Here is a 225,880-nt window from a genome sequence, read left to right as displayed (position 1 = left end):
GACGAGGTCCGGAGGTAACCGTGGTGCACGCCCTCGGCGTTGGCGTTCTCGAGCGCGCGCGCGGCGTCGCCGACGATGGTCGCGGCGACCCGAGCGGGGACTCGTCGCTCCTTGAGTACCTCGGACAGGAGCGTTCCCTCCGGGCGCTCGGTCACGACGTAGGTGTAGGCCTCATCGGCAATTCGCTCACGACCAGATGCCAGTACCCGCAGCAGTCGGGGGTCTCGCACGCGGGCGGCGGTGGCGGCGGCCTGACGTGCGGACGAGGGGGCGAGAGCGGTGATGACGTCGACCCGCACGTCGCGTTGAAGCCGGCTGTCGTGAGCCACAAACCGCTCGACCCCAGGGACGTCCGCGGGCTCCGACTCGAGGAGCGTGAAACGGCGCGCCAGCCTCGCTCCGATGTGCACCACTGAATGTCCCCTTTAGCCCTGTTCGTATAGCCGCTATCGTACGCGGCGAGCGATCCGGCGCGTGACGGGAGAAACCAGATCTCCGAGCTCCGGAGTCCGCAGCATCCACAAGATTAACCCGTAGACGGCGATCATGACGGAGCCGCTGGCGACCACGTTGATCATGCCCGCGGTGAAGCCCTCCAGATTCATGCTGCTGACGGGGTCGGGGAGGACGAGTCCCACTCCCCAGCCCGCGAATCCGGCCACGATTGCGGCTACGGTTGCTTTCGCGTACGTGCGCAGCACGCGTCGGCCGTCGAGTCCGTTCAAGCGCTTGCGTAGCCCCCGTGACCTGAGCAACACGCCGATCATGTTGGACACGCTGAGCCCCACTGCGATTCCGGCGACCCACCAATAGGGACTCAGGAACTCGCGCGCCGCGAGGGAGACGCCAATCAGCGCGAGAGTCATGGGGATATGGATGAAGAAGATTGACCGCGCGTCCTCGAAAATGAAGTAAACGCGCTTCATCAACACCATGGCGCCGAGCGGCACTAAGCCTATGGAAAAGCCAATGAGTACCCAGGCGACTGAGGTGACCTCCGCGGGCTGTGTAGTGGGATTGACGATGCGGACCAGTGAGGGCGCGAGCACGATCATCACGGTCGCGGAGAGCACCGTGAAGACGCCAATGGTCCTCAACCCGCGCGAGACCTCGGCGCGCATGCCGTCTACGTCGTGTGCTGCCCACAGCCGAGACATCGAGGTGGTCAGGGCCGTGACGATCGACACGGTGATGAGCGAGTGTGGAACCAGGTAGATCAGTAGGCCCTGGAAGTACGCGGCATTTCCGGCGATCTCGTCGGGATTACCGCCTGCGGCCGCCGCGGCTAAGGGGGCCGCCCCCGCTATGCGTGTCGCCCACAGCACGCCGAATTGTTCAATGACTACAGCGGCCAATGCCCAGGAGATCACCGTGCGTACGCCGGCGAGCTCTCCCTTGGGTCCCCGCCAGACCCACCGGAACCGGTAGCCCCCGCGAACCATGGGCCAGATAAGGATGAGTGCCTGGGCGGCGATGCCTAGCGTCGCGACGCCAGCCACTAGCCCAATTCGACCGGTGGTCCAGGCCTCCGTGAGCGCGTCACCTGTCAGGGCCTCCCCGGTGATCGAGTCCATTTCATCGGATATTGGGCCAAAGATAACCAGGTAGACAGAGAGTCCAGCTATTCCGATGATGTTGTTGAGCACCGGGGCCCACATGTACGGCCCAAACTGTTCCTTGGCGTTGAGGACCTGGCCGAACAACGTGTAGATCGCGTAGAAGAACAGTTGCGGGATGCACCAGAAGGCGAAGGCGATAGCGAGAGCCATGAGCTCCGGCGGCCAGTTCTCGGGAGTGTAGATGAGCACGAGTACCGGCGCCGCAACAGTTAACACCACCGTCAGGCCCAGTGAGATTACCGTACCGATCGTCAGGATGCGGTCTACGGTGCGCTTGCCGCCCGGTCGCTGAAACGCCTTAACTATTTGAGGAACGAGCGCGGCGTTGATCACTCCTGCAGCAAGTACCGCGTAGAGGGCGTTGGGGAGCTTATTCGCCACGTCGTACGAGTTGGCTACGCCGGCGGTGACTCCGATCGCGGCGACGAGCATGCCGTTGCGGACAAAGCCGAGCACGCGCGACACCAGCGTGCCGGAGGCCATGATCGCCGTGTTCCTCCCGAGGGAGCGCGCGCGGCCCGCCGGCTGGGGGTCGGGTGTCGGTGCGGCGCCGGTCGCGTCAGTCATGAACCTCGCCGTCCACTATCTTGGCGCCCTCGGCTGCGGGCCCGGGTCCGGTCCGGGTGTCCTTACGGCCGCGGCGGACGGTGCGAATGATCCCGCCGATCATGACCAGGACGAGTAGCCCGGTGAAGACCGCGGTCGCCGCGCTACCCCAGTCGGCGCGCACGCGCATCGTGAAATTCTGCGCCTCGGAGATATCCGCGCCATCCGAGTTCACCAGGCGAACAGCCAGTGCCACGTTCGCGCTTGACACCGCTTCTACGGGGATCATCGCGGTGGCCTCCCCGCCGGCCGGAACGGTGATGGTCGGCCAATCCCTCACCTGCAGGTTGGGGGAGGTCGACCTCATCACCACGGTCACGGTGGAATCGACGCTGAGGGCATTGCGCACGGTGATGGGCACCTCGCCGCTCGCGGCAATGAGGTTCACGTCCGAGTTACGCACGATCGCCACGGCCTCGAGCATGGCGTCGACCTCCTCGGTTGCCATGTCGTATGCCGAGGACTGGAGCTCGGAGTCGCCGCGAAGGGAGGAGGAAACCGCGCCAAGAATGGTCATCCCACCGGGCGAGAGAATCGACGCGGGATACTCCGCCGTCGGGGCGAGCAGATCGAGTCCGTGGAGCCTGTCCGCCAACGCGTCGACGCGCTCGACGGGGACGTCCTGCCCGACGCCCTGCGCCTTGGGAAGGTCGCTGACGCCTCGCCGCGGGTCGGCGATGGTCTGAGCGAGCGTGTTCGGCGTCACCCACGGTGCAGACATGAGCGCGGCGAGGTTGGCAGAGGGGGCCTCGCCCTCCACCACCCAGTTAGGCCCGGGGGCGACGACTACGGACTGCGTGCCGTCGCCGGCGAGGGCCAGCAGCGCGGACTCGGCGACGATGCGCGACGGTCCCGCGGGATCGCTAGGACGGAAGGAGGCGATCAAGGAACTGAGCTGGGCATCCGGTACAACCAGCGGCGCCTGCTGCTCGTCGGATAGATCCACTGTTGCCACCGCTGGGGTCCACCCGTCCACCTCGGGGATGTCCGGAGCGGAGGTGGCGCGCTCGGCTGCAAAGAGGGTCGCAACGGCACCGGCGCTAGCCGACCAACCGATGACGGACTGATCCGCTACCGCGCTGATCGCGAGCCACGGCTGGTCGGCGACCGCCGTCCAGGTACGGGCCCGTGATTCGTCGAGCGCGAAGCCGATGAGCGCGGAGTCTCCCGCATGGGCGAGCGAGGGGAGGTCGGGGTTGGAGGCGGGCAGCAGGTACGTCTCGTGGCCCTCCATCCGGTCCAGCGCGGCCGCCGGGGTGAGTGAGCTCGGGTCAACGACGAGCGTGACGCCATCGATGTCGGCACCCGCGAGCAGGCTGGAGGCGCGCGAGGGCTGGCCGGTAATGGTTGCTATGGCGGTGACGGGCAGCGGCGCGATGTCCTTGTCCAGCCAGGTGAGCGCCATTGAGTCCACGAACACCGTGGAGGATCCGACCGCGAACGACGCGGTGACCCCGTACACGCCTGCCGCGCCGGCCGGCAGCGCTAGGTCCTCGGCCGATGCGGTGATTTGCGCCTGGGCGGACGAGCGTCCCGACAGGGTGCCGGTTCCCAGGGGCTCGTCGTCCTCGTCGACCTCCGGCGCTCCGACCGCGGTGGTGGTGACCTTGCGCATCGTTACCGAGCTGGGGTCGCTGTAGAAGGCGTCGAGCGCCTCCCGGGAGGCGAGCGGCTGCCTCGTGATCGAGAGCGTCGCCGATACCTCGGGGACGGGGAAAGAGGAGTCGTTCTCGAGGTTGAGGGTCGCGGCGAGTGACTGGCCGTCCGTCACCACGAAGGGTCCGTAGCCGACGAGCGTGGCCGAGACATCGTCCACGCTGCCGGTGGGCGTCGAGGGCGTCGGCGTGGCCGACGGCTCCGGCGCGGGGGTGGTCGAGGCCGCGGCGGCCGAGGCTCCCCCAAGCGCGAGGAGGGCGGCGGCAACGACACTGGCGATCCGTGGCCATAAAGGAGCGCGACGATACGCGCGTTGATAGTCCGTCATCACACCACTACGTCGAGCAGTGCGGCGGCGGCTTCTGCCATCTTGCGCTCGTTCGGAAAGGCGAGCTCGCTTGCGAGGGAGTGCACGGGAATCCACTTGGCGACCTCTGCCTCGTGATCCGGGTCGTTCTCCACGGTGATGATCCCGCCGCGGGCCTCAAGCAGGAAGTGATGGACGACCTTATGCACGCGGCGGTCGTCCCCGGTAAACCAGTAGTCGATGGTCCCTAGCGGCTGAATGATCTCAGCGTCGATGCCGGTCTCTTCAGCGATCTCCCGCACGGCGGCAATCTCCGGCGTCTCGCCCGCCTCGATGTGGCCCTTGGGCAGGCACCACTCCAGGCGTCCCGCACGGTTGCGGCGGCCGATGCAGGCCGCCTCGGCGACCCCGTCCTGGATTCGCACAGCAATGCCACCAGAAGACGTCTCGTTGCTGACGGGAAGGTGGGAGGCGCGGCCCGCCGAGTTGTCGCGCCGTTGGCGCAGCGACGCGCCCCCGGGCGGCACGGGTGTCCCGCTAGGGCGCGGGACGGGGCGCATGGACATGGCCCTACTCTAACTAGCGCGGGCGCTTTAACGTGGCACCCGTGCCCGATGCCGGTAACGCCCAGCGGTTTCTGGGAGACTTGGCCTGTGACCACCTCCCCCGTTCCGATCTCCGGCGAGCGCTCAGCGCGCGTGACCCTCGACGTCTTGCGCACCCGCGCGGCCGGCCTGTGGGCGGCGCTGCCGCCCGAGGTTCTGGAACTCGCGCGGCTATTCGACGCGCAGGGTCACGAACTTTCCCTTGTCGGCGGCCCCGTGCGCGATGCGTTCCTGGGTCGCTCGAGCGCGGACCTCGACTTCGCGACGTCGGCGCGCCCGGACCAGACGGAGGCGATCCTCAAGAGCTGGACGCGCGCCACCTGGGATATGGGCAGGGAGTTCGGAACCATCGGCGGCCGTCGGGGCGACATCGACGTGGAGGTCACGACGTACCGGGCCGACACCTACGACGGCGAGACCCGCAAGCCGGTCGTCGCCTTCGGCGATTCGCTCGCCGGGGACCTCGCGCGGCGTGACTTCACCGTGAATGCCATGGCGGTGCGGGTGCCGAGCCTCGAGTTCGTCGACCTGCACGGGGGACTCGAAGACCTCGCCGGAGGGTTGCTGCGCACGCCGATCGATCCCGCGGTGTCCTTTGGTGACGACCCGCTACGCATGATGCGAGGCGCGCGCTTCGCGTCCCAACTCGGCTTCGACATCGAACCCGCAACGTTCGCGGCGATGAGCGCGATGGCGGACCGCATCGGCATCGTCTCCGCTGAGCGCGTGCGCGACGAACTCTGCAAACTCATGCTGGGCGCGCACCCGCGCGAGGGACTGGCCGCGCTGGTCGACGCCGGCATCGCGGCGGTGGTGTTGCCGGAGCTGCCCGCCCTCAAGCTCGAGATCGACGAGCACCACCACCACAAGGACGTGTACGAACACACCCTCACCGTCGTGGATCAGGCGATCGACCTGGAGAGCGATCAGGAAGGCGCCGTGCCCGGCCCCGACCTGATCCTGCGGCTCGCGGCACTGTTGCACGACATCGGTAAGCCGGCGACTCGCAGGCTCGAGGCCGGCGGCGTAGTGAGCTTCCACCACCACGAGATGGTGGGCGCCAAGCTCAGCGCCAAGCGCATGAAGGCGCTGCGGTTCGACAAGGACACCATCAAGGCAGTGACCAAGCTCGTGGAGCTGCACCTGCGCTTCCACGGCTACGGCGACGCGCGCTGGTCCGACTCCGCAGTGCGCCGCTACGTGACCGATGCAGGGGATCAGCTGGAGCGGCTGCACCGGCTGACGCGTGCGGACGTCACCACGCGCAACCGTCGCAAGGCGGACCGGTTGTCGTTCGCGTACGACGACCTGGAGGCTCGCATCGCCGACCTGCGCGAGCGGGAGGAGATCGACGCGATCCGCCCCGACCTTGACGGCCAGCAGATCATGGAGATCCTGGGCATCGCTCCGGGTCGCGAGGTGGGCGAGGCTTACCGCCACATGCTGGAGCTCCGCATGGAGCACGGACCGCTCGGCGATGAGCGCGCTCGCGCTGAACTCACCAAGTGGTGGGAGGAGCGCGCCTAGTGGACGACATCAATAACGCGTGGTGGCTCGTCTATTCGATTTCGTTGATCGCCTTTCTTGCGATCCTCGTCGTTCCGGCAGTGGCGTCGATCGTGTTTGGCGCGATGGCTCTGTTTGCCGGATCTCGTGAAACCGTGTTCGCCCGCTACCCGCTACGCGTGATGACTTGGATACTCGTGACCCCCGTCTTTGTGGGGGCTCTATTGATCGCCTTCGGGAGCGCGTTGACCCTCACGTCGCAGTTGGGGGCGTTGGACCCCAACGCCCTACTGTTTGGCGCTGTGGATTTTGCCACGCTGGCGCTGTGTCCTGTGGCGATCGTCATGTGTTCGCGCGCCGCAACCGGTTGGTACGAACGGGGTCCGTGGACGCCGGCGATTCTTGGGTTTGTTGCGCCACTGTTTGCGACGGTGGCCGCACTGAGTACCGGCGGCTGGTGGCTCCTGTTAGTGACGCTTGTCATCTCAATAAGCGCCGGCGTGAACGGCCTGCTTGCTGTTGGGATCAACAGGAGACGCCGGGTCGTCTACGAGACTCCGCTACCGGTCGTGGCGGCGCCCTCGGCCTGAGCGGGAACGGCGGCGGCGCTCGGCTCGCGCGGCGCTCGCGTGTAAACAGCCGCCACTACTACGTAGGCCACGACCAGCGTCGCCATGACCACCCGCGAGTAGCCCGTGTCCGGCAGGACCAGCGCGCCCATCACGGCACTCATGATGAAGGCCACGTTGAAGGCCATGTCGTACAGAGTGAATGCCCGCCCACGCACGGCATCGTCCGTATCCCGTTGCACGATGGTGTCGACGGCGATCTTGGCGGCCTGCACCGCGTAGCTCACCACGATCGCTGCGGTGAAGAGCGCCCACGGCTCGGTCGATGCCGCGAGGATTCCCTGCCCGAGGGCACCGATCAGCAGCGAGAGCACGATCCACTGCTGCGGGCGCATCCGGTCCACGATGGCGGGCGTGATCACCGCGGCGAGGCCGAAGCCAACGGCGGCGAAGCCCAGCACGACGGTGAAGTTCTGGATGGCCTGCTCTGGGCGATCCGGGTCGCCGAGTATGTTGCGCGAGATGAGAATCGCGGATACGAACATCACGCCGTAGAGCAGACGCTGCGCGGCCATTACTCCGAGCGCGTGCCACGGCGTGACGCGAGCGTGCAGGTAGACGATCCCGTCGCGGAGCTCGCCGCCGAGGCTGCGTACCTGGCGTCCCAGTTGCAGGGCGGCCAGGGGATGTTGTGGGCCGAGGTCCGTGCGGCCCAGGCTGGTGGTGGCCCACGCCGCGGTTCCGAAGCCGATGCCCGCGCCGACCAGCGCTGTCAGGGCCAGATTCGCGTCGGAGGTGTTGGGGGCGACGAACGTGGCTATTCCGGCGACGGCCCCGCCGACCGCGGAGGCGATGGTTCCGAGCGTTGGCATGATCGCGTTGGCAGCCAGGAGCTCGTGCGGCGCCACCACCCGGGGGATGCCCGCCGTCATCGCGGCGTTGAGGAATCGGTTGACCGACAGGGTCAGAAGAGCGAGCGTGTAGAGCGCCCACTTGCTGCCGCCCGCGTCCACCATCAGCACCCCACAGATCGCGCCGACCATGACCACCCGGATGACGTTTCCCACGAGCAGGATGCGCTGACGCTGCCACCGGTCAATCAGCGGGCCCACAAAGGGGCCGACGAGCGTGAAGGGCGCCAGCAGGATGACGAAGCCGATCGCGATGTCGCGCGCGGTCGCGGCCTGGGTGGGGTCAAAGAAGAAGGCGGTGGCGATCCCCACCTGGAACATGCCGTCGCCACCCTGCGACAGCACGCGCGTATAGGTGAGTCGTCGGAACCCGCGAGAGTGCCACAGCGTGCGAAGGTCCCGAGGCAATGACATGGCTCAAAGACTAGGCGCGATTGAGCCCCTCGCGCACACGGGTGTCCTATATTGAGGATGTCGACGCGCGTCGCTGCGCGAGCCAACACGAGGGGGCTTCACCGTGAACTGGTTCTTTAGGGCACTGGGCAAGTACGGGGTGTTTCGCGGTCGGGCCCGCCGCAAGGAGTACTGGTGGTTCGTTATCATCAGCTGGCTACTGGCAGCCGTCCTTCTCGCGGGGTTCCTCGCGACGTCCGGCGGCGCCATCGTGGCGGTCGACGGAACGTGGAAGTTTGACGACTCCCAAGTGACCGATGCCGGGCTGGCGTTCCTCGTGGCGTTGGCGGCGATATCCCTGATACTGATCGTTCCGCACCTCGCGGTGACGGTGCGGCGGCTTCACGACTCGGGCAAGTCCGGCGGGTGGGTCCTGCTGCTGCTCGTTCTGCCCATCGTCGTCTACATCCTGGCGCTGTTGCGCGGCGACTCGACCGCCAACAAGCACGGCCCGGACCCCATCTCGACGGACGCCTGATGCTGGCCGCAATTGTGCCGAACGGCCGCAGGCGGTACGTTTCGTCTCGACACACGACTATGACTGGAGCTTAAGCGATGACTATTGGTTGGTTCATGAAGGCCCTGACGCAGTTCGCGGACTTCCACAGCCGCGCGCGTCGCCGCGAGTTCTGGTGGTTCATGTTCATTGAGTGGTTCGTGATCTGGTTCCTCGTCGCGATGAGTGCGGCGATGGCGGCATCGAGCGGCGCGATTGCCGACGGAGAGATTGAAACGGGCTCCCTGACGGTGTCGTTCTGGATCTTCTACTTCGCCGCCATGGTGGCGGCTCTCGCCTTAATCGTTCCGCACTTCGCGGTATCCGTCCGCAGGATGCACGACACCGGCCGGTCGGGGGCGTGGGCAATCTTCCTGCTCTTCATCCCCATCGTGGTGTTGATCATTGCGCTCTTCGACGGCGACGCGCAGCCGAATAAGTACGGCCCCGACCCCAAGGAACTCGAACGCTAGTTTCGGGACACCCCGCGCTCACCAGCATCTGAATTTTCAACGGTAAGGATTTCCCATGGGTTTTGGGCAGGCAGTCAAGTCCGGCTTTAACAATTACGCGACCTTCAGCGGGCGCGCGCGGCGCAGCGAGTTCTGGTGGTGGATGCTCTTCCAGACGCTCGTGCTGTTGCCGTTCACGCTGATCTTCATCGCGACGTACGTCGTCTTCATCGTCTCCCTGGTGGAGGCTACGGACCAGAACGGAGATGTTGTCGGGTCGCAGGTCTCCTGGGCGCCGATGGCCGTCGCCGCCGCCCTGATGTTGGTTGCCTCCCTTGCCCTGGCCCTGCCGTCGTACGCGGTGTGGGCGCGGCGCCTCCACGACATGGGGCAGCCGGGCTGGTGGCTACTGCTGAACTTTGTGTCCTTGGGAATCGTGCCGTTCATCATGGCGTTCTTCGACTCTCAGGTGGGCCCCAACCAGTGGGGAGCAGACCTCAAGGCCGACGAGCGCGGCCAGTACCCGGCCGGCTACCAGGCACAGGTCGGCGTTGCGCAGCAGTATCCCGCCCAGGGTTACGCTGCTCCGCCCACCCAGCAGGCGCCTCCCGCGTACGACCCGCAGGCAGCCCCGCCCGTCGCCCAGGCCCCGGCGCCCACTGCTCCGCCCGCGCCCCCAGCGCCGCCCGCGCCTGGGGCCTAGCGGCCCAGTGTCGCTGAATCCGCGCGGGGAGCGGCGGTGGAGTCGCGCACCATGAGCTCCGTCGAGAGCTCGAGGCGCGTGCTCGACAGCGGCTCGTCGTCGATGGCCTGCAGCAGCAGGCGTGCCGCGGTGGCCCCAATCTCCGCGAAGGGCTGGCGCACGGTTGTGAGGTGGGGGGACGCGGAGATCGCCTGCATGCTGTCGTCGAAGCCGACCACCGACAGGTCCTGCGGAACGCGCACGCCCTGCAAGTGAGCCTCGTCCAGCACTCCAAGCGCCTCGAGGTCGTTGGCCGCGAAGATGGCCGTCGGTGGGTTGTCCAAGCCCAGCAGAATTTTCGCCGACCGCTTGCCATCCTCGAATCGGAAGGTCCCAGGCTGGTCGTATTCGGCCGGCACGGTAATCGAGGACTCGCGCATCGCATGCAAGTAACCAGCGCGTCGGGCCTGCGCGCACTCGCTCGCTAGCCCGGAGATAAACGCGATCTTGGCGTGACCTAGGTTGATCAGGTGTTTTGTGGCGTTGTACGCGCCGGTGTAGTTGTTGACGCCCACCGACGGCACTCCCACGGGCGGGGTGTTGACGGGGTCGATGACCACGAGCGGGATGCGCGCGTCCGCGAGGGCCTGCTGCTGCTCGGGGTCCAGGCGCGAGGTGGCGAGGATCACTCCGGACTGGTCTGCGTCCACCATGGCCTGCGGCCAGGGGCCGTCGGCGGCCAATGGAGTGAGGCGGGTGACGACTCGGACCCCCGCGCGCTGGCAGTGCTCAAAGACGCCGCGCATGAGGGCGAGGTTATTGGTGTTGTCGAGCGCGTCGAATGACAACACGATGGTGCGTGCAGCGGGAGGCGCAGAGTCTCCCCGTGCGACGTACCCGTGCTCCCGCAGAAGTGCCGAGATGCGGGCACGAGTCTCCGGGCTGACGTCCGCGCGGCCCTTGACGACCTTGGACACGGTCGGCACGGACACTCCCGCCTGCGCGGCGATGTCCTTGAGCGTGGGACGACGGCGTAGTTCCTCAGTCGGCATCGCGAAAACTTTCGGTCGTCGTCGAGGCCGCAGCGGGCTTTAGTTGCGCCAGGTAACAATTCAGATACGCCATGTCGATCCCCTCCATTGCGGCTTGACAGGTTGTCGGACAACATCGTACATTGCTTAACACGTTGCGCAAACTTTCGAGAATCTTCGAAAAGATGACCGCACGACGTTCTCGGAAGAGATCACAACGGTGTGAGGAGACACGAAATGGTTCGAAGCAAGAGTCAAAGACTAGCGATGGTGGCAGGGCTCAGTGCCCTAGTGCTGACGGTCGCCGCATGCAGCAGCAGCGACACGGATTCAGCTGAGTCGACAGACAGGGCCAACGTCGAGGCGGGCGCAGACGGAACCGCGTCGCTGTGGGTTACGACGGGGTCAGATGAGGTGCTCCTGCAGTCGATCGACTCATGGAGCGAGGCCGGCAAGGGCGAACTCACCCTGCAGGTATTCGAGAACGATCCCTACAAGCAGAAGCTGCGCACCGCAGTGAGCGCGGGCGAGGGTCCGACAATCTTCTCCGGTTGGGGTGGCGGCGGCCTCGAGGCCTATGTCGACGCAGGCGAGGTCGAGTCCCTGCAGTCCGTGCTCGACGCAGAGCCCGAACTCCGCGACCGCATCTTCCCCTCGGTCCTTGCCGGCGGTGAGGTCGACGGCGAGATCTACGGCGTTCCCTATAACGGGGTTCAGCCCGCCGTCGTGTATTTCAACCAGGAGCTCTTCGACCAGGTCGGCGTAGAGGTTCCCACCGACTGGGACGAACTCATGGCGGTCGTCCCCGCGTTCAACGAAGCCGGGATCGCACCCTTCTCCGTTGGTGGTGCTTCCAAGTGGCCGTACCTGATGTGGATCGCGTACCTCACCGACCGCATCGGCGGCCCTGAAGTATTCGACGCGGTTGTCGCGGGCGACGAGGGCGCGTGGGAAGACCCCGCGATCATCGAAGCAGCGTCAATGATCCAGGACCTCGTGAAGGCCGATGGGTTCATCGACGGCTTCTCCTCGATCGACGCGAACCAGGGCGCCGCAGAAGCGCTGGTCTACACGGGCAAGGCGGCCATGCAGCTTCAGGGCGCCTGGGCCTACTCCGGAACCTATTACGCCGCGGCTCAGGAATTCGTCGATGCCGGAAACTTGGGCTGGGCGACGTTCCCCGCGGTACCCGGTGGAGCGGGAGACCCGACCAACGTGACGGGCAACCTTTCCTCTTACTTCTCCGTGACCTCGGACTCGTCCGAGGAAGAGAAGGCCCTAGCGACCGACTGGTTGCTGCACGGCGTGATGTCGGACGAGTACATCGACACCCTGATGGGAACCGGCGCCGTTCCCCCCATCTCGGGCCTCGAGGACAAGATTCAGGCCTCCGTCTCTCCCGAGTGGAACCAGTTCATCTACTCGAGTGCCGAGAACGCTGGAAACTTCCAGTTGTCCTGGGACCAGGCGCTTGAGCCGGTTCAGGCGGACGCGCTCCTCAACAACCTGGAGCAGGTCTTCCTGCTGCAGATCACTCCCGAGGAGTTCGGCGCCAACCTCAATGAAGTTGCTCAGCAGGAATGAGTGTGACAGCTAATCGGAAGGCCGACGTGGGTTCCCACGTCGGTCCTCCGGCCCTGCTCAGCGTCCCGGCGCTCGCCATGTTCGGCCTCTTCGCCATCCTTCCGCTGTTCGTGGCGCTCGGACTGAGCTTCACGGAGTGGAACGGTCTGGGTAGCCCGGAATGGGTCGGCTTCGACAACTGGCAGACGATCTTCACGGATCCGGCCATCGCCCACTCGGTGGGCCTCACCCTTGGCCTGATGCTGCTGTCGTGGGCGATTCAGACCCCCATCGCAATGCTGCTCGGCGTCTTCCTTGCCGGATCGCAGCGCTACCGCGAGATCCTCGCCATCATCTACTTTGTCCCGCTGCTGCTCTCGTCGGCCGCAATCGCGATCGCCTTCCGGAACCTGCTGGACCCCAACTTTGGCGTCTTCGCGAGCGGCTGGCTGCCGTTCCTCGATCAGAACTGGCTCGGCAACCCCGACCTGGTCTTCGTGACGATCACGCTGATCATCTCTTGGCAATTCATCCCCTTCCACACCTTGTTGTACCAAGGTGGCGCTCGACAGGTTCCGCAGTCCATGTACGAGGCCGCGGCGCTCGATGGGGCAGGGCGGATACGTCAGTTCATCTCGATCACGCTGCCGCAGTTGAAGTACACGATTGTGACGTCGTCGACGCTGATGCTGGTGGGTGCAATCACCTACTTCGACCTCATCTGGATCCTCACCCAGGGCGGCCCCGGGGACGCGACGGACATCCTGCCGATCGCGATGTACAAGACGGGCTTTGTCGCGAACCAGATGGGTGAGGCCTCGGCCATCGCGGTGGTCCTCGCCATCTTCGGCATGACCATTTCACTTACGATCACCAAGCTCTCCGGGTTCTCCCGCATGGAGAGCCAAATGGAAGGCGAGTGACGCTGATGTCCCGCACCCAAACACCCGCGCGCCGGTCCACGATCAAGGTGATCCGTAGCAGGCCAACCAAGACCATCAGCCACCGCAAGAACGTGGGTGGCGGCATTATGGCCTTCGTGTGGCTCGCCGTGGTCGCGGTACCCCTGTACTGGATCATCCTCACCAGCTTCAGGTCCCAGACCGGCTTCTTCGTGGACGGACCGCTGTCGTTCCCCTCCGAGCCGACTCTCGACAACTACCGACTAGTGCTCGAGAACGACTTCTGGCGCTACCTTTCAAACTCGGCGATCGTGACGGTCGCGGCCACTACCTTCATCGTGGCTCTCGGCTTCCTGGCCGCCTACGCGATTTCGCGAAATGGCAAAGGCGTCGCGCGGACCACCTTCACCGTGCTGCTTCTGGGTCTAGCCATTCCGTTGCAGGCGACGATCATCCCGATCTACCTGATGATCGTCCAGCTCGGCTTGTACGACAGCCTGATAGCAATCGTCTTGCCATCGGTGGCCTTCGGACTACCGATCACGGTGCTGATCTTGGTGAACTTCCTTCGCGACATTCCGCGGTCCCTCTTCGAGGCCGCGCGCATCGACGGCGCGAGCGAATGGCAGGCGATGACCAAGATCGCGCTGCCGCTTGCGCGGCCGGCGATCGTCACCGTCGCCATCTACAGCGGGCTCAACGTATGGAACGGCTTCCTGTTCCCGCTGATCCTGACCCAGAGCGAGGACAAGCGCGTGCTTCCTCTCGCGCTGACGACCTACCAGGGGATGTTCACCATCAACGTCCCCGCAGTCATCGCGGCCGTGGTGATGTCAAGCATCCCGGTGGTCGCGCTGTACATCTTTGGTCGCCGTCAACTCCTGGCCGGCATGACCGCCGGATTCGGCAAGTGACGCCGGCCAAGGTCGAACACGCCCCCGACCACCGCTAGCCCAAGTCTTCCCTCCAGTTTCTACTCTTACGAAAGGACCAGTAACGATCATGGTCTCCACCTTCCATGTCTCCCCAGCCGGGTCGGATCAAGCTGACGGTTCGTCGGCAGCCCCCTGGCGCACCATCAATCGGGCGGCCAGTGCCGCGACCGCCGGCGACACCATCGAGGTTCACGCCGGCGAGTACCGCGAGTGGGTCAAGCCCGTTCGGGGTGGACTCAGCGACAGCCGCCGGATCACCTACACGGCAGCGCCCGGCGAGCACGTAGTCATCAAGGGGTCGGAGGTCGTGACCGGCTGGGAGGACACCGGCCGCGGGGTGTGGCGAGCGCGCGTCTCGCAGGACGTCTTTGGCGACTTCAATCCGTTCGCTGTCAGGGTAGACGGAGACTGGATCGTCTACCCCTCCGCCGATGCGCCGTGGCGCCACCTCGGAGACGTGTACCTCAACGGCACCAGCCTCTACGAGGCCGCGAGCCTCGAGGAGGTCGAGGCTGCTCTCGCCCAGACGCATCACGTTGATGGCTGGTCCGGAATCGAAGTTCCCGTGGCCCACCCCGAGCAGACCGCCCTGCAGTGGTACGCGGAGGTAGGTGTCGAGGAGACCGTTATCTGGGCGAACTTTGGCGCCGCGGATCCGAACACGGAACTCATTGAGATCAACGTGCGCCCGGCAGTTTTCACCCCGGTGGAGCACCACCTCGACTACATCACGGTGCGTGGTTTTGAGATGGCGCAGGCCGCCTCGCCGTGGGCGCCCCCGACGGCTAATCAGCCTGGACTGCTCGGCCCCAACTGGGCTAAGGGCTGGATCATCGAGGACAACGTCATCCACGATGCGAAGTGCGTGGCTATCTCGCTGGGCAAGGAGGCGTCCTCGGGGCAGAACTTCTTTACTGACCGCGGCGACAAGCCTGGCTACCAGTACCAGATCGAGACGGTCTTCTCCGCCCTGAACAACGGCTGGACCCGGGAGAACATCGGCTCGCACGTGGTGCGAGGCAACACGATCTACGACTGCGGCCAGGCGGGAATCGTGGGTCACCTGGGGTGCATCTTCTCGACCATTACGGACAACCACATCTACCGCATCGGCGTGAAGCGAGAGTTCTTTGGGCACGAGATCGCCGGCATCAAGCTCCACGCTGCGATCGACGTCGTCATCGAGCACAACCGAATCCACGACTGCACGCTGGGAATCTGGCTGGACTGGCAGACCCAGGGCATGCGCATCACGCGAAACCTCCTCTATCGCAACACCCGCGACTTCTTCATCGAGGTGTCCCACGGGCCCCACGTGGTCGACCACAACATCTTTGGCTCGCCGGCGTCTCTCGAGGTGGTGAGCCAGGGCGGCGCGTACGTCAACAACCTGATCGCGGGGGCGGTGCGCATCGAATCCGTCATGGAGCGGGCGACGCCCTATCACGTGCCCCACAGCACTCAGGTGGCGGGGTTCGCGCCAGTCGCGGGCGGCGACGATCGCTTTCTGGCAAACCTCTTCCTCGCGGGAGACATGGCCGACGCCTACATTGCCGGCGGCGACCACGCTCAGCATTCGGGCTTCGGCACCGCTGGGTACGACGAGTTCCCCGCGAGCATGGCCGACTTCATGGCCGGGCTGGACCTGTCCCGCGGCGACCACGAGCGTTATCACGCGCTGCTCAGGCCAGTCACGATCGACGAGAACGCGTACGCGCAGGGCGCCACCGCCTACCAGCACGAGGCGAGCAAGGTCATGCTGGACGGCACAGGCACGTGCGGCTTCGAGGTGATCGAGCGCGAGGACGGCGTCTACCTTCACCTGGAGCTGCCCGCCGCGTTCGACGAGGCCAAAACCTCGGTGAAGTCAGGCGCGGACCTGGGTGCCGCGTACTACCCAGATGCGGAGTTCGAGGACCCGCACGGGAGGCCGGTCGTGCTTGACCTCGACCTGGTGGGATCGCGCAAGCACGCCGGCGAGGCGTACGCGGTGGGTCCGCTCGCGGGGCTCAAGCAGGGGGCCAGCGACATCAAGATCTGGTGACTTTCTAGCGACGCGCGCCGGGACTCTTGCCTCTTGGGGAAGAGTCCCGGCGCTCTCGTCGTTGTAGTCAACATGACTACAAAACTGGAACGCATCGCCATCGTGGGCGCGCACGGCAAGATCGCGCGCCTGCTCATCCCGGACCTGATCAGCCAGGGTCACGAAGTGGTCGCGCTCGCGCGGCGCGACGAGCAGCTCGAGCACCTCGCGTCGCTGGGAGCGATCCCCCGCCGCCTGGACATCGAGAAGGCCAGCGAGGACGACTTCGCGGCGGCCTTCGGGCGCAGCGACGCGGTGGTATTCGCAGCCGGCGGCGGCGCCGACGGCGACATCGAGCGCAAGCGCACCGTCGACCTGGAGGGCTCCCTCAAGTCGATCGCCGGCGCGCACACGTCAGGCGCACACCGATTTGTGCAGATCTCCGTCATGGGCGTCGACAACCCCGTCCCGGACGACGCCGGCGAGGTGTGGTCCGCGTACGTGAAGGCCAAGCGCGACGCCGATGCCGCACTGCGGGCGAGCGACCTGGCGTGGACCATCATTCGGCCGGGCGGGCTGACCGACGAGGACGGAACCGGCCTGGTGAGGCTGGATACCGCAGTTGACCGAGGAACCGTGCCGCGCGCGGACGTCGCCGCTGTCGTCGGTGCCGTGTTGCGCTTGCCGCAGAGCGGGGGATACCAGTGGGAACTCGTCTCGGGAGCCTCCCCCGTGGACGAGGCGGTTCGCGACGCGTCCGACGGCTGATCAGCCGACGCGAGGCAGAGAGCGCGATATAGAAGTAGCAAGCGAAAAGGCCGGTCCGCCCCGAGGGCGAACCGGCCTTTTCTTTAATCCGTGTGCTGAGAGCCTTAGCGCTCGAGCTCGCCCGCGATGAACGCCTCGACGTTCTTGGCGGACTGAGTGTCCTCGACCTGGACGGGCGGGGACTTCATGAAGTAAGCCGCCGCGGACAGGATGGGGCCGCCGATGCCGCGGTCCTTGGCGATCTTCGCCGCGCGAACCGCGTCGATGATGATGCCGGCCGAGTTGGGGGAGTCCCAGACCTCGAGCTTGTACTCAAGGTTCAGGGGAACCTCGCCGAACGCGGAACCCTCAAGGCGGACGTAAGCCCACTTGCGGTCATCGAGCCACGCGACGTAGTCCGACGGGCCGATGTGCACGTTCTTGGAGTCCGTGAGGCCGGCGAGCGGACCTGCGAGGTTGGAGGTCACGGCCTGCGTCTTGGAGATCTTCTTGGACTCGAGACGGTCGCGCTCCAGCATGTTCTTGAAGTCCATGTTTCCACCGACGTTCAGCTGGTACGTACGGTCGAGGCGCACGCCGCGGTCTTCGAACAGCTTGGCCATCACGCGGTGCGTGATGGTTGCGCCGACCTGCGACTTGATGTCGTCGCCGACGATCGGGACGCCAGCGTCCTCGAACTTCTTGGCCCAGACGGGGTCCGATGCGATGAAGACGGGCAGTGCGTTGACGAATGCGACGTTGGCGTCGATCGCGCACTGAGCGTAGAACTTGGCAGCCTTCTCGGAGCCAACGGGGAGGTAGCACACGAGCACGTCGGCCTTGGTGTCCTTGAGGACCTGGACGACGTCGACGGGGGTCTCGTCCGACTCGGTGATGGTCTCGCGGTAGTACTTGCCGAGACCGTCCAGCGTGGTGCCGCGCAGGACCTGGATGTCGGTCTTGGGGACATCGGCGATCTTGATGGTGTTGTTCTCGGAGCACTGCGTGGCTTCGACGAGTTCCTTGCCGACCTTAAGCGAGTCGACGTCGAACGCGGCCACGAACTCGATGTCCGAGACGTGGTAATCACCGAACTGGACGTGCATGAGGCCGGGAACGGTCTCGCCCGCCTTCGCGTCCTTGTAGAACTCAACGCCCTGAATCAGCGACGTGGCGCAGTTGCCGACGCCGATGATGGCGACACGCAATGAAGCCATGATTGTCTCCTTAGTTGTTTTCCCCGCCGGTGGCGGATTTAGTGTTTCCGCCGGGGGCGGATCGTTCGTTTTCGATAAGTTGGTCGAGCCATTGAACCTCGCGTTCGACCCTTTCGAGGCCGTGGCGCTGAAGTTCCGTGGTGTAAGCATCGTTGCGCTCGCGGCGCTGTTGCATTCCGTCCGAGACCTCTTCGAGCCTCTCCGCGAGCCGGGTGCGACGCCCCTCGAGAATGCGCAGGCGTGTGGCCGAGTCGGTCTTGTTGAACATGGAGAACCTCACGTCGAACGCGTCGTCATCCCACGAGGACGCGCCCGCCGAGGCGAGCTCGTCCGCGAGCCGGGCCTTGCCAGCGTCAGTGAGTCGGTACGCGATACGTGACCGCCGAGACGCGGCGGCGAAGGCGTCCTCCGCCTCCTCCGCATCGGCGGCGATGAGATCGGCAGCAACCATGCGCTTGAGGCAGGGGTACAGCGAGCCGTAGCTGAGCGCACGGAACGGGCCGAGCTCGGATCCGAGCTGCTTGCGCAGCTGATACCCGTGGAGGGGCTGCTCTGCAAGCATGCCCAATATCGCGAGCGTGAGCACGTCAGTCTTGGCCATGAACCCCCCTCTCGGTGTCGAGTAGCGCGTCGGCTTGGTGCCGGGCGACATGAGAAGCATAGCAACTCGTTGTATCGGCGCGATACATCGAGTAGCGTTCGACGTGTCGGATGGCTTGCGGCTGAGTGCCGGCGGCCGCCGTCAGTGCACCAAGGGGCCAGCGGCGGTAGGTTGGGCACAAACCCGGCCGCCTGTTCGTTGAATACAGTGGCGTCGCAGCCACCGCCACCGTCTCCAACCACTTGGTCCGCAGGTGGCGCCGCCACATTAGACACTTCTATCCCCTGGGAGAACACCCACGTGACCGAACCCAAGTCCGCACCACAGCGCGTCTCAGCGTTTACTCCCGTGAGTGGGACGCAGCCCGTTGCGGCGCAGCCCACGCCGAGCGCCCCCGTGCGCAAGTCCACCCGACCTGCTGGCTCGAAGCCAGCCCCGGCCGCGGGGAGCAGTGCTGCCCCGGCATCGGCTAGTGGCCGCGCAACTGCGCCGAAGACGGCGACGAGCGCTGGCAAGGGCGGCGGCGCAGGCGGCGGCAAAGGCGGCGGCCGTAAGCAGCGCCGCGCGGACATGCCGCGGTGGAAGCGCGTGTTGCGGTCGCTCGGACTGTGGACGCTGGTTGCCGGGCTCGTGGCCGCGACGGTCGCGGTCATCGGAATGGTGGTCGTGTACTCGACCCTTGAGGTCCCCGAGCCCAGTGACTTTGCGCTGCAGCAGTCCTCGATCATTTACTACGCCGACGGCACTGAGATGGGCCGGCTCGGCGAGGCCAACCGCGAGGTAGTGGCCATCGACACCCTCCCCGACTACGTCGGCAACGTATTCGTCGCCGCGGAGGACCGGTCCTTCTACACGAACCCCGGGGTCGACGTGTTCGGAATGGCCCGCGGTCTCTTCAAGACGGTAGTGGAGGGAAAGACGCAGGGTGGCTCGACCATCACGCAGCAGTACGTGGAGCGCTACTACGTCGGAGAGACCACCACGGACGTCAAGGGCAAGGTCAAGGAAGCCCTCATGGCCATGAAGATTGACTCCCAGCAGGAGAAGTCCGAGGTGCTCGGCAACTACATCAACACCATCTACTTTGGCCGCGGCGCGTACGGCGTCGAGGCCGCCGCAAACGAGTACTTCGGCAAGCACGCCGCGGATCTCACGGTGTCTGAGGCGGCGCTGCTCGCGGGAATCGTCCCTGCCCCGAGCGCGTGGGACCCCCGCATCGATCCGGTCACCGCGGAAAGCAAGTGGAACTACGTGATGGACGGCATGGTCACCACGGGCTTCCTCACCCAGGCCGAACGCGACGCTGAAGTCTTCCCCGAGACGATCGAGTACCAGAATGACGACGTCTTCGGCGGACCCACGGGCTACCTGCTGCAGGCAGCCATCGACGAGACGATCTCCGACACGGGAGTAACCCGCGAGGACATCGAGACCCAGGGCTACAAGATCACCACGACGATCCTGCCCGATCACCAGGCGGCCGCCGAGGCCGCAGTCGCGGAGATCCCGGAAGGGGCGTCTCCGAACATGCGCGTCGGTGCCGTCACCATGGACCCGGCCACGGGCGCCGTCACGTCGATGTACGGCGGGGCGGATTACCTGGAAATTCAGCGAAACGCGGTCACGCAGGACATCGCCCAGGCGGGTTCGACCTTCAAGCCCTTCGCGCTCATCGGCGGCCTCGAGCGCGGAATCGGACTGGGCACCGAGTACATCGCTAACACCGACATGGAGTTCCCCGAGTTCGAGAACCCCGTGCGCAACTTTGGCGGAGTCAACTACGGCAAGATCGACCTGGTCAAGGCCACCCAGAGCTCGGTGAACACCGCCTACGTCCAACTTGGGCTCGAAGTCACCCCCGAGGTGGTGATGGAGACCGCGATTCGAGCGGGAGTGCCTGAGGGCACCGTCGGCCTCGAGGCCAACGCGTCCAACGTGCTCGGCACGGCGTCGCCGCACGTCTTGGACATGGCGTCCGCGTACGCGACCATCGCCAACGGCGGGGTCAGCACCGAGCCGTTCATTGTCAGCGAGGTCCTCGCGAGCGACGGCTCCGAGCTCTACGTACACGAGGTCGTCTCGGAGGAGGTCTTCGCCGCCGATGTGATGGCGGACACCACTTACGCGATGCAGCAGGTCGTGAAGTACGGGTCCGGCGAATACGCCAACTCGATCGACCGCCCGCTGGCGGGCAAGACGGGTACCGCGAACGAGAACAAGTCGGCGTGGTTCGTGGGCTTCGCGCCCAACATGGTGGGAGCGGTCGCGCTCTACCAGGTTGGCGACGACGGCTCGGCCGAGGAGATCACGCCCTTCGCGGACTTCTCACAGATCACGGGCTCCACCATCCCCACGCGAGTGTGGACGTGGATGATGGACCCGATCCTGTCTGAGATGGACGTCGTGGACTTCCCCGCGCGAGCCAACGTCGGCACCGACCGCAAGATCCTGCCGCCCAAGCCGACCGTGACGCCGTCGCCCACACCCACTCCGGAGCCCACGCAGGCGCCGCAGCCCACCCAGGCACCTCAGCCGCCGCAGCCGACGCAGGCACCGCAGCCGCCTCAGCCCTCCGCGACTCCCGAGCCGGAACCCTCCGAGGGGGTCATCGAGCCGGTGCTGCCGTAGGCGACCGCATCGGCGATGCCTCGGTGGGCGCCCCGCACGCTTCGGCCTGCGCGCGGCGCCTACCGGCCGCGGCTTCTAACGGCGTAGTGCGCGCTTGAGTCGCAGCAACGCTGTCAGGACGCGGTAGCGGGTGCGCTTGACGGGCAGATCCCACGCGCCGTCCACGGTTGACTCCTCGCCGAACTGGCGTTTGAAGTCCCCGACGCCCTTGAGCGTGGGGGCGCGCTCGGAGTCGACCCCCATGAGGTCGTAACTCGTCACGTCCTCATCCTTGAGCATCTGCATGAGGTGCCAGCGCAGCAGCATGACGGCGTTGTTGCCCCGCGCCTCGGCGCTGGCGCCCGCGTAGTAGCTCACCGCCGCACCCTCGTACGTGGTGACGATCACCCAGGCGACGGCGCGACCGGGCTCGAGCGGCGCATCGGCCGTCCCCGAGTCGGACCGGCGCGCGACGAAGACCCGTGCGTGCTGGCCGAGTCCCTCGAGCATCGAAAAATAGGTGTCGGCCTGGTAGATGCCGAAGCCGTCGCGCTCCGCTGTCTCCTCGTAGATCCGGTAGAGCTCGTCGAAGGCCTCGCGGGTGAGACCTGACTCGTCCTGGAGCACGAACCCCTCGTCCCGGAGGGCCTTGCGGATTCCGGAGCGCCGGCGCTTGGAGAAGGCGGCAAAGATGTCGTCCAGGTCGCGGGTGAGATCTATCGCGACCGTGCGGTCGTAGGTGACCGACTGCAGCAATTCGTGCAGGTCGGGCGCGGGGAACTTAGCGTGGATGCGGGCGAAGGCGATGTGAGGGGCCTCGCGCGCGATGTAGTCGCGCAAAGCCTTGCGCAGGCCCAGCTCGGCCTGCGCGGTCTGATCGCCTATCCAGATGGGGCCGTGCTTTGCCCAGAGGTAGTGGAAGCCGCGCCCGGTGTACTCGGTGAGCGCGACGACCGCCTGCGGCTGCCCGTCCACGGAGTACGCGAGGCGGCGCCAGAACGTGCGGCCCTCGACGATCGCATCGTACGGATCCCAGGCGGGCGACTGCTCGATGGGAACTCGGTGGCCTGAGCCGTGGACGAGCGCCTCGAACTGCTCGTCAGAAACGTGCTCGATCTGTGCGGGCGCTGAAGTCATGCGACGAGCCTAGCCGCCACTCGGGACGAGGCGCACCCCACCCACAGGGCTAAAAGCCGGTGTCGGTGGGCTCGGGGTAGTACTTGCGGAAGTGCTGCGCCATCCGGGCGTTGAGCGCCTTGATGTAGACGCGGCGAACCAGGCTGCGGTCGCCCGAGTAGACGAGTGGGTGAAACACCCCGGACCGCTTCTTTGCCGCCGCGACTCGCTCGCGCAGCGCGGGCTCCTTGATGTAGCGCATGAGCAGCCGGTACGGCACGACCGAATACAGGATGGGACCCGTGGGGACGGAGGCCGCGCTCTCGGCGGGCTTGGCCTCCTGCGCCTCGAAGTGGTCTGGCAGCAGGTCGCGGGCGACGGCCTGGGCGACATTGACGCCGGCCGCCGTCACGTAGAAGTTGTTGCGGCCGATGCGCGGGTTGACTTCGAAGAAGACGCGGCCGCCGTCGCGGCTCGAGATCTTGTAGTCAAAATTGGCGAAGCCGTAGTAGTCGGCCTTGACCAGGATGCGGCGTGCGGAGGCGAACGCCTCCTCGTCCACCTCGGTGAGGATCGCGGCGGGGATGCCGAGCGTTCCCGGCGTGTGCTCCTCGAGCAGCACCTGGCCCCCCGCGAGCAGGGTGACCTGACCCTCGCGGTCGCGGTAGGCGGTCAGGGAGCGCATGTGGGTCTCGTCGCCGGGCACAAACTCCTGCACCAGGAACTCGCTTCCGTAACTGCGTTCGACGAGGTGATCGAGGACCTCCACCAGCTCGGCCTCCGACTCGAAGTGGTGAATCTTCTGCTTGCCGGGGAAGGCGACGTTGAACCAGTCGGCGCTGATCGCGGGCTTGCCGATCAGCGGGTAGTCGAGACCGCGGTCGCGGATGGACTGCAGCGCTACGGCGGGAGAAACGGTGGGCACCGAGTCGGCGCCGCCCGATGCCTCGGCGGGGACGGCATCGGCACCCGTGAAGCCCACCGCGACGGTGAACGGGGTGCGGACGTCTACCTGGTCGCAGATGGACGCGAAGGCGGTCTTGGAGGACACGCGGTCAAAGGTGGCGAGGTCGCACAGGGGCTGAAGCCAGCGCGAGTCGATCCGGTCCCGCTGCTGCGCGATGGTCCGCACGTTCCAGTCGAGGTTGGTGAACAGGATCAGCTCGTGATCGGGGTGCGCGCCGGCAATCTCGTTGAGCCGGGCGACCAGCACGTCCGGGTCCTGGAGGTTGGGCTCGATGATCCACTCGGCGAGCGTCGAATGCTTGAGGAAGGTGGTGCGCACCTTCGACAGGACAACCGGCTTCCAGCCGTACTTTTGGTGTGCCGCGCGTTGGAAGGCGTAGACGCCAATATCCCCGCCGAGCCCTAAGAGCAGGACCTGCTTCACTGTGACCTCGCCTCTGTTTGGCTCACCAGTCTAATGCGGGCGCTGGGCGCCATCGCCGACCGGTTTGCCCTGTTAATGCCTCTGCACTTCCGAATGTGGGCGCGGCGAGGTATTCTTGTGCGTCGTGGAAAAGGTCTCGCCGCAATCGGCTTGTTCTTCCACGACTGCGTAACCCTCCTGCCACGGATCGTCCGTGGCCGTTTCTAGTCCAGAGGAGGTGGGTATAAATGCGCCAGTACGAAATGATGGTCATCCTTGACCCCGAGGTAGAAGAGCGCACGGTTCAGCCGTCGCTCGAGAAGTACCTGACGGTTATCACCAACGACAAGGGCACGGTCGACAAGCTCGACATCTGGGGCCGTCGTCGTTTGGCTTACCCGATCAAGAAGAAGGCAGACGGTATCTACGCGGTGGTGAACTTCACCTCCGAGTCGGCCACCGCCAAGGAGCTCGAGCGTCAGCTCGGCCTCAACGAGTCCATTCTTCGCACCAAGCTGCTCCGTCCGGACGCTCACTAGTCCAGACGGTCGTTCCGACTCTCACTAAATACAACACACGAAACCAAAGGAAAAACCATGGCAGGCGACACGCAAATCACCGTAGTTGGCAACCTCACCGGCGACCCGGAGCTCCGCTTCATCTCGTCCGGCGCGGCAGTAGCAAACTTCACGGTGGCGTCCACGCCCCGCACGTTCGACCGTCAGTCGAACGAGTGGAAGGACGGCGAGACCCTGTTCATGCGTTGCTCCCTGTGGCGCGAGGCTGCTGAGAACGTGGCCGAGTCGCTGACCAAGGGTATGCGCGTGCTTGTCACGGGCCGCCTGGTTTCGCGATCGTGGGAGACGAACGGTGAGAAGCGCACCGTGACCGAGATGCAAGTCGACGAGGTTGGTCCCTCGTTGCGTTACGCCACCGCCAAGGTGACGCGAACGCAGCGCAGTGGCGGCTCCGGCGGCGGCAACTTTGGTGGCGGCGGCGGTTCCTCCGCACCTGCCGGTGGATCGGCGAACGACCCGTGGGCCTCGGCCCCCGCGTCTGACGAGCCGCCGTTCTAAACAGTTACTTTTCTCTTAAGGATTAATCATGGCTAAGCACGAAATCCGCAAGCCGCGCAAGAAGGTGAACCCGCTCAAGGCCGCCAAGGTCACGACGGTTGACTACAAGGACAGCGCGTTGCTTCGTAAGTTCATCTCCGACCGCGGAAAGATCCGTTCGCGTCGCGTGACGGGAATCTCCACGCAGGAACAGCGCCAGGTTGCGCGCGCCATCAAGGTGGCCCGTGAAATGGCACTCCTGCCCTACGCCGGCTCCGGCCGCTAGAGAAAGGGGATCTCCTCATGGCAAAGATCATCCTGACCCACGAAGTGGGTAACCTCGGAATCGCCGGAGACGTCGTAGACGTCAAGGACGGTTACGCGAACAACTACCTGGTTCCCCGCTCGCTGGCCACTCGTTGGTCCGCTGGTGCGGAGAAGCAGATCGCCGCGCTGCGCAAGTCGCAGAACGAAAAGAAGATCGCCAGCGTTGAAGAGGCTCAGGCCGCACGCGACTCTCTTCAGGCCAACCCGGTCACCGTGTCGGCAAAGGCGGGCCCCTCCGGCCGCCTGTTTGGTGCCATCACGACGGCCGAGATCGCGAACGCCATTGGCGATCGCGCGAAGGTCGACAAGCGTCGCATCCAGATCGGTCAGCCGATCAAGACGACCGGTCAGTACACGGTTAAGGTTTCTCTGCACGATGGCGTGTTCGCCACCGTGACCGTGAACGTGGTCGCTGGTTAACGCATTCCTCGTGGGCTAAGCCCGCAGGTCGAAGGCCCGGTTCCCCTGTTGGGGGACCGGGCCTTTTGCGTGGGGCCGCTGGCGGCCGGGGCGGCGGCGGCGCGGGAGTTCGGGAGGGGGGGACGCGGGTCCCGAGTTGGCTCGGAGTTGGCGCGGAGACGGCCCAAAAACGGACATATCGGTAGCGCGCTCGAGGGCGAAGGCCGATTACCAGGGCAAGCTCCGCGAGGGGCTCGAAACGTCGCGAAACCGCGCTGGCGACACGCCCATGTGCGACACGCCGGGAACTTTAAACCAAAGGTTTATCCCCAATGGGGCGCTTCGCAAATCCCCTGGTAATGGGGCATCTGGCTCGCCGCGTTTGAAGTCGTACACAGGTGTATCCACAGGTCGCTGTGGGGGTTATTCACAATTCATCCACGGTTGACAGCGCTCTATCCACGGATCGCCCGGGAGTCCGTTTTGCGTAGGGTCAAAGTCGCCCTACTGTGGCGTGTCAGTCCCATTCGACACAATGGGTGACGGATCGCAGCTCGCCCATGATTCGCGGGCGCGTGCCTGACCGCAAGGTCGAAAAGACGAGAGGGGATCTGCGCGCAAATGTCCATTGATGAGATGGCTCCGCCGTACGGCAACAGTGCCGCCGCTTTCGACCGCCTACCGCCGCAGAACCTCGAGGCGGAGCAGAGCGTCCTGGGCGCGATGATGCTCTCCAAGGACGCGATGGCAGACGTCATCGAGACTGTCCGCGCGGACGACTTCTACAAGCCCGCCCACGAGACCATCTTCGACGTGACGGTGAAGCTCTACAACTCGGGTAACCCGGTCGACGCCCTCACCGTGAGCGCGGAACTCCAGCGCGACGGTTCCATCAGCCGCATCGGCGGAGCCGAGTACCTCCACACCCTCATCGCGATGGTGCCGTCCGCAGCGTCAGCCGGGTACTACGCCCGCCTGGTCCGGGAGCAGTCCATCCTGCGCAAGCTGGTCGAGGCCGGCACCCGCATCGCCGGCATGGGTTACGAGGCGGACGGCTCTCAGGTCGACGACATCGTGGACAGCGCGCAGTCGGAGATCTTCGCGGTGACCGAGCGGCGCAACTCCGAGGACTACCTGCCCATCGGCGACGTCATGGAGCGCACGATCGACGAGATCGAGGCCTCCTCGGCGCGCGATGGGTCGATGCTCGGAATCCCCACGGGCTTCAAGGCACTGGACGACCTCACCGGCGGCTTCCAGAAGGGCCAGATGGTGGTCATCGCGGCGCGCCCCGCCATCGGTAAGTCGACGCTTGGCCTGGACATCTGTCGCGCGGCCGCCATCGGCGCGGGCAAGGCCTCCGTCATATTCTCGCTGGAGATGAGCCGCGAGGAGATCACCAAGCGGCTGCTCTCGGCGGAGTCGAGCGTCAAGCTCTCCAAACTCACCAAGGGCCCGATGGGACCGAACGACTGGGAGCGCCTCGCACAGACGGCGGCGACCATCTCCAAGGCGCCGCTCTTCATCGACGACAGCCCCAACATGTCGCTCATGGAAATTCGCGCCAAGTGCCGCCGCCTGAAGCAGCAGCATGGCCTCGAGCTCGTGGTGATTGACTACCTGCAACTCATGAGCTCCGGCCGCAAGGTCGAGTCGCGCCAGCAGGAGGTCTCCGAGTTTTCCCGCGCCCTCAAGTTGCTCGCTAAGGAGATCGAGGTGCCGGTGATCGCCATCTCGCAGCTGAACCGTGGCGCCGAGCAGCGCGGCGACAAGAAGCCGATGCTCTCCGACATGCGCGAGTCCGGCTCGATCGAGCAGGACGCCGACATCGTGATCCTGCTGCACCGCGAGGATGCATACGACCGGGACAACCGCCCTGGTGAGGCCGACTTTATTGTCGCCAAGCACCGTTCCGGCCCCACAGACGTGATCGCTGTTGCCTTCCGCAAGGACTTCGCGCACTTCGCTGACATGGCCTCGGACATGTAACTGCCTTCCGGGCATTGTCGTATCGTTGACGGATTCGAACCCATCCGAACGACTTAAGGCTACGAATCACCGTCATGAATATTTCATTCTCTGCCAAGACCCTCGGCCTGATGGCCGCCGCCACCCTGACGCTGGCCGCCTGCTCGCCGGCCTCCGACGACGCCGCCGAGTCGGTCGCCCCGTCCGCCTCCATGTCCCAGGAGGCAATGGAGAGCACCGAGCCTTCGCACAGCGCGATGGCGGAGGACTCCATGGACGCCGATGCTCCCGCCGCAGACGTGGCCGAGCAGCTTCAGTTCACGACCACGCTGCTTGCAGATGGCGCTGAGTTTGACGGCGCGTCCCTCGCGGGCGTCGACACCATTCTTTGGTTCTGGGCGCCCTGGTGCCCCACGTGCCAGGCCGAGGCGCCTGGTGTCGCCGAGGCGGCAGCATCGTTGCCCGAAGGCGTTCAGATGCTCGGCGTTCCCGGCCTGTCCGACGAGGACGCGATGAAGGAGTTCACCGCGGAGTACGGCATCGAGGACATGGACCAGCTGGTCGACGCCGACGGTCTGCTCTGGCGCAACTTCGAGGTCTACGGTCAGCCCGCGTTCGCACTGATCAACGACGACGGCACCATCACCATTGTCCCCGGCGCGATGAGCACCGAGGGAATCCTCGAAGCAGCCGACAACCTCCTCGCGAGCTAGCTCAAGACTCTGGGGCTAGACCCCGACGCAAAACGCCCCCCGGTGACTTCCGGGGGGCGTTTTCGTGCGCCATGTACCTGCGGGTGGTAGCTCCGGGCGCGGGCGCCGAGCTACTTCTTGGGCTTCTTGAGCGAACCGCGGATCGCGTCGAGGGTGCCTGAGTCGGCGACAACGATGGCGCGGACGGCGTTCGGCGTGCTCGACTCGGACGCGGCGGCTGGTGCCCTAGTCAGTGGGACCGAGTCGGCCTCGGAGTTAACGTCGAGTTCCTCTGGGGATACCGACGAGCCCGCGGGGACCGATTCCTTGCGGCGGCCCGCGATGAACACCCACAGGACCACCACCGCGGTGGCGATGACCAGCCCGGTCAAGACCGGCGTGCCCCACGATGAAATGGCCGCCGCGACGGAGCTCTGCCACTGGGCGGTGGTCGTCAGTACTGGGTCCAGCGTGTGGATGCCGAACTGAGGCAGGATCTCCGACAGCCCAAAGAGCAGCACGTAGATTCCCGCGAGAATCATCAGCCACCCGCCCACCTTCATGATGGTGGGAGTCTTGGAGCGCAACGCACTGGCGACGCCCGAGCCGGCCAACGCCGCGATCAGCGACACAATCAGGATCGACGTGCCCATGCCGAGCCCGTAGATCACGAAGGGCGCGACCGCGCCGATGGGGTTGGTGGCTGCCAGCGCCTGCGTCACGATCGCGAGGAACAGCCCGATGGTGCAGCTCAGCGATGCCACGGCGAACGATGCGCCGTACGCTGTCTGCGACCAGAAGGACTTTCCGGGTGCGGAGGAGTTGAGGCGAAGGCCCGGGCCCTTGAGTTCGCCGCCGCGGGCGAGCACGATGCCGAGCCAGATCAGGATGGCGCCCATGGCCGCGGTGAGGTAGGACACGTAGGGCAGGATCGAGCCCTGCAGGCTCGCGTTGACGCCGCCAAAGAGCAGGCCGAACCCGGTGAATACCGCCATGAAGCCCACCGTCATCGCGAGGCCGAATAGCAGCGCCCGCCGCACCGCCATCGGCCGCGTGACTCCCTCTTCCGCGCTTCCGGTGACCAGCACCGTGATGTACGCGGGAAGCAGCGCGAACCCGCATGGGTTGAATGCCGCCACCGCTCCAAGTATGAGCGCGTAGGCCGCCGCCGTTCCGTCAAACACTTGTTGCCCCTCGTCGAAGTCAGTTGGGGCCTGCGTCGCAAGCCAGGCCCCCATGGTATTCGGTGCCCTTGCCTTCCGCGATGGGTTGAAGCTCGCCCTTCATCCAGGTGCGCCCTTAGTCGGAGGATTTGAGCATAGGACGGGAATCACCGCGGCCAGCAGAAGGAGCCTGATAGTTTCGGGTAAGGGTTCCGGTTCAGGATCGGACTCGGCGTGATGAGCAAGCACGACCAACCGCAATCGACGAGGAGTTTCACGTGAGCACTCAAGACAGCAGTCCCCAAGGCGCGGATACCGCTGCGACTTCCACCAGTCCCGCTGCCGAAGCGGAGAGGGCCGCCGGTGAAAACTGTGAGCAATGCGGCGCGGACGTCACTTGGTTTACGTTGCGGGAGTTCGCGGAGCACATTAAGGACAATCCCGAGCGGCGCGCGGCGACGAAGGAGTTTCTCGAGCAGTCGACAAAGGCTTTCGGCCCCGCTCTGGATCTCCGGTTCAAGGAGTGCGCCTCTTGCGGTGACGCGACCGCAGTGTCGACTATGCGCATCGATCCCTCGAGCGGGCGAGTGGTCCGCCACCCGTAACCTTTCGGCGCTGGGAAGGCCTGAACAGGCGGCTTCTACTTCAGGTTGGCGCGTTGTTGGGAGGTGGGCGTACCGGCGTCACGAACGAGCGGCTACCGCTTCCCGGAACCACGCTTCAGAGGAAGCGGCCATCGCCAGTTCCACGATTCCCCCGGGACCGTGGAGTGTGAGGACTACAGCGTCTAGCCCCGGCCCAAGCATGTAGTCGCCCGACGTGCCGTGTCGGACGACGGGATCGATGCTCTCCACCCCCACGGTCGTCGACCCTAGCCAGACGCTGCCCGGGAGCACGTGCCACTCGCCGGAGAGCCACATGTCGCCAAAGCGCCAATCGCGGGCCTCGACTGCGCGGAGAGCTCCCAGCAGCACGTTGTCCGCCTGCAAGGCTCGTATGCGTGACTGCAATCGACGGTGCGTCCAATGCGCCGCGATCGCGTCAAAAACCACCTCGATCAAAGTCCTCGCGCCGTTCGGTCCCCGTTCATTGCCCGCCCTTCTAGGTTTCCACAGAGCGGCAATTGCCAGACCGCATCATGCAATTTGCTGAACTAGCTTCGATTGCCAATCTACGACGGCAACCGACAACTAGAGCTCGCCCTTCTTCTGCATCCACTTCATGGCCACGTAGCCCAGTGGGATGCGCGCCCAGAAGGTGAGCAGGCGGTAGATCAGCGCGATCGACACCGCGACGGAGGCGGGGATTCCCGCACTCGTGAGTCCTGCCGCGAGCGCAATGTCAACCGTACCGATTCCGCCGGGGGTCGGGATAAGCGCGCCGACTGCGTTGCCGAGCAGGTAGATCACGGCGACGTCCACGATCGCGAGGTGCTGATCGAACGCGAACAGGGTTGCCTGGAAGGCTGCGACGTAGGCCGCGGTCATGAGCAGGTTGCCGCCCAGGCCGAGGCCCAGGCGCCACGGCTGGCCAAGCACCTGAACCAGGCGAGGCCACGTCTGGCGCACCATGGGCATGACCCGCCTGGCCGCCCAATTGCGCACCCCGGGAACCAGCAGCGTAAGGGCGACCACGGCGATCGAGGCGCCCGCGCCAACCAAAACCGAGGTGCTGGGCAGGGCGGTGAGCGTTCCCTGCGAGCCGGACACGAGCGTCAGCACGAGCAGCCCGACCACCGTCACGACAACCGCGGACACCTGAACCAGCGCCACGGTCGCGACCGCTAGGGGCGTCGTGACCTTGCGCTTGGTGAGCAGGCGTAGGTTCAGCGCGGCGGGTCCCACCCCTGCGGGCGCCACCAGCGCGATGAAGGCCGCGGCCACCTGCGCGAGTAGCACCCGTGCCCACGGCAGCCTGATGGGCGAGAAAGCCAGCATCGCGAGGGCTGCCCCGACAAAGGTGAGCAGTGCGAGCACGAAGGACGACGCAAGCCACACTGGGTTCGCCCCGCGGAGCGCATCGAGCGTCTCCTCGGTATTGAATCCCACCAGCACCAGGTAGGCCGCGACCAGGCCGGCGCCAATCATGATGGTCTGGCGTACACCAAACCGGGCGATGTTCTCCTGCTCGACGTCGGCATCGGGCAAGCGCTCGACGATCGCCTCCCGGACCGAATGCAGGACCTTGACGTCCTTCTCGTGCTTGATTTCCTTGCGCGTGTGGCTGGGGAGTGCGATGGACTGCAGGAGGGGAGCGGCGTGCTCGACATCGTCGGTGGTGAGGTTGCGGAACGCGGCGTTGACCGCGCGCTCGGCGCCTACCTTGACCGCGGTCATCGCGAGCATCTGCGCCCGGTCGATGCGCCACGCAAGGCTCGAGGACGCTACCTCTCCGAGCTCCCAGCTGGTGAGCCACACCAGCGGGTCGCCCGTCACCTCGTCAACGCCTACGAGCATCGTGTCCGAGCTCAGCGAGCGGTGCGAGATGCCTGCGCCGTGCGCGATCTCGACTTCCTTCCACATGGCGTCGAGCAGTTCGTCGGTCACCTGATCCGCGGAGAGATCGGCCAGCGGCTGGACTCCCGTGGGTCGTTGGTACACCAGGAGCATGGTGTCGCGCGCGCTGCTCATTCCGAGGACGCGGGCGGTCCTGACGCCCGCGTTACGGGCGGCGTGAGAGACCAGCGCGGTGGACTCTGCGGTCTGTCGCAGTCCAAGGTCCGAGCGGGCGTTGATGCCGCGCAGCTTGATGGACTTCCACCACTTGGCAAAGAAGCCGGCCGCCTGACGGTCTCCGTCCAGCGCGATGACGAGCAGCTGGTGGCCCTCGACCGTGGTGAGCTCGTAGACGCGGCCCTGACGCGTGCGGCCCATCGCGGTGGAAACTCGGTCGAGAGTGGCGGTGGCCGGTACGCCCTCGGTGCGGTCGGCACGCACCAGTCGCTTGGGCTCGAAGCCTGCGCGGCGAATGCCCTCCACGAGCGCGTCGCCGTACGCGCGGTCCGCCGTGGACCCCAGCGCGTAGCGCCATAGCAGGCCGGCGGCGCGGCCTATCAGGACGGTCACGATTCCGGCGGGGACGGTGATGATCCCGGAGATCGCGGCGACGGCCAGCGCGATCCACAGGATGTTCCACGAGAACGACAGCATCTTGCGGTCGGTGCGTCGGCCCGCGGCAGTAAGCATCGCGGCGACCGCGGCGATATAGGCCGGCAGTTGCACGGTCATGTCGCCGTCCGCGCCGCGGACGGACAGGCTGTCGAGCAGCTCCGGGCCGGCCCACGCCTCGGTGGTGAGCGCGGCGATGACGGTGGCGATGAACGCGAGGATGGCGGCGCCGAGCACCTCGAGCATGCGGCGCGGTTCCTTGCGCAACGCGAGTTCGCCAAGCACCAGCGCGGGCACCACCAGCGTGACGATGCCGGAGAAGACGTTAACCGGCGCGACGAGGAGTCGCTGGAGGAACGAGGAGAACCCGCTGATGTCCTCGCTCAGGCCCACCGTGGTCTGGTGGGCGAACGCGCCGATCAGCAGGACCAGGAAGACTCCCAGGATGGCCGCGAGCGAGGCGATGAGGTCGGAGAAGCGGTGAACCCTTACCTCGGGGTCGTCGAGGATCTGAACCGGCGCGGCCGTGGGGACGGCAGCCGGCTCCACGGGTTCGCTCCTGGCGACGGCCGGTGCCACCAGTTGTTCCGCGAGTTCAGTCACAGGCGTGGTGCGCTGTGATGAGTCGTCGGTGGCCATTGATCGATTCTATGAGTTAAGTGGTCTGATTACGTGATGCCGAGGCTGTCGAGCACGTGTGCCGGAATCAGCTCTGGCCCAATGAAGGCTACAGAGTCCAGCAGCATGTGCGCGATGATCAGCGGGGCGAGTCGGCCCCGGCGCACAAAGACGTAGGCGAACACCAGTCCCATCACCACGTTGCCCAGGGCCATCGGCCAGCCCTGGTAGAGGTGATAGCTTCCCCGAATCAGCGCCGATGCGATGATCGCCGCGGGCACGGACCATTGCAGGTCGCGCAGGCGAGTAACGAGGTACCCGACCACCACGGTCTCCTCGAGGATGGCGGCGGCCGCGGCCGCTAGCAGCAGGATGGCCGCCGCCCACCACTGGTCGGGCAGCCCCGAGGTGTCGAGTTTGACGCTCTGTCCGAGTGCGCGGCCGATCGCATACAGCGCGAGTCCTGGGATCCCGATGGCCGCGGCCAGGCCAACGCCCCAGCCGACGTCCGCCCACCACACGCGTCCGCGCCCGACAAGCCCGAGGCGTCTCAGCGCGCTGTTGCCGTGGGTCGACAGTAGATACAGCGCGAGGAGAACGGGCATGAGGGAGAAGCCGATGCGCAGCACCTGGATCAGCAGGTCCACGTAGTTGATGGACGACTGGCTTGGATTCAGGACGGACGTCTGAGTGCCGATGGGGGCGGGTGCGAGGTATCGCTCGATGAGACGAATCGCCGCGAAGATGCCGGCCTGGCCCAGCGAGATGCCCAGCACGATCAGCACCTCGGCGCGCAGTCGTCCGCGGGATGGCAGGTAAACGGCGCCCTCAGCGCGTGATTGCTCCATAGTCACATTGACTCTAACGAGCGAACCCGGCGGACGGCTCCCCTCGCGCCTAGGCTGGACGTATGGACACTGTGATTCGCGAACCCGTGGTGGTCAGCCTGCGTCGGTACCCGGTGAAGGCGATGGGAGGCGAGGCTCTCGAGTCGGTCCTGGTGGACCCGCGCGGGCTGGCGGGGGACCGGGTGTTGGCGGTCAGCGACGGCGCCGGACGATTCGCGTCGGGTAAGAACACCAAGCGCATGGTGCGCCGCGAGGGCATCTTCGAGTTCGCCGCACATACCAGCGCCGCGCGGGGACACAGGGTAGTCGTGACGCACGAGGGAAGGGAATGGACCGCGGGCAGCCCGGAGCTGGACTCCCATCTGAGCGAGGAGCTCGCCGCGCAGGTGCACGTCTCGGCTGAGGGCGAAGTGCCTCACTTCGACGATGGCGCAGTCTCCCTGGTGGGCACCGCCACCTTGGAGTGGTGTGCGCGCGAGCTCGGCGTCGACGCCGACTCGCGACGCCTGCGGGTCAACCTGGTGGTCCAGACCTCCGAGCCCTTCGAGGAGGAGTCGTGGCGAGGCGACATCCGGGTGGGGGACGCGACCCTGCGGCCCGCGGGTCGCGTGGAGCGGTGCCGCACCATCGACCTAGTTCAGGATGGCGTCGGGCAGCGCACGCGGTGGCTCAAGCCACTGGGGGACCAGCGCGACGCGCGCGTGGCGATCTATCTCGCCGTGGTCTCCCCTGGGACGGTTCGAGTCGGAAGCCGCGTCTCGCCTTCCGTGTAGCCTCCTGCGCTGCCCGCGAACAAGTTGTGCGTGATGACGCCGGCCGTGGGCATACTGGGGGCATGGCTATTCACCACGAGTCCTTTGACACCATCATCATCGGCGCCGGTCAGGCCGGCCCCGGTCTCGCATCGGCCCTGGACGGGCGGGGGGAAAAGGTGGCGCTCTTCGAAGCGCGGGCCTTTGGTGGTACCTGCCTGAACGATGGGTGCCGGCCCACCAAGGCGATGCGCGCCTCGGGCCGCGTCGCACACCTGGCCCGGACATCGGCCAAGATGGGTGTCCACACTGGCGACGTGACCGTCAACCTGGCGGAGGTCGTCGCGCGCAAGGACGAGCTCATTGACGCGTGGCGTGATGGCGGCAGCGACTATTACGAGAACCACGAGACCATCAGCTACGTGGTGGCGACCGCTCGAATCACGGGCCGCGACGGCGAGGCGTTCCTGGTCGACTACGACGACGGCAGCTCCGCGCCCAAGACCGTGACCGCGAAGCGCGTCATCGTGAACTCGGGGGCCCGCTCCGTGCCGCCGCCCGTGCCAGGGCTCGACGGCATCGACTGGCTCGACCACCACCGCATTCTGGAAATCACCGACATCCCCGACCACCTGGTGGTGCTCGGCGGCAGCTACATCGGACTCGAGTTCGGCCAGATGTTCGCCCGCTTTGGCTCCAAGGTGACCATCGTCGAGCGCGCTCCCCGGATCATCGCCCGCGAGGATGCCGATATCTCGGAGGCAGTCGCCGGGATGCTGCGACGCGAGGGGCTCGACGTGCGCGAAGGAGCGGACGTCGATCAGATTGAGGCCACAGAGAAGGGTGCGCGCATCCACCTCAAGGGCGGCGACAACCTGGACGCGAGCCACGTGCTGGTCGCGGCCGGACGGATTCCCAACAGCGACGACATCGGGCTCGACAGCATCGGCGTGGAGACTGACGAGCGCGGCTACATCACCACCGACGAGCACTTCAAGACCAACGTCGAGGGCGTGTATGCGGTTGGTGATGTCAACGGCCGCGGCGCGTTCACCCACACCAGCTACCAGGACGGCACGATCCTCGCGGATCACCTGGGCGGCGGCGACCAGTCGGTTGCGGGCCGCATCCCCACCTACGGGCTCTTCACCGACCCGCCGCTGGGCCGCGTCGGCATGACGTTGACGCAGGCGCAGGACGCCGGGCTGGACGTCGAGGTCTCTATCACTCCGGGAGACGGCGTGACCAAGGCCGCGCTGGACGGCGAGACCGAGGGCCTGTGGAAGCTCGTGGTCGACAAGACGACGGACCGCGTGGTTGGGGCATCGTTCTTTGGCCTGTACGGGGACGAGGCGGTGCAGGCGGTATCAGTACTGATGCACGTAGACGCTCCCGCGTCCGAGCTCGCGACCTGGCTGCCTATCCACCCGACGTCGGCCGAGTTCCTGCCGACTTTCTACGGCGGTCTCGAGAAGCCTTAAGGGGATTCCCGGGCCAAATCGAACCCATAGGAGTGCCGGCGAGGCGAGACCGTGCCAGATCGGACCCACAGGAGTTCCGGAGAGCCCAGACCGTGCCAAATCGGACCCATAGGAGTCCCGGTGGCTCGGAGTGGGTGAATACTCGCTAGTCGTCTAGGAAGGCGACCAGGTCCGCGGCGATGCCCGTGTAGGTTTCTGGTGTCAACAGCACCAGGCGTGCCTCGACGTCGGCGGGCAGGCCGAGGCTCTTCACGAACACCACGACGTCGTCGGCGCCAATGCGGCGTCCACGCGTGAGGTCCTTGAGGCGCTCGTACGGGTTCTCCATGCCGGGCGTCCCCGCGATTCCGGCGGCGCGCATCGCGGACTGGATGGGCTCGCCCAGGACTTCCCAGTTCGCGTCGAGGTCCGCGGCCAGCGCGGTGGGGTTCACGTCGAGGCCGTCGAGGCCCTTGGCGACGTTGGAGATCGCGAGCAGCGAGTGGCCAAATGCGGGGCCGATGTTGCGCTGGCTGGTCGAGTCGGTGAGGTCGCGCTGCATGCGCGAGGTCACGAGCGTGGCGCCCAGCGTGTCGAGCAGTGCGCACGACAGCTCGAGGTTGGCCTCGGCGTTCTCGAAGCGGATGGGGTTGACCTTGTGCGGCATGGTGGACGAGCCGACCGTGCCCTGGCCGCGCACCTGGGCGAAGTACCCAAGGGAGATGTAGGTCCACACGTCGGTGGCGAGGTTGTGCAGGATGCGGTTGAACCGCGCCATATCCGCGTACAGCTCGGCCTGCCAGTCGTGGCTCTCGATCTGCGTGGTCAGCGGGTTCCAGGTAAGGCCGAGGTGCTCGACGAAGGACTTGGAGACGGCGACCCAGTCGGTGCCGGGGACGGCCGCGACGTGCGCGCCATAGGTTCCGGTGGCGCCGTTGAGCTTGCCCAGGAACTCTTGGGCCTCGACGCGGCGGAGCTGACGCTTCAGGCGGTGAGCCAGCACCGCGAGCTCCTTGCCCACCGTGGTGGGCGTGGCCGTCTGGCCGTGGGTGCGCGACAGCATCGGCTGCGCGGCGTTCTCACGAGCCATGCCGGACAACTGCTCAACGAGAGCCGATGCGGCGGGCAGCCACACGTCGTTGACGGCGCCGCGCACCATCACGGAGTACGACAGGTTGTTGATGTCCTCGGACGTGCAGGCGAAGTGCACGAGCTCGCTGAGCGCTGGGAGCTGCGTGTCCGCGCCCAGGGCGGCGGGGGCATCGGCGAGGCGCTTCTTGAGGAAGTACTCGACCGCCTTGACGTCGTGGACGGTGACGCGCTCGGTCTCCGCGAGCTCGGCGATCTCGGTGGCGCCAAAGGTGGCGACGACGTCGCGCAGGTACGCCTTCTCCGCGTCGGTGAGCGGCGAGGTGCCGGGCACGGCGCCTTGGTCCGTCAGGTGGATGACCCACTCGACCTCCACGTGAACGCGGGCGCGGTTGAGCGCGGCCTCCGACAGGTGGTCGACCAGCGGCGCGACGGCGCCGCGATAGCGCCCGTCCAGGGGCCCCAGGGCGATGGCGGGAGTGATGTCAGCGAGTGCAGTCCAGGAAGTCACGCGCCTATTGTTCCACTGTTCTGCTGAGATGCGCCCCGGGGTTATCCACAAATCTCGCGCGGCCCACGCGGGGCGCGGCCACGTTTCCTAGCGTCGAGACATGAGTTTCGACGGCGACGGCTACGTCTTGATAGACCCCGATGCGTACCTGACGTACCTCCCCAGGGCCCAGTTGGCGCTACCCCAGTGGCCGGTGGCGAGCGCGGCCGAACACGCAGAAGACGCGCTGACGGCGCTGCGCTCCGCGCGGGCTTCGCAGTGGCGGTCGGCGCTCGCAGACATGTACAGGGACGAGTTGGACGAGCTGGCGCGCCAGGTGGCGCGGGTCCGGTCGCGGCTGGAGGACGCGGAGCGTTCATACCGCCACCTGGAATACGTGGCGCGCGCCAACGGTGAATGATGGGGGACTCGGTACGCAGTTACGGCGGCGCCGCGGGGCAGGACGCGGTCATCGAGGACCTGGAGCACGCCGCTGGATTGATCCGCTCCGCCGGCGATTCCCTGGTGGCGGCGAGTCAACGCGTGGCGCAGGCCCAGACGCACGTCGACGACGCGATTCGCCAGGGAGCTGACACCACGCGGGCCGCGGCCCAGCAGGCGCGGCACGCGATGTGGGACGTGGAGCACGGCGCCGTCCTGGCCGTCGACGATGCCCGCGACGTCGCGGAGCGCCTCAGCCGAGTGGCCACGGCGTTCCTGGAGTCGGAACGGGCAGCGATGGCACACGTCGGCGCGGCGACCCGGGTGGGCCACGCGGGGCTGTCCGCGTGGGGAACCGGGCTGTGGGTGGTCCGCCACGCGTGGGCGCTCGCGTTCTCCGGCAATGTGAGCCCGCTGGCCAGCACCGGCATGCTGGACGGGGCATCGGGGGCTATCCGTCCCGATGGGTTGCCACCCACCACCGGCCTCCTGAACAGGGACACGGTGCAACTTGCGCTGGCCACCATGGACGTCACCGGGACCGGCTACGCGAGTCAGGTGTACGCGCTGGCCGCCGCGACCGCCCTCCTCGAGGGGCTCTTTGGCGAGGGGCGCGCGACCACAGTCGAGCCGCGTAGCTCGAGTCACGCGCCGCGGAGCCCCACCGGGGTGGCCGACCTGATGGACGGAATCCAGGCGGAGGAGGACCGCATGGATGGCTCGGTATCAATAGAGACCGTCATTCACGCCGACGGCTCCCGCGCGCACGTGGTCTCGATTCCCGGCACCGAGGACTGGGGGGTGACGAGCGACAACCCTCACGATGCTCACGGCAACTTCGCCGCGATGTCGAGGCAAACCACGGACGCTCAGCGTGCCATCACCGACGCGATGCTCGCCGCGGGCATCGCCCCCGGCGAGGAGGTGATGCTGGCCGGCCACAGCCAGGGTGGGATCAACGCCGCTGCGCTCGCGGCGAGCCCCGCGTTCCTGAGCAGGTTCAACGTGACCCACGTGGTGACGGCGGGCAGCCCGGTGGGCCGAATCGCGCTGCCGCCCTCGGTGAAGGCGTTGCACCTGGAGCACACCGAGGACCTCGTCGCGGGCCTGGATGCAACGCCCAACCCCGCGACCGCGACGCGGACCACGGTGGAGAGGGACTTGGTGCTGTCGGGAGAGCCGCTTGCCGAGAAACTTGGCCGGACCGTCGGCGGCGCGCATCACCTCAGCAGCTACGCGTCGACCGGGGCGCTGGTGGACGCCGGCGCGGCAGGCACGTCCGCGTCCCTATGGAAGGAGTCCGCCGCGACCTTCTTCACCGGCGAGGCGAGCACGCTCACCGAGTACGTCCCGGTGGTGAGGGCGGAGCCGCTACTTCAGGCAGGCGCGGGCCAGCAGGTAGGGCCGGCGGGACCGGTCGGCCCCGCGGCGACACGGACCGTGGGCCCCGAGAACGTTAGTCCCGACCCGCGCCCGGAATGATGGCGCCCAGGACGCCGCTCGTGATCGCGATGACGAGCGCGGCCCACAGGGTGTCCCAGAAGCCGCCGATGGTGAGCTCGGTCCAGGGCAGGAGCGACGTCAGCCACGCGGTGAACCACAGCATGAACCAGGCGATCACCAGGGAAAACAGTCCCAGGGTGAGGACCAGGATGGGGAACGCGAGGACCTTCACGATCGGGTAGACGATCGCGGTGGCGGCGGCCATGAGCGCGCCCACCAGCAGGAAGACCAGTACGCGGCCCCAGGTCGAGTCGTGCCCACCCTCGACGGCCACGTCGAAGGGCAGGAAGGTCACGAACCACACGGACGCGGCCAGAATGATCGAATTTAGAATGAACCTCATGCCAGGCATTGTGGCACGCGAGTGCGATGCTTGACCTATGTCTACTCCGTCCACGCCGCAAGTCTCCGTGCCGCTGCCCCGCCCAGTGATCGGCGCGATGCCCCGCTACGTGCCCGGCTCGCGCGGCCCGGCGTCAGCCGTTCCACCCATCAAACTGTCGTCCAACGAGGTGCCTTTTGGGCCGTTGCCGTCGGTCATGGAGACCATCACTCGGGCGGCGGGGACTATTAATCGGTACCCGGACATGTTCTCCGTCGACCTGACCGCGCGCCTGGCGGCTCATGTGGGAGTGGAGCCGTCGCACGTGGTGACCGGAGGCGGCTCGGTCGCGGTGCTCGCCCACGTGTTGCAGGCCTACTGCGACGCGGGCGACCAGGTGGTCTACGCGTGGCGCAGCTTCGAGGCGTATCCCATCATCGCTGCGATCAGCGGCGTCGACGCGGTTCAGGTCCCCAACGCCCCAGATGGCAGACACGACCTTGCCTCCATGGCTGCCGCCGTCACGGACCGCACCAAGGTGGTGATCCTGTGCTCGCCCAACAACCCCACCGGCCCCAGCATCGACCACGACAGCTTTGAGGCCTTCATGGCGGCCGTGCCGCGCCGGGTGTTGGTGGTGCTGGACGAGGCATACGTCGAATTTGTGCGCAATAGCGCGACGGTCGACGGCCCGGGGGCGCTGACGCGCCACCCCAACCTGATCCTGGTGCGCACGTTCTCCAAGGCGTACGGGCTCGCCGGCCTGCGCATCGGCTACGCGGTGGGTCCGGAAGATCTGATTGCGCCGGTGCGTGCGTGCGTGATGCCGTTCTCGGTGTCCGCCGTCGCGCAGGTCGCGGCGGTCGCGTCGCTGGACGCGTTCGACGAACTACTCGAGCGGGTGGACCAGGTGGTCGCCGAGCGGGACCGGGTGGTGCCCGCCGTGCGCGAGTTGGGCTTCGCGGTGCCGGATGCGGACGGCAACTTCTGCTGGTTGCCCGTCGGCGACGCCGCGGCGCCCCTGGCGCAGCGCCTGAGCGAGATCGAGCCGTCGGTTTTGGTGCGCCCCTTCGCGGGCGAGGGTGTGCGGATTACTATCGGCACCGTGGGGGAGAACGACGCGATGATCGCCGGCCTTGCGGCGTTCGAGCAGCGAAACTAGCGACCCGATCGTTGGTACTGCGTGAGTGCCGAGCATTCCGAATTGGGCGCGGTTGTGGCAACTGACTTACAATTTTGGCAGACTAGCGACGATCGGGGCACGAATTGCCCCGCGTCACGGAACCCGAATGAGGACACACGTGCCCCAAATGACACAGACGACGCAACGCGCCTGCGCGCGAGCGTTGGGTCTTGAGGGGGGCACCCTGTGACGGACATCGATTACGAGAAGATCGCCGCCGACGCCGGCCTTGAACGCGTAGGTGCCCGAGCGCCCCTGGGCGAATACCTCAAGGAACTGTGGGTACGCCGCCACTTCGCGTACACGCTTGCTAGATTCCGCATCCAGGCGACAATGAGCGAGAACCGACTGGGACTCGGCTGGATCGTAATCCGACCGATCTTCACGGTAATCATTTTTGGGACGATATTTGGCCTGATCATGCCCCGCACTTCGCGGCCCGAGGATAACTTCATCCCGTTCTTGGTGATCGGGGTTTTCGTATTTGAGTACTTCTCGAAGTCCTTTTCTGCTGGTGCGAAGTCGATCACCTCAAACGCGGCGCTGGTTCGGAGCCTCAACTTTCCGCGCATGTTGCTGCCGCTTGCGTCAATCATGCAGCAGATCTTCGAGCTCGTGCCGATCATGGCTGTCATGGCCATCATCGTGGTGGTCTTTGGAGAGCCGATTACCTGGTCGTGGCTGCTGGTGCCAGTGATCCTCGCCCTGATGACCATGTTCAACATGGGGGTGGCGCTCATCTCCGCCCGCCTGACAGTTCACATGCGCGACGTGACCCAGATTATTCCTCTTGTCACGCGCATCCTTTTTTACTCGTCCGGAATCTTCTATTCGCTCGACCAGGTACTCGCAGACAAGCCAGAACTACTCAGGATTGTGCAGCTCAACCCCGTTCACGACTTCATTAGTTTGGTGCGAGCTCAGATGCTCGCTGGGACCGAGGTCTCGCCGGAGATGTGGTGGGTGTCGGTTATCGCCTCGGTATCGCTACTGGTTATTGGCGTTGTCTTCTTCTGGCGCGCCGAGGAGAGGTACGGCCGTGACTGAGGGCATCGTCAACACGCCGCCGAAACTCGGCCCCCCCATCGTCGTGGTCAGCAACGTCCATGTCGACTACCGCACGCATGCCTCCGGCAAGGCGCTCGCCAACGGTGGGTCGCTCTTCAAGCGCCAGCGCGGCATCCGCGTTGTCAACGCGCTCAAGGGAGTCTCGTTCTCCGTGCGCGAAGGCGAGAGCGTGGGAGTGATCGGCCACAACGGTTCGGGCAAGTCCACCCTGATGCGGACCATCGCCGGACTCACCACCGCAACCAAGGGTGCCGTCTACGCGACGAGCCGCCCCGCGCTCCTGGGCGTGAACGCGGCGCTTCTTCCCGACCTCTCTGGCGAGAAGAATGTCATGCTCGGCACGCTGGCGATGGGTCACTCCAGGGCGGAGTCTAGGGCGGAGTTCGACAACATCGTGGAATTCTCCGGGCTCCAGGAGTTCATCGACCTGCCCATGAAGACCTACTCGTCGGGCATGCAGGCACGCCTAAAGTTCTCCATCGCCATCTCTCGTGACCACCAGATTCTGCTGGTCGACGAGGCGCTCGCGGTGGGGGACAAGGCCTTCCGCGACAAGTCCGAGCAGCGCATCCGCGACCTGCGCGAGCAGGCCGGAACGGTCTTCCTGGTGAGCCACTCGATGCGTTCTATCCTTGACACGTGCACGCGCGTGATCTGGATTGACCACGGCAACCTCAAGATGGACGGCGATCCCAAAGAGGTAGTGAAGGCTTACCAGGCCTCAAAGTAGTCAGCGCCTGACCGTCACGGGTTTTTAACCGCGCGTTCAGATTCGTGTGGTGCGATGGCGACCATGACGCGTGTCGCCTGGGTGGAGTCACCCCTTCAGCTGGTCAATGCGGTCGAGCACGCCGCGGCGACCGGGGAGCCGCTGCGCATCTGCATGCGCGCGCACGCGAAGCAACTGCAGTCCACGGCAGATGTCCTGGAGCCACACCTGCCGGAGCACGTCGAGATCGCGGGCGTCTGGAACTTCGCCTACCTGTCGCCCTTCCTGCTCGCGCGCAATAGGCTGATTGGCGACGCCTACTCGGGCCAGTTTCGGCTTGCCGTCGCGCTCACAGGCGTCCGTGACCTGGTGGTGGTGGATGACGGCTCGGCCATGCTGAACTTCGCGGAGCAGGTGCGCGAGTGTCGCCCGCTGGCACGTCACGGTCGGAACGAGCGCTGGGTCTCGCGCCGCCTCGGCGCGCTCGCGTCGAGGCACCTTCATCACACTGTGTCCATCGGTGGCCTGAGCATCTTCAGCGCCTATTCGGACGACGACGAACTGCTCGCCGTCGGCAGTGCCGGCGCGAAGATTCTGCACAATCGCTACCGGTGGGTGCGCAAGACCAAGTTCGTCAAGGATGACGATGCGATGCACACAGTGGTGCTCGGTAGCGCCCTTCACGACGACGGGTACGTCAAGGGCGGGCCGTACCGGGAGTGGGTGCGAGCCCAGGCGGACTCCGGCGCCGGGGTGTACTTCCCGCACCGCCGGGAGAAGGCGAAAAGCCTCAAGCGATACCAGGAGATCAAGGGCCTGAAGGTTCGCACCGCCGCGCTGCCGATCGAGATAGTGCTGGCCTCGTCGCGCGAGCTTCATACCGTGGTGACGCTGCCCTCGAGTGTGGTCGCCACCCTCAGGAACATCCTGCCCGAAGGGGTCGAGATCAGGGTCTGCCCGGTTCCGGAGGAGTGGCTGACCAAGCGAGCCGACGAGGCGCTGCGCACCACCCTGCGCCGGATTCAATCAACTAAAGGAGCGGACTCGAGTGTCTGAGCCCATCGCAGTCGCCATCATCCCCGCCCGTGGCGGTTCCAAGGGCGTTCCCGGCAAGAACGTCGCCCGCGTGGGCGGAGTGCCGTTGGTCGCGCGCGCGGTGCTCGCCGCGCTCGCCGCCCCCCGCATCGGCGCCGTGTACGTGTCAACGGACGACGAGGCCATCGCGGACGTCGCGCGCGCAGCGGGCGCGATGGTCGTCGCTCGCCCCGCCGCGATCGCCGGGGACTTGGCGAGCTCGGAGGACGCCGTGCTGCACGCCCTCGGCCAGATTCGGGCCGGCGGCGTCGAGGTCTCCACGGTGGCGTTCCTGCAGGCGACCTCCCCCTTCATCGACGCCGGCGCGCTGAACGAGGCCGTGGTGCGGGTGGAGGCGGGTGCCGAGGACGTGGTGTTCTCCGCGTCCCAGACCTACGCGTTCCTGTGGAGGGACTCGGGGACAGGCGCGCAGGGCGTCAATCACGACCACTCGTTCCGGCCCCGGCGCCAGGACCGCGAGCCGCACTTCCAGGAGACTGGCGCGTTCTACGTGATGGACGCCTTGGGATTCGAGCGCAGCGGCTTTCGGTTCTTTGGGCGCGTGGGGATCCAGGAGGTCTCAGCCTCCTCCGGCCTGGAGATTGACGAGCCCGCGGAATTGGAGATGGCCCGCGCGCTCGCGTCGGTGCTTGACCCGAATCCCATGATCGACGCCGATGCGCTCGTCATGGACTTTGACGGCGTCCACACCGACGATTCGGTCCACGTGTCTCAGGACGGCGTCGAGTCGGTCACGGTGAGCCGGTCGGACGGCATGGGGCTCGCAATGCTTCGCGACGCGGGGTTCCCGATGCTGATCTTGTCGAAGGAGCGCAACCCCGTGGTCGAGGCCCGCGGCCGCAAGTTAGGTATCGAAACGGTGTACGGGATAGACGAGAAGGTGAACGTTCTACGGCGGTGGAGTGAACAACAGGACATACCGCTGTCGAGGGTGATTTACGTCGGTAATGATGTAAATGACATCGGCTGCCTCGAGATTGTGGGGTGGCCCGTGGTAGTGCCAGATGCCCATCCATTAGCCAAGAATGCCGCCCGGATCACGCTGACTCGGGACGGTGGGCGCGGAGCGCTTCGCGAACTCGCGGAGGCGATCCTCGCCGGAAGGAGTCCCAGCAATGTCTGAATTTGTCACCATCGGATCCAACCAGATTGGCCCCGGACGCCCCGTTTACGTGATCGCCGAGATCGGCCTCAACCACAACGGCAGCGTCGAGACTGCGCTCCAGCTGATAGATGTCGCCGCGCACGCGGGCTGCCAGGCGGTCAAGTTCCAGAAGCGCACCCCGGAGATCTCCACGCCGGAGCACATGAAGGACACTCCCCGCGAGACCCCGTGGGGCACCATGACGTACCTCGAGTACCGCTACAAGGTGGAGTTCGAGAAGGAAGAGTACGACCAGATCGCCGCGTACTGCCACGCCAAGGGCATGGACTGGTTCGCCTCCCCGTGGGACGAGCCCTCGGTCGACTTCCTCGAGCAGCGCGACGCGATGGCCTACAAGATCGCCTCGGCCTCCGTCACTGACCTGTCGATGCTCGCCAAGATCCGTGAGACCGGCAAGCCGGTCATCCTGTCCACGGGCATGTCCACCATCGAGCAGATTGACGCCGCCGTTGAGACCCTCGGCACGGACAACCTGGTCATCCTGCACGCGACCTCGACGTACCCGCTGCCCCCGGAAGAGGCGAACCTGCGCATGATTCCGACCCTCAAGGAGCGCTATGGCCTCCCCACGGGTTACTCGGGCCACGAGCCGGGTCTGCAGATCTCGCTCGCAGCGGTCGCCTTGGGCGCGTGCGTCGTCGAGCGCCACATCACTCTCGACCGCACGATGTGGGGCAGCGACCACGCCGCCTCGCTCGAGCCGCAGGGACTCGACCACCTGGTACGCGACATTCGCATCATCGAGACCGGCCTGGGCGACGGCGTGAAGCGCGTCTTCCCGGGCGAGCAGGCTCCGTTGAGCAAGCTCCGTCGCGTTGGTGCGTAGCGACCCACGGCTACGCGGAACCTCCGGTGCTTGGGCTGTGGCGTGCGCGCCGCAGCCCAAGCGCTTTGAGTTGAGTGCACCGTGGTGACGCGCCCAGACGTCACCGTCATCGTCCCCGTGCTCAATGGCGAGGATGTCCTTGCCGTCACTCTCGCGAGCCTGGTGCGTCAGTTGGACACGCTTCCCGAGCTCGAGGTCATCGGCGTCAACGACGGATCCACGGACCGCACGGCCGAGGTGTTCGGGCACTTCTCCTCGCGGCTGCCCGGCCTGAAGGTCATCGAGAACGAGCGCCCTGTTGGCCTCGCGTCGGCCCGCAACCTTGGGCTGGACGCCGCGCAGGGCAAGCGCATCGTCTTTCTCGACGGCGACGACTGGATGGCGCCGGGTCGACTGGCCTCGCTCGCCCGCAGCCTCGACGCACTTCAGTGCGACTTCATTCGCACGGACCACGTGGTGGCCCGAGGGCACTCGCGGGTGTTGCACCGCGCTCCCCACTTCCCGCGGGGAACCGTGGTGCCGGCCCGGGACGCGATCCTCCCGTACGACCATGAGTCGATGGTGGACTACCCGTATGCGTGGGCAGGAATGTTCGACCGCGAGCTGCTCGACCGGGGGCTGCTTCACTTCGAGGACGGGCTGTACACCGCCGAGGACCGGCCCTGGATCTGGCGGCTCCACCTGAGGGCGGAGCGCTTTGCGGTCGTCCACGCCCCCGAGATCTTCTACCGCCGCGGCAGCATCACCTCCCTCACCCAGATCTACGACGCCCGTCAACTGCACTTCATCCGGGCCTACCGGCAAGCCCTCGAGGTGGTCGATTCGGACGATGAGGCAGCGCTGTACATGCCCAAGTTCTTGAGGCAGCTGACCGCGATCGCCGCGCACCACGTCCAACGCTCCGATCGCATGCCGCGGTCGCTGCGGCGCGAACTGCGCGTCGGCGTCAGGGAGCTGCTGTCGCTCGTTCCCCAGGAGCCGCTAAGGCAGCAGTGGCAGGAGATCTCGCCGCTGCGCCGGTCCGTCCTTCAAGAGTTTGTCGACCCAGCGATCCGTAGGAGTGTGCCGCGATGATTCAGCTAGTGATGGCGTCGACCCTGTTCAGCGCGATGACGGCCGCAGCCGCCCTCGACGAGGGACTCCTGGGAGCCCCGGACGTCGAGCGCGTTCTGGTGGTCAGTAACAACGCCGCGATTCCAGAGGTGGTGCAGAGCCTGTCGGCGATTCCCGGTGCCGCCGCGGTGCTCGCCCGCTTTGATCGCATCGTCGACCTGAACGAGACCCTGGTGCACGCGCATCCCAGTAGTTGGCGGCCGCTCAACGACGACCTCGAGATGCATCAGAGGCACTTTCGGGCCGTCTGGGGGCTGGGCGACAGCACCATTCAGTTAGTCGCGGAGTCGCTTCACGTGCCCCCGGCCGCGAGCCTCGCGAGGATCTTTGGCGACAGCGAGCTGGTGGTGCTGAGCGAGGGGCTCATGAGTTTTGGTCCCACGCGCACCCGGCAGTCCCCGGCCGTCGGTCGCCGAATCTCCGAGCTGGTTTACCTCGACCTCATCCCTGGCCTGCGGCCACTGCTCTTTGAGGAGGTGGACGTGCCGACCACCGTGGTGGCCCTTCCGGCCTTCCGCAGGGTGGTCGACGACATGCTCGAGGAGTGCGGTCCGCTGATAGACGCGGTCATTGCGCCGTCGCCCAAGCCGACCGGCCTGGTCCTGGGGCAGTACCTCGCCACCCTGGGGCTGTGGACGGCCGAGGAGGAGGAGCTCGCGCATGTGGAAATGCTGCGCACCGCCTACGACCGTGGTGCGCTACGCATCGTTTTCAAGCCGCACCCGGCCGCTTCCCCCGCGCTGCTCACGAGTTACCGCGAGGCCGTTGAGGGATGGGGGGCGGAGTTCATCGCCTGGGAGGACGGGATGCCCGCCGAAGTGGTGTTGGCTCGGGTGCCAGCAGTGATTCTGGTCGCCAGCTTCTCGACGGCCCTCGTCACGGGCCGGGCGTTGTTCGATGTGCCAATCGAGTCGTGGGGCACGCAAGCGTTGCTCGGCAGCCTGACGCCGTACCAGAACAGCAACCGAATTCCCGTCACGATCATCGACGCGGTGACCCAGCGCGGGGATCGCTACCAGGACGTCGCGGCCCTTCAGCGGCTGGTAGTGGCGGTCGCCTACGCGATGCAGGCCAACAACCTCGATCACCGGCGCGATGAGGCGATCGCCACGCTGGAGGAGATGTCAGCCGCCGAGCGCATGCGCTACTTCTATCGTCGCCGTCTCACCGCCCTTAATCTTCCGGGGCGCTTCCTGCCGAGCCGCGCCGCGCGTGAGGCGCGGCGGCTGTCGAGGTCCCTGCCGCGCAAGTGGCGCCGCCTTCTAGGAGGCTGAGCGTGGCGACGAACCTTGAGTTGGTCGACGACGCGCTCGCCAGGGGTGCGATGTGAGAGTCCTGGTGCTCGCTGACTCCGACTCGTATCTGAAATGGGCGGTCACCCGGGCGCGCGAGCTGCCCTCCGAGTGGCGGGTCGAGGTCGCCGTCCTCGCCAACGCGGTCACTCCCAGCGCGCGCCAACGGGCCGATGCCGTGGCCGGCAGATGGGTCGACGTCCCGGTGATTTCCGTCGCCGCCGCCGAGGAACGGATTAACGCAGGCCTGGACGTGTTGCTCCTCGCCTGTCGCGGTCCGCTGATCGAGTTTCTGTTCGAGGAGGTACTCGGACAGATGTCCCAGCGGCCGGCCGTGGTCGCCGGCATTCCGGGGCTCTGGTTCCCCCCCACTCGCCGCGGGCTCGACTTCCGCGCCGACGTTGATCTCCTGGTAGTGCACAGCCGCCGGGAGCGCGAGGCCGTGGATGCCGCAAACCCCAGCGGCGGGCCGCAGGTTGCGCTCGCGGCGCTGATCGAGGGGGAACGGCCGGTCCGCCCTCACTGGCATGAATCGGAGGCCGACGTGTCTGGGTCTGCCCTGGCTAAGGTCCCGACCCATTCCCAGGTCCAGGCCCATTCCCCGACCCGGCGCCACACTCTCTCCGACGCATCGGCCGCACCGGCCGCCCCGGCGGCGACCCGCGGAGCCGGCGCGATCATCTTCGCGCCCCAGGCACTGGTCCCCTCCACGCGCGCGGAGCGAGTGACGCTTCTGGACGGACTGGTGCGCACCGCGGTGGAGAACCCCTCGGTTCCGGTGCTAGTCAAGCTGCGCGGGGAGGAGGGTGAGGCCCAGACGCACAGCGAGTTCGCGTCCTACCCCGAGCTCGCACGGCAGCTGCGAGTCGAGCGACCGCGCAACCTGCGCTTTGTCCAGGGGCCGCTGAGTGAGCACCTCGAGGGCGCGAGGGGACTCGTCACGGTGAGCTCGACGGCGGCACTGGAGGCCGTCGGCGCCGCGGTGCCCACCATGGTCCTGGGCGACTTTGGGGTGTCGGCGCTCAACCTCAATGAGGTCTTCCGCGGCAGCGGTCTGTGGGGAGACCTCGACCGCCTTGCGCGCCTGGATTTCCCCCAGGTGGACACGGCATGGAAGCACGACAACTATTTTCACGAGGCCCACGAATCCAACTGGGTCGACGCGGTGACGTGCTTGGCCGAGGACCGCGCCTTGCTCGAGAGCCTGCGAGCCAGCCGCCCGCACTCCAAGGCCCCGGACGGCGCGCGCGGGCGGATCCGGCGCCTGCGGGTGCGGTCGCAGGCCCTGGGTCGCTCCGACGAGCGGTGGCGACGGTGGTTGACCGCACTTGTCTTGCGACCCGCGCTCGCGATCAGAGCGCTGCTCGTCCGCGGCGACCGGCCCCGCCGGCCAAGCACAAAATTGCCCGACTGACCGCCTGATCTGGGCGGGCTTGACGCCTAACCCTTGCGAACCTACGGTTCCGTAGCCTACGCTTGCGTAAGTTAGCAACGCGGGGCACGGTTTGATGTGCCCTGACACCCACCAGCGCGACGGCTTCGGTCGCCGCCACGCAAGGGAGGCACACGTGGACGCCATCGGCCCACTGTCCGAGGAAGGCCTAGTCAGGCTCCTCGATCTTCACGGAGCGCGCCACGAGCACGCCCAGTTCTCGCCTTACGCGGAGCACCTGACCCCTCAGGACCTGCGGGGATTCTGGCGCGACATGAACGTTCTGCGCGCGTGGGACATGGAGGCGATGAGCCTTCAGCGCCAAGGCGAACTGGGCCTATGGGTCCAGTCCTATGGCCAGGAGGCCGCCCAGATCGGCTCGGGCCACGCGCTTCGCGACCCCGACTTTGTCTTCCCCAGCTACCGCGAGCACGGCGTCGCGATGACCCGCGGCGTCGACCTGCCCAGCATCCTGCGCATCTTCCGCGGGCTGGAGCACGGCTCGTGGGTGCCCAACGAGCATGGCTTCCACCTCTACACGCTGGTCATCGGCGCTCACGCGCTGCACGCCACCGGCTACGCCATGGGCCTCGACCGCGACGGCCTCGTCGCCAGCGGCAACCCCGACGAGGACGGCGCGGTGGTCTGCTACTTCGGCGACGGCGCCACGTCGCAGGGAGACATCGCAGAGTCGATGACCTTCGCCTCCGTCAACAACGCGCCCATCGTGTTCTTCTGCCAGAACAACCAGTTCGCCATCTCCGAGTCCGTCACCCGCCAGTCCAAGGTTCCGCTCGCCGACCGCGCCAAGGGCTTCGGCATGCCGTCGGTGCGAGTGGACGGCAACGACGTCATCGCGAGCCATGCCGTCACCCAGTGGGCGCTCGAGCACGCGCGCTCCGGCAAGGGTCCCGTGTTCGTCGAGGCGCTCACGTACCGCATGGGCGCGCACACCACCTCCGACGACCCCACGCGCTACCGCGCCAAGACGAACGAGGAGTACTGGGCGGAGCGCGACCCCATCGCCCGCCTCACCACCTACCTTGAGAGCATCGGCGAACTGCCCGACGAATTCCGCGACGCCGTGGCGGCGGAAGGCAAGGCGCTAGGCGTCCGCACCCGCGAGGCCGTGCGCGGCTGGGCAAAGCCCGACGCCAGCGAGATGTTCGACCACGTCTACGCGCAGCCCCACTCCACCGTGGACGCCGAGCGTGCGTGGTTCGACCGCTATCAAAAGTCATTTGCGGACGCGGAGGTCCAGGCCTGATGAGCGACGCAACTCCTACGACCACTACCATGACGATGGCCGGCGCCATCAACGCCGGCCTGCGCGCCGCGATGGAGCGCGACCCCAAGGTGCTGCTGATGGGCGAGGACATCGGCGCGCTCGGCGGCGTGTTCCGCGTCACGGACGGGCTGCACGCCGACTTCGGCGACGACCGCGTGGTCGACACGCCGCTGGCGGAGTCCGGCATCGTCGGCACCGCAATTGGCCTGGGCATGCGCGGCTACCGGTCCGTGCTCGAGATCCAGTTCGACGGCTTCATTTTCCCCGCGTTCAACCAGATCACCACGCAGCTCGCCAAGATGCACTACCGCTCGCAGGGCAACATCAGCCTGCCGGTCGTCATCCGCGTGCCCTACGCCGGCGGAATCGGCGCGATCGAGCACCACAGCGAGAGCCCCGAGGCGCTGTTCGCCCACACCCCCGGGCTGCGGATCTTCACCCCGGCCACCCCGCAGGATGCTTACGACGGCATCCAGCAGGCCATCGCCTCGCCCGACCCCGTCATGTTCTTCGAGCCCAAGGCCCGCTACTGGGACAAGGGCGAGGTCAACACGGGCGCCGTCGCCTCCCGGCTGTCCGAGGCCGCGGCCACCGTGGACATCGGCCGCGCCCGCGTGGCCCGCGAGGGCACCGACGTCACCCTGGTGGCGTACGGCCCGACCGTCCGCCTGGCGTTGCAGTCGGCGGAGCTCGCGGCCCAGTCCGGCACCAGCGTCGAGGTCATCGACCTGCGCTCCATCTCCCCGCTCGACACCGCGGCCGTGGTGAAGTCGGCCAAGAAGACCGGGCGCGTCGTCGTGACGCATGAGGCGGTCACCACGTTTGGCGTGGGCGCCGAGGTCGCCGCTCGGGTCAACGAGCAGGCCTTCTTCCACCTCCACGCCCCCGTCCTCCGCGTCGGAGGCTTCCACACCCCCTACCCTGGGGCTACGTCTGAACACGAGTACCTGCCGAACCTCGACCGCGTACTCGACGCCGTTGACCGCGTGATGACGCACTAAGGAGCCACGGATGCCGACCTTTGAGCAATTTAAGATGCCCGATGCGGGCGAGGGCCTGACCGAGGCGGACATCGTCACCTGGCGCGTCGCCGTGGGCGACACCGTCGAGGTCAACCAGCCGCTGGTCGAGATCGAGACCGCCAAGTCGCTGGTGGAGCTGCCGTGCCCGTTCGATGGCGTGGTCACCAAGCTGCTCGCGGTCGAGGGCGACACCGTCGAGGTGGGCGTCGCGATCGTGGAGATCGACGTCGACCCGACCGGAGCGCCCGCGGCCCCTGCCGCGGATCAGTCCGGTGCGGACTCTAGCGCCGACTCGGCCGCCGCGACGGCACAGAACGACCCCTCCGACACAGCTTCCGCCGACTCATCCGTCACCACCGAACCCCCGGCCGATGCCGTGGCGCCGGCCGCGGCCCAGACGCAGGACGGCGAATCGGGCGCGGTGCTGGTGGGCTACGGCGTCAAGGCCGGCTCCGCCACCCGCCGCCCGCGAGAAGCAGGCGCCCTGGACCCCATCGGCGGGGAGCAGGACGCGGGCGACTACCCCGTCAAGGCCAAGCCGCCGGTGCGCAAGCTCGCGCGCGAGCTCGGCATCGACATCACGACCATCACCCCCTCCGGACCCGGCGGAATCGTCACCCGCGGCGACGTCGAGGAGCAGTCCAAGGCGCGCTCGGCCAAGTCGCTCGCGACCTACCCCGGCGACGACCAGCCGTGGCTAGAGTCGGGCACCGTCTCTCCCAACGGGCGCACCACCCGCGTTCCCGTGAAGTCGGTGCGCAAGCGCACGGCCGAGGCCATGGTGGTGTCGGCGTTCACGGCGCCCCACGTCACCGAGTTCCTCACCGTCGACGTCACCGAGACCATGAACCTGGTCGCGAGGCTCAAGAAGGACAAGGACTTCGCGGACGTGCGCGTCACGCCGCTGCTGCTGGTGGTGAAGGCGCTGCTGCTCGCGGTGCGACGCCACCCCGAGGTCAACGCCTCCTGGGACGACGACTCTCGCGAGATTGTGTACAAGCACTACGTCAACCTCGGCATCGCGGCCTCGACGCCGCGTGGCCTGGTGGTACCCAACATCAAGGACGCCCACCGCCTGTCGCTGCACGACCTGGCGGTCGAGCTGCAGGACCTGACGGCCGAGGCGCGCGCGGGTCGAGTCCAGCCCGCCGCGATGGCGGACGGCACCATCACCATCACCAACGTCGGCGCGCTCGGCATCGACACCGGCACGCCCATCCTGAACCCGGGTGAGGCGGCGATTCTCGCGTTCGGCGCGATCCGCCAGCAGCCCTGGGTCCACGAGGGTGAGATCCAGATCCGCTGGGTCACCATGCTCGCGCTCAGCTTTGACCACCGCCTGGTGGACGGCGAGCTCGGCGCGCGCCTGCTCTACGACGTGGGCCGCGTCATGAACGACCCAGCGCAGGGCCTCGTCTGGGCATGATGGACACGGAGCCGGAGGCCAGGGTCGTCGTCGTCCTCACGCCCGACGACGTGGGCTGGCCGCCCATGGCCACCGAGAGCCTGCGGGCGATAAGCCTTGGCGGGGACCGGTTCCGCATCGCGAGCGCCCCGTGGTTTGCGCAGAATCTCGCGGTCGACGACGTCGTCATCGCGAGGAGCGTCGGCGTGCCGGCCGATGCCGGTGCTGAGACCGTTGGCACGCCCGTCTTTGTCGAGGTCGCCGAGCCGTCCGAGCACTGCACTCTGCGGCTGATCGTGCACTCGCCTGACACGCTCGCCGGCGTCGCGGATGAGTTGACCGTCTTGGGCCTACGAGTCGAGGGGTTCGCCCACTACTCGATGCTCGCAGTTGACGTGCCGCCGGGGGCGGACTTCGCTGCTGTCGCGCTGGCGATCGTCGACGGCGAGCGTGCTGGCCGCTGGGACTGGGAAGAGGGGCGCATCACCGCCCGCTGGGTCGCAGCCACCGCGGCAAGGTAAAGGCCGGGCGGCCAGGCATCCATTGCGCCGCTAGGCCCAGCGCACCTCGACTGGCTTGCCGACGAACGTCGCGTAGGGCTCGAAAGCGGCCTCGAACGCCGCGCGGTCGGCCGCGGACAGGCCCGGGCCCGACTGGAACGGGACGGCGTCTACCAGGCAAGACTTGGCGCGCATCGTCCGCTTCCAGGTTCCGAGCGCCCGGCCGTCGCGCACGAGCGTCGAGCGGAAGACTCCGTTGTTGCCCGGCACCACCTGCTGGAAATCCGCCGGGTCGAGCATGAGCGAGCGGTCGCCGTAGCCGAGCATGTACTCGTCGAAGCCCGGCAGGGTCAGGTACGCCCCCGCGCCGGGCTCGGCGGCGTCCAGCGACTCGGGGGTCACCAGCATCGGCCCCGCCTCTGTCTCCACCTCGACGATCGAGCCTCCCGCGGCCGCCACCCCCACGCGGCAGTCGCGCACCCCCATGCCACTCCAGCGCGCCATCTCCTTGACGGTGACCGGCCCGTGGCCGCGCACGTAGCGCAGCGCGAGGATTCCCAGCGCCTCGTCGCGTCCGGGGGTGTGAGGATTCGGCACGTAGTCGTCGAGCAGGACGAAGGTCTGCTCCTTGCCGATGTTAGGCGCGAGACACGTGACACCCTTCTGGCTGACGTACCAGAGCAGGTGGTAGCTGGCCTGTCCCGCCGTGGACACCCCGGCCTCGTTCAGCGCCTGGATGCACTCGGCGCGAGTCAGCCGCTTGCCACCCGCGAGGGCGTTGCCTAGCGCTTCCACGGCGCCGTCGGCCGTCGCATCGGGAATGCCCAACGTCTCCCGGCGCTTCGCGGCGCCCGCGAGCGGCTTCGCTCCCATGAGCGTCACCATCCATCTCGCGTCGCGCGGCGGGACCAGGTGCACGGTGCCCCGCATCGGCCAGGTGCGCAGCGCCTCCTTGCGCTCGAGGGCGTCAGAGACGGAGGCCTCGGTGGCTCCGGGGATACGCGTCCCGAGCGAGAACAGCCCGCTCGCCAGATCCTGCGCCTGCATCGCGCCGAACCATTTCACGACGCCCGCAACGGTGCGGCCTGGGCCCGGCGAGGAATCGGCGCCGGTGAGCAGGAGGGCGCGCATGCGCAAGGCGAGGACCTGCGCTGAGGAGAGGGGCATGCCTCAACGCTAGCGACCCGGGGCCGTCCGCACGCGTCGGGGCGGCATCGGAGGTGCCCATCGGGTGCCGTTTACGCACGTAGGCTTATCCCATGTCCATCGGCACCCTCGTCCTAGCATCGGCGGGTATTCGGGATATCTCCCTAGGTGTCACCGTCGGCGCGCTGCTCGTGATCATGGCGGTGCTGCCGCGCGGCCACCGCGCGGTTGACCGGATGGGGACGGTGGCGCGAATCGCGTCGGTGGTCTGGGCGCTGAGCGCGGTCGTCTACCTCTTCGCGTCCTACGCGCAGATCGTGCCGCGAGTGGGCACCGGGCCCACGTCCTCGTACGGTTCCGCCTTTGTTCAGGAGGTGTGGTCGTTCGCCACGACCATCGACCTGGGGCGCGCGTTCCTCGCGATGACGGTCGCCGCCGTGGTCACGTCCATCACGGTGGGCTTTGTGCGCACCCCGACGGCCGCCGCCTGGGCCATGATTCCCATCGTGTGGGGGCTCGGCTGGCAGGCCCAGACCGGCCACGCCGCCGGCGCCGTCGATCACCACCTCGCCGTCAGCGCGATGTTCCTGCACATCGTCGGCTCGGCCGTGTGGATCGGCATCATCACCGCGGTCGCCCTGGCGCGTCGCCAGCTCGGGTCCTCCACCAAGGACGCCGTCTACCGCATGTCGCGCATCGCCATGTGGGCCGCGATCCTGGTCACCGTGTCCGGGGTGGGCAACGCCTGGCTTCGCTTCAACGACCCGATGGACCTATTCACGTCCACCTACGGGCGCTTGCTGCTGCTCAAGCTGGCGCTCATGGGAGTGGTGATCACGTTGGCAGCATGGCACCGCCGCCGGACGATGCCGCGGCTGGATAACGCCGACGTCCAGCGCCACTTCTGGAAGGTCATGGCGGTGGACGTGTGGGCGCTCATCGGTGTGGTCATGGTCGCCGCGGTGCTGTCCGGCACGGCGCCCCCCGCCGACCTGACGCCAATCGACGCCCCCACGCCCGCGTACTTCCTGACCGGCTACGAACTGCCTCCCGCGCCCACCTTCCTCACCTGGTTCACCGAGTGGCGGCTGGAGATTGTGAGCGCCTACGTCCTGGTGCTGATGGGGGTCGTGTACCTGCTGTGGGCCCGCCGCCTGCACCGTCGCGGCGACAAGTGGCCCTGGTACCGGTCCGCCTCCTTCGTCTTCGGCATCGTCGCCATGATCTGGATCACCCAGAGCGGTCCCATGATCTACGGCTCGGTGACCTTCAGCGCGCACATGGTGCAGCACATGATGCTGGTGATGGTGGCGCCCATCCCGCTCGCGCTGGGCGCGCCCGTCACCCTCGCGCTCAGGGCGCTGAGTCCCCGCTCTGATCACTCCCGCGGGCCCCGAGAGTGGATTCGGGTGATCGTCGAGTCGCGCGTCATGAAGTTCTTCGCGAACCCCATCGTGGCCGCGATGAACTTCGCGGGATCGCTCGTGGCGTTCTACTACTCGCCGGTGTTCGAATTCGCGCTGCGCAATCACGCGGGACACCTCTGGATGGTGCTGCACTTCACCCTGGTGGGCTACCTGTTCGCCAACGCCCTCGTGGGGATCGACCCCGGGCCCAAGCGCCCGCGCTTCCCGCTCCGGATCGTGCTGCTGTTCGCGACCATGGGCTTCCACGCCTTCTTTGGCGTGACACTCATGGCCTCGACCGTGCTGCTCGCGCCCACCTGGTTTGGCCTGATGGGGCGCCCGTGGGGGCCCGATGCGATTGCCGACCAGCAATACGGCGGACAGATTGCGTGGGGCATCGGCGAGCTGCCCACGGTGCTGCTCGCGATCGGCGTGGTGATCGCTTGGCGCTCGGCGGACCTGCGCGAGGGCAAGCGCAAGGACCGGCAGGCGGATAGGGACGACGACGCGGAGCTGAAGAAGTACAACGCGATGCTCGCGCAGGTCGCGGATCAGGATCACAACCGCGGGGAGTAGCCTTCTGGGCCCTCCAGGGAGCCACCGGAGTTATCCACAGATTTCTTCCACAGGCTTGTTGATAAGAGGTTGCTCGCGCTCCCGAATGGTGGACAAAGGTGTGAGGAAACCGAGAGCGATTTTTGGGTGCCGTCTCGCCTTGCGCGCAAGGCCTGAGGCGAGTACGACTAGTCACAACGGAACGCACTAAAGCCGTCTGCAGTGAACCGGGAAACCGGGTCATCAGGCTCGAGCATCTTTGCCGGAACCGCCAGGTTGACTGGGGGGAGACGCATCAGCAGGGTTCACGGATTAGTAGATTTCCGGACGCTTCGGACAACGCCAGTCCAGGTCGAGGGGCACGAGGAGGAAACTCCGATCGTCGCCGCCGCGAGCTGTGGGTGACGGTACAGGGACTGACGGACTGAAGAGTAGACCGAGAGGTCACCGCCTTTGGGTGGTGAAGCCGCATCGTCAATAGCGGCCGTTGGGGAAGTGTCGGTTCGCCGGACACCCCAAGAACTCGACGTCATGGCAGGGCCCCTCGAACATTCGCTTCGGGGGGCCTTCGCCTTGCCACCGGCGACGCGGTTGCGAATTGGTCCACGCCTAGTCTGCCGAATCTCGCGCGCGACGTGAGGGGGTTAGCCTTGGGCACGGCACTTGGACCTCACGGACGGACGCGACCATGCTCGATCTACTTGGGGGGTCGCTGGGTGCCGTCCTCCTGATGGCGCTTGCGGCTGTGATCGTTGGCTTTTCCAAGACGGCCTTGGGTGGCCTCGCGGTCATTTCCGTTGCGATTTTCGCGACGATTTTGCCTGCGAAGGAGTCGACGGCTGCGATCCTGGTGCTCCTCATCATTGGCGACCTCGTTGCCGTGTGGTACTACCGGCACGACGCGGACTGGTCGTTAATCCGGAGGCTTCTCCCCGCCGTGGTCCCGGGGCTTGTGCTCGGCTCGGTGTTCCTGCGGGTGGTGTCCGACGAGGTCTTGCGTCGCAGCATCGGAGTGATCCTGCTGGTGCTCATCCTGTTCCAGCTCGTGGTGAAGTGGCGCAGCGAGGCGCCGGGGTCGACCGCGCACGAGCACCGCTTGGTGGCCTGGGCTGCAGGTACTGGTGTGGGGTTCACGACGATGACAGCCAATGCTGCGGGGGCCGTGATGACCCTCTACCTGTCGGCATCGGGCATCGAAAAGCGACGCTTCATCGGAACCCTTGCGTGGTTCTTCCTCATTGTGAACCTGGTCAAGGTTCCATTCTCCGTCGGCCTTGGACTCATGCATTGGGCGGACGTCGGACGTGGCGCGCTTCTCGCCCCACTTATCCTGGTGGGAGGGATTCTTGGCTACGCAATCGCGCGGCGAATCAGTCAGCGCAACTTCGACGTCGCGGTGCTCCTCGCCTCAGCAATGGCGGCGACAGTCTTGCTGCTGTGAGCGAAGCCGGTGGTGATCTCACGCCACCGCGCGCCCACTGCCTCGGCGGGACCGCATTGGTGCAAGACTGGCGCAAGATAAGCGCCGGAAGTACCCGCGAAAGGTTGAGCATGCCGAACATCAGCGACAACGAGCCGGACTCCACGCCGGAGTCCTCCCCCGCGAGCCCGCTTGGGGACTGGGGGGCTATGCCAGCGCCTCGCGCGGGCGCCGATCAGGCCGAGCAAGAGGAGGCCGGATCCGCGGCGAACGCAGACGCGCGCGGTGTTCCCCCGCAGGGCCCCGACTCGACGCAGACCGCGGTTTTCCCGCCCGTGACCGCGGGCGACACTCAAGTCATGCCACCCGTCGCGCCCGGCCAGGACGCCGATGCGGAGGGTGCCGGAGCGGGCGCCGGTGACGCGGGGGCTGCGGACGGTGCTGCTACGGACGATGCTGAGGCAGACGATGCGGCGGTCAACAACGCGGACGAGTCGCGCCGCAACTCGCTGGGCGTCTGGTCCGTGGTGACCGGGGCGCTCCTGCTCTTCCCGGTCGCAATAGTGCTCGGGCACCTGGGCCTACGGGCCAACAAGCGGGGCGAGGCGAACAACAGGCCGGTCGCGCTCGCGGGAGTGATTCTGGGCTACGTGGGACTGGCGGCCGCAATCGCTGGCGTCGCGATCGCCCTCTTCGTCGTGTCGCCAAACATGGCAGCGCAGGACGACGACAACGCCGCCAAGGTGGACGTGATTAACATCGGCAGCGCCGCAGTGGCACAGTCTTCGGCGTCGGATCAGTTGCCGGAGGTGACGACGGTGGACGGCGGCTACGCGGTTGGCGATACGTCGCTACCCGCCGAGCTCGAGGTCCCCGGCACCGTGACGCTGGACGGCTCCTCCGCCTCTGACTGGTGCCTGGTGCTGAGCTATGAGGGCGGAAATGACTCCGCGGTCGCGTATAGCTCAACGTCTGGACTAGTCGACGGCGCGACCTGCTCTTAGCCTGCTCGCCGTTACCGACGGCTAGTGCAGGCCCAGCCCCAACAGGCGTGACACGGTGTCGATGACGCCGTTGTCTTGATTGGAGGGCGCCTCGAAGCGGGCGCGTTCCTTCACCTGCGGGTGGGCGTTGGCCATCGCGTACGACCACTGCGCGGCGTCCAGGAGCTCCAGGTCGTTGAGGTAGTCGCCGAAGGCCATGGTCTGGTCCGGCGTCACACCCAACTCGGTCTGGAGCGCACGCAACGCGCTTCCCTTGCTGGTGGTGAGGCCCATCAGGTCCACCCAGTTCTTGCCGGACACCATCACGCGCGCCTCATCGGCGAACTCCTGGAGGATGGGCGCGACGCCGTGCTCCGAGCCGGCAAAGTCGAAGACGGCGACCTTCAGGATGCCGTCGGCGGGCCAGTCGAGCAGGTCGTCGATGGCCTCGAGGCTGCGGTAGTACCGGGAGGTCTCGGCGTAGAACTCCTCGTCCGCGCGCTCAACGTAGGCCGATCGCTTGCCACACACCACCACGCCGATGTTCGCCCCGGTGGCGGCGTACTCGTTGACCCGGCGAATCACGCGACGGACCAGGTCCTCGTCTATGAGAGTGGAGCTGACCTCCTCCGTGCCCTGCAGGACGTACGCGCCGTTCTCGGCGATGAAGTCGAGGCCGGGGGCGCGGTCGCCGAGCTGCGCGAAGAGGGAGTGGTACTGGCGCCCGCTCGCGGGACAGAAGGTAATCCCGCGCTCGTCCAGCGCGTCCAAGAACGGCTCGAAATTGTGAGGAAGGTTGTGATCTGCGTCTAGGAGGGTGCCATCCATGTCGACGGCAATCAGGCGAATGTCCGGGGTGGTGTCGCTCACGGCGGCGTGCTCCAAAGGATTGTGTGGGGGATATCGCGGCGGCGTTGACGCTCGGGTCATCCACGGTACACCCGCCGATGGCGACCCGAGCGGTCGCTCAACTGCCGAAGGCGTCCAAGCCGGTGGCTTTCACGGAGAGTGCCCAGAGGGCCTCGGCCGCGTCCGGGTTGACCGCCCAATCCTTGACGCCGCCCTCCATCATGTCCGCGTAGTCCACGGGGACGATGCTCTTGATCGAGCAGTCCTCGCAGTAGACGCCGCCCCGGTTCGCGAGTTCAGGCGCGGTGGCCGCCCAGAGGGCGGTTGAGGCGCCCTCCGCCGCGGTCTTGAACAGCGGGTTGGGGTTGCCTTGGGCATCCACCCAGCCGCGAGCGAGCAGTTCCTCGGCTGGCATGTTTCGCTGGAGGTCCGTCATGATTCCGCCCGGGTGAACCGAGAACGCCAGGATTCCGCGGGACTCGGCGCGCGCGTTGAGGCCGACCGCGAAGAGCGCGTTGGCGGACTTCGCCTGGCCGTACGCCTCCCAAGGTTCGTAGGGGCTGGCCTCGAAGTTGATGTCGTCGAACCGCACCGGAGAGCGGTAGTGGCCGATCGACGAGTAGGAGATCACGCGAGCTCCGGTGGTGAGCAGCGGGGAAAGACCGGCGGTCAGCGCAAAGTGGCCCAGGTGGTTGGTGCCGAACTGAAACTCCCACCCCTGCGCGGTGCGCTTCTCGGGGGTGGCCATGACGCCGGCGGCGTTGATCATCATTCCGATGGGGGTGGCGGCCTCACGCACCTTGGCGGTGAACGCGGCGACGGAGTCTAGGTCGCTCAGGTCCATCTTCTCGACCGTGACGCGGGCGAAACCCTCGAGCTTCGCGGCCGCAGCCTCCGGGCGCCGGGCGGGCACGATCACGGCGGCTCCCGCATCGGCCAGTGCGGCGACGGTCTCAAAGCCGAGTCCCGAATAGCCACCGGTGACCACCGCGGTCACGCCGCTGAGGTCGTGACCCTCGAGGACGTCCGCGGCTGTGGAGCGGTAGCCGAACGCGGAGCTCATCGGCCGCTGGCGTTCGTAGATGTCGTTGTCTTTTGTCATACTCACCACGTTAAGACCTAGAGTGGACTTGAGGTCAAGGGGGAGACAGTGTCGGTAGCGGAACAGACCGTTCAGCGGACGTACAGCATCGGCGAACTGGCCGACATCGCGGGGATCAGCGTGCACACGCTGCGCTGGTACGAGTCGCAGGGACTCTTCCCGCAGGACATCCCGCGCACCACGGGCGGGCAACGCGTGTTCGGGCCGGAGTCGGTGGGCTGGATGACGCTATTGAGGCGCTTCCGCGAGTCGGGCATGCCGGTGGCCGTGATGGCGCGGTACTCGGACCTGGTGCGGGCGGGCGCGGGCAACGAGGCCGAGCGCATCGAGTTGATGGAGGCGCACGCCCGGGCGCTCGACGCGCAGATCGAGGAGTTACTGGTGTGCCGCGACGTGATCAATGGCAAGGTGCGGGCCTATCGCGAGCACCTCGCCGGGGGAGCATACCGAATTGCGCCCCGGGCTGCGAGCGGGTGACGGGAATCGAACCCGCGCTATCAGCTTGGGAAGCTGAAGTTCTACCATTGAACTACACCCGCGCATCGGGAATCCCCGATGAGTTATCCATACTAGCGCCTGGACTCGACTGCTTGAACGGGTCGCTACGGCGGAACCCTGCCTCCCGGGCCGTCGACCACGGCCCGCAGTGACTGTGAGAAGGGGCTAAGCGAGGCGGAAGAAGTTAGTGTGTAAACACGGGCGACGGTGGCCGACCAAGCCCCGACGGCGGAACTAGGAGGTGGGTCGTGGAAGATACCGAGCACAGCCGCGATCTGCCTGAGAACGACGATGTGTGGGCGCGCCTGGAGCGCCTCGAAACCATCCTCGAGCTCGCCCCCGTTGGCGCCGGCCTCATCGACTTTGAGGGCCGCACGACGATGACGAATAGTGCGCTGCACCGCATGCTCGGCTACACGCCCGAGGAGTTCGCGGAGATGCCGTGGCGGGAGTACACGCACCCCGACGACATTGAGCCGAATCTGCTCCTGTCGCGACAGCTCGCCGCCGGGGAGATCGACCACTTTACGATGGAGAAGCGGTTCCGTCGCAAGGACGGCAGCTACCTCTGGGCGGATCTGACCGTGTCGCTCGTCAGCGACTCAGCAGGGAAGCCCGCGTATGAGATCGGCATGACCCTGGACATCTCGGAGCGCAAGCGGCTCGAGAGCGATCTGCGCGCAGCGGAGGAACGCTATCGGGTGCTCGTGGAGAGGGTTCCCGCGGTCGTCTACGTGGCCGAGCCGGGATCCCGAGGCCGCTGGCTGTACGTCAGCCCACAGATTGAACGGATGCTTGGGTACACGGCACAGGAGTGGATGGCGGATTCGGGGCTATGGGTGAGCCTGCTCGAGCCCGCCGAGCGAGATGGAGTGTTGGCCTGGGACCAGCGAATGTTGGATGCCGGGATCGCAGCTGCGCCACACTCGTTCACGTACCGACTTCATCGTCGGGACGGGACGACGGTGTGGGTGCGCGACGACTCCATGGTGCTCTACGACCAGGACGGCGCGCCAACCATCCAGGGCGTGCTCGTGGACGTCACGCAGGAGAAGGACCTCGAGGAACGGCTGGGCCACCAGGCCTTCCACGACCCGCTCACCGGACTGCCCAACCGCAGGTTCTTCAGGGAGAGGGTCGACCACGCGCTCGTGGGCGCGGGAGTCGCGGGCCGCAGCAGCGTGGTGCTCTTCATCGACCTCGACAATTTCAAGTCGGTGAATGACAGCTTTGGGCATGCTTGTGGCGACGAAGTGATCGTCGCGGCAGCGCGCCGCATCCAGCGGTGCGCCCGCGCGGGGGACCTCGCCGCGCGCCTCGGCGGCGACGAATTCGCGTTACTCCTTGAAAACGCAACCCTCGAGCAGGCCGAGGCGCTCGCCGACCGGATTCTCGCGGCGATGCACGCCGAACCAGTTGAGTTCAGCGTCGGCACGGTGGTGGTGGGAGCCAGCGTGGGCATCACGATTGCCGGGCCAGGAGAAACCACCGAGACCATGCTCCGCAACGCCGATCTGGCGATGTACCAGGCGAAGGTGCGAGGTCGCGGGAGGCACGTCGCCTATGAGCAGGGAATGCACAGGGGCGCGGTGGTTAAGTTCCGGCTCGCGGCGGCACTGCAGAAGGCAGTCGCGGCGGGCGCGATCACGCTCGTCTACCAGCCCATTGCCGATCTACACTCGGGCGCCGTGGTGGGGCTCGAGGCGTTGGCTCGCTGGTCGGACTCCGAACTCGGGGAGGTTCCCCCGACGGCGTTCATCCCGGTGGCGGAGCAGACCGGCCTCATCCAAGAGCTCGGCCGGCAGGTCATCAGAAAGGCGTGTGCGGACGCGGCGCGCTGGCGGGAGAAGACCGGCAGCGACGCGTACGTGAGCGTCAACGTGTCACCACTTCAGCTCGATGACACCGATTTCCCCAACTTCGTTCTTGGCGCCCTACGCGCTACGCGCCTGGAACCCGCGAGCCTGGTGCTCGAGGTGACCGAGGGGCTGCTCCTGCAGGAGCGTAGTCACCGGACCCTGCGTGAGTTGCGGTCACAGGGAGTGCGCGTCGCCATCGACGACTTTGGCACGGGCTTCTCCTCCCTCAGCCGCCTGCGCCAACTACCGGTGGACATGGTAAAAATCGACCAGGCCTTTGTCAGCGCAGTCGAGTCCGGGCTGGCCGACCTAGCCTTCCTGCAGGCGATCGTCCGGCTCGCGGAGACTCTGCAACTGGACACGATCGCCGAGGGCATCGAGACCACGACGCAGCTGGGGGTGCTGCAAGAGACGTCCTGTGCGTATGGCCAGGGCTACTTGCTAGCCCGCCCAGGACCCATCGACGACATTCCGGCGGTCTTCGAGGCGATCACAGCAACGGGTCTCGCGGTCCCGCCCAGCGGCACCTCGGATTAGGCGCTAATCCTTCTCGCCGACCAGATCGGCGTTGGGTACGGGGACGCATACCGTGATCGACTTCGGATGGACCTTGATCTTCAGCTTCTTGGTCTTCTTGCGCACACCGCCGTCGAGCTCGTACACGGTGGGCTTTTCAAAGGTCATCTTGATCCGCGAGCCGCGCGCGGTGACGACGAACGGGGAATTCTCTGTGCGGCCGAGCACCACGGTGCCTAGCGTGCGAATCCACTGGCTTTGGCTCTTCGCGGTGACGATCCCGATCTCCAAGAGGCCGTCGTCCGGGCGCGAGCCGTCGAATACCTCGACTCCGCCGAAGACGTCCTTGACGTTGCCGACCAGCACGCAGGTGACCTTCCCCTTGTGGAAGCGGCGGCCCTCTACCTCGACCTTCGCCCTGACTGGGCTCGCCTCAAGATTGCGAGCCCCCGTCCACAGGTAGGCGGCCCGCCCAAAGCGGTCCTTCAGCCCGGCATCGGCGTCCTTGATCATGAGCGCGTCGAGGCCCGCTCCGGCCATGACAGTAAAGTGCTCCCCGTTCGCGGTGGCGGTATCCAGCGCTCGGCGTTCTCCGTGAAGGCCGATGTCCACCGCCTGGGCGATATCCTGCGGGACTCCGAGGTTGGTGGCGAGCAGATTCGCTGTCCCTGCGGGCAGGAGAGCGATTATTGCGTCCGTTCCCGCGACAGTGTCGATGCAGCGCTGGACTGTCCCGTCTCCGCCCCACACAAAGATCACGTCGGCGCCGGCGGACATGGCCTGCTTGGCGCACTCGGGCACTTGCTTGCTCTTGGCGACCTCATACCAAAGGGGTTCGGGGAACCCGGCGTCGTGCAGGACGCGGCGCAACTCGCCGAGTCCTTTACCGAACGACTTCTTTGAGTGGGCGACGACGGCGACGGTAGTCAAAGTGCATCCTGTCTTACGCCACGATGGCGGAGGTTGAGTGAATCAGAAGGGGGCTCGGTCCGGGCTACGAGTGACGGAGCGCCTCGACCCGGGAGTCGCCGGATCGAGGCGCTACCTGTCGTCGTTGACGCAAGCGGGCGCGTGCCGAGGTCCGCCACGCGTGCAGCGTTGTTTACAGGTTGGGCGTGCCGGGAGCGTCGTCGGTGGTGACCGTACGCGATGACGCGGCGGGGTCAACGGACCGGCTTGCGTGAGTCTCGGTGACCGTGCGGCGGCGACGCGGAGCGAAGACGAGGAGTGTGAGCAACAGGCCCACAGCGCCCGCTGCCATCAGAATGATGCCCACGACGTTGATGTCGAGTCCGGCGACTGTGGTGTCGACGGCGAACGTGAGAATTGCGCCAACCGCAATCAAGAAGATGTTGATGCCGATACCCATGATGATCCTTTCGTTGGGGAGGGTCTCCTCCCGTGAGCGGGGGTGGACGTGAAAATGGTGCGTTAACCCGGGTCGTCCCGGGTCAACGCACCATCAAGGTGGTTGGGAATTTACCGGAACGACGTCCGATTCGCACTGATCACCAGTAGTGCTTGCGACCGCCAACAGAGCGGCCCAAGGCCCCAAGGATCCACAGCACGACACCGATGATGATGAGAATCCCACCGATGGTCGCCAGGATGGAGATTGGTACGACCAATCCAATGACGAGGAGGATAAGGCCCAAAATAATCATGTGGACTCCTTTAGTAGCGGCAGCACCCTAGGGATGCGTTGTTTTACCTTGTGACGCGCGAGCCAAAGACAGGCTAGCGCCGCACCGTATGACTACGGCGTAGAACCTAGTTAACTGCCATGATGCGCTCGCGTCAAGTGGTCGCGCTACGCATTGGGTATACGGTGTAGTAGTACTCGCACCTCAATAGCTCTACCCGTAAGGAAGTCTCCGACATGGCAGCGCGCGCCACTCGAAAACTCCGCGACTCCGCGGGCCCCACCCGCGAGATGATGCTGAGCACAGCCTTGGAAATCATCGATCAGGACGGGGTCGGGGGCCTGACGATGCGGCGCCTGGGGGACGAGCTGGGCTGCGATCCCATGTCGCTGTACCGCCACGCGGCAAGCAAGTCAGTGCTGCTCGACTACGTGGCCGAGTCGGTGCTGTTGGAGTTGACCGTGGACGTCACGGATCCAGATTGGGCGGGCCAACTCCGTGGCCTTGCACGCCAGTTCCGTGGCGTGGCTCTCGCGCACCCCAAGGTGGTCCCCTTGTTGGTCACGCGACCGTTGTCCGTCCCGATGGCCTTGTGGCCGTTGGGTGCGCTGCGACCACTCGAGGCCGTCTTGGAACTCCTTGTTCGGGCGGGGTTCTCCGAGGTCGACGCCCTCCGCGTCTACCGGTTGGTGTACGGCTCCATGCAAGGCCACGTCCTCAACGAACTTCAAGTGCTCGTGGCGAATCACGAGGAGACCGATCCACTGCTCCGCCTGGGGCTGCAAGGGCTATCGCTACGCGACTTCCCCCGACTTCGTCACCTCGCGCCGGTGTTGGCCGCCTACGACGGAGCCGAGGAGCTGGAGAACCGGATGGACATCATGCTCACCGGTCTCCAGATCGAACTGCACCCAACCTTGGGAGATCGAGGCGAGAACCGGACCTAGCGCCTGGCGCTCACTTGTCCGAAGAGGTGTCCGGCCGGGGAAGTTCCTGCCGATGCCCAAGGTGCTCCAGCCAGGTCACGAGTTGCTTGTGCACGGTCTCCGCGCCGCTGATGCGACCCGCGTCGTCGAGCAGCGTCGGGTCAATCTCCCAGTCGCTGGGGAACATCAACAACGGTCGCGTCTGCCATCCGCCCACGCCGCCGTGCGAGCCGACGAGTTCCTCGAACGCGGCGACCTCATCCAGGTCCGCGTCGTAGAACGAGTTGACGTAGATGTCGGGGGCGTCCTTGAACTCGGCGGCGCGCGCGAAGTCGCCCCGCGCATCGTCCGAGAACCCGGCGAGGGGGTCCGTGCCGGTGAGCGATCCGGTCTTCAGGTTGAGGACGCCACCGGCGCCAATCGCGACGGGCCCGTTTGGGGTCGCCACTACTAGGAAGCCGATGCCGGGGTGGGTGGCGAGGGCCTCCACTAGTCCGGGGTACCCGCGCTCTATCGCGGCCAGATTCAGTCGCGTGGGGTGTTGCGCGAACCAAATGCCGCCTAAGTTTCCCGACCCGACCACGGCGAGGCGCGGCAGGGTGGTGTCCACCGGGATACCGGAGTCCTCCGTGCCCAGAGCACGGTGCGCCAGCTTGCCGGCGGCGCTCTTGGAGCCGCCAACCGCGCTCGCGAGCTCGCCGACGAGTCCGGCCTGCTCGGCGTTGTGTTGCGGCTTGAGGGAGTCGGGACCGCGGCTAGCCTTCCGTCGCTGCACGCCAGCACGCTCCTCGTCGGCCTGCGCGACGCCGTCGATGTGATTGGCGACGAACTCCTCGAGGCTGACACCGTAGCGCTGCAGGAAGGTGGAGCCCTGACTCTGACCGTGGTCGGAGACCGCCACGATCTTGTACGGCCGTGGGGTGTTGCCGGAGGCGGCCAGCGACTCGAAGCCACGCAGCACGTCGTCGAGGCCGTACAGGGAAGCCAGCGACTCGGGCCGGGTGACGCCGGCGTGGTGGGCAATCTCGTCGTAGTCGACAAAGTCCACGTAAATAGACTTACGGCCGGCCATCATCGCCTCGACGACCAGCGCGACGTTCATGTCGCGCAGCAGCACATTGGTGACGGCGCGCAGCGCGACGTAGCTGCCGGCGCGCTTGATGCGCGGCACCACGTCGCGTCGCACCTGACGTCGCGCCTGGAAGAGTTCCTTGATTGCCTCTCCAACGGAGAGGACTATCGCGCGCAGGAAGCCCGCGGGGTGAGTGAAGAACGACGAGTAGGCCTGGCTGGGTCCGAGTCCGTCGGCCTTGTTCCGCAGCCCGCCGATGGTCATCTGCGAGAGGGCCGCGTCGCCGGAGAACAGATTCGAGATCGATACGCCATCGTCGGCGAGTAGGCCGCGGCCGTTGCTCACGCGCGACTCGATGAGCGCGGCGTCTTCCGGCTTGTTGGCCACCACCAGGCGCCCCAGCGAGCGATCCCACCAACGGAACGCCGGGATGTTGTCGTTCGATCCGTGCAGGATTCCCGCCTGGCTCACGGGGGTCGTGGAGGGCACCTGAGCGCGCCACTCCACCAGTCGGTGCGAGCCCGAGCGCAGCCACCGGCTGATGGTGGGCAGATTGCCGGCACGAACCTCGCCGCGCAGGACGGGAGCGGGCACCCCATCGAGCTGCACGAACAGTACGCCGGGCACCGAGGGGTCGAAGTCGCTGTTCGCGCCGTCGCCCTTGGCCTGTGCGGCGCGGCGCTGAGCGCTCATGCGCAGCGCGTGAACCATGAGGTAGTCCTGCGTGCTGACTGAGAAGATCCACGTGATCAGGGTCAGCAGCAACGCGTATAGCCACGACGCGATGATGGCCGCGAAGATGTTAGTGGCCTCGATTTGGGGGGTAATTAATAGGCCAGCGCCCACGAAGATCGCATTGGCGAACAGTGCCAGGCCAAGTGCGCCAATCCACCCCAGCCGGCCGGCGATGCGCACCAGGAGGGGCCGCAGCGCCCAGGTGGCGAACGAGATGGCCAGGACGGCCAGGGGCATCGCCCACCACGAGGTCTGCGTGATTCCCGGAGTCAGGGTGATGGTGAGGGCCAGTGTGACCACGCGGATCGCGAGGTCGAGGGTGCTGGTCTTATGGGAGTAGCGCTGATGCCCTGGTCCCGGGGTGACCCGGGCCTCGGGAGCTGAGTTCGGGGTACGGTCCGCGTCGTTGCTCACGGGCGCGCCTTAAGACTTCGTGGCTGAGAACGAGAACTCGGTGTGCCGGGTCTCCCCCGGTTGCACCAGAAACAGGCCGGTGCCCTTGACGCCCTGGGCGTCGAGCGTGAAGGCGTCGTTCACGTTGGTGACTGGTTCTACGGCGAAGAACGGCGCGCCCTCGGGGGCGTACGCGACCACGTGAGAGAGGAGTTCGCCGGCGTGGATCGTGATCGCCAGGTCGCCGGGGTACTCGATCACCGCGACGGTGGGGGAGGTGCGGCCGGTCAGGCAGTCGTCGACGACGGACTCACCTAGCGGTCGGCTGGTGCGGAAGTCGGCGCGGGGGGCGATGGGGCCCGCCGCCGCAACGGGCAGGGCGTCGATCAAGTCGTAGCTCTGCTCGCAGTTGATCTGCAGGTGAGGCGCGGCGGAGGTGGTTCCATCCGGCAGGGCCAGCCGGCGGACAAAGTACGGGTGGTGGCCGAGTCCCGCGGGGAAGGTCTCGTGGTCGGTGTTCGTCACGGACAGGCCGAAGGTGAGGCGGTCGCCCTCGAGCGTGTACTCGAACCGTGCCGTGAAGGTCCACGGAAAGTTGACGCCGTACACGTCGCGCGAGCTGAACTCGAGCGTCGCCGACGTGGCTGACTGCTTCACCACCGACCACGGGTACTCGATGCCCACGCCGTGGCGCGCGGTGCCGTCACCCGGGTTGGTGCGCAGCTGATAGGCGCGGCCCTGCCACAGCAGCTTGCCGTCACGGATCCGGTTGGACCAGGGCACCAGGGGAAAGGACGAGCAATGGGAGCGGTTGCCGCGATCCTCCTCGGCGGTGGGGCGCAACACGTCCACCCATTCGCCGCGAATGCGGACCTGGCCAAAGGCGACCGACCCGCCGGTCGCGGGCACGAGGCCAACGCGCCAGTAGTCGTTTGTGAGGGTGATTACAGAAGGCGAGCTGCTCATACTGCGACGGTAGCGCATGGGCGCTTCACAACTGGTGCGGCACTAGACCAATCCGCCGGGCGTCGCGGCGCGAATAGGAGTCAGCGGGGCAGGCCCGCAAAACTAACGCTGAGGGGCAAGAAATGGCTGAAGAGACCAAGTCCAAGTGGGACCGGCACGGACGCATGACACTGCGCGGCGCCATCGGCGGCCTAGTCGCGGGCGTCATCTTTGGCCTATTCCAGATGTGGTTCCTGGCGGATGCCGGACTCCCGGCGGACACGATCATTCACATGATCGCGACCATCGTCCAGCCTGACGAGTTCTTCGCTGCCGGCACTACCTCGCTCGCGATCGGTTGGGCGGTGCACATCACGCTGTCCGTCACCTACGGCGCGCTGCTCGGGTTGATCGCCACCGAGCTCAAGTCGAACGCGTCGCGCGTCGCGCTCGCGGGGATCTACGGCCTAGCCATCTACATGTTCAACTTCCTGCTGCTAGTGCCGCTCTTCTACCCCGTCTTCGAGATCGCCAACCAGCCCTTCGAGGCCGTCGCGCACATCGTCTACGGCTTCGCGCTGGCGCCGTTCCTGGTGAAGTGGCACGCGGCCGCCAAGCAGGAAGAGCAAATGCCCGCCATCGTCGCGAGGGCCGCAGCCAATGCCGACCTGCCCGCGCCCCAGCCGAGCACCTGGAATCAAGGGCAGTTGCGCTGATCCCTCCGCGCAAAGTTTCGGCGCCGCCGAGCGGGCGGCCCCACACCGGGGTACGGTGAAAATATGAGCGTGCACGACGATGAGCACCTGAGACTGGCCATAGAGGCCGCCAACGCGGCCCAGCGCGTGCTGTTCATCTTTGAGCTCGAGGACTCGAGCGATCACCGCCCGCGGGACGCCATCGCGGCAACACGGGCCTGGGCACACGGCGGGATCTCGGTGAGCGAGGCTCGGTCGGCGGCCTTCTCGGCCAATTCCGCGGCGGCCGATGCGCGGTCCAAGGCGGCGCGCGCCGCGGCGAGGGCGGCCGCGAGGGCCGCGTCCACCGCGTACGTCGCGCAGTACGCGGCGCAGGCGGAGAAGTACGCGCTCAAGGCGGAGAGGCTGAGAGACCGACTGCCCGCACGCGTCTAACTGGCCGGGGTCCGGGACGGCGGTCGCCATGCTTGCCGGGAGGACCGTCCGCCTGACTCCCTAGGGTTGCGAGCGCTTGTCCACGATTTGCTGGCCACGAATTTTGGTGCTGGCGTCCTCGCGAGCCCGGCGGTCCGCATCGGCCGCATCCCGTGCCGCGACCGTGGGCGGATACGTGATCCGTAGGCGCGGCTTGTGTAGGTGGTAACTGACGTCCAGCTTCCAGCGCCGCACGGCCCAGAGCGCCGCGCCGCTCGAGACGAGCAGCGCGGCTATGGAGCCGATGCCGATCGCCCACCGAGGGCCGTACTCCTCGCCTATCCACCCGACAATGGGCGAGCCGATGGGTGTGGTGCCCACGAACAGCAGCATGTACAGGGACATGACACGCCCTCGCATGGAGGGAGTCGTGGTGGTCTGCACCATCGCGTTTGCGGCGGTGATCATGGTGAGCGCCGCGAAGCCAACCGGAATGCTGGTGATCGCGTAGAGCAGGAACGTCGGCATGACGGCGTTGACGGCCGTCGCCACGCCAAAGCCGAAGGCCGCGCCGATGACGAGCCGTACGCGCACCCTGCTCCGCCGGGCGGCAACCAGCGCGCCGGCCAGGGAACCGATCGCTACGACCGATCCCATGATCCCGTATTGGCCGGGGCCGAGCCCGAACTCGGTCCTCGCCATGAGCGCGCTGGTCAGCTGAAAGTTGAGGCCAAGCATGCCGACGACCGACACGATGATGAGCACCACCATGATGTCCGGGCGCCGGCGCACGTACCGGATTCCCTCCTTGATTTGGCCGCGTTTTCGCTCCGCACGCTCGGACCCCTTGAGGTCCTGGACCCGCATGGCCAGCAGCGCGAGGATGGTCGCGATGAACGTGAACCCGTTCACGATGAATACCCAGCCGGTGCCCACCCACGCGATGACGAGGCCGGCGGCGGCAGGACCCAAGAGGCGGGCCGCGTTGAATGAGGCGCTGTTCAGCCCCACCGCGTTGGGCAGGCTTTCGATGGGAACCAGGTCGGCCACGAAGGTCTGCCGCGCCGGGGCATCGATCGCGGTGACGATTCCCAGCAACAGGGCGAAGACGTAGACGTGCCAGAGCTCGACGTGGCCCAGCAGGACGAGCGCTCCTAGCCCGATGCCGAGCGCGGCCGAGGCGCTTTGGGTGGCGAGCAGCAACTTGCGTTGGTCGACGCGGTCGGCGAGCAGCCCGGCCCACGCGGACAGCAACAGGAAGGGCAGGAACTGCAGGGCCGTCACGATGCCGACGGCCACGCCGGACTCTTGGGTGAGGACCGTGAGGACTAGCCAGTCCTGCGCCACTCGCTGCATCCAGGTGCCGATGTTGGAGACGGTCGCCCCGGCGAACCACAGCCGGTAGTTGTAGAGCTTGAGGGACGCGAAAGTGCGGCTCATCGGTCGCGCTCGCGGGCGCTCGTGGGCCGGCTGACTCTCATCCCTCCACGTTACGCCCGCGAGCGAGGAGGGCTGGCCGCCGGGGTGCGCCAGCCGCCGCTGGGAGGACGCGCGGTGGCCGCCGGTGCGGCCCCTCCCGGAGCCCTGCCCGCTGGCCTAGATCCGAATGACTAGTTTTCCGCTCACGCGGTTGGACTCGAGGCGCTCGAACGCGGCGGCGGCGTCGCCCCAGTCGTAGGCGGCCTCGATGGGGACGGTGACGGTGCCGTCGTCGATGAGCTTGGCCACGGTGGCGAGGTCCGCGCCGCTCGGCTTCGCCATCACTCCGGCTACCCGGTGGCGCCGCACGATTCCCTGCGCAAGGGCCCGCATCATCGGTCCGCCCGGCCCCATGAGCTTGCCTCCACCGCCGCCCACCAGTGCGTAGGTGCCGCCAGGGCGTATCGCCTTGAGCGAGAGGCGCAGCGGCTGCGAGTGCTGGGTGTCGACCATCAGGTCGAAGGTCTCTTCGCGCTCCCAGTAGTTCTCGCGTGTGTAGTCGATCACCGCATCGGCGCCCAGCGAGAGCACCAGTTCGGAATTGGGTCCGCTGCACACCCCCACCACCCGGGTCGCGCCCCAGGCGCGGGCCAACTGCACCGCGAACACCCCAACCCCGCCCGAGGCTCCGTTGACCAACACCGACTGGCCCGACTCCAGGCGGCCTGATTTACGCAGCGCGGCCGTCGCGGTGAGCGCGCCCATGGGGACGGCGGCCGCCTCCTCGAAGCTGGCGGACTGCGGCATGACCGCGACCTTCTCCGCCGCGACCGCGACGAACTCGGCCACCGCGCCGCCCTGGTCCTGCTCGCCAAAGACGTGGTCGCCGATGCTGAACTGGGTGACGTTCGCGCCCACCCGCGCGACGGTTCCGGAGAAGTCGGCCCCCGCGACGCGCGGCTTGCGGTGCTGGCGGAGCCCCGTGGTGAGCCGCACCAGGTAAGGGTCGCCGCGGTAGAAGTGCCAGTCGTAGGGGTTCAGGCCGGCGGCCTTGACCCGCACCAGCACCTCGTCGGGACCGGGTGCCGGGACGGGAATGCGAACCTCGCGTATGACGTCGCGCGGCGGGCCGTACTCGGAGAACTGCAGGGCGCGCATCGTCTGCGCGGGTCCATCACTGGAGGGGGTGGACTCGGCCGGGCTCTGGATATCGCTCATGCGACGGTCTCCATGTCTGGTCAGGCGACGACGGGGCTTCTCTTAGATTGTGGCGCGGAGCGCCCGGGGGCGCACCCCGAAGCCCAGAACGAAGCCGATGAGGGTGGTCATGCTCTTGGGGCGCCAGCGGTTTCAGGGTGCCGATGCACGGCTGGCGCGGGTTCGGGGGCCTCGACGGTAAAGGTGGGCAGCCACTCGAGCCAGCGAGGCAGGTACCAGTTCGCGCGGCCAAGCCACACCATGGAGGCCGGCACGAGCAGCATCCGGATAAGAGTCGCGTCGATCAGAACCCCGAACGCCAGCCCGAAGCCCCACTGCGACAACTCGGGGATTCCGGCGGAGGCGAACCCTCCAAACACCGCGAACATGATGAGCGCCGCGCCGGTGATGAGCGGACCGGTGCGGGTCACCCCGTCCACGACGGCAGCTCGGTTGTCCTCGGTCGCGTCGTAGGACTCCTTAATGCGGCTCAGTAGGAACACGTGGTAGTCCATGGATAGCCCGAATACCAGGGCGAAGATCATGACGGGCATGAAAGGTGAGATGCCGTCGAGGTGCGGAAGACCGAGCCACGAGCCCCATCCCCACTGATACACAGCGACCATCGCACCAAAGGTGGCGAGCGTGCCGAGGAGGTTCAATACGACCGCTTTGAGGGGGATCACCACCGAACGGAACATGACGAACAGCAGGATGAAGGTCACGCTCAGGATGAATGCGACCACCCACGGCGCGCGATCGGTAAGCAGCAACTCCTGGTCCATGGCGAAGGCGCGGGCCCCGCCGACGCTTACCCTGGCCCCGGACCCTTCGAGTGCGTCGGGCACGAGTTGCTCGCGGAGGCGCTCGATTGCGAGGGTTGCGCCGGCATCGCTGGCGCCGAACGTGTCGTGAGTCTCGATGAACGCAGTGCCTGTGCGCCACTCAACTGTGGTGCCCGCGAAAGCCTCATCGGACTCGATGGCGGAAGACAGGGCAGTGACCTGAGCACGGGCGTCCCCGGCATTCTCGACGACCACGACTGTTTCGCTTTCAGTCCACCCGAAGTCCTGTGTCATCACATCACTGGCCTGGTGAGCGACGAAGTCAGCTGGCAGGTCCTCTGGGCCGGGGTTGGCGAAGCGCAGCCCCAGCACGGGCGCCGCGAGCACCATCAGTGCGCCTACGCCAACCAGGGCCGAGACCACGGGTCGACGCACCACGCGCAACGCGATCCGACGCCAGCGCGGTGACTCGGCGCCCGGGTGAGCAGTGGGGACGCGGCCCTTGTTGACGCGGTGGCCCAGCAGTTGGAGTATCGCGGGAAGGAGGAAGACTGCGCTGCACACGCTCGTCAGAGCCACGGCCATCACCCCGACTCCGACCCCGAGGAAAGTATTGACGGGCACGAACACAAGCCCGCCCAGGGCGATCACAATGGTCGCGCCAGAAACGACGACGGCCCGGTTCGCGGTGTTACCGGCGATCGCGACCGCGTCGCTGACCGTCCGGCCATGCGCGAGTTCCTCGCGGAAGCGTTGGACGCACAGCAGCGAGTAGTCGATCCCGAGCGCGAGGCCGAGCATCGCGATGAAGATGGTGACGGTGTCGGACATCGGCACGTCGTTTGCATCCGCTATGGCGGCGACCACCGAGCCGAGCGCGGTCGCGGTGACGATCGACACGATCGCGATGAGCAGCGGTAATCCCGCAGCGACGAACGCCCCAAAGACGAACACCAGGATCACCAGCGCGGCGATGATTCCGATGCCCTCGCTGCGGGCGAGTTCGTCGGAGGCAAGCTTGGTGAGCGCCAACTGGGAGGACTCTTCTCCATAAACGAAGGCGTCCACACCCTCCAGACCGAGAGTGTCGATCGCGTCCACGGCGGCGGTGACCACCGCGGCGTCCGCTGTGGTGTGGAAGGTGATCATCGCAGAGCGGCCGTTGTCCGCCACTGACGCCCCCGCATCGGGCGTCACGACGTCGGTGACGCCCTCGACGGCAGAGAGGGCGGCTGCCGCGCTGGCCACGGCGTCATCGAAGAGCGGCTCCCCGTAGACCGAGTCGGCGCTGGTCACGAAGACGGTCTCGTCGTATTGCGCCGCTCCCGTCGCGGTGCTGCGAAGCTCCATGTCAATCTGGGAGGCTCGGTCAGCCTCGGTCGTCACCAGGTTCTTCTGCAAGCTGGTGACGTGGTTGCCTAGGCTGCCAGCGAGGACGACGGCGCCCACGAGGATGGCGCCCCAGATGCCGATAGTCAACCACGGCCGCGAGGCCGAGGCTCGGGCGATGCGCCCTGTGATGCCAAGAGTCATGATGCTCTCCTTGAGTTGGTGCCCGTTTTTGGGCGCAGAAAATACAGCGAGCGTGCGGTTGTCAGTGAGAAGTCCGCCGCAATTAGCCGGAGGGTGAGCGGATCAGAGCCTAGGTGTAGGCAAGACGCGCCGTGGCTCGGAGCGGGAGGAGGTGGAGCGCGGAATAGTTAGCTTGCGCCGCCGGAGGTTGGGTGGATGATCAGTCGTCCTCCCCCTGGGGGTACTGGAAGACGTCGTCGAGAGGCACCCCAAAGGCCCTCGCGATCTGAAAGGCCATCTCAAGCGAGGGGGAGTACTTTCCCTGCTCGATGGCGATGACCGTCTGACGGGTGACGCCGATGCGCTCCGCCAGGTGGGCCTGGGTCATGTCCCCATGTTCCGCGCGCAGGGCACGGATTGAGTTGGTGACCCTCGTGGACTTTCCCATGGTCTAGAAACCCCCTCGATACGCGCGGATCTTGACGATCGAGCCGTAGGTGCCGGCGATGATGCCAGACAGGAACAGGGACGTAGCAATCCAAAACGGTTCTGCATCGACCATCGCAAGGACCAGGGTCGAGATCGACAGCACGCCGCCGAGTGAATATGAGCGGGCGTCACCGAACCGGCCAATCTCCTTGTCGCGGATGTCGTCGTCCCCTAGGTCCGACTCGGTGCCCCGCACTTCCGCGAGCACCTCCGAGCCGATGCCACTCGCGACGGTGGCAACAATCACCCCGAGAATGATCGCGCCCATGCACCACAGCATTGGCGCGACCCAACTGACGTCCCCGGCGGAAGTGGCTGCGACGCGGGGCAGGACGATGGCCAGGTAGGCGATCGCGACACCGGGCAGGACGAAGGCCGTGATCCACACTGAGCGTTCGGTCATGTTCATGATGCAAGCCCTACGCGGTACGCGCGGATCTTGACTCCGGCACCCGCCAGGGTGCCGATGGTGCCGATCACTAGCGCCGTGTTGCCAATCCAGAAACTCTCCGCGTCACCCATCGCGAGCACCATCATCATGAACAGGCTCGAGGCCATGATGGACATCGTGGTGCGTTCGCCCAGTTGGCTGATCTCGCGGTCGCGGATGTCCTCCTGGTGAAGAGGCGCCTCAAAACCGACGGAGCGACCGGTCATTGCCGACCGCACGACAGCGCCCACCTGACCGCTGACCTCGCTGCCGATTGCGCCGAGTATTGAAAACACGATGGTGCCGATGATTGCGCCGCCTATGGCCCAAAGCATAGGGATCTGCCAGGAGACGTCGGAGACGGGGGTAGCCAGTACTCGCGGGACCATCACGATCAGGTAGGCGACGAACGCGAGGATGGCGGCGATCGCCGATGCCCAGACGTTGCGCTCGCCGAAGGTCATGGGCTCGCGCGGTTCGGCCAGGCCGTCCGTCTGGTTAGCGGTGTTCTCGCCGGTTCCGTTCATGGTGTTCGACCTCCTGGGCCAATGTCAAAAGTTCTTTACATGGCAAAGGTATGGCAGGCGTCGACAGATGTCAAGAGTTCTTTACATTTCGGCGAATGGGCGATGGCGCCCGTCGTTGCATCGCTAGTGTCGGGAGCAGTAGGCGGCACTGGCGCGGGTGTCGACGTGCATGGAACGGGGGAACACGATGACGCAGTCTCGGAGCGGTGGCGTGCGGCTTTCCGACGCCGACGTGGTCACGCTCCGCGAGCGCTACGCCGCGGGTGCGAAACAGGTGGACCTTGCTGAATCGTTTGGCGTAAGTCAGAACACCGTGTCGGCCTTGGTGTTGGGGCGGACGCGCGTGGCCGCGGGCGGACCCATCAAGTCGGGCGTCGTGCAGAAGGCGTCGCCGCCGGCTGCTGGGGGCCGAAAGTCCGCTATGTCCTCGACGCGCAAGCCGCCGATGACCACCGAGCAGGCAGACGCGATTCGTGAACGCGTCGCCGGCGGTGAAGCAAGGGCTGCGGTCGCCAGCGAGCTCGGAGTCTCTATTCACACCGTGCACTCGATCATGAGCGGGCGGCGCACCGGGCGGTCCGAGGCGCCCGTCCGCCAGTTCACCGAAGCGGATGTGGTCCGCATGCGCATCCTGTTCAGCGAGGGTGCCTCGCAGGCCGACCTGGCCGAGCAATTCGAAACCCAGCAGCAGGCCGTTAGCCAGATAGTGCGGGGCAAGACCTACGCGGACCTCGGCGGGCCCATCGCGCCTCAGTAGCCGCCCCTCCCTACGTCCGCACCGTAGATCCGCCCTTGCGCCCCGGCGCTGAGCACGAAGTGCTCGCGCCAGGGGCGATTTACGGTGCGGACGTAGGGGGTAGTTGGTTGAGGTGTTGCGGAAATGCCAGGCCGGGCGTAACGTACAACCAAATGGTTGCATACACAGAACTCTCCGACGCAGACGTGGACCGTATCTTCCACGCTCTGGCCGATGCGACGCGGCGCGACATCGTGTGGCGCACGCTCACTGCCGAGTCCTCGGTCACCGAGTTGGCCGCTGACTACGACATGTCCTTCGCCGCCGTGCAGAAGCACGTGGCAGTACTCGAAGGAGCGGGCCTCGTGACCAAGCACCCCCGCGGCCGCGAGCGCATGATTCGCGGCAACCCCGACGCCATCCGTCGGGCCCAGACCCTACTGAACCAGTACGAAGAAATCTGGCGCGGCCGCATCGGCCGCCTGGACGCGTTACTCGCTGAGGACCCTCACCCCACTACCGCTGTACCGAAGGAGTAGTCATGCCCATCACCTCAGTCACCAAGGATCACGAGGCCCTCACCATGACGGTGGTCGCCGACTTCGCCGCGCCGCTGAAGCGCCTGTGGGACGCGTACGCCGACCCGCGCCAGATCGAGCAGTTCTGGGGACCGCCCACCTACCCCGCCAAGTTCACGCGCCACGACATGGTGGCGGGCGGCCGCACCGACTACGTTATGACCGGGCCCAACGGCGAGAAGTCGCCGGGTCACTGGGACTTCCTCCTTGTCGAGGCTCCGCACCGCTTTGAGGTGGAGGACGGTTTCTCCAACGAGGACGGCACCGACAACACGGACATGCCGTCGATGCGCATGACGTTCGAATTCGAGGCGACCGACGGCGGCTCGCGGCTCACGACCGTCACCCACTTTGGAACCGCGGACCAGCTCGAGCAGCTGCTAGCCATGGGCATGGAAAAGGGCATGACGTTGGCGATGGGCCAGATCGACGACGTGCTCGCGGATCTCGCCTCGTTCGCGGTGGGGCGCGCGACGAACGCCGACGTCCTGTCCGACACCCAGATTCGCGTCTCGCGCGTGATCCGCGGCACGGTGGACCAGGTGTGGCAGGCCCACCACGACCCGGAACTCATGAAGCGGTGGATGCTCGGCCCGGACGGCTGGACAATGCCCATCTGTGAAGTCCCTGTGAACGTGGGCGACGCGTACCGGTTCGGATGGGCGCCGGAGGACGGCAGCGACGGGGCCTTCGGCTTCGACGGAGAGCTGCTCGAGTCCAACCCGCCGCACCGCGAGGTCACCACCGAGCACATGACGGACACCGACTACCCGAGCACCACCAACGAGATGACCCTCACAGCAGTCGACGGTGGCACGCTGCTCAGCCTCGTGATCACGTACCCGAACGCCGAGGTGCGCGACATGGTCCTGGCCACGGGCATGACGGACGGCATGGAGACCAGCTACGCGCGCCTCGAGGCCGACGTCCTGGCGAGCGCTTGAGCGCGGCCGATGCCGGGGCGGGTCGGGTCCTCGCGCCCGACCTCTCCGGCGGCCCGCTCAAGGGTCCGGCCTCCTACTTCCCTTCCATCGAGAATACCTACGGCAAGCCGATGCAGGAGTGGCTGGACCTGGTGGCGGCCCGTCCCGGGGACGAGAAGCACGGGGAGACGGTCGCGTGGCTCAAGGATGATCACGGCCTGGGCCACGGTCACGCGAACGCGATAGTCGCCTACGTGCGTGCCAAGCAGGGGCGCTAGAGGTCGGGGTTGGTGGCGTCCATCCCGGTCGCGTCCGCCGCTTTGACGGATGCGTCTATTGGGCGGGAATCGCCGGCGTCCTCACTCGCGATCGAGTCGACCGGCCCGCCCTCGGCCTCTGCAACCGCATGCGCCGTGCCGCGCGGCCGCCCGGCACGCACCCACGCGACGTAGAGGGCGCCGCCCACCAGGACGGTCGCCCCGAGCGAGACAAGCGCGGCCGGACGCAACAGGTTCATCAGCAGCGTGAACCCTACGGCGACCATTCCGACGATGTTCAGGACTAGCCAGCCGGGGCGGCGCTCGCGGTGCGCGAAGCGGGCCATGGCGGCCAGCCCAGCCATGAAGCTCACGAACACGGCGACGGCGTAGAACAGCACGAGTCGCTGGTCGTAGCCCCCCGCCGCGGCGACGACCAGCGCGGAAGCCGCGAGGAACACGAGCACGCCCATCACGGGCACGTGGTGCTTGTTGGTCCTGCCCAGGACCGCCGGCAGCACGCCGTGGTTGGGTTCGCCTGGCCGGTTGTGGCGCGACAGGGCCTTGAGGAGGCCGGGACCGGCCTGGAAGGACGAGCTCGCGGCGGACAGCAACAGCAGCGCGGTGGCCGCCTGGAACGCGGCGAACACGCCGGGCGACCCGGTGGCGCGCGCCAGCTCCGCCACCAGCGTCGAGTCGTGCGGCGGCAGGCCGATGCCGCCGGACACGATGGCGGCCGTCAGCGCCAGGGTCAGGGTTCCGACAATTCCGAGTGTGAGCCACAGCGCCCACTGGCCGAATGATCGTCGGCCGTCCGAGTCGAGTTCGTCGAGCTGCGCGATCGCGGAAGAAGGCGCCTCGATGCCCGTGGCCAGCGCCATCGCGACGGGGAACGCAAACAGCACTGCCAGCGGGGCCCCGTGCGTGGTCGCGACCGGGGGGCCGGAGGGACCCGGAATCTGCACGCCGATCACCAGTACCACCGCCGCGACCACGATGAACGCGATGGTCAGCGCCGCGAAGATCGCGCGACCGAAGTGGCCGAACCACATCAGGCCCGCGACCAGCAGGACGAGAGTGAGGGCGAGCTCGAGGCGCAACGGCGCCAGGCGCGGCACGTAGGAGATGATCGCGGAGGCGCCCGCGGAGACGGAGATGGCGATGGTCAGCACAAAGTCGACGATCAGCGCACCCATCGGGATGAAGGCGAAACCCTCGCCGAACGCGCTGCCCGCAGCCGCGGCCGAACCCCCGCCCTCGGGGAACCTGGCCACAAGTTGGTGGTAGCTCGCGACCACCAGCGCCACGACCAGCACCACCATGGTCATGGTCGGCAGCAGCAGGGCGAGGTTGTTGTGAAGCGCGTGGAGTGCGGCCTCGATCGCGTAGGAGACGGAGGAGACCGGGTCGGCCATCACCGAGAACGTGAAGGCGATGAGCAGGATGAGCCTGCTGTGGAGCCAGCCGGACCGCTTGCGCGGCGTGGTGATGCTGTTCGCTGACGCCGTGGATACCGCTCGAGCCATCGACCCTCCAGGGGCCTCGCTCGGAGGGGAGCGGGATGCCGGCGCCGTCATTCTTCGGCGCCGGAAATCACATTACTCCTGCCGAGCCCACTCAGTGACTATTGGCTAGGCCGACTCCGTCACGCGCTCGCCGACCCGGTGTCGGCCAGGTGCGTGGCGCGATGCTGCGCCTTGGCGGGCGCGAAGTAGAACACCCTCCAGCCGGCGGCGGGCTTGAGGGGATGCTCAAGTGACTCGAGGCCAAAGGTGCCGTCCTCCGACACCCCCGCGATGAGCATGGACGGCACCCCGTCGGCGTCCAGCCGAGCGCGGGCGTCGGCCCACGTGTAGTCCGCCGTGATCTTGGTGGTGTGCACGCTCCAGCCCTCGTCAATGCGGACCTGCAGCATGGCGGAGTCGGAGTTGCCGTCGAACGCGAACGAGCCGCGCTGCTGCAGCGTGAGTCGCTTGGCCTCGTGCAGCGACTCCTCGTGCGTGGCGAGCTGGAATGTGCGGTGGAAGCCGTACTTGCTGCCCATCGCGCGGCTCACCAGCGCGTTGTAGTAGTCGTTGCTCGAGGCGCACAGCACGTAGTTGAGGTGCGGCGCGTCCAGGGTGTCCTCCGCGTGCTCGGACAGCACCTCGGCGTTGAAGGTGGGCACCTCGTCCATGCGGAAGGGCTGCAGGTTGCGATACGACGCGTCCGCGACCAGCACGTCGACGTCGTGCTGAGCCAGCACGGACGCGACCTCGCGGGTGAACGGCGACGCCCCCACTATGAGCAGGCCATTCGATCGATCCGCTGCCAGCCCGAGCTTGCGGGCGAGGGGCCCAAGGGTCAGGCCGTGCGCGAGCACCGTCACGATGATGACCAAGAACACGGTGGGCAGCAGGTAGTTCGCGTCCTCGTAGCCGGCCTCCTCTAGCTTGGGTCCAAAGACTCCGGCGGTAGCGGCCGCCACGATGCCGCGGGGCGCGATCCAAGCCAACAGCTTCTTGTCGTTCCAGCGCATGGGCGCCCAAGCCGTCGAGACCAGCACCGTCACCGGTCTGACCACAAACATGAGGACCGCGACGAACGCGACGATGCCCCAGTCGATCAGCTTGAGTTCGCTGAGAGTCAGCTGCGCCGGGATGATGATGAACAGCGTCGACAGGACCAGCACCGTCAGGCTCTCCTTGAAGGACACCAGTTGCTCGCGGTCGGGCAGGTTCATGTTGCCGAGCACGAAGCCCATCGTGGTGACGACCAGCAGGCCCGCGTCGTACTCGAGCACGTTGCCGAGTTGGTAGAACACCAGCACCAGCACCAGTAACAGCGGTGACTTGAGGTGCGACGGCACCAGGCCGCTGCGGAAGAACTTGCCCACCAGCCAGCCCCCGAGGCCGCCGATGACGACGGTGGCGGCGACGACGATCAGGAACGCGACCACGATCTCCCAGAACGAGCGCCCCTGCGCGACGGTGAAGTACTGGAACGCGAGCACTGCCAGCAGCACGCCCACAGGGTCGTTGACGATGCCCTCCCATTTCAGTAGCGATGCGGTGTCCTTGTTCATGCGCGCCTGGCGCAGCAGCGGGACGATGACGGTGGGGCCGGTCACCACCAGGATCGCGCCCGTCACAATCGCGACGGGCCAGCTCAGGCCGGCCACGTAGTGGGCGAACGTAGCGCCGAGCGCGAGGGCGATGGGCGGCCCGATGGTCACTAGCCGGCCGACGCCGTGTCCCACCCTCTTCACCTCGCCGAGCCTCAGCGCCATGGCGCCCTCGAACAGGATGATGGCCACGCCGAGCCCGATGAACTCGCTGACCTGCTCGGAGCCCGCGGGAATCGTGATGATTCCCGTGATCGGACCCACAAATAGGCCCACCGCGATGAGCACGACGATCGCGGGCAGGCGCAGGCGGCTCGCGACAAGTTGGCTCGCCATGCCGATAACGAGGACGAAGACGAGCATGGTGACGAAGTTCATGGGTTGATTCTAGGGAGTGAGGGGCTTGACCGTGGCTTTATCCCCTGTCCAGCGCGGATGCTGCGGCCCGGGGCGCGGCCCGCCGACCTGCGGCACGGGCTTGGGCGGGGTACTACGCGAGCATTCCCCCTGATAGCGTGGGCGAAAGTGCTACTGGGAGGGAGCGAGGGTGGTTGACGTCCGGGTGCTCGGTTCATTGCGGGCAAGTACGGCCGGAAAGGACCACCCTCTCGGAGGGGTGAAGCAGAGGGCGTTGCTGGCTCACCTGGTCATCGCTCGCGGGCGTCCTGTCCCCGCGAAGCACCTGATCCGTGCGTTATGGGAGGACTTCCCGCCACGTGACCCCGCGCACGCGCTACAAGCTCGCGTCTCGCGGTTGCGGGCGGCATTCCCGGCTGAGATTAGCTTGGTCGACGGCGGCTACCGGCTGGATCCAGTCGAGGTCCACACCGACTCGGCTCGCTTCGAGGAGCTGTGCGACGAGGGGCAGTGGCTGCTCGCAGACGGCGAACTCACGGACGCATCCGAATGCCTGCATATCGCGCTAGCGCTTTGGCAGGGGTCAGCATTTACTGGGCTACTCGATTTCGCGGTACCAAGCGCGGAGGCTGCGCGCTTGGAGAAGATGCGCGTGGCCGCCGTCGCTGATCGGATCGATGTCGACCTCGCCCTCGGCCGATGCGTGGAGGTGATCGCCGAGTTGCACGCCCTGGTGGAGGAGCAGCCATTCGCTGAGCGGCACTGGGGCCAACTGATGGCGGCGTTGTATTGCGACAATCGCGCCAACGAAGCGTTGAGGGTGTTCGCCGGTGCGCGGGCTACCTTTGTGGATGGCCTTGGCGTGGAACCTAGCAACGCCCTGGGCCGCCTACACGTGAGCATCCTTCGCGAGCAACCTCCCGCATCCTTGATGCGTCTGTCAGTTTCAGCTACCCCGGGCAACACATCGACATCCGGTGCCCAGTCAAGCGCTCCTACGCAGCCCACTTCGCTCTCCTCGAACCACCCGGACGCGTTGGTGGAATTGTTGCGCAGTTACCGGACGCTGATACTCACCGGTCCCGCAGGAATTGGCAAGACGCACCTGCTTCGCGCTATCAGCGCGCATTTCGAGGCGCAACACTTCTCCGCGACCGTCCTGGGCGCCAGTTCGCTGAGCCGCCAGGTCCCGCTCGGCGTTTTCGCAGGCTCGGGTGCACTGATCTCCCCCCAGTGGACCACCCCGGCCACGCTGATAGATCAGTTCTCGCGGCATCGTTCCAAGACAGTGCTACTCGTGGACAACGTCGGGCAGCTCGACGAGGCCTCGCTGTTCGTGGTCACTCAACTCATCCGCACCTCGCGGATTCCCACCATCCTCACAGCGCGCAGCCTGACAGATGCGCCGCCGGAGATTCAGGCGCTTTACGACGCCGGGGACCTGACTGAGGTTGGGGTCGATGCCCTCACCCCTGCCGATGCCGAGGAACTCGCCGCGCACATGCTCGGCGGGGCACTCGTCCCGGGCGCGCGTTCCCAGGTGTTCGCGGCGGCAGGGGGAAACCCGCTGCATTTGCGGGAGATCATTGCTGCGTCGCGCGACGAAGGTCGCCTAGTGCGCACGGGGACCACTTGGGAGCTTCACGGCGAACCGGCGTCAACACCCAGGCTCACGCAGCTAGTCGGGGAACGCTTCAGCTCACTCGATGACGCGGGGATGGAAGGCGCGGCGAAGCTGGCGATCGCCGGCGAGTACCCTGCCGACGCGCTCGGCGATGCCTCCCGCAGGTCGCTCGCCAGGGCAGGGGTGGTGGAGTATTCCACGGCGGGCTGGTTGCGGTTGTCGCACCCGCTCGACGCACAGATCCTTGGTGCGCGGATCTCAACCATGCTGTGGCGCGACCTCACCATCGAAGTTCTCGATGTGCTCCTCAGTGACGTCACGGCGGGGCATCCTGTTGCACGCCGTCGTGCCCACATCTTGGCCCTCGACCTAGACCAGCCGATCGACGCTGAGTCCACCATCTCCGTGGCCAGGCACGCGCTGGGAACCTTCGACGAGCGGCTCGCGTTACGCGCCGCTCAGGCAGTGGTGGCGCAGGACCCGCGAAACGCCGAGGGTCATCGGTTGATGGCGGAGGCGGCATCGGCGCTCGGCAGGTTCGATGTCGCGGAGGAGTCGTTCGGTGAGGCCTTCCAGACCGCCAGCACGGACTCACAGCACGCGGAAGTCGCGCTGGCAAGAGCCCGCCACCTTGGCGTCAGGTTGCACGATGCTGCGGGTGCGCTCGCAGTGATCCAGCGGGCAATGGGGTGGGTGAGTGACCCCGAAGAGTTGGGGCACCTCCGCCGCGACAGCGTCCGGTGGGCCGTGCTTGCCGGACAGGCCGGCGAGGAGGTGGCTATCCCCACCGGGGGTCCCGACGTCATGGTGGCCATGGGGTTGATCACAGCTGGGATGTCTGGAGTCATTACGGGCCCACTCGACGACGCGTTGTTCGCGCTTGCTCGGCTCGGCCACGTGCCCGCGGAGACAATCGAACTCGTGCCGGGTGGTGCCGACCTCGTCCTGTTGACCGAGATCATGGCGGTGTCGAACTCTGGTGACATGGCGGCGGCTCGGTACCGATTGGAGATTGCCATTGCCGACGCGGAGTTGCGTGGCGCCGAGTCGCTGGGGGCTTGGGAGTACGCGCTTGGGTTCACAGAGCTGTTCTCGGGCAGTGCGGAACGGGCTTATGGCCTGGGGGTGTCCGCATGCACGCACCTGGAGTGGCGCGATATTGCCGGCTTGCTGCCCGCGGCCGGGGCGCTGACGGCCGCTGCCGCGCACGCGAGCGGCCGCACGGCACTGGCTGAGGAGCATCTCGATGCGATTCCAGGGAAGGCGGACGGCGACCCAAAGGTGGTGATGCTGCGGGCGTGGAAGGATGCGTGGCAACAAAATGCCGAGGGTCACGACGCTCTCGCTACCGCAATCCTGCTCGATACGGCCCGTTGGTTGCTCACGGCCCAACACAACTACTTTGCCGCTCTGCTCGCGCATTGTGCGGCGCGCATCGGGCTGGATGTACGTGGAGCGGTTGCGGTGATCGAGGAGGCAAAGTCGGTGACGGGTGGCGGACTGGTCGAAATCTTCTCGCGCCACGGCGGGGCCACAATCGCGGGGGACGCCGCAGCGCTAGATGAGATCGCGCACGATGCCCGGGAACTCGGCATGACTTCTACTGCGACCGACACCTGGCTTTCTCTGCTGCGATTACCAGGGAATGGTGAAACTGCCACGAACCGTGCGAGCCGACAGCGCTTGGCCGTCGACGAGCTGGCGGCACAGACACCCGCGATGGCGCTGTGGATGCAGACGGAACCGGGCGTGCGCGCGGCGATCCTGGGCTAGTTCCGGTACCTCGGTAGCCAATCCCGTTCGCCTACGACGCCCCAGCCCTCCGACGAGTCCATTACGGCGTCTGAACCGCGAGGGTCAGCGTGTTGTCCGCTGAAGAGTGAAAGTCGATCTCCCAGTCGGGGCCTTCCGCCGTCACGCTGCCTCCAGAACTGTCCTCCAGTGTGTAGCCAGCGTCTTCAAGATTTGCGGCGTAGTCCTCCACGGGGGTCTCGGTGTGGTCCGCTAGTTCCAGCAATATGCTCCAAAACTGGAAGTCGCCGTCTGACGACCCGATGGTGTGCGAGCCCGTGTATGCGGGCAGGGGCACGTCGTTGGGGAACCCGTCGGGCAGCTCATCGGCTGGGGAGTCGGCGGCGTCCGCTGGGTCCGACGCTTCCAAGTCCGCCGTATCCGTCGCTTCGCCATTGGTGGCGGACTGGGTGGCCGCAGCGGCGTTCGCCGGTGAGACTTCCTCGGCGGTGCCGCTACTGCAACCGGTGAGAAGTAGCCCACCGATTAGCGTGGCGCTTACTAGGACGCGGGCTGAGGCGTTCGAATTCGGGTGAGGGGATGGCGTCGACATCTGGTGGTCCTTTGGTTGCTGGGGTGGTGCGCAGGCGTTCAACTTCAGTCTTGCGCCACGCGCTCACAGACGGCTCACGCGACTCACATCGCGAGCCACGGGCGGCCGATGCGCTTGACGGCTCCCTAGCCGGCAGGACAGTGGTTTAGTCGCCGCTAGGTTCTGTGAGCGTGTTGTGAGCGCAGGGGGGAAGAGTGGCGCACGGACATCGACCACGAGCACAAGCACAAGTAACAGAATCGACGGGAGCAAGGCGTTGACATCTTTGGCGACGAGGACGGGAAGAACGGGGAGCGGGCGCGCTCTTCGAGGATTGATCGCCGCGGGGGCGGTGGTCGGGTTAACGCTGTTCGGCATCGCTCCGGCTGCTTACGCCGCCGACGGCGACGAGGTGGCGCTCGATGCTGCGTTGTTGGCGTGCGTCAACGAATTCCTGGGCAATGGACCAACATCTGACCCAGTGACAGAGTTGGAAGCGTCAACCGTGACAGTCATAGCTTGCGGGCAGAGTACTGTCAGTTCGCTCACGGGGCTGGAGTACTTCACCAACCTTGAAGTGCTGGACCTCAACCAGAACTCCGTGTCCGACGTCAGCGCGCTGACGAACCTGACTAACCTCACGGATCTATATCTGGCGTACAACACCATTGGTGACATCACTCCGGTATTGGACTTGCCTGCACTCGAACGTCTCTCCTTAAGTGGCAACGGTGACCTAAGTTCAAATCTGGTCGATATCGGCGAGCTCACCACATTGACCCATTTGAGGCTCGGTGCCAGTTCCATCTCGAACGTGGCCTCGTTGGCAAACCTGACTTCGCTCGAGCAACTGGATCTTAGGAGCAACTCTGTCAGCAACGTAACGCCGCTGGCCAGTCTCACGATGCTGGACGATTTGAACCTCACGCACAACTCAATTTCGGATATTTCTGCGCTGGCGAGCCTTACCGTGCTCTCCACACTGGGCCTGTCTCGGAACCAAATTGTAGACTTGAGCCCTCTCGAGACCATGCCAATTGCGCTCACTGCAACTGACCAGGAAGTCGACTTGGGTGTGCTTACTGTTGGTGTCGCGCAACCCAACCCAGTTCGCAACGCAGCCGGAGTACCTGTCGTCCTTGATGACTTCTATGACGCAGTGTCGAACACCTTCACCCCCACAATGGCTGGCCTGGGCTCAACGGAGTGGCATAACGGGCCTTCCTTCGACGGGACTCTGAGCTTCAATTCCGAGGCGCAAGTTGTGTTGCCAGATGATGGGTTGCGCGGATGCGTGAACGAGGATCTGAGCCAGGGCGCGGATGACGCCATCTCCGTGAGCCAGGCCGCGAGTATCACGGACCTCGATTGCTCCAGTTTGGGAGTTGTGGACCTGTCTGGCATTGAGGCGCTCACCTCGCTCGAGGGTCTGATGCTCGACGACAACGACATCACCGACGTCACCGCCCTATCCGGACTGCCCGCGCTGAGGTTCTTGAGCCTCGGCAACAACGCCATCACTGACGTGGAGCCCTTGGGTACCATCACGACTCTCCAAGCGTTGCTCCTTAGTAGCAACGACGGCACGATTGACCTCAGCAAGTTGACGCCGCTCACCGGACTGCTCAATCTGGAACTTGCGTCAAACGGCATCTCGGACGTGAGTGAACTCGCTGTCTTGGAGGACTTGATCTACCTAGTGCTGCTGGACAACGACCTCACCAGTGCAGACCTCGCAGACCTGGCCGGGCTGACCGCCCTGGTGGGACTGGACCTAGGTAAAAACAACCTCACTAAAGTCAACGCATTGGCGTCACTCACACAGTTGGAATTCCTTTACCTCGACAACAACGCGATCGTGGACGTCAGGCCCCTTAGCGCCATTGGCGTCGCGCTTAGCGCCCAGGGCCAGGTGGTCGAACTCGGCGACCTCGCCATCGATGTCGACGTGGCGAACCCGGTTATTCAACTCAATGGAGACGCCATACCGCTCGACAGCCTGTACGACTCGGCGACGAACACGTTCACGCCAATCGCGTACGGGGCTGGTTCCACCACGTGGTCCAACTCCGACCACAACTTCACCGGGACGCTGAACTTCACCGTGCCTGAAGAGACCCTTACCGACGGCGGGGACGATGGCACCGACACCGACACCGACACCGACACCGGCACCGGTACGAACGTGGGCGACCCCTCCGACTCCACGCTGGCACAGACAGGATTCGACGCGACGAGCGGTGGAATCGCCGCAGCGGGCCTATTGCTCGCGGGCGGAATGATGATCACCCGCACCCGCCGCTTAACGCAGTAGGTTCGGCGGGCCCGTTAGGGGCTACACAGACATAGGTAAGGCCCGGATCGTGAATCGATCCGGGCCTTACCTATTGCAGGGGGTTGTTGAACTTCGCCGTCAGTCGGTCTGAGGTATGACGGTGTAGCCGACCAGGCTGTCTGCGTCAGAGTCCCCAGGCAGTACTGCGACTATGACGCTCCAATCTTCATCGGAGAAGCCGCCGCCTTGCAGCGCCTCGTTCCACGCGCTGCTTTCCTCCCAGCCACCAAAGGCGGCCTTAACTTGCTCTGCGACGGTCACGGGATCCGTGTCCACAGCGATGGAGAGCACAAAACCGTCACCGTCGCCCTCGTCGCCGGCGATCTTGGTGCCTACCACGATGTCGCCGTCAACCAGCGGAATGGCATCGGGAAAGCCCTCGGGGAGCGAGCCAAACTCAACGTCTGCGCCGGTGATGTCCTCGACGATCGCCTCCCCACCATTTTCAACGACCGCGTTGCCAGCCTTGTCGGCCAGGTCGTTGACGGGGTTGGAACCACAGCCCGTGAGTGTGATCCCAAGGGCTACTGCTCCCGTCACCATGAGTGACGCGGTCCGAAACTTGGTTGACTCCATTGCTGCTCCTGCCAATAGTGTGGTGCGTTTTGCGACGCGAAAATATGAGTCCACCACAGCCCGCTCACAACTCACTCACATATACCAATGGCATTGTCGCCGCCCGCGCTGATTTTGTGAGCGCGCTGTGAGCGGGCCCTGATCTGATGGGATCACTAAAGCGAAATGACACAGGAGTAAACGATGAACAAGATGACTGGTCCGGCGCGAAGAGGATTCGCGCTCGCGGCGTTGTCTGTCACGGCAACATTGATGCTCGGGGGTTGCGGTGAAAAGCAGGACGAGTCGGAGGCGGTCGGGGAAAGCGGAGCCTTCGAGTCCGCCGCCCCCGACGCGACGGAGACCGCGCCAAGTCCGACCGCTCCCGCAACCTACGAGCCGACGTCGCCACCGGCCCCGAGCGCCTCGGCGGGGGATCCTCCCGAAGTGGAACTCGCGGGAAAGGAATGCCTGCCGGGCAACTGGATCCTCGACAACAACGAGTTTGGCGCGCTAATGTCCGCTGCCGCGGGTAGCACGGTCAGCGAACTTACGGGAAATGTGATGGTCACGTTCCGCGAGGACGGGACCACCAGCACCTCCTACGACGAATGGACCTACGCACTCGTAGTTGACGGTAGCCAACTGACTCTGTCCAAGAACGGGACTGACCACGGAACATACCGGGTCGCCGCGGACGGCACCATGTCGATGGTCGACACGGACCTATCCTCGGTGAGCCAGATGGAGCTTGAGGTGGATGGGTCGCCCGTCATCAATACCGTCCAGTCCGAACCGTCGGTATTTGGCTCAGCAGCCTTCACGTGCGCCGGTGACGAACTGACCGTCACGGCGGACGGCGCCACGACGGTCATGCATCGTGAGCACTGACGCACTCGCATCTGAACTGAAAATGGAGAAACTCATGACGAGATCCGGCGGTCCAGCTCAAACGGGAATCGCGATTGCGGCACTATGCCTCACGGCGACGCTGGTGTTGGCGGGTTGCGGCGAAAACGTGGACGACGGCGCCGCCGGCACATCGGTCAGCCCGTCCGCGACTCCCACCCCGGAGGCGACCTCGCTCGAGGCCGGCGCGGCGCCCGGCGCGGGAGGCGACGCGGAAAATGGCCCCAGCGACACACCGGCGACGACCCCTGAGCCCTCCACTGCTCCCCAGCAGGGCTCCGAGCGGGACTACCCGACCGGGGACCAGGTGGCGATCGCCGACTGCCTCCCCGGCAACTGGATTCCTCACCGCGAGGAATTCGCCACGATGATGGCGGGCGATACCACCAAGCTCGTCACCGGTATCGACGGCAACATGTTTCTGTCTATCCAGCCAGATGGAACCGTCAACACCACATACGAGAACTGGACCTACACGTTCACCGTGAAGACGGCGACAGTCACGATCGTCAAGGACGGCATTGACGAAGGCGAGTACACGGTTGCGGATGACGGCGCCATTGACATCACCGACACGAACATCGACTCGACCACGGACGCGAGGATGACCATCAATGGCACTGAGATGGCCCAGGTAATAGAGCCCCAACCGTCCGTGTTCTCGCTCGCGACCATCTCGTGCTCTGGAGACGAGTTGACGGCGTCAGTGGGGAGCCAGTCGGCAGTCCTGGGTCGCGAACACTGATTGCGGGCACATGTGGCGCATGCCCGCGGGGCGTCCTTCGAGCTATCCCGATGCGGACAGGGGGCTAAAGCTCGGGTTTGGCCTTCGCCTTAGTTTTGCGCGCGGGACGCAGCGCCGCGGTGGCGGTGATGAGGTCGTGCAACTGTGCGGAGTCCTCGAGCAGGTCCGCGTCCACCACGCGATACATCTTGGAGCCGGGGTACGCCTCGGCCTCCGCCATGCCGTCCGATGCGGTGGTCGGGCTGAGCAGCATGGTGTCGTCGCAGACGAACGCCACGACCTTGTCGTTGCAGTAGACGCAGTACTCGCCGAACATCGCCTTGACGCTCACGTCCAGAGGCTCGAGCTGTTCGAGGATGTGGTCCACGGTCTCGCGCGAGGTGCTCATCCTCCCAGGTTAGGCCTCGAGGTAGGGATGAGGGCGTTTGCACCGGCAAAGCGGATTGTGGTAGACGGCGTACAGTGGGCACCTCACCCACACCCTTAGCGGGGACCTCTCGTTGAACCGGCCTTGCCGCTGGGACGATTCCGTCGCCTCCTCTGAGCTATCTCGAGGACGCTTCATGTACCCCGCACCGGCCGCGCGCATCACCCGAGCGAGCGCATGATCGCGCCCCGCATCGAGATCGACCTCACCAAGGTCGAGGAGAACACCCGCACGCTGGTAGAGAAACTGACCAAGCGCGGCATCGAGGTCACGGGCGACACCACCGCCACGCTGGGCTCGCCCGACGTGGCGCGAGCGATGCTCCGGGGTGGAGTCAAGCGGATCGCCGACTCCCGCGTGGACAACCTCGAGGCGCTCAGCGAGGCTCGAGTCCGTGCGCCGATGATGCTCCTGCGCGCGCCTGACCCGGTGTGGGCGGACCGCGCGGTTGCTTGCGCCCACGTCAGCATGGTGAGCGACATGGACATTGCCCTCGCCCTGGCGGCGGCGGCGGGACGGCGCGGGTCGGACCACGGAATCGTCCTCACCGTCGAACTCGGCGACCTGCGCGAGGGAATCATGTCGCGCGACCTGCTCGATATGGCGCGGATTATTTCCCGTACCAGGGGCCTCAAGTTCGCCGGCATCGGCGCCAATCTGGGCAGCCGCAGCGGCATCATCCCGGGCGACGACCAGATGCAGGAACTCACGGGGCTCGCCGCGCTGGTCGCGGCGCGCACCGGGGTGCCCGACCTGCTGGTGACGGGCGGCAACTCGGCCAACCTCGGCTGGGCGCTCTCCCCCGCGCGCGTCGGCGCCGTGAATGACCTCCGCCTCGGCGAGGCGATCCTGTTGGGAACCGACCCGGTTACCGGCACTAAGATCGACGGGCTGCACACCGACGCCTTCACGCTGATCGGGGCCGTGATCGAGTCAATCGAGAAGCCGTCCTCGGCGTGGGGCCCCACGGTAGATTCGATCAACGGCCGGCCGACGCCGGCACGCGATCGCGGAACTATCATCCAGACCATTGTCGCCGTGGGCGAGCAGGACGTGCGGGCGGACGGCCTGCGCCCACCCGCGGGAATTACCGTGCTCGCCTCGAGCAACGACCACCTAGTGCTCGAGACGCCCACCCGGCTGGTGGCGGGAACCGAGCTCCGCTTTGGGCTGGATTACCTGGGACTGGTGCGCGCCATGACGTCGCCGTTCGTTGCCGAGCGGGTCGTGTCAGTCGCCGCGGTAACCAAGTCGCGATAGCCCAAGGAGTCCGGTTCCGCCTGCGCGGCCGGCTCATCCGCATCGGCGTTCGGGGTGCCCTTGCCGGCGGGTAGTAGGAGCCCGATCAGCGTGGCGAGTACCAGGAACCCCGCGCCCACCCAGATCGCGGGGATGGCCGCGTCGGTGTATCCGGCGGGCGTGAAGGTTCCCCCGGAGCCGGTGAACACGGCGGCCAGGATGGCGATGCCGAGAGCGACTCCAACCTCGCGAACCGTGGAGTTGGTGCCAGACGCCTTGGCGTGATCAGCGCTGCGCATGTTGGCGAGGACGGCGGTCGAGGACGGCGCGAACACCAGACCCATGCCGATTCCGGCGAGCACGAACGCGGGGACCAGGGCCGAGTACGCGACGTCCGGGGACATCACCAGTGCCAGCCACGCGAGGCCCGCCGCCTGGAACGCCGTGCCGGCGACGATCAGCGTGCGGGTGCCGATGCGCGGCGCGAAGATTCCGCTGAGCGGAGCGACGATGAGCGGCATCATGGTCCAGGGCATCGTCAGGACGCCGGCCTCGAGCGGCGACTTGCCCTGCACCACCTGCATGAACTGGATCAGGATAAATATGGAGCCGAAGATGCCGATGCTGAACGTGAGGCCAACGCCGTTCGCCGCGGAGAAGCTGCGGTCGCGGAACAGCGCGAGCGGGAGCAGTGGGTCACGGGTGCGCGACTCGAAGGCGACGAACGCGATCAGTAACACGGCGCCGCCGATCAGCCCTGCGAGCACCTGAGGGCTGGTCCAGCCCGCATCGTTACCGCGGACAATTCCAAAGACAACACCGAAGACGCCCAGGCCAGCGAGCAAAGTGCCGACCACGTCGATGCGCACGCCCCGGCCCTTGGTTTCGTCGAGCGCCCAGAGTGCGAGGGGGATGGCGACGATGCCGACGGGCACGTTGAGCCAGAAGATCGCGTTCCAGGACAGGCCCTCGACCACGGCCCCACCGATGAGCGGGCCGGCAGCGACGCCGAGGCCGGCGACGCCGCCCCAGATGCCGATCGCGAGGTTCCGCTTGCTTGCGGGCACCGCGCCGGCGAGCAGCGCGAGCGACAGCGGCATCAGGGCGGCTCCTCCGGCTCCTTGGAGGGCGCGTGCGGCGATGAGGAGTTCGGGGGTAGTGGCCATCGCGCACAGTGCCGATGCGACGGAGAACAGCACGATACCGGCGACGAAGATGCGCCGACGGCCCATCCGGTCGCCGAGCGCGACCGCCATCAGGATCAGGCTCGCGAACGACAGCGAGTAGGCGTTGATCACCCACTGCAACTGTTCGATGTTCGCGCCGAGGTCCTGTTGGATCACGGGGAGGGCGTTGGTGACGACGAGATTGTCGAGGGTGGCCATGAACATCGGCAGCGCTGTCGCGGCGATGATCAGGCCAAGGGGTCTACGGGAGATCGTGTTCATGTGAGGACTTTCGTGACGGGCTGACGGTGGGAAGACGGCCGGGGAGGGGCCGCTGCGGTGAGAATTGTTCCGCCGCTGTTGTAATCACTTGATAACAACTAGGGCCCACCGTAGTAATTACTTGATAACCTGTCAAGATGAACAGCGAAAATACTTCACCGGTCGCATCGGCGCGACTGAGTGGCGAGGATCGGCGCGAGCAGATACTCCAGGCCGCGTCAGTAGTCTTCGCAGAGCGCGGCTACGCAGGCGGCACCACCGATGCGGTGGCCAAGCGCGCGGGCATCTCGCAGGCCTACGTGGTGCGCATGTTCGGCTCCAAGGAGCAGCTGTTCGTCGAGGTCGCGAACCGCGCCGGCGACCGGGTGGCGGTCGGCTTTCGGGGCGCCATCGCGGGATTCGACGGCACGGAAACCCCTCAGGAGAAGGAGGAGATTCTGGGTGAGGTGTATTCCGACATGGTCGCCGACCGCGGGATCCTTCTGGTGCTCATGCACTTTTTCACGCTCGGCCACGACCCCACCTTCGGACCCATCTCGCGCAGGTGTTTCCTGGACATCTACCGAATTGCCAGGGACGAGGCTGGCCTGGGCGCCGCCACGGCCACCGAGTTCATGGCGCGCGGCATGCTCATGAACACGATCCTGGCATTGCGCATCCCCGACGTGATCCACACCGAGCCTGACGCCGTCGAGCTGCTGGAGAACTGCGCGGGCCCGACCAAGGGAAGTCTCCTCAAGCGCCTCGAGGCGCTCGGGTAGCAGCGACTACGCGGGAATCGTAATCGTGACGGTGGTGCCATTCCCCTGGCTCGATTCGACCGTGAGGGTGCCGCCGTGGGCGTCGACTATCGCGGAGGTGATCGCGAGCCCGAGGCCCGCCCCGCCGGTCGCCCGCGTGCGGGAGTGGTCGCCGCGCACAAAGCGCTCCGTTGCTCGCGCAGCCATCTCGGGTGTCATGCCGGGGCCGTCGTCCGTGACCGCCAACGTGATCACGTCCTCCGCGCGCGAGACGTCGACCGCGACCGACTGACCGCCGTGCTCTGCGGCATTCGCGATCACGTTGATCAGGGCCTGGCGGAGTTTGTCCGGGTCGCCCAACGCACTGACCGAACCAATCGCCTCGAGCGTGAACTCCTTGTGGGGGTGAGCGGCGGTGGCGTCGGCCACCACCTCGCGCGCGAGGTCCGCGAAGTCCACCTCTACTCGCCCGAGGACGGGCTCCGCGTCGTACTTCGCGAGCTCGAGCATGTCCTCCACTAGGCGCCGCATCCGTGAGGCCTCCGCCTCCGTGCGCGCCCAGGCGTCCGTAGCGTCGGCCTTCTTGGCCAGAGCGCCGCGGCGGTACAGCTCGGAGTAGCCCAGGATCGTGGTGAGCGGGGTACGCAACTCGTGCGAGGCATCGGCGACGAACTCCCTCAGCCTTGCCTCCGAACGCTCGCGCTCGGCGAGCGACGCGGTCAGGGTGCCGATCATGGCATTCAGGCTGTCCGCTAGCTGGGCCGTCTCGGTCGAGCCGCCCGCGCCGTCCAGGCGCACCTCCAGGTCACCGTCGGCGATCTTGGAGGCGGCGTCGACCATCCTGCCCATCGGGGCGATGCCGAGCCGAATGACCCACCACGCGACCAGCGTCAGGCCCGCGAGCATCGCCATGATGCCGAACACCTCGATCAGGATCAGTCGCTGAGTGGCGGAGGACACATCGGCCAGGGAAAGTGCGGTGATGTCCCAGCCGCGATCGGTAGTGCGGACGTACACCCGGAAGTCCTCATCGCCCACGGTCGATGGCGCGTCGAGGTACACGTTGCCGCTCTCGGGCAGGTCGGCGATGTTGATCACCGGCGCGCCCGCGTCCATGATGTCGACGGTGGGGGCGAAGTACACGGTCATCGTGCCCGAAGAGTCGACGAATGCGCGCAGAACGTCCGAGGGGCGCGCGTCCGCGCCTTGCTGCGGCGGTAGCGGCGCGTCGAGCCGATCGGTGCGCGCGGAGTCCAGGGGTGCAACGCCGGCGAACGCGGAGAGCCGGTCGTCGAGTTGGCGAACCAGGTAGGTGTGGGTGGTCACGGTGACCGCGATCGCGATGATGACGGCGATCGCGGCAATCGCGGAGAATCCAATGAGGACCCGGGCGCGCAGCGATAGTCGCGCCGGGGCCCCGGTGCCGGGAAAGGTCATGAGGTCCTCAGCGTGTAGCCGACTCCGCGGATCGTGTGGATCAGGGTGGGCTCCACGTGGTCGACCTTGCGGCGCAGGTAGCCGATGTAGGTCTCGACTACGCCGGCGTCGTCGTCCGGCGCGTAACCCCAGACGTTCTCGAGCAGCTGGCCGCGACTCTGCACGCGACCGACGTTCTGCATGAGGTAGCGCAACAGGTTGTACTCGGTCGGGGACAGCGACACCTCGACGCCGGCCCGCGAGACCCGGTGCGATACGTCGTCGAGTTCCAGATCCGCGACGGTGTAGACGTCGGCGGCGCTGGGTTCGCGTTCCACGCGGCGCGAGACCGCCTCGACGCGTGCCACCAGCTCGTCCAGCGCGAACGGCTTCTGGACGTAGTCGTCGGCGCCGATGGTCAGGCCCTCGACCTTGTCCTTCGCGCTGTCCCGCGCGGTGAGGAAGATGATCGGGGTGCGGTCGCCCGCCTCGCGCAGCCGCCTGCACATGGCGAATCCGTCCACATTAGGCATCATCACGTCGAGGACGATCAGGTCAGGCTGCGACTCGCGGACGGCAGCGAGACCCTCGGCCCCGTCGGTCGCGGAAGAGACGTCGTAGCCCTCGTAGCGGAGGGCGGCGACGAGCATCGTGCGGAGGTTGTCTTCATCGTCTACGACGAGAATGCGGCGTGGTGACATGCCCCTAGTTTCACACCGATGGCTGGGGATTTGCTGAGAGTTCGCAAACAAATGACAAAGAGCCCACTCCCCAGCAACTCTGCGGCGGCTCTCAGGTAGTTCCCAGGTGGGGGCGGTGTCATAGAGACATCAAGCAAACCCGGCGCAAACACCGATGCCGTGGTCACCACCGAAAAGGATTCTCATGTCAGCCTTCACCTTCATTGCCGCGGACGTCGTGGCCATCGTCATCCTGGTCTTTGGCCTCTACTTCCCGCGACACCGTCGCCGCGACATGCTGGTTGCCTTCCTCTCCATCAACGTGGGCGTCATGGGCGTCACCTACGCAATGTCCACCTCGGACCTGTCGCTCGGGTTCGGCCTCGGCATCTTCGCCGTGCTGTCGATCATCCGCTTGCGCTCCACCGAGATGGGCCACGAGGAGATCGCCTACTACTTCACGGCGATCGCGCTCGGACTCCTTGGCGGCTTCCCGTCGGTGACGCCCTGGGTCAGCCTGACCCTCATGGCCGTGCTGATTGCCGTCATCGCGATCGGCGACCACCCCAAGCTCTTCGGCCGTACCCGTCAGCAGATCATGGTGCTCGACCAGGCCATCACCGACGAGGACATGGCGCGGGACCTGCTGGCCGCGATGCTCAACGCGACCATCCACCGCGTCGACATCCGCAAGGTCGATCTGGTGTCGGACACCACCCTGTGCGACGTGCGCTTCACCCGGCTGCCGGCCATCGACGGCCGCACCACCGAATCTGGCGACGCCCGCATCGGCGACGTGACGGACGGCGGCACCTACGCGGCTCCCATGAGCGGCGGCGCACGATGACCGCGCTGACGATGGCCCCCGCGTGGGCCGACACGGTCGCGGCTCTCGAGCCCATCTCGCTCGAGGAGCTCAACACCGAGGCCGCGCTGCAGACCCGAGTGGACCGCAAGTACATCGTTCCGGTCGAGCGGTGGAGCGAGGTGTTCGCGTCGCTCGGCGGTGACTTCCGCATCCTGGAACAGGACGGCCGTCGCGGGTTTGGCTACGAGTCCGACTACTACGACACTCCCGGCCTGGCGGCGTACTACGATGCGGCGCACCGTCGTCCCCGTCGCTACAAGGTGCGCACGCGCCATTACCTGGACTCGGGGCTCAGCGCGATTGAGGTCAAGCTGCGCAGCGCTCGCGGCGAGACGGTCAAGCACCGCGAGTGGCTTCCCACCGAGAGCGCACGCGCCACCCAGCTCTCATTCGAGTCACGCACCTTCGTGGGATCGTTCGCCGAGATCGCCAACGAGGTGGGTGAACTCAGCCGGGTGCTCACCACCTCTTACGAGCGCACCACCCTCGTAGGCGGCGACGCCCGCGTCACGATCGACAGCGGCGTCAGCGCCACCGGCGCGGATGGCCGCACCACGGGATTCGGCGACGCGCTCATCGTGGAGACCAAGTCCGCGTCGCGGGCCGGCTCAGTCGACCGCGCGCTCTGGGCGCACGGCATCCGCCCCGTGCGCGTCAGCAAGTACTGCACGTCGCTGGCGGCTCTGCAACCCGAACTTCCCTCCAACCGGTGGGCGCGCACCCTGCGTCGCCACATCGCCGATTCACCGACTTCCACAGTCGCTTACTAGCAAAGGAAACTGCCATGAAAAACCCAGCCTTGATGTTTGCCAGCCTGGTCGTAACCGGCGCTTTGGTGCTCGCAGGATGCTCGACCGACGCCACCGATTCGACCGAGGCCACCGCGAACGCGGCGACCACCGTCGTCGCCGACAGCGCCGCCGATTCCACGACGGTCGCATCAACCTCCAGCGTCGCGGAGGTCCAGTACGAGGACCTCGACATCAAGGAGATGGATACGGAGGTCGACGTCTCCAGGGCTACTCCGGTCACCCTCGCCGACGGCGCCTCCACCGGCGCCTCGGGCGTGAGTGTGGACGGCGACACCGTCACCATCACCGCGGGTGGCACCTACATCCTGAGCGGCACGCTCACTGCCGGCAGCATCGTGATCGACGCCGCCGACGAGGACGTGACCGTGGTCCTGGACGGCGTCGACGTGACAGCCGCAGGGGTCGGCGCCTTCAACGTGGTCGAGGCCAGCAACGTGCTGGTCTACCTCGCCGAGGGCTCGCATAACTCGCTATCCGATGCCGACGGCGCGGCCGTCGACGAGACCGACGAGGACGCGCCCAACGCCGCGATGTACTCCAGCGCGGACCTGTGGATCGCCGGCTCCGGAGAGCTCGCGGTCACCGGAGTCAACGACGGCATCACCTCTAAGGACTCGCTCGTGATCGCGAGCGGAACCGTGACCGTGACGGCCGGCGACGACGGCGTGCGCGGCAAGGACCACCTGGTGATCCTGGACGGCACGCTCACGGTCGACGCGGGCGGCGACGCGCTCAAGTCTGACAACGAGGGCAAGGAGGACGACCCCGACGCCGTGGTGGGCGTGATCTGGATCGAGGGCGGAACTCTCAACCTCAAGGCCGGATCGGACGCGGCCGATGCTGCGCGCCAGGTCACCATCAACGGTGGCGACCTCGAGATCGCTGCGGGCGACGACGGACTGCACTCCGACGCGGTGCTGCGCATCGCAGACGGCACCATCAACATCACGGAGAGCGAGGAAGGCATCGAGGGTGCGTACGTGTACCTGTCCGGTGGCGATGTCGTGGTGGTGGCAGCCGACGACGGCATTAACGTCTCGGGCGGACTCGAGACCTCCGAGGCTTCCGAGGCGGCGGTAGTCACCGACGCGGCGGCGACCACGACGGACACCCCGGCAGACGCTCAGATGGCCGGCGGCGGACAGCGACCGGGCGGCGACTCCATGACCACCGATCAGACGGCCGACGGCGGCAATAGCTCGGACCCGCGCACTTCGGTGACCGTCGCGACCGACCTGGGCGACGTGACGGTGTCAGATCTCGAGGACGGCGGCTTCGGGGGCCCGGCCGAGGAGGACAACGGCGACCGGTTCCTGGAGGTGAGCGGCGGCACGTTCATCATCGACACCGAGAGCGACGGCGTCGACGTCAACGGCTCGATGACCATGACCGGCGGCACCATCGTCGTGACGAGCACGTCGGATAACGACCAGGGCGCGATCGACGTCGACGACACGTTCACGCTCACCGGCGGCACGCTCGCCGCGAACGGTGCGTCGGGAATGGCCGTGGGGCCGGAGGCCGGGGGACAGGGGTCGCTCGGAATCATGTTCAGCCTGGCGCTGCCGGCGGAGACCGTCATCACCATCACCGATAGCTCGGGGAGCGACGTCGCCTCGTTCGAGACGTCCAAGGTCTCGCAGTCGGTGATCTACTCGTCCGCGGACCTGGTCCTGGGCGACGAGTACAGCGTGACCATCGGTGGGACCGCGTCGGGCACCAACATCGGCAACCTGATCGTGGACGGAACGTCGGACGGCGGCGTTGACGCCGGCACGGTGACCGCCCAATAGAGACGTGATGCACCGGCCGTCGGTTGACTGGCCCTCCCGCCGTGACGCCACCCCCCTAGCGCGGCCGGTGCATCCCGAAAACGCGACCACCGAAGTGATCCGGGTCCTGCCAGACCGGTGAGCTTCGGTGGTCGCTGTCGTTTCCGGCGCGGTCACCGCGCAGTTGCGTCGGCTGAGGCGCGTCCGCGGCGTGAGGCGGCCGTCGCCTCGTAGGCTGGCGCGCATGGCCGTGAATCAGAGTCGCCGGGCCCGCGCGGCCCGCAAGCGCTCCAAGCGGGTCGCCGCGGCGGACAACGACCTCACGCCCGCGCAGTGGGTCCAGATCCAGGATGCGTGGGGAGGCTGCGCGTACTGCGGCGCCGCCGCATCGGCCGATGCGGCGCTTCAGCGCGACTGCGTGCTCCCCATCTCGCGGGGCGGCCGCTACACGGTCGAGAACGTGGTGCCGGCGTGCCGGTCCTGCAACGCGAGCAAGTGCAACGAAGAGGTGACGCACTGGCTCCGGCGCAAGCGGCTTGATGAGGGTGCGTTCCTGGTGCGGCTCTACGAGGTCAACGCGGCCACGCGTGCCGGGCTCGCGGCGGCCGATGCGGCACCTGGGGTCGATGCTGTCGTGTCCGATTCCCGCTAGCGCTCGGGCGGTTGGGCAGGGCACAGTGGACTCATGACCACCGCGCCGCTCGACTTCGACACGTGCTACTCGGCGGTGTCCTCCTTCGACAAGCGGTTCGACGGTCAGTTCTTCACCGCCGTCCGGTCCACCGGCATCTACTGCCGGCCTAGTTGCCCGGCGCGCACGCCCAAGCGACAGAACTGCACGTTCTACCGGACCTCCGCCGCGGCGCACGGCGCCGGCTACCGCGCGTGTAAGCGGTGCCTTCCCGAGGCCGTCCCCGGCAGCCCCGAGTGGAACGCGCGCGAGGACGTCGCCGCGCGCACGATGCGCCTGATCGCTGACGGCGTGGTGGACCGCGACGGGGTCACGGGCCTCGCGGCACGGCTGGGCTACTCGGAACGCCAGCTCGGGCGGATCCTGAACGACGAGCTGGGCGCCGGGCCGCTGCAACTCGCGCGGGCTCAGCGCGCGCAGAACGCCCGCTACCTTCTCGTCGCCACGCCCCTGCCCGCGAGCGAGGTCGCCTTCGCGGCGGGATTCGCGAGTATCCGCCAGTTCAACGACACCATCGGCGAGGTGTTCGGGATGGCGCCCACCGCGCTGCGCGACCGCGCGCGGCTCGGCGAGCGCCCACTGGAGGCGGCGTCGCCCGACGGGCTCTCCGGCGATTCGTTGACCGGGCGGTCGGCTGGGCAGCCTGCCGTCGGCACCATCACGCTCAGGCTGCGGGTGCGGGAGCCGTTCAACGGCGCGCAGATCCTCGGCTGGCTGGCCAAGCGCGCCGTCGCGGGCCTCGAACACGTGGAGGACGCCGGCGGTCTTACCTACACGCGAGCCCTGCGCCTAGACCGAGGCGCGGCGGTCATGTCGTTACGGGCCCAGGACTGCGCGGTGTCCCTGACCGCGCGTCTCGAGTACCTCGACGACCTGCCTGCGCTCCTGGCCCGCACCCGCAGGCTGCTCGACCTCGATGCCGACCCGATAGCGATCGACGGCGTGCTCTCCAAAGACCCGCGCATCGCGGCCTCTGTCTCCGCGAATCCGGGGCTGCGCATCCCCGGTTCAGTCGGCGGCATGGAGATGCTCGCCCGCGCGATAGTCGGCCAGCAGGTCTCCGTCGCCGCGGCCCGCACGGCAGTCGAGCGTCTGGTCGGGGCGCTGGGCGAGCCGCTGCCGGACGCGCTGATGGGCCACGGCGTGGACCGACTGTTTCCCTCCGCCAACGTGCTCGCGGACTCCGCTCGCGACACGCTCACTGGGCCACTGGCCCGCCGGGAGGCGCTGGCTCGCGCGGCGCAGGCCGTCGCCGACGGCACGCTGTCCCTCGATGTGGCCCAGACCCGCGCCCAGCTGACGCAGGGGCTGGAGTCCCTGCGCGGCATCGGCCCGTGGACGGCGAACTATGTCGCGCTGCGCGTCCTGGGTAGCCCCGACGTGCTGCTGACGGGGGACTCCGCGGTTCGCGCAGGAGCCGCCGCCCTCGGGCTACCCGACGCACCCAAGGCGCTCGCCGAGGCCGCCGCTGCGTTCTCGCCCTGGCGCAGCTACCTGATGATGCACCTGTGGCGCGCCGCGTCACCCCAACCGAAGGAGACCTGATGTACGCCTACGAGAGCGTTGACACCCCTGACGGCCCGTTCATCGTGGTGGAGCGCGACGATGGAGTGGTGGTCGCGGCGGGATGGTCCGCCGACCCCGAGGCCGTCGCCGAACGGGCGGGGATCGAACCCGGCGCGGCACTGCCAGATTCCCTAGCATCGGCCGATGCCGTGCGGGCCTGGTACGCCGGAGCGCCCCTCGCGCTCGACGGGGTGGCGGTCGAGCAGTCGGGCACCGTGTTTCAGTCCGCGGTGTGGCACGCGCTGCGCCAGATCCCGGCAGGGCAGGTGCGTCGGTACGGGGAGGTCGCGACGGAACTGGGAAGCCCCGGCGCGAGCCGCGCTGTGGGGGCGGCCTGCGGGCGCAACGCGGTAGCGCTGTTCGTGCCCTGCCACCGCGTGGTGGGCGCGAGCGGCAAGCTCACCGGATTCGCGTGGGGCGTCGACGTCAAGCGCTCGCTGCTGGAGCGCGAAGATGTAGCGACCGCGCTCTAGTAGCGCGCTCAGGTTGCACCCGGTAGCGTCTTGGCTGTGACTACAGGTGACGTTGCCGAAACCCCACTGGAGGCCGCCGAGCGCCATGGCCGCCAGCAGCGTGAATACTTCGAAAAGTTGAGGCAGGAGCAGGAACGGGTTCATGCGCGCGTGCGCGCCACCTTGCGGGAGGTCATTCCCGGCTTGGGGGACAACCCGTTGGAGCCAAGTGAGCTCGCCAATTTCCTCGCGACACTGAAGGTAGCAGAGCGTAAGGCCTGGGGCCGTGACTTGGAGGTCTACGAGCTAATAGAGCAGGCCCACGCGGGAACAGCGAGGCGGGAAGGCGCGGCGCTCAGCGACGAGCGCAGGCAGCTTGAGATGCTGGAGACTGAGCGCGCGAAGGTCAGGTCTCTGGTCAGGGTCATCGCCTGTGTTGTGCCGCTAAGTGCTCTCCGCTGGCGTTGGATCTTCCCGGGCCGCCCCCTCCCGGCGGTGAACGCTCATCTCGACGCGATCATGGTCGCCTTGGAACTGCGCTCGCCCAGCGACCGTATCAACGTTACCGAAAGACTGATGGGCTCCAGGCGTGTCGCTCTGCAGGGCTGGATCATTGCTCGAGAGGCGTCGTTACGCGGCCTCATCCCGGTGCCGGCGTCCACGCGCTTTCGCGCCGGCTACCTCGCCTTGGTTACCAGGGCGCGTCAGCCGGCTGAACTGGCTCCGTACGGCATCAAGGGGAGCAATGACTGGCCGGCCTATGTCTCGCGGGTGCTGTCCGGCGATGAAGTTGAACCTGCTCTCGCGAATGTCCTTGGGGACGATGCCGCGCTCGGGTTGGTTGAGCGCGGCATCTATCCCTTGATTGGCAGCGCGATTGCCGCCGAAGTGGGCATCGGCGTCTTTGCCCGCCGCCCGATGCTCGATGCGGCCGTCGTGGCGATGGCAAGCCCCGGTGCTGACAGCGCGGGGGAGGTGAGTCGACTCACGTGGGAGTCGCTCCATCCAGACCCCCGCGAGTGTCGCCTACGCGCGGGGCTGCTTTGGTCGGTCGTGTCTCACGGAACGCCACGGAGCGTCCTGACGGCGCTCGACTCGCTCGCTACCTTCGAGCCGGCGGATTCCACTAGCCAAGACCAAGCACAATTCGGCACCGCGGCCGTGCGGGAGGCGCTGTCTTCTGCGGTGGCGCGCGGCACTAAAGCGAGTGCTTCGCGGGCCTGGGCAGTGGCGCAGGAGCGCCTCGAGGAGGCCGAACTGACGTCCGTTGCATTGGCCGCCCTTGAGCATCCTCACGTGAGCGTCGTGGGTGCCGGCCTCACGTGGCTTGAGGCGGCGAAGGACAGCTTGACCGCCGCTCAATTCGCAGCGATTCGGGAGGCGGAGACCGTCGCTCCCAAGCGCCTGGCGGCACGCTTCGCGACATTGACAGCATCGGGTCAGTCGGCCGCACCGCCCACCGTCGCCCCGCCCCGGCTCGCACTGCGTGAGTCCCGGGCAACGGAAGCGGTAGTGGCATGGGCTAGTGGCGAAGAGTTCGCCTCCGCTTTGGGTGATCTCGCGATTGGTGCTGAGCGTCCGGCGACTCTCGCCCTGCTGATAGATGGACTACAGCGCTGGGATGTGGCGGACTGTGGCGAGCACATTCGTGAGTCCGCAGAGGCGTATCTGGCCGCGTATTGGAACGAGGAGAGTTCTCAGTACGGCGCCATTCCCCGCGGCGCCTATGCCGCCATCTACGGCTGGGTCCGTGACCGCGGAACCATCAGATATCAGGGGAGGGACGCATTGGGCGACGGTCGCCCGCGCGGACCTTGGGAGCCGGACACCGAACCGCATAGGCGACTGCAAAGCTGGCTCGTACCTAATCCGGAGGCCTGGCTCCACGGTCGCTTGGTTGAAGCGGTCTGGCCCAGTCGCCAGCGCCGTCCCTCCTTTGACCTTCCCAGTAAAGAAAGCGGAGTGATCGAATTCGACCACTTGGTCGCCCGGCTAGCCGATGCGGAAGAGCGACTCGGCGACATTCGCATCGGGCAATTCGAGTGGTGGCACACGTTGAGCCGACTGAGCCTAGAAGGTGCCGAAGCGGGTATCGGAAATCTCGCGAAATTGAGGTCTGGTTATGCGCGAGACCTCGTGTCCTTTGTGCGTGGGGACCCGCAGCGCGACGTCGCCAAGGACGCCTGGCAACGACGACGTCTTGCGGTTGCGAACCCCGATTGGGGTGAGCAGCCGAGTGAGGGCTATTTGCGGCCTACCGCCGACGTGACTTATGAAGGCGATGAAACGGTGAACGCACGCGCCGACGTGTGGTGGCACCGTCGTGCCCGGGTCGACTCTCCGTCCCCGACCACCCTGGGGGTGGAGTCGGTGTATGTGCCTCGCGCCTACCAGCTGTATCAGGACGTGGGGTGGCGGCTGGTCTCGCAGCCGTTCACCCCCGAACTCGTCAGCGCCTGGCTCTTTCTTTGCACGGTGAACTGGGGTGGTGCGACTTTGCGGGTGGCCGGGCGTCCCGGAGTCCACAAGACTGGTGACGATTTCAGGGACCTTGCCGCCGCTGCGGCACTCAGGACATTACGGAATACGACGGATGCGTGGGGCCCTTGTGTGAGCGCTTACTTAGGTCGCATGCTGACGGGGCTTACCGCCCAGGACTCGATCGAAGTGATCGCCGAACTTCCCTCGCTGATTCATGCGGGACTCGACGGCGACGCGACTGGGCGAGCGCTCGGCAGCTTTGTCGGCAGGGGCGGTAGCGGGCTTAAGGGCGCCGGGATTCGATTGCAGGAGCTACTCGACGTCGGCGGCGATCCGCGGTGGGTGTGCGAGGTGGCCTCCGCAGTCGTAAAGGCCATGCCGGAGCCTCACCGCGACTGCTCGGCGCTCCTGAATGCTTGGGCAAGCGCAGCATCGGCCTTAATCGATTGGCGGCCCGAAGCAGGCACGCGCGAGGCTCTCGTGCCGTATGCCAGGGGGTCGTCCGGGCGAGCGCGAGCGGCTCGTGAGATCGCTGCGCGGTGCCGTTGATGGGTGTCGGTGGCGCACATAATGATGGAGCAATGGTGACGAAGTCGGCTGGACCACAGACAACTCTGAGTTACGTAGCGCCCTCGCGATTGGACGATGCCGGCTTGGGGCTATCCACCAGCGGTGGGCGAGCGGACCATCCGTATTTTTTCCGCGGCTTTGTCGATAACGCGGAGCAGGCGGCCCGCGCGTTACTCGCCGTCGCCGAGGTTTCGCAGAGTCGGTACTTCGACCTGTCCGCTCGCGCGGACATGAAGGACCCGGTGGTGACGTCTAACGTGTCAGCGCTCAGATTTGAGAGCTTCTCGGCATGCAACGGGGTGTACGCACGTTTCGATATTGACGCGGAGGGGTTTGACGCCGAATGGGTCGACTGGGGCACCACGAACGTAGACCTCAACGCGCCGGTGCGCCTGGCGCTCGCCGCAATAACCCCCGGTGAGGCCCTACGGCTCACTGTCGGGGCGGATGCCGTCGAATTTGAGACGCTGGGCGATGCCGTGGTCGAATCCAAGGTGCCGCTACCAGAACGATGGCTGAGAGGCTTTGCAGAAACACAGATTGCGGCATCGGCGATGCGACCGATTGTGCGGCTCTCGGGGGCTCAGGCGCGCATCGCGCTGCGCGAGTTTGCGCGGCTCAAGCTGTCGGAACGCACGCCGTGGGTGTCGTTCGCGGGACCTCGGCCCCTAGCGACGTCAACGCCGACGGATCAAACTCCGTGCTTGGTGGGGGGTCAACGAGTGGGGGCACTCGCGAGACTCTCCGGGTACGCCACGGGATTAACCGTGTATGCGCCGGAGCGCCGGCGCCGGCTCGGAATGGGGGGCAGCGCTGGACACGAGTGGGTGCGCCAGCCATCCGCTTGGGTTGTCGACATGGAGGGCGCGCGTTTTACGTTGGTAGTGTCGCCGGAGCTCTACCGGGGGTTCTCGGGCGAAGGCGCCGTGCTGGGGTCGTTGGCCAAAACACCTGAGGAGCAGGTACGCCGCGTCGAGCAGGAACTGCGCGGGCAAGCGATCCTGAACGTCGCGGATCTCGCCGCCGCCACCGGCCTCGCGTCGGAGCACGTCGAGGCCGCGCTTGCCGTACTGGGGGCCTCCGGGCGCACCGGCTTTGATCTTCACGCCGGGGCGTTTTTCCACCGTGACCTTCCCTACGACCGCACAGTTCTCAGCGAACTCCAACCGAGACTGAAGGACGCATGGCAACTGGTGTCCTTAGATGCGGTTACGGCCGCGGAGGGAGGAGGAGCGTTCGATGTGCTCTCCCGTGACTCCACGTACCGTGTGGTGCTGGGCGAGGTTGACCGGTGCACCTGCCCCTGGTTTGCCAAGCACCGGGGAGAACGCGGCCCGTGCAAACACGTGCTGGCCGCGGGACTCGTGGGCGCGGATGCGCTGAGCCGGTGATCGCCAAGGGCACGTCAACGCGTAGCCGTAGCGGCGCTCGTTTCCAATAGGGTGGTCTCGACTGCATACCCCAAGGAGACACCATGACCAGCGCGAACCACCCCAAGATCACCCGCGACGCCAATGGCGCGCCGGACGTCGACTTCACGGGGGCGGAGAAGATCGAGGGTCTCGTTGTCGAGGTGCACGAGCACGGCACGGGAGCGCCCGTCGTCGAGGGTCAGTCCATCACGGTGCACTACTCAGGCTGGCTGTGGGACGGCGCGAAGTTCGACTCCTCGTGGGACCGCGGCGAGCCCATCTCGTTCGCGATCGCTCAGGGCTCGTTGATTGACGGCTGGGTGGACGGACTCGTGGGCCTGCCTGTCGGATCCAAGGTGCTGCTCGTCGTGCCGCCCGAGTCCGGCTACGGCTTCAACGACATGGGCCCCATCCCGGCTGGCTCGACGCTGGTCTTCACGGTGGACATCCTCGCCGCCAACTAGGACTCGCGTACCGCTAGTGCTCCTTGAGGAAGGCGTAGTGCGCGGTGGAGATATCGCTGTCGTTTGGCTTGGGTAGCAGGCGCTTCGCCGCGACGATGATGCGGTGCAGCGCCTCGATGTACTCGTCGCTGGAGCCCATGCTCATGATTTGAACAACCTCGTCGAAGTAGACCTCGATCGGCCAGATGTGTAAGTACTCCTTGCCCGGCTCGAGCGAGCGAATGCCATCCGAGTACAGCGCGAAGTAGGGCTCCTCGCGGTGCAGTTCCTGGGGTAGGCCGATGTCGAGCACGCGCGCTTTTAGTGCGCGTACCAGGTTTCCCCCATAGATGACGATGCTTTCGCCATCATTTCCGCTCGGGATTCGGACATGTGTGCGCGCGGTGGCTACACCGGTGTCGATGAAGGCCGGCCACCCGTGGCTCATCCACTCGGCAATCAACTCGGGGCGCTTGAGTTCGCCCTCGGGAGCCGCGCTCGTGTCGACGGGCTCTATTGCGAGCGCGGCGTCGACTTTGGTGGTGTCGAGTTCGCGGTTCAGGGGCGTGATCGCGAGGAGAGTCTGGTCCCCGTTTCCGGACACGGTGTACACGTTGATCTCGACGAAAGGCCTCCCGAGCGAGGCCAGGTCCTCGTTGAACGACTCGGAGTCGATGTCCGAGTCGGCGGCGACCCGATAGTCGATCCCGGCTTGGTCGAGGGCGTTCATCAGCGGCGTCGTCGGCATGGCAACCACCTTATGGGAAGCGGCACGCAGGCGCGATAGCCTCGGGGTGACCCCTACCGCCGTGCCCAACCGACTCTCAAGGGAGGCTCATGCCGACCACCTCTCTCGCCCCCAAGCTCGCTGCCGCCGGGATTCACGGGGCGGGCCTCGTGCTCGGGTTGGTTTATCTCGCCGGCGGGCTGGACGTGGTGCTCGGCTCCCTGGCGCCCGATGCCTCGGCGGGGCGCCGCTGGCTGCTCGCCACCGCGGGAGTCGTCTACTTTCTCCGCTTCCTGGTGACCCAGTTCGTGATGCTCAAGCGAGCTTTCCCTTGGGAGGAGGCCTGGCAGGTCGGGATATGGGCCACAATCCTGCAGCTCGGCCTGCTGTGGCTGGGCGGACAGACGGCCGCGCCGCTGGGGTGGGTCGCGTGGGCTGGGGTCGCGCTCTACGTAGTCGGCTCGTACCTGAACACGGGCTCCGAATGGGGGCGGCTGGTCTTCAAGCGCGACCCCGCCAACCAGGGCAGGCTCTACACCGGGGGCTTGTTCTCCAGGTCCGTACACATCAACTACTGGGGCGACACTCTGCTCTTCACGGGCTTCGCGCTGCTGACCGGGTCGTGGTGGGCGGCGATCTTCCCCGCGCTGATGACCGCGATGTTCGTCGGCCTCCACATCCCCCGGCAGGACGCGCACATGGTCGAGCACTATGGGCAGCCGTTCCTCGACTACACGGCGCGCACCAAGAAGTTCATCCCGTACGTTTACTAGCGGCAGGCGCGCTCGGCGGTGGCGCGGGCACCTAGGCGTGAGCCCTTCGGCGGTGGCGAGGAGCTCACGCAGCTACTACGAGCGGGCGCGGCGTGCTCGCAGTGTGAGGGTGGGGGCTCCCAGGGCGAGCAGGAGTCCCGCGGTCCAGATGAGGCCGGTGTTCGTGGCGCCCGTGTCGGCCAGTTCTGCGCCCGCCGCGACCGCGACCTCGGTGTCGGCCGCCGCCGTGGGTGTGGGCGTCGGGTCCGGCACTACTTCACTCCACTGTGCGAACAGCGTGAGGTCCTCGGTGATGGGCGTGGCGAACGCGAAGGCGTTGCCGCCGGTGGCGGCGTCGAACCAGCCGTCGAACGTGTAGCCGGTCTCGGTGGGGTCGGTGGGCTCGGCAACGGTGTCGTCCACGACGACGTCGACGGCGGTGGGCGTGGTGCCGTGCCCGTTCGCGTCGAACGTGACCGTGGCCAGGGCCTGGCTGCGGAACTCCGCTTGGCCCGCGGTCCAGGTGGGTGCCGTGAAGCCGGAGTTGCGTGCGTAGTAGCTCACCAACGGGCCGTCACTGGGAAGGTCTACTCCGAAGGCGGCAAAGCCGATCGATGGAGCGTCACCCTCAAAGATCAACGAGGACAATTTATTTGGGCCAAATGCAAAGTTGCTGACCTCGGTGACGCTGCTGGGGATGACTAGCGTGCCGAGCTTGTTGTCCGCGAAGGCGGAGGGGCCGATGGTGGTGACGCTGTCGCCGATGGTGAGCGAGGACAGCGGGTTATCGGAGAAAGCCCATCCGCCGATGGTGGTGACGCCGTCGCCAATGGTGAGCGAGGACAGCAGGTTGTCCGCGAAGACGCCGTCGCCGATGGTGGTGACACCGTCGCCGATGGTGAGGGAGGACAGCAGGTTGTCCGCGAAGGCGGAGGGGCCGATGGTGGTGACGCTGTCGCCGATGGTGAGCGAGGACAGCAGGTTATTGGAGAAAGCGAGTTCGCCTATCGAGGTCACCGTGTCGGGGATGGTTACCGCTATCAGGTCGAAGCCGGAGAACGCATAGTCGCCGATGGTGGTCACGTCGTATTCGGTCCCGCCGATGGTGACTCGGGGCTCAATAAACGGGGAGTCTCCGCCGGCACCCGGGTCGTATGCGGTGGCGGTGGCGACAGCGCCGTCGATTTGGTAGGTGATGCCGGCGATTGTCACGCTAGCTGGTATGGCCGATGCGGGGGAAGTGGCGACGGCGACGGCGATCGTGGCAACGATGGCGGCGACGGCAATGCGAGCCGGCAGGAGGTTCATCTTCAGTACGTCCCTCAGGTTCAAGGCGCCCCTCAGCGGACGACTGCCTCGAACCTAGCCTTTTACCTGGTGATGGGCAAAGTACGTCCCGCGCGGATGGATGCCGGTAGCCCGCTTGCCGGCAAACCGAGAAGCCCCCGCCGCCGGCCCGGGGGGCTTGGACGAGGGGCTCTCGGTTTGCTGGGTGGTGCTCGTCATTTGTGGGTGCGGCGTGCTCGCAGCGCGAGGGCGGTGGCTCCCAGGGCGAGCAGGAGTCCCGCGGTCCAGATCAGGCCGGTGTTAGTGGCACCCGTATCGGCCAGTTCTTCGCCTGCCGCGACCGCGACCTCGGTGTCGGCTGCTGCCGTCGCGGAGGGGGAGGGGGTCGCCGTGGGGGAAGGCGTGGGTGTGGGCGTCGGATCTGGCACGACCTCACTCCACTGGGCGAACAGCGTGAGGTCCTCGGTGATGGGCGTGGCGAACGCGAAGGCGTTGCCGCCGGTGGCGGCGTCGAACCAGCCGTCGAATGTGTAGCCGGTCTCGGTGGGGTCGGCGGGCTCCGCGACGGTGTCGTCCACGACGACGTTGACGGCGGCGGGCGTGGTGCCGTGACCGTTCGCGTCGAACGTGACCGTGGCCAGGGCCTGGCTGCGATACCGCACCTCGCCCGCGACCCAGGAGGGCGCAGTGAAGCCGGAGTTGCGCGAGTAGAAGCCCACCAGCGGGTCATTGGTTTGGGTGACGACGCCAAGCGCGGAAATGCCAATCGACGGCGCATTGCCGTCAAAGGTCACCGAGGTCAACTGGTTCCCGTTGAATGAGTAGTCGCCGAGAGAGATCACGCTGCCGGGGATCGTAAAACTCGTGAGTCGGTTGGAGTTGAACGCGGCGTAGCCGATGCTCGTCACGCTGTCCGGAAGCGTGACGCTCGTCAGTAGATTGTTGATGAATGCGTAGTCGCCGATGGTGGTGACATTGTTGGGAACTTCCACCGTCGTCAACTGGTTGCCTCGGAACACAGATCCCTCGATAGAGGTGATGCCGCTGCCGATCGTGAGCGAAGTCAAAAGGTTGTCCGCGAACGCGTATCCGCCGATGGTGGTGACGCTGTCGGGGACGGTCAGCGATGCCAGTCGGGTGCCGAGGAACGCACTAGTGCCGATGCTGGTCAAGCCCGTGCCCAAGGTCAAACCCGTGATCGAGCTTCTGTAGAACGCCGCAGATCCAATGGTGATGACGCTGTCGGGGATCGTCACGGTCGTCAGGTGGTTGCCGTCGAACGCGAAGGCCCCGATGGTGATGACGTTCTCGGGGATGGTGACCGCGGTGAGGCCCTTGGCCTGGAAAACGTGGTCGCCGATGGTGGTGACGGCGTAGGTGTCCCCGCCGATGACGACTTGCGGTTCGATGTCAATGGCGGTCACGGTGCCCACCTGGGTATAGGTGGTGACGGTCGCGCCGGCCGCAACATTCGAGTCGTCGGCCGTGTAAGTCACGCCGTCAATGGTGACGCTGACGGTCGCGGCGGAGGCGGGAATCGCGGTGAGAGCGCCCGCAATCAGGGCGACAATGGCGGCCGCGGCAACGCGGGCGGGCAGGAGTTTCATCTTCAGTACGTCCCTCAGGTTCAAGGCGCCCCTCAGCGGACGACTGCCCCGAACCTAACGTTTTACCTGGTGATAGGCAAGGTACGTCCTGTAGGTATGGATGCTGGCAGCCCGATTGCCGGCAAACAGAGGAGCCCTCGCCGCCGGCCCTGGGGGCGGGGGCGAGGGCTCCTCTGTGAAGCGGGGTGGTGCTCTATTTGTTAGTGAGTGCGTCGTGCTCGCAGCGCAAGGGCGGCGGCTCCGAGTGCGAGGAATAGCCCTGCTATCCAGATGAGACCGGTGTTCGTGGCGCCCGTATCGGCCAGTTCTTCGCCTGCCGCGACCGCGACCTCGGTGTCGACCTCCGCCGTCGAAGAGGGGGAGGGGGCCGGCGTGGCTGTGGGCTCTGGCACTACTTCACTCCACTGTGCGAACAGCGTGAGGTCCTCGGTGATGGGCGTGGCGAACGCGAAGGCGTTGCCGTCGGTGGCGGCGTCGAACCAGCCGTCGAACGTGTAGCCGGTCTCGGTGGGGTCGGCGGGCTCGCTGACGGTGTCGTCCACGACGACGTCGACGGCGGCGGGCGTGGTGCCGTGCCCGTTCGCGTCAAAGGTGACCGTGGCCAGGGCCTGGCTGCGGTACTCCGTCTCGCCTGCGGTCCAGGTGGGCGCCGTGAAGCCGGCGTTGCGTGCGAAGTAGCTCACCAATGGGTCGTTGGTGAGCCCGACGTCACCAAACGGGGCAGCGCCCATGACCGGAGCGTTGCCTTCAAAAGCCACCGACGTCAGCGGATTTTCGAAGAACGCCACCACGTCGATGAAGGTGACACTGGCGGGGATGGCGACCGACGTGAGCGAGTTGCCCCAGAACGCCCCCTCGCCGATGCTTGTCACGCCGTTGGGGATGGTGACGTGCGCCAGCGAATTTTCGGCGAACGCTGTTTCGCCGATGCTTGTCACGCCATTGGGGATGGTCACCGATTCTAGGTTGTTTCTCCAGAATAAACCGCCGCTGATGCTGGTGAAGCTGTCGGGGATGGTCACCGATGTCAGGTCGTTCTCGCTGAAAACGTATCCGCCGATGGTGGTGACGGTGTCGGGGATGGAGACCTCCTGTAGCAAGTTGTCCCAGAACGCCTGGCCGCCGATGGTGGTGACGCTGTTGGGAATAGTGAGGGACGCCAGCGAATTGTGGGCGAACGCCAAGGCCTCGATGGTGGTGACGCTGTCGGGGATGGTGACGGACTCCAGGTCGTTATACCTGAACGACTGGTAGCCGATGGTGGTGACGCTGTTGGGGATTGTTACCGACGTCAGGCCGTTTGCACCGAACGCGGAGGCACCGATGGAAACCACGTCGTAGGTGTTGGGGCCGATGGTGACTGTCGGGTCGATTTCCGGCGAGGTCCCGCCGACACCAGGGTCGTATTCGGTGACCTCGGCACCCGCGCTAACATTTGCATCGTCCACGGTGTACGTGATGCCGTCGACAGTGATGCTGGCGGTGGCAGCGGAGGCCGGAAGGGCTGTGACAGCGCCCGTAATCAGGGCGACGATGGCGGTGGCGGCGATTCGTGCGGTGACAGTCTTCACAATTGTGGGGTCCTCTAAATGGTGGCACCCCTCATTAGGTGACGCTGCCTAATCTATCCCGGTACTTCGCATTTGGGAAGGAATGCGGATTTGAATACTTGGCGCGGTTAGCCGCCCGCGACCAGCAAGTTGGCGAAAGCCCGGGCAGCGGGAGCTGCGTCGTGCGGCACGCTCACAAAGATGTCGCGGTAGCTGGCGGGCTTGGTGCGCGCCGTGACGATGCCGGGCACGGCCGGGCTCGCGCCCACCGCCATGCTCGGCAGCAGCGCCACTCCCAGTTGCTCGGCCACGAGCTTCTGCACGGTCACGTAGTCCTCGGTGACGAAGGCGACGTCGGGGCTGAAGCCCGCATCGGCCGCGTGCTCGGACAGGTGTGCGCGACAACGCGAGCACCCGGAGATCCACCGCTCGTCCGCCAGCGTCGCGATGTCGACGCGCTTGCGCTTGGCCTGCTCGTGAGACGCGGGCAGCACGACGAGGTACTCGTCGCGCCCAAGCGGCCGCACAGGCAAGTCCGTCGGCGGCGGCGTGGCGTCATCCGCGAAGCCAATGACCAGGTCCGCCTCTCCCGCGAACATGAGGGCGAGCGCGTCGTCGGTCTCCGTCTCCACCAGTCCCACCTCGATGCCGGGATACGTGCGCGCGAACTGTGCGAGCGGGCCCGGCAGGATGGAAGCGCAGTACGACTGGAAAGCCGCGATGCGCAGTCGGCCCACGTTGAGGTCTGCGTGGCGGTGTAGCGTGCGCTCGGCGCTCTCCAGGCTGGAGGCGATCGCGTTGGCATGCTCGAGGAGCGCCTCGCCCGCGGACGTGACCTTGGTGACCCGGCCGACGCGCCTGGTAAGCGGCACTCCCGCGCGTCGCTCGAGGGCCTTGAGGTGGTGGGCGACCGTGGGCTCGCTCAGGCCCAGGGCGCGTGCGGCCGCGGCCTTGGAGCCCTGGCGGGCCACCTCGCGCAGGATCAGCAGTCGCTCTACATCGATCATGAGACCATCATGCCATCGAGGTCTGGGTGTGCACAATGTAATCTTGTGCAGGTCAGAACCGTCCCGGAACATGGATGACATGCTGAACTCCGACATCGCCGCCCGCTACCCGCACATCCCCGGGTACCTCGACACCGCCTCGTATGGCCTTCCCGCGCACGCCACCTCCGCCGCGCTGGCTAAGGCGGCGCACGACTGGTCGGTGGCGGCGACGGACCCGTACGCGCTCGACGCGACGGTCGACAGGATGCGCGTCTCGTTCGCCAGCATCGTCGGCGCCCGCGCGAACGACATCGCCTTGGGCGGCTCCACGTCGCAGATGGTCGGCATGGTCGCGGCCTCGCTGCCGGACGGCGCGCGCGTCCTGGCCGTCGAGCGCGACTTCTCCTCCGTGGTCTACCCCTTCCTCAGCGACCCGCGCCTGAATGTGACCTTGGTGCCGCTCGAGCGCCTAGTGGACGAGGTGCGGACGGGCATCGACTTGGTGGCCGTCAGCGCCGCGCAGTCGTGCGACGGCAGCGTGGTCGACCTCACGGCGCTCGCGATGGCCGCCCACTCCGCCGGCGTCAAGACGCTGATCGACGTCAGCCAGTCCGCCGGGTGGCTGCCCATTCACGCGAGCGACTTCGACATGGTGGTCGCCAGCGCCTACAAGTGGCTGAGCTGCCCGCGCGGCATCGCGCTCGCTGCCATCCACCCCGAGGCCACGTGGATTCGCCCCGTGTGCGCCAGCTGGTACGGCTCCGACGATCCGTGGAATTCGCTCTACGGCCCGGACGTGAAGCTCAGCTCCCTGGGCCGCCGCCTGGACACCTCGCCCCCGTGGCAGCTGGTCGAGGCGGGCGCCATCGCGCTGGAGACGCTGGCCGCGCAGGACATTCACGAGGCCTACACGTACTGCACCGGTCTGGCCAACGACCTGCGCTCGGCATTGCGCATGCCCGCGAGCAACAGCGCGATCCTGTCCGTGACCGGCATCGACGCGTCCGCACTCGCCGATGCAGGGGTGCGGGCCTCCGCGCGCGACGGCCGCGCACGGCTGAGCTTCTACGTCTACAACGACGCGGCGGACGTGGAAATGGCGGCCCGTGTGCTGTCCGCCCACGCCCGCCCGCTCCAGCGGGCGTAGCCGCAACCCTCAAGCACGCCGCGCCGGCCCCACAGGAGCGGAGTCGACCGTTTGGTGCCGAGCCCCGGGCGCGACCGTTTGGCTCGCGCCCATGAGTTTCCTCACACTGGGCTCCCGTTCGTCCCTGGTAACCGCTAGCCTGACGGGGCAACTGCCCCCGGCATCGGGGCATGGCTATTTTGGGGGCACTATGGCGCACGCGGCCGCACGACTCGGAACTACGGCACTGCGCGCTGGCGCGATCGGCGTCGCCACGGCGCTGGTCCTTGCGGCCTGCACCGGCGACAATGACACGGAGTCCGACGACGCGGCCTCGCAGGGCTCCGACCCCGCGTCGGTCGTGACGCCCGGCACGGCGAGCTCCTCGCACGTGGACAACGCGTACGCGGGCGCCACCATGTACGTCAACGACAAGTGGTCCGCTCAGGTCGAGGAGACGGCCGATGCCGCTGAGGGTGACGACGGCGACCTCGCCGATGCCATGCGCGACATAGCGGATACCCCGACGGCCGTCTGGATGGACCGGATTAGCGCGATCGACGGCAACGCGGACGGCCCCGGCCTGCGCTATCACCTGGACGCCGCGCTCGAGCAAGCGGACGGCGACGAGCAGATGATCCTCACCGTGGTGATCTACGACCTCCCCGGCCGCGACTGCTTCGCGCTGGCCTCGAACGGCGAGCTACCCGCGACCGATGAGGGCCTGGCGCGTTACGAGTCCGACTACATCGACCCGATCGCCCAGATGCTGGCCGAGGATAAGTACGCGAGCCTGCGGGTCGCGGCGATCATCGAGCCGGACTCGCTTCCCAACCTGGTGACGAACGACTCCGACCCCAAGTGCCAGGCGGCCGACCCCTACTACCGCGACGGTGTCGCGTATGCACTCGACTCGTTCGCGCCGCTCGACAACGTCTACACGTACATCGACGCGGCACACTCCGGGTGGCTGGGATGGGACACCAACTCAGGACCCACCGCACAGCTGTTCGCGGAGGTGGTCAAGTCCACCGAGGCAGGCTTCGACTCCGTCGACGGCTTCGTCACCAACACCGCCAACTTCACGCCGCTCGAGGAGCCGTACCTGACGGACCCCGAGCAGCAGGTCGGCGGGCAGCCAGTGAAGTCAGGCGCGTTTTACGAGTACAACCCGGACTTCGACGAGGCCGACTGGACGGCGGATCTCTACACCCGGCTCGTAGGCGAGGGCTTCCCGGAGAGCATCGGCATGCTGGTGGACACCTCGCGCAACGGCTGGGGCGGCGAGGACCGCCCGACGTCCGCGGGCTCTGGCTCCACCGTCGACGCCTTCGTGGACGAGTCCAAGATTGACGCCCGCACCCACCGAGGCGCGTGGTGTAACCAGGACGGCGCCGGGCTCGGCCGGCTCCCGCAGGCGCTTCCCGACGGGTACGAGGCCTCTCACCTGGACGCGTTTGTCTGGGTCAAGCCACCCGGTGAGTCTGACGGCGGCTCCAGCGAGATCGACAACGACGAGGGCAAGGGCTTCGATCCGATGTGCGACCCGGGCTTCAGCACCGAACGGCTGGCGGGCAACACGACCAACGCGCTCGCCGATGCCCCGCTCGCGGGTAAGTGGTTCGCCGCCCAGTTCGCCCAGCTCGTGGCGAACGCGTACCCGGAGGTGGGCGCGGAGGTCCCCGCGCCCCGCACGGACGCCGATGCGAACAAGCCGGTCGGAGCCGAGACGGAATCGTCGGAGCAGGCCCAGGAGGACGGCTCGACCGGGGATGACTCCGCCGCGGCCGAGGGCGACGAATCCGCCGGCGACTCCGCAGCCGGCTGTACCGCGCAGCTCACGGTGGTCAACAAGTGGGGGACGGGCTTCGAAGCCCGCGTGAAGGTGAAGGCGACGGGCCCTATCACTGGGTGGGTCGTCACGATGTCACTGCCCAAGGGCTCCGCCGTGAACAACATCTGGAACGGCGACAACAGCGGCAAGACGGGGACGTTCACCGTTGGCGACGCGGGCTGGAACGGCGCCCTCGCCAAGGGGGGCACCGGCGAGTTTGGGTTCGTGGGCGACGGAGTTGCCCCCGAGCCCTCCTCGCTGGAGTGCAGCGCGAGCTAGTCCTGGTTGAGTTCCAGGCCGAGCGCGCGTGCGCGAGCGACCGCGGCGTTCGCTCCCGCAGCGATGACGCCCTGGAGGCCCGCGGCCTGCATGGCGTCTAGAGCGGCGATGGTGGTGCCCTTGGGCGAACTCACGCGCTTGCGCAGCGTCTGGGGCGCGTCGCCGGTCTCCGTGAGAAGGTGAGCCGCGCCGATGAAGGTCTGCGCCGCGAGGGCCGTAGAGAGCTCGCGGTCCAGGCCCTGGGCGACGCCGGCCTCGGTGAGCGCCTCGACCATCGCATAGAAGTAGGCCGGGCCGGAGCCGGACACCGCGGAGAGCGCATCGATCTGCGACTCCTCGATGGCCACGACCATGCCCATCGCGCTGAGCATTCCCGCCACCAGGTCGAGGTGTGCCTGATTGGCGTTGGCCCCCGCTGCGATGCCGGTGACGCCGCGCGCCACGATCGACGGGGTGTTCGGCATGGCGCGGACCACGGGCGTGCCCGCCGGGAGTCGCTCCTCGTAGAACGAGGTGGATAGCGCCGCGGCGACCGTGATGACCATAGCGCCGTCACGGAGGTTCGCCGAGACGTCGGGCATGATCTGGCCGACCTGCTGAGGCTTGACGCAGATGATGACGATGTCGGCGCCGTCAACGGCGGGCGCGATCTCCTTGGTGGCGTCGATGCCGTGCGTCTCCTGCAGCGCCGCCGCACGGACGTCGCCGTGGTCGGCCACCACGATCTTGTCGGCCGGCCAGCCGGCCACCCGCAACGCGGTGATGATGGTGCCGCCCATCACGCCGCCGCCCAAGACGGCTACGCGGGGGGTGTCGGACGTGGTGTTGGTCGCAGATTCGCTCATGCGACCAGGCTACCCCGCTGGCTAGAAGCCGAACCCATATACGAACGTGTACACCGAATCGTTGTCTCCCGTTGCGGAGAATACGGTCGTGTTGTTGCTCCACAGCACGGTGGGTCCCGCGTCAGAGCCGATGTAGACCTGCGTGCCCACGTCCTGGCCGTCAACGGTCACCGGTTGCTGGTCGGTGCCGTCCACGTTGAGGCCATCGAAGACCTGCTGAGCGTCCTCGACGGTGTAGCTCTGCCACGCGCTGACGACAATCTGGTCGGTGCCATCGGAGTAGGTCAACGTGACCTGCTCGGCTACGCCCTCGGGCAGTTCCTCATCGGCCGTGGCGTCCGCGTCTGTCGCGTCCGCGTCGGAGGCAACGGCGCTCTGGGAGGTGTAGTCGGTGAGCACGTACGCGCCGACCGTGGTCGGCATCGCCGCGAGGAAGTCCGTGGGGTCCGTGAATGCCACGGGGGAAGCGGTGGGTTCCGCGGGCGCGCTCACCACGGTCTGCGCGGGCAGCACCACGTCCGCCGGCTTGAAGAACAGCGCGTAGATCCCGTAGCCGATGCCGGCCATGACGAGCAGGCCGACGATGGCCAGGAACGCGGTGGAGGTCCAAAACGAGCCAGCTGAGCCCTTGTCCTGGGCGCCCTCTGCGCCGTCCACCGGGGGCAGCGTGGGAAGGCCGCCGTCCGGCGCATCGGTGCCAGGCTCGGGGGTGGCGGCGGCGGGAGACGTCTGGGCGGCATCGGCTGGCGCTATTGCGCTCGCCGGGGTGCCGGTGTTTGATCCTGCGGCCATCTGGTCCTCCGGCTGGGGTGCTGTGGTGGGGGTGTCGTTAACGCTCTGCCATCGGGGCGCCGGGACCGGGGGCGTGTACGCGGGCTCGGCCGACTCCTCGAGAGTGGCGTGCGCGAGGGGCGACTCGGTCCTCTGGTCGGCGGGGGGCTCCTCGTCCTCTTCGTCCGCCGGGGTGGGCTCGTAGCGAGGGACAAAGGCGGGCTCGTCGTCGAACGCCGGCAGTTCGCCCACGGCGAGCAGCGCAGCCACCGACGGCGGCACCTTGCGAAGGCTTCCCGTGACGGGCGCCGATGGCGGGGTCGCGTCACTGGCGTCCTGGCTCGCCTCCTGGTCGACCTTCGGCGAGTACGGCGCGAGGTACGGCGACACGGGAATCGACTCCGAAGCGGGGTTGGCGTCAGGCGCGGAGACAACTTCGATCTCCGTGGTGACGGGGGCCGTCGGGAAAGTCTCCGCGGCATCGGGCATGGTGACGGCGGGAACCAGTTCCACGTCGTCGGCCTCGATGGGCGTGGGCACCTCAGCGCGAGTCGCGGCGCCCGGCTTGGGAGGCTTGGCGGGGGTGAGCCCGTGCGTGTCGAACACGGATTGTGCGCGCTCTTCGAGCTCGGGGGCGGAGGGCGTGTTGGGCGTGATCGTGGGCCCCTCCGAGTCAGCGCCGTGGCCCTCGGCGGTCGGCAAATCGTCCTGCGGGGTTACGCGTTGCCATTGCGAGGCGCGCCTCGACGTGTCGGACTCAGGTGCCATGCCGCCAGCCTACGGCGAAAACCCCCGTTTCTGCCGCGTTCCCTGCGGGTGCGTGTCCGATCGCTCGGATACCGTGATCCCCATGGCCACCACCACCCGCAAGTCGAAGCCCGCCTACCGCTGTACTGAGTGCGGATGGATGGCGGTGAAGTGGGTGGGCCGATGCGGCGAATGCCAGGCCTGGGGGACCGTCATCGAGAACGGCGCGGCGCCCGCCGGCCCCGCGACCAAGGCCACGGCGGCGTCCCAGCCGGCGGTGCCCATCTCCGAGGTTTCGCAGACCGCCTCGGAGCGAGTCCCCACCGGAGTCGGCGAGTTTGACCGGGTGCTGGGGGGCGGACTAGTGCCCGGCGCCGTGATCCTGCTCGCGGGGGAGCCTGGGGTCGGCAAGTCCACGCTGCTGCTCGACGTAGCCGCGCGCGCAGCCCGGGGCGGCCGGAAGGTGCTCTACGTGAGCGGCGAGGAGTCGGCCGGACAGGTGAGGCTGCGAGCCGAGCGCATCGGCGCGCTGGAGCCCGGCCTGCTGTTGGCGGCGGAGACGGACCTAGGCGCCGTCCTCGCGCACCTCGACGCGCAGCAACCCGACATGGTGATGGTGGATTCCATCCAGACCATCGCCTCGGCCCAGATCGAGGGCACGCCCGGCGGGGTCGGCCAGGTCCGCGAGGTCGCTTCCGCGCTGATCCAGGCGGCCAAGACGCGCGGATTCCCCATGGTGCTCGTGGGTCACGTCACCAAGGATGGCTCGATCGCGGGGCCGCGCATCGTGGAGCACCTGGTGGACGTGGTGTGTCAGTTCGAGGGTGAGCAGCACTCCCAATTGCGCCTGTTGCGGGCCATCAAGAATCGCTTCGGTTCCGTGGACGAGGTGGGCTGCTTCCAGCTGGTCGATGCGGGAATCGAGGGGGTGAGCGACCCGTCGGGCCTGTTCCTGTCGCGGGAGACCACGCCCGTGCCCGGCACCTGCGCGACCATCACGATCGACGGCAAGCGGCCGCTGCCAGCGGAGATCCAGGCGCTCGTGGCGCCTAGCGCCCTGAGCAACCCGCGTCGCGCCACGTCCGGAATGGACACCTCGCGGGTCGCGATGATCCTCGCGGTGCTGCACACCCGGGTGGGGGTCGCGGTGGCCGCGGACGACGTCTACGTGTCGACGATCGGCGGCGCACGGGTGACGGAGCCGGCTGCCGACGTCGCGCTCGCGCTGGCCCTGGCTTCCGCACGCTCGGACAGGGCAGTGCGCGACGGCTGGGTCGCGGTGGGAGAGGTCGCGCTGTCAGGGGCGCTGCGCCCGGTCTCCGGAACGGCGCAGCGGGTGGCGGAGGCCGCCCGTCTTGGCTTCACGGACATCGTTGTGCCTACGGCGGTGGGAGGGAGCACCGTTCGGGACAAGGCCCCCGCGGGGATCCGCGTGCATCAGGCCTCCACGCTCCGCGAGGCTGTCGCTCTCGCGTTGCCCCCTCGCGGCTGACGGCTGACGGCGGTCGGCTTACGGCTTATGGCGAGCAGTTAGCGGCCAGCGGCCTGCGCGGTACCGCGGACTACTCGAGGGTGAAGACGGCTGGTTCGCTCTGGATCCCCTGAACGGTGACCGTGGCGTTATAGGTGCCCGCACCGGGGACCGCGGTCTCCGTCGCGCAGTCGGGAAGCGAACGCTGCCTGTTCCACGTGATCGCCAGGTCCTCGCTCGCGCCTGGTTCCAGGACCAGCTGAGTCGACGCGATGGTGTTGTCGTCGGGGCAGTCCATCGAGCTGTAGATGCGGTCGTCGCCGGAGGTGATGAGCAGCTCCGTGCCGTCGGCGTCGGTGTCGATCAGGCACGCGCTGGACCCGGTCTGCGCGAGGCCGACGTCAAAGACGGGTAGGGCGTCCGCCCCGACCGAGGCGGGATTGGCGGTGGTAGTGATGCCGATGTCGTCCGAGCCGCACGCACGCGAGGCCGAATCCCCCGAGCCGCTCGCGGCGGCGGGAGACGCGGAGGTGGTGGCTGCCGGCGAGGAATCCGTGGGCGCGCCGGAGTCGTCGCCTCCGGTGGCCGCTGAGATCAGGAACCAGATCACGAGTATCACGGCGACGATGCCGACGACCGCTATGAGGCGTCGCTTCCAGTAGACCTGGGCAGGCTCGTCCCCGATGGGGTTGCGCAAACCGTCCATGATTCCTCCTCGGACTCATATCAACGTTAACCGCGTGGCGGGCTGGAACAATGTAGCCATGCCGAAACGAACGCAAGCCGCTCCCGCCCGCGGCGACGGCCCGGTGGCGGCCGTGGGCCAGGCGCGGGACACGGCAATGGTCGCTTCGGTGTCGGCGTGGTTCCAGGCGCAGGCGCGCGACCTGCCCTGGCGACTCGAGGAGTGTTCGCCCTGGGGCGTGCTGGTGAGCGAGGTCATGCTGCAGCAGACGCCCGTGGTGCGGGTCGAGCCGGTGTGGCGCGAATGGATGCTGCGCTGGCCGACCCCCGCTGCGCTGGCCGCGGCCGCGCAGGCGGACGCCGTGCGTGCCTGGGGGCGCCTGGGCTACCCCCGACGCGCTCAGCGGCTTTGGGAGTGTGCGCGCGCCATCGTCAGCCGTCACGAGGGCGAGGTTCCCCGCGCTCACGAGGACCTGCTGGCCCTGCCCGGCGTCGGCGACTACACGGCCTCCGCGGTGAGGGCGTTCGCGTTCGGCGAGCGCGCGGTGGTCTTGGACACCAATATCCGCAGGGTGATCGGGCGCGCCTGGCACGCCAGCGCGCTCCCGGCGGCACACCTGACGCGCCCCGAGCGCGAGTTCGCGGCCGGCCTGGTTCCGGCCGATGCGCCGGCCGCCGCGGCGTGGAACGCGGGTTCGATGGAGCTTGGGGCCCTGGTCTGCACGGCGCGGGTCGCCCGCTGCGAGGAGTGTCCGCTGTCCTCCGAGTGCGCGTGGCTTGCGGCCGGCAAGCCGGGCCTGGACGAGGCCCCGCGGCGCACGCAGGCTTGGCACGGGACGGATCGCCAGGTGCGCGGGAGGATTCTCGCGGTGCTGCGCGAGGCATCGGCGCCGGTCAATGTCACCGGCCTGGCCGTGCTGGAGGACGTTGAGCCGGGACAGCTGGACCGCTGCATCGGCTCGCTGGTGGAGGACCGGCTGATCGCCTTGGTTGACAAACGAAAAGGCGCGTACACCCTCGGCTGAGGATGCACGCGCCTAGACGGACTGCGTTGTGCGCTACGCGCCCTTGTGGGTGGCGTGGATCGCGTACGGCTCGATGGCCGCGATCTCGTCATCCGTGAGCGGCGCGAAGTCCAGCGCGCCCACGGTGTCGCGCAGTTGGGCCACGGACGATGCGCCCACCAGGGCGGACGTGACGCGGTCACCGCGAAGCACCCACTGGACGGCCATCTGCGCGAGCGTCTGGCCGCGGCCCTCGGCAATGTCGTTGAGCTTGCGGGTGCGCTCCAGGTACGTCTCGCTGATCTGCTTCTCGGACAGGAACTGCGAGTGCGTCGCGCGCGAGCCCTCGGGGACGCCCTTGAGGTAGCGGTTGGTGAGCATGCCCTGCGCGAGCGGGGAGAACACGATCGAGCCGACGCCCTCCGCCTCGAGCACGTCGAGCAGGCCCTTATCGGGGGTGCGCTCGTACATGCTGTACGGGAACTGGTGGATCAGCATCGGGGTGCCCAGGTGGCGCAGGATACGGATCGCCTCGAGGGTGTCCTCGGGCCCGTAGTTGGAGATGCCGGCGTATAGCGCCTTGCCGGAGCGAACCGCGTAGTCGAGCGCCATCATCGACTCCTCGATGGGGGTGTCGGGGTCAGGGCGGTGGTGGTAGAAAACGTCCACGTAGTCCAGGCCCATGCGCTTCAGCGACTGGTCCAGCGAGGACAGCAGCGACTTGCGCGAGCCCCACTCGCCGTACGGGCCGGGCCACATGTAGTAGCCGGCCTTGGTGCTGACCAGGATCTCGTCGCGATACGGCTGGAGGTCCGCAGCGAACACGCGGCCAAAGTTCTCCTCGGCGCTGCCCGCGGGCGGGCCATAGTTGTTGGCCAGGTCGAAGTGCGTGATGCCCTGGTCGAAGGCGTCGAGGATGATCTCGCGCTGAGTGTCCAGCGCGTTCGCGCCGCCGAAGTTCTGCCACAGGCCCAGGCTCACGCCGGGCAGGCGCAGACCGGACTTGCCGCAGCGGCGGTAATTCATGTTGTCGTAGCGGCCCTCGTAGGCCTGGTGTGGTGTTTGAGTCATGCGATCCAGCCTACGCGCTGGGTCCGGTGGGACCCACACAGAAAAGTGTCCCGGCCTCCATGCGGAGGCCGGGACACTTTCGTTGTTCAGATTTGGATCGGCGACTACTCGCCAGTGTCCTTGGGGACGTTCTGGCCAGCACCCGGAGCCGCGTCGGCGGGCTCGTGCTCGATCGTGATCGGGGTGTCGGTGATGTCGTCCTTGGTCAGGCCCTCGAACGTGAACTTAGCCTGGCTGCCTTCACCCTCGACGTCCACGCGGATGATCTGACCCGCGGTGATCTCGCCGAACAGGATCTTCTCGGACAGCGCATCCTCTAGTTCGCGCTGGACTGCGCGGCGCAACGGCCGGGCTCCCAGCACGGGGTCGTAACCCTTCAGGGCGAGCAACTGCTTGGCCGCGAAGGTGAGCTCGATGCCCATGTCGCGGTCCTGCATGCGCTCGTCGAGGCGGGCCACCATGAGGTCCACGATCTTGACGATCTCGTCCTGCGTGAGCTGCGGGAAGACCACCACGTTGTCGACGCGGTTGAGGAACTCGGGCTTGAAGTGATCCTTCAGCTTGGTGTTCACCAGCTTGGTCATCTCTTCGTAGCTCTGGCCACCCTCGGTCGCGACCGAGAAACCGGTCGCCTGGCGACGCGAGATCGTGTCGGCTCCCAGGTTGGTGGTCATGATGATGATGGTGTTCTTGAAGTTGACCTCACGGCCCTGAGCATCGGTCAGCTTGCCGTCTTCCAGGATCTGGAGCAGCGAGTTGAAGATGTCGGGGTGGGCCTTCTCGACCTCGTCGAACAGCACCACGGAGAACGGCTTGCGGCGGACCTTCTCGGTCAGCTGGCCACCCTCTTCGAAGCCAACGTAGCCGGGAGGGGCACCGAAGAGGCGAGCCACGGTGTGCTTCTCGCCGTACTCGGACATGTCGAGGCTGATCAGCGAATTTTCGTCGCCGAACAGGAACTCAGCCAGTGCCTTGGCCAGCTCCGTCTTACCGACACCGGTGGGGCCGGCGAAGATGAACGAGCCACCAGGACGCTTGGGGTCCTTGAGTCCGGCGCGGGTGCGACGGATTGCCTGCGACAGCACCTTGACGGCCTGGTTCTGGCCGATGACGCGCTTGCCGAGCTCGGCTTCCATCTGCAGCAGACGCGAGGACTCGTCGGAGGACACTCGCGCAACGGGAACACCCGTCGACATCGCGAGGACTTCCGCGATCAGGTCCTCGTCAACTACTGCGGCGACATCGAGGTCGCCTGACTTCCAGGCCTCCTCCTTGTCGGAGCGTTCCTCGTTGAGGCGTCGCTCCACGTCGCGCAGTGACGCGGCCTTCTCGAAGTCCTGATCGTCTATTGCCGATTCCTTGTCGCGGCGCACGTTGGCGATCTTGTCGTCCAGGTCGCGCAGCTCGGGCGGGCTGGTCATGCGGCGGATGCGCAGTCGCGCGCCAGCCTCATCGATCAGGTCGATCGCCTTGTCCGGCAGGAACCGGTCGGAGATGTAGCGGTCCGCCATGGTCGCGGCGGCCACGAGAGCGCCGTCCGTGATGGTCACGCGGTGGAAGGCCTCGTAGCGGTCACGAAGGCCCTTCAGGATCTCGATCGCGTGCGACAGCTCCGGCTCGGGGACCTGAATGGGCTGGAAGCGGCGCTCAAGGGCGGCGTCCTTCTCGATGTGCTTGCGGTACTCGTCGAGCGTGGTGGCGCCAATGGTCTGGAGCTCACCTCGCGCAAGCATCGGCTTCAGGATGGAGGCGGCGTCGATCGCGCCCTCGGCGGCACCGGCACCCACCAGGGTGTGGATTTCGTCGATGAACAGGATGATGTCGCCGCGCGTGCGGATCTCCTTGAGAACCTTCTTGAGGCGCTCCTCGAAGTCACCGCGGTAGCGCGAACCGGCAACCAGTGAGCCGAGGTCAAGCGTGTAGAGGTGCTTGTCCTTGAGAGTCTCCGGCACGTCTCCGCGGACGATCGCCTGGGCGAGGCCCTCGACGACGGCGGTCTTGCCGACGCCGGGCTCGCCGATGAGGACCGGGTTGTTCTTGGTCCGGCGAGACAGCACCTGCATGACGCGTTCCATGACGAGCTCGCGGCCAACGACCGGGTCGAGCTTGCCCTCGCGCGCTGCCTGCGTGTAGTTACGGCCGAACTGGTCCAGGACCGTCGAGCCGGCGGGGGTGCCCTCTGCGGGGCCGCCTCCTGCGGTCGCGGGCTCCTTGCCCTCGTAGCCGGACAGCAGCTGGATAACCTGCTGGCGAACGCCGCCCAGGTCTGCTCCGAGCTTGCCGAGCACCTGTGCTGCTACGCCTTCACCCTCGCGGATGAGGCCCAGCAGGATGTGCTCGGTGCCGATGTAGTTGTGGCCGAGCTGCAGCGCCTCGCGCAGTGACAGCTCGAGTACCTTCTTGGCGCGGGGCGTGAAAGGGATGTGACCGGAGGGAGCGTGTGAGCCCTCGCCGATGATCTCCTGTACCTGCTCGCGCACGCCGTTGAGCGAGATGTCCATCGCTTCAAGTGCCTTGGCGGCGACGCCTTCGCCCTCGCGGACGAGGCCCAGCAGGATGTGCTCCGTGCCGATGTAGTTGTGGTTGAGCATGCGCGCCTCTTCTTGGGCGAGCACCACTACACGTCGGGCCCGATCGGTAAACCGTTCGAACATTTCATCCTCCTTCGTCGTCCGGCGGGTGCCGGGGTCTCCACGGTTTCCCATGGTGTTGCACCCAGGCTAACCACGGTGAGGGGGTACTTATTGCGATGTTCGCCAGGGGCGTGACAACCGTGACCTTGCCGACACCGTGCTGAAGCCGTGCCTCAGGGGGCGCTCGAGCCGTGCTCGGCGTCGGCGGTGACGCACGTCTGTGGCGTAGCGGTTGACACCTCGGCGTCGGCAGGCTTATCGTTTATCGATAACAACGATTATCGATAGGGAGAAGATCATGAACGAAGTTAGTCGCCTCGACCGATCCGACCGGATCGGAATGTATCTGTCCGTAGTTCTAGTGTTAGTCACGGCCAGCCTCGCGATCGCCGCCGCAGTCCGCCGCCTGATCGAGGTAGCGCCAGGCACCGATGTGCCCGTCACGGTGCCCCTCGCCAACGTCCCCACCGCGGTTCCGGTGGGGCCCAACAGCGCACTAGTAGGTGCGACGATCGATTCGGCCACGATCATCGTCCCCAACCCGGCGTCGGCGACCCTCTTCGCCCTCTACGCGCAGCCCATCTGGATGGCGCTCGCTATCTGTGCGGGGATGACTATTGCCGCGCTGTTCTTCCTGCGGCTGGCCCGCGGTCGAGCCTTCTCCAAGGGCGCTTCAGGGCTGGCCTACGGGGGTGCCCTCGTCATCATGGCGGGTTGGTTCGGGTGGACCATCCTGACCAACATGACGACCAACGGAGCACTGTCCGCCGTAAGTGACTACACCTATGACTCCGTCCAGTTCGAAGGTGGACTGGCACCAGCACTCGTCGCCATGATCGTGGCATCCATCGGTGCTGCACTTCAGATCGGCGAACGACTCCTGCGCGAAACAGAGGGCCTCGTATGAGCCCCGCGGAGCCAGACGATCAGCAGATCCACTGCCGCCTGGACGACCTGTTGGAGGCGCGGGGCATGACCCTCACCCGCCTGAGCGAACTCGTAGGGGTCTCGGTGGTCAACCTGTCAGTGCTCAAGAACGACCGCGCGCGCGCGATCCGCTTCTCGACCCTGGCAGCAATCTGCCAGGCGCTCAACTGCGACGTGGGCGACCTGCTCGTAACGTCTTAGAGTCACGCGCGTAGGCGCAAACTATTGCGCCTAGATATGTCTAAGGGCCTAGAGATGCCTAAGACTCGGCGTGCCCGCGCTTCTTGCGCCACTTCTGACGCCACGGCTCGGGGAAGAGGAAGCCAGCAATGGCGTCCGAGATGCTGACGATTGCCTCAAGGATCATGTCAGGCCTCCACGAGGATGGTGATGGGCCCGTCGCCCACCAACTCGACGTCCATGTGGGCGCCGAAGACGCCGGTACCTACCGTGAGTCCGAACTCCCGCAACGCGGTGACGACGCCTTCTACGAGCGGCTCGGCGACGGGGCCGGGCGCTGCGCCGTTCCAGGACGGCCTGCGCCCCTTCTTCACGTCCGCGTACAGCGTGAACTGGCTGACCACAATGACGGGCGCGTCCACGTCGCTCGCCGACAGCTCGCCGTTCAGGATCCGCAGTTCCGCGATCTTGCGGGCGATGATGTCGACCTGCTCGGCGCCGTCGTCGTGCGTGACGCCGACCAGCGCGACGATGCCCTGGCGGTCGAACTGCGCCACCACCTCGCCGGCGACTGTCACCGACGCGCGCGAGGCGCGCTGCAGCACGGCTTTCACGGGCGGCCGATGCGTGGTTCAGTCATGAGTCGCGAGGCCAGTTCCGGGCCGCTACCAGGTGCCGCTGTTGTTGCTGCGCGGTCCGCGCGAGCCCCCGGAGTATCCCGAGACCTTGGGCTTGACGTCCACGAGATAGAAGATGACGGCCGCCAGAGCGATCAACCCGAGCAGGCCCACCGTCCCACCACCGTTGCCGAGCGGCCACGGCAGGCTGACAAAGGCGATCAGCGCCGCCACGAGCATGATGATCAGCCACAGCGCCTTGTTCTGCTTGCCGGCCGCGCGAAACGCGGGATCCGGCGTCCTGGCAGCGTGGACGACGGCAAAGATGGACGCGATGAACGCCGCGAGCGAGATCACCAGGATGACGGCGGCCTGAAGGAATGCAAACATGCCCCCTACGCTAACGCAGGCGGCAGCACCAGTAACCCCTCCGCGCTCGCGGCGCTCGCGAGCCCGCGGTCCCAGGCCGCGAAGACCGGCCTCGCCTCGGCGAAGAGTAGTGCGCTCGCGAGGTGAATCGCATCGCCCGCCCGCAACGGGCGACGGTCGGTCAACGCCCCGGCGGCGTCGGCGACCTTGGCGGTCACCTCCACCTTGTACAGGCCCGGCCACAGTTCGTCCCAGCGCTCGCGCGCGTGCGCGGCGGGGGCGGCGTCAATGCGGCCGATGCGCTCGGCGGAGGCGAGCACCGAACGAACCTCGGCATCGGCGATGCGGGAGGTGATCAGCGCATCGGCGTGCTTCCAGAGGCCCACGACCAGGGGCGTGCCCGTCTCGAGCACGCACAACTTCACCAGCGCGGACGTATCGAAATAGACCAGCGACATGAGCTACCGACGCAACCGGCCGAGCAGGCTGGACAGCGCGTCCTTGGCCGCCTCCGCCTGGGGCAGGCGGGGCACGGCGCGGTCCTCGGCCGGGGGCGAGATCAGCCCCTCGCCCGCCAATTTGGCTAGCAGCGTTGCGCCCTCGACGCCGGTGAGCCGGGCGACCGGCACGCCGTCCTCGGTGATGACGACGTCTTTGCCCGCCCGCGCGCTGGTGAGCGCTGCGCCGAGGCCTGAACTCAGTTCATCTACGGTGATGTCCACGCTTTCACCGTACTCCCGCCGTGCCCGCCTCGCTGGGAAGCGGGGCGTGGCGGTCGCGCGGTTGCCCTGGTGGGCTACTCCTCGGGCAGGTCTCCGCCGTCTGCGGTGCAACCCTTACCCATGAGCATGCCCTTCATCGTGGGGCCGGGCTTGGCGGGGCGGTCCGCTGAGAACCCGTCCGCATTCACGATCAGATCCTGGTTGGCCGCAACGTCCCCGCCATCGGTGGGCACATTCAGGGTCGCCGAGGGATCCGTGGATCGCTTGATCATCGCGAGCGCGATGGGTCCGTACTCGTAGTGGCGGCCCACGGAGGTGATGCGGCCGGCCAGCTTGGCGTCGTCGCCCTCGCCCAGGAACACCTGGGCCCCCAGCTCGGGGATCGCGTGGCTGGAGCCATCCAGGTGGAGCATGGTGAGTCGGCGCGGAGGCCGTCCCACGTTGTGAACCTTCGCGACGGTCTCCTGGCCGCGGTAGCAGCCCTTGTGGAGGTGGACGGCGGTGCGCAGCCAGTCCAGCTCGTGGGGAAGCGTGGTCTCGTCAACCTCGTGGCTCGCGCGGGGTCGGTAGGCCGCGATGCGGGCGGCCTCGGTGGCCCACGTCCCGACTAGCGACCAGCCGGCCTCGAGGCGAGCGTCAATCTCTGATTCGAGGGTGGCGCGGGGGACGATGACTAGCCGCCAGGCGCGCGCGTCGCCGGGGTGCTCGGACGTGTCCGCCGCGTAGGTGGTGCCGCCGTCGCTGATGTGCGGCCAGGGGTCAACCCACGTGACGGGCTCGCCCAACGCCGCAGGAGAGGAGATGGCCTCGCCGATGGCCGCCCATTCGCCAGTGACGTCGGCCACCTCTACGCGCAGCATGAACTTCATGCGCTCGAGGAACGTGGCCAGGCCGGTGGGGGTCTCGGTGATGAGCCACGCGGTTTCGCCGTCGTCCACGACGCCGGCGACGTGCTCGATGCGTCCCTGCGGGGTGAGGATCATGAGCTCGGTGCTGACGCCGGGAGCCAGTGCGGCTACCTCCTGAGTGGTCAGGGAGTTCAGCCAGGTCAGCCTGTCGGGCCCGGAAACCGTGATGATTCCCAGGTGCGACTGGTCGGATACCGCCCGCCCGGCGGCGAGCGCTCGCTGCTCCGCGGCGGGGTCGCCGTAGTGCCAGGCCACCCCGGCATCGGCTCCTGCATCGGGAACGGCGCCGTGACGCATGAGCATCGGCGAGGTAAGAGTGGGGGAGGTCATACTGGGTGAACGTTCGCGGGGCGCTGAGGATTCCGCGCGTCTGAAGTCTCCACGCTAGGAGTCCGCGTCGGAGTCGTCGCCGGACGGCGCCGAGTCGGCCACGGGAGAGGCGTCATCGCCATTGGCGGCGCCTGAGCCATCTACCCGAGCTCCGGTGGCGTCCGTCACGCGGGACAGCCGAGCGGAGGCGTAGGACTGGAGTTCGTGGCCGAAGGCCGCAAGGTCCCAGGCCCACATCAGTTCGCCCTGGACATTGCCGTACAGGCGGGTCGCGCCGTTGACTTCCGCGGCGGACTCGGTGCGCGCCATGACGTCCGTCGCTAGGTCGACGCGGCCGTTGCCGATGGCGCCGACGTACACGGCAACCAGGCCCGCGGCGTCGGCCATGACCACTTCGAGCGGGTGTTGGAAGTCCTTGAGTTCGATGCCTTCAGGGGTGCTAGGCGCAATGCGCCAGAAGCCAGACTCGACGGACCAGACGTGTCCCACCTCGCCGTCCATGCCGATCGTCGTGATCGTGGACAAGTACGTGAGGTACGGGCCGCCGTCATGAGTGAACGACATTTCCTGACGGAAGTCGGACGCCGGGATATCCGGGTAGTCGATGACGCCGTGGCCGGCCCATGTTCCGACCAGCCAAGCGAGCGGGTAGATCTCAGGGGCGAGGTCCTCGGGGATGGTGAAGGTCATCGCTTGGGGACCCTGAGTAGTCGCCAGGCAACCACTCCCGCAATCCAGGCGACGGCGAGGAAGGACGCCACGGCTAAGGCGATGAAGGTGGCTTCGAGTGCGGTCATAGACCGAGTCTAACTGCCGTCTAGGACAGGCCCCAAAGACTCGCTACGCGTTGCGCGTGGTGGAGCGCTTCACGAGCAGGTAGATCTCGCAACCGAGGCAGAAGTTGAAGACGGCGTTGAGGAAGGCGGCCGCGGCCACGAACCCGGCGAAGACGAAGAAGCCGACGTCAGAACCGAGCGCCCCAAAGATCACCGCGAGCACGGAGAACGCGAGCCCAACCTGCTGCGCGAAGCGGGGGGCACGGAAGGACTCCGTCTCGGTGGGAGGGCTGAGGCGCGGTCGTACCAGGCGCTTGAAGATGGCGGCCTGCGCTGTGGCCTGCGGGCCGATCACTGCGCCGGGCACGAACAGCAGCGCGAGCACGGCCATGATGACCACGCCCTCGGCGGTGGCGCCCATGACGAGCGCGATGAGCGCGAGGACGAGGGTGATGGCGGCGCCGAAGCGCGGGCCGCGGGGGTCGATCTGCAGGTCGCCCGATGCGGGGACTGCGTCGGTGACGGGGCTTTCGTTGGTCATGGTGATCCTCCTGGGGGAAAGTTTAGGTGGTGCGGGATTAGATCGAGTAGGGAGCGGTCTCGGGCGGTGCCGCCTCGAGTGCCTCACGGGCCTGCATGACGCTAGGCGGCCCGGACATTCGCGCGACGACCACGCCATCGGTGTTGAGCACCAGCACGGTGGGCGTGCGCATCACGTCGAACTGGCGCGCCAGGTCCAGGCGCACGGAGGCGTCGATCTCGATGTGAGTCACGTCCTCGTACTCGCTCGCGACCCGCTTAAGCAGCGTCGCCGTCCCCGGGCACTTCGCGCATAACGGCGTGGAGAACTGGACGAAGGTGGCCCGGAAGCCGCGCTGAGCCCCGAGCGTCTCGCTAGAAACGGAGCCGGGGACTTCGACGCGACGCACGACGCCGTTGCGGCGCGACCACCACAGATAGGCGAGCGAGGCGACGGCCAGCAGGCCGACGATGAGGATGATTCTGATGAGCATGTGCTGATCCAAGCGGTAAGGGTGGGTGGGCACAGGGTCTGCGCGCCAAGTAGATTCCAGCGGCACGATGCCGCTAGCCCACGAGCAGGCGTCCCGCCAAATACACGAGGATGCCTGATACCAGAACAGGCGTGATGCCCGATGCTATTCCCGCCATTACTGTGCGGGGTCGCGGTTCGCGACGGTAGAGCTCGTTGGTGAGCACCACAGTGACGGCGCACGCGAGGCCGACGAGCGCGCCCCCCCACCAGCCGATGGAGGGTAATAGGTAGCCCATGCCGAGGCCAACGGCCACTCCCAGGACGATGGTGAGCACCGCATTGATGTTGGCATTCGCGGTCAGTACAGCGGCGACCGCGGCCACCGCCAGCGCGACGCCTCCGGCCACCACGAGGTCGTCGGCGCCTACGGTTCGGTTGGCGGCCAGCCAGGCTGCGCCGGAGGTGGCGATCGCGCCACCCGCGGCCGTTCCCGACACGGACGTCACCGCGTGGCCGCGCTCCGAGGCAAAGAAAATCTCCGAGGCGAGCGCCGCCAGGGTCACGGCGGCGACCGCGATGACCATGTAGCGCAGGTACGGCTCGCTGCGGCCCAGGATCACCGCTACGAGCGCGAGGGCGCCGCCGCCCGCGACTACAAACGAGCTGACGGTGGTGCGGGAAATGTGTGCGAGGTGGGGCCAACCCCACGCCAGCACAACTACCAGCGCAAAGATGCCGAGCGCGAGGTACCGGGTGCCTAAAAAGCCGGTTCCGGCGATCACGGCAGCCGCAAGGGCCGTGATTGTTGCCCGCGTGGTGGGAATCATGGTGGTTAGTCTCTCATTAGTCGCGCCGGTAAAGTATTGCTATTCGGAGGTGGCTATGGCCGACCTATTAGTACTGACGGCTTCCACGGATGGACCTAACGAGGTCCTGCCCGCACTGGCGCTGTTATCTCACCGCGCCCGCGTAGTAGCGCCGGAGCCCTCCGCGATGCTTGAGGCGATGGATGCTGATGTGCTCCTCGTCGATGCGCGCGAGGACCTCGCGGAGGCCCGCAACAACTGCAAGCTCATCCAGGTCACCGGGGTAGCCGTGCCGCTGCTCTTGGTACTGCACGAGGGCGGCATGTCGATCGTAAATGCGGACTGGGGCGCCGACGACGTGGTGCTAGCCGGGGCCAGCCCGGCCGAGGTCGAGGCGCGCATCCGCCTGCTCGCGGGCCGCGCTAGCCAGGCAGACCCCCTCGCGAAGGCCTCAGAGTTCTCCTCCGGGGACCTCACCGTCGACGTAGGCGGCTACACCGCTCGTCTCAAGGGTGTCCCGCTCGACCTCACCTACAAGGAGTTCGAGCTCATCAAGTACCTGATGCAGCACCCCGGTCGTGTTTACACGCGAGACCAGTTGCTGCAGGAGGTCTGGGGATTCGACTACTACGGCGGCACGCGGACCGTGGACGTCCACGTGCGACGCCTGCGCGCGAAGCTCGGTTCCGAGCACGAGCACCTCATCGGCACCGTGCGCAACGTCGGCTATCGATTCGACCCGCCCACTCCCAAGGCCACGACGATAGCGGGCGCGGCCTCCAGCCCTTCGGCTTAGGTACGCTAGAGGCCACTTCACTCACCGCCACCTAAGGGGAAATCTTGGCACGCACCGCCACTCGACGGCTCTTTTCCAAGCTGACGCCGTCTAGCGAACGCACCATCTCAGATGTACTGCGCACCGAGCGAGCCGGCGGAATCCTGCTGCTGATCGGTACGGTCATAGCGCTGTTGTGGGCCAACTCCGCGTTTGCCGACTCCTACGAAGCGATGCGCAACATCACCTTTGGTCCCGAGGCGTTGCACCTGAACCTCTCCCTTGAGGACTGGGCGAAGGACGGCCTCCTCGCGATCTTCTTCTTCGTGGTGGGCCTCGAGCTCAAGCGCGAGATCGTGGCCGGCGAACTGCGCCGTCCCGCTACGGCGATCGTCCCGATCGTTGCCGCGATCGGCGGCATGGCCGTTCCCGCGATTCTCTACGTCGTGGTGAACACCGTCCAGAGCGGCGGCTCGCTCGACGGCTGGGCCGTCCCGACGGCCACCGACATCGCCTTCGCGATCGCCGTCCTGGCCGTGGTGGGACGCTGGTTGCCGAACGCCCTGCGCGCCTTCCTGCTCACGCTCGCGGTAGTCGACGACCTGTTGGCCATCATCATCATCGCGGTGTTCTTCACGGACGAGGTTCAGTTCCAGTGGCTCGCGGCCTCCGCGGCCTGCATCGTCGTCTTTGGCCTGATCGCTCGCAAGGGCTTCACCAATCCCTTTGTGCTCGTCCCGCTCGGCATCGTCGCGTGGGCGTTTATGCACGCCTCCGGCGTGCACGCCACGATCGCGGGTGTCGCGCTCGGACTCGTGGTCCCCGCCATCGCGCGTAAGGGCCAGACCACGTCGCTCGCGGAGCACTGGGAGCACGTGTGGCGCCCGTTGTCCTCGGGTCTCGCGGTGCCGGTATTTGCGCTCCTCGCGGCCGGTGTCGTGATCAACGCCGAGGCGCTCGCCACTGCCGCTAGCGACCCCGTCGCCCAGGGGGTGGTGGTGGGCCTCGTCATTGGTAAACCACTGGGCATCGTGCTGGCGACCTTCCTCGTAGCCACCTTTACCAAGGCGCAACTCGACCAAGGATTGTCCTGGTGGGACGTCACCGGCATGGGCTTCCTGGCGGGAATCGGGTTCACCGTGTCCCTGCTGATCGGAGACCTCGCGTTCTCTGGCGAGAGAGTGGATGAGGTCAAGGTCGCGGTGCTCTTCGCGTCACTTACCGCGGCAATCCTCGGCGCCGCGATTCTGATCTGGCGCGACCGGCATTATCGGAAGCTGTACACCAAGCGCACCACTCCGCTGCCGGACAACCGGCTTGGCTCCAAGAGCGACCTCGAGAAGGACCTCCGCAAGCGCGGCGAGACCGTTCCGGAGTCAGACGAAGCCAACTCGGCGAACTCTTAGCAGTCGGCTTGCGGCGACCTCGTGCCGCCGCAAGCCGCTCGCTTGCTGCCGGTCACTGCACGCTGGCCGCGCTCGAGGTCCTCACGACCACGTGCACCGCGGGACGTCCCTAGTCGCGAACCTTCGCGCCGGGGGCGCTCGGGCACAGATGGGCGATCTCGCACGCCCCGCATTCGGGCTTGCGCGCCTTGCATCGGCGGCGCCCGTGGAAGATCACGCGGTGCGACCACAGCGTCCATTCGCGGCGCTCGATCAGCGCCATGAGGTCTCGCTCGACCGCGACGGGGTCCTCGTTGACGGTGAGGCCCAGCCTGCGCGCCAGCCGGCCCATGTGCGTATCCACCGTGATGCCGGGTACGTCGAAGGCATTACCCAACACCACGTTCGCGGTCTTGCGGCCCACGCCGCGCAGCGTGACGAGGTCGCTCAGGCGCCCGGGAACCTCCCCGTCGAAGCGCGTGACGATGTCGTGGCTCAGCGCCAACAGCGACTCCGCCTTGGAGCGGTAGAAGCCGGTCGACCTGATGAGGGTCTCGAGCTCCTCCCTGTCGGCACCCGCGGTGGCCTGCGCATCGGGGAAGCGAGCGAACAACGCCGGCGTGACCATGTTGACCCGGACATCGGTGCATTGCGCTGACAACACGGTCGCCGCGAGCAGCTGGAACGGGGTCTGGTAGTCCAGCTCGCAGTGAGCATCCGGATACACGAGCGCCAGTTCGCGGTTCGCTGCGCGTGCGCGGCGCACGAGCGCCACCGGTGGCGTGCCCTGGTCTGCTTTCGCGACCGTCAACGCGGCTCTACTTCCCATGCGGCAACTGTAGGCGATGCTCAAGCCCGGCCCAGGTCGCGCCGATACTTGGTGAACATGGAGCGGTGAATCTAACCGCATCGGTTGGCTGAGTGAGTGACGAGGAGAGCGCGTGAGTTCTACGACAACTGCCTCGAACGTGACCGAGTTGACGCAGCGGCGGCGGGAGATGCGTCGCGAACTGGCGCGGGTGCGCTGGTGGCGGCGGCTCGCGCAAGCCCGTAGGGAGCTCGTGGTGGCCCAGCTCACGTGTCCGGATCCGCTCGCGGCTACCGGGATGGACGTGACGCTTGCCGCCCTAGCGGCCGATGCTCCGACGTCGCGCGAGTTGGCGGCGACCATTTGGCCTGACGGAAACCGCGCATCGGCGACCAATCTTGACGAAATCACCGCCTTAGACAAGCGTTTGGAGTCGTACGAATCCCGAGTGAGTGAGACCCTAGATACCGTGACTGTGCAAATGGTGAAGGCGATGGGCGACGCCCACAACGATGGAGCGCGCCTCACGGGCGTGAGCCCCAGGACGGTAGGCGCCGATGGCTGAGTCGCCGCGCGAGGAACAACTTCTGCGCTCGTCCCCGCTCTTTGGGGGCATGGACAGCGACAGTGCGCGCTCGCTGATCGCCATGATGACCCGTATCGAACTCACCCGCGGTGAGACGATCTTTAACGAGGGTGACGAGGGCCAGGCGCTCTACATCGTGGTGCGCGGCAAGGTGAAGCTGGCGCGGACCGCGCGCGATGGCCGCGAGAACCTGCTCGCGCTGCTGGGGGTCGGCGACATGCTCGGCGAACTTTCGGTATTCGACCCGGGTCCGCGTTTGTCGCGCGCGCACGCCGTCGAGGACTCCGTCGTCTACGAGCTACCCAAGACGGTGCTCGACCCGTGGCTCGACGACCACCTGGAGATGTCGCGCCACATGCTGCGGGCACTCGCGCAGCGCATCCGCCGCACCTCGAACACCATGGCCGACTTGGTTTTCTCCGATGTGCCCGGCCGTGTGGCCAAGGCCATCTTGGACCTGGGGCACCGGTTCGGTCGTATGGAACGCGGTCACGTGACGGTGCGCCACGGACTGACGCAGGAGGAACTCGCGCAGCTGGTGGGCGCGTCGCGGGAGACCGTCAATAAGGCCCTCGCGGACTTTGCCGCGCGCGGCTGGATCGACGTGCGCATCGGCTCCGTCGAGGTGTACGAGCCCGAACGTCTGCGAGCCCGATCCCGCTAGCTGGAAATAGCTACGGTCAGCTCGATCTCGACGGGCACGTTGAGCGGAAGTGCAGCGACTCCGACGGCGGAGCGCGCATGGCGGCCCGCATCGCCGAAGACCTCGCCGAGGAGCTCTGATGCGCCGTTAATGACGCCTGGCTGGGCGGTGAAGCCGGGGGCAGACGCCACGAATCCGGTCACGCGAATCACCTGGATGATGTTGTCCAGGCCGCCCGCAGCCTCCGCGGCTGCCGCGATCGCGTTCAATACTGAGGCGCGCGCGCACTCCTTGGCGAGCTCGGGAGTGACGTCGCCGTCACGGTCTCCCACTAGCCCCGTCGCGAGCAGTTCGCCATTGACGAGCGGCAACTGGCCGGACGTGTAGACGAGCCCGGCGTGCCTGACCGCGGGGACGTAGACGCCCAGCGGCGTCGCCACCTTGGGCAGCTCCAAACCGGCAGCTGCCAGGCGCTCCGTCGCGGTGGTCATTACCGTTCCCCGCTGGCGCGCTTCATGTAGGCGACGAGCCCGCCGGTGGGCCCTGTCACCACCTGAACGAGCTCCCAGCCATCTTCGCCCCATTGGTCGAGGATCTGCTTGGTAACATGGTCGATGAGCGGCACGGTTGCGTATTCCCACGTAGTCATGGATTGAGCCTATCTCTCTAAAGTGCCGCAACGTATCTCTCATACCAATCGTTAGGTATGCGACGTAAGGTTGGTAAATGGGTTTGTTCACTTCTGATCGCGCGCGCCAGGATGGCCGCGTGACCGTTGTTCAGTTGCTTACAGGGCTGCTGCTGTTCGTGGCGTTCTCCGTCATGGGCGGTTTTTTGATTGCCGGTTTGGCGCTGCCCGCTGTCACAGTGGCGGGTTCAGCAGCTAACGGCACCTCCGACATGTTCCAGGAGCTGCCCACGGAACTGGAGTTCACTGCGCTTCCGCAGCAGTCGAATATCTACGACCGTACGGGCAAGGTGCTCCTCGCGACGTTCTACGATCAGAACCGCGTGGTCGAGCCGCTCGAGGACATCTCGCCCTGGCTGCAGAAGGCGGTCGTGGCGGTTGAGGACAAGCGCTTCTGGGAACACAACGGCGTGGACGGCGAGGGCGTGCTCAGCGCGGCCGTGAAGAACGTCACGACAGACTCGACCCCCGGCGCGTCCACACTCACGCAGCAGCTCATCAAGAACACGCTCCTGCAGAATGCGATCTCCGCGGGTGACGAGGAGGCGCAGAAGGAGGCGACGGAGACGTCGCTGACGCGCAAGATTCGCGAATGGAGCTTGGCTCTCGCGTACGAGGACAGCCTCAACGCTTCGAAGGGCACCACGTGCACCGATAGCCCGGAAGTCGACTGCGGCAAGGAACAGGTGCTCGAGCAGTATCTGAACATCGCGCAGTTCGGCATAAATATCTACGGCGTCGAGGCCGCCTCGGAGTTCTACTTCGGCAAGCCGGCGTCGGAGATTAACGCGATCGAGGCCGCGACCATCGCGGGCATCACGCAGAACCCCTCTAAGTGGGACCCCGACCGCAACCCCATCAATGGCACGGAACGCCGCGACGTGGTGCTGGACCGCATGCACGAGCAGGGCATGATCACCGACGACGAGTACGACGAGTACGTCGCGACTCCGATCGAGGACTACCTGGACATTCACCACCCCAAGTTGTCGTGTGCCGCCGCGACGGACGCGCCGTTCTTCTGCGACTACGTGACCAAGATTGTCAGCACGGACCCCGTGTTCAACACGGATGACCTGGCCCTTAAGGGCAAGGACCTGCTCTCTAAGGGCGGGCTCAACATCATCACCACGCTCGACGTTTCCAAGCAGAGGATCGCGAACGAGGAATTGCGCGACTCGATCCCCTCCGACGACCCCAGCGGCTTCGCGATGGCGCTGGTCGCGCTCGAGCCCACTACGGGTGAGATCCTGACCATGGCGCAGAACCGCGACTTTGATCCGGCAGCGGAGGAGGAGAACTCCACCGCGATTAACTATTCCGTGGACCGTGAATACGGTGGATCCCGCGGATTCTCGCCGGGCTCGACCTTCAAGCCGGTCATCCTCGCCAACTGGTTGGACACCGGGCACGCGCTTAACCAGACCGTGAGCGGAGACATCCGCGCCTGGCCCTCAGAAAGTTGGACTGCCGAGTGCCTGGGCGGCACCCCGTTCGCGGGTCAGCCCGACTGGAAGCCCGCTAACACCGGTGGAACCAGCGCGCGCGCGCAGTCGGTGCTGCTCGCCACCGCCAACTCCGTGAACACGGCTTATGTCGCGATGGCCAACCAGCTCGACCTCTGCGGTGTCCGGGACACGGCGGAGGCGCTCGGCTTCCACCGTGCTGACGGCGCCGACATAGAGATCGTGCCGTCGATGGCGCTCGGTACCCAGAATGCGTCGCCGCTCACCATGGCAAACGTCGCGCAGACCATTGCCAACCACGGCGTCCGCTGCGAGCCCATTGCGATCCTGAGCATTACCGACGCGGACGGCAATAACATTGCGGTGCCGCCCGAGACCTGCGCCGAGGCGATTTCATCACAGGTTGCCGACGGAGTGTCGTACGGCATGCAGCAGGTAATGGAGCAGGGCTCCGGAAAGTACGTGCAGTTGTCCGACGGCCGCGAGTCGGCCGGCAAGACCGGAACCGCCCAGGACAACACCCACCTGTGGTTCATGGGCTTTGCGGACCAGCTGGTTGCGACCGTGTGGATGGGCAACCCCGACAAGGACGTGCCCGCCCAATACATGACGATTGGTGGCCAGTACCACAGCTTCTTCTACGGCTCGACTATCGCGGGCCCCACCTGGAAGAGTTTCATGGACCGTGCGCTCGAGGGCGACCCGAATGAGGCACTGGCGACGCCGAGCGATGAAGTTCTGAACGGTGTCCCGCGCGAGGTTCCCTCGGTGTTGGGCCGGAGCGAGAGCGAAGCCCGAAAGATCCTCAACGACGCCGGGTTCCAGTACCCCGCGAACCCGAGCGTTCGGTACGACCCGAGTGTGACCGCCGGACGAGTCGTCGGGCAGAGCCCGAGGTCAGGCAGCAAGGCGTTGCCGGGTGCGTTCATCGGGATCACTATCTCGACCGACACCCGCCCCTCCTGGTGGTCAAGCTGGCCCAAGGGCTGGGACCCACTGGTGGCGCCGGACGACTACTGGGGCTCATCGTGGCCGCCAGCGGAGTTCGCGAGCAACCCGCCAAACGGCTGGAAGCTTCCGGAGCCCGACCCCGTCGTGACCCCGACGCCCGAGCCGGATTTCCCGACGCCGGGTGACGGCGGCAATAACGGCAACGGCAACGGAAATAACAACTAGCCCGTGACACAAGCGCGAACCATACTCGCGGCCGCAGCGGTTACTGCGGCCGCGGGGATCGCCTGGGGCGTGGTGGAGGCCAACGCGTTCACCACGCGCCGCGTCACCGTCCCCGTGCTGCCGCCGGGGGCCGCGCCCGTTCGGGTGCTGCATCTGTCGGATCTTCACCTGACTCCCCATCAGGAGCGCCGCATCGCGTGGGTGAGGTCGCTCGCCCGCGAGAACGTCGACCTGGTGGTGAACACCGGCGACAACCTGGCTCACGCCGAGGCGGTTCCCGCCGTGACGCGCGCGCTGACGCCGCTGCTCGAGCTCCCAGGGGTGTTCGTGTACGGGTCGAACGACTATTACGGCCCTACGCCCCTGAACCCGTTCAAGTACTTCGCGGGGCCTTCCGAGCTCGAGCCCGCGCGGCCAGCGCTGCCCACCCACGCGTTGACGGCCGTGCTGGAGGGCGTCGGGTGGACGAACCTGAACAACGCCCGTGCCGAGCTCACCGTCGGGGGACATGACCTGTCCTTTGTGGGCATGGACGACCCGCACATCCAGCGCGACGCGATGCCCGCTGACGATGGCGTGCGGGGGGACCTGCACATCGGTGTGGTGCACGCGCCCTACCGGCGCGCGCTAGACGCCCTGCACCGCGACGGCGCGGCCCTGACGCTGGCGGGGCACACGCACGGCGGGCAGGTCTGCGTGCCGGGATTCGGTGCACTGGTGACCAACTGCGACATCGACCGCGCTCGCGTGAAGGGCCTACACGGCTACCCGGGCGCACGGCCCGATGCCGGTGGCGGCGCATCTGGCGACGCGGGTGCTGAGGCTGTTGGAGACGAGTCCATGTGGCTCCACGTGTCCGCCGGGCTGGGTACCTCACCGTATGCGCCGGTGCGGTTCGCGTGCCGGCCTGAGGCCACCGTCCTGACGTTGGTTCCGCGCGCCTTAGGCGCGGTTCGCTTTCCGTCGCCGGGTCGGATATTCTAAGCAGGCTTCAATCGGGGTGTGGCGCAGCTTGGTAGCGCGCGTCGTTCGGGACGACGAGGTCGCAGGTTCAAATCCTGTCACCCCGACTGAGATAGCAATGGAAAGGGCGGGTCGGCCATGAGTCGGCTCGCTTTTTTCATGCCCGGAGGGTGGTGAATCCCTTCTCTGGCGCTAGCTCTGGTCCGTTGTCATGGTTCGAGTCGAGCCGCCCGGGCGCCTGGACACCGCCTCGCACGCGCTGCTGTCGGTGGTGCGCGTCTTCGACGTCTACGAGGGCGTCCACGGCGAGGCCGATCACAAGTCGATGGCGAACTCTCATTCGGGCGCTCGCGTTCAAACTGATCGGGTCCTGCCTGCGCGTAACGCAGGTCGACAAACCTAACGCAAGCGTCGTCGATGGTGGCTGGCAGATGGACACCCTGAGGGACTCAACTTAACTGGCGTACGAGATCGCGCATAGATCGTGCGACATCGCTGTCTCGCTCGCTGCCCTCTGCCGCCGCCACTGTCAGTGTCACGACTTGCGAGTTGCGGCCCTGAACCTCGGCAGTAAGCCAAGCGACCGTTGAGGTGATGAGTTCCGCGTGTGGGGTTGTCCGTGACAGGACGTCCAGGCGTACGCCGATAGCGGTGGCATCACACATCCGTAGGAGCCTAAGTAAGTCGCCGGCATCCTTGGCAATGATTCGTGACTGGTCGGCGGCTTCGAGCCGCTCGCGCAACTTGACCGCCTTTGCAAGGACAAGTGCGGAGGGGCCGGCGACTTTGAGTGCGATTTTCCTTGTATCTAATGAGTTGAGGCTGGAAACGATGTGTTCGGCGTTGTCGATGAGCGCAAGCTCCAGACCCGCAACCCTTCGCGCCGTCTTGGAGTCGTGCCCAGGCAGTGAGGCGCGTCGACGAGAACGGGTTACGACCGCCGCGTCGGGAACCATCAGGTCGACGTGAACATCAAGCGGTGAGTCCCAGCCCCCAGGGTCAAGTGTGGGGAGATAGCCGTGCGAAGTGAGCAATGCGGCGATTTCTGGTTTAGTTGCCAGGAGGTCCGGTGAGATCGCCAGGTCCGCGTCGGTGGTGTACGCGGGAGCGGCAAGGCCCGCTGGTGCATGAAGGTAAACGGCCTGCGCTCCCACAAGGATCAGCGCGTCTCGGTGCGGCTCGAGAATCTCGAGTGTGTCCAAGAGGGTGCGCCGGGCCGCAATGTACTCAGAGGGGATATCCATTAGCGCCCGTTGCTCACGAGTTGCGAAAGAAGGTCTTCGCCTGCTCGCTGGATGAGATCTTCTCCAGCTTGGGTGTGGCGACCGGTGTAGCTGAGAAGGTCGAAGGCGATCCTCCATGGATACGCGCGAGTTCCCGCGGGCGCCATGAAGTAGTCGCTGGTGGTGAACATCCACTGCGCGTCCGCTACCCAGATGTTTCCGTTCCGTGAGTCGGGCTCGAGCTGCGCTACGCGCTCAACCTCGCGGCGGTCCTTCGCGTAGAGCCAGAGGTCGCTTGTGGGAAGTGAAGCCCGCATATTGTTGTCGGCGAGGAACTCCGTCGCGCCCTGAAGCCCCGTCGCGGCGATTTCAGCACCTTTGCTTCTGAGAGCCATGAGTGCCCCCTCCCTGCCCATGGGGGAGAAGTAGCGCTTTGCGCGATTGCTGCGCACGAAGCTGTAGTCCTCCACGAGCCTCCGTGCGAGGGCTGTGCGATCTCGCACGGTGGTGGCGCCGCCCCCGGTGGGCTCGAAGAAGTTCTCTTCCCGCAATAGTGTGAGGACGCGGCTCGCCGTCGCCACCCCAACGCCGTCAAGTGTATTTCGCGCGAGATCGCGCGGGCCTGTGGTGCTGCCATTGGTGAGCAAGTACTCAACCACCCGAGCGGCCCCGCGTCCCTTGAGGGAGACCAGGCGATCGTCGCGTTCCGCGGGTTCGGGGCTGCGTTGGGCACCGTCGCGTTCGATTCGAATCAAAGGTTCGGCATGCTGAATCAGCACGTTGCCGGTCGAGTCCCAGTACGACCAGCCCCCGCTCATGATTCGGCGGCGATCCACTGGGGAAAGGTAGCGTGCGATCACCACGGGGATCCTCTCGTCTGAGTAATCGGAGATGGGTGTGAGCGCGCGAGATGCGGCGGCGTCGAGTTTGATCTCCACGTCAAACTGGAGGTCGTAGCGCCCGAGCGTCCATTGCACGATGGCATCGACGCCGGTATCTGCACCAGATGGGAAAGTGGCAGGGTGGACAGTGCCCCGGATCTGGCCCCTGGGCACGAAGGTGTGGATCGCAGCCATGAAGTCATCGAGCAGCGCAGATGTTCCGAATAGTGCTATGTTCCGCTTCATGTGGAACAGGATACTAACCGGAACGCTTGGTGGCAATGGTTGGTTTGCAGGCCCCGTGTCCGCGCTGGCCAAGGCCCTAGTAGATGGTGCCCATCGCTTCGCGCACCTCTGAGAGGGTGGCTTCCGCCACGGTGTTCGCTGTCTCGTTGCCGCGACGAAGGATCGTCCGCACCAAATCCTCGTCTGCGGCGAATGCTTGCCTCCTCTCGCGCAACGGTTCAAGGAAGTCGTTGACGGCTGCCGCGGTGACGGCCTTGAGGGCACCGCTGCCGCCGTCACCAATCTCGTCGGCCAGTTCGCCAGGCTCGACGCCTAGACACAAGGAGGCTGTCGAAAGCAGCGCAGAAACGCCAGGCCGGCGTTCGGGGTCGAAGGTGATTCGTCGGTCCTGATCCGTGCGCGTGCGACGAATAACGGCCACCGTCTGGTCCGTTGTCATCGACAACGCGATCGCGTTGCCATAACTCTTCGACATCTTCCGGCCGTCGAGCCCCGGAACTTCCGGAGTCGAGGTGATCAGTGCGTCCGGCACAGGGAAGACGTCCCCGTATCGCTCATTGAACCTCCTGGCGATGACGCGGGTCATCTCGACGTGGGGGAGGTTGTCTTTGCCCACGGGCACCAGATTGCCCTTGCAGAACAGAATGTCGGCGGCCTGGTGCACCGGGTACGTCAGGAGCAATCCACTCAACGCCCTTCCAGACGCGGCGAGTTCGGCTTTCACGGTCGGGTTGCGGTGCATTTCCGCCTCGGTGACAAGGCTGAGGAACGGCAGCATCAGCTGGTTGAGCGCCGGCACCGACGAGTGCGTGAAGATCGTCGTTCGTTCCGGGTCGATGCCCGCCGCAAGATAGTCGAGCACGGCGCTATAGACGTTGTCGCGCACATGAGCCATCGTGTCTCGGTCAGTGATGACCTGATAGTCGGCGAGCACCAGGAAAGTCGTGACTCCGAGCTGCTGCAGACGCACTCGTTCCGTGATGCTGCCGAAGTAGTGCCCCAGATGCAGGGGTCCAGTCGGCCGCTCACCCGTGAGGACTCGGAACCGCTCGGGGTGCTGGCCCACGGAGGCCGCGACCTCGGCCGAGCGCTGGGCAGTTGCTGTGAAGGATTCCATTCGTATCTCCCAATCATTGGGAGCCACACGGAGTACTCGGGCCGTTCCACGAGCTGCCGTGCAGCCCGTGAAGATGCTTCAACCGGCTGCTAGCGCAGCCACCACCATGCGGAGCGGTTGAAGTTCATGAAGTCGATGCTACTGCGCCCAGGGTGGACCTCGCATCGGCAGTGCTCGCTGGGCTGGCCCCACGCACAGCACCGGTAGACTCAAAGCCGAGACTCTGCCGCACTGCCGGCCATCTGTGAATGCCTCAAACGGGAGAAGAATTGACTGACGTACAGCCGCGACTAGACCTCGGCCACCCCACCGAGCCTCTCGCATCGGCCGCGGAGGGCTCGCGATGACGCCCCCGCCGCTCAGCAGCGCGACAGTCACCGCGGAGGCCTCGCGCAGGCGCAGCATCGCCGTCATCTCCCACCCCGACGCCGGTAAGTCGACGCTCACCGAGGCGCTCGCACTCCACGCCCGCGCCATCGACAGCGCCGGCGCGACGCACGGCAAGGCCGGACGCTCGGGCACTGTCTCGGACTGGTCCGAGATCGAACGCGCGCGCGGCATTTCGATTAGCTCCGCCGCCCTCCAGTTCGAGTACGACGGCCACATGATCAACCTGCTCGACACCCCCGGCCACGCGGACTTCTCCGAGGACACGTACCGCGTCCTCACGGCGGTGGACGCCGCCGTCATGCTGCTGGACGCATCCAAGGGCCTCGAGCCGCAGACCCTCAAGCTGTTCGACGTCTGCCGCAGGCGCGGGGTCCCGGTCATCACCTTTGTGAACAAGTGGGACCGTCCGGGCAAGGGCGTGCTGGAGTTGTGTGACGAACTCGAGCAGCGCATCGGGCTTCAGCCCACCCCCCTGAGCTGGCCCATCGGCGAGGCGGGACGATTCGTGGGGCTGCTGGACCGCGCCGACGGGAGCGCGCGCACCTATCGCAAGCTCCCCGGCGGTGCGAATCTTGCGGAAGAGACTCACTACGACGACGCCGCCGCCGCGAAGGAGTTTGGCGAGGACTACGAGGCAGCGTTCGACGAGGCCCACCTGCTCGAGCCGGTTGACCGCGAGTCGTTCCTGCAGGGCAAGACCACGCCGATGCTGTTCGGGGCCGCGCTCGCGAACATCGGCGTCCGTCAGCTCCTGGACACCGTGCTGGACCTGGCCCCCGCGCCGCACTCGCGCGAATCGGACGATGGCCCCGCGCGCGAGGTCGACGAGCCGTTCAGCGGCTTCGTCTTCAAGATCCAGGCGGGCATGGACAGGCAGCACCGCGACCACCTGGCCTACGTGCGGGTGTGCTCGGGACGGTTCGAGCGCGGCATGACGGTTACCCACGAGCGCAGCAACCGGCCCTTCGCCACCAAGTACGCCCTGTCGGTGTTCGGCCGCGAGCGGGACACCATCGAGGAGGCCTTCCCCGGCGACGTGGTGGGCCTGGTGAACGCCAGCAACCTGACGGTGGGCGACACGCTGTTCGATCCCGAGGGTTCACACGTGCGCTTTCCCCCGATGCCGGCGTTCGCGCCCGAGCACTTCGCGGTGGCGTCGGTGCGCGACCCCGGCCGCTCCAAGCAGTTCCGGAAGGCTATCGCTCAGCTCGAGCAGGAGGGCGTGATGCAGGTGCTCGTGTCCGAGGCGCGCGGTGACGCCAACCCGATCCTCGCCGCGGTTGGACCGCTGCAGTTTGAGGTTGCCCAGTTCCGTATGGAGCACGAGTTCTCCGCGGTCATGCGCCTCGACCACCTGAGCTTCTCGCTCGCGCGCATCGTGCAGCCGGAGGACCTTGCGGTAGTTGCCTCGTCCTCGGGCATCGAGATTGTGCGTCGCCGCGACGGCGTGTGGCTCGCGCTGGTGCGCGACATCTGGCGCGTGAAGTCCTTCGAGCGCGCTCACCCGGAAGTGACGCTGACCTCCCTGGACGCGAGCGAAGACTAACGCCGTAGCCGAGCAGGGCAGGGCGCGAGCTAGGCCCCGCCTGCCGGTTCGCTGCTGGGTGTGCGCCTCGAGTGGGCGTCGGCCGCGGGGTCTCCGCCGCCGCGGTGGGTTCTGCCCCGCAGGCGCTGCTCCCCTCTAGGGGGTGTCCGCGTCGATCGCCTGTTGTCCGGCGCTGTCCTTTGACCGTGCCCTCAGCTGAAGCGAGCCGAGTCCGCCGATAACCAGGAAGCCCGCCGCGGTCCACAGCGCCCAGCGGGAGGCGTCGGCCATTCCGGCGGAGAGCGCATCGGCTACCGCCGGACCCTCCGAGCCGAGCTGTCCGGTGGTGCCCGAGTCCCGAATCTGGGTGATGGAGCTACCAGCGGAGTCCTCCGTGGAGGCCTCGATCTGCGCGGCCGACGACGACGAGAGCCCGTCCACCGTGGCGAGCTGGGTGGGCAGGTAGTACGCGAGGCCGGCGGCCAGTGCGGCGCCGATGATCGCGGTGCCGAGCGCGGAGCCCACCTGGCGCGACGTGCTCTGGGTGGCGGAGCCCTGGCCGGATTCCTCCGGCGGGACGTCAACGAGTACGGTCCCGGCCAGTTGGGCCGAGGCGAGCCCCAACCCGAGGCCGTAGAAGGCGAGTACCCCGGCGAGCAGCCAGCCCGAGATGGTGGGGGCGAGGATGAAGGACACGAGTAGCGCCCCGACAATTTCCAGCGCGAGGCCGATGACCACAACGGTGGGCGCCCCGAAGCGCGCGGCCAGATGGCGCGCACTGGCGCCCGAGATGAACGCGCCGATTCCCATGGCGGCCAGGATCGAGCCGGCCAGGAGGGTAGACATGCCCATCGCGTTGACGATGAAGAGCGGCAGCACAAAGAGAATCCCGAACTCGCCGATCGCGACGCAGAACGCCACCAGGTTGCCCCAGCGGAACGTGGCGAACTGGAACAGCGTGAGGTCGAGGATGGCCGACTTGTTCGCGCGGGCGCGGTGACGCTCCCACGGGACGAACAGGGTCAGGCATAGCAGGCCGATCGCGATGCAGATGGGCGCGAGCGAAAGCGGCCAGCTGGTTGACCACGTGAAGCCCAGGATCTCGAAGCTGGTGATGGGAGCCCACCAGCCGAGCGAACCGCCCTCGATGAGTCCGAACACGAGCGCGCCGAAGCCGATGGTCGAGAGCAGCAGGCCGCCGATATCGAGGCCGGGCACGAGTATCTTGGCTCGGGTCTCTGGCACGTACAGGAAAGTCGCCACCAGGATCACTGCGCCGAACGGGATGTTGACCAGGAAGATCCAGGGCCAGCTGAAGGCCTCGGTCAGCCAGCCGCCGAGGAGCGGGCCGAGGGCAGCGACGCCGGAGATGATCGCGCCCCACACGCCGAAGGCGACGGCGCGGTCGCGCCCGTGGAAGGTCGCGTTGACGGTGGACAGCGTGGTGGGCAGGATGAACGCGCCACCGATGCCCTGGATGAAGCGGGCAAAGATCAGCTGGTCGCCATCGGCGGCCATGGAGGCGATGATGCTGCCCACCATGAACAGCACGACGCCGGCCACCATTAGGTTGCGTCGACCCACGCGGTCCCCGAGGCGGCCCGAGGTGAGCAGCAGCGCCGCGAAGATCACCGAGTAGATCCCGTTGACCCACTGGGCCTCGCTGAAGTCGAGGCTCAGGTCCGAGATCATGGTGGGAAGCGCCACGCTCACGATGGTGCCGTCGAGCACGATCATCGACAGCGCCCCGGCGAGCACCCAGAGCGAGAGCCATTTTTTGCGGCCCTCGGGACTCGCCTCTGCCGATACCTCGTTCATGTGTCTCCCAGGTTGATCGAGCGTCGGTGTCCCAACCTACCGGGGCTGACTTGGGAACACATCAATCAAACGATGGAGGTGCCTGCTGAGATACCCGTCGCGTTGCTGACAGGCGGACGCTGCAGGGCCACCCGTGACCGCTAGGCGAAATATTGAGTTTCTCCAAATTTTTAGTCCGCCAGCCATAAATCTGAGCGTGGTACAGGGCTATTGGTTGTAGAAGCCTCACAGACACCGATACGGTGATTGAATCCGCCCGGCAGCTTGTCGCGCGCGTCCCCGAAAGGCACCACATGAAGCTTGCTAAGCCCCTTGCCGCCCTCACTGCCACGATGCTCGTCGGAACCCTCGCGGCTTGCTCGTCGGACAGCACCGAAGCGGACGCGTCCCCTTCAGTTACCGCCGCGCCCGCATCCAGCGCCCCCGCATCGCCTAGCGCCTCGCCGAGCCCGACTGTCTCAGAGGAGGCCACAGCATCCTCCGCACCAGTAGCAATGGGCGAACTCACCCCGGCTGGTACCGAGCTATCCACCGACGAGCCGCTAAATGTCACTCTTCGCACGACCCTCTACAACGAGGACACCGAGGGCGTTGACTACGGCGACGTTGAGGCCACCTACACGTTCGACGCTATCCGCGAGGGAAGCGCAGACGACTTGTCGGGAGTGTTTGGTGACGAAGACATCGCCACGCTCTCTGGCTTCGACATCGCATTCGTCGACTACACGGTCTCCCTGCCCGCTGGCGCGTTGCCTGACGCTGCGATGGGCGTCTCCGAGGTGACCGAACTCGACGTCTACGACACGAGCGGAGCCCGCGTGTCTGGGGGCTTCGTGTTCTTCGATGGTGGACCGGAAATCTGCGCCTATGCAAGCCAGAACGACCTTGTGGATTCGGGATCGACCACGGCGTGCCAGATCGTTGCGATCACCAAGGGCGAATCGATCGCCAACTTTGAATTCGCTGGATCCGACTCCGGCGACGCGGACAACCCCTACGAGGAAGCGCCGATCGTCTGGGCAGTCAACTAGCGAACACGCTCAATCTCACGCAAGGAGCCCGGCACCCGCAGACGGGGGCCGGGCTCCTTGCGGTGCACCTGCGTTGTTTTACGAGCGCGCGTCACACCTTTTGCTGCGCCGCGCGATACTGCTCGCGGATCACGGGCTGAGGCGCGACATCGGCGACCTCGACTGCCTCGACGGTCCAGGATGGGCGCGTACCGGTGAGGGCCCACCCGGCCTGCACCGAGGCGCCCATGGCTACGTACTCGCCGGGGGTCGGTACGGACACGGGGATTCCCAGCACCTGTGCGGCGATGGTCGCCACGGCCTCGTTCTGCGCGGCTCCTCCGATCAGCAGTGCGCGGTCGGCCTTCACGCCCTGGCTACGGATGGCTTCGAGCCCGTCCGCGAGGCCACACAGCATCCCCTCGATGGCGGCGCGGGCGAGGTTGGGGCGGGTGGTCGAGGCCAGCGTCAGGCCGGTGAGTTGCGCGGTGGCGTCGGGAAGGTTGGGGGTGCGTTCGCCCTCAAAATACGGAACGAGCACGGCGCCGCCGGCGCCGGGGTTTGCCTCGAGCGCCAGCGCGCCCAGTTCGTCGTAGGAGACGTCGAGGACTCGGGTAAACGCATCGAGCACCCGCGCGGCGTTCATGGTCGCGATGAGCGGCAGGAACGCGCCCGATGCGTCGGCGAAGCCCGCGACCGTGCCCGAGGTGTCGCGCACCACGGAGTCGGTGACGGCAAAGACGGTTCCGGACGTGCCGATCGAGATGACCACGTCACCCTCGCGCGCGCCGAGGCCAAGCCCGGCAGCGGCGTTGTCGCCTGCGCCCACGCCCACGACGATGCTCGCGATGCCGATCCCGGCCGCCTGGGTGTCCACGGTGTCGCCGGGCCCAAGTACGCGGGGCAGGACGGCATCGTGCCCGAGGGCATGGATGAGAAGCTCGCGGTCGTAGTCGCCCGTTGCGGGGCTCCAGTAGCCGGTTCCCGAGGCGTCGGAGCGATCGGTGGTGAGCGCCGCCAGGTCGGGTCCCAGTTCGCTGTCGCCAGCGGGGCCGTAGCCGCGCAGGCGCCAGGTCAGCCAGTCGTGCGGCAGGGCGACGGCGGCGACGCGCTCGGCGTTCTCCGGCTCGGCATCGCGGAGCCAACGTAGCTTGGTTATGGTGAACGATGCTACGGGGACCAGGCCGGTGCGCTCAGCCAGCGCATCGGCGCCAAGTTCGGCGATCAGGTCACGCGCCGCATCGGCGGAACGGGTGTCGTTCCACAGCAGTGCGTCGCGGATGACGCGGCCGTCAGCATCCAGCGCGACCATGCCGTGCTGCTGGCCACCCACTGAGATAGCGGAGACGTCGTCGAGCCCACCAGCATCGGCGATTGCGGTGTCAAGCGCCTCCCACCAAGCGGCGGGGTCCACGGAGGTGCCGTCGGGGTGGGACGCGCGGCCGGACCGCACCACCTCGCCGGAATTGAGGTCGCGCACGACCACCTTGCAACTCTGGGTGGAGGAGTCCACCCCTGCTACTAGCGTCATCACACGTCCTTGTGGAGAGAAGTTATGGGTTCGCCCCGCCCCACCGGGTGGTGGGACGGGGCGATACCGGTGTGCTTGGAGGAGGTTAGTTGCGGAAGCCGAGCAGGTGCTCGGACGCGAGCTGCTGCAAACGGACGAAGCCGAAGCCCTTGCCACCGAAGTAGGCGTTGGGCTCGAAGTCCTCGTAGGAGGCGCGGTCAGCGATCAGGTCGTCGTAGTCTTCGCCGTCGCCCATGGTGGTCTGGCCGAGCTCGTAGACACGTGAGGCCTCGAGTGCTTCCTGGACCTCGGGGTCGGCGCGGAACGCCAGAGCGCGCTCCTTGAGCATCAGGTACATGCCCATGTTCGCCTTGACCGAGTCCCACACGCCGTTCTCGTCCTCGGTGCGCGAGGGCTTGTAGTCAAAGTGGCGCGGGCCGTCGTACGTCGGGCCGCCGTTGGGGCTGCCGTTCTCCAGCAGGTCAACCGTGGAGAACGCGTTGTGCAGGTCGCCGTGACCGAACACGAGGTCCTGGTCGTACTTGATGCCGCGCTGGCCGTTGAGGTCGATGTGGAAGAGCTTGCCGCAGTCGAGAGCCTGTGCGAGTCCCGCCGTGTAGTTCAGGCCGGCCATCTGCTCGTGACCCGTCTCGGGGTTCAGGCCCACGAGTTCGGGGCGATCAAGCGTGTTGATGAACGCGATGGCGTGGCCGATAGTCGGCAGCAGGATGTCGCCGCGGGGCTCGTTGGGCTTGGGCTCAATAGCGAACTTGATGTCGTAGCCCTTGTCGGTGACGTAGTCTCCGAGCACGTTGACGGCCTCGCGGTAGCGTGCGAGTGCGGCGCCGATGTCCTTGGCGCTGTCGTACTCAGCGCCCTCGCGGCCGCCCCACATCACGAACGTCTTGGCGCCGAGTTCGGCGGCCAGGTCGATGTTGCGGAGCACCTTGCGCATGGCGAAGCGACGCACGCCGCGGTCGTTGGAGGTGAAGCCGCCGTCCTTGAACACGGGGTGGCTGAACAGGTTGGTGGTCACCATCTCGACCACGATGCCGGTGTCGTCGCACGCGCCCTTGAGCTCGTCGATCGCCTTCTGGCGCTGGGCGTCGGTGCTGTCGAACGGGAAGACGTCGTCATCGTGGAACGTGATGCCCCACGCGCCGGCTTCCTTGAGGCCATGAATGGCCTTGACGGTGTCGAGGCGGGGACGAGTGGGACCGCCGAAGGGATCCTGAGCCTCCCAGCCGAGAGTCCAGAGGCCAAATGAGAAACGATCTTCGGGGGTGGGCGTGAGAGCCATGGTGTTTCCTGTTCCTGGTCGTCGTCGACCAAACGTTGTTGGAGCCAACATAATCCCGATAGGGGCCCACTGTCAACGCGAAACCCCGATTGCGGAGGAACAGCGAAGTGCGTTAAGTTCATGTCGACCACAAACGAAGGCGAGGCGGCTCACGGTGAATGTCCCCACCCAAAATTCGAGCCTCCTCGCGGGCCCCGGTTCTCGCAACGAACAGACCCGGCGCCACAACCTGTCGACGATCCTCACGACGGTCCACCACGGCGGTCCCCACTCCCGCGCGGAGCTCACTCGACTGACCGGCCTGAATCGCTCCACCATCGGTGCCCTGACCAGCGAACTCACCAACGCCGGACTCGTTTTTGAGTCCGCCGCGCTGGAGGCTGGCACCGTGGGCCGCCCCAGCCCGATGGTCAATCCTCGCAGCGATGTGGTCGCCCTCGCGATCAATCCTGATATCGATGCCATCGAGGTGGGCGCGGTCGGCCTCGGTGGCGAGGTGCTCGCGCGCGCTCGCCGAGCCACGGATCACATCCCGACCCCCGACGAGGCGCTCGAGATCGCGGTGGAACTCGTCGGCGAGATTCGCTCGCAGCTGGGCCGCACTACGCGCATCGTGGGTGCGGGAGCCGCGGTGCCTGGCCTGGTCCACGCACACACGGGAGTAATCGCCCGCGCCCCCCACCTGCACTGGGAGGACGTCTCCTGGGCCGAACAGCTGTCGTCCGCGCTGGGCCTGACCGTCTACGTGGGTAACGACGCGGCGGTGGCCGTTGTCGCAGTAGCAGTCTTCGGCGCCGGCCAGGGCGCCACGAACCTCATGTACCTGAACGGTTCCGCGTCGGGAATCGGTGGCGGAGTGATCGCGGGCGGCTCAAAGCTGGTCGGGGCCGAGGGCTTCGCCGGCGAACTGGGTCACACGCTCGTCACCAGCAACGGCGTCGCATGCCACTGCGGTCGCAGGGGCTGCCTCGAGACCGAGGTCAACATGGATCGCCTGCACGAGGCGGCCAGGGCTTCCGGGATCGCTACGGCCGATGCCGTGGAGAGCATGGCGACGGCCATCGGCCCCTTCGCCGCGGAGGTGGACCGCGAGGCGGACATGCTTGCCTTCGGCATTGCCAACCTCATCTCGGTCTTCAACCCCGACGCCGTGGTGCTCGGTGGATTCCTGGGCAACCTGTACTCGGCGCGGCAGGAGCGCATCCGCGCGGGGGTGCTCGCCGATGCGTTCTCCCCGTTGGGCGACAACCTGAAAATCGAGCCCGCGGTGCTGGGGGACGAGGTGGTGCTCGTCGGTGCGGCGGAACTGGTGTTCGCGCCGTTGCTGCACGACCCCATCGGATGGCTGAGCAAGTCCTAAAGGACTAGCTTCTGCCGCGCGTGCGGACCGTAGGGCCTCCTACCTGACCGCAAGCACGAACGGATGAACGACGCCCGCGCCGGCCTCTCGCAACAGGCGGGCCGCGACGGTGAGCGTCCAGCCGGAGTCCGTGTAGTCGTCGATCAGCAGCACGGAGCCACCCGCCAGAGCGGCGCGGTTGTCCTGGGAGACCTCGAGCACCAGTCGCCGCTCCACTCCCGCGAGGCGCATCGCGGAGTTCACGTCGTGGCGGTCGGTGCCCTCGCGTCCGGCTGCCGGGCCCACCGTGCCCAGCAGCGGCACGCCCAGGTACCCGGAAAGCCCGGCTGCGAGGTGATTCAGGAGCAGCGGGCGCGTCGACGACCGGAGCGCAACTACTCCCACGATTCCGCCGCCACCCGACTGTTGGATGTCCTCCCACTCGTCCAGGACCCTGACGGCGGCGGTGCGCAGGGGCACGGGAAGCTCGCCGTCGTTGGGGTCCACGCCGTCGTGACCGCCCTCCGCAGGGTCGCCTTCCGGCGTCCCTGCGTCCGATGCGCGGGTGGCGAAGAGGTCGCGCAGCGCGCCGGACCAGCCGAGCCCATCCAGGCGCGCGATGGCACGCCCGGGCGCGGCTTGGAACTTGGGGTCGATGCGGCCCCGCAGGTTGATCCCGAGGGTGTCCATGCCGCTCGGCCACTGACGCCGCGCCGTGACGTCGACCCCCACGCGGTCCATGTCAGCCCGCGCCTGGTCGACGGCCTCGGCCGCGGGCGCGTCCGGCAGGTCCACGCCGCCGCACCGGTCGCAGCGCCCGCACTTCCAGCCGGGCTCTAGGTCGGGGTCGTCGAGCGCGTCCCGAAGGTACGCCATGCGGCACCCCGCCCCCGCGATGTAGTCGAGCATCGATTGTTGTTCGTCGCGCCGGTTCTGCGCGACCCGCGCGTAGCGTTGCGCGTCGTACTGCCAGTCGGCTCCGGTGGAGAGCCAGCCGCCCTTGACGCGGCGCACAGCTCCGTCGACGTCCAGCACCTTGAGCATGGACTCGAGCCGGGATCGTTTCAGGTCCACTTGGGTCTCGAGCTTCGCGACAGACTTGACCTCGGTCGTGCTCAGCGCCGCCAGCGCCGTGCGGACCTGGTCCTCGGCGGGGAACGCCTGGGCCCCGAACCACTCCCACACAGCCTGGTCCTCGTGACCGGGCAGCAGCACCACCAATGCCTGATCGACACCGCGGCCCGCGCGGCCCACCTGCTGGTAGTACGCGATGGGTGACGAGGGTGCGCCGAGGTGAACGACGAAGCCGAGGTCAGGCTTGTCGAAGCCCATTCCCAGTGCCGACGTCGCAACCAGCGCCTTGACGCGATTCTCCTTGAGGTCGGACTCGAGTTGCTCCCGCTCGGCGGGGTCGGTCTGTCCCGTGTAGGAGGCGACCGCGAGGCCGGCGGCGCGAAGCTGTGACGCCACCTGCTCGGCTGCCGACACGGTGAGGCAGTAGACGATGCCCGAGCCCTCGATGTCGCGCAGGGTGCCGGCCAGCCACGCCACCCGGGTCGCCTGATCGGGCAGCGGAAGCACCGCGAGGTGCAGCGAGGCGCGGTCGAGGCCGCCGCGCAGGACCAGGACGTCCTCGGAACTGCCGCCCAGGGACGAGGTGCGTGAGACCCCGAGCTGCTCCGCGACGTCGGCGGTGACCCGCTCGTTCGCGGTCGCGGTGGTCGCGAGCACCGGGATCCCCTCGGGAAGGTCGCTCAGCAGAGTGCGGATGCGCCGGTAGTCGGGCCGGAAGTCGTGGCCCCAGTCGGAGATGCAGTGCGCCTCGTCGATCACCACGAGGCCAGCGTCCGCGGCGAGCTTGGGCAGGACCTCGTCCCGGAAGTCGGGGTTGTTCAGACGCTCCGGGGAGCACAGCAACACGTCGATGTTTCCCGCCGCGATGTCGGCGTGGATCGTGTCCCAGTCGGTCACGTTCGACGAGTTGATGGTGACCGCGCGGATCCCCGCACGCGCGGCGGCGGCGACCTGGTCCCGCATCAGCGCCAGAAGAGGGGAGACGATGACGGTGGGCCCGGCCCCGCGGGCGCGCAGCAGGGAGGTGGCGACAAAGTAGACGGCGGACTTTCCCCAGCCGGTGCGCTGCACCACCAGAGCGCGCGCGTGCCGCTCGACCAGGGCCTCGATGGCGGTCCACTGGTCGTCGCGCAGCGCCGCATCGTCACGACCCACAAGGGAGCGTAGAGCGGCCTCGGCTTGATCACGCAGGGAAACGGGCACGGTGTCTACAGTCGCGGTTGTCATCGTGTCGATAGTAGGCCCGGCGTCGGACATGACGGCCCGCCGCAGTGAAGCGGGGGCCTGAAGCGGGAAGCTAGCTGAGCTTTTCGGCGACCAGTTCCGCGACCTGGACGGCGTTGAGAGCGGCGCCCTTGCGCAGGTTGTCCCCCGCGACGAACATCACGAGGCCCTTGCCGTACAGCGCGGCCTGATCCTGGCGGATGCGGCCTACAAAGACGTCGTCCTGGCCCGCTGCCTTGAGCGGGGTGGGAACCTCATCGACGGTCACTCCAACGGCATCGGCGAGGAGCTCGTACGCGCGCTCGGGGCTGATGGCCTCGGAGAACTCGGCGTTGATGGACAGGGCGTGGCCGCTGAAGACGGGCACGCGCACGCAGGTGCCGCTCACGCGCAGGTCGGGCAGGCCAAGAATCTTGCGCGACTCGTTGCGGAGCTTCTGCTCCTCGTCGGTCTCGTTCGAGCCGTCGTCGACAACCGAGCCGGCCATCGGCAGCACGTTGAAAGCGATGGGTTCGGTGTACGCCTTGGGCAACGGGAACTCCACCGCGGAGCCGTCCAGCGCGAGCTTGGTCGCCTCTGCGGAGACGGCCTTGATCTGGGAGTCGAGCTCCTGCACGCCGGCGAGCCCGGAGCCGGAAACAGCCTGGTAGGTCGACACCACGAGGCGTTCGAGCCCGGCGGCGTCGCTCAGCACCTTGAGGATCGGCATGGCCGCCATGGTGGTGCAATTGGGGTTGGCGACGATCCCCTTGGGGATGTCGTTCAGCGCCTCGGGGTTGACCTCGGAGACCACGAGCGGCACGTCGGGGTCGGAGCGCCACGCGGAGGAGTTGTCGATGACAACCGCGCCCGCCTCGGCAAACTTGGGGGCGTAGATCTTGGAGGCCGCGCCGCCGGCTGAGAACAGCGCGATGTCGATTCCGGAGTAGTCGCCGGAGGCGGTGTCCTCGACGGTGATGTCGCGGCCCTGGAACTCCAGGGTGGTGCCCGCGGAGCGAGCGGAGGCGAAGAACCGCACATTCGCATCGGCGAAGCGGGCGGCGACGAGCTCGCGCATGACGGTCCCCACCTGCCCGGTGGCTCCCACGATCGCAATGGTGACGCTCATCGTCCGCTACCTCCGTATACGACGGCCTCGCCGTCCTCCGTGTCCAGTCCGAAAGCCGTGTGGACGGCGCGCACGGCGTCGTCCAGCTTCTCGGACCTGGTGACCACCGAGATGCGAATGTCGGAGGTCGAGATCATTTCAATGTTGACGCCCGCGTCGCGCAGCGCGGAGAAGAACTGCGCGCTGACTCCCGCGTTGGAACGCATGCCGGCGCCAATCAGGGAGATCTTGCCGATCGTGTCGTCCACGGTGAGTTCGGCGTAACCGATCGCCGCGGCATCGGCGGCGATGGCGGCCCTGGCCTCGGGAACCTGCGCCGTGGGAAGCGTGAACGAGATGTCGGTGACGCCCGTGACGGTTGCCGACACGTTCTGCACGATCATGTCGATGTTGACGTCCGCGAATGCGACGGCCTCGAACAGGCGCGCGGCGCTGCCGGGCACGTCGGGGACGCCGATGACCGTGATCTTGGCCTCGGAACGGTCGTGTGCCACTCCGGCAATGATGGGGTCTTCCACTTCATCTCCCTCTTTAGTCTCGTCCATGACCCAGGTCCCTTCAAGACCTGAGAAGGATGAGCGCACGTGGATGGGTACTTTGAACCGACGCGCATACTCGACGCAGCGCGGCATGAGAATCTTCGCGCCCGATGCCGCGAGGTCCAGCATCTCCTCGTAGGAGACGCGGTCGAGCTTGCGGGCGGAGGGGACGATGCGGGGGTCGGCGCTGAAGACGCCGTCCACGTCCGTGTAGATCTCGCAGGCATCCGCCTTGAGGGCCGCGGCGAGTGCGACCGCGGTGGTGTCCGAGCCGCCGCGACCGAGCGTGGTGACGTCCTGCGTCTCCGGGTGCAGCCCCTGGAAGCCGGCGACGATCGCGACCTTGCCCTCCTCGAGAGCGCGGGTGAGGCGCCCCGGGGTGACGTCGATGATGCGGGCGCGGCCGTGGTGTTCGGTGGTGATGACGCCGGCCTGGGGCCCGGTGAAGGCCTGCGCGGGGACACCCTCCGACAGGATCGCCATGGCCAGCAGCGCCATGGAGATGCGCTCGCCCGCGGTCAGCAGGATGTCCATCTCGCGCGGGTCGGGGGAGTCGGTGATCGCCTGAGCCAGGTCGATCAGGTCATCCGTGGTGTCGCCCATCGCGGAGACGGTCACGACCACTTGATTGCCAGCGCGCACAGTCTCGACGACGCGGCGTGCGACGCGCTTGAGCGCATCGGCGTCCGCGACGGAGCTGCCTCCGTACTTCTGCACCACAAGGGACATGCGAAATCTCCGGTTTGAAATGGGGGTGTGCGCCTGCCTCGGGCACGGTTCCCCATTCTAGACGGAAGCGCGTGGGGCCTCGAAACAGTTGCTACTGGGTCTTGGTGTTCTCGACCCAGCGGCGCAGGTGCGCTGCCTCGCGCTCGATGGGCACGGACGTTCCGAGCGTGTGAGACAGCGCCGCGCCGCCCTCAAACCCCGCGACCAGGTGCATCGCGCGCGCGGCGGCGGCCTCTGGGGCGAAGCCCAGCTGCTCGAATTGGTCCGCGGCCCAATCGATGAGTTCCTGCATGACGGCCGATGCGGCGAGGCCCAACTCGTCGCTGTGGCGGCGTAGGTCTGCGGTGATGACCGCCATCGCGCTGCCGTAGGCGACGAGAGACTCGGCGGCGTCGGCGGAGCTGTCGATGTAGGCGATGAGACGCTCGCGGGGGCCAGGCGCGGCCTCCCACCCGGCCACCAGGGCGCGCGTCTCGGCCAGGAGCGCGTCGACTATCGCTTGCCCCACGTCCTCTTTGGTCTTGAAGTAGTAGTACACGGACCCCGAGGCGACGTCGGCGGCGCGCGCGATCTCCGCGATCGTGGTGCGCTCGAAGCCCTGCGTGAGGGTCAACGTCGTGGCCGCGGAAGTGAGTCGCTGCTTCTTGTCGCTGGCGGGACGTGGCATGGGGTCTCCTTGGGTTGACGTGAACTCCTAATAGTAAGTTAGTCCACTAGTTTGTCGCGCGCAAGGGCCCGCGGAGAAAAGTCGGGGTTGTGATCAGGGGTTCACCCGATAGCGCCATCCTCCAGTAGCGGCAAGACTCGATACCGCAGCATCACGCGGATGGGGCGCACAAACAACTAAGGTCGGATTCATGGAGACACAACAACAGCCGGCGGGGTCGACGCTACTCGCGTCCGCCCCGGCCCTCAGCGCGTCGGGAGTCCGTCGCTCGTTCGGATCGGTTCACGCGGTGGTCGACGCCACCCTCGAGGTGGCGCCCGGCACGGTGACCGCGCTCATCGGCCCCAATGGGTGCGGCAAGACCACGCTCATGCTGATGCTCGCGGGGCTGCTGCTGCCGGACGCGGGCCAGATTTCGGTCGCGGGAGCCGACCCCCGCACTGACTCGGCCGCGGTGCGCGCGGCAATCGGCTGGATGCCCGACCAGCTTGGCTCGTGGGACAACCTCACGTGCCTCCAGACCCTGACCCTGGTGGGCCGCGCCTACCGGCTGCCCAAGGCCGCCGCCCGCGAGCGTGGCGCGCGCCTCCTCGAGACCGTCCACCTCAGCGAGTTCGCGGACCGCCCGGCCAGGGTCCTCTCGCGGGGTCAGAAGCAGCGACTCTCGCTAGCTAGGTCCCTGATGAACGACCCCAAGGTGCTGATGCTTGACGAGCCGGCCAACGGCCTGGACCCGCGCTCGCGAGTTGAGCTGCGCCAGCTGGTGCGCGGCTTCGCGGCGGAGGGTCGCGCGGTGCTGGTCTCTAGTCACGTGCTCAACGAGCTCGAGGACATGGTGGACGAGGCGGTCTTCATGTCTAAGGGCAAGACCCTGGGCGAGGAGACGCAGGCGATGGTCGCCGATGCCCGGACGCGCTACCGGATCGAGTCGCTCGACGACAGCATGCTGCGGGACGCCTTCACCCACTGGGGCATGGAGTTCGAGGAGGTCGACCACGGCATCGTGATCCGCGCGCAGGACACTGCGCACGCGGCCTCCATCCTGCAGGCGCTCGTCAAGGGCGGGGCGCAGATCCACCGCTTCGGCCCGTTCGGAAGCGCGCTCGAACAGACGTACATGGCTATGAACGAGGAGCGACGATGACCGCCACCACCGAGCGCCCGGCAGCCGCGGCGAAGGCCGCGCCCAAGGCGCCGCACGGGAACCCGTGGATGCCCACCTTCCGCGGCGTCGGCCTGGTCGCCCGCATTGAGCTGACGCGCCGGCGCCCCACCACCAAGGGCTACATCTTCTACGGCCTCCTGGTCCTCGCCATCCTCGGCCTGGGTATCCTCGTGGCCGCGGTGTCCGCGCCGGGCCTGACCTCGATGCCCATGGAGCTGGTGCTGATTCTGGTGCTGGGCGCGGGGCTGCTCATCGCGCCGTCGCTGTCCTCCACCTCGATCAACGGCGACTCCAGCGAGGGCGTACTCGCGCCCATGCAGATGACCCGGCTCACCGCCGGCGACCTCGCGCTGGGCAAGCTGCTCGCATCCTGGCTGTTCGCGGTCGCGGTGCTGATCACCACGACGCCGCTGCTCGTGTACGCGTTCTCGCGCTCCGGCTGGCACTGGTACGAGCTGGCGGCAGTACTCGGGGCGATCCTCTTCACGGTGCTCACGTTCACTGCCATCGGCCTGGCGTGGTCATCCTTGGCCGCCCGCGCGGTGGCGTCCGTCTCCCTCGCTCACCTCACCACCGGGTTCCTGGTGCTGGGCACCCTGGTGATCTTCGCATTCGCGATGCCGCTGGTGTCAGAGACCGTGACGGTGACGGATCGCTTTGTGGACTACGAGAACCTGAGTGCCGATCAGCAAGAGGCCTATCAAAACGGAACTGCCGACTTCTCCACTCTTCCTTGCATCGAACAGTCCTACGAGTCGTCCGTCGCGCACACTGAGAACATCGCCTGGCTGCTGCTCGCGAACCCCATGATCGTGATCGGCGAGGCGTCACCGGTGGTCAACCCGAACACCTACCAGGAGGACGGTCGCGCGGCGCCGGGCGTGTTCGCCTTCATGCACCAGCAGGTGGGTAACGCTCAACTTGGACCGCAGGACACTCCGCAGGGCTACGACGAATGCGCCCAGCAAGCCGACACGGGTCAGTCCGACCAGTGGGAGCAACAGCAGGAGGACCAGGCGCTGTTCCCGCGTAACCCGTGGGTGGGCCTCGCGCTCCAGGCGGCGCTGCTGATCGGTTCGGTCATGATCACGATCCGTAGGCTCCGGGTGCCCTACAAGAAGCTGCGCGCGGGAACCCGCGTGGCATAACCGTGAACCGCCCGCCCTCGCCCACCCGGCACGGTCCACGTCCGTGACCGGGCGCCTGCGGTGGACCCTGCGCCCCGCACGGCGCCCCTGGCCTCAGTAACCAGCGGCGTCACTGGCCAGTAAGTCAATGGCGCAGGCGGGCGGTTCGCACCATCGCGGCGACCGGCTCCCACACCAGGGAGTCGTCGTCGCGCCAGTGTTTTTGCAGGGCATTCGTCGAATAGGCGAAGCCGACTCCGGACTCGGGCAGCAACCCGAGCATCGTGAAGCTAAAGAGGTCCGAGCCGTTGTGCCAGAGCAGCCGCTCGCCGCCAAACTCCGGCGCGGCGTCCTCGACGTTCCATCCCATCGCGTACGAGCCACCGCGACGCGGATCCATCGGCCCGCCCACGGGCGTGTAAAGGCGTGCGGCCGATGCGTCGCTCAGCACTGCCTGCCCCGTCGTCTTGCCGTCGACGCCCGCGAGCTGGCGCAGATGGAAGCTGCCGTGCTGCGCGAGCGAGTCCAGGTTGAGGAAGACGTCGCCGGCGGGGCGCATCGCGTCCAGGTCGAGCCCGCGCTTGGTGATGCGGAACTCGGTGAACCCCTGGCCGTCGAGCCGCCGCCGGTGGCCCCACGGGGCCGGCGCGTGCCACTCGGGTCGCCCAAAGCCCAGCGGATCGAGGTGCTCGGTCTCGACCACGTGCTCGGCAATCAACTGTTCCCATGTGCGGCCCGTGCGATGTGAGGCGATCAGCCCGGCAATCCCGTAGCCCGAATTCGAGTACTCGTAGGCGCCGGCGGGACCGACTCCCTCCGTCAGGGCCTGGCGCACGGCCCGCGAGTTGGTGCGGTCGATGTCCTCGCCGAACAACACGTAGCGCGAGAACAGCGCGTAGGTGGGGTTGGCGCGCATGCCGGAGCGGTGCGACAACAGGTCCGCGATGCTGACGCGGTCAAACTGCGCGTCGATCAACAGTTCCCAACCGGTGCCCTCCAGCCCGCTGAGGACGGACTCGTCGAGGTCAAGCACGCCCTGGTCGTGCAGGCGCAGCAGGATCGTGGCGGTCATCGCCTTGGTAACCGAGCCGATGTGCCAGCCGTCGTCGATCTGCACCGGGTCGTTGCCTCCCGCGCGACGCACGCCGGCTACGGCGGAGGCGGTCGCACCGCCCAGGTCGAACGTCACGAAGCCCGCTCCGGGGAGCCGGCGTTCGCGGATGACGTGACGCAGGTGGATCGCGAGCAGCCGTGATGCCTCGGCGCTCGCGGGGGTGGCGGCCATGGTCAGGCGGCGCTCAGGAGACCGTGCGGCGGCCCTCGAAGGCGCGCCCCAGGGTGACCTCGTCGGCGTACTCGAGGTCGCCTCCAACGGGCAGGCCAGAGGCGAGGCGCGAGATGGTGATGCCCAGCGGCGACAGCATGCGCGCGAGGTAGGTTGCCGTGGCCTCGCCCTCGATGTTGGGGTCAGTCGCGATGATGACCTCCTCGATCTTGCCGTCGCCCAGGCGGGTGAGCAGCTGGCGGATGCGCAGGTCGTCGGGGCCAACGCCGTTCATGGGATCGATCGCACCGCCCAGCACGTGATAGCGGCCGCGGTACTCGCGGGTGCGCTCTACTGCCATGACGTCCTTGGGTTCCTCGACCACGCAGATCACGTCGTCCGAGCGACGCGGGTCCGCGCAGATGCGGCACTCGTCGGACTCGGCCACGTTGCCGCAGGTCGCGCAGAAGCGGACCTTCTCCTTGACCGTGCGGAGCGCGTCGGCGAGCCGGGTCACGTCCGCGGGATCCGCGGCGAGCACGTGAAACGCGATGCGCTGGGCGCTCTTGGGGCCGACCCCGGGCAGTCGCCCGAGTTCGTCGATGAGGTCCTGAATTGCGCCGTCGTACATGGGGTCAAGCGTAAGCGTGCGCGCCGACCACGGACGCCACCGCACCACGGGGGCGGTCGTCGTGTTGAGCGGCACCCGGTGGGCCGGCCTGCCGGATTTGCGCCCAGGCGGCATCAAGCGACAGGCCAAGCACCTCGGAGATCGCGGCGACGGTGGGGAACGAGGGCGTGGCCACGCGGCCCGACTCGATTTTGCGCAGAGTCTCCGGCGAAATGCCGGCCTCGAGCGCGACGCTGAGCATGGAGCGCTCGCCGCGCGCTTGGCGAAGCAGCGCGCCCAGGCGCTGACCGCGCGCGAGCTCGACTTCAGTGAGGGGCAGTCTGACCATGCAACCTATTGTAATACCGGGATACCATTACCGGGATAGTTATCGGTTTCCAGAGAGAGGCAACGCGTGATCGAGATATTGAATCCAGCGGAACTGGGCCGGGCGAAGATCTCCGGCACCTTGGTGGGGAACATCCTGCACACCATCAAGAGCCGCGCGGTGGTGGGCACGAACCTCCTGGAGATTGATCGATGGGCCAAGGAGATGATCATCGAGGCGGGCGCTGAGTCTTGCTACGTCGACTACGCGCCGTCCTTCGGCAGCGGCCCGTTCGGGCACTACATCTGCACTGCAGTCAACGACGCAGTTCTGCACGCCTTGCCGCGTGACTATGCGCTAGCGGACGGCGACCTGCTGACCCTGGATCTGGCGGTGTCCAAGCACGGGATCGCCGCCGACTCGGCCATCAGCTTCATCGTGGGTGCCGCACGACCGGCACAAAGCGTCGCGATGATCGAGGCGACCGAGAGGGCCCTGCGCGCGGGGATCGCCGCCGCGCGGCCCGGCGCCCGCATTGGCGACATCGCCCACGCGGTTGGCACCGTCCTCAGCGGCGCGGGGTACTCGATCAACACCGAGTTCGGGGGCCACGGGATTGGCTCCACGATGCATCAGGACCCGCATGTGCCCAACACGGGGCGCCCCGGCCGCGGCTACACACTGCGCCCCGGCCTGCTGTTGGCCATCGAGCCATGGGTGATGGCGGACACCGCCGTCCTCGTCACCGATGCAGACGGCTGGACGCTGAGGAGTGAGACGGGGTGCCGCACCGCGCACAGCGAGCACACTATCGCGATCACTGCCGACGGCGCCGAGATCCTCACCTTGCCGACGGAGTCCGCGAACTAAGTCGGCTCTACTCCTTGATGACCTTGCCGCCGAGCATCTTGGCGACCATGTCGGCACCGCTGAGTCCGGCATCGGGGGCCGCGGCGTCGTCGTCGCTGACCTCCTCGTCATCCCACGGTGACGATCCCGCGGACGGCGCGGAAGAGGTAGTCGCCGTCTTTGCAGGTGCGGTCGCTGGAGCGGCGGGAGTCACCGAAGCGGCCGACTTGGAGGCGTGGTTTACCGACGCGCGCACTGTGCTCGCACTGTGGGCGGGCCGGCCGTGCTCGGGCTCGTCGCGCTCCGGCTCGGAATCGATGGGGGGCACGTCATCCCACGGAGGGGTGTCCGATGCGGGCGGTTGCGGGATCGCGCTCGTCGCCGGTTGCGTGGGGATTGCCTCGGTGGGCGGCGCCTGTTCGACAGGCTGAGACGGAGCGGCCTGCACGGCGGCGGCCGGTCGCGGGGTCGCCGCGGGAGTCACCGAGCCGGCGGGGCCTGCGATGCCCTCGACGCGCACGTGCAGCCCGAGCGTCTCGCGCACGGCGATGGCGACGTTCTCCGCGTGGTTGCCGGTCGCGAAGCGCGAGGCCAGGGGCGCGCCGTCGAAGGCGAGCTTCAGCACGCCGTTGTCGATGCTGGCGACCTGTGCGCTCTGCTTCACCAGTACCCAGGTGACGCGGCGGCGCTCGAGCGAGCCGAGCACCTCGTCCCAACGGCGTCGCACGAGCTCGGTGTCCTCGGCTCCCCCAGCGACGTCGGCGGTGGTGGCGGACGTGGGGGCCGCTACGGGTGCGCTCGCCGCGGCCGGTGCCGATGCGGGTGCAGGCGCTGAGGCGCCGGCTGAAACGGCCGGCTGGCCGCTCTGAGAGGGCGTGGGAGCAGGGGGCGACGCGGGCTTCGCGACGGCCGCGCGTGCTGCGTCAGCGCCGCTGGCTGCAGACTGAGCAGGAGCAGACTGAGCAGGTGCCGACTGAGCAGGTGCCGACTGAGCGGGCGCGGACTGAGCAGGTGAGGGCTCGGTAGTCGATGGCTGGGCGCGGGCCGCCTCCCCGCGGGAATCTGCGTGAACAGGCGCCTGAGTCGGCTGGGGGGCCGGGGCGGGCGCTGCGGAGACCTGCGCCGAGGCAGTGCCTCCCGCAACCGCCGCGACGGGTGCGGGGACTCCGGGAGCACCGGCGCCGTCTGCCGCGATAAGCCGCGCGCACAGGAGTTCAAGGTGCAGGCGAGGCGACGTGGCGCCCACCATCTTGGTCAGCGCGTCGTTGACGAGGTCGCCCGCACGCGAGGCCCGGGCGAGTCCCAGCCTGCGCGCCTGGTCCTTCATACGCTCGAGCTGGTCCTCCGGCATCTCTCCGAGGGCCTTGGCCCCCGCCGCACCGGAAGCGGTAAGGACGAGGATGTCGCGCAGGCGTTCCAGCAGGTCCTCGACGAATCTGCGGGGCTCGTGGCCGATGCCGATGACTCGGCCCACGATCTCGAAGAGGGACGCTCCGTCCGCGGCAGCGATCGCGTCGATCGCGTCGTCCAGCAGCGTGGCATCGGTGAATCCCAGCAGGGAGATGGCGCGGTCGTACGTGACGCCCTCGATGCCGGATCCGGCCATGAGTTGGTCGAGCACGGACAGTGAGTCACGGACCGAGCCGCCTCCGGCGCGCACCACGAGGGGCAGGACCCCGGCGGCCACCGTGACGTCCTCCGCGACGCACAGCGTCTGTAGGTAGTCGTTCAGGACTCCGGGCGGCACCAGGCGGAAAGGGTAGTGGTGCGTGCGCGAGCGGATGGTGCCGATGACCTTCTCGGGCTCAGTGGTCGCGAAGATGAACCTGACGTGGGGCGGCGGCTCCTCGACCAGCTTGAGCAGGGCATTGAAGCCCTGCGGCGTCACCATGTGGGCCTCATCCAGGATGAAGATCTTGTACCGGTCCCGGGCGGGGGCGAAGGCGGCGCGTTCGCGCAGCTCGCGGGCGTCGTCCACGCCGTTGTGGGAGGCGGCGTCAATCTCGACCACGTCCACGGAGCCGGCCCCACCGCGCGCCAACTCGGTGCACGAGTCGCACACTCCGCAGGGGGTGTCGGTCGGGCCCTCAGCGCAGTTCAGGCAGCGAGCCAGGATCCGCGCGGAGGTGGTCTTACCGCAGCCGCGGGGGCCGGAGAACAGATACGCGTGGTTGACCTTGTCCGCGCGCAGCGCCTGCATTAGCGGCGTGGTGACGTGTTCCTGCCCCACGACGTCGGCGAAGGTGTCGGGGCGGTATCGGCGGTACAAGGCGGCAGTCACAGTGACGACTCTAGCGCCGGGGTGAGACGGGCGCATCGGCCGGGGGATAGACACCCGGACATAAGAAGACCCCTCACGCACCCGCTAGAGCCCACCTACCCTTGCTGCATTCCTGCCCTGGGGGAGTTAAGCGAGATGGCGCCACGTGAGGGGCCGGGCTCAAGTTTAACCAGAACCGGCGAATTACGTATAACGCGAGACCTCGGGTAGCATTCATGAGCCTGGAGGATTCGCCTAGTGGCCTATGGCGCACGCTTGGAAAGCGTGTTGGGTGCAAGCCCTCAGGGGTTCGAATCCCCTATCCTCCGCCATAGACGACGGCCCGTTACTCGCTTCGCAGCGAGTGACGGGCGTTGTTCGTTATAGGTGATGCGTGTGGCGCGCGCGAGCGCTGTGCCGCGAGAATCCGTCTCTCTACTAAAGTGGTGCCCGTGACTCAGCCCCCGATCGACCCGACTGCCAGCAAGCGTGCGCGCGTGCGCCGCCGCAGGCGTGAACGACAGATCCTTGTTTTCGGCGCGATCTTCGGGGGCCTCGCGCTCGCGGGCTTCTTCTTCGCATCGGTCTACCGGGGCGACATCGAGGGCCCGTTCGCTCAGCCCTTCGTCACTCCGGAGAGCGCGTTCGAGACTGAGGTCAATATCGCGTGCCCGCCCGCGGGCGTGATGCCGATGGCGCCGACCGACGTGTCGCTACGCGTGATCAATGCGACGAACACGGCGGGCCTCGCGAGCACCACCTCGAAGGACCTGAGCGGGCGCGGATTTGTAGTGACCGGCTCCAGTAACTGGACGCGCGACTTCCCCGGGACCGTTCGCATCTACTACGGCGAGGAAGGTCTCGCCCAGGCCTACACGTTGTCCACCTACTTCACCGATTTTGAGATGGTGATGGACACCCGCGACAGTGCACTCCTCGACCTCATTATTGGCGACGACTACTCTGCGGCGGATAGCCTGCGTTCGCAGGACGCCGCCGAGATCAGCACCGAGATCGCGTTTGTGCGGCCGCAGCAGTGCGTACCGATCGAGCTGGTGGCGCCCGAGCCCGCGCCGCGAAACCTCCCGGATGACCCGCTGGCTAGCCCCGAGCCCGAGGCATCACCTAGCGCGTCGGCCTCCGCCTCATAGCACCGGCCCGCGTCACCTCACGCTAAGAAGTTCGGCCCCAACTCCAAGCGGGACCGGGTTTCCTATGACGTGAGGCGATCACCGGGAGCACCGGTGCGCTCGTCGAAGTCTCTAGACGTCGTGCGCGAACACGCGCGACCAGTGGTTCGCCATGCTGATCGCGGTCCATCCGCGCGTAGCTGCGGTCTCGAACGCCCGCTCGGCCCCCTCGGCATACGCGACCTCTCGCGCATCGTCGTCGTGGGACACGAGCAGGCCCAGAGTTCGCCGCGGCTGGCTGGTCGCCAACTCGAGCATCGGCACGTCGCCGTTCGCGTTGCCGGCGGCGAGGAGGGGTCGACGTCCGATCCGCTCCCAGATCTGTGTCGCCTTCGTGGGTCCGTCGTCGAGGATGCCGAGCGTCGCGGTGCGCACCACCCGGGCACCATCGGCGTCGGACACGAAGGCTAGGCCCGACGAACTGCCCACGACGCGCTCTCGCGGAATGCCATACATGCTCGCGGTGACCGGGCGCATGAAGTCGCGGCCCCCGCCAGAGACGATGTAGCACGTGAACTGGTGGGCCTCGAGGTAGGCGAGGAGCTCGACCATGGGCACGAACCCCAGTTCGGTAAAGGGCCGCTCGTGAATCGGGTTGAGTCCCCGCGCTAGAAATTCTGCCGACTGCTGCTCAAACTCCTCGACGCCAATGTCACCGAAGGCGCTCAGGACCGCGCCTGCGAGGAGCTGCAGGTCTGCCTGGTCTCCGCTGTAGTGCTTGACGATGGCGTTGTCGATCCAGGAGGCGTCGCCCGCGGCGAGGGAGGCCCAAGGCTCAGACCCCCGTAGCGATTCGTCGGCCAGCGCGGCCTCGGCCAGGCGCTCGGCAATGAAGACGCCTTGGGCGAGCGGTTTCTCGCTCCACAGGGTGCCGTCGTTGTCGAAGGTCGCCACCCGGTCTTCAATGGGAGCGAACTCGTCGGATTCTGAGTCGGTCACCGCCTCGACAAAGCTGACGATGGCGTTCTTGGCTTCCGAATCTAGCCATGACTCCAGGTACTCACTCATGTGGGCGGCATCCTTTGGTAGGGGTGTTGGGCGCCGGAGCGCACCGCGCGCGGCGGGCGGCTGCCAGTGACAACAACCTATCGTCGGGAGCAAGGAACGAAGGCGATGAGTGGAAACTTTCTCCCCACGCGGTCAGCCGTGCCCGCCCGCTTCAACGCAAAAACCCGGTCCTGACTCTCGCGAGTCTGGACCGGGTTTTCTTGTGGCGGTGCCGGTGGGATTTGAACCCACGGTACGGGTTTGCCGTACACAGCATTTCGAGTGCTGCACCTTCGGCCGCTCGGACACGGCACCGCGGATGAGAATACCGTCAAAGACGCGCCGCGACCAAACCGGGCGTAAATACCCGCCTGGGCACTGCATCGGCCGTGTGCCTTGGGTGGCTAGCGGCGCTGCTCGAAGAACTCGCGCAAGAGCGTCGCGGACTCCACGCCGCGCACGTCTGCGATGACCTCGACCTTGGAGCCGATGCGGGCGTCGCGCACCAAGTCCCACTGGGATCCGGTCGCCCCCGCCTTCTGGTCCCAAGCGCCAATCACCAGGCGGGGAATGCGCGCGGCGAGCAGCGCGCCGGCGCACATCGCGCACGGCTCTAGCGTGACCACCAGCGTGCATCCCTCGAGCCGCCAGGAGCCGGCCGACTCCGCGGCCTCGCGTAACGCGAGCACTTCCGCGTGGGCGGTGGGGTCCGAGCGCACGGCGCGCTGATTGAAGCCGCGGCCAATGACCGAGCCCTCCGCGTCGAGCACCACAGCCCCGACCGGGACCTCGCCCAGGTTTTGGGCGGCGCGCGCCAGCATCAGGGCCTCGCCCATGGCTGCCTCGTAGAACGCGTGCATGCGCTCCAGGCTACCTGGGGGATTCAGGACGCCCGATGCGGCGCTTGGGTATCCACGAGGACGCCCGCCAAGAAGTAGGGTTAAGCCATGCAGCTTCATGTCGCGGACCACCCGCTCATCGCCCACAAGGTCACCGTCCTTCGGGACAAGAACACCCCCTCGCCGACGTTCCGGCTGCTGGTGGATGAGTTGGTGACGCTGCTCGCGTACGAGGCGACGCGGCAGGTACGCGTGCAGGACTGCGTGGTTCAGACTCCGTTGCAGGAGACGACCGGCACCAAGATCGCCAGCCCCGCGCCGCTGATCGTGCCGATCCTGCGCGCCGGACTGGGCATGCTGGACGGGATGACCCGCATGTTGCCGAGCGCCGAGGTGGGATTCCTTGGGCTCAAGCGCGACGAGGAGACGCTCGAGGCGATCACGTATGCGAACCGGCTTCCCGACGACCTCACCGGGCGACAGGTGTTCCTCGTCGACCCGATGCTGGCGACGGGTGGCTCGCTCGTCGCGGCCATCGAGTATGTGCTGGAGCGCGGCGCCACCGACGTGACCTGCGTCTGCCTGCTCGCTGCCCCCGAGGGGATCGAGCGGGTCCGTACGGCCATGGGCGACCGGGTCGACGTATCCGTGGTGGTGGCTCAGGTCGACGAGTGCCTGAACGACCAGGGATTCATCGTTCCCGGACTCGGGGACGCGGGCGACAGGCTCTACGGCCTCGTCTAATCCGCGCGCCGGGTTGGCTGATCGCTAGCCCTTAGCCGCTATTTGCGACCCGTGTTGCCGCCGGGGCGCGAGAAATGTCAGACCCCTTTGGCATCCTTGAAACATGCCCAAAATTGCCCCGCGGAGAGGTCGTCCCCAGGGAATCGGCGCGCCTGTGGAGGACACGCCGCGTTGTCCACAGCGTATCCACAGGTTCCGGGCCCACCTGTGGATAGAAACCACTACATCTAGGGGTGGTCCCAGACGATGACCCCTATATCTAGTGAAATAGTCGCGTGTTGGGCTGGACAGCGAGGGGTCCGAGAGCGTAGATTCAGGCAACGCTTCGGCAAGGTCCAGAGGCCGTGAACACACCTCGGCACGACCCTTGCCCCAAGTCCCAAGCACAATCCTTACAGGGCCCATCGGCCACCGTTCCAATCACTTGCAGGAGAGCACCGTGACGATTACCGAAAACTCCGCGAATACCGACGTCAACGGCGACACAACGGCGATCGCGGCCCTCACTAAGCCGGGCATTCACGTCACCAAGCGCGATGGCACCCGCGAGCCGTACAACGCCGACCGCATCAACAAGGCGATCGAGCACGCTGCGGAGGGCCTAGAGGACCAGATCTCGAAGACCACGCAGATTGCGACCGAGCTGGGCATCACCCTGTTCGACGGAATCACCACCGAGCAGCTGGACGAGGCCGCCATCGGAGTGGCCGTCCAGAACGTGAAGGACGACCCCGACTTCGACATCATCGCCGCGCGCCTGCTGCGCAAGGTGATCTACAAGCGAGTCCTCGGCGGCTTCGACACCTCGCTCGAGCTGGCGCTGCTTCACCAGGCACGCTTCCCGGGTTACATCCGCGACGCCGTGGAGGAGGGCCTGCTCGACGAGCGCCTGACCACGATCTTTGACCTGGACGCGCTCGCCGCGGCGATCGACCACGAGCGCGACGACCTGCTTAAGTACATCGGCACCGTGACCATGCGCAACCGCTACATGATCACTGACCGTCACGGTAAGTCCCTCGAGGTGCCTCAGTACTTCTGGATGCGCGTCTCCATGGGTCTCTCGCTCAACGAAGAGAACCCCACCGAGATGGCGCTCAAGTTCTACGACAAGATCTCGAAGCTCGACTACCTTCCCGCCGGCTCGACGCTGGTCAACGCGGGCACGTCCTACCCGCAGCTCTCCAACTGCTTCGTGATGCAGATGGAAGACGACATGGACCACATCGCCAAGACCGTTGGCGACGTCATGTGGCTGACCAAGGGCACGGGCGGAATCGGACTCTCCGTCACCAAGCTGCGCTCCGAGGGTTCGCCCATCAAGTCGAACAACACCACCTCGACCGGCCCCATCCCGTTCATGCACACCATCGACTCCACGCTGCGTGCGGTGTCGCGCGGCGGCAAGAAGTTCGGCGCGCTGTGCTTCTACATGGAGAACTGGCACATGGACTTCGCGCAGTTCCTCGACCTGCGCCAGAACTCCGGTGACCCCTACCGCCGCACCCGCACCGCCAACACGGCAGTGTGGATCTCCGACGAATTCATGAAGCGCGTCGCCGCGGACCAGGACTGGTACCTGTTCGACCCCGCGGAGGCCCCCGACCTGGTGGAGCTCACGGGCTCGGCGTTCTCCGCCCGGTATGCGGAACTCGTCTCGCTCGCGGAGAGCGGCAAGCTGCAGCGTTTCACCAAGATGCGTGCCCGCGAGCAGTACAAGTCGATTCTGCTCATGCTGCAGGGTTCTTCTCACCCGTGGCTGACCTGGAAGGACACGATCAACAACCGTGCCCTCAACACGAACACCGGCACCATTCACCTGTCGAACCTGTGCACCGAGATCTGCCTGCCGCAGGACCGCGACAACATCGCCGTCTGCAACCTGGCCTCGGTGAACCTGTCCGAGCACTTCGTGGACGGCAGGATCGACTGGGACCGCATGGAGAGCTCGGTGCGCCTCGCGGTGCGCCAGCTCGACAACCTGGTCGACATCACGCTGTCCGCTGTCAAGGAATCGGACCACGCCAACCGCGAGAACCGCGCGGTGGGTCTGGGTGTCATGGGCTTCACCGACGTCACCGAGCGCCTCGGCCTCGCGTACGAGTCGGAAAAGTCCTACGACCTGATCGACGAGATCATGGAGTTCGTGTCGTACCACGCCATTGACGCGTCTGCTGATCTGGCTCGTGAGCGCGGCTCGTACAACAACTTCGCTGGCTCCGGCTGGTCGCAGGGCAAGGTCCCGTTCGACACCATCGCGTCGACTGAGGCGGACCGTGGCGTGAAGATTGACGTCAACCGCACCATGCGCCTGGACTGGGACGTGCTGCGCGAGAAGGTCAAGGGGGGCATCCGCAACGCGACGCTCCTCGCTGTCGCGCCCACCGCCTCCATCGGCCTCGTCGCGGGCACCACGCCCGGCTTCGACCCGCAGTTCTCGCAGATCTTCTCCCGTGCCACCTCCTCGGGCAAGTTCCTCGAGGTCAACCGCAACCTTGTTCGCGACCTGCAGTCCGAGGGCATTTGGGAAGACGTCCGCGACCGACTGCTGGAGGTCCAGGGCGACCTCAGCCAGATCGAGGAGGTCCCCGAGCACCTGCAGACGGTCTACAAGACGTCCTTCCAGCTGTCGCCCTACGCCTTCATCGAGGTAGCAGCGCGCGCTCAGAAGTGGATCGACCAGGCGATCAGCCGCAACATCTACCTCGCGGACCGCGACGTCGAGAGCATGATGGCGCTGTACTCCGCCGCGTGGGAGCGTGGCGTGAAGACCACCTATTACCTGCACATGAAGCCGCGTCACACCGCCGAGCAGTCGACGGTGCGCGTGAACAAGTCGGAGAAGATGCCCACCAACAGCGCGGGCACCAAGCCCTCCGGTGGGGCGACCGGCGGGCCCTCTCGCAAGGGATTCGGCGCTCGCAAGGGCTTCGGAGCAGCTAAGGCGACTGGCGCGGTCACCGCGGTAGAGTCCGCGGTCGCCGAGGCGATTGCTGACGCTCCGGCCGAGGCCGTTGCGGCACAGCCGATCTCCGCAGCCCCGGTTGCCGACGTGGCCCCGGTCGCTGCGGCAACTCCCCGCAAGGGCTTCGGCGCTGCGGCGGCGAGCGCCCCTGTGGCGGCCGCGGCCCCCGCATCGGCGGCCCCCCAGAGCCAAGCGTCAACGATCTCAGTCGCACCCGCGGCCGTGATGTCCGCACTGGCGACGACGGCGTTTGCGCCGGCTCCGACCCAGCAGCCCGCGGTGCCGCCCACGTCGCTCCCCGAGCCGTACGAGGCACCCACGGCGGCCGCTCCCGCCGGCGTCACCGAGTTCGCCGTGACGTCGAGTTCCGTTGGCGGCAACACAGAAATGATCGGCGGCGTGGCTTGCCCCGTCGACCCGATGGAAGCTCTGCAATGCGAGTCCTGCCAGTAACGGCGGGGAAAGGTTAAGGACCAGATCATGGCGATTTTAGGAACAGGCATTCAGGACGGACTGCTACTCAAGCCCGTCACCTACCCATGGGCGATGGAGCTGTACGACCAGGCCGTTGCCAACACGTGGTTCCCTAACGAGATTCAGCTGGGCGAGGACCTAGGCGACTTCAGGAAGATGACGGACGAAGAGCGTCACGCCATCACGTTCCTGATGTCCTACTTCAACCCGAACGAGCTGCTCGTGAACAAGGCGCTTGCGTTCGGCGTTTACCCCTACATCAACGCGCCGGAGTGCCACCTCTACCTGGCTAAGCAGATGTGGGAGGAAGCCAACCACTGCATGTCCTTCGAGTACGTCCTCGAGACGTTCCCGATTGACCGCGAAGCGGCCTACAACTCTCACGCCACCGTGCCCTCCATGGCGGCCAAGGAGGAGTTCGGCGTCAAGTTCATCAAGCGCATGACCGAAGAGACGCTGGATATCACCACGACCGAGGGCAAGAAGGACTTTGTCCGCAACCTCGTCGCGTACAACATCATCCTCGAGGGCATCTGGTTCTACTCAGGATTCATGGTCGCGCTGAGCTTCCGTCAGCGCAACCTGCTGCGCAACTTCGGTTCGCTCATGGACTGGGTGATTCGCGACGAGTCGCTTCACCTCCAGTTCGGGATCAACCTGATCCTGACCGTGCTCGAGGAGAACGAGGACCTGCAGGACCCCGACTTCGCCGAGGAGATCCGTCAGATGATCATCGGCGCCGTGGAGATGGAGGAGCAGTACAACCGCGACCTTCTCCCCACCGGGATCCTGGGCCTCAACGCCGACTACGTGAACCAGTACGTGAAGTACCTGGCTGACCGTCGCCTCGAGGAGCTCGGCTTCGACTCGCACTACAACGTGTCGAACCCCGCCAAGTGGATGGCTACCGCGAACGACACCCTGCAGCTGGTGAACTTCTTCGAGGCCACCAACACCTCGTACGAGGTCAACGCGCAGGGCACCAAGAAGTAGTTGTTCTCCGGGCTAGGGCCCGGCGACGTGTGGGGGCCGTCAGGCTCGAATACCCACTCGCCGCCGGTCCCTAGCCTTCTGCGTTGCGTGATCCCAGTCACACCGACCGCGCGGGCGATCGTTCTGCGGATGCGGATACATCGCGTTTCGCATATGTTTGAGGTTCCGGGAATCTTTGCGCCCCCGCGCGCGTTGAATTCTCTGCAGGCGTGAGTGCTTTCATTCCGTCGCCCATCTTCACGGCAGCGTCGCCTGATGCCATCACCATTCAAGGACGTACCCCACCGTGACTTCAGACCTAGCGACCAGGCCCGCTGCCGATTCCGCGACCCAGCCGTCGACCGCCCCTGCGCGCCGCCAGCCGAACGTCAACCGCCGGCAGCTGGGCGAGAGGATGTCTCGTAACCAGCGCATCGGCTACATTCTTATGCTCGGCGCGCTGGTCGCGATGGGCCCCTTCACGATCGACCTCTATCTGCCGGCCTTCCCTCAGGTAGCCGCGGACCTTAACGCCAGCGACGCCGCCATCCAGCTGACTCTCACGGCCACCATGATCGGCTTTGGCCTGGGCCAGCTGATCGTGGGGCCGCTGAGCGACTCCTTCGGACGTAAGCGGCCGCTCCTAATCGCCACCGCGCTTCACGTGGTCGCGAGCATCGGTGTCGCGCTCGCCCCCACGGTCGAGTGGGTCATGGTCGGTCGCATCTTCCAGGGAATTGGCGCGGCAGGCGGCGCGGTTGTCGCGATGGCCGTGGTTCGTGACCTGTTCGCAGGGCAGTCACTTATCCGCATGCTGTCGCGGATGGCCCTGGTTACCGGACTGGCTCCCGTCCTGGCCCCGGTCATCGGTTCGCAGCTGCTGCGAGTGGTCGACTGGCGCGAGGTCTTCTTTGTCCTCGCCGCGTACGGCGTGCTCATCGGCACCATCGTCGGCGTGAAGATGTTCGAGACTCTTCCCCCGGCGCAGCGCGGCAACGACGAGAAGGGCATCGTAGGCAAGCGTTACAAGAAGCTGCTGACGGACCCTGCGTTCGTCGGTATCGCGATAGTCGGCGCGATGACGTTCACCACGCTGTTCGCGTACCTCTCGTCGTCGTCCTTTGTGCTCCAGGACATCTACGGGCTCAGCGCGCAGGAGTACGGAATCGTCTTTGGCATCAACTCTCTGGGCCTGGTGGTGTGCACGCAGATCGCTAGCCGGCTCATGCGCCGCTACCCTCCTCGCACCGTAGCCGCGCTCGGCCTCGGGGTCATGAGCGTGGGAGCCGCCTCGCTGCTCGTCGGTTCGTTCTTCGGCGTCGGCCTGATCGCCGTGCTGGCGTCGCTCTTCCTCGTCGTCTCCCCGGTGGGGCTCATCATGCCCTCGGTGCAGGTCACGGCGCTGGCCAGCCACGGCAAGGAGGCAGGTACTGCCGCCTCCGTCATCGGCGCGGCGAACTTCGGCGTGGCCGGACTGCTGTCGCCGATCGTCGGCGTGATGGGCATCTCGGTCGCCTCGATGGGAATCGTGATGGTCGGCGCGCTGCTGGTCGCCCACCTGACCTTCTGGATTGTGGTGCGTCCGCGGATCCAGTCCGTCGTCGTCGCCTAGGCTCACCCGCCGGTCGGTGACCGCGCTAGCGTGGTCCCATGACTAAGCGCATCGGCATCCTGCTCTACGACGGCTTCGACCTAATCGACTCCGGCGGCCCGTACGAGGTGTTCCTCACCGCGTCCCGGCTTGCCGAGCGGGATGGTGACGCGGCTCTGTACGAGGTGGTGCTCATCTCGCCCGTCGGCGAGGACGTGGTCGCCTATGGCGGAATGACAGTGACGGGAACGATGCCCGCAGCCGATGCTGGCACCCTCCACACGCTCATCGTCCCCGGACTCGTCGACATAGCTGCCGCGCGGGCCAATCCCGCCGTCGGCGCCGCGATCGCGGGCCTCGCCAGGTCGTCGGCGACGGTCGCCTCCGTATGCACGGGGGCGTTCCTGCTGAGCGACCAGGGCCTGCTGGACGGTCAGCCTGCGACGACGCACTGGGAGGATGTGGCGCTGCTGGCTGGCGAGGGGCGGATCGGCGAGGGAGTCGAGGCCGTGCGGTGGGTGGACAACGGCGCGGTCGTGACAAGCGGAGGCCTGACGTCAGGCATACACATGGCGCTACACCTGGTGGGCCGAGACTTTGGCGTTGACGTCGCAAAACGGACCGCGCGTCAACTCGAGATGGACTGGAATCCCAGCCCCGCTCGCTAGGACTCCGAGACCACCGTCACCGTGACGGAACTGAGCAGGTAGTTGTCGCCGGTGCTCGTGGCACGCAGCGTGTGCTTGCCCGCCGCGAGGTTGCCGCTCGGGAAGAACGATTTTGCGTCTACCCCGAGGCTGTTCGAGAAGGCAGAACCTGCTGCGGTGGAGTCGGCGGCATCGTTCGTCTTGCCGAGAATCGCGGCACTCGAATCTGCTGAAATATAGGTGCCAGCCGGGCCGTTCCAACGACGCGGAGTCAACGACACATCGTCGATCTGGGCCCGGTCGCCGGTGAGACTGCGGTCCGAATCCCACGCGACCCAACCCAACTCGGCTGTCGAGGTAGAGCCGGTGAAGAAGCGGAACTCGGCGCTCGCGCGCTCACTGACCCAGCGGCTGCCGTCGAAGATCGCGACCCTAGCCGTGGGCAGGCTCGGCGACTCGTAGATCACGGTGAGGGCGAACCCGCCGTAGTACGTGCGGTCGTTGTCGTTGGCGGATCGGCTCAGGGCGATATCTGCCACAGTCCACTCGCCGGCGCCGCCGTCGCGCACCAACTCGGTCACGTTCGCACGTGACTGGTAATAGGCGCGATTCGAGCCGTCTAGGTAGATGGGGGAGACGACGGTGCCGTCGATCACATTCCATTTCGAGGCGCCGGGCGCCTGGATCCGCGCCTTAGAGATGTCGCTGTCGAACCACATCTCTGGGGAGTTCTCGGTCCCCTTCGTGGCGTCCCGGACGCTCGCGTTGGCAGACCACTCGAGGGCCGCGTAGAGAACCTTGGCGTCGCTAGGGAGTTCGAGGAGGGTCTTGGCCGAGTTGCGCCCGCCGCCGGCCACGTTGATGGCGACCATGTTCTGGCTGTTGTTTCCCGCGCTGCTGGACGTCGAGTACATGACGTCCTGGCACTTTGCGAGCGATAGGTCGCAGCCCATCAGCGGCGAGCCAACGGTGGTGGCCGCCACGTGACCGCGTGCGGAGAAGGCGACGTTGAGGTTGTCGTTGACCTTCTCGAGCCCGGTGGGAACTTGGTAGTGCGCGGTGCGGTCGCCCGCGACCACGTCGAACACAGTTTCCGCGGCGTCGTCGAGGCCGGTGAAGGTGTCGATCGCGACGGTCAGATCTAGTTCCGCTGATTCGCCGGCCGCAAGGTCGCTGATTCCGCAGACCACTGAGGAGTGGCCGGACGTCAATTCGCAGGACCAGTCGCCAGCGCCGAAGGATCCCGTCGCAGCGTAGGACAGGAAGTTCGAGAGCTCCGGTGCGGACCGCAACGAGGAAGTTCCGCCGCCGCCGGCCACTGAGGGTGCAGAGAACAGGAGGCCCGTAGGAAGGGTCACCGTCGCCTGCATCGCTCCGGCGTTGGTGTCGCCGGAGTTGGACACCGACATCGACACGGTGGGTGAACTCGAGGATACCTCGAGGTAGTTCAGCGGCGCCTCGGCGATTGAAAGAACTGCGCCCACGGGGGGAGGGGTCTCACCGCCACCAGTTTCACCGCCACCAGTTTCACCGCCACCGGTCTCACCGCCACCGGTCTCACCGCCACCGGTCTCACCGCCACCAGTTTCACCGCCACTGGTGCCGCCCGTACCCGAGCCGGTGCCTGTTCCAGCACCAGAGCCGGAGCCTGAGCCTGAGCCTGAACCGTTATCCGTCGCGCCGCCACCTGAGCCTGCGCCGGTCGAGCCAGTGCCAACGCCAGAACCGTTGCCCGCGCCGGTCACGCCGGTGCCCGCGCCTGCGTCGTTGCCGGCGATCGCGGGGGAGCCGTTAAATCCGCCGGCGCCGCTCTGCAGGCCAGGGGTATTGCCGGTGTCAGGGTCGGCCTCGCCGAGCTCGTTTACGCCGGGCACCAGGATTGATGGCTCCTCGGCGTCCACGCCGTCGCTCTCGCCGGCCAGGTTATCCGTGGCGGAGGAATCTGGGGTGGAGCCGACCGCCTGCGTGCCGGCGGACTCGGGGGAGCCGCCGCTGAACAGGCCGAGAAGGCTCGCGCCACCTAAGGCCAGGGCGACTACACCGACCACCGCGGCGGCCGGAATAAGAACGCCGGACGCGCCTGCGAATGCGGCTGCCAGCCCGGTCGCGCCAACGGCGGTGCCGCCTACGCCCGATGCGCCTGCGGATACTCCCGCGCCGGCGGTGCCAGCGGAGGATGCGCTTGCCGTGGCTCCCGGACCGAAGGCGCCGCCAATGGGCATTCCGCCCTGGAGCGCGCCCATGCCGAGCGTCCCGAGCACGATCGGGGCGATGATCCCGCGCATGCCGCGGTTAACGTCTTGAAGCTCGAGTACCAACGCAGTACAACGCTCACACGTCTTGACGTGTTCGTCGATGCGGGTGTGTTCGCGCTTGTTGAGCCCCCCGCGGACGTAGGAACCGAGCTGGGTGTTCGCCTCGAGGCAGTTCAGCGTGTCCGCGCTATTGAGGTGCTGCTGCAGGTACGCCTGGCGAAGCGCCTCCCGCGCTCGGTAGGCGAGGGCAGCGACCCCGTTCGCGCTCAGGCCGAGCAGCGGGGCGATCTCCTTGGGGCTCTTCTTCTCAACTTCGGTGTACCAGAGCACCGCCTGCCATCGCTCGGGAAGCGACTTGAAGGCGCCGGCGACCATGCCGTGCTCGAAGCCTTCGAGGGCCGGCTCGTCGGACGATGCCTCGTAGCCAAGGTTCGCCTCGTACTCGCCCATGTCTTCGCGAGGCTTGGTGCGGATGCCCTTGTTGATCATGTCCATGCCGGTGCGGCGGACAATCGTGAACAGGTAGGCGCGGAACGCTAGGTCCGGCCCGTCTCCGCGTTGCAGCGCGCGCAGCACGCGCGAGAACGACTCCGAGACCACGTCGTCGACGTCTGAGGGGCTATTCGTGTACTGCGTCGCGACCTTGCGCGCTGCCTCCACGTGACGCTCATAGAGCAGGCCAAAGGCGGTCTGGTCACCGGCGCGTACGCCCGCGATCAACTCGGGGTCGCTGGACGTTTCCGTCCATAGTGCGATCGCCTCTGAACTCATGTAACTGGGGGTCTCCTCAGGTGGGCATAGACAGTCACCTCCTATAATCCCTTTAACACCTGGCAAAGCGCAAGGACTAGCAGGGGAAGATTAGTCACATTTCGGGCAAATCGTGCGTGGAGAAAAGTTTTCTTGCTACCCGCGTCATAACCAAGTGTGACCCACGTCTCATATTGCATGACCATAGAAGCGAATCTCCCAGGGCGCCGCGCCAGCGACGTGCTGCTTCGCCAATGGGAAAACGCGAGCGTCGAGTCCGTCTGGCTACGGCCCGGCGACTGGTACACGCCCGCAACCGAGGCACTGGTCGAAGCCCTCGAGGCTCGCCTCGACACCGCTCCCGCAGCGTTCCGTTTGGGACAGGCGCGGGCAGCGGCGGGTGTTGGCATCACCGAAGCTATCGACGACATGGCGGTCCTGTTCAGGTCGGCGGGTTTCGAGTCGGCTCCTATTCGTAGCATCCGCGCACTGTGCGAGGGCTGGACCGAGGGTGACAGCGCTCCGGTAGCGGCCCCCACCATGAAGGACCCCGAGTCGGGGCTCGGCACCACCGAGTACCTGACGCAGCGTCTCGCTGAGGTCTACGGCGCGGCCGTCCGTTCGGGGACTCAGGTTCCCGACACGCACGCGGTCGTCGTGGTCGATGTCGCAGTAGCTGACCCGGACCCCTGGCAGCGGATGGCGCGCAATGCCGCCGTCGGCCAGGCATTGACCAACGCCTACGGCGAGGGTTACCCCATGGCGCGCCTCGCGGATGGCCTTTACGCCGTTCTCGTCGAGCGCGGCACCTCGCTCGGTGCGGGAATCGCGATCCTCCGGGACCACATCTCGGACCGTGCGATCGCAATGCGCGTGGGCAACCTCATGCGCCAACCGCCGCGCGTGTGGATCGAGTCTTTGCCGGCCGATCACACGTACGTCGCAAGTTTGCTGGAATCGCTACAGCGATAGTCCAGTGCGGGAGGACGGCCGATGGCGCGCTGAGGGCGCCATCGGCCTTTCCTGTCTCTAAGCCCGTGTATTGGGCCCAGCCATTGCCGGGTCAGTACCGGGCAGTCAGCCAGTCCGCTGGCGCGTCACGCCTTTCGGTTGTACGCGCGAATGGCGAGCGGCGCGAAGATGATCACGAAGACGGCGCACCACATCAGGGTCCAGGCCACGGGAGAGTGCCAGTCGCCGCCGCTCCAGAGTGCGCGCAGGGACGAGATCAGGTGTGACAGCGGGTTGGCGTTCGCGAACGCCGCTAGCCAACTCGGCATCGTCGACGTGGGCACGAAGGCATTGGACGCGAAGGTGAGGGGGAACAGCGTCATGAAGACGATGCCCTGCACCGCTCGCTCGGAGCGCGCGATCAGCCCCACGAGCATGGGTGCCCACGCCAGGCACAGCGCGAACAGGATCGCGAGCAGGCAACCGCCCAGGAAGCTGAGCGGGTCCGTGCTGATGCGGTACCCGAGGACGTAGCCGGTTCCCACCATGATCACAATGAGCAGTACGTAGCGCACGACGTCCCCCAGCGCGGCGCCCAGCAGCGGTGCCACCCGCGAGATGGGCAGCGATCGGAAGCGATCGAATAGCCCCTTCGACATATCGGAATTGAGCTGGATGCCGATCCCGACGGACGCGAAGGCGATGTTCTGGCCGATCAGGCCGGGGATCAGGAACTCGAGGTACTCGGAGGTGGACCCGGCGATCGCCCCACCAAAGATGAAGGTGAACAGGAGGGTAAACATGATGGGCGACAGCGTGACGTCGATCAAACCCTCGGGAGTGCGCCACGTCTTGACGAGCGAGCGCTTCGCGAGCACCATCGAGTGCCGGATCACGTCGAATGGTCCCTGCTGTATGACCTCGACGTCGTGGGTGATTGCTGCGGAACTCATCCCGCTACCTCCTGATCTTGGCCGGCTTCCGCGGCGTCGGTTGACGGTCGTTGTCGCTGGCCGGTGAGGGTAAAGAACACCTCGTCCAGGCTCGGCAGCTGCAAGGAGAGCTCCGTCACATTTACTTGTCGCGCCGCGAGTTGGGCTACCACGGTGGACAGGGCGGAGTCATCGAGCACGGGCACCGAATACTCGCCCGGGCGGTACTCGTCGATCGGCGCGCGGTCGGTAGCGACGCCGGCCAGGATCTCCTTGACCGCGTCGGCATTGCTCGGGGTGGTGGGGCGCACGCGCAGGGTCTGAGACCCCACGACTCGCTTGAGGTTGTCCGCGGTGTCGTGGGCGATGACCTCGCCGTGATTGATCACCACGATGTCGTCGGCCAGGGCATCGGCCTCCTCGAGGTATTGCGTGGTGAGCAGCACCGAGGTGCCACGCCCCACGATGTCGCGCACCACGTCCCACATGTCCTCGCGCTTGGCGGGATCGAGGCCGGTGGTCGGCTCGTCGAGGAAGACTACCTCCGGGTGGCCGGTCAGCGAGGCGGCCAGGTCGAGGCGGCGGCGCATGCCCCCTGAATAGGTCTTGAGGGTGCGGTCCGCGGCCTCGGTGAGGTCGAACCACTCGAGCAGTTCCTTGGCGCGGGCCTTGGCGGAGCGCCCTGGCATGTTGAGTAGCGCGGCGATCATGAGCAGGTTCTCGCGACCGGTGAGTTCCTCGTCGACGGACGCGTACTGGCCAGTGAGGCCGATGCGCTTGCGTACTTCCGAGGGCTTCTTCGCGACGTCGTAGCCGGCGACGCGGGCGTGGCCGCCATCCGCGCGCAGCAGAGTCGCGAGGATGCGCACGGCGGTGGTCTTACCTGCGCCGTTGGGCCCCAGCACGCCGAGTACTGTGCCGCGCGGCACCGCCAAGTCGATGCCCTTGAGGGCCTTAGTTTCCTTGAAGTTCTTGATGAGGCCCTCGGCCTCGACTGCGTAGTCCTCTGCCATGCCATGAGGTTACGTTGCGCCACCGACACAGGGCAAGAACTAAACCTCGACCGCACTACTTGACAATCTGAGGTACCTAAGTTCACCATGTAGCCATGAACGAGGTCGATCCGCAGATGCTTAAGGGGCTGGTGACCCTGCTCTTGTTGCACCTCGTTGCCGAACGCGAAGACTATGGTTACGCACTTGTGGTGCGGCTGCGGTCCGCGGGCTTTGGCGACATGACAGAGGGCACGGTGTACCCCGCTCTCGCTCGCCTTGAGCATGCCAAGCGGTTGGAGACCAGTCTGGTGCCGTCCGACAAGGGCCCAGCACGTAAGTACTACCGCATCACCGCTGAGGGCCAAGCCGAGTTGGAACGCACGCGCAGCGCGTGGAGCCACCTGACGGGCCTGGTCTCGGGTCTCGTGTCAAAGGAGAAGCCATGACGACATCTATCAACTCAGTGCTCGCGGTCTCCGTGGGAGGCTTGGGCACAGTCCTCTTGATGTTCACCGTCGGCTACCTCGTGATGCTGCTCAGGTTCCGTGCACCTGTCGCCTCGTGGCGTGACCAGTTTGCGACGGCCAAGTACGTCCTCCGCTATGACAACGCGCTTGACTGGCGCGGGATTGGAACCGCGGACAGGCGCATTCTCACCAATGACCTCCGGCGCAACATCGCGGATGCCGCGACAGAGGAGTCGTTAAGCGGGATATTGGAGCGGCTGGGTCACCCTCGCGACCTGGCTAGCGCAGTTTCTGCCCGTGACCGAGGACCTACTTGGGCCCTGGGAAGCGCTGTCGCGCTTGGAGTTTGGTTCCTTTTGCAAATAGGGGCAGTGATCGCCGTCGACGCAATGATCACGAGCGTGGAACAGCTTGCGCCGTCAAGCGGGGCGGTCGTGGTGACAACGCCGCTGCTCTTGGGTTACACCCTCGAGGTCACTACTGACACCCAAGGCGAAGTCGATGTCGTCAGCGTCGCAACCAACGCGGCCATGGCCATCGTGCCCACGCTCGGCTTCGTACTGTTCTCACGCCCATGGCGCCTAGTGACGCGGAGGACGTCACGAAGCGACTCCGCTCCGAGCATCGCGGCGTGAAAACCTAGTTGGCGCGCCAAAGCACCAGGGCGCGTCCCTCGCCTCGCTCGCCTCGCTGGCCGCGCTCGACGATGACTACGTTCCCGCGCGCGCCCGTCGTGAAGACGCGCGAGCCGGGGTCGGCGCGGTGGCGCAACTTGCCCACCTCTAGTTCAAGGGCCTCGACGCGCCGCTGCAGATACAGGATCCGCGCGATGCCGGCCAGGTTGATGCCCTCGTCCTGGCTGAGGCGCTGGACCTCGCGCAGGACGGCGACGTCCTTGAGTGAATAGCGACGACCGCCCCCGGGGCGCCGGCGCGGCACCACGAGCCCGACGCGGTCGTACTGGCGCAGGGTCTGGGCGTGCATGCCGGCCAGCTCGGCCGCGACGGAGATCGGGAAGACAGGCTCGTCAACGTCTGGACGTTCCATGCCGGCCTCCTTAACCTAGATTGCGTGCGATCGAGAAACTACTTCACGGCGTTCTTGTACAGCTCCCCGCGAGGATCGTCCTTAGCCGTCTCGATGGCGAAGGCCTGCAGCGCCTCCTTGGCGGCGCGCGAGAGCTTGCCTGGCACCGTGACGCTGACCGTGGCGAGCAGGTCGCCTATCCCGTTCGCTCCCGTGAGGCCGTGGCCCTTGACGCGCAGGACGCGTCCGGAACTGGTGCCGGAGGGCACCTTGACCTTGACCCGAGTGCCGTTGAGCGTGGGAACCTCGACCGTCGCGCCCAGCACCGCCTCGTCAAAGGCAACCGGCAGGGTGATGCGCAGGTTGTTGCCCTCGGCGGTGAACACCGGGTGCTTTCCCACGCGCACAGTGAGCATCAGGTCGCCAGCGGGGCCGCCGTTCTGGCCCGGGCGGCCCTTGCCGCGAATGCGGATCTTCTGCCCGTCCCGAACTCCCACGGGGATCCGGGTGGTGAAGCTGCGGCCGTCCAACTTGAGGGAGATGGGGGACCCCTCGGCGGCCTGCCGGAACGAGACTTCGGTGGTGGCGCCGATGTCCTGACCGGGAGTCGGGCCTCGTCGGCCGCCGCCAAACATGTTCGACAAGATGTCCTCGAATCCACCGCTCTGGGCACGTGCTCCTGAGTTGTTGCCCTGCTGGCGACCGCCGCCGAACATGCCGCCCATGGCGTCCTCGAACCCGCCGCCGCTCTGGCCACCTGCCTGGAAACGAGGGCCGCCGCCCATGGCGCGCACGGAGTCGTACTGTTCCCGCTGCGTCTTGTCGGACAGCACCGCGTATGCCTCGCCCACCTCTTTGAAGCGCTTCTCAGCGGAGGCGTTGCCCGGGTTGCGGTCCGGGTGGAGTTCCTTGGCCTGCTTGCGATAGGCCTTCTTGATGGCGGCCTCGTCGGCCTCCTTCGGGACGCCTAGCGTCTTGTAGAAGTCCTTCGAGAACCAGTCCTGGCTACTCATAGGCGTTCCCTTTCGCGGTGCATGGGCGGTCGGCTACTCGGGCTGCGCGACGATGACGCGCGCGGGGCGCAGCACCTTCTCGCCGATGCGGTGGCCGGGCTGTGCGACCTGCTGGACGGTGGGAGTGGTGACCTCTGCACTCGGCTGCGACATGAGCGCCTCGTGGATCTGAGGATCGAACTCGTCGCCGATGGTGCCGTAGGACTCCCACCCGAGCCTGCCGAGGGCTTCCTCGAGCTTGCTGGCGATTGACGCGAACGGCCCGTCGGCGAGGTCGCCATGCTCTCGTGCGGCGGCGATGTCGTCGAGCGACGGGATCAGCGCCTCGATGACCTTGCCCGTTGCCTGATCGCTCAGCACGGCGCGATCGCGGTCGACGCGCTTGCGATAGTTCACGAACTCGGCCTGGAGGCGGCGTAGATCCTCGAGGTGCTCGGCGGCCTTCAACGCGGCGGCGGACAGTGCTTCGTCCGCGCCTTCCTCGTCTGCCTCCAGGGTCGCGCCGGCCTCGTTCAGGATTGACTCAGCCTCTGCCAGCGCATCGGCGCCGGTGTTGTCCTGGGGCTGCGACTCGGGGGAGTCCGCGGCATCGTCGGGGGTGTTGTTGCTGTCGTTATTTTCTGCTGGCGTGTCAGTCACGTCGTCCTCCTAGAGAGTGTTGAGTGGGGTAACGCGCGACGGGCGGGCGGCGTCTGCCAGCCCGCCCATCGCGTGGTGCGTTACTTCTTCTCGTTCTCGTCCTCATCGTCGACGATCTCGGCGTCAACGACGTCTTCTTCGTCGTTGGCGGGGGCGTCGTCGCTGGCGGGCGCTTCGCCCTCCTGCGGCTCGGCCTCTTCCGACTGCTGGGCCGCGTAGACGGCCTCGCCGATCTTCTGCGCCTTCTCGACCAGGGTGTCGTGCGCAGTCTTGACTGCTGCGGTGTCGTCACCCTCGAGGGCGGTCTTGACCTCGGCGATCGCGGACTTGACGTCCTCGGCCACCTCGGCGGGGACCTTGTCCTCGTTCTCGCCCAGGATCTTCTCCGTGGAGTACGCGAAGGACTCGGCGTTGTTGCGAGTTTCTGCGTCCTCGCGACGCTGCTTGTCCTCTGCCTCGTGCTCGGCCGCGTCAGCAACCATGCGCTCGATGTCTTCCTTCGACAGCGCAGAGCCACCGGTCACCGTGATGGACGATTCCTTGCCCGTTCCGCGGTCCTTGGCGTGCACGTGGACGATGCCGTTCGCGTCGATGTCGAACGTGACCTCGATCTGCGGCACGCCGCGCGGCGACGGCGCGATGCCGCCGAGCTCGAACGTACCGAGCAGCTTGTTGTCGCGGGCGAACTGGCGCTCACCCTGGTAGACCTGGATCATCACGGACGGCTGGTTGTCGTCAGCGGTCGAGAAGACCTCGGAGGACTTGGTCGGGATCGCGGTGTTGCGCTCGATCAGCGACGTCATCACGCCACCCTTGGTCTCGATGCCGAGGCTCAGGGGCGTCACGTCAATGAGCAGCACATCCTTACGCTCACCGGTGATCACACCGGCCTGGAGTGCGGCGCCGACGGCGACGACCTCATCGGGGTTGACGCCCTTGTTCGGGGCCTTGCCGCCGGTGAGCTCGGTGACGACCTCGGTGACGGCGGGCATGCGGGTGGATCCACCCACGAGCACGACGTGGTCGATCTGGCTGAGCTGAACGCCAGCATCCTTGATGACCTGCTTGAAGGGAGCCTTGGTGCGCTCGAGCAGGTCCTTGGTCATCTCCTGGAACTGAGCGCGCGTGAGCTTGCTGTCCAGGTGGACGGGGCCGTTCTCGCCAATGGAGAGGTACTGGAGCGAGATGTTGGTCGAGTTAGACGTCGAGAGTTCCTTCTTGGCCTGCTCGGCAGCCTCGCGGAGTCGCTGCACGGCGGACTTGTCCTTGGACAGGTCGATGCCCTCGGAGTTCTTGACCTCCTTGATGAGGTGGTCAACGACGCGCTGGTCCCAGTCGTCGCCGCCCAGGCGGTTGTCGCCTGCGGTCGCCTTGACCTGAATGGTCGAGAAGTCGTCCTCGTCCTTGCCGACTTCGAGCAGGGAGACGTCGAACGTTCCGCCACCGAGGTCGAAGACCAGGATGAGCTCGTCTTCCTTGCCCTTGTCGAGTCCGTACGCCAGTGCGGCGGCGGTGGGCTCGTTGACGATGCGCAGGACCTTGAGGCCCGCGATCTCGCCGGCGTCCTTGGTCGCCTGGCGCTCGGCGTCGTTGAAGTACGCGGGCACGGTGATGACGGCCTCGGTGACCTTCTCGCCCAGGTACTCCTCGGAGTCGCGCTTGAGCTTGCCGAGGATGCGCGCGCTGATCTCCTGCGCGCTGTACTTCTTGTCGTCGATGTTCTGGTCCCAGTCGGTACCCATGTGACGCTTGACCGACGCGATGGTGCGGTCGACGTTGGTGACGGCCTGGCGCTTGGCGATCTCGCCTACGAGCACCTCACCGGTCTTCGAGAACGCGACCACCGATGGGGTGGTGCGGGCGCCCTCTGCGTTTGCGATGACGGTGGGCTCGCCACCGTCGAGAACGGCTACACACGAGTTCGTGGTGCCGAGGTCAATGCCTACTGCTCGTGACATAAGTCATTTCTCCTTGTCTAACGGCTTGCGCCGCTGGGCCTCGTCTGGCCCACGGTTGAGTCCGGCTCTCAAAGTTGAGCCGCATACACTCAAGTATCCGCATCTGTTCCGGATTGTCAAGTGGATTCGCGCAAACTTGAGTCGCATACGCTCAACTCTCAATATCGCGGGCTTGGCGGTGGGCCGGGTCGCCCAGATCGGGCCGATGGGCAGGGGTTCAACAGCGGTAGATTTGCCTCATGACCACCGACACCAGTGCAGCCTCAGCCCACTTCGCGGCCAAACTCGCGTTCGAGACGGACGTCTCGGACGCGCACTCCGCGTTGGAGGCCGCAGCCGCAGACTTCGTGCTGCTCGACTCCCGCGACCAGGTGGCCTGGGACCAGGGGCACGCGCGGGGGGCCACTCACCTGCCGAAGCCCCAGATGGCCGCGCGCATCCCCGAATACCCAACCGGCACCAGGTTTGTTGTCTACTGCTGGGGTCCGGGTTGCAACGGCGCCACGCGCGCAGGACTGATCATCTCCGAACTCGGCTACGAGGTGAAGGAGATGATCGGGGGCTTCGAGTACTGGGCGCGCGAGGGCTACCCGGTGGACGCGGCCGGCCACGATCCGGTCACCGGCGTGCCCACCGTGGTCGACGCGACGCGCGCGCCAGACTCGCTCACCGCCCCATCCCTTCAGTCGGGGCGGCGCATCTCCTGCGACTGCTAGCCACCCTCCCCGGGTCCGCTCGCGGCTGGGCGGGTAGTAGAGCACGTGAGGCCGGCCGGTCGTATGCCCGACCCGGCTACTCGAGCCGTCCGTCGCGCATGCGGATGATCCTGGACGCCATCGCGTGGGCCTCGGTGGGGTCGTGCGTGACCACGATCGCGGTGGTCCCCGAGGATCGCAGAATTTCCCTGACGTCCACGGCGAGGCGTGCGCGCAGCTCCGCGTCGAGCGACGACAGCGGCTCGTCGAGCGCGAGCAGCCGCGGCGCCGGGGCCAGGGAGCGGGCCAGGGCCACGCGCTGTCGCTGACCCCCGGAGAGCTCCGTGATGGCGCGGGCGCCGTACTCCTCCAGGCCCACGAGCGCCAGCATCGCTCCGATGCGCTCCTCGCGCTCGTCGCGCCCCATGCCGGCCATCTCGAGCCCGAAGCCGATGTTTCCGGCCACGGTGCGGTGCGGGAAGAGTTGGCCGTCCTGGAACACCAGCCCGAAGCCACGCTTATGGACGGGCGTCAGCGTGATGTCCTCCCCATCCCACGCGATGCTGCCGGCGCTCGGCTCCACCACGCCAACGATCGCGCTGAGCAGCGACGACTTTCCGCAGCCGCTCGGACCCAACAGGGCGACAATCTCGCCGGGTCGAACCTTGAGGTCGACGCCGTCGACGGCCTGCACCGGCGGCTTGCCGGGGTAGGTCACTCCCAGCCCGGCGACCACGAGGCCGCGCTGGGACGCGGGCGGGGTCGTGCGCTCCGTCCCGTCGGGGGCGGCCGTAGCCGCGCCGCTTGCTGTCCTAGTCATAGATCCGCTCCCACCTGAGTTCGCATGCGTTCCGATGCCATCATGACGGACGCCGTCAGCACCGCGAGCAGCACGGAGGCCGCGAAGGCCATGCCGATGTTCTCAATTCCTGGGCGCCCCAGCAGCCGGTAGATGGCCGTGGGCAGGGTGGGCCGGTCCGGCCGCGCCAGGAAGCTGGTGGCCCCAAACTCGCCCAGCGCGATCGCGAACGCGAAACCCAGCGACAGCCCTACGGCCCCCCGCAGCATCGGCCAGTCGACCCGTCGCCACACCTGCCACGACCCGGCACCGAGGGCCGATGCCGCCATGCGTTGCCGCGGGTCGATGGCCCGGGCGGTGGGCACGATGCTGCGCACCACCAGCGGCAGCGCGACCACGGCCTGGGCGGCGGCGACGAGCCACCACGAACCGCCAATATTGATTCCGAAGATTGGCCGGTTGAGAGTGAGCAGCATGCCGAGTCCCACCATCACCGCGCTCACCCCGAGCGGCAGCATCACAAGAGTGTCGAGCACCGCGCCCCGCCGGGACCGGTGCGTCACCAGGTACGCGACGAGCACGCCGAGCGTGGTCGCGACGCCGGCCGCGATCGCCGCGGTGACCAGAGAGTTGACGGCGGCCTGCCACACGGGCACGGGCAGGATCGCTCGCCCCGGCTGCTGGAAGAGCGCCGCGTAGTGGTCGAAGCCGTGGCCCGATGCGGTGCGCAGCGAGCGCTCGACCAGCGCGTAGAGCGGTGCGGCGAGCAGCACAGCGACGACGGCGACGATGCCCACGACCACCGGGGCGTCACGCCTGGTCGCGGGCCGGGTGCCGTCGAGGCGGCGCGACGGCAGGGCGCGCTCGCGGCGGCGACGCATCGCGTTAGAGACCCACAGCGTGATCCCCACGATGACAAGCTGGAGCATGGACAGCACGGCGGCGGCGCGCAGGTCCAGGAACTGGTTGACCTGCAGGTAGATCTCGGTCTCCACGGTGCTGACTCGGGTTCCGCCCAGCACCAGCACCACCCCAAAGGAGGTCGCGCAGAACAGGAACACGATGCTGGCGGCCGAGGCGATGGCCGGGGCCAGCGCGGGCAGCGTCACCGCGCGGAACGCTCGCCACCGCGACGCGCCCAGTACTCGCGCCGCGGCCACGGTGGAGGGATCCATGGCGGACCACGCGCCGCCCACTATCCGCAGCACCACCGCGATGTTGTAGAAGACCAGAGCGGCGGCGATGGCCGCGACGGACTGGTCGAGCGAGAAGTAGCCGAGCAGCCCGGAGGGACGCAGCAGCGCGGAGAACGCGGCGGCGACCACGATGGTGGGCAACACGAACGGCACGGTCGCGATGGCCCTGATCGCGCGCTGTCCGCGCCACCGCAGCCGGAATAGCGCGTACGCGGCGGGCACGCCGATGAGCACCGAACCCGCCGTCCCGAGCACGGCCAGCCACACGGTGGTCGCGACCACCTTGGTGGTGCGCGACGCAGTGAGGACGTCCCACGCCCCGGCCACGTCGAGGTGCCCGTCGACCACCAGCCCGCGGCCCAGCACGGCCACCAGCGGCCACACAAAGAACAGGCCGAGGAACGCGACGGGCGCGGCAGCCAGCGCCCACCACCAGGGATGGAGGCGACGGCGACGGCGCAGCACGTGCGTTCCTCGGCCTACGAGTATTCTTCAGCCGCGCCCTACGGCGTGACGATGTCCGTCCACTGCTGGATCCACTCGTCGCGGTTCGCGCTGATCTCGGCGGGCGCCACGTCCCACGGCTGCTCGGCGAGCGGCGCGAACTCGGTCCACGCCTCGGGAACGGCTACGGAAGAGGACACGGGGTACACGTACATGTTCTCGGGGATCGACGCCTGGAACTCATCGGAGAGCATCCAGTCCACGACGGCCTGTGCGCCGGCGGGGTTGGCCGCGCCCTCGAGCACGCCCGCATACTCAACCTGGCGGAAGCACGTGTCCAGCAGCGCGGCGGTGGGCGTGGTTCCGTCCTCGCCAACCTCGTACGGCGGGGACGATGCGTAGCTCAGCACGATGGGGTAGTCGCCCCCGTAGTTGGGCGCGGAGAAGTCGGTGTAATACGTGTCCGACCAGGACGAGGTGACGCGCAGGTCGTTCTCGTTCAGCGCCGTCCAGTAGTCCTGCCAGCCGTCGCCCTCGGCGGCGATCGTGGCGAGCAGGAACGCGAGGCCGGGGGAGGAGGTGGCCGGGTTGGTCACCGACAGCAGGCCCTGGTACTCGGGCTCGAGGAGGTCGTCGAGGCTCGTGGGCGCGGCCACGTCGTTGGCCTCGAACCAGGTGGTGTCCACGTTGAGGCACACGTCAGAGAAGTCGATTGCGGTCAGCGCGGAGCTGTCGGCGACGGCGTACTGGGCGGCATCGGCGGCGGCGGGCGCGGTGGACTCGTAGTCCGCGAAGACGCCCTCGTCGATCGCGCGTGACGCGAACGTGTTGTCGACGCCAAACACCACGTCACCGAGCGGCTGGTCCTTGGTGAGGATGAGCTGGTTGACCAGCGTGCCGCCGTCGCCGGGGGCGACGAAGGTGACCGCGAGGCCAGTCTCGGCCTCGAACGCGTCGATGACGTCATCGGGAACGGCGAAGCTGTCGTGCGTGACGACGGTGACCTCGGTGCCAAGGTCTGCCGTTGCCGCGGAGGCCGCGGCGCTGGGCGAGGTGGACGCGGCAGCCGAGGCGCTCGGCTGAGGGTCCGCGTCGGCGGACGAGCAGGCGGCGAGCGCCAGCGTGGAAATGGTGATTGCCGCGAGTGCGGCGGTGCGCGATGTGCGCATGGTGATTCCTCCCAGAAATACAGGAGGGGACGAGACTCGACTCCCTACGCCGGTGTCAACCGGATCAGGTTCGAGGGTCTGCGGCGGTTCCGCACTCTCAGCGTTCTATTCTCTTGCGAGAAACGCTCCCCTGTCGTGAAAGGCCAGCATAGCGCCGATGCGTCCGGCAAAAGAAAACGGCGCCGGTCGGGTGACCGGCGCCGTTCTTCATGCCCGGGGACGAACCCGGTTGTTACTGCTCACTACTAGGGGTTGATGACCAGGCTGTCGGCTACCTGCTGGGCCATCTCGGCAGAGGAGGCTGAGTCGGCGGGAGTCGAGGCGAACACGATCACGGACGTGTCGCCGTCAACCACGATGCTGACGGTGGCGTAGGTCGTGACGCCGACGCTCGACGATGAGTAGCTCAGGCGGGCGGCGTCGTAGCCCACCGCAGTCACGAAGCTCTCCGCGTCTCCGATCTGCACGTCATCGGTGCCGGCGCTCGCGGAGGTGGCGAAGGCCTCGAGCTCCGCCCCGAGGTCGTTGCTGTCCACGCCTCCGGTGGTGGTCATGAGCATGACCGAGGATCCAGCGGTTTCCGTCGCGGAGGTGTCGATCCACATGCCGCTGACCTCCGCCGTGGCGTCGAGGAACACGCCGCTGAGCTGGTCGCTCAGCGTGTCGAGGTCGATGAATTCGCCAGCGTCGGTCATGTCGGGCGCATACGCGTAGCTGATGAGGCCAGACGGGCTCGTGACCTGGGTCCACCCGGCCGGGATGACCGCGTCGCCCGCTGCGCTGGCGGCCTCGTTGTCCGTGGGCGTCTGTTCCTCGGTGGCCTCTGGCGCGGGGGCGGCCGTGGCCTCGCCCGCGCTGGTGGCGGAAGGCGAGGCGCTAGATTCCACCGCGTCATCGGATCCCGAGGACAGGACCGCGAGCAGGATTGCCGCGATCGCGAGGATGAGTATCACCGCGCCGGCCACGATCGCGATGATGGCGCCGCCGCCGAGGCCCTTCTTAGGCACGTCGGTCGGCGTGCCAGTGGCGCCACCGTAGTATCCGGAGGCGTCGCCGTTGGAGCCGGCTGCCGCAGCCGAGTACGCGGGCACTTCGTCGCCAGTCGGCGGGACCTCGAACTGCTCGGTCTGCGACGTGGGGCTGGACGCGACGGGCATGACCGCGGTCGCGGCCGTGGCGTCAGTGGCCGGTGCAGCGGCCGTGCCGTCGGGGCGGTGGGTGTGCTCGGTCCAGACGTTGCCGTCCCAGTAGCGAAGCCCGGTGGCGTCGTGGGGGTCGGTGTACCAGCCTGCGGGGGTGTTCGTGGTCATGTGTGCTCTCCTCAAGTCGCGCTCAGCATAGCCGGAGGAACTCTACGAGCGGGGGCAGTTTGCCTATTCTTCGCTTGGCGCGCGCCCCTACGGTTCGCAGGCCCAGCCGTCCTTGTCGCGGTCAGACGTGGCGTTGAGGGTGTACAGCGAAGCGGACACGTAGGTGCTCGCGAGGATCTTGCCGCCCATGACGCCGTTCTGAGTGTCCTTCACCGAGGAGCTCTTGGCCACTCCGCCGGGGTAGTGCTTTCTCATCTCGGTGCAGTTTGAGTACTTGATTCCGAGTGGAGTGGTGGAGGCCGAGGTCCGCGACGTCGACGTGTAGCCAGACTTGGACGCCGAGACCTTGAACGTGACCTTCTTGTACGCGTCCTGTGGGCGCACCTTGAAGGTGGTGCCGGTGGCGCCTGCCACGGCTGAGCCGTTCACGTACCACTGGTACTTCTTGGTGACCGTGCCTGGGCCCCACGTCCCCACCTTCCCCGTCAGAGTCGAGCCGACCTTGGCGGTCCCGGACACGGTGGGCGTGGGCGCAGAGGTGAGCTTCTTGCCGATCGCCACGGCCACGCTGTGCCGCGTCGTCGTGGTGTAGCCCGACTTCCTTGAGGTGACGGCGACGGTGATCTTGTGGCCAGCATCGGCCGTCTGAGCCTTGTAAGTCGTCTTGGTAGCCCCGCTGATCTTGGCGCTGTCGCGGTACCACTGGTAGCTATACGTGGTCGCGGAGGGCGACCACGTGCCGCGCGACATCGTCAGGGTGTATCCCACGGTGGGCGTGCCGGTGACCTTCGGAGTCGGCGCGGTTGAAAAGAGTCGATGCACGGACGCGCCCGAACTCGAGCGACTCTGTGTTGTGTAGCCCGATTTCTTTCCGGTGACGGTCACGGATATCTGACGCCCAGCATCGGCCGATTTCAGTAAGTACGACGATGCTGTGGCGCCAGTGACGTTGACTCCGTCACGCTTCCATTGGTAAGTCAATGCGACCGGGGCGGGACCCCAAGCCGCAACGTTGGCCTTCAGCATCTGCCCAGCGTCAAGCACCCCAGTGATTTTGGGGGTTGTGTACGTCAGTGGCTTCAAAATGGTCACGCCAGGCGAGATTCGCGTCGCCGCGATGTACCCGTAATCGGTTGCCTCGACCTGCACGGTGATCGATTTGCCGAGGTCTGCGGTCGTCGTTTCGTATTCGAAACCTCGGGCGCCGGAGATCGGCTTCCCGTTTCGCATCCAGACGTACGTAAAATGGGCTTCAGCGCTGAATCCCGATGGCTTGGCGGTCAGGAACCTGCCCGTGGCTGCGACTCCGGAGATTGATACCTTCGCGGCGGTGGAGAACTGATAGTTGACTTGCACCGTCTTGGTGACTGGCGTGGGGTCGAATCCGGGGGTCGTCGCGCGTACCTCGAAGGTGACGAACGAACCTTGGTCGACGGACGGGAGCATGACAAAGTCGTCTTTGCGTATCGAGTCCCCACGAGAAGTCTTCCACTGAGACTCTGTCTCAGGGAAGGCGCCAGTCGACCAGTTGAATTGTGCTTTGACGATGTCACCAGGCTCGCCGCGCGCGGGCAAGCCGACGCTCAGGGTGTCGCGCCACGAGCAGGGCTCGCCCGCAGGACTCACCGAGAAGCTCACGCTGCCTGAGTACCGGCGGTAGCCGGCTTCGAAGTACAGGCGCGTCTGCAAGGTGGGGACGCTCCAAATCGCGCCCTCGGGGCCGCTAATGCCCATTGAAGGTGGCGGATCAAGATGGACCGCCCTTCCGTCATCGTCCTTAACGAGGCCCCACGGGGCAAGCACGCACGCCTGGATGGGCGGCGCAACGATTGTCTGGTCCCGCGCATCGAAGTATTCGAGAGTGTCGACGTCGCCTAGTGGGCTGAGGTCAGAGATGTGGTTTTTGCCAAGGCCGAGGCGCTTCAGGCTCGGCAGTTGGGTGATCGGGGTGACATCGGAGACCTCGGCATCGAAAACTTGCAGTTCCTGAAGATTGTCGAGGCCGATCAGGGGCGCGAGATCCTCAATGTCGGTAAAGTTCGCCGTCAACGTCTCGAGGCCCGTGAGTGCGGCGACTGGCTCCAATGACGACACTGGGCTGTTCGTCACCCGGAGGTTTCGAAGACTGCCCATTGTCTCGATGCCATGGAGGCTCTTGACCTGGGGAGACTGAATGTCTAAGTGGGTCAGGTTCGACAGTTCTGATAAGCCAGTGAGATCGCCGCCAAAGTCGCCGTGGATGTCTAGTGAAGTGAGACGAGTCAGGTTTCCCAAGGGCCAAACTGAGTGAACGTTGAGCTGGTTAATGCGGAGTTCTCGCAGCGATGGCAGTAACTGGAGCGACTCGATGTCGGTGACCCTGTATGCGCCGTTGAGTTTCAGTGTCACGAGAGCATCAAGACCGGCGAGCGAGGAGAGCGAGTTGTCTTCGATCGTGTCGACCACGAGCACGGTCAGAGCGGGCAGTGTCGCGAGCGGGCCAAAGTCGATTTGTTCGCCGTCACTCGTATCGGCGTAGAGGCTGGTCAGGTGCGGGAGTCCAGTGAGGGGCACAAAGAGGTCGCGAGTCGCGTTGGGATCGGGCGAGTGTCCAACGTAAGCCGTGCTGATGTTGAGCGTGCGCAGGTTTGTTGCATGCTCGAGGCCATCAAGTTTCCCGAGGAACCGTCCGGGGCATTGAAGCACTGTGAGTTCGAGCATCTGGCTGGTCGAAATAGTGGCCCCCTGCGACAACCCGAGGGCGTCGGTGACGCAGTTGCGAAGGTCACCGCGCGGCATGTCAATACCTTCATCTGCGGCCGATGCTTCTGGCGTAATGAACGACAGCGCTACTGCCGCGATCGTGACCGTCGCCATCAGACTGCGGCGAAAGGTGTGCACGGCCATATGTCCCCCAGGTGTGAGTGGGAACCGCCTGGCTACGAGGCATCGTGCGAGTTCGTTGCGTCAGTGTGCGCCTCGTGAGATTGCGTGTCAAGCATTTGCTTGACCGAGCCCGAGCAGCTCAGAGGAACGTTAGACCTCGGTGCGGTGGAAGTTCTGCGATCCGCGGCTGGCGGTGGGTCCACGCTGGCCGCTGTAGCGCGAGCCGTAGGCGGCGGAGCCATACGGGTGCTCCGCGGGCGAGGACAGGCGGAAGAAGCACAGCTGCCCAATCTTCATGCCGGACCACAGGTTGATGGGCAGGGTAGCGACGTTCGCCAATTCCAGGGTCACGTTGCCCACGAAGCCGGGGTCGATGAAGCCGGCCGTGGAGTGTGTCATGAGGCCAAGGCGACCCAGCGAGGACTTGCCCTCGAGGCGAGCCGCGATGTCATCGGGCAGCGTCACGGACTCGTACGTCGAACCCAGCACGAACTCGCCGGGGTGCAGCACGAAGGGGGAGTCGGCATCGACCTCGACCAGGCGGGTGAGCTCAGGCTGGTCCTGTGCAGGGTCGATCACCCCGTACTTGTGGTTGTCGAAGACGCGGAAGAACTTGTCCAGGCGCACGTCGATGGACGACGGCTGGATCATCTCCGGCTCGTAGGGGTCGAGCGCTACGCGCCCGGCATCGAGTTCCGCACGGATATCGCGATCAGACAGCAGCATGTGCCAAACCTACCCGGCGGGCGCGCCTCGGGTGGCATCGCCGAGTACCGCAGTGCGCACAGCGCCGCAGAAAGTTTTAGGATTATGACCAGAAACGTGTACGGTAGAGCGCAAACGAATCGTTTCGATAGTGCGCGCATCGCGCGCTATCTCGAACCGCCCGCCCCGCGTGGGCAGGCTGAGGCTGGGTCACACCGCCTTCAATGGGGAAGGGCACTATGCAGTTTGGTCACTTTGACGATGACGAGCGTGAGTACGTCATCGAAACGCCGCACACTCCGTATCCGTGGATCAATTACCTCGGTTCGCAGGAGTTCTTTGGGCTCATTTCCCACACCGGCGGCGGCTACGCGTTTTATCGCGACGCCAAGATGCGCAGGCTCACGCGTTACCGCTACAACAACACGCCCGTTGACTCCGGTGGACGCATCTTCTCCATCAACGACGGCGGCGACGTGTGGAGCCCCGGCTACTTCCCGTACAAGAAGGACCTCGACTTCTTCGAGACGCGTCACGGCATGGGCTACACGCGCATCTCCGGATCGCGCGGCGGCCTCAACGTCTCGACCCTGTTCTTTGTCCCCGTCGACATCAACGCGGAGATCCACCAGGTCACCGTCACCAACGAGTCCGATGCGGCAAAGTCCGTCACGCTGTTCTCGTTCGTCGAGTTCTGCCTGTGGAACGCGGAAGACGACCAGACCAACTACCAGCGCAACCTCAACATTGGTGAGGTCGAGGTAGTCGACGGCAACATTTATCACAAGACCGAGTACCGCGAGCGTCGCGACCACTTCGCCGTGTACGGCGTCAACGCGCCCATCGCCGGCTTCGACACCGACCGCGACACGTTCCTGGGTCACCAGAACGGCTTCGGCGAGGCTGAGGTGCCCGCGGCGGGCAAGTCCGCGAACTCCGTCGCGTCCGGCTGGTACCCGATCGGCTCGCACTCGCTCGACGTGGAGCTCGCCCCCGGCGAGTCCAAGACTTACACGTTCACGCTCGGCTACCTGGAGAACGCCCGCGAGGACAAGTGGGAGTCCAAGGGCATCGTCAACAAGGCGCCCGCTCTGGAGCTGCTCGAGAAGTTCGACACCAACGAGAAGACGGACGCTCAGTTCGCCAAGCTCCGCTCGTACTGGGACCACCTGCTGGGTTCGTACACGGTCAGCTCGAGCGACGAGAAGCTCGACCGCATGGTCAACATCTGGAACCAGTACCAGTCCATGGTGACGTACAACATGTCGCGCTCGGCCTCGTACTTCGAGACCGGAATTGGCCGCGGGATGGGCTTCCGCGACTCGAACCAGGACCTGCTCGGCTTTGTGCACCTGGTTCCGGAGCGCGCTAAGGAACGCATCATCGACATCGCCTCGACCCAGTTTGAGGACGGCAGCGCGTACCACCAGTACCAGCCGCTCACCAAGCGCGGGAACAACGCCGTGGGCTCCGGCTTCAACGACGACCCCATGTGGCTGGTGCTCGGCACCGCGGCGTACATCAAGGAGACGGGCGACTACTCGATCCTCGACGTGCCCACGCCGTTCGACAACGACGAGTCCAAGGCCATGCCGCTGATGGAGCACCTCAAGCGCTCGTTCGACCACGTCACCAACAACCTCGGTCCGCACGGCCTGCCCCTGATCGGGCGCGCCGACTGGAACGACTGCCTCAACCTGAACTGCTTCTCCGACACCCCCGGCGAGTCCTTCCAGACCACCGAGAACCAGGCGGGCGGCGTCGCCGAATCGGTGTTCATCGCCGGCATGTTCGCTGCCATCGGACCCGACTACGTCGAGCTCGCTCGCCGTCGCGGCGACGAGGCGGAGGCCACTCGTGCTCAGAACGCGATCGACGAGATGAAGCAGGCCGTCCTCGACCACGGTTGGGACGGCGAATGGTTCCGCCGCGCCTACGACTTCTACGGCAACCCCGTGGGCTCGCAGGAAAACGATGAGGGCAAGATCTGGATCGAGCCGCAGGGTTACTGCATCATGGGCGGCATCGGCCTGGACGACGGCAAGGCCATTCAGGCGCTGGACTCCGTCCGCGAGCGCCTGAACACCCCGCACGGCATCGTGCTCCTGAACCCCGCGTTCACCGAGTACAAGATCGAGCTCGGAGAGGTCTCCACGTACCCCGAGGGTTACAAGGAGAACGCCGGGATCTTCTGCCACAACAACCCGTGGATCATCATCGCGGAGACGATGGTGGGGCGTAACGAGAACGCTTGGGAGTACTACAAGCAGATCGCCCCGGCGTATCGCGAGGAGCAGTCCGAGGTTCACCAGCTCGAGCCCTACGTCTACGCGCAGATGATCGCCGGCAAGGACGCCTCGCGTCACGGGCAGGCCAAGAACTCCTGGCTGACCGGCACCGCGTCGTGGAACTTCGTCACCGTCTCGCAGTACCTGCTGGGTGTGCGAGCCGACTACGACGGACTGGTGGTTGACCCGTGCATCGGTGCGGAGATCGGCCAGTTCACCGTCAAGCGTCAGATCCGCGGCGCCGAGTACGTCATCAACGTGACGAACTCTGGCGGCAAGGGCGCTGCGCTGACCGTGGATGGACAGCCGATCGAGGGCAACACCGTGCCCTACGCCCCCGCGGGGTCAACCGTGGTGGTCGACGCCGTCGTCTAGTTCACAAATGTAAGCACAGTGCCCGCGCCCCGCTCCTTCGGGGCGCGGGCTCTGTGCTTCTTCATCCGACGTCGTGACGAGCGGCGCTGCCGCCCGTGCCGGGGCTCAGGCGCCCCCGCACGATGCCGGGCGACTCGCCGCGGTCAGCTGTCCCGGTCGGCCGTCGCCTCGGTCGCTGACGCCGTCTGCGACGAATCCGGGGTCGACGGTGACGGTGCCGCGGTCGCGATGGGTGGTGCAGGAGGCGCCGCTCGGCGACGATTGCGAGCATTCCTCGCGCGGATCGGCAGCACTATCGCGAGGGCGATGAGGCCCATGATGATGAGCCAGGGAAGCAGGACTCCGGCGATGACCAGCGCGACGGAGATGAAGGCGACGAGCCCGTTCCAGCCGGCCACGAGCCCGTCCCAGAACGTCTCGGGCGCGTCGTCGACGACGACCACTGGCTCCGTGGTGAGGGACAGGGCGATGGTCGACATCGACACCTGGTCTTCTAGGCCACGCTGGCGCGCCTCAAGGCCCTCGAGTTCCGCCTGGCGGCGGTCCAGCTCGTTCTCGAGCGTGATGATGTCTTTGATGTCCTTGGCCTCCAGCAGCAGGGCCTCGATGCGCGCGGTCGAGGTGCGCAGCGTCGAAATCTGCGCGTCGAGGTCCGTCACCTCGGTGGTGACGTCGTAGGAGTCGGTGCTGAACTGGTCCACGGTGCCCAGGTCGCGTAGGTCGTCCACCACGGCGTCCAGGTCGGTCGAGGGGATGCGCAGGGTCAGCGAGGCGGAGCCGCCGTCCCGCTCGTCGGGAGCGGTCTCGCTGCGGGCGTCGATCCGCCCGCCCGCGCCCTGCACGATGTCAGCCGCCTGGTCGGCGGACTCGATCGGGTCTTCGACCGTCATGTACATCAAGCCGGTGATGATCACGGAGCGGTCGGCCACGGGCGACTGCGGGTTCTGAGCGGACTCCGCATCGGCGAAGGCGGGCTCGGCACCCGCCTCGGCGACCTCGGCGTCGGCCCCGCTGTCCACGTACGCGGCGTCGGAGTCGGACGAGGAGGAGCAACCCGCGAGTACGGCTGCGACCACAAAGAGTGAGGCGATGGCGCCGCCGAGGCGGGCGCGGCGCGAGGCCGCTTGGTTGCGTGTGCTCATGTTGTTCATAGTAGGGAGACGCTTGGCAGCGCGCGAGCGTTGGGTCGAATCGTAACCATCCTGCTATTTGCCGTACCAAAAAGTTATTCAAATCCGCTGCATCCAAAACCGCACCTCGGCCGGAAGTACTACATGAAGGCGGGTCACAACAGGGTGACCCCCGGATTGGAGAAGGCACGATGCGCAAGACAATTTTCGCTTCAGTCGCGGTGGGCACTGTGCTCGCCGCCGGACTCGGGGCTCCCGCGATGGCCGTCGACGATGGCAAGGCAGAACTGTCCGTGTTCCACGGCATTCCCGGTCTGACCGTTGACGTCTACGTCAACGGCGAGCTCACGCTCGACGACTTCGAGCCCGGCGACATGGGTGGGCCCCTTCAGCTCGCTCCCGACACCTACTCGGTAGCGATCACCGCCGCCGATGCAGCGGACGACTCGGAGCCGGTTCTGGGCCCCATCGACCTGCCCCTCGAGGCCGACATGAGCTACACCGCTGTGGCTCACCTGACGGCTGACGGCGACCCGACCGCGACGCTGTTCACCAACGACATCAGTGAGACCGCTTCTGGCGAGGGCCGCCTGACCGTACGCCACGTGGCCGCGGCTCCGGCGGTAGACATCTGGGCCGACGGCGCGGTGCTGTTCTCGAACCTGGCCAACCCTGACGAGATGATGGGCGACGTGCCCGCAGCCACCTACGAGGCGGCTGTGTCGCTGACCGGCGAGACCGACCCGGTGCTTGGCCCGACAGACGTCCCGATCGAATCCGGCGTCAACACCATCGTCTACGCCTGGGGCAGCGCGGCTGACGCCAACCTCGCCCTTGCCGTGCAGACGGTGGACACCGCCACCCAGGACTCGGCGACGCCCACCGGCGTTCAGGCCGGCACCCAGGGATTTGCGGACGAGGGCTCGAGCATGAGCATCGCCGCAACCGTCGGAATCCTCGCGGCCCTCGGGCTGGCAGGCTTCGGCGTCACCGCAGCGGTTTCACGCCGCGGTCGCTGATCCAGCGCCCCGCCCTCACGGGCGGGGCGCACCACCAGGCAGGGGCACCCCTATCCCCCCGGGGGTGCCCCTGTCGCTCGCGGATCCTCGCCTCAGTGGCGTCGGTCCGCTGGCGGCTCCTCAGGACCACACGGGGGGAGACTCTAGGAGGAGATCCAGTGTTCAAAGCAGGAACCCGTGCCGCGGGCTTCATGGCCGCCGCGCTCGTCGCGATGTTCGCGTTGACCGGTTGCTCCTCCGCGGCGACCGCCGGCGACTCGACCGGATCGGGTGCCACGGCATCGGCGACTGTGGACGCCGGCCCGGACACCCTCGCGAGCATCCAGGCTCCGGGCACCAGGGCGCAGACCCCGGTGTACGAGGCGACTCTGGAAAGGCTCGAGGAGCAACGGGTCGCTAAGCCCGTGCGCCTGGCGGTGGCGGACCTCGGCCTGGACATGGACGTGACCGACGTCGGAATTCTGGACGACGGGACGCTGGAGATTCCGGACAGCGCAGCTGTAGCCGGGTGGTGGCGTGCAGGCGCCGCGCCAGGGCAGGACGAGGGAGTGGCGCTCCTGGCCGCCCACGTGGACGATCCGAGCGGCCTAGGCCCCTTCGCCGCGCTGAAGGGCGTCAGTGAGGGCGCGGAGGTGGACGTCACGCTCGACGACGGCACCATCGCTAGTTACAGGGTGTCCGCGGTCGAGCAGACGTCCAAGGAAACCGTCGACTTTGACCGCGTTTTGGACGGCACTCCGGGACACCAGTTGGTGTTGGTCACTTGCGGTGGCGAGTTTGACTGGAATACTCGTCATTACGACGACAACGTAATTGTGTGGGCGGAGCGGGTTGATGTTTAGCCGCGCGACGTTCCACTTGCCACATTCAGGGGGATACGCGGATGGCAGTGACGCCGCGCGACAACGGCTCCCCTGATGCGCGCCTCAAGCAGGTCCCGGCGGACACTGCGGACGATGCCGGAGCGGCCTTTGCGGCCGGCGCCGAGGGCTCCCTGGAGCGCATCTATCGCGACGTGTCACCGCTGGTCTACACGCTCGCCGTCCGCGCCCTGGGGGATACCCACGAGGCGGAAGACGTGACTCAGCAAACCTTCGTGTCGGCCTGGCGAGCACGCGACACCTTCGACCCCGCGCGGGGCGAGCTACGTGGATGGATCGTCGGCATAGCGCGCCGACGAATCGCCGATGCGCTCGACAAGCGCCGCCGCGAGAGCCTCAAGGTCGCGGCGGTGCGCGCCGTGACCGACGAGCGACCCGCGATCGACCAGGACCTGGACACCGTGCTGCTGTCCTACGAGCTCGAATCGCTGGGCGACCCCCGCCGAGTGATCATGGCGCTCGCCTTTGTCGACGGCCGTACTCACGAACAGATATCGGATCAACTCGGAATGCCACTGGGGACTGTCAAGAGCCATATACGCCGTAGCCTCGTAACATTGCGCGAACGCTGGGAGGTGACCGATGTCGCATCTTGATGACGATGCCGTAGCCAGCCTGGCCATCGGCGACGACCAGGACGCCGCCGCTGCCCTGCACGCCGCAGAGTGCAGCGAATGTACCGACCGCGTGGAGCACATGCGCGCGCTCGCGGACCGGATCGGCGCCCTGGGGCGTCACTCCGGAATGCTGACGCCCCCCGACTCCGTGTGGGAGCAGATTGCCAGCGAGCTCGGCGACGAACTATTGGCGGAGGCGTCAGTTACCGCAGCAGTGGCTCCCAGCGCGCCCTCCCCGCGCTCCGCGACGGAATCGCCCGAGTCTCCTGCGACCTACGTGGCTGATGCGCTTCAACGTGACGCCAAGGTCACTGAGGATGCGACCGTCGCGCCAGAGTCGACCGTCGCGCCAGAGTCGACCGTCGCGCCAGAGTCGACCATCGCCACCGACCCGGCCGGGGTCTCAGAGGCCTCAGAGGCCACGGTTCCCCCGCCGGTCGACCTGAACGCCGCGAGGTTATCCAGGGAGGCCCAGCGCGACGGATCGGGGTCCAGCGGCACTCAGGCTCGCGGCTCGCGTCGTACGCCGTGGCTGGTGGGTATAGCGGCCGGAATCGTGGGGCTGGTCGCCGGCGCGAGCATCTTCGCGGGCATCTTGAGGGGCGGCGAGCCCTCTGGCGACGTGGTCGCTCAGGCGGCGCTCACTAACCTCGTGACCGAGGCCGACGCGGGGACAGCCCGCGTGGAGGTCCTGGACGACGGCAGCGAGGTGCTGGTGCTCGACACCGACTTCGAGGACGTGCCCGGCGGCTACCTTGAGGTGTGGCTCATCGACCCCAACATCGAGGGAATGGTCAGCCTGGGGCACCTCACGCAGTCCAGCGAGGAGTTCGTCATCCCGAAGGGGTTCGACGTGGCGGCCTTCCCCATCGTGGACATCTCCATCGAGCCGCTCGATGGCGTGCCGACGCACAGCGGCGCCTCCGTGACACGCGGGGTCCTCGAGCAGTAGCGAGGGCGCTCCTCGCGGGGTTTAGGTCGGGCGCCTACGGACGCTGCGCGAACCGCTCAAGGAGTTCACCGTCGCCGGCGACCACCAGCAGATCGTCGGAGTTGACCACCGTCTCGGGGCTCGAGTACTCGAAGTCCCTACCGGGGCTCTTGACGCCGATGATCCGCACGCCGTACTTCTCTATGAGGCCCATCTGATCGAGCGTGAAGCCATGCGTCTCCTTGGGCGGACGCATCTTAACGACCGTAAAGCCGTCCTCCACCTCGATGTAGTCGAGCATCTTGCCGCCCACCGAGTGAGCGACGCGCGCGCCGGCGGAGGACTCGGGGAGCACCACGTGGTGCGCGCCGATGCGCCGCAAGATGCGCTCGTGCTCGTCGCTTATGGCCTTGGCCCAGATCTCGGGCATGCCGATGTCGACCAGGTTGCCGGTGATGAGAACGGACGCCTCGAGCGACGTGCCGACGCCAACCACGGCCGCCGCGAAGTCGCGCGCGCCCATCTGTTCGAGCGCACGGGGGTCGGTGGCATCGGCCTCCACGACGGGAAGGCGCTTGGACCACCGTTCCACGAGGACCGGGTCACGCTCGACGGCGAGCACCTCGACGTCCATCGTGTCCAGGGTGTCGGCGAGCGCGGAACCGAAGCGTCCAAGTCCGATGACCAGGACGCCGGTGGCGGAGGAGGCCTTGTTAGCCAATGAGAGGCCTTTCTGACGGGTATCGGATGACGCGGCGCTGCTTGTTCAACGCTAGCGCAGCGGCGATCGTGAGCGAGCCTACGCGCCCTACGTACATCAGGATGGTGAGCGTCATCTTGGCATCGTCCGGCAGCGAACCCGTGATGCCGGTGCTCAGCCCGCAGGTCGCAAAGGCGGAAACCACCTCGAACAGCGATCTATCGAGGGGGATGCCGGTTTGGGCCATGAAAACGCCAGTGCCCGTGATGACGATCGAGAGACTGATGACGGTGATGGCCACGGCGCCGCGTAGCACCTCTGTGCCGACCCGCTTGCCGAACGCCTCCATGTCGCGGCGTCCACGGGCCTCCGCCCAGATGGCCAACAGCAGCACGGCGAGGGTGGTGACGCGGATTCCGCCGGCCGTCGATCCGGAGCCGCCACCGATGAACATGAGGACGTCGCTGAGTAACCAGGATTGTTCGGACGCGTTGCTGATGTCAATGGCGGAGAAGCCGCCAGAGCGTTGGTTGACCGATTGGAAGAGCAAGTGCAGCGTTGTCGACTGGGTCGAATTGTCGCCGAGGGTGAGCGGGTTGCTCCATTCGAAGATGGCGAGCAGCGCAGCGGACAGGAACGCGAGTGCCGAGACCATGATGAGCGTGAGCTTGGTGTGCAGGGACCAGCTTCGAGGGCGGCGCCAGCCGCGGATGAGGTTGAGGTAGACGGGGAAACCGAGCGCGCCGATGAATACTCCGATTGCGAGGGGCGCCAAGATCCAGGCGTCGTCGGCGAAGGGGTACAGGCCCGCAGGGTCCGGCGAGAACCCTGCGTTGTTGAACGCGGAGATGCCGTAGAAAACCGAGTATCCGGCGGACCGGCCGAGCCCGTAGTCGAGGGTGAGGAACCGAGGGAAGAGGACGAGGGCGATGGCGATCTCGATGGAGAAGGACACGATCACGACCGTGCGCAGCAGCGTTCGTAGGTCACCCATGCCACTAGCGCGCGCCTCGCCGGCGGCGAGCAGGCGCGTCGTGAGACCGAGGCGCCGGGATACTGCCAGACCCACGAGGGAGGCCAGGGTCATGATCCCGAGGCCGCCGATCTTGATGCCCGCGGCGATGATGGCGAGGCCCCACGACGACCAGTAGACGCCGGTGTCCACCGTAGTCAGGCCGGTGACGCAAACGGCCGAGGTGGCGGTGAAGAGCGCGTCCATGAAGGGGGCGCGCTCGCCGGAAGCGGTGGCGATGGGGAGAGACAGGAGCCCGGCGAACAGGAAGATTACCGCGCCGAAGGTGATCAGCGTGAGGCGCGCGGGGGCGCTGAGTGCGACGCGGTCGACCCATTCGCTTACGGCTGCGCGCGCGCTGGTCAGCGAGCTCATGCGCCTCCTTAGTTGCCCTCGTCAGGGTGTCTACCTCTTAGGTTGCCACTACCTAGCGGCCCCCTATGACTCATCGGCACGTTCTTTCATCTTCACAACTGTCACATCTGCCCCTACAGTAGAAGGAGTAACAGGCCGATAGACCGGCTGATTGCTGAGAGGGAGAAACCTAGGACATGGCTGACAACGGCTCATCGCGCACGACCTTTTTGACCGTCGCCGAGGTGGCGGACATGCTGCGCGTCTCGCGCATGACCGTTTATCGCTGGGTTCACGCGGGAGAAATCCCTGCTGTGCGCTTCGGTCGGTCCTTTCGAGTACCTCAGCAGGCCGTTGAAACCTTTATGGAGCAAGCCGCTCTTCAGGGTGGATTTGTGGCTGAGGATGACGACCGGTCCTCAGGCGCGGTAGGCTAGGTAACCGTCTGTCGCGTCCAGCGCGTTCTGGACGCTCGTGTGTGGTTACATACACTCAAGCTTTTCCAACAACCAAGGTAGGTTCCGTGGGTTCCGTTATCAAGAAGCGCCGCAAGCGTATGTCGAAGAAGAAGCACCGCAAGATGCTTCGTAAGACTCGTCACCAGCGTCGCAATAAGAAGTAGATCCGTCGTGCGCGGTTAGCCGCGCGCCTCCGAATCACGGGCAAGCCCGTGTCGCCTTTTGGTGGCACGGGCTTTGTCATGCCCGGGGCGTGCCCCATGGGCCCGTCGGCCTGCCGCCGAGAGTCGTGTGCCCCTATGGGTCTGATTCCGCACGTTTCTCGCACCCGGGACCTCCTATGGGTCCGTTTTGGTACGTTTCCGGCGCACGGATGCTCCTATTGGTCCGTTAGCGCACGTTAGCGGCACATGGAGCCGACCAGCGCTCCGGAACAGCCCGGAGGTCGGTGAGGCTCAGTCCTGGCCGGCGGGGCCGTGCGGGGACTTGCGGGAGCGGAACAGCTTGCGCAGCGGGACCGTGACTGCGGCGGTGATTCCGCGCATGACCGCCATCGTCACCCAGACAAAGCCGGTGACGGAGGCCTTGACGATTCCGCGGCGTCCGTTCTTACGGCGGTCGCGAAACTCCTGAATCTCCCAGCCGTGGCTGAGCGCGTACTTGCGCAGCTTGGTGTCGGGGTTGATCGCGCAGGGATGCCCCACCGCGCTCAGCATGTAGGAGTCGTTGATGGAGTCGCCGTAGGCGAACGCCTGGGTGAGGTCGAGACCCTCCGTAGCGGCGAGCTTCGTGATGGCCTCCGCCTTGCCCTTGCCGTGCAGCATCGGGCCGTTGAGCTTGCCCGTGTAGTAGCCACCCTCTTGTTCAGGGGTGGTGCCGAGTGCTCCGGTGGCGCCGAGGCGCTTCGCGACCACCCGGCCAATCTCGACGGGCGAGGCGGTCACGAGCCACACCTGGTGTCCCTTGGCGAGGTGGTCGTCGAGCAACTTCTTGGTGCCGGGAAAGATACGCAGGGCGAGAACCTCGTCGTAGACGTCCTCGCCGATAGTCGCCATCTCTGCGACGGACCAGCCCTTGACGATCGAGACTCCGTCGGTGCGGAGCTTCTCCATCTGCTCATCGGTCTCGCCAAGCACCAGGTACTTGCCCTGTTCCCAGCCGAACTTGAGGATGTCGCGGGTGCCAAAATAGCCGCGCTGCTTGAGCGCCCGCGCGATGTGGAACGCGCTCGCGCCGCGAATGATTGTGTTGTCGACGTCGAAGAACGCAGCGACACCAAGTCCCTGCCCGTGGTCGTTCGTCTTTGTCGTCACGAGGCTAACCTTACCGAGAGTAGGGAGCGCGTTGGGCACGTATTCTTGACGCATGAGCCACCGTGTGACCCTATATACCCGTGAAGGATGCCACCTCTGCGAGCCCGCACGGGCCATCGTCCAGGAGGTTTGCGGGGAAACCGGCGTTGACTGGCTCGAGGTGGATATCGACACCGATCCGGGCCTGCGGGAAAAGTACGGCGACGAGGTTCCCGTCGTCCTCGCCGACGGCGCGACCGTGGGTTTTTGGCGCATCGACGCGGGCCTTTTGCGCCAGGCACTCGCTTAGGCGGGTGACAATAGACACATGCCCCTGGTCCACCTCCTGCGTCACGGTCACGTCCACAATCCGGACAAGGTCCTGTACGGACGCCTGCCCGAGTTCCGCCTCTCGGACATCGGCGCCGCAATGGCCCAGGCAGTTGCAGATTCTCTAGTCGCGGACGGCAATCGGGTGGGCCGTGTGGTCGCCTCGCCGCTGTTGCGCGCGCAGCAGACGGCCGCACCCATCGCGAAGGCCTTCAATCTCGAAATCGTGACGGACGAACGGCTGATAGAGGCCGCGAATGTGTACGAGGGCGAGCCGGTCCAGTCCGGCGCGGCCGACTTTGCGCACCCGCGCCACTGGTGGCGCCTGCGCAACCCGTGGCGACCGTCCTGGGGCGAGCCCTACGTCGAGCAGCGCGACCGCATGTGGGCCGCGATCACCGACGCCGCGCTCGCGAACCCCGACTCGGAGACGGTCATGGTCAGCCACCAGCTGCCCATTTGGGTGGCGCGCATGCACTTTGAGGGCCGTCGGTTCCTCCACGACCCGCGATCCCGCGAGTGCTCGGTCGCGTCGCTCACCTCGTTCGAGTTTGACGGCGCTACACCCGTCTCGATGTCGTACTCGGAGCCCGCCAAGCACATCGAGATCCCCAAGTGAAGCGCGGCGCCCGCCTGGTGTTGCTCGTCGCGGTCATCGCGGCCATCATTTTCACGCTCGCGGGCTGCGCGCCAGGCGACGCCGTCGAGTCCCCTGGGTATGTGAGTGGCGACGGCACCGTGACGATCTTTTCCGAGTCCGACCAGCACGAGCCACTGGTGCTCGCGGGGACCACGTTTGCGGGTGATCCGCTCGATGTTGCGGACTATCGCGGCCAGGTCGTACTACTGAACACCTGGTATGCGGCCTGCCCGCCGTGCCGCGCGGAGGCGCCGGACTTGGTTGCCGCGGACGCGCGTGACGACGTCCAGGTGATCGGGATCAACGGCCGCGACGATGCGGGTACCGCAGACGCCTTCGACCGCACCTTTGACGTCGAGTACCCGAGCATCGACGACTCCAATGGAGACGCCGTCGCCGCGCTCCAGGGAGTCGTCGCCGTCAACGCCGTGCCGTCCTCCGTGATCCTGGATCCCGAGGGTCGCATCTACGCCCGCGTGATCGGCCGCGTGGAGCCCTCGACACTCACGTCCCTCCTTGACGAGGCGGCCGTCCGCACGGGTGGCGTACCCACCGCGTCCGATGCGGGGGCGAACGGGTGAACGGCGTCGCCACCGGCATCGGCCAGAGTTTTGCCGAGACCGCGCTGACAGGGTCGCTACTTGCCGCGCTCCCAGTCGCGATCATCGCGGGGCTGGTGAGCTTCGCCTCTCCTTGCGTGGTGCCGCTGGTGCCCGGGTACCTGGGCTACGTGTCCGGGATGGCGGGCGCCGACGTCGGAACCGGCAAGGGTGCGTCCCGCCCGCGGCTGGTGCTCGGAGTGCTGCTGTTCATCGCGGGCTTCTCAGCGGTCTTCATCACCCTTGGGTGGCTGGCCGCGGCTATCGGCACGCAGGTGGGCGAAGGTCAGCGCGACATCATCACCAGGGCGCTGGGCGTGGTCGTGATCCTGATGGGCATCGCGTTCATGGGCGCGATGCCGTTCCTGCAGAACGAGAAGCGATTTCACGTGAGCCCCAAGGCGGGCCTCGCGGGCGCGCCGCTGCTGGGCGTGGTGTTCGGACTGGGTTGGGCCCCCTGCATCGGCCCCACGCTGAGCGCGGTACTCGCCCTGAGCCTCACCGAGGGATCGCAGGGTCGCTCCGTACTGCTGGCAGTCGCGTACTGCTTTGGACTTGGACTGCCCTTCCTGCTTTTCGCGCTGTTCATCCAGCGCTCCAAGCCAGTGCTGGCGTGGCTGCGTCGCCACCGCCTTGCACTCATGCGCTTTGGAGGCGCGATGCTCATCATCCTGGGCGTCATGCTCGTGACCGGACTGTGGGGCCAGGTCACCGGCTGGCTGCAGGGCTGGATTGATAACTACTGGGTGGCGATCTGATGGCGCGCGTGAAGATCGATAACTACGCGGTCGCGGCGGCCCCGCGTCTGGGCGTGCGTGGATGGCTGCGGTGGATGTGGCGCCAAGTCACGTCGATGCGGGTGGCGCTGATCCTGCTGCTGCTGCTGGCGCTCGCGGCGATCCCCGGCTCGGTCCTGCCTCAGTGGCCCCAAAACGCGGGGGACACCAAGGCGTTCATCGACAACAACCCGTTCATCGGGCCGTTGCTGGATAAGACGGGCTTCCTCGACGTGTTCGGGTCCGCGTGGTTCACCGCCATCTACGTGCTCCTGTTCCTGTCGCTGATCGGGTGCATCATCCCGCGCGCGATCGCCCACTACCGCGCCATGCGCGCTCCCGTCCCCCCAGTTCCGAGCTCCCTCGCGCGGTACGAGCCGTCGGGAGCCGAGCAGACGGACGTGGACGCCGCGACCGCCATCGAGCGTGCGCGTTTAGAGTTGCGGCCGCGTTCCGGGTGGCTGGGCGCGCTGACCGGCTACCGCGTGCGTGTCGACGAGCGCAGCGTCAAAACTAGCGAGGGCAAGCAGGGGCGAGAGCTCGCGATGACGGCCGACTTGGGTCACGTGCGCGAGTTCGGCAACCTGGTCTTCCACATCTCCCTGGTGTTTGTGCTGATCGCGGTGGGCGCGGGCACGCTGTTCACGTATCGCGGCCAGGCCATCATCGTCGAGGGACGGACGTTCACCAATGCCGCCGTCGCCTACGACACCTTCTCTCACGGCACCGGATTCGACCCGGCGAATCTGGAACCCTTCACGGTGCGCCTGGATTCGTTGGACGCCGTCTTCGAGGTCGACGGCCGGCCCAAGACCTTCACCGCGAACGTCACCCTCCAGGAGCCCGGCAAGGACAAGGTGGACGCTGCCGTGCAGGTGAACCGGCCGCTGCAGGTCGACGGCGCGAAGATGTACCTGCAGGGCAACGGGTACGCCCCCGTGCTTACGTACACCGACGCGGACGGCAACATCGCGTTCGAGGGCCCGGTGGTCTTCCTGCCCCAGGACGGCGTCTACACGTCGACGGGGGTCGTCAAGGTTCCCGATGTCACGTCGGGACCTCAGGTCGGCTTCGAGGGCACGCTGCTGCCCAGCGCTGTCGTCCAGGGCGACGATGCGATTTCCGTGCACCCGGACCCGTCCAACCCCGTCATCTACTTCAGGGCGTTCACCGGCGACCTGGGACTCGACAGTGGGGTGCCGCAGAACGTCTACCTGCTGGACGAGAGCGAACTCAGCCCGGTGCGTGGCGACGACGGCGACCCGGTGGTCTTCGCGCTGGCACTCGGGCAGACGGCGACCCTTCCCGACGGGCTCGGAACGCTCAGTTTTGACGAGCTCCCGCGCTTTGCGGCGATGGACCTGCGGGCCGACCCGTCCCTGCCCTGGCTGCTAGCGGCCTCGATCAGCATGCTCTTGGGACTCGCGGTCAGCCTGTTCGCGACGCGTCGACGGATCTGGTTGGTGGCCACCATGGATACCCGAACTACAGTGGTGCGAGGAGCCGCGCTCGCGCCGACGCACGATGGCGGAGTCGAGGCGGCGCTCGACCGGGCGCTCGCCGCGACGAGTGGGCGCGTGCCCGATGATGTGGAGGACGACGAATGAATGACCTACAACAGCTGAGCGCGATGGCGCTGTGGGGCGCTTGCGTCCTCTACGCGATCGCCATGGTCGCCTACGCCATCCGCCTCTCGCGCGTCGCGGAGCTCAAGGGCGCCGCCGCCGCGCAGGAGCCAGTCAGCGTTGGCGCCGCGGACGCAGCCACGGCCACGGCATCGGCGACTGCGCCGGCCTCGGCCACCGCATCGGCCGTCAAGGCGAAGCCCGGCCGCAAGTCCGCGGGGGCCAACGACGTCAAGGCCACCAAGGCACTCGGCATCGCGAAGTCGGCGACCCTGGTGGGCGCCGTGCTTCAGGCGATCGGCGTCACGGCGCGCGGCATCGAGGCCAGCCACGTGCCGTGGTCGACCATGTACGAGTACACGATCTCCGGTTCGCTCGTCGCCGTCGTGGTGTTCCTCATCGTCCAGCGCAAGCGCGACGTCGCCTACCTAGGCGCCGGAGTCACCGGACTCGCGGCGATCGCGGTGGGCCTGGGACTGACGGTGCTCTACGAGGAGGCCACCGGCCTGCAGCCGGCGCTTCAGAGTTTCTGGCTGGTCATTCACGTCTCCATCGCGACCATCGCCACCGGCATCTTCGCGGTCGGGTTCGTGGCCACGACGCTGCAACTGGGACGCGACTACCGCGACAGCGAGCCGCGCGAGGTTCGCAACAGGTTCCTGAGGTTCTTCCACGACCCCGGCGTCCGCGTTATCAAGGGCAAGTCGTTCCGATTCCTGGAGGCCGTGCCCACCCCGAGGAAGCTCGAGGCTCTCGCTTTCCGCCTCAACGCCGTTGGCTTTGTGCTGTGGACGTTCACCGTGATGGCCGGAGCCATCTGGGCTGAGCACGCGTGGGGCCGCTACTGGGGCTGGGACCCCAAGGAGATCTGGTCCTTCGTGATCTGGGTCATCTACGCGGCGTACCTGCACGCGCGCACCACCCAGGGCTGGGCCGGGCGACGCAGCGCGTACGTGGCGGTCGCCGGCTTCGTCGCGATCATCATGAACTTCACCGTGGTCAACCTGGTGTTCCAGGGCCTGCACTCCTACGCCAAGGCCTAGGCTCCCCGAGGGCACTCGGCGCGAGCCTGCGCCTACAAGGATGGAAGCAAATCCGTGACTGACACCCTCAAGATCGCCCTGGTGCTGGACGACAGCATCGATCGACCCGACGGCGTGCAGCAGTACGCGCTGACGCTCGGCGGCTACCTTGAGGCCGCGGGCCACACCGTGCACTACGTGTGCTCCCAGGCGTCGCGCGAGGACGTCACCGTGCACTCACTGGCGCGCAACATGGCCGTGAACTTCAACGGCAACGGGCTGCGCGTGCCGCTGCCCACGTCTCGCAAGGAACTGCGCGCCTTCCTCGAGCGCGAGCGCTACGACGTGATTCACGTGCAGACGCCGCACTCGCCGCTCTTCGCCGCACGAGTGGTGGACGAGGCCCGGCGGGTCCAGGCGCGCACAGTCCGCATCGTGGGGACCTTCCACATCCTGCCCGATGGGCGGGTCAGCTCCGCGGGCACCCACCTGTTGGGCCGGCTTCTGCGCAGGAACCTGCGCAAGTTCGACGCCTTCGTCGCCGTCTCCGCGCCCGCCGCCCAGTTCGCGCACGAGGCCTTCGGTATCGACTGCGAGGTGATCCCCAACGCCGTGGACGTGGCCGCCTTCGCCGGAGCCGTGAGCGACGAGCGGCCGATGCGCGGGCCCGGCGATCGCCTCGTGGTCGCCTTCCTGGGCCGCCTGGTGGAGCGCAAGGGCGCGCTCGAGCTGGTGCAGGCGCTGGGCGCGCTGCCGGCCCAGACCGCGCGTGGCCTGGACGTCCGCATCGGCGGCAAAGGGCCGCTGCTGGGGGAGATCCAGTCGGCAATAGAGACACACGGCCTGGCCGACGTGGTGCGGCTCGACGGGTTCGTGAGCGAGGCGGACAAGCCTCAGTTCTACGCCGACGCGGATCTCGCGGTCTTTCCGGCCACCGGCGGTGAGAGCTTTGGAATCGTGCTGATCGAGGCGATGGCCTCCGGCGCGGGCGTGGTGATGGGTGGGGACAACCCCGGCTACCGGTCAGTGTTGGGCGGGCGGCCCGAGGTGACCGTCGACGCGCGTGATGCCGCGGCCTTCGCCGTCGCGCTCGAGCGCGTGCTGGGGGACGCCGGACTGCGCGAGGAGATTCACGCCGAGCAGGCGGAACTCCTACGCGCGTACGACATCAACGTGACCGGAGCCGCGATGTTGGAGCTGTACCGAGCGTAATAGCGCCGGCGGCTAGCTCTCGCCCTGACTTTCGCCCTGGCTCCCGCCGTCGGTTCGACGCTTGCGGCGGCGCTCCTGCTCGCGCAGCCAGTTCAGGTAGTCCGGGTCGTCGTCGGGACCCTGGTCGCGCGGCACCGGCTTGTTGGGGTCGGCCTTGCCGTTGGTGAACTTGAGGAACAGCCAGATGCCGGCGCCGATGTACGGCAGGACCAGGATGATGACCACCCAGGCCCACTTGCGCAGCCCGTATGGCGACTTCTCCGGACGCTGGACCGCATCCGCGAGGGAATACACAACAAGAACCACGTAGAGCACGAACGGCAAGATTTTGAGCATGGGCACACTCTATCGCCGGGTAACGTGGTCTATATGAAGGTTCTCGCCTATTGGGCAGCCCGCACGGGCATTTTCGTGGCCGTACTCGTGGTGTTGTGGAGCGTGGGGTGGCGGGACATCCTGGCCGTGATCGCGGCGTTCGTCGTGGGATGGCTGATTTCGTACCTCGTGTTGCCGCACATGCGTGAGCGCGCCAAGGCTCAGATGGACGGCTGGGTGACTCGCTCGCACGCCCGCACTCACTCCGAGGACTCGGTCGAGGACGCCGAGGTGGAGCGCGTTGCTCTCGCCGGCGGCGCCGAACTAGAGGGCGATGCCGACGGCGAGCAGGATTCCGTAGACCAGGCCGACGACGCTGATGCCCAGGAACACCAGGGGCATGCGGGAGACGACGGCGGTCACCCGCATGGCGATAGCGAGCAGCAGCGACGGTAGCGCCACCACCGTCGCGATGAGCGCCCAAGGGTGCGAGAACGCGATGATCACAGTGATCACGGTGGGGAGCATGACCGTGATGGCGAACAGGCGGCGCGCGTTGAGGTCGCCGAGCTGGACCGCGAGCGTGCGCTTGCCCGTCACCGCATCGGTCTCAAGGTCGCGGATGTTGTTCACCATGAGTAGCGACACCGCGTAGAGGCCAACGCCGATGGAGCCGAGCGCTCCGGTCCAGCTGATCGCGTCGGCCTGCGTGACCTCGGTGCCCAGCACCGCCACGGGACCGAAGAACACGAACACGCTGATCTCGCCCCAGCCGGAGTAGCCGTAGGGTCGCGAGCTGCCGGTGTAGGTCCAGGCGGCGATGATCGCCACCAGCCCGATGGGTGCGAGCCACCACAGTCCCGAGGTCACGATCAGCGCGATGCCGAGAAGTGCGGCGACGGCGAAGGACCCGTAGGCGGCGCGCTTGACCTGCGTGGGCGTGGCCTTGCCGGTCGCGACCAGGCGATCCGGGCCCACGCGGTTCAGGTCAGTGCCCTTGACGCCGTCCGAGTAGTCGTTGGCGAAGTTCACCGCGATCTGCATCGCGAGGGCGACGCCGAGCGCGAGGAGCGCCGGCACGATGGCCGCGGCGCCCTGCGCGCTTGCCGCGGCGGTTCCGACGGCGACGGGCGCGATGGCGGTCCAGAGAGTGCGTGGGCGCGAACCCGCTACCCAGTTCTTGGTGGTCGGCATGTGTCTCCAGGAGGTGTGAGGCAGATCAGGTGGACCGATGCGACAGCGCCTGGGTAGCCAGGATCGCCGCCGCTCTGCGGTCAATTTTGCCACCCGCGGTGCGCGGTAGGGACCGCGCCGTGACCAGGTCGCGCGGAAGGGCGTAGTTCGGCAGCGTATCGCGCAGCCAATCCCGGAGGTCCTCGACGGACAGTTCGGTCTGGGCGGACTCCACAACGACCACCACGCGCTTGCCCCATTCGGCGTCGTCGACGCCGACCACCGCCATGTTGCCCGCGCCGCCGATAGCGCCGTCGAGTGCCGCGATGGCGCGCTCCACCACCACGGGATGCACCTTGTGCGCGCCGGTGATGATGACGTCGTCGGAGCGCCCCAGGACCTCGAGCTTGCCGCCGTGCCAGCGGCCAAGGTCGCCGGTGTGCAGCCACCGGACGCCGTCGTGAGTGACCCACGCGGACGTGTCGCCGTCGTCGTATCCGTCCGCCAGGGTCGCTCCGGTGATCAGGATGCGGTCGTCGTCGGCGATCGCGACCTCGACGTCGGGCAGCGCGACCCCGTCGTAGACGCATCCGCCGGTGGTCTCGGTCATGCCGTAGGTCTCGACCGCGTTGGCCGGTCGTTTGCCGTCGCCAAAGGCCGCGCCGCCCACCAGCACGGCGTCGAAGAGGGCGAGCGCGTCGCGGCCCAGGTCGGAGTCCATGAGGCGGATTACCTGGGTGGGCACCAGCGACACGTAGCGGCGTCCGGGGGGCACCATGGCGGCGGCGCGCGCGAAGGCCTCCGCCGTGAAGCTGCCCTCGGGCATGATCGTGAGGGGCTGCTCGGTGAGGCCCGCTCGGATCGCGACCAGGGCGCCGCCGATGCGGGACGGGGGCAGGGCCAGCAGCCACGACCCGGGGCCGCCAAGGCGCCCCACGGTCGCGAACGCCGATGCTCGAATGGCGCGGGCGCTGATCAGCACGTTTCGAGGATTCCCGGTCGACCCGGACGTCGCCACGGAGAGCCCGTCGACGTCGCCGGTCACTATGGCCTCGATAGCCGCGAGGGGATCCTTCGCCAGGGGCGCGTACATCATGACCCCAGCGTAAGCCGCACGTACACTTTCGCGTATGACGACCAACCGAAAGATCGCCGGACTGACTGGATTCGCCGCCCTCGCACTGCTGCTTTCCGCGTGCGCGCCGGCCGCGGTTCCCGGCGCCACGGAGACGGCTACGCCCAACCCAAGCGCCTCTCGCGCGGCCGTGCCCACCCCGCCGCCCGAGCCCGAGCCCGGCATCGTCTGGCCGCTGACGGGCATGGACGCCACCGAGGCGTCCGCGGAGGATCTGGCCCGCCCGGCGCTGTCGATCAAGATCGAAAACTCAAAGGAAGCGCGCCCACAGGAGAACCTCGACAAGGCCGACGTGGTCTTTGAGGAGTACGTCGAGTCCGGCATCTCGCGACTGCTCGCTGTGTACCACTCGGATGTACCCGAGAGCGTCGGTCCGATCCGTTCGATGCGCCCCATGGATAAGAACATCATGGGCTCGATGGAGGGGCCGCTGATCTTCTCCGGTGCCCAGGCCCGCTTCGTCAACGAGACCATCAACAGTGGCCAAAAGGTCATCACCCAGGACCGCGGTGACGCCGGCTTCTACCGCACCAGCGACAAGCCCTCTCCGCACAACCTGCACGGCTACACGAGCTCCTTCTTCGAGCAGGCCGCCGACATGTCCGCGCCGCCGGTGCAATGGGGCATCGTCGAAGCCGGCGACGAACCCACGTCCGCCAGCGGCGACACGGTTTCAAACATCAAGATCCACATGTCCCAGTACTCCAACCCGAGTTGGACCTGGGATAACAGCGCTGGCCTCTGGATGCGTTCAGAGGACGGCAACGCGCACGTCACGAGCGGCGGCGACCAGATTGGCGCCAGCAACGTCGTGGTGCTCGACGTGACGGTCAAGTACACGTCGTCGAGTGGCGGGTCTTCGGTCCCGGAGACCATCGTCGCCGGTGAGAGCGGCGAGGGAACTGTTGCGTCGGGCAACACCAGCATTCCCATCAAGTGGTCCAAGGCCGGTCAGTACGACCCGTGGGTGTTCACCACTGAGGACGGCGACCCCGTCGAACTCCTCCCGGGCAAGACCTGGGTCGAGCTCATCCCGAACAAGGGCGTGTCGAACAGCACGTCGGTGGACTTCTCCTAACTCTCATCAGTGTCTCGATTGCCGCCATCTTGGGGTTTCGAAAGACTCGCGAGTAGTTAGGCGGCGCGGGGCGCCACGGCTCCCAGCGCCAGGTGGGCCTTGCCGCCGATGCGCGGGCTAGCTTCTGATGTGACCCCGGGGGGCGGCGTGAACCACACGTCGCCGCGCCGAATTTCGATTCCCCACCCATCGCGGTGGATGCGATGGTGGCAGCCCGTGCACAGCATCACGCCGTTATCGATGTCCGTGCGACCGTTGTCGCGGGCCCACCATTTGATGTGGTGAGCCTCGCAGAACGAGGGTGGCGCGTGACACCAGCTACAGCCGCCGTCGCGTTCGATGAGCGCGATGCGCTGTGCCGCGGTGAAAATCCGGTCGAGGCGCCCGATGTCCAGCGGTAGCGACGTCCCGCCAAGCGTCACCGGCACCACACCGGCGTCAACGGCCATCGACCGCAGGGTGGCGACGGTGACGGGGCCGGACAGCTGATCGCATTCGCCCAGGGCGCCCTCTCCCAGGTCGACCCCATTACCGAGATCGTCCACGCGTTCCCTGAGGTCCTTCTCGTCCAACCGCACTACCACGGTGGTCTTGACGCCCGAGGTTGGCTGCTTGCAGTCAAGCCCATGACGCGCGAGCGAGGCCAGCGCGTCCAGGCGAATCTGCCCGGGCTGACGTGCGTCGAAGATTCCGCCGCCGCCCTCGGAGAGGTCGCGACGCTGCTGGAAGGCCCACTTTGTTTGCGCGTCGACCCACGCCTTGATCGGCGCAGCGCTCGCCGCGTCCATGCGCGCCGTCATAGTCATCATGCCGTCCGCGTCTTCGCCAAAGAAGAGCGCTCGGTTCTCGACGTGGCGACGTTCCTTGACGGCAAGTTCCTTGGGGGAGCACCACGCGCGCTCGCGGTCACAGACCCGACGCAGGTCGGCAAGCCGCAGCGTGGGAGCCTTCGCGACGAGTCGCTGCTCGAGCTCGTCGAGCCGCTTCAGCACGGCCGCGCGCGCCTCCTGGTGCTCGGGTCTGCCGGCCCCACCGGACCTCCCGGCGCCGTCGTCTTCCTCACCCGCGCCAGTTGATGGATCGGGAGAGGCCGACCCCGAGGAGATTGCCATACGAACGAGCTGCGCGCCGCTGCGTTCGGCACTCGCGCCGCGACGCGTGGTCACAAACCGTGCATCGAGGTCGGCGAGCATCGCTTCCCGGCACGCGTCCAGCGTGCGCTTAATCAGCGCGGCCTGCTCGGCGCCGAGTATTCCCGCGGCGATTGCGGCAGCGAGATGCGGGTAGCGCGGCCCATCAGTGGGCTGGGCTGCAGCGCCCGACACGGGCCCAGCGACCTCGCCCTCGGGGGTGTCAGATAACTCGCCGCCGGACTCGTTCCGCAGCGCCTGCCCCATCGCGATGAGTCGGCCCGCATCGCCGGGGGAGGTGCCGAGCGTCTTGGCGATCAACTGTTGCGGAGTGCTGAAACCTTCCTTGCGCGCCATGCCGCCCACGCCGAGCTCCGGAGCACTCCGACGCCCCACCTCGCCGGCCATGGTGGCGGCGACCACGTCGAGTGCGCGACGCGCGCCACCTACCGCCTCGCGCAGGTCGTCGAGCTCGGACTTCGACAGTTCCGACTCCGCGCGCCCCTCGAAAGCACGCAGCAGCGTCACCTCCCGGGCCAGCGAACTCGTCAAGATCGTCATAATTGGAGTCAACCACTGGGGTCTGACAAATGGGGTCAAAATGGGGCAAATTGCCCAAAAGTGGCCGATCTACCTGGGCAAGCGCCCGAGGCTAAAACGCGTAAGGGAATCGCGTCCAGTCGGGCTCGCGGTGCTCGAGGAACGCGTCGCGCCCCTCCTGAGCCTCGTCGGTCATGTAGGCCATCCGCGTGGCCTCGCCCGCGAACACCTGCTGCCCGGCCAGCCCGTCGTCGGCCAGGTTGAACGCGTACTTGAGCATCCGGATCGCCTGCGGCGACTTGGACGCGATGGTCTTCGCGTACTCCAGAGCCGTCGCCTCCAACTGATCGTGCGGCACGGCCTCGTTCACCACGCCCCACTTTTCCGCATCGGCCGCCGAGTACTCGCGCGCCAAGAAGAAGATCTCCCGCGCCCGCTTGTCGCCTACCTGCCGGGCCAACAAAGCCGAGCCGTACCCCGCATCAAAGGACCCGACGTTCGCGTCGGTCTGCTTGAACCGCGCGTGCTCGGCCGATGCGATGGACAGGTCCGCGACCACGTTCAGGGAGTGCCCGCCGCCGGCCGCCCAGCCGTTGACGGCCGCGATGGTGACCTTCGGCATCGTCCGCATGAGCCGCTGGACCTCGAGAATGTGAAGCCGCCCGCCGTGGGCGGGAGCATCGGCCGCGGATCCCTCGTACAGGTAACCGTCGCGGCCACGGATGCGCTGGTCGCCGCCCGAGCAGAACGCGTGCACGCCATCGGCCGGGCTGGGGCCGTTGCCGGTCAGGATCACGGCCGCGACGTCGCTGGTCATGCGGGCGTGGTCCAGCGCGCGGTATAGCTGGTCGACGGTCTGCGGCCGGAATGCATTACGCACCTCGGGACGGTTGAACGCGATGCGCACCGCGGGCAGGTCGCGCTCGGTCGCTTCTGCCCCCGAGCCGGAACGCAACACCCAACGGTGATACGTGATGTCCTCGTCGGCGAACCCGTCGACGGACCGCCACTGGGTGGGATTAAAGGTGCTGGAAACGCTGGCTGGAATTTCGCTCATGACCCGAGCCTAATGGGCATCCGCCACGGAACTCTGAGCCGAGTTCACACGTACTCTAGGTATATGGAATTCAGGCCGTTCAGAGTCGAGCTCGCCACCTCCTTTCGCGGGGTCACGAGCCGGTCCGGCGTGCTCTTTCGCGGCACCGGCCCGGACGGCAACGATGCGTGGGGCGAGTACTCCCCATTTGACGACTACACCCCCGAGCGCGCGGGCCGCTGGTGGCGGGCCGCGATGGAGGCCGCGCGCGGCGACTGGCCCGAGCCGGTTCGCGACATGGTCGCGGTCAACTCAATCGTTCCGGAGGTCGGCCCCGCTGAGGCCTCGCGGCTCGCGGTCGCAGGCGGATGCCGCACCGCCAAGGTCAAGGTGGGCGGGTACTCGTCGCCGATGCAGGACGCCGCTCGCGTCGAGGCCGTCGCCGGCGCACTGGGTCCCGGGGGAAAGGTCCGTATCGACGCGAACGGATCCTGGGACGTGGACGACGCGGTGCGCGCGTTGGCGGAACTCGAGCTCGCGGCCCGCCGCGGGGGACTCAACGGACTCGAGTACGTCGAGCAGCCGTGCGCGACCGTCGACGAGCTCGCTCAGCTTCGCCGCCGGGTGGACACCTTGATCGCCGCGGACGAGTCCATCCGCATCCCCACGGATCCCATGGAGGTGGTGCGCAAGCACGCCGCCGACATCATCATCCTCAAGGTCGCGCCGCTGGGTGGCGTCCGCGCCTGCCTGGAACTCGCGGAGCAGGTGGGAATCCCGGTCGTCGTGGCGTCCGCGATGGAGTCCTCGGTGGGCCTGGCCGCCGGCATCGCGCTCGCGCGCGCCCTGCCAGAACTGAGCTACGCGTGCGGGCTGGGCACCGGCGCGCTGCTCGCGACCGACACCGTGCGGGAAACCATCGTGCCAAGGGATGGAATGCTTGGTCCCGTGGATCTGGACCTGGACGTCATCGCGTGAGCGCAAACCCATCGGCGGAGTTCGCGCGCGAACTCATCGCCGCCTTCGCCGCGCACGGCGTCGAGGACTACGTGCTGTGCCCCGGATCGCGGTCCGGCCCCTTGGCCCACGCGCTCGCGGAGGCTGGCTCATCGAATCCACCGCTGGGCGCCCCGCGGGTGAACCTGCACGTCCGTATTGACGAACGCGCCGCATCGTTCCTGGCACTCGGCATAGCCCGGGCCCGCGCGCTGACGGGCGATCCCCGGCCGGTCGCGATCGTCACCACCTCCGGAACGGCCGTCGGTAACCTGCTGCCCGCCGTGATGGAGGCGCACCACTCGGGCGTACCTCTTCTCCTCCTGACCGCGGACCGCCCAAGCGAGTTGCGCGGCGTCGGCGCCAATCAGACCACGGATCAGGTCGACATCTTCGGCACCTTTGTGCGCTGGGCCCACGAGGTCCCCGCGCCGATGCCGGGCGAGGCCGCCGGGCGGGCCACGAGGATCGCCGCGCGCACCGTGGAGTCCGCGATAGGCGACGCTCGTCGCGACGACATGACCGGATCCCCGGGGCCGGTGCACCTCAACCTCGAGTTCCGCGATCCGCTCGGCAGCGATGGCGGCGTGTGGGCGGAGGTCCCGTACCTGGAGTTCTCGCCGTCAACCGGCATCCCCATCGTGACGGATCCCGACGCGCCCACCTCCCTACCCGCGGTGACGCACGGCGTGGTGATCGCGGGAGACGGCGCGGGCGACGCCGCCCGGCTGGTGGCCGAGGCCCACGGCTGGCCGCTACTCGCGGAGCCCACCTCGGGCGCCCGGCGCGGCGACGCGTGCGTGCCCGGCTACATCGATTTGCTGGCGGCCGATGCGGGTCGCAAGCTCGCGCAGCGCGTCCACCTGGTGGTCGTGATCGGCCGGCCAACGCTGTCCCGCGGAATCTCCGCTCTCATCGCTCACGCGCCCACCCTCATGGTGGCCCGCCACGGGGCGCGCTGGCGCGAGGCACCCGAGCACGCCGAGCGCGTGGTGCGCGACGTGCCCAAGAGCTGGACTCAGCGCCACGGCGATGCACTGGACTTTGGCGACCGCGCCTGGCTCGACGAGTGGAAGACCGCCGCAGCGAGCGCGCACGTGCCCACCCCCGCGTGGGGACGCAGAGCCGTCGCCGCGACCCTCGTGAAATCCCTGCACCGTGGCGACATCGCGGTGATCGGCTCGTCCGGCTCGATCCGCGCCGTCGACCGTGCCGCTCCGGCCTGGACCGAGGACACCCTTCCCATCCTGATCGCGAACCGCGGGCTCGCGGGCATAGACGGCACGGTGTCGACCGCGGTGGGCGTCGCGCTCGCGGCCAGGCGGCCCGTGCTCGCGCTCATGGGCGACGTGACCTTCTTGCACGATGCGGGCGGGCTGCTGGTCGGGCCGCTCGAGCGCACGCCCGCGCTGCGCATCGTCGTCATGAACGACGGCGGCGGCACCATCTTCAGCGGCCTCGAGCACGCGAATGCCCCCGCCGAATACGTGGAGCGCGTCTTCACCACGCCCCACGGCGCGAACATCGCCGCTATCTGCGCGGGCTACGGCGTCGCG

Annotated in this window: 207 protein-coding genes, 4 tRNA genes, 1 other RNA gene, 1 pseudogene and 1 riboswitch (2 of these 214 running past the window's edge); of the genes and pseudogenes, 112 read left to right on the top strand and 101 right to left on the bottom strand. The window is 66.8% G+C overall.

What is annotated here, in order from left to right; genetic code table 11:
• The 4 genes in view from ACQU6B_RS13130 to ACQU6B_RS13115 are tightly spaced (at most 33 nt apart) and all read right to left on the bottom strand, a layout consistent with a single transcriptional unit that may run on beyond the window.
• On the bottom strand, positions 1-413 hold the beginning of the coding sequence (locus ACQU6B_RS13130; protein WP_430867990.1) for a hypothetical protein. It extends 1,027 nt beyond the left edge of the window; 413 of the gene's 1,440 nt are visible here — the first part of the coding sequence; its start codon is at positions 411-413; the stop codon falls past the left edge of the window.
• 33 nt (positions 414-446) lie between these two features.
• Positions 447-2,186: a murein biosynthesis integral membrane protein MurJ gene (murJ, locus tag ACQU6B_RS13125; protein WP_430867989.1), complete on the bottom strand. Its 1,740-nt coding sequence runs from the start codon at positions 2,184-2,186 to the stop codon at positions 447-449.
• Positions 2,179-4,209 carry a DUF6049 family protein gene (locus ACQU6B_RS13120; RefSeq protein ID WP_430867988.1) on the bottom strand — a complete coding sequence of 677 codons (2,031 nt, stop codon included), beginning with the start codon at positions 4,207-4,209 and terminating at the stop codon, positions 2,179-2,181. The genes murJ and ACQU6B_RS13120 overlap by 8 nt, the downstream gene beginning before the upstream one ends.
• Positions 4,209-4,754, bottom strand: a complete 546-nt coding sequence (locus ACQU6B_RS13115) for an NUDIX hydrolase (RefSeq protein WP_430867987.1) — start codon at positions 4,752-4,754, stop codon at positions 4,209-4,211. Before ACQU6B_RS13115 ends, ACQU6B_RS13120 begins: the two co-directional genes overlap by 1 nt.
• Before the next feature lie 48 nt (positions 4,755-4,802).
• Between ACQU6B_RS13115 and ACQU6B_RS13110 the strand changes: the two genes are divergently transcribed.
• On the top strand, positions 4,803-6,320 hold the full coding sequence (locus ACQU6B_RS13110) for a CCA tRNA nucleotidyltransferase (RefSeq protein WP_430867986.1): 1,518 nt from the start codon (positions 4,803-4,805) through the stop codon (positions 6,318-6,320).
• A complete protein-coding gene (locus ACQU6B_RS13105) occupies positions 6,320-6,889 on the top strand; it encodes a hypothetical protein (RefSeq protein ID WP_430867985.1) in 570 nt (189 codons plus the stop codon). The genes ACQU6B_RS13110 and ACQU6B_RS13105 overlap by 1 nt, the downstream gene beginning before the upstream one ends.
• Here ACQU6B_RS13105 and ACQU6B_RS13100 read toward each other — a convergent pair.
• Positions 6,847-8,193: an MFS transporter gene (locus ACQU6B_RS13100; RefSeq protein WP_430867984.1), complete on the bottom strand. Its 1,347-nt coding sequence runs from the start codon at positions 8,191-8,193 to the stop codon at positions 6,847-6,849. The genes ACQU6B_RS13105 and ACQU6B_RS13100 overlap by 43 nt on opposite strands.
• A 103-nt stretch (positions 8,194-8,296) precedes the next feature.
• On the opposite strand from ACQU6B_RS13100, the gene ACQU6B_RS13095 reads away from it, so the two are divergent.
• From ACQU6B_RS13095 to ACQU6B_RS13085, 3 genes are all read left to right on the top strand, one after another.
• The gene (locus ACQU6B_RS13095; protein WP_430867983.1) at positions 8,297-8,710 is read left to right on the top strand and encodes a DUF805 domain-containing protein; all 414 of its coding nucleotides are present in this window, start codon (positions 8,297-8,299) and stop codon (positions 8,708-8,710) included.
• Between the two features lie 77 nt (positions 8,711-8,787).
• On the top strand, positions 8,788-9,201 hold the full coding sequence (locus ACQU6B_RS13090) for a DUF805 domain-containing protein (protein WP_430867982.1): 414 nt from the start codon (positions 8,788-8,790) through the stop codon (positions 9,199-9,201).
• Between the two features lie 55 nt (positions 9,202-9,256).
• Complete coding sequence (locus tag ACQU6B_RS13085; RefSeq protein WP_430867981.1) at positions 9,257-9,883, top strand: DUF805 domain-containing protein; 627 nt, start codon at positions 9,257-9,259, stop codon at positions 9,881-9,883.
• On the opposite strand, the gene ACQU6B_RS13080 is transcribed toward ACQU6B_RS13085, so the two are convergent.
• A complete protein-coding gene (locus ACQU6B_RS13080; RefSeq protein ID WP_430867980.1) occupies positions 9,880-10,914 on the bottom strand; it encodes a LacI family DNA-binding transcriptional regulator in 1,035 nt (344 codons plus the stop codon). The two genes, ACQU6B_RS13085 and ACQU6B_RS13080, sit on opposite strands and share 4 nt — an antisense overlap.
• 246 nt (positions 10,915-11,160) lie before the next feature.
• Between ACQU6B_RS13080 and ACQU6B_RS13075 the strand changes: the two genes are divergently transcribed.
• The 5 genes from ACQU6B_RS13075 to ACQU6B_RS13055 all read left to right on the top strand — a co-directional run bounded on the left by ACQU6B_RS13075 (position 11,161) and on the right by ACQU6B_RS13055 (position 17,084).
• Positions 11,161-12,477, top strand: a complete 1,317-nt coding sequence (locus tag ACQU6B_RS13075; protein WP_430867979.1) for an ABC transporter substrate-binding protein — start codon at positions 11,161-11,163, stop codon at positions 12,475-12,477.
• The gene (locus ACQU6B_RS13070) at positions 12,474-13,379 is read left to right on the top strand and encodes a carbohydrate ABC transporter permease (RefSeq protein ID WP_430867978.1); all 906 of its coding nucleotides are present in this window, start codon (positions 12,474-12,476) and stop codon (positions 13,377-13,379) included. The genes ACQU6B_RS13075 and ACQU6B_RS13070 overlap by 4 nt, the downstream gene beginning before the upstream one ends.
• A gap of 5 nt (positions 13,380-13,384) precedes the next feature.
• Positions 13,385-14,272, top strand: a complete 888-nt coding sequence (locus ACQU6B_RS13065) for a carbohydrate ABC transporter permease (RefSeq protein WP_430867977.1) — start codon at positions 13,385-13,387, stop codon at positions 14,270-14,272.
• Between the two features lie 88 nt (positions 14,273-14,360).
• Positions 14,361-16,337, top strand: a complete 1,977-nt coding sequence (locus tag ACQU6B_RS13060) for a right-handed parallel beta-helix repeat-containing protein (RefSeq protein WP_430867976.1) — start codon at positions 14,361-14,363, stop codon at positions 16,335-16,337.
• Between the two features lie 72 nt (positions 16,338-16,409).
• Positions 16,410-17,084, top strand: coding sequence for an NAD(P)-binding oxidoreductase (locus tag ACQU6B_RS13055; protein WP_430867975.1), 675 nt, complete (start codon positions 16,410-16,412; stop codon positions 17,082-17,084).
• 104 nt (positions 17,085-17,188) lie between these two features.
• On the opposite strand, the gene ACQU6B_RS13050 is transcribed toward ACQU6B_RS13055, so the two are convergent.
• Together ACQU6B_RS13050 and ACQU6B_RS13045 are read right to left on the bottom strand one after the other, a co-directional pair.
• Positions 17,189-18,280, bottom strand: a complete 1,092-nt coding sequence (locus ACQU6B_RS13050) for an inositol-3-phosphate synthase (protein ID WP_430867974.1) — start codon at positions 18,278-18,280, stop codon at positions 17,189-17,191.
• 10 nt (positions 18,281-18,290) lie between these two features.
• The gene (locus ACQU6B_RS13045) at positions 18,291-18,881 is read right to left on the bottom strand and encodes a PadR family transcriptional regulator (protein WP_430867973.1); all 591 of its coding nucleotides are present in this window, start codon (positions 18,879-18,881) and stop codon (positions 18,291-18,293) included.
• Between the two features lie 300 nt (positions 18,882-19,181).
• Between ACQU6B_RS13045 and ACQU6B_RS13040 the strand changes: the two genes are divergently transcribed.
• A complete protein-coding gene (locus ACQU6B_RS13040; protein ID WP_430867972.1) occupies positions 19,182-21,509 on the top strand; it encodes a transglycosylase domain-containing protein in 2,328 nt (775 codons plus the stop codon).
• A 75-nt stretch (positions 21,510-21,584) separates the two neighbouring features.
• On the opposite strand, the gene ACQU6B_RS13035 is transcribed toward ACQU6B_RS13040, so the two are convergent.
• Both ACQU6B_RS13035 and ACQU6B_RS13030 read right to left on the bottom strand, forming a co-directional pair.
• Positions 21,585-22,625 (bottom strand): lipid II:glycine glycyltransferase FemX, encoded by a 1,041-nt coding sequence (locus ACQU6B_RS13035; RefSeq protein ID WP_430867971.1) that lies wholly within the window; start codon positions 22,623-22,625, stop codon positions 21,585-21,587.
• 49 nt (positions 22,626-22,674) lie between these two features.
• Positions 22,675-23,994 carry a carboxylate--amine ligase gene (locus tag ACQU6B_RS13030; protein ID WP_430867970.1) on the bottom strand — a complete coding sequence of 440 codons (1,320 nt, stop codon included), beginning with the start codon at positions 23,992-23,994 and terminating at the stop codon, positions 22,675-22,677.
• A gap of 227 nt (positions 23,995-24,221) precedes the next feature.
• Here ACQU6B_RS13030 and rpsF point away from each other — a divergent pair, with 227 nt between their 5' ends.
• The 6 genes from rpsF to ACQU6B_RS13000 all read left to right on the top strand — a co-directional run bounded on the left by rpsF (position 24,222) and on the right by ACQU6B_RS13000 (position 28,435).
• Complete coding sequence (gene rpsF, locus ACQU6B_RS13025) at positions 24,222-24,512, top strand: 30S ribosomal protein S6 (protein ID WP_061963278.1); 291 nt, start codon at positions 24,222-24,224, stop codon at positions 24,510-24,512.
• Positions 24,513-24,569: 57 nt separating this feature from the next.
• Positions 24,570-25,049, top strand: coding sequence for a single-stranded DNA-binding protein (locus ACQU6B_RS13020; protein WP_430867969.1), 480 nt, complete (start codon positions 24,570-24,572; stop codon positions 25,047-25,049).
• Between the two features lie 28 nt (positions 25,050-25,077).
• Positions 25,078-25,314, top strand: coding sequence for a 30S ribosomal protein S18 (rpsR, locus tag ACQU6B_RS13015; RefSeq protein ID WP_430867968.1), 237 nt, complete (start codon positions 25,078-25,080; stop codon positions 25,312-25,314).
• Between the two features lie 17 nt (positions 25,315-25,331).
• Positions 25,332-25,775 (top strand): 50S ribosomal protein L9, encoded by a 444-nt coding sequence (gene rplI / locus ACQU6B_RS13010; RefSeq protein WP_430867967.1) that lies wholly within the window; start codon positions 25,332-25,334, stop codon positions 25,773-25,775.
• A 600-nt stretch (positions 25,776-26,375) separates the two neighbouring features.
• Positions 26,376-27,743 carry a replicative DNA helicase gene (gene dnaB / locus ACQU6B_RS13005; protein ID WP_430867966.1) on the top strand — a complete coding sequence of 456 codons (1,368 nt, stop codon included), beginning with the start codon at positions 26,376-26,378 and terminating at the stop codon, positions 27,741-27,743.
• A gap of 74 nt (positions 27,744-27,817) precedes the next feature.
• Positions 27,818-28,435, top strand: a complete 618-nt coding sequence (locus ACQU6B_RS13000) for a redoxin domain-containing protein (protein WP_430867965.1) — start codon at positions 27,818-27,820, stop codon at positions 28,433-28,435.
• A gap of 110 nt (positions 28,436-28,545) precedes the next feature.
• Here ACQU6B_RS13000 and ACQU6B_RS12995 read toward each other — a convergent pair whose 3' ends face one another.
• Positions 28,546-29,598: a cytochrome c biogenesis CcdA family protein gene (locus ACQU6B_RS12995; protein ID WP_430867964.1), complete on the bottom strand. Its 1,053-nt coding sequence runs from the start codon at positions 29,596-29,598 to the stop codon at positions 28,546-28,548.
• Between the two features lie 257 nt (positions 29,599-29,855).
• Between ACQU6B_RS12995 and ACQU6B_RS12990 the strand changes: the two genes are divergently transcribed.
• Complete coding sequence (locus ACQU6B_RS12990; protein WP_430867963.1) at positions 29,856-30,182, top strand: hypothetical protein; 327 nt, start codon at positions 29,856-29,858, stop codon at positions 30,180-30,182.
• A gap of 78 nt (positions 30,183-30,260) precedes the next feature.
• Here the strand turns inward: ACQU6B_RS12990 and ACQU6B_RS12985 are convergent, their stop codons facing one another.
• The 3 genes from ACQU6B_RS12985 to ACQU6B_RS12975 form a co-directional block, all read right to left on the bottom strand.
• Positions 30,261-30,587, bottom strand: coding sequence for a hypothetical protein (locus ACQU6B_RS12985; protein ID WP_430867962.1), 327 nt, complete (start codon positions 30,585-30,587; stop codon positions 30,261-30,263).
• Between the two features lie 180 nt (positions 30,588-30,767).
• The gene (locus ACQU6B_RS12980) at positions 30,768-33,323 is read right to left on the bottom strand and encodes a lysylphosphatidylglycerol synthase transmembrane domain-containing protein (protein ID WP_430867961.1); all 2,556 of its coding nucleotides are present in this window, start codon (positions 33,321-33,323) and stop codon (positions 30,768-30,770) included.
• A gap of 29 nt (positions 33,324-33,352) precedes the next feature.
• Positions 33,353-34,150, bottom strand: coding sequence for a CPBP family intramembrane glutamic endopeptidase (locus tag ACQU6B_RS12975; protein WP_430867960.1), 798 nt, complete (start codon positions 34,148-34,150; stop codon positions 33,353-33,355).
• Between the two features lie 62 nt (positions 34,151-34,212).
• On the opposite strand from ACQU6B_RS12975, the gene ACQU6B_RS12970 reads away from it, so the two are divergent.
• Both ACQU6B_RS12970 and ACQU6B_RS12965 read left to right on the top strand, forming a co-directional pair.
• A complete protein-coding gene (locus tag ACQU6B_RS12970; RefSeq protein ID WP_430867959.1) occupies positions 34,213-34,923 on the top strand; it encodes an MOSC domain-containing protein in 711 nt (236 codons plus the stop codon).
• A gap of 62 nt (positions 34,924-34,985) precedes the next feature.
• Complete coding sequence (locus tag ACQU6B_RS12965) at positions 34,986-36,383, top strand: mercuric reductase (protein ID WP_430867958.1); 1,398 nt, start codon at positions 34,986-34,988, stop codon at positions 36,381-36,383.
• A gap of 145 nt (positions 36,384-36,528) precedes the next feature.
• Here ACQU6B_RS12965 and purB read toward each other — a convergent pair whose 3' ends face one another.
• On the bottom strand, positions 36,529-37,962 hold the full coding sequence (gene purB, locus ACQU6B_RS12960) for an adenylosuccinate lyase (protein WP_430867957.1): 1,434 nt from the start codon (positions 37,960-37,962) through the stop codon (positions 36,529-36,531).
• Between the two features lie 100 nt (positions 37,963-38,062).
• Between purB and ACQU6B_RS12955 the strand changes: the two genes are divergently transcribed.
• Both ACQU6B_RS12955 and ACQU6B_RS12950 read left to right on the top strand, forming a co-directional pair.
• Positions 38,063-38,362, top strand: coding sequence for a hypothetical protein (locus tag ACQU6B_RS12955; protein ID WP_430867956.1), 300 nt, complete (start codon positions 38,063-38,065; stop codon positions 38,360-38,362).
• Positions 38,359-39,864 (top strand): hypothetical protein, encoded by a 1,506-nt coding sequence (locus ACQU6B_RS12950; RefSeq protein WP_430867955.1) that lies wholly within the window; start codon positions 38,359-38,361, stop codon positions 39,862-39,864. Before ACQU6B_RS12955 ends, ACQU6B_RS12950 begins: the two co-directional genes overlap by 4 nt.
• Here ACQU6B_RS12950 and ACQU6B_RS12945 read toward each other — a convergent pair.
• Positions 39,839-40,228 carry a phage holin family protein gene (locus ACQU6B_RS12945; protein WP_430867954.1) on the bottom strand — a complete coding sequence of 130 codons (390 nt, stop codon included), beginning with the start codon at positions 40,226-40,228 and terminating at the stop codon, positions 39,839-39,841. The two genes, ACQU6B_RS12950 and ACQU6B_RS12945, sit on opposite strands and share 26 nt — an antisense overlap.
• Positions 40,229-40,265: 37 nt before the next feature.
• Between ACQU6B_RS12945 and hisC the strand changes: the two genes are divergently transcribed.
• The 13 genes from hisC to ACQU6B_RS12880 all read left to right on the top strand — a co-directional run bounded on the left by hisC (position 40,266) and on the right by ACQU6B_RS12880 (position 54,326).
• Positions 40,266-41,369 (top strand): histidinol-phosphate transaminase, encoded by a 1,104-nt coding sequence (hisC, locus tag ACQU6B_RS12940; protein ID WP_430867953.1) that lies wholly within the window; start codon positions 40,266-40,268, stop codon positions 41,367-41,369.
• Positions 41,370-41,576: 207 nt separating this feature from the next.
• The gene (locus ACQU6B_RS12935; RefSeq protein WP_430867952.1) at positions 41,577-42,437 is read left to right on the top strand and encodes an ABC transporter permease; all 861 of its coding nucleotides are present in this window, start codon (positions 41,577-41,579) and stop codon (positions 42,435-42,437) included.
• The gene (locus ACQU6B_RS12930; protein WP_430867951.1) at positions 42,430-43,188 is read left to right on the top strand and encodes an ABC transporter ATP-binding protein; all 759 of its coding nucleotides are present in this window, start codon (positions 42,430-42,432) and stop codon (positions 43,186-43,188) included. The genes ACQU6B_RS12935 and ACQU6B_RS12930 overlap by 8 nt, the downstream gene beginning before the upstream one ends.
• Positions 43,189-43,242: 54 nt before the next feature.
• Positions 43,243-44,223, top strand: coding sequence for a hypothetical protein (locus ACQU6B_RS12925; RefSeq protein WP_430867950.1), 981 nt, complete (start codon positions 43,243-43,245; stop codon positions 44,221-44,223).
• A complete protein-coding gene (locus ACQU6B_RS12920) occupies positions 44,216-45,385 on the top strand; it encodes a cytidylyltransferase domain-containing protein (protein WP_430867949.1) in 1,170 nt (389 codons plus the stop codon). The genes ACQU6B_RS12925 and ACQU6B_RS12920 overlap by 8 nt, the downstream gene beginning before the upstream one ends.
• A complete protein-coding gene (locus tag ACQU6B_RS12915) occupies positions 45,378-46,253 on the top strand; it encodes an N-acetylneuraminate synthase family protein (protein WP_430867948.1) in 876 nt (291 codons plus the stop codon). Before ACQU6B_RS12920 ends, ACQU6B_RS12915 begins: the two co-directional genes overlap by 8 nt.
• Before the next feature lie 81 nt (positions 46,254-46,334).
• A complete protein-coding gene (locus ACQU6B_RS12910) occupies positions 46,335-47,327 on the top strand; it encodes a glycosyltransferase family 2 protein (protein ID WP_430867947.1) in 993 nt (330 codons plus the stop codon).
• Complete coding sequence (locus tag ACQU6B_RS12905; RefSeq protein ID WP_430867946.1) at positions 47,324-48,640, top strand: polysialyltransferase family glycosyltransferase; 1,317 nt, start codon at positions 47,324-47,326, stop codon at positions 48,638-48,640. Before ACQU6B_RS12910 ends, ACQU6B_RS12905 begins: the two co-directional genes overlap by 4 nt.
• A gap of 52 nt (positions 48,641-48,692) precedes the next feature.
• Positions 48,693-50,072, top strand: a complete 1,380-nt coding sequence (locus ACQU6B_RS12900) for a DUF6716 putative glycosyltransferase (RefSeq protein ID WP_430867945.1) — start codon at positions 48,693-48,695, stop codon at positions 50,070-50,072.
• Between the two features lie 154 nt (positions 50,073-50,226).
• A complete protein-coding gene (locus ACQU6B_RS12895; RefSeq protein ID WP_430867944.1) occupies positions 50,227-51,357 on the top strand; it encodes a thiamine pyrophosphate-dependent dehydrogenase E1 component subunit alpha in 1,131 nt (376 codons plus the stop codon).
• The gene (locus tag ACQU6B_RS12890) at positions 51,357-52,379 is read left to right on the top strand and encodes an alpha-ketoacid dehydrogenase subunit beta (protein ID WP_430867943.1); all 1,023 of its coding nucleotides are present in this window, start codon (positions 51,357-51,359) and stop codon (positions 52,377-52,379) included. The genes ACQU6B_RS12895 and ACQU6B_RS12890 overlap by 1 nt, the downstream gene beginning before the upstream one ends.
• Before the next feature lie 10 nt (positions 52,380-52,389).
• Positions 52,390-53,826, top strand: a complete 1,437-nt coding sequence (locus ACQU6B_RS12885; RefSeq protein ID WP_430867942.1) for a dihydrolipoamide acetyltransferase family protein — start codon at positions 52,390-52,392, stop codon at positions 53,824-53,826.
• Complete coding sequence (locus ACQU6B_RS12880; RefSeq protein WP_430867941.1) at positions 53,823-54,326, top strand: DUF4265 domain-containing protein; 504 nt, start codon at positions 53,823-53,825, stop codon at positions 54,324-54,326. Before ACQU6B_RS12885 ends, ACQU6B_RS12880 begins: the two co-directional genes overlap by 4 nt.
• A gap of 30 nt (positions 54,327-54,356) precedes the next feature.
• Here ACQU6B_RS12880 and ACQU6B_RS12875 read toward each other — a convergent pair whose 3' ends face one another.
• Positions 54,357-55,472, bottom strand: a complete 1,116-nt coding sequence (locus tag ACQU6B_RS12875; RefSeq protein ID WP_430867940.1) for a winged helix DNA-binding domain-containing protein — start codon at positions 55,470-55,472, stop codon at positions 54,357-54,359.
• A 92-nt stretch (positions 55,473-55,564) separates the two neighbouring features.
• Between ACQU6B_RS12875 and ACQU6B_RS12870 the strand changes: the two genes are divergently transcribed.
• The 3 genes from ACQU6B_RS12870 to ACQU6B_RS12860 all read left to right on the top strand — a co-directional run bounded on the left by ACQU6B_RS12870 (position 55,565) and on the right by ACQU6B_RS12860 (position 59,836).
• Positions 55,565-57,433, top strand: a complete 1,869-nt coding sequence (locus tag ACQU6B_RS12870) for a cytochrome c oxidase assembly protein (RefSeq protein WP_430867939.1) — start codon at positions 55,565-55,567, stop codon at positions 57,431-57,433.
• Between the two features lie 667 nt (positions 57,434-58,100).
• A complete protein-coding gene (locus tag ACQU6B_RS12865) occupies positions 58,101-58,853 on the top strand; it encodes a sulfite exporter TauE/SafE family protein (protein ID WP_430867938.1) in 753 nt (250 codons plus the stop codon).
• A gap of 110 nt (positions 58,854-58,963) precedes the next feature.
• Positions 58,964-59,836, top strand: a complete 873-nt coding sequence (locus ACQU6B_RS12860) for a DUF4190 domain-containing protein (RefSeq protein WP_430867937.1) — start codon at positions 58,964-58,966, stop codon at positions 59,834-59,836.
• A gap of 21 nt (positions 59,837-59,857) precedes the next feature.
• Here ACQU6B_RS12860 and ACQU6B_RS12855 read toward each other — a convergent pair whose 3' ends face one another.
• Both ACQU6B_RS12855 and ACQU6B_RS12850 read right to left on the bottom strand, forming a co-directional pair.
• Positions 59,858-60,685 (bottom strand): Cof-type HAD-IIB family hydrolase, encoded by an 828-nt coding sequence (locus ACQU6B_RS12855; protein WP_430867936.1) that lies wholly within the window; start codon positions 60,683-60,685, stop codon positions 59,858-59,860.
• Positions 60,686-60,782: 97 nt separating this feature from the next.
• Positions 60,783-61,766, bottom strand: a complete 984-nt coding sequence (locus ACQU6B_RS12850) for an oxidoreductase (RefSeq protein WP_430867935.1) — start codon at positions 61,764-61,766, stop codon at positions 60,783-60,785.
• Between the two features lie 48 nt (positions 61,767-61,814).
• Between ACQU6B_RS12850 and ACQU6B_RS12845 the strand changes: the two genes are divergently transcribed.
• The gene (locus ACQU6B_RS12845; RefSeq protein WP_430867934.1) at positions 61,815-62,243 is read left to right on the top strand and encodes a MerR family transcriptional regulator; all 429 of its coding nucleotides are present in this window, start codon (positions 61,815-61,817) and stop codon (positions 62,241-62,243) included.
• Here ACQU6B_RS12845 and ACQU6B_RS12840 read toward each other — a convergent pair.
• Positions 62,235-62,305: transfer RNA gene (locus ACQU6B_RS12840), tRNA-Gly, on the bottom strand. The genes ACQU6B_RS12845 and ACQU6B_RS12840 overlap by 9 nt on opposite strands.
• Positions 62,306-62,512: 207 nt before the next feature.
• Here ACQU6B_RS12840 and ACQU6B_RS12835 point away from each other — a divergent pair.
• On the top strand, positions 62,513-64,660 hold the full coding sequence (locus ACQU6B_RS12835) for a sensor domain-containing protein (RefSeq protein ID WP_430867933.1): 2,148 nt from the start codon (positions 62,513-62,515) through the stop codon (positions 64,658-64,660).
• 3 nt (positions 64,661-64,663) lie between these two features.
• On the opposite strand, the gene ACQU6B_RS12830 is transcribed toward ACQU6B_RS12835, so the two are convergent.
• The 3 genes from ACQU6B_RS12830 to ACQU6B_RS12820 all read right to left on the bottom strand — a co-directional run bounded on the left by ACQU6B_RS12830 (position 64,664) and on the right by ACQU6B_RS12820 (position 66,303).
• Positions 64,664-65,569 (bottom strand): diacylglycerol/lipid kinase family protein, encoded by a 906-nt coding sequence (locus ACQU6B_RS12830; protein WP_430867932.1) that lies wholly within the window; start codon positions 65,567-65,569, stop codon positions 64,664-64,666.
• Between the two features lie 172 nt (positions 65,570-65,741).
• Positions 65,742-66,008, bottom strand: a complete 267-nt coding sequence (locus tag ACQU6B_RS12825; RefSeq protein WP_430867931.1) for a DUF6458 family protein — start codon at positions 66,006-66,008, stop codon at positions 65,742-65,744.
• Positions 66,009-66,147: 139 nt separating this feature from the next.
• On the bottom strand, positions 66,148-66,303 hold the full coding sequence (locus ACQU6B_RS12820; RefSeq protein ID WP_430867930.1) for a DUF6131 family protein: 156 nt from the start codon (positions 66,301-66,303) through the stop codon (positions 66,148-66,150).
• A 215-nt stretch (positions 66,304-66,518) separates the two neighbouring features.
• On the opposite strand from ACQU6B_RS12820, the gene ACQU6B_RS12815 reads away from it, so the two are divergent.
• Positions 66,519-67,229 carry a TetR/AcrR family transcriptional regulator gene (locus ACQU6B_RS12815; protein WP_430867929.1) on the top strand — a complete coding sequence of 237 codons (711 nt, stop codon included), beginning with the start codon at positions 66,519-66,521 and terminating at the stop codon, positions 67,227-67,229.
• 10 nt (positions 67,230-67,239) lie between these two features.
• On the opposite strand, the gene ACQU6B_RS12810 is transcribed toward ACQU6B_RS12815, so the two are convergent.
• Both ACQU6B_RS12810 and ACQU6B_RS12805 read right to left on the bottom strand, forming a co-directional pair.
• Positions 67,240-69,429 carry an alkaline phosphatase family protein gene (locus tag ACQU6B_RS12810; protein WP_430867928.1) on the bottom strand — a complete coding sequence of 730 codons (2,190 nt, stop codon included), beginning with the start codon at positions 69,427-69,429 and terminating at the stop codon, positions 67,240-67,242.
• A 9-nt stretch (positions 69,430-69,438) separates the two neighbouring features.
• Complete coding sequence (locus ACQU6B_RS12805; RefSeq protein ID WP_430867927.1) at positions 69,439-70,374, bottom strand: aldose 1-epimerase; 936 nt, start codon at positions 70,372-70,374, stop codon at positions 69,439-69,441.
• A 122-nt stretch (positions 70,375-70,496) separates the two neighbouring features.
• Here ACQU6B_RS12805 and ACQU6B_RS12800 point away from each other — a divergent pair, with 122 nt between their 5' ends.
• Positions 70,497-71,069 (top strand): hypothetical protein, encoded by a 573-nt coding sequence (locus ACQU6B_RS12800; protein WP_430867926.1) that lies wholly within the window; start codon positions 70,497-70,499, stop codon positions 71,067-71,069.
• A 63-nt stretch (positions 71,070-71,132) separates the two neighbouring features.
• Positions 71,133-71,483 (top strand): putative immunity protein, encoded by a 351-nt coding sequence (locus tag ACQU6B_RS12795; RefSeq protein WP_430867925.1) that lies wholly within the window; start codon positions 71,133-71,135, stop codon positions 71,481-71,483.
• Between the two features lie 60 nt (positions 71,484-71,543).
• On the opposite strand, the gene ACQU6B_RS12790 is transcribed toward ACQU6B_RS12795, so the two are convergent.
• The 6 genes from ACQU6B_RS12790 to ACQU6B_RS12765 form a co-directional block, all read right to left on the bottom strand.
• Positions 71,544-72,902 (bottom strand): MFS transporter, encoded by a 1,359-nt coding sequence (locus tag ACQU6B_RS12790; RefSeq protein WP_430867924.1) that lies wholly within the window; start codon positions 72,900-72,902, stop codon positions 71,544-71,546.
• A 156-nt stretch (positions 72,903-73,058) separates the two neighbouring features.
• Entirely contained in the window at positions 73,059-74,099 is a 1,041-nt protein-coding gene (locus ACQU6B_RS12785) for an NAD(P)-dependent alcohol dehydrogenase (RefSeq protein ID WP_430867923.1), read from the bottom strand.
• A 107-nt stretch (positions 74,100-74,206) separates the two neighbouring features.
• The gene (locus ACQU6B_RS12780; protein WP_430867922.1) at positions 74,207-76,396 is read right to left on the bottom strand and encodes an MMPL family transporter; all 2,190 of its coding nucleotides are present in this window, start codon (positions 76,394-76,396) and stop codon (positions 74,207-74,209) included.
• 199 nt (positions 76,397-76,595) lie between these two features.
• Positions 76,596-76,823: a helix-turn-helix transcriptional regulator gene (locus ACQU6B_RS12775; protein WP_430867921.1), complete on the bottom strand. Its 228-nt coding sequence runs from the start codon at positions 76,821-76,823 to the stop codon at positions 76,596-76,598.
• A 3-nt stretch (positions 76,824-76,826) separates the two neighbouring features.
• Positions 76,827-77,267 carry a hypothetical protein gene (locus ACQU6B_RS12770; RefSeq protein ID WP_430867920.1) on the bottom strand — a complete coding sequence of 147 codons (441 nt, stop codon included), beginning with the start codon at positions 77,265-77,267 and terminating at the stop codon, positions 76,827-76,829.
• A 2-nt stretch (positions 77,268-77,269) separates the two neighbouring features.
• Positions 77,270-77,821, bottom strand: coding sequence for a hypothetical protein (locus ACQU6B_RS12765; RefSeq protein WP_430867919.1), 552 nt, complete (start codon positions 77,819-77,821; stop codon positions 77,270-77,272).
• Positions 77,822-78,032: 211 nt separating this feature from the next.
• Between ACQU6B_RS12765 and ACQU6B_RS12760 the strand changes: the two genes are divergently transcribed.
• The 4 genes from ACQU6B_RS12760 to ACQU6B_RS12745 all read left to right on the top strand — a co-directional run bounded on the left by ACQU6B_RS12760 (position 78,033) and on the right by ACQU6B_RS12745 (position 80,336).
• Positions 78,033-78,578: a hypothetical protein gene (locus ACQU6B_RS12760; protein WP_430867918.1), complete on the top strand. Its 546-nt coding sequence runs from the start codon at positions 78,033-78,035 to the stop codon at positions 78,576-78,578.
• Between the two features lie 152 nt (positions 78,579-78,730).
• Positions 78,731-79,096, top strand: a complete 366-nt coding sequence (locus ACQU6B_RS12755) for an ArsR/SmtB family transcription factor (protein ID WP_430867917.1) — start codon at positions 78,731-78,733, stop codon at positions 79,094-79,096.
• Between the two features lie 2 nt (positions 79,097-79,098).
• A complete protein-coding gene (locus ACQU6B_RS12750) occupies positions 79,099-80,079 on the top strand; it encodes an SRPBCC family protein (protein WP_430867916.1) in 981 nt (326 codons plus the stop codon).
• Positions 80,076-80,336, top strand: coding sequence for a DUF4287 domain-containing protein (locus ACQU6B_RS12745; RefSeq protein WP_430867915.1), 261 nt, complete (start codon positions 80,076-80,078; stop codon positions 80,334-80,336). Before ACQU6B_RS12750 ends, ACQU6B_RS12745 begins: the two co-directional genes overlap by 4 nt.
• On the opposite strand, the gene ACQU6B_RS12740 is transcribed toward ACQU6B_RS12745, so the two are convergent.
• Both ACQU6B_RS12740 and ACQU6B_RS12735 read right to left on the bottom strand, forming a co-directional pair.
• The gene (locus tag ACQU6B_RS12740) at positions 80,333-81,841 is read right to left on the bottom strand and encodes an amino acid permease (RefSeq protein ID WP_430867914.1); all 1,509 of its coding nucleotides are present in this window, start codon (positions 81,839-81,841) and stop codon (positions 80,333-80,335) included. The genes ACQU6B_RS12745 and ACQU6B_RS12740 overlap by 4 nt on opposite strands.
• 119 nt (positions 81,842-81,960) lie before the next feature.
• Positions 81,961-83,796 (bottom strand): cation:proton antiporter, encoded by a 1,836-nt coding sequence (locus ACQU6B_RS12735; RefSeq protein ID WP_430867913.1) that lies wholly within the window; start codon positions 83,794-83,796, stop codon positions 81,961-81,963.
• Between the two features lie 238 nt (positions 83,797-84,034).
• Here ACQU6B_RS12735 and ACQU6B_RS12730 point away from each other — a divergent pair, with 238 nt between their 5' ends.
• A complete protein-coding gene (locus ACQU6B_RS12730) occupies positions 84,035-87,172 on the top strand; it encodes a BTAD domain-containing putative transcriptional regulator (RefSeq protein WP_430867912.1) in 3,138 nt (1,045 codons plus the stop codon).
• A gap of 61 nt (positions 87,173-87,233) precedes the next feature.
• On the opposite strand, the gene ACQU6B_RS12725 is transcribed toward ACQU6B_RS12730, so the two are convergent.
• Positions 87,234-87,743, bottom strand: coding sequence for a hypothetical protein (locus tag ACQU6B_RS12725; RefSeq protein WP_430867911.1), 510 nt, complete (start codon positions 87,741-87,743; stop codon positions 87,234-87,236).
• Between the two features lie 313 nt (positions 87,744-88,056).
• Here ACQU6B_RS12725 and ACQU6B_RS12720 point away from each other — a divergent pair, with 313 nt between their 5' ends.
• Positions 88,057-90,036, top strand: coding sequence for a leucine-rich repeat domain-containing protein (locus ACQU6B_RS12720; protein ID WP_430867910.1), 1,980 nt, complete (start codon positions 88,057-88,059; stop codon positions 90,034-90,036).
• A gap of 99 nt (positions 90,037-90,135) precedes the next feature.
• Here the strand turns inward: ACQU6B_RS12720 and ACQU6B_RS12715 are convergent, their stop codons facing one another.
• Entirely contained in the window at positions 90,136-90,633 is a 498-nt protein-coding gene (locus ACQU6B_RS12715; RefSeq protein WP_430867909.1) for a hypothetical protein, read from the bottom strand.
• A gap of 183 nt (positions 90,634-90,816) precedes the next feature.
• Here ACQU6B_RS12715 and ACQU6B_RS12710 point away from each other — a divergent pair, with 183 nt between their 5' ends.
• Together ACQU6B_RS12710 and ACQU6B_RS12705 are read left to right on the top strand one after the other, a co-directional pair.
• Entirely contained in the window at positions 90,817-91,503 is a 687-nt protein-coding gene (locus ACQU6B_RS12710; RefSeq protein ID WP_430867908.1) for a hypothetical protein, read from the top strand.
• 34 nt (positions 91,504-91,537) lie between these two features.
• Positions 91,538-92,266 carry a hypothetical protein gene (locus tag ACQU6B_RS12705; RefSeq protein WP_430867907.1) on the top strand — a complete coding sequence of 243 codons (729 nt, stop codon included), beginning with the start codon at positions 91,538-91,540 and terminating at the stop codon, positions 92,264-92,266.
• Between the two features lie 64 nt (positions 92,267-92,330).
• Here ACQU6B_RS12705 and ACQU6B_RS12700 read toward each other — a convergent pair whose 3' ends face one another.
• Positions 92,331-92,654 (bottom strand): TfoX/Sxy family protein, encoded by a 324-nt coding sequence (locus ACQU6B_RS12700; RefSeq protein ID WP_430867906.1) that lies wholly within the window; start codon positions 92,652-92,654, stop codon positions 92,331-92,333.
• A 216-nt stretch (positions 92,655-92,870) separates the two neighbouring features.
• Here ACQU6B_RS12700 and ACQU6B_RS12695 point away from each other — a divergent pair, with 216 nt between their 5' ends.
• Positions 92,871-93,953: an alanine racemase gene (locus ACQU6B_RS12695; RefSeq protein WP_430867905.1), complete on the top strand. Its 1,083-nt coding sequence runs from the start codon at positions 92,871-92,873 to the stop codon at positions 93,951-93,953.
• On the opposite strand, the gene ACQU6B_RS12690 is transcribed toward ACQU6B_RS12695, so the two are convergent.
• Positions 93,869-95,380 (bottom strand): MFS transporter, encoded by a 1,512-nt coding sequence (locus ACQU6B_RS12690; protein ID WP_430867904.1) that lies wholly within the window; start codon positions 95,378-95,380, stop codon positions 93,869-93,871. The genes ACQU6B_RS12695 and ACQU6B_RS12690 overlap by 85 nt on opposite strands.
• A 137-nt stretch (positions 95,381-95,517) precedes the next feature.
• Here ACQU6B_RS12690 and ACQU6B_RS12685 point away from each other — a divergent pair, with 137 nt between their 5' ends.
• Entirely contained in the window at positions 95,518-96,141 is a 624-nt protein-coding gene (locus ACQU6B_RS12685; protein ID WP_430867903.1) for a TetR/AcrR family transcriptional regulator, read from the top strand.
• A gap of 6 nt (positions 96,142-96,147) precedes the next feature.
• On the opposite strand, the gene ACQU6B_RS12680 is transcribed toward ACQU6B_RS12685, so the two are convergent.
• Both ACQU6B_RS12680 and ACQU6B_RS12675 read right to left on the bottom strand, forming a co-directional pair.
• Positions 96,148-97,557 (bottom strand): sensor histidine kinase, encoded by a 1,410-nt coding sequence (locus ACQU6B_RS12680; RefSeq protein WP_430867902.1) that lies wholly within the window; start codon positions 97,555-97,557, stop codon positions 96,148-96,150.
• Positions 97,554-98,237 carry a response regulator transcription factor gene (locus tag ACQU6B_RS12675; RefSeq protein WP_430867901.1) on the bottom strand — a complete coding sequence of 228 codons (684 nt, stop codon included), beginning with the start codon at positions 98,235-98,237 and terminating at the stop codon, positions 97,554-97,556. Before ACQU6B_RS12675 ends, ACQU6B_RS12680 begins: the two co-directional genes overlap by 4 nt.
• A 184-nt stretch (positions 98,238-98,421) precedes the next feature.
• Here ACQU6B_RS12675 and ACQU6B_RS12670 point away from each other — a divergent pair, with 184 nt between their 5' ends.
• From ACQU6B_RS12670 to ACQU6B_RS12630, 9 genes are all read left to right on the top strand, one after another.
• On the top strand, positions 98,422-99,063 hold the full coding sequence (locus ACQU6B_RS12670; RefSeq protein ID WP_430867900.1) for a DUF4956 domain-containing protein: 642 nt from the start codon (positions 98,422-98,424) through the stop codon (positions 99,061-99,063).
• Positions 99,060-99,854 (top strand): polyphosphate polymerase domain-containing protein, encoded by a 795-nt coding sequence (locus tag ACQU6B_RS12665; protein WP_430867899.1) that lies wholly within the window; start codon positions 99,060-99,062, stop codon positions 99,852-99,854. Before ACQU6B_RS12670 ends, ACQU6B_RS12665 begins: the two co-directional genes overlap by 4 nt.
• 14 nt (positions 99,855-99,868) lie before the next feature.
• A complete protein-coding gene (locus ACQU6B_RS12660; RefSeq protein ID WP_430867898.1) occupies positions 99,869-101,689 on the top strand; it encodes a carbohydrate-binding domain-containing protein in 1,821 nt (606 codons plus the stop codon).
• A 223-nt stretch (positions 101,690-101,912) separates the two neighbouring features.
• Positions 101,913-102,320, top strand: coding sequence for an HNH endonuclease (locus ACQU6B_RS12655; RefSeq protein ID WP_430867897.1), 408 nt, complete (start codon positions 101,913-101,915; stop codon positions 102,318-102,320).
• A 33-nt stretch (positions 102,321-102,353) separates the two neighbouring features.
• Positions 102,354-103,904, top strand: a complete 1,551-nt coding sequence (locus ACQU6B_RS12650; RefSeq protein ID WP_430867896.1) for a DNA-3-methyladenine glycosylase 2 family protein — start codon at positions 102,354-102,356, stop codon at positions 103,902-103,904.
• Positions 103,904-104,398, top strand: a complete 495-nt coding sequence (locus tag ACQU6B_RS12645) for a methylated-DNA--[protein]-cysteine S-methyltransferase (protein WP_430867895.1) — start codon at positions 103,904-103,906, stop codon at positions 104,396-104,398. The genes ACQU6B_RS12650 and ACQU6B_RS12645 overlap by 1 nt, the downstream gene beginning before the upstream one ends.
• A gap of 36 nt (positions 104,399-104,434) precedes the next feature.
• Positions 104,435-107,407, top strand: a complete 2,973-nt coding sequence (locus ACQU6B_RS12640) for a hypothetical protein (protein ID WP_430867894.1) — start codon at positions 104,435-104,437, stop codon at positions 107,405-107,407.
• A gap of 32 nt (positions 107,408-107,439) precedes the next feature.
• The gene (locus ACQU6B_RS12635; RefSeq protein ID WP_430867893.1) at positions 107,440-108,819 is read left to right on the top strand and encodes an SWIM zinc finger family protein; all 1,380 of its coding nucleotides are present in this window, start codon (positions 107,440-107,442) and stop codon (positions 108,817-108,819) included.
• 83 nt (positions 108,820-108,902) lie between these two features.
• On the top strand, positions 108,903-109,304 hold the full coding sequence (locus ACQU6B_RS12630) for an FKBP-type peptidyl-prolyl cis-trans isomerase (RefSeq protein WP_430867892.1): 402 nt from the start codon (positions 108,903-108,905) through the stop codon (positions 109,302-109,304).
• A gap of 13 nt (positions 109,305-109,317) precedes the next feature.
• On the opposite strand, the gene ACQU6B_RS12625 is transcribed toward ACQU6B_RS12630, so the two are convergent.
• Positions 109,318-110,031, bottom strand: coding sequence for a hypothetical protein (locus ACQU6B_RS12625; RefSeq protein WP_430867891.1), 714 nt, complete (start codon positions 110,029-110,031; stop codon positions 109,318-109,320).
• Between the two features lie 89 nt (positions 110,032-110,120).
• Here ACQU6B_RS12625 and ACQU6B_RS12620 point away from each other — a divergent pair, with 89 nt between their 5' ends.
• Complete coding sequence (locus tag ACQU6B_RS12620) at positions 110,121-110,783, top strand: DUF1295 domain-containing protein (RefSeq protein WP_430867890.1); 663 nt, start codon at positions 110,121-110,123, stop codon at positions 110,781-110,783.
• A 75-nt stretch (positions 110,784-110,858) separates the two neighbouring features.
• Here the strand turns inward: ACQU6B_RS12620 and ACQU6B_RS12615 are convergent, their stop codons facing one another.
• From ACQU6B_RS12615 to ACQU6B_RS12600, 4 genes are all read right to left on the bottom strand, one after another.
• Complete coding sequence (locus ACQU6B_RS12615) at positions 110,859-112,070, bottom strand: leucine-rich repeat protein (protein WP_430867889.1); 1,212 nt, start codon at positions 112,068-112,070, stop codon at positions 110,859-110,861.
• A gap of 194 nt (positions 112,071-112,264) precedes the next feature.
• Entirely contained in the window at positions 112,265-113,656 is a 1,392-nt protein-coding gene (locus ACQU6B_RS12610; RefSeq protein ID WP_430867888.1) for a leucine-rich repeat protein, read from the bottom strand.
• A gap of 200 nt (positions 113,657-113,856) precedes the next feature.
• On the bottom strand, positions 113,857-115,227 hold the full coding sequence (locus tag ACQU6B_RS12605) for a leucine-rich repeat protein (RefSeq protein ID WP_430867887.1): 1,371 nt from the start codon (positions 115,225-115,227) through the stop codon (positions 113,857-113,859).
• A 107-nt stretch (positions 115,228-115,334) separates the two neighbouring features.
• Entirely contained in the window at positions 115,335-116,213 is an 879-nt protein-coding gene (locus ACQU6B_RS12600; protein WP_430867886.1) for a LysR family transcriptional regulator, read from the bottom strand.
• A gap of 70 nt (positions 116,214-116,283) precedes the next feature.
• On the opposite strand from ACQU6B_RS12600, the gene ACQU6B_RS12595 reads away from it, so the two are divergent.
• Both ACQU6B_RS12595 and ACQU6B_RS12590 read left to right on the top strand, forming a co-directional pair.
• Entirely contained in the window at positions 116,284-117,342 is a 1,059-nt protein-coding gene (locus tag ACQU6B_RS12595; RefSeq protein WP_430867885.1) for an aminotransferase class V-fold PLP-dependent enzyme, read from the top strand.
• 91 nt (positions 117,343-117,433) lie between these two features.
• Positions 117,434-119,434 carry a glycoside hydrolase family 6 protein gene (locus ACQU6B_RS12590; RefSeq protein WP_430867884.1) on the top strand — a complete coding sequence of 667 codons (2,001 nt, stop codon included), beginning with the start codon at positions 117,434-117,436 and terminating at the stop codon, positions 119,432-119,434.
• Here the strand turns inward: ACQU6B_RS12590 and proC are convergent.
• Both proC and ACQU6B_RS12580 read right to left on the bottom strand, forming a co-directional pair.
• Positions 119,431-120,279 (bottom strand): pyrroline-5-carboxylate reductase, encoded by an 849-nt coding sequence (gene proC / locus ACQU6B_RS12585; RefSeq protein WP_430867883.1) that lies wholly within the window; start codon positions 120,277-120,279, stop codon positions 119,431-119,433. The genes ACQU6B_RS12590 and proC overlap by 4 nt on opposite strands.
• Positions 120,280-120,300: 21 nt before the next feature.
• Positions 120,301-121,818 (bottom strand): hypothetical protein, encoded by a 1,518-nt coding sequence (locus ACQU6B_RS12580; RefSeq protein ID WP_430867882.1) that lies wholly within the window; start codon positions 121,816-121,818, stop codon positions 120,301-120,303.
• An 82-nt stretch (positions 121,819-121,900) separates the two neighbouring features.
• Here ACQU6B_RS12580 and radA point away from each other — a divergent pair, with 82 nt between their 5' ends.
• Positions 121,901-123,289: a DNA repair protein RadA gene (gene radA / locus ACQU6B_RS12575; RefSeq protein ID WP_430867881.1), complete on the top strand. Its 1,389-nt coding sequence runs from the start codon at positions 121,901-121,903 to the stop codon at positions 123,287-123,289.
• 70 nt (positions 123,290-123,359) lie between these two features.
• Here radA and ACQU6B_RS12570 read toward each other — a convergent pair whose 3' ends face one another.
• Positions 123,360-123,974 carry a hypothetical protein gene (locus ACQU6B_RS12570; protein WP_430867880.1) on the bottom strand — a complete coding sequence of 205 codons (615 nt, stop codon included), beginning with the start codon at positions 123,972-123,974 and terminating at the stop codon, positions 123,360-123,362.
• Between the two features lie 136 nt (positions 123,975-124,110).
• Here ACQU6B_RS12570 and ACQU6B_RS12565 point away from each other — a divergent pair, with 136 nt between their 5' ends.
• Positions 124,111-124,977, top strand: coding sequence for an A/G-specific adenine glycosylase (locus ACQU6B_RS12565; protein WP_430869251.1), 867 nt, complete (start codon positions 124,111-124,113; stop codon positions 124,975-124,977).
• 33 nt (positions 124,978-125,010) lie between these two features.
• On the opposite strand, the gene ACQU6B_RS12560 is transcribed toward ACQU6B_RS12565, so the two are convergent.
• Positions 125,011-126,027, bottom strand: a complete 1,017-nt coding sequence (locus tag ACQU6B_RS12560) for an aldo/keto reductase (protein WP_430867879.1) — start codon at positions 126,025-126,027, stop codon at positions 125,011-125,013.
• 104 nt (positions 126,028-126,131) lie between these two features.
• A complete protein-coding gene (locus ACQU6B_RS12555; RefSeq protein ID WP_430867878.1) occupies positions 126,132-128,681 on the bottom strand; it encodes an ATP-dependent Clp protease ATP-binding subunit in 2,550 nt (849 codons plus the stop codon).
• 277 nt (positions 128,682-128,958) lie between these two features.
• Between ACQU6B_RS12555 and ACQU6B_RS12550 the strand changes: the two genes are divergently transcribed.
• Positions 128,959-129,567: a hypothetical protein gene (locus ACQU6B_RS12550; RefSeq protein ID WP_430867877.1), complete on the top strand. Its 609-nt coding sequence runs from the start codon at positions 128,959-128,961 to the stop codon at positions 129,565-129,567.
• Positions 129,564-129,788 carry a helix-turn-helix domain-containing protein gene (locus ACQU6B_RS12545; RefSeq protein WP_430867876.1) on the top strand — a complete coding sequence of 75 codons (225 nt, stop codon included), beginning with the start codon at positions 129,564-129,566 and terminating at the stop codon, positions 129,786-129,788. The genes ACQU6B_RS12550 and ACQU6B_RS12545 overlap by 4 nt, the downstream gene beginning before the upstream one ends.
• 167 nt (positions 129,789-129,955) lie before the next feature.
• Here the strand turns inward: ACQU6B_RS12545 and dtd are convergent, their stop codons facing one another.
• From dtd to ACQU6B_RS12500, 9 genes are all read right to left on the bottom strand, one after another.
• Entirely contained in the window at positions 129,956-130,381 is a 426-nt protein-coding gene (gene dtd / locus ACQU6B_RS12540) for a D-aminoacyl-tRNA deacylase (protein WP_430867875.1), read from the bottom strand.
• A gap of 51 nt (positions 130,382-130,432) precedes the next feature.
• Complete coding sequence (locus ACQU6B_RS12535; RefSeq protein WP_430867874.1) at positions 130,433-130,774, bottom strand: DUF2516 family protein; 342 nt, start codon at positions 130,772-130,774, stop codon at positions 130,433-130,435.
• A gap of 5 nt (positions 130,775-130,779) precedes the next feature.
• The gene (locus ACQU6B_RS12530) at positions 130,780-131,211 is read right to left on the bottom strand and encodes a type II toxin-antitoxin system VapC family toxin (protein ID WP_430867873.1); all 432 of its coding nucleotides are present in this window, start codon (positions 131,209-131,211) and stop codon (positions 130,780-130,782) included.
• Between the two features lie 3 nt (positions 131,212-131,214).
• Entirely contained in the window at positions 131,215-131,475 is a 261-nt protein-coding gene (locus tag ACQU6B_RS12525) for a type II toxin-antitoxin system Phd/YefM family antitoxin (RefSeq protein WP_430867872.1), read from the bottom strand.
• A 74-nt stretch (positions 131,476-131,549) separates the two neighbouring features.
• A complete protein-coding gene (locus tag ACQU6B_RS12520; protein WP_430867871.1) occupies positions 131,550-132,713 on the bottom strand; it encodes a YgfZ/GcvT domain-containing protein in 1,164 nt (387 codons plus the stop codon).
• A 54-nt stretch (positions 132,714-132,767) separates the two neighbouring features.
• Positions 132,768-133,403 (bottom strand): FABP family protein, encoded by a 636-nt coding sequence (locus ACQU6B_RS12515; RefSeq protein ID WP_430867870.1) that lies wholly within the window; start codon positions 133,401-133,403, stop codon positions 132,768-132,770.
• 150 nt (positions 133,404-133,553) lie between these two features.
• A complete protein-coding gene (locus ACQU6B_RS12510; RefSeq protein WP_430867869.1) occupies positions 133,554-134,030 on the bottom strand; it encodes a DUF4395 domain-containing protein in 477 nt (158 codons plus the stop codon).
• 37 nt (positions 134,031-134,067) lie between these two features.
• Positions 134,068-134,502, bottom strand: a complete 435-nt coding sequence (locus ACQU6B_RS12505; RefSeq protein WP_430867868.1) for a thioredoxin family protein — start codon at positions 134,500-134,502, stop codon at positions 134,068-134,070.
• 73 nt (positions 134,503-134,575) lie between these two features.
• Positions 134,576-135,310 carry a hypothetical protein gene (locus tag ACQU6B_RS12500; protein WP_430867867.1) on the bottom strand — a complete coding sequence of 245 codons (735 nt, stop codon included), beginning with the start codon at positions 135,308-135,310 and terminating at the stop codon, positions 134,576-134,578.
• A 55-nt stretch (positions 135,311-135,365) separates the two neighbouring features.
• Here ACQU6B_RS12500 and ACQU6B_RS12495 point away from each other — a divergent pair, with 55 nt between their 5' ends.
• Together ACQU6B_RS12495 and nhaA are read left to right on the top strand one after the other, a co-directional pair.
• Positions 135,366-136,085, top strand: coding sequence for a winged helix-turn-helix domain-containing protein (locus tag ACQU6B_RS12495; protein WP_430867866.1), 720 nt, complete (start codon positions 135,366-135,368; stop codon positions 136,083-136,085).
• 44 nt (positions 136,086-136,129) lie between these two features.
• Entirely contained in the window at positions 136,130-137,470 is a 1,341-nt protein-coding gene (nhaA, locus tag ACQU6B_RS12490) for a Na+/H+ antiporter NhaA (RefSeq protein ID WP_430867865.1), read from the top strand.
• A 109-nt stretch (positions 137,471-137,579) separates the two neighbouring features.
• On the opposite strand, the gene nth is transcribed toward nhaA, so the two are convergent.
• Positions 137,580-138,278 carry an endonuclease III gene (nth, locus tag ACQU6B_RS12485; protein WP_430867864.1) on the bottom strand — a complete coding sequence of 233 codons (699 nt, stop codon included), beginning with the start codon at positions 138,276-138,278 and terminating at the stop codon, positions 137,580-137,582.
• A 112-nt stretch (positions 138,279-138,390) separates the two neighbouring features.
• On the opposite strand from nth, the gene ACQU6B_RS12480 reads away from it, so the two are divergent.
• The gene (locus ACQU6B_RS12480) at positions 138,391-138,822 is read left to right on the top strand and encodes a hypothetical protein (RefSeq protein ID WP_430867863.1); all 432 of its coding nucleotides are present in this window, start codon (positions 138,391-138,393) and stop codon (positions 138,820-138,822) included.
• Positions 138,815-139,507: a Crp/Fnr family transcriptional regulator gene (locus ACQU6B_RS12475; protein WP_430867862.1), complete on the top strand. Its 693-nt coding sequence runs from the start codon at positions 138,815-138,817 to the stop codon at positions 139,505-139,507. Before ACQU6B_RS12480 ends, ACQU6B_RS12475 begins: the two co-directional genes overlap by 8 nt.
• On the opposite strand, the gene ACQU6B_RS12470 is transcribed toward ACQU6B_RS12475, so the two are convergent.
• Positions 139,504-139,977: a RidA family protein gene (locus tag ACQU6B_RS12470; RefSeq protein ID WP_430867861.1), complete on the bottom strand. Its 474-nt coding sequence runs from the start codon at positions 139,975-139,977 to the stop codon at positions 139,504-139,506. The genes ACQU6B_RS12475 and ACQU6B_RS12470 overlap by 4 nt on opposite strands.
• Positions 139,977-140,135, bottom strand: coding sequence for a DUF4177 domain-containing protein (locus tag ACQU6B_RS12465; protein WP_430867860.1), 159 nt, complete (start codon positions 140,133-140,135; stop codon positions 139,977-139,979). Before ACQU6B_RS12465 ends, ACQU6B_RS12470 begins: the two co-directional genes overlap by 1 nt.
• A 77-nt stretch (positions 140,136-140,212) precedes the next feature.
• On the opposite strand from ACQU6B_RS12465, the gene ACQU6B_RS12460 reads away from it, so the two are divergent.
• The 4 genes from ACQU6B_RS12460 (at position 140,213) to ACQU6B_RS12445 (ending at position 144,182) form a co-directional block, all read left to right on the top strand.
• Positions 140,213-142,816, top strand: coding sequence for a penicillin-binding protein (locus tag ACQU6B_RS12460; protein ID WP_430867859.1), 2,604 nt, complete (start codon positions 140,213-140,215; stop codon positions 142,814-142,816).
• Between the two features lie 3 nt (positions 142,817-142,819).
• Complete coding sequence (locus ACQU6B_RS12455) at positions 142,820-143,800, top strand: metallophosphoesterase (protein WP_430867858.1); 981 nt, start codon at positions 142,820-142,822, stop codon at positions 143,798-143,800.
• A gap of 12 nt (positions 143,801-143,812) precedes the next feature.
• Positions 143,813-143,886: transfer RNA gene (locus ACQU6B_RS12450), tRNA-Pro, on the top strand.
• Between the two features lie 104 nt (positions 143,887-143,990).
• Complete coding sequence (locus ACQU6B_RS12445) at positions 143,991-144,182, top strand: hypothetical protein (protein WP_430867857.1); 192 nt, start codon at positions 143,991-143,993, stop codon at positions 144,180-144,182.
• A 46-nt stretch (positions 144,183-144,228) separates the two neighbouring features.
• Here ACQU6B_RS12445 and ACQU6B_RS12440 read toward each other — a convergent pair whose 3' ends face one another.
• The 3 genes from ACQU6B_RS12440 to trpS form a co-directional block, all read right to left on the bottom strand.
• The gene (locus ACQU6B_RS12440) at positions 144,229-145,023 is read right to left on the bottom strand and encodes a hypothetical protein (protein WP_430867856.1); all 795 of its coding nucleotides are present in this window, start codon (positions 145,021-145,023) and stop codon (positions 144,229-144,231) included.
• Positions 145,023-146,129, bottom strand: a complete 1,107-nt coding sequence (locus ACQU6B_RS12435) for a hypothetical protein (protein ID WP_430867855.1) — start codon at positions 146,127-146,129, stop codon at positions 145,023-145,025. The genes ACQU6B_RS12440 and ACQU6B_RS12435 overlap by 1 nt, the downstream gene beginning before the upstream one ends.
• A gap of 76 nt (positions 146,130-146,205) precedes the next feature.
• Positions 146,206-147,246, bottom strand: coding sequence for a tryptophan--tRNA ligase (gene trpS / locus ACQU6B_RS12430; RefSeq protein ID WP_430867854.1), 1,041 nt, complete (start codon positions 147,244-147,246; stop codon positions 146,206-146,208).
• 343 nt (positions 147,247-147,589) lie between these two features.
• Here trpS and ACQU6B_RS12425 point away from each other — a divergent pair, with 343 nt between their 5' ends.
• The gene (locus tag ACQU6B_RS12425; RefSeq protein ID WP_430867853.1) at positions 147,590-149,182 is read left to right on the top strand and encodes a peptide chain release factor 3; all 1,593 of its coding nucleotides are present in this window, start codon (positions 147,590-147,592) and stop codon (positions 149,180-149,182) included.
• Between the two features lie 135 nt (positions 149,183-149,317).
• Here the strand turns inward: ACQU6B_RS12425 and ACQU6B_RS12420 are convergent, their stop codons facing one another.
• Entirely contained in the window at positions 149,318-150,979 is a 1,662-nt protein-coding gene (locus tag ACQU6B_RS12420; protein ID WP_430867852.1) for an MFS transporter, read from the bottom strand.
• A gap of 293 nt (positions 150,980-151,272) precedes the next feature.
• Between ACQU6B_RS12420 and ACQU6B_RS12415 the strand changes: the two genes are divergently transcribed.
• Positions 151,273-152,010, top strand: coding sequence for a hypothetical protein (locus ACQU6B_RS12415; protein ID WP_430867851.1), 738 nt, complete (start codon positions 151,273-151,275; stop codon positions 152,008-152,010).
• A 91-nt stretch (positions 152,011-152,101) separates the two neighbouring features.
• Here ACQU6B_RS12415 and xylB read toward each other — a convergent pair whose 3' ends face one another.
• Positions 152,102-153,520, bottom strand: a complete 1,419-nt coding sequence (gene xylB, locus ACQU6B_RS12410) for a xylulokinase (protein WP_430867850.1) — start codon at positions 153,518-153,520, stop codon at positions 152,102-152,104.
• An 85-nt stretch (positions 153,521-153,605) separates the two neighbouring features.
• Positions 153,606-154,799: a xylose isomerase gene (gene xylA, locus ACQU6B_RS12405; RefSeq protein ID WP_430867849.1), complete on the bottom strand. Its 1,194-nt coding sequence runs from the start codon at positions 154,797-154,799 to the stop codon at positions 153,606-153,608.
• Positions 154,800-154,953: 154 nt separating this feature from the next.
• On the opposite strand from xylA, the gene ACQU6B_RS12400 reads away from it, so the two are divergent.
• Positions 154,954-156,159, top strand: coding sequence for an ROK family protein (locus ACQU6B_RS12400; RefSeq protein WP_430867848.1), 1,206 nt, complete (start codon positions 154,954-154,956; stop codon positions 156,157-156,159).
• 39 nt (positions 156,160-156,198) lie between these two features.
• Here the strand turns inward: ACQU6B_RS12400 and ACQU6B_RS12395 are convergent, their stop codons facing one another.
• The 4 genes from ACQU6B_RS12395 to ACQU6B_RS12380 all read right to left on the bottom strand — a co-directional run bounded on the left by ACQU6B_RS12395 (position 156,199) and on the right by ACQU6B_RS12380 (position 161,479).
• Positions 156,199-158,439 (bottom strand): RecQ family ATP-dependent DNA helicase, encoded by a 2,241-nt coding sequence (locus ACQU6B_RS12395; protein WP_430867847.1) that lies wholly within the window; start codon positions 158,437-158,439, stop codon positions 156,199-156,201.
• Positions 158,440-158,509: 70 nt separating this feature from the next.
• Complete coding sequence (locus tag ACQU6B_RS12390) at positions 158,510-159,544, bottom strand: aspartate-semialdehyde dehydrogenase (RefSeq protein ID WP_430867846.1); 1,035 nt, start codon at positions 159,542-159,544, stop codon at positions 158,510-158,512.
• On the bottom strand, positions 159,541-160,812 hold the full coding sequence (locus ACQU6B_RS12385; protein WP_430867845.1) for an aspartate kinase: 1,272 nt from the start codon (positions 160,810-160,812) through the stop codon (positions 159,541-159,543). The genes ACQU6B_RS12390 and ACQU6B_RS12385 overlap by 4 nt, the downstream gene beginning before the upstream one ends.
• A 91-nt stretch (positions 160,813-160,903) precedes the next feature.
• A complete protein-coding gene (locus tag ACQU6B_RS12380) occupies positions 160,904-161,479 on the bottom strand; it encodes a TetR/AcrR family transcriptional regulator (RefSeq protein ID WP_430867844.1) in 576 nt (191 codons plus the stop codon).
• 190 nt (positions 161,480-161,669) lie between these two features.
• On the opposite strand from ACQU6B_RS12380, the gene ACQU6B_RS12375 reads away from it, so the two are divergent.
• On the top strand, positions 161,670-162,623 hold the full coding sequence (locus ACQU6B_RS12375) for an ABC transporter ATP-binding protein (protein WP_430867843.1): 954 nt from the start codon (positions 161,670-161,672) through the stop codon (positions 162,621-162,623).
• Positions 162,620-163,792 (top strand): ABC transporter permease, encoded by a 1,173-nt coding sequence (locus tag ACQU6B_RS12370; RefSeq protein WP_430867842.1) that lies wholly within the window; start codon positions 162,620-162,622, stop codon positions 163,790-163,792. The genes ACQU6B_RS12375 and ACQU6B_RS12370 overlap by 4 nt, the downstream gene beginning before the upstream one ends.
• Before the next feature lie 124 nt (positions 163,793-163,916).
• Here ACQU6B_RS12370 and ACQU6B_RS12365 read toward each other — a convergent pair whose 3' ends face one another.
• From ACQU6B_RS12365 to ACQU6B_RS12355, 3 genes are read right to left on the bottom strand one after another with little or no spacing between them, the layout of a single operon-like run.
• Positions 163,917-165,056: a serine hydrolase domain-containing protein gene (locus ACQU6B_RS12365; RefSeq protein ID WP_430867841.1), complete on the bottom strand. Its 1,140-nt coding sequence runs from the start codon at positions 165,054-165,056 to the stop codon at positions 163,917-163,919.
• A 13-nt stretch (positions 165,057-165,069) separates the two neighbouring features.
• The gene (recR, locus tag ACQU6B_RS12360) at positions 165,070-165,666 is read right to left on the bottom strand and encodes a recombination mediator RecR (protein ID WP_430867840.1); all 597 of its coding nucleotides are present in this window, start codon (positions 165,664-165,666) and stop codon (positions 165,070-165,072) included.
• Positions 165,667-165,670: 4 nt separating this feature from the next.
• Positions 165,671-165,994, bottom strand: a complete 324-nt coding sequence (locus ACQU6B_RS12355) for a helix-turn-helix domain-containing protein (RefSeq protein ID WP_430867839.1) — start codon at positions 165,992-165,994, stop codon at positions 165,671-165,673.
• Between the two features lie 66 nt (positions 165,995-166,060).
• Here ACQU6B_RS12355 and map point away from each other — a divergent pair, with 66 nt between their 5' ends.
• Positions 166,061-166,843 carry a type I methionyl aminopeptidase gene (gene map, locus ACQU6B_RS12350; protein WP_430867838.1) on the top strand — a complete coding sequence of 261 codons (783 nt, stop codon included), beginning with the start codon at positions 166,061-166,063 and terminating at the stop codon, positions 166,841-166,843.
• A 7-nt stretch (positions 166,844-166,850) separates the two neighbouring features.
• Here the strand turns inward: map and ACQU6B_RS12345 are convergent, their stop codons facing one another.
• Complete coding sequence (locus tag ACQU6B_RS12345) at positions 166,851-169,103, bottom strand: DNA polymerase III subunit gamma and tau (protein WP_430867837.1); 2,253 nt, start codon at positions 169,101-169,103, stop codon at positions 166,851-166,853.
• A gap of 61 nt (positions 169,104-169,164) precedes the next feature.
• Positions 169,165-169,261: signal recognition particle sRNA small type (ffs, locus tag ACQU6B_RS12340), an RNA gene on the bottom strand.
• A gap of 65 nt (positions 169,262-169,326) precedes the next feature.
• Between ffs and ACQU6B_RS12335 the strand changes: the two genes are divergently transcribed.
• Both ACQU6B_RS12335 and ACQU6B_RS12330 read left to right on the top strand, forming a co-directional pair.
• Positions 169,327-169,414, top strand: a tRNA-Ser gene (locus tag ACQU6B_RS12335).
• 120 nt (positions 169,415-169,534) lie between these two features.
• A complete protein-coding gene (locus ACQU6B_RS12330; protein WP_430867836.1) occupies positions 169,535-170,233 on the top strand; it encodes a LytR C-terminal domain-containing protein in 699 nt (232 codons plus the stop codon).
• Positions 170,234-170,344: 111 nt separating this feature from the next.
• On the opposite strand, the gene ACQU6B_RS12325 is transcribed toward ACQU6B_RS12330, so the two are convergent.
• The 3 genes from ACQU6B_RS12325 to ACQU6B_RS12315 form a co-directional block, all read right to left on the bottom strand.
• The gene (locus ACQU6B_RS12325) at positions 170,345-171,280 is read right to left on the bottom strand and encodes a haloacid dehalogenase-like hydrolase (protein ID WP_430867835.1); all 936 of its coding nucleotides are present in this window, start codon (positions 171,278-171,280) and stop codon (positions 170,345-170,347) included.
• A 203-nt stretch (positions 171,281-171,483) separates the two neighbouring features.
• Positions 171,484-171,574 (bottom strand) — tRNA-Ser (locus ACQU6B_RS12320).
• 89 nt (positions 171,575-171,663) lie between these two features.
• On the bottom strand, positions 171,664-172,119 hold the full coding sequence (locus ACQU6B_RS12315; protein ID WP_430867834.1) for a nucleoside deaminase: 456 nt from the start codon (positions 172,117-172,119) through the stop codon (positions 171,664-171,666).
• Between the two features lie 87 nt (positions 172,120-172,206).
• Here ACQU6B_RS12315 and upp point away from each other — a divergent pair, with 87 nt between their 5' ends.
• The 5 genes from upp (at position 172,207) to ACQU6B_RS12290 (ending at position 179,512) form a co-directional block, all read left to right on the top strand.
• Positions 172,207-172,842, top strand: coding sequence for a uracil phosphoribosyltransferase (upp, locus tag ACQU6B_RS12310; RefSeq protein ID WP_430867833.1), 636 nt, complete (start codon positions 172,207-172,209; stop codon positions 172,840-172,842).
• 439 nt (positions 172,843-173,281) lie between these two features.
• A complete protein-coding gene (locus tag ACQU6B_RS12305; protein WP_430867832.1) occupies positions 173,282-176,260 on the top strand; it encodes a ribonucleoside-diphosphate reductase subunit alpha in 2,979 nt (992 codons plus the stop codon).
• A 27-nt stretch (positions 176,261-176,287) separates the two neighbouring features.
• Entirely contained in the window at positions 176,288-177,274 is a 987-nt protein-coding gene (locus tag ACQU6B_RS12300; RefSeq protein ID WP_430867831.1) for a ribonucleotide-diphosphate reductase subunit beta, read from the top strand.
• A 286-nt stretch (positions 177,275-177,560) separates the two neighbouring features.
• Positions 177,561-178,865, top strand: a complete 1,305-nt coding sequence (locus ACQU6B_RS12295; RefSeq protein ID WP_430867830.1) for a multidrug effflux MFS transporter — start codon at positions 177,561-177,563, stop codon at positions 178,863-178,865.
• A gap of 38 nt (positions 178,866-178,903) precedes the next feature.
• Positions 178,904-179,512, top strand: a complete 609-nt coding sequence (locus ACQU6B_RS12290; protein WP_430867829.1) for a GlxA family transcriptional regulator — start codon at positions 178,904-178,906, stop codon at positions 179,510-179,512.
• On the opposite strand, the gene ACQU6B_RS12285 is transcribed toward ACQU6B_RS12290, so the two are convergent.
• The gene (locus tag ACQU6B_RS12285) at positions 179,509-182,517 is read right to left on the bottom strand and encodes a sigma-70 family RNA polymerase sigma factor (protein ID WP_430867828.1); all 3,009 of its coding nucleotides are present in this window, start codon (positions 182,515-182,517) and stop codon (positions 179,509-179,511) included. The genes ACQU6B_RS12290 and ACQU6B_RS12285 overlap by 4 nt on opposite strands.
• Positions 182,518-182,694: 177 nt before the next feature.
• Between ACQU6B_RS12285 and ACQU6B_RS12280 the strand changes: the two genes are divergently transcribed.
• Positions 182,695-183,468 carry a hypothetical protein gene (locus ACQU6B_RS12280; RefSeq protein ID WP_430867827.1) on the top strand — a complete coding sequence of 258 codons (774 nt, stop codon included), beginning with the start codon at positions 182,695-182,697 and terminating at the stop codon, positions 183,466-183,468.
• A gap of 125 nt (positions 183,469-183,593) precedes the next feature.
• Here the strand turns inward: ACQU6B_RS12280 and ACQU6B_RS12275 are convergent, their stop codons facing one another.
• Positions 183,594-184,400 carry an ABC transporter permease gene (locus tag ACQU6B_RS12275; protein ID WP_430867826.1) on the bottom strand — a complete coding sequence of 269 codons (807 nt, stop codon included), beginning with the start codon at positions 184,398-184,400 and terminating at the stop codon, positions 183,594-183,596.
• Positions 184,397-185,392: an ATP-binding cassette domain-containing protein gene (locus tag ACQU6B_RS12270; protein ID WP_430867825.1), complete on the bottom strand. Its 996-nt coding sequence runs from the start codon at positions 185,390-185,392 to the stop codon at positions 184,397-184,399. Before ACQU6B_RS12270 ends, ACQU6B_RS12275 begins: the two co-directional genes overlap by 4 nt.
• 95 nt (positions 185,393-185,487) lie before the next feature.
• On the opposite strand from ACQU6B_RS12270, the gene ACQU6B_RS12265 reads away from it, so the two are divergent.
• Together ACQU6B_RS12265 and ACQU6B_RS12260 are read left to right on the top strand one after the other, a co-directional pair.
• Positions 185,488-185,820, top strand: a complete 333-nt coding sequence (locus ACQU6B_RS12265) for a PadR family transcriptional regulator (protein ID WP_430867824.1) — start codon at positions 185,488-185,490, stop codon at positions 185,818-185,820.
• On the top strand, positions 185,817-186,476 hold the full coding sequence (locus ACQU6B_RS12260; RefSeq protein ID WP_430867823.1) for a hypothetical protein: 660 nt from the start codon (positions 185,817-185,819) through the stop codon (positions 186,474-186,476). The genes ACQU6B_RS12265 and ACQU6B_RS12260 overlap by 4 nt, the downstream gene beginning before the upstream one ends.
• Positions 186,477-186,480: 4 nt before the next feature.
• Here ACQU6B_RS12260 and ACQU6B_RS12255 read toward each other — a convergent pair whose 3' ends face one another.
• The 4 genes from ACQU6B_RS12255 to dnaK all read right to left on the bottom strand — a co-directional run bounded on the left by ACQU6B_RS12255 (position 186,481) and on the right by dnaK (position 190,477).
• Positions 186,481-186,888 (bottom strand): heat shock protein transcriptional repressor HspR, encoded by a 408-nt coding sequence (locus ACQU6B_RS12255; protein ID WP_430867822.1) that lies wholly within the window; start codon positions 186,886-186,888, stop codon positions 186,481-186,483.
• 38 nt (positions 186,889-186,926) lie between these two features.
• On the bottom strand, positions 186,927-187,880 hold the full coding sequence (locus tag ACQU6B_RS12250; RefSeq protein WP_430867821.1) for a DnaJ C-terminal domain-containing protein: 954 nt from the start codon (positions 187,878-187,880) through the stop codon (positions 186,927-186,929).
• Positions 187,881-187,913: 33 nt separating this feature from the next.
• Positions 187,914-188,519: a nucleotide exchange factor GrpE gene (locus tag ACQU6B_RS12245; RefSeq protein ID WP_430867820.1), complete on the bottom strand. Its 606-nt coding sequence runs from the start codon at positions 188,517-188,519 to the stop codon at positions 187,914-187,916.
• A gap of 80 nt (positions 188,520-188,599) precedes the next feature.
• Positions 188,600-190,477: a molecular chaperone DnaK gene (dnaK, locus tag ACQU6B_RS12240; RefSeq protein WP_430867819.1), complete on the bottom strand. Its 1,878-nt coding sequence runs from the start codon at positions 190,475-190,477 to the stop codon at positions 188,600-188,602.
• A 239-nt stretch (positions 190,478-190,716) separates the two neighbouring features.
• On the opposite strand from dnaK, the gene ACQU6B_RS12235 reads away from it, so the two are divergent.
• On the top strand, positions 190,717-191,193 hold the full coding sequence (locus ACQU6B_RS12235) for a rhodanese-like domain-containing protein (protein WP_430867818.1): 477 nt from the start codon (positions 190,717-190,719) through the stop codon (positions 191,191-191,193).
• Between the two features lie 76 nt (positions 191,194-191,269).
• On the opposite strand, the gene ACQU6B_RS12230 is transcribed toward ACQU6B_RS12235, so the two are convergent.
• The 6 genes from ACQU6B_RS12230 to dcd form a co-directional block, all read right to left on the bottom strand.
• On the bottom strand, positions 191,270-191,992 hold the full coding sequence (locus tag ACQU6B_RS12230) for an ABC transporter ATP-binding protein (RefSeq protein WP_430867817.1): 723 nt from the start codon (positions 191,990-191,992) through the stop codon (positions 191,270-191,272).
• Positions 191,989-193,632 carry an ABC transporter permease gene (locus ACQU6B_RS12225; RefSeq protein WP_430867816.1) on the bottom strand — a complete coding sequence of 548 codons (1,644 nt, stop codon included), beginning with the start codon at positions 193,630-193,632 and terminating at the stop codon, positions 191,989-191,991. Before ACQU6B_RS12225 ends, ACQU6B_RS12230 begins: the two co-directional genes overlap by 4 nt.
• 38 nt (positions 193,633-193,670) lie before the next feature.
• On the bottom strand, positions 193,671-194,780 hold the full coding sequence (locus tag ACQU6B_RS12220) for a thiamine ABC transporter substrate-binding protein (protein ID WP_430867815.1): 1,110 nt from the start codon (positions 194,778-194,780) through the stop codon (positions 193,671-193,673).
• A 24-nt stretch (positions 194,781-194,804) separates the two neighbouring features.
• Positions 194,805-194,922: riboswitch (TPP riboswitch) on the bottom strand.
• Between the two features lie 103 nt (positions 194,923-195,025).
• Positions 195,026-196,090 (bottom strand): DUF2510 domain-containing protein, encoded by a 1,065-nt coding sequence (locus ACQU6B_RS12215; RefSeq protein ID WP_430867814.1) that lies wholly within the window; start codon positions 196,088-196,090, stop codon positions 195,026-195,028.
• An 87-nt stretch (positions 196,091-196,177) separates the two neighbouring features.
• A complete protein-coding gene (locus tag ACQU6B_RS12210; RefSeq protein ID WP_430867813.1) occupies positions 196,178-198,976 on the bottom strand; it encodes an excalibur calcium-binding domain-containing protein in 2,799 nt (932 codons plus the stop codon).
• Between the two features lie 129 nt (positions 198,977-199,105).
• Positions 199,106-199,681: a dCTP deaminase gene (gene dcd, locus ACQU6B_RS12205; RefSeq protein WP_430867812.1), complete on the bottom strand. Its 576-nt coding sequence runs from the start codon at positions 199,679-199,681 to the stop codon at positions 199,106-199,108.
• Between the two features lie 218 nt (positions 199,682-199,899).
• Here dcd and ACQU6B_RS12200 point away from each other — a divergent pair, with 218 nt between their 5' ends.
• Entirely contained in the window at positions 199,900-202,323 is a 2,424-nt protein-coding gene (locus ACQU6B_RS12200) for a GH36-type glycosyl hydrolase domain-containing protein (protein ID WP_430867811.1), read from the top strand.
• A 143-nt stretch (positions 202,324-202,466) separates the two neighbouring features.
• On the opposite strand, the gene ACQU6B_RS12195 is transcribed toward ACQU6B_RS12200, so the two are convergent.
• Positions 202,467-203,465: a DUF4349 domain-containing protein gene (locus tag ACQU6B_RS12195; RefSeq protein ID WP_430867810.1), complete on the bottom strand. Its 999-nt coding sequence runs from the start codon at positions 203,463-203,465 to the stop codon at positions 202,467-202,469.
• A 179-nt stretch (positions 203,466-203,644) separates the two neighbouring features.
• Between ACQU6B_RS12195 and ACQU6B_RS12190 the strand changes: the two genes are divergently transcribed.
• From ACQU6B_RS12190 to ACQU6B_RS12175, 4 genes are all read left to right on the top strand, one after another.
• Positions 203,645-204,472 (top strand): DUF4397 domain-containing protein, encoded by an 828-nt coding sequence (locus ACQU6B_RS12190; protein WP_430867809.1) that lies wholly within the window; start codon positions 203,645-203,647, stop codon positions 204,470-204,472.
• A gap of 158 nt (positions 204,473-204,630) precedes the next feature.
• On the top strand, positions 204,631-205,314 hold the full coding sequence (locus ACQU6B_RS12185; protein WP_430867808.1) for a class F sortase: 684 nt from the start codon (positions 204,631-204,633) through the stop codon (positions 205,312-205,314).
• Positions 205,315-205,355: 41 nt separating this feature from the next.
• Entirely contained in the window at positions 205,356-205,949 is a 594-nt protein-coding gene (locus ACQU6B_RS12180; protein WP_430867807.1) for an RNA polymerase sigma factor, read from the top strand.
• Entirely contained in the window at positions 205,936-206,922 is a 987-nt protein-coding gene (locus ACQU6B_RS12175; protein WP_430867806.1) for a hypothetical protein, read from the top strand. The genes ACQU6B_RS12180 and ACQU6B_RS12175 overlap by 14 nt, the downstream gene beginning before the upstream one ends.
• Before the next feature lie 34 nt (positions 206,923-206,956).
• Here ACQU6B_RS12175 and ACQU6B_RS12170 read toward each other — a convergent pair whose 3' ends face one another.
• Positions 206,957-207,622, bottom strand: a complete 666-nt coding sequence (locus tag ACQU6B_RS12170; protein ID WP_430867805.1) for a potassium channel family protein — start codon at positions 207,620-207,622, stop codon at positions 206,957-206,959.
• Positions 207,615-208,988, bottom strand: coding sequence for a TrkH family potassium uptake protein (locus ACQU6B_RS12165; protein ID WP_430867804.1), 1,374 nt, complete (start codon positions 208,986-208,988; stop codon positions 207,615-207,617). Before ACQU6B_RS12165 ends, ACQU6B_RS12170 begins: the two co-directional genes overlap by 8 nt.
• Before the next feature lie 176 nt (positions 208,989-209,164).
• Here ACQU6B_RS12165 and ACQU6B_RS12160 point away from each other — a divergent pair, with 176 nt between their 5' ends.
• Complete coding sequence (locus tag ACQU6B_RS12160; RefSeq protein ID WP_061963415.1) at positions 209,165-209,404, top strand: helix-turn-helix domain-containing protein; 240 nt, start codon at positions 209,165-209,167, stop codon at positions 209,402-209,404.
• An 86-nt stretch (positions 209,405-209,490) separates the two neighbouring features.
• Positions 209,491-209,589: a 30S ribosomal protein bS22 gene (locus tag ACQU6B_RS12155; protein WP_430867803.1), complete on the top strand. Its 99-nt coding sequence runs from the start codon at positions 209,491-209,493 to the stop codon at positions 209,587-209,589.
• Positions 209,590-209,880: 291 nt separating this feature from the next.
• On the opposite strand, the gene ACQU6B_RS12150 is transcribed toward ACQU6B_RS12155, so the two are convergent.
• Positions 209,881-210,738, bottom strand: a complete 858-nt coding sequence (locus ACQU6B_RS12150; RefSeq protein ID WP_430867802.1) for an HAD family hydrolase — start codon at positions 210,736-210,738, stop codon at positions 209,881-209,883.
• 52 nt (positions 210,739-210,790) lie between these two features.
• Here ACQU6B_RS12150 and ACQU6B_RS12145 point away from each other — a divergent pair, with 52 nt between their 5' ends.
• Genes ACQU6B_RS12145 through ACQU6B_RS12115 form a run of 7 tightly spaced genes read left to right on the top strand, consistent with a single transcriptional unit; the run spans position 210,791 to position 216,921 of the window.
• Positions 210,791-211,027, top strand: coding sequence for a glutaredoxin family protein (locus ACQU6B_RS12145; protein ID WP_430867801.1), 237 nt, complete (start codon positions 210,791-210,793; stop codon positions 211,025-211,027).
• Between the two features lie 18 nt (positions 211,028-211,045).
• Entirely contained in the window at positions 211,046-211,666 is a 621-nt protein-coding gene (locus ACQU6B_RS12140) for a histidine phosphatase family protein (RefSeq protein ID WP_430867800.1), read from the top strand.
• Entirely contained in the window at positions 211,663-212,268 is a 606-nt protein-coding gene (locus tag ACQU6B_RS12135; RefSeq protein WP_430867799.1) for a TlpA family protein disulfide reductase, read from the top strand. Before ACQU6B_RS12140 ends, ACQU6B_RS12135 begins: the two co-directional genes overlap by 4 nt.
• Positions 212,265-213,044: a cytochrome c biogenesis CcdA family protein gene (locus ACQU6B_RS12130; RefSeq protein ID WP_430867798.1), complete on the top strand. Its 780-nt coding sequence runs from the start codon at positions 212,265-212,267 to the stop codon at positions 213,042-213,044. Before ACQU6B_RS12135 ends, ACQU6B_RS12130 begins: the two co-directional genes overlap by 4 nt.
• Positions 213,044-214,669 (top strand): cytochrome c biogenesis protein ResB, encoded by a 1,626-nt coding sequence (resB, locus tag ACQU6B_RS12125; protein WP_430867797.1) that lies wholly within the window; start codon positions 213,044-213,046, stop codon positions 214,667-214,669. The genes ACQU6B_RS12130 and resB overlap by 1 nt, the downstream gene beginning before the upstream one ends.
• Positions 214,666-215,730: a c-type cytochrome biogenesis protein CcsB gene (ccsB, locus tag ACQU6B_RS12120; protein WP_430867796.1), complete on the top strand. Its 1,065-nt coding sequence runs from the start codon at positions 214,666-214,668 to the stop codon at positions 215,728-215,730. Before resB ends, ccsB begins: the two co-directional genes overlap by 4 nt.
• 54 nt (positions 215,731-215,784) lie before the next feature.
• On the top strand, positions 215,785-216,921 hold the full coding sequence (locus ACQU6B_RS12115; protein ID WP_430867795.1) for a glycosyltransferase family 4 protein: 1,137 nt from the start codon (positions 215,785-215,787) through the stop codon (positions 216,919-216,921).
• A 12-nt stretch (positions 216,922-216,933) separates the two neighbouring features.
• On the opposite strand, the gene ACQU6B_RS12110 is transcribed toward ACQU6B_RS12115, so the two are convergent.
• A complete protein-coding gene (locus ACQU6B_RS12110) occupies positions 216,934-217,257 on the bottom strand; it encodes a PLD nuclease N-terminal domain-containing protein (RefSeq protein WP_430867794.1) in 324 nt (107 codons plus the stop codon).
• 33 nt (positions 217,258-217,290) lie between these two features.
• Here ACQU6B_RS12110 and ACQU6B_RS12105 point away from each other — a divergent pair.
• Positions 217,291-217,422 (top strand): annotated as a pseudogene (locus tag ACQU6B_RS12105) (hypothetical protein); the annotation flags it as partial.
• Between the two features lie 138 nt (positions 217,423-217,560).
• On the opposite strand, the gene ACQU6B_RS12100 reads toward ACQU6B_RS12105, so the two are convergent.
• Positions 217,561-218,430: a 1,4-dihydroxy-2-naphthoate polyprenyltransferase gene (locus ACQU6B_RS12100; protein WP_430867793.1), complete on the bottom strand. Its 870-nt coding sequence runs from the start codon at positions 218,428-218,430 to the stop codon at positions 217,561-217,563.
• 25 nt (positions 218,431-218,455) lie between these two features.
• Positions 218,456-219,505, bottom strand: a complete 1,050-nt coding sequence (locus ACQU6B_RS12095; protein WP_430867792.1) for an AMP-binding enzyme — start codon at positions 219,503-219,505, stop codon at positions 218,456-218,458.
• Positions 219,506-219,539: 34 nt separating this feature from the next.
• Between ACQU6B_RS12095 and ACQU6B_RS12090 the strand changes: the two genes are divergently transcribed.
• Positions 219,540-220,622, top strand: coding sequence for a DUF3048 domain-containing protein (locus ACQU6B_RS12090; RefSeq protein WP_430867791.1), 1,083 nt, complete (start codon positions 219,540-219,542; stop codon positions 220,620-220,622).
• A gap of 56 nt (positions 220,623-220,678) precedes the next feature.
• Here ACQU6B_RS12090 and ACQU6B_RS12085 read toward each other — a convergent pair whose 3' ends face one another.
• Both ACQU6B_RS12085 and ACQU6B_RS12080 read right to left on the bottom strand, forming a co-directional pair.
• Entirely contained in the window at positions 220,679-222,313 is a 1,635-nt protein-coding gene (locus ACQU6B_RS12085; RefSeq protein WP_430867790.1) for a DUF222 domain-containing protein, read from the bottom strand.
• Between the two features lie 91 nt (positions 222,314-222,404).
• The gene (locus ACQU6B_RS12080; RefSeq protein WP_430867789.1) at positions 222,405-223,349 is read right to left on the bottom strand and encodes a 1,4-dihydroxy-2-naphthoyl-CoA synthase; all 945 of its coding nucleotides are present in this window, start codon (positions 223,347-223,349) and stop codon (positions 222,405-222,407) included.
• 63 nt (positions 223,350-223,412) lie between these two features.
• Between ACQU6B_RS12080 and ACQU6B_RS12075 the strand changes: the two genes are divergently transcribed.
• Both ACQU6B_RS12075 and menD read left to right on the top strand, forming a co-directional pair.
• Positions 223,413-224,306 (top strand): o-succinylbenzoate synthase, encoded by an 894-nt coding sequence (locus tag ACQU6B_RS12075; protein ID WP_430867788.1) that lies wholly within the window; start codon positions 223,413-223,415, stop codon positions 224,304-224,306.
• On the top strand, positions 224,303-225,880 hold the 5' portion of the coding sequence (gene menD / locus ACQU6B_RS12070) for a 2-succinyl-5-enolpyruvyl-6-hydroxy-3-cyclohexene-1-carboxylic-acid synthase (protein ID WP_430867787.1). 90 nt of this gene lie beyond the right edge of the window; only the first 1,578 of its 1,668 coding nucleotides appear in the window; its start codon is at positions 224,303-224,305; its stop codon lies off the right edge, out of view. The genes ACQU6B_RS12075 and menD overlap by 4 nt, the downstream gene beginning before the upstream one ends.

Source organism: Demequina aurantiaca (assembly GCF_050598105.1).
In the GTDB taxonomy this organism is placed as follows: Bacteria; Actinomycetota; Actinomycetes; order Actinomycetales; family Demequinaceae; genus Demequina; species Demequina aurantiaca_A.
This window is presented reverse-complemented; position numbering and strand designations above follow the sequence as displayed.

Bases quoted from the DNA above. Each gene is read 5' to 3' on its own strand.
- ACQU6B_RS12875 (WP_430867940.1), bottom strand. From the start codon at position 55,472: ATGCCCCTCTCCTCAGCGCAGGTCCTCGCCTTGCGCATGCGCGCCCTC.
- ACQU6B_RS12620 (WP_430867890.1), top strand. From the start codon at position 110,121: ATGCCGACCACCTCTCTCGCCCCCAAGCTCGCTGCCGCCGGGATTCAC.
- ACQU6B_RS12315 (WP_430867834.1), bottom strand. From the start codon at position 172,119: ATGCACGCGTTCTACGAGGCAGCCATGGGCGAGGCCCTGATGCTGGCG.
- ACQU6B_RS12500 (WP_430867867.1), bottom strand. From the start codon at position 135,310: ATGATTCCCACCACGCGGGCAACAATCACGGCCCTTGCGGCTGCCGTG.
- ACQU6B_RS12325 (WP_430867835.1), bottom strand. From the start codon at position 171,280: ATGAGTGAGTACCTGGAGTCATGGCTAGATTCGGAAGCCAAGAACGCC.
- ACQU6B_RS12530 (WP_430867873.1), bottom strand. From the start codon at position 131,211: ATGTCGCTGGTCTATTTCGATACGTCCGCGCTGGTGAAGTTGTGCGTG.
- ACQU6B_RS12735 (WP_430867913.1), bottom strand. From the start codon at position 83,796: ATGAACTTCGTCACCATGCTCGTCTTCGTCCTCGTTATCGGCATGGCG.
- ACQU6B_RS12270 (WP_430867825.1), bottom strand. From the start codon at position 185,392: ATGGCAGAGGACTACGCAGTCGAGGCCGAGGGCCTCATCAAGAACTTC.
- ACQU6B_RS12175 (WP_430867806.1), top strand. From the start codon at position 205,936: ATGTCGCATCTTGATGACGATGCCGTAGCCAGCCTGGCCATCGGCGAC.
- ACQU6B_RS12670 (WP_430867900.1), top strand. From the start codon at position 98,422: ATGTCAGCCTTCACCTTCATTGCCGCGGACGTCGTGGCCATCGTCATC.
- ACQU6B_RS12770 (WP_430867920.1), bottom strand. From the start codon at position 77,267: ATGACCGAACGCTCAGTGTGGATCACGGCCTTCGTCCTGCCCGGTGTC.
- ACQU6B_RS12110 (WP_430867794.1), bottom strand. From the start codon at position 217,257: ATGCTCAAAATCTTGCCGTTCGTGCTCTACGTGGTTCTTGTTGTGTAT.
- ACQU6B_RS12250 (WP_430867821.1), bottom strand. From the start codon at position 187,880: ATGAGTAGCCAGGACTGGTTCTCGAAGGACTTCTACAAGACGCTAGGC.
- ACQU6B_RS12815 (WP_430867929.1), top strand. From the start codon at position 66,519: ATGGCAGCGCGCGCCACTCGAAAACTCCGCGACTCCGCGGGCCCCACC.
- ACQU6B_RS12675 (WP_430867901.1), bottom strand. From the start codon at position 98,237: ATGTCACCACGCCGCATTCTCGTCGTAGACGATGAAGACAACCTCCGC.
- ACQU6B_RS12095 (WP_430867792.1), bottom strand. From the start codon at position 219,505: ATGATGTACGCGCCCCTGGCGAAGGATCCCCTCGCGGCTATCGAGGCC.
- ccsB (WP_430867796.1), top strand. From the start codon at position 214,666: ATGAATGACCTACAACAGCTGAGCGCGATGGCGCTGTGGGGCGCTTGC.
- murJ (WP_430867989.1), bottom strand. From the start codon at position 2,186: ATGACTGACGCGACCGGCGCCGCACCGACACCCGACCCCCAGCCGGCG.
- ACQU6B_RS12580 (WP_430867882.1), bottom strand. From the start codon at position 121,818: ATGGCACCTGAGTCCGACACGTCGAGGCGCGCCTCGCAATGGCAACGC.
- ACQU6B_RS12085 (WP_430867790.1), bottom strand. From the start codon at position 222,313: ATGACGATCTTGACGAGTTCGCTGGCCCGGGAGGTGACGCTGCTGCGT.
- nth (WP_430867864.1), bottom strand. From the start codon at position 138,278: ATGGGAAGTAGAGCCGCGTTGACGGTCGCGAAAGCAGACCAGGGCACG.
- ACQU6B_RS13045 (WP_430867973.1), bottom strand. From the start codon at position 18,881: ATGGCCAAGACTGACGTGCTCACGCTCGCGATATTGGGCATGCTTGCA.
- ACQU6B_RS12235 (WP_430867818.1), top strand. From the start codon at position 190,717: ATGACCACCGACACCAGTGCAGCCTCAGCCCACTTCGCGGCCAAACTC.
- ACQU6B_RS12090 (WP_430867791.1), top strand. From the start codon at position 219,540: ATGACGACCAACCGAAAGATCGCCGGACTGACTGGATTCGCCGCCCTC.
- proC (WP_430867883.1), bottom strand. From the start codon at position 120,279: ATGAGCGAATCTGCGACCAACACCACGTCCGACACCCCCCGCGTAGCC.
- ACQU6B_RS12790 (WP_430867924.1), bottom strand. From the start codon at position 72,902: ATGAGCCGCACTTTCGCGTCCCTCAAGCTCTACAACTACCGGCTGTGG.
- ACQU6B_RS12375 (WP_430867843.1), top strand. From the start codon at position 161,670: ATGGAGACACAACAACAGCCGGCGGGGTCGACGCTACTCGCGTCCGCC.
- ACQU6B_RS12555 (WP_430867878.1), bottom strand. From the start codon at position 128,681: ATGTTCGAACGGTTTACCGATCGGGCCCGACGTGTAGTGGTGCTCGCC.
- ACQU6B_RS12505 (WP_430867868.1), bottom strand. From the start codon at position 134,502: ATGCTCATCAGAATCATCCTCATCGTCGGCCTGCTGGCCGTCGCCTCG.
- ACQU6B_RS12965 (WP_430867958.1), top strand. From the start codon at position 34,986: ATGGCTATTCACCACGAGTCCTTTGACACCATCATCATCGGCGCCGGT.
- ACQU6B_RS12715 (WP_430867909.1), bottom strand. From the start codon at position 90,633: ATGGAGTCAACCAAGTTTCGGACCGCGTCACTCATGGTGACGGGAGCA.
- ACQU6B_RS13035 (WP_430867971.1), bottom strand. From the start codon at position 22,625: ATGACTTCAGCGCCCGCACAGATCGAGCACGTTTCTGACGAGCAGTTC.
- ACQU6B_RS12080 (WP_430867789.1), bottom strand. From the start codon at position 223,349: ATGAGCGAAATTCCAGCCAGCGTTTCCAGCACCTTTAATCCCACCCAG.
- ACQU6B_RS12695 (WP_430867905.1), top strand. From the start codon at position 92,871: ATGATCGCGCCCCGCATCGAGATCGACCTCACCAAGGTCGAGGAGAAC.
- ACQU6B_RS12880 (WP_430867941.1), top strand. From the start codon at position 53,823: ATGATGGACACGGAGCCGGAGGCCAGGGTCGTCGTCGTCCTCACGCCC.
- ACQU6B_RS12820 (WP_430867930.1), bottom strand. From the start codon at position 66,303: ATGATTATTTTGGGCCTTATCCTCCTCGTCATTGGATTGGTCGTACCA.
- ACQU6B_RS12180 (WP_430867807.1), top strand. From the start codon at position 205,356: ATGGCAGTGACGCCGCGCGACAACGGCTCCCCTGATGCGCGCCTCAAG.
- ACQU6B_RS12655 (WP_430867897.1), top strand. From the start codon at position 101,913: ATGGCCGTGAATCAGAGTCGCCGGGCCCGCGCGGCCCGCAAGCGCTCC.
- ACQU6B_RS12510 (WP_430867869.1), bottom strand. From the start codon at position 134,030: ATGACCAACGAAAGCCCCGTCACCGACGCAGTCCCCGCATCGGGCGAC.
- ACQU6B_RS12220 (WP_430867815.1), bottom strand. From the start codon at position 194,780: ATGCGCACATCGCGCACCGCCGCACTCGCGGCAATCACCATTTCCACG.
- ACQU6B_RS12210 (WP_430867813.1), bottom strand. From the start codon at position 198,976: ATGGCCGTGCACACCTTTCGCCGCAGTCTGATGGCGACGGTCACGATC.
- ACQU6B_RS13075 (WP_430867979.1), top strand. From the start codon at position 11,161: ATGGTGGCAGGGCTCAGTGCCCTAGTGCTGACGGTCGCCGCATGCAGC.
- ACQU6B_RS12275 (WP_430867826.1), bottom strand. From the start codon at position 184,400: ATGAGTTCCGCAGCAATCACCCACGACGTCGAGGTCATACAGCAGGGA.
- recR (WP_430867840.1), bottom strand. From the start codon at position 165,666: ATGTACGACGGCGCAATTCAGGACCTCATCGACGAACTCGGGCGACTG.
- ACQU6B_RS12890 (WP_430867943.1), top strand. From the start codon at position 51,357: ATGAGCGACGCAACTCCTACGACCACTACCATGACGATGGCCGGCGCC.
- ACQU6B_RS13050 (WP_430867974.1), bottom strand. From the start codon at position 18,280: ATGGCTTCATTGCGTGTCGCCATCATCGGCGTCGGCAACTGCGCCACG.
- ACQU6B_RS12800 (WP_430867926.1), top strand. From the start codon at position 70,497: ATGGCTGAAGAGACCAAGTCCAAGTGGGACCGGCACGGACGCATGACA.
- ACQU6B_RS12565 (WP_430869251.1), top strand. From the start codon at position 124,111: ATGGTCGCTTCGGTGTCGGCGTGGTTCCAGGCGCAGGCGCGCGACCTG.
- ACQU6B_RS12780 (WP_430867922.1), bottom strand. From the start codon at position 76,396: ATGACTCTTGGCATCACAGGGCGCATCGCCCGAGCCTCGGCCTCGCGG.
- ACQU6B_RS12380 (WP_430867844.1), bottom strand. From the start codon at position 161,479: ATGCCACGTCCCGCCAGCGACAAGAAGCAGCGACTCACTTCCGCGGCC.
- ACQU6B_RS12145 (WP_430867801.1), top strand. From the start codon at position 210,791: ATGAGCCACCGTGTGACCCTATATACCCGTGAAGGATGCCACCTCTGC.
- ACQU6B_RS13000 (WP_430867965.1), top strand. From the start codon at position 27,818: ATGAATATTTCATTCTCTGCCAAGACCCTCGGCCTGATGGCCGCCGCC.
- ACQU6B_RS12370 (WP_430867842.1), top strand. From the start codon at position 162,620: ATGACCGCCACCACCGAGCGCCCGGCAGCCGCGGCGAAGGCCGCGCCC.
- ACQU6B_RS12535 (WP_430867874.1), bottom strand. From the start codon at position 130,774: ATGTTTGCATTCCTTCAGGCCGCCGTCATCCTGGTGATCTCGCTCGCG.
- ACQU6B_RS12165 (WP_430867804.1), bottom strand. From the start codon at position 208,988: ATGAGCTCGCTGACCAGCGCGCGCGCAGCCGTAAGCGAATGGGTCGAC.
- ACQU6B_RS13120 (WP_430867988.1), bottom strand. From the start codon at position 4,209: ATGACGGACTATCAACGCGCGTATCGTCGCGCTCCTTTATGGCCACGG.
- ACQU6B_RS12650 (WP_430867896.1), top strand. From the start codon at position 102,354: ATGACCACCGCGCCGCTCGACTTCGACACGTGCTACTCGGCGGTGTCC.
- ACQU6B_RS12545 (WP_430867876.1), top strand. From the start codon at position 129,564: ATGAGCCCCGCGGAGCCAGACGATCAGCAGATCCACTGCCGCCTGGAC.
- ACQU6B_RS12885 (WP_430867942.1), top strand. From the start codon at position 52,390: ATGCCGACCTTTGAGCAATTTAAGATGCCCGATGCGGGCGAGGGCCTG.
- ACQU6B_RS12420 (WP_430867852.1), bottom strand. From the start codon at position 150,979: ATGAACGAGGTATCGGCAGAGGCGAGTCCCGAGGGCCGCAAAAAATGG.
- ACQU6B_RS12590 (WP_430867884.1), top strand. From the start codon at position 117,434: ATGAGTTTCCTCACACTGGGCTCCCGTTCGTCCCTGGTAACCGCTAGC.
- ACQU6B_RS12635 (WP_430867893.1), top strand. From the start codon at position 107,440: ATGGTGACGAAGTCGGCTGGACCACAGACAACTCTGAGTTACGTAGCG.
- ACQU6B_RS12980 (WP_430867961.1), bottom strand. From the start codon at position 33,323: ATGGCCACCGACGACTCATCACAGCGCACCACGCCTGTGACTGAACTC.
- ACQU6B_RS12905 (WP_430867946.1), top strand. From the start codon at position 47,324: ATGATTCAGCTAGTGATGGCGTCGACCCTGTTCAGCGCGATGACGGCC.
- resB (WP_430867797.1), top strand. From the start codon at position 213,044: ATGGCGCGCGTGAAGATCGATAACTACGCGGTCGCGGCGGCCCCGCGT.
- ACQU6B_RS12435 (WP_430867855.1), bottom strand. From the start codon at position 146,129: ATGAAGCGGAACATAGCACTATTCGGAACATCTGCGCTGCTCGATGAC.
- ACQU6B_RS13115 (WP_430867987.1), bottom strand. From the start codon at position 4,754: ATGTCCATGCGCCCCGTCCCGCGCCCTAGCGGGACACCCGTGCCGCCC.
- ACQU6B_RS13070 (WP_430867978.1), top strand. From the start codon at position 12,474: ATGAGTGTGACAGCTAATCGGAAGGCCGACGTGGGTTCCCACGTCGGT.
- ACQU6B_RS12140 (WP_430867800.1), top strand. From the start codon at position 211,046: ATGCCCCTGGTCCACCTCCTGCGTCACGGTCACGTCCACAATCCGGAC.
- radA (WP_430867881.1), top strand. From the start codon at position 121,901: ATGGCCACCACCACCCGCAAGTCGAAGCCCGCCTACCGCTGTACTGAG.
- xylB (WP_430867850.1), bottom strand. From the start codon at position 153,520: ATGACGCTAGTAGCAGGGGTGGACTCCTCCACCCAGAGTTGCAAGGTG.
- ACQU6B_RS12475 (WP_430867862.1), top strand. From the start codon at position 138,815: ATGGCTGAGTCGCCGCGCGAGGAACAACTTCTGCGCTCGTCCCCGCTC.
- ACQU6B_RS12825 (WP_430867931.1), bottom strand. From the start codon at position 66,008: ATGGGTATCGGCATCAACATCTTCTTGATTGCGGTTGGCGCAATTCTC.
- ACQU6B_RS12520 (WP_430867871.1), bottom strand. From the start codon at position 132,713: ATGACCTCCCCCACTCTTACCTCGCCGATGCTCATGCGTCACGGCGCC.
- ACQU6B_RS13090 (WP_430867982.1), top strand. From the start codon at position 8,788: ATGACTATTGGTTGGTTCATGAAGGCCCTGACGCAGTTCGCGGACTTC.
- ACQU6B_RS12660 (WP_430867898.1), top strand. From the start codon at position 99,869: ATGAAAAACCCAGCCTTGATGTTTGCCAGCCTGGTCGTAACCGGCGCT.
- ACQU6B_RS12795 (WP_430867925.1), top strand. From the start codon at position 71,133: ATGAGCGTGCACGACGATGAGCACCTGAGACTGGCCATAGAGGCCGCC.
- ACQU6B_RS12570 (WP_430867880.1), bottom strand. From the start codon at position 123,974: ATGGACGGTTTGCGCAACCCCATCGGGGACGAGCCTGCCCAGGTCTAC.
- upp (WP_430867833.1), top strand. From the start codon at position 172,207: ATGCAGCTTCATGTCGCGGACCACCCGCTCATCGCCCACAAGGTCACC.
- ACQU6B_RS13080 (WP_430867980.1), bottom strand. From the start codon at position 10,914: ATGCCGACTGAGGAACTACGCCGTCGTCCCACGCTCAAGGACATCGCC.
- ACQU6B_RS12710 (WP_430867908.1), top strand. From the start codon at position 90,817: ATGAACAAGATGACTGGTCCGGCGCGAAGAGGATTCGCGCTCGCGGCG.
- ACQU6B_RS12215 (WP_430867814.1), bottom strand. From the start codon at position 196,090: ATGACCACGAACACCCCCGCAGGCTGGTACACCGACCCCCACGACGCC.
- ACQU6B_RS12750 (WP_430867916.1), top strand. From the start codon at position 79,099: ATGCCCATCACCTCAGTCACCAAGGATCACGAGGCCCTCACCATGACG.
- ACQU6B_RS12740 (WP_430867914.1), bottom strand. From the start codon at position 81,841: ATGGCTCGAGCGGTATCCACGGCGTCAGCGAACAGCATCACCACGCCG.
- xylA (WP_430867849.1), bottom strand. From the start codon at position 154,799: ATGGCTCTCACGCCCACCCCCGAAGATCGTTTCTCATTTGGCCTCTGG.
- hisC (WP_430867953.1), top strand. From the start codon at position 40,266: ATGTCTACTCCGTCCACGCCGCAAGTCTCCGTGCCGCTGCCCCGCCCA.
- ACQU6B_RS13055 (WP_430867975.1), top strand. From the start codon at position 16,410: ATGACTACAAAACTGGAACGCATCGCCATCGTGGGCGCGCACGGCAAG.
- trpS (WP_430867854.1), bottom strand. From the start codon at position 147,246: ATGGAATCCTTCACAGCAACTGCCCAGCGCTCGGCCGAGGTCGCGGCC.
- ACQU6B_RS12195 (WP_430867810.1), bottom strand. From the start codon at position 203,465: ATGAGCACACGCAACCAAGCGGCCTCGCGCCGCGCCCGCCTCGGCGGC.
- ACQU6B_RS12725 (WP_430867911.1), bottom strand. From the start codon at position 87,743: ATGTCGACGCCATCCCCTCACCCGAATTCGAACGCCTCAGCCCGCGTC.
- rpsF (WP_061963278.1), top strand. From the start codon at position 24,222: ATGCGCCAGTACGAAATGATGGTCATCCTTGACCCCGAGGTAGAAGAG.
- ACQU6B_RS12865 (WP_430867938.1), top strand. From the start codon at position 58,101: ATGCTCGATCTACTTGGGGGGTCGCTGGGTGCCGTCCTCCTGATGGCG.
- dnaK (WP_430867819.1), bottom strand. From the start codon at position 190,477: ATGTCACGAGCAGTAGGCATTGACCTCGGCACCACGAACTCGTGTGTA.
- ACQU6B_RS12390 (WP_430867846.1), bottom strand. From the start codon at position 159,544: ATGAGCGTCACCATTGCGATCGTGGGAGCCACCGGGCAGGTGGGGACC.
- ACQU6B_RS12645 (WP_430867895.1), top strand. From the start codon at position 103,904: ATGTACGCCTACGAGAGCGTTGACACCCCTGACGGCCCGTTCATCGTG.
- ACQU6B_RS12385 (WP_430867845.1), bottom strand. From the start codon at position 160,812: ATGTCCCTTGTGGTGCAGAAGTACGGAGGCAGCTCCGTCGCGGACGCC.
- ACQU6B_RS12425 (WP_430867853.1), top strand. From the start codon at position 147,590: ATGACGCCCCCGCCGCTCAGCAGCGCGACAGTCACCGCGGAGGCCTCG.
- ACQU6B_RS12680 (WP_430867902.1), bottom strand. From the start codon at position 97,557: ATGACCTTTCCCGGCACCGGGGCCCCGGCGCGACTATCGCTGCGCGCC.
- ACQU6B_RS12700 (WP_430867906.1), bottom strand. From the start codon at position 92,654: ATGAGCACCTCGCGCGAGACCGTGGACCACATCCTCGAACAGCTCGAG.
- ACQU6B_RS12470 (WP_430867861.1), bottom strand. From the start codon at position 139,977: ATGACCACCGCGACGGAGCGCCTGGCAGCTGCCGGTTTGGAGCTGCCC.
- ACQU6B_RS12265 (WP_430867824.1), top strand. From the start codon at position 185,488: ATGAACGAGGTCGATCCGCAGATGCTTAAGGGGCTGGTGACCCTGCTC.
- ACQU6B_RS12970 (WP_430867959.1), top strand. From the start codon at position 34,213: ATGGACACTGTGATTCGCGAACCCGTGGTGGTCAGCCTGCGTCGGTAC.
- ACQU6B_RS13060 (WP_430867976.1), top strand. From the start codon at position 14,361: ATGGTCTCCACCTTCCATGTCTCCCCAGCCGGGTCGGATCAAGCTGAC.
- ACQU6B_RS12595 (WP_430867885.1), top strand. From the start codon at position 116,284: ATGGATGACATGCTGAACTCCGACATCGCCGCCCGCTACCCGCACATC.
- ACQU6B_RS12445 (WP_430867857.1), top strand. From the start codon at position 143,991: ATGGTTCGAGTCGAGCCGCCCGGGCGCCTGGACACCGCCTCGCACGCG.
- ACQU6B_RS12190 (WP_430867809.1), top strand. From the start codon at position 203,645: ATGCGCAAGACAATTTTCGCTTCAGTCGCGGTGGGCACTGTGCTCGCC.
- ACQU6B_RS13085 (WP_430867981.1), top strand. From the start codon at position 9,257: ATGGGTTTTGGGCAGGCAGTCAAGTCCGGCTTTAACAATTACGCGACC.
- ACQU6B_RS12415 (WP_430867851.1), top strand. From the start codon at position 151,273: ATGAAGCTTGCTAAGCCCCTTGCCGCCCTCACTGCCACGATGCTCGTC.
- rplI (WP_430867967.1), top strand. From the start codon at position 25,332: ATGGCAAAGATCATCCTGACCCACGAAGTGGGTAACCTCGGAATCGCC.
- ACQU6B_RS12610 (WP_430867888.1), bottom strand. From the start codon at position 113,656: ATGAAACTCCTGCCCGCCCGCGTTGCCGCGGCCGCCATTGTCGCCCTG.
- ACQU6B_RS12765 (WP_430867919.1), bottom strand. From the start codon at position 77,821: ATGAACGGAACCGGCGAGAACACCGCTAACCAGACGGACGGCCTGGCC.
- ACQU6B_RS12230 (WP_430867817.1), bottom strand. From the start codon at position 191,992: ATGACTAGGACAGCAAGCGGCGCGGCTACGGCCGCCCCCGACGGGACG.
- dnaB (WP_430867966.1), top strand. From the start codon at position 26,376: ATGTCCATTGATGAGATGGCTCCGCCGTACGGCAACAGTGCCGCCGCT.
- ACQU6B_RS12705 (WP_430867907.1), top strand. From the start codon at position 91,538: ATGACGAGATCCGGCGGTCCAGCTCAAACGGGAATCGCGATTGCGGCA.
- ACQU6B_RS12440 (WP_430867856.1), bottom strand. From the start codon at position 145,023: ATGGATATCCCCTCTGAGTACATTGCGGCCCGGCGCACCCTCTTGGAC.
- ACQU6B_RS12465 (WP_430867860.1), bottom strand. From the start codon at position 140,135: ATGACTACGTGGGAATACGCAACCGTGCCGCTCATCGACCATGTTACC.
- ACQU6B_RS13110 (WP_430867986.1), top strand. From the start codon at position 4,803: ATGCCGGTAACGCCCAGCGGTTTCTGGGAGACTTGGCCTGTGACCACC.
- ACQU6B_RS12495 (WP_430867866.1), top strand. From the start codon at position 135,366: ATGGCCGACCTATTAGTACTGACGGCTTCCACGGATGGACCTAACGAG.
- ACQU6B_RS12850 (WP_430867935.1), bottom strand. From the start codon at position 61,766: ATGACAAAAGACAACGACATCTACGAACGCCAGCGGCCGATGAGCTCC.
- ACQU6B_RS12785 (WP_430867923.1), bottom strand. From the start codon at position 74,099: ATGAGCGATATCCAGAGCCCGGCCGAGTCCACCCCCTCCAGTGATGGA.
- ACQU6B_RS12630 (WP_430867892.1), top strand. From the start codon at position 108,903: ATGACCAGCGCGAACCACCCCAAGATCACCCGCGACGCCAATGGCGCG.
- ACQU6B_RS12100 (WP_430867793.1), bottom strand. From the start codon at position 218,430: ATGCCGACCACCAAGAACTGGGTAGCGGGTTCGCGCCCACGCACTCTC.
- ACQU6B_RS12925 (WP_430867950.1), top strand. From the start codon at position 43,243: ATGGCGACCATGACGCGTGTCGCCTGGGTGGAGTCACCCCTTCAGCTG.
- ACQU6B_RS12945 (WP_430867954.1), bottom strand. From the start codon at position 40,228: ATGAGGTTCATTCTAAATTCGATCATTCTGGCCGCGTCCGTGTGGTTC.
- ACQU6B_RS12290 (WP_430867829.1), top strand. From the start codon at position 178,904: ATGACTAAGCGCATCGGCATCCTGCTCTACGACGGCTTCGACCTAATC.
- ACQU6B_RS13020 (WP_430867969.1), top strand. From the start codon at position 24,570: ATGGCAGGCGACACGCAAATCACCGTAGTTGGCAACCTCACCGGCGAC.
- ACQU6B_RS12860 (WP_430867937.1), top strand. From the start codon at position 58,964: ATGCCGAACATCAGCGACAACGAGCCGGACTCCACGCCGGAGTCCTCC.
- ACQU6B_RS12690 (WP_430867904.1), bottom strand. From the start codon at position 95,380: ATGAACACGATCTCCCGTAGACCCCTTGGCCTGATCATCGCCGCGACA.
- ACQU6B_RS12600 (WP_430867886.1), bottom strand. From the start codon at position 116,213: ATGATCGATGTAGAGCGACTGCTGATCCTGCGCGAGGTGGCCCGCCAG.
- rpsR (WP_430867968.1), top strand. From the start codon at position 25,078: ATGGCTAAGCACGAAATCCGCAAGCCGCGCAAGAAGGTGAACCCGCTC.
- ACQU6B_RS12550 (WP_430867877.1), top strand. From the start codon at position 128,959: ATGAACGAAGTTAGTCGCCTCGACCGATCCGACCGGATCGGAATGTAT.
- ACQU6B_RS12615 (WP_430867889.1), bottom strand. From the start codon at position 112,070: ATGAACCTCCTGCCGGCTCGCATTGCCGTCGCCGCCATCGTTGCCACG.
- ACQU6B_RS12260 (WP_430867823.1), top strand. From the start codon at position 185,817: ATGACGACATCTATCAACTCAGTGCTCGCGGTCTCCGTGGGAGGCTTG.
- ACQU6B_RS12365 (WP_430867841.1), bottom strand. From the start codon at position 165,056: ATGGCCGCCACCCCCGCGAGCGCCGAGGCATCACGGCTGCTCGCGATC.
- ACQU6B_RS12355 (WP_430867839.1), bottom strand. From the start codon at position 165,994: ATGGTCAGACTGCCCCTCACTGAAGTCGAGCTCGCGCGCGGTCAGCGC.
- ACQU6B_RS12915 (WP_430867948.1), top strand. From the start codon at position 45,378: ATGTCTGAATTTGTCACCATCGGATCCAACCAGATTGGCCCCGGACGC.
- ACQU6B_RS12665 (WP_430867899.1), top strand. From the start codon at position 99,060: ATGACCGCGCTGACGATGGCCCCCGCGTGGGCCGACACGGTCGCGGCT.
- ACQU6B_RS12805 (WP_430867927.1), bottom strand. From the start codon at position 70,374: ATGAGCAGCTCGCCTTCTGTAATCACCCTCACAAACGACTACTGGCGC.
- ACQU6B_RS12625 (WP_430867891.1), bottom strand. From the start codon at position 110,031: ATGCCGACGACGCCGCTGATGAACGCCCTCGACCAAGCCGGGATCGAC.
- ACQU6B_RS12160 (WP_061963415.1), top strand. From the start codon at position 209,165: ATGGCTGACAACGGCTCATCGCGCACGACCTTTTTGACCGTCGCCGAG.
- ACQU6B_RS13100 (WP_430867984.1), bottom strand. From the start codon at position 8,193: ATGTCATTGCCTCGGGACCTTCGCACGCTGTGGCACTCTCGCGGGTTC.
- ACQU6B_RS12075 (WP_430867788.1), top strand. From the start codon at position 223,413: ATGGAATTCAGGCCGTTCAGAGTCGAGCTCGCCACCTCCTTTCGCGGG.
- ACQU6B_RS13065 (WP_430867977.1), top strand. From the start codon at position 13,385: ATGTCCCGCACCCAAACACCCGCGCGCCGGTCCACGATCAAGGTGATC.
- ACQU6B_RS12285 (WP_430867828.1), bottom strand. From the start codon at position 182,517: ATGAGTTCAGAGGCGATCGCACTATGGACGGAAACGTCCAGCGACCCC.
- ACQU6B_RS12560 (WP_430867879.1), bottom strand. From the start codon at position 126,027: ATGACTCAAACACCACACCAGGCCTACGAGGGCCGCTACGACAACATG.
- ACQU6B_RS12515 (WP_430867870.1), bottom strand. From the start codon at position 133,403: ATGACCTTCACCATCCCCGAGGACCTCGCCCCTGAGATCTACCCGCTC.
- ACQU6B_RS12255 (WP_430867822.1), bottom strand. From the start codon at position 186,888: ATGGAACGTCCAGACGTTGACGAGCCTGTCTTCCCGATCTCCGTCGCG.
- dcd (WP_430867812.1), bottom strand. From the start codon at position 199,681: ATGCTGCTGTCTGATCGCGATATCCGTGCGGAACTCGATGCCGGGCGC.
- ACQU6B_RS12685 (WP_430867903.1), top strand. From the start codon at position 95,518: ATGAACAGCGAAAATACTTCACCGGTCGCATCGGCGCGACTGAGTGGC.
- ACQU6B_RS12955 (WP_430867956.1), top strand. From the start codon at position 38,063: ATGAGTTTCGACGGCGACGGCTACGTCTTGATAGACCCCGATGCGTAC.
- ACQU6B_RS12280 (WP_430867827.1), top strand. From the start codon at position 182,695: ATGACCATAGAAGCGAATCTCCCAGGGCGCCGCGCCAGCGACGTGCTG.
- ACQU6B_RS12975 (WP_430867960.1), bottom strand. From the start codon at position 34,150: ATGGAGCAATCACGCGCTGAGGGCGCCGTTTACCTGCCATCCCGCGGA.
- ACQU6B_RS12775 (WP_430867921.1), bottom strand. From the start codon at position 76,823: ATGGGAAAGTCCACGAGGGTCACCAACTCAATCCGTGCCCTGCGCGCG.
- ACQU6B_RS12200 (WP_430867811.1), top strand. From the start codon at position 199,900: ATGCAGTTTGGTCACTTTGACGATGACGAGCGTGAGTACGTCATCGAA.
- ACQU6B_RS12755 (WP_430867917.1), top strand. From the start codon at position 78,731: ATGGTTGCATACACAGAACTCTCCGACGCAGACGTGGACCGTATCTTC.
- ACQU6B_RS12950 (WP_430867955.1), top strand. From the start codon at position 38,359: ATGATGGGGGACTCGGTACGCAGTTACGGCGGCGCCGCGGGGCAGGAC.
- ACQU6B_RS12870 (WP_430867939.1), top strand. From the start codon at position 55,565: ATGTCCATCGGCACCCTCGTCCTAGCATCGGCGGGTATTCGGGATATC.
- ACQU6B_RS12460 (WP_430867859.1), top strand. From the start codon at position 140,213: ATGGGTTTGTTCACTTCTGATCGCGCGCGCCAGGATGGCCGCGTGACC.
- ACQU6B_RS12395 (WP_430867847.1), bottom strand. From the start codon at position 158,439: ATGACAACCGCGACTGTAGACACCGTGCCCGTTTCCCTGCGTGATCAA.
- ACQU6B_RS12300 (WP_430867831.1), top strand. From the start codon at position 176,288: ATGGCGATTTTAGGAACAGGCATTCAGGACGGACTGCTACTCAAGCCC.